This window comes from Bacteroidia bacterium (genome assembly GCA_023228875.1).
Lineage (GTDB): Bacteria > Bacteroidota > Bacteroidia > NS11-12g > UBA955 > JALOAG01.
Window position 1 is genome coordinate 57,501 of the sequence record JALOAG010000004.1, and the last position, 219,281, is coordinate 276,781.

Annotated in this window: 158 protein-coding genes, 3 tRNA genes and 2 pseudogenes (1 of these 163 only partly in view); 100 read left to right on the top strand and 63 right to left on the bottom strand. The window is 37.1% G+C overall.

Going from position 1 to position 219,281, the window contains the following annotated elements:
- The 6 genes from M0R38_05850 to M0R38_05875 form a co-directional block, all read left to right on the top strand.
- On the top strand, nucleotides 1–1,092 hold the 3' portion of the coding sequence (locus M0R38_05850; GenBank protein MCK9481266.1) for a TonB-dependent receptor. Its footprint begins 783 nt before the window's first position; only the last 1,092 of its 1,875 coding nucleotides appear in the window; its start codon lies beyond the left edge, outside the window; it ends in the stop codon at nucleotides 1,090–1,092.
- A gap of 24 nt (nucleotides 1,093–1,116) precedes the next feature.
- Nucleotides 1,117–2,301: a T9SS type A sorting domain-containing protein gene (locus tag M0R38_05855; protein ID MCK9481267.1), complete on the top strand. Its 1,185-nt coding sequence runs from the start codon at nucleotides 1,117–1,119 to the stop codon at nucleotides 2,299–2,301.
- A 14-nt stretch (nucleotides 2,302–2,315) separates the two neighbouring features.
- Nucleotides 2,316–3,305 carry a T9SS type A sorting domain-containing protein gene (locus M0R38_05860; protein ID MCK9481268.1) on the top strand — a complete coding sequence of 330 codons (990 nt, stop codon included), beginning with the start codon at nucleotides 2,316–2,318 and terminating at the stop codon, nucleotides 3,303–3,305.
- Nucleotides 3,302–4,297 carry a hypothetical protein gene (locus M0R38_05865; GenBank protein ID MCK9481269.1) on the top strand — a complete coding sequence of 332 codons (996 nt, stop codon included), beginning with the start codon at nucleotides 3,302–3,304 and terminating at the stop codon, nucleotides 4,295–4,297. Before M0R38_05860 ends, M0R38_05865 begins: the two co-directional genes overlap by 4 nt.
- A gap of 171 nt (nucleotides 4,298–4,468) precedes the next feature.
- On the top strand, nucleotides 4,469–8,785 hold the full coding sequence (locus tag M0R38_05870) for a PKD domain-containing protein (protein MCK9481270.1): 4,317 nt from the start codon (nucleotides 4,469–4,471) through the stop codon (nucleotides 8,783–8,785).
- A gap of 278 nt (nucleotides 8,786–9,063) precedes the next feature.
- Nucleotides 9,064–13,359: a PKD domain-containing protein gene (locus M0R38_05875; GenBank protein ID MCK9481271.1), complete on the top strand. Its 4,296-nt coding sequence runs from the start codon at nucleotides 9,064–9,066 to the stop codon at nucleotides 13,357–13,359.
- A 56-nt stretch (nucleotides 13,360–13,415) separates the two neighbouring features.
- On the opposite strand, the gene polA is transcribed toward M0R38_05875, so the two are convergent.
- The 9 genes from polA to M0R38_05920 form a co-directional block, all read right to left on the bottom strand.
- Nucleotides 13,416–16,181 (bottom strand): DNA polymerase I, encoded by a 2,766-nt coding sequence (gene polA, locus M0R38_05880; GenBank protein MCK9481272.1) that lies wholly within the window; start codon nucleotides 16,179–16,181, stop codon nucleotides 13,416–13,418.
- A 40-nt stretch (nucleotides 16,182–16,221) separates the two neighbouring features.
- Nucleotides 16,222–16,626 carry an acyl-CoA thioesterase gene (locus tag M0R38_05885; GenBank protein ID MCK9481273.1) on the bottom strand — a complete coding sequence of 135 codons (405 nt, stop codon included), beginning with the start codon at nucleotides 16,624–16,626 and terminating at the stop codon, nucleotides 16,222–16,224.
- A 27-nt stretch (nucleotides 16,627–16,653) separates the two neighbouring features.
- Complete coding sequence (gene ftsZ / locus M0R38_05890) at nucleotides 16,654–18,006, bottom strand: cell division protein FtsZ (protein MCK9481274.1); 1,353 nt, start codon at nucleotides 18,004–18,006, stop codon at nucleotides 16,654–16,656.
- Nucleotides 18,007–18,036: 30 nt separating this feature from the next.
- Nucleotides 18,037–19,368, bottom strand: coding sequence for a cell division protein FtsA (gene ftsA / locus M0R38_05895; protein MCK9481275.1), 1,332 nt, complete (start codon nucleotides 19,366–19,368; stop codon nucleotides 18,037–18,039).
- 15 nt (nucleotides 19,369–19,383) lie between these two features.
- The gene (locus tag M0R38_05900) at nucleotides 19,384–20,166 is read right to left on the bottom strand and encodes a hypothetical protein (protein MCK9481276.1); all 783 of its coding nucleotides are present in this window, start codon (nucleotides 20,164–20,166) and stop codon (nucleotides 19,384–19,386) included.
- Nucleotides 20,141–21,562 (bottom strand): UDP-N-acetylmuramate--L-alanine ligase, encoded by a 1,422-nt coding sequence (murC, locus tag M0R38_05905; protein MCK9481277.1) that lies wholly within the window; start codon nucleotides 21,560–21,562, stop codon nucleotides 20,141–20,143. The genes M0R38_05900 and murC overlap by 26 nt, the downstream gene beginning before the upstream one ends.
- Nucleotides 21,563–21,655: 93 nt before the next feature.
- Nucleotides 21,656–23,704, bottom strand: coding sequence for a T9SS type A sorting domain-containing protein (locus tag M0R38_05910; protein ID MCK9481278.1), 2,049 nt, complete (start codon nucleotides 23,702–23,704; stop codon nucleotides 21,656–21,658).
- Nucleotides 23,705–23,766: 62 nt separating this feature from the next.
- Nucleotides 23,767–25,299 carry an outer membrane protein transport protein gene (locus M0R38_05915; protein ID MCK9481279.1) on the bottom strand — a complete coding sequence of 511 codons (1,533 nt, stop codon included), beginning with the start codon at nucleotides 25,297–25,299 and terminating at the stop codon, nucleotides 23,767–23,769.
- Nucleotides 25,300–25,326: 27 nt separating this feature from the next.
- A complete protein-coding gene (locus M0R38_05920; GenBank protein MCK9481280.1) occupies nucleotides 25,327–26,304 on the bottom strand; it encodes a hypothetical protein in 978 nt (325 codons plus the stop codon).
- Nucleotides 26,305–26,394: 90 nt separating this feature from the next.
- On the opposite strand from M0R38_05920, the gene proS reads away from it, so the two are divergent.
- Nucleotides 26,395–27,870: a proline--tRNA ligase gene (proS, locus tag M0R38_05925; protein MCK9481281.1), complete on the top strand. Its 1,476-nt coding sequence runs from the start codon at nucleotides 26,395–26,397 to the stop codon at nucleotides 27,868–27,870.
- A gap of 47 nt (nucleotides 27,871–27,917) precedes the next feature.
- Here the strand turns inward: proS and M0R38_05930 are convergent, their stop codons facing one another.
- The 4 genes from M0R38_05930 to rpmH all read right to left on the bottom strand — a co-directional run bounded on the left by M0R38_05930 (nucleotide 27,918) and on the right by rpmH (nucleotide 29,407).
- The gene (locus tag M0R38_05930; protein MCK9481282.1) at nucleotides 27,918–28,475 is read right to left on the bottom strand and encodes an NAD(P)H-dependent oxidoreductase; all 558 of its coding nucleotides are present in this window, start codon (nucleotides 28,473–28,475) and stop codon (nucleotides 27,918–27,920) included.
- A 145-nt stretch (nucleotides 28,476–28,620) separates the two neighbouring features.
- Nucleotides 28,621–28,848, bottom strand: coding sequence for a membrane protein insertion efficiency factor YidD (gene yidD / locus M0R38_05935; protein MCK9481283.1), 228 nt, complete (start codon nucleotides 28,846–28,848; stop codon nucleotides 28,621–28,623).
- Nucleotides 28,823–29,218 carry a ribonuclease P protein component gene (gene rnpA / locus M0R38_05940; protein MCK9481284.1) on the bottom strand — a complete coding sequence of 132 codons (396 nt, stop codon included), beginning with the start codon at nucleotides 29,216–29,218 and terminating at the stop codon, nucleotides 28,823–28,825. The genes yidD and rnpA overlap by 26 nt, the downstream gene beginning before the upstream one ends.
- A 30-nt stretch (nucleotides 29,219–29,248) precedes the next feature.
- On the bottom strand, nucleotides 29,249–29,407 hold the full coding sequence (gene rpmH / locus M0R38_05945) for a 50S ribosomal protein L34 (GenBank protein ID MCK9481285.1): 159 nt from the start codon (nucleotides 29,405–29,407) through the stop codon (nucleotides 29,249–29,251).
- Between the two features lie 262 nt (nucleotides 29,408–29,669).
- Here rpmH and M0R38_05950 point away from each other — a divergent pair, with 262 nt between their 5' ends.
- The 4 genes from M0R38_05950 (at nucleotide 29,670) to M0R38_05965 (ending at nucleotide 33,766) form a co-directional block, all read left to right on the top strand.
- Entirely contained in the window at nucleotides 29,670–31,232 is a 1,563-nt protein-coding gene (locus M0R38_05950) for a peptide MFS transporter (protein MCK9481286.1), read from the top strand.
- A gap of 19 nt (nucleotides 31,233–31,251) precedes the next feature.
- Nucleotides 31,252–31,758: a DinB family protein gene (locus tag M0R38_05955; GenBank protein ID MCK9481287.1), complete on the top strand. Its 507-nt coding sequence runs from the start codon at nucleotides 31,252–31,254 to the stop codon at nucleotides 31,756–31,758.
- An 89-nt stretch (nucleotides 31,759–31,847) separates the two neighbouring features.
- Nucleotides 31,848–32,354 carry a hypothetical protein gene (locus tag M0R38_05960; protein MCK9481288.1) on the top strand — a complete coding sequence of 169 codons (507 nt, stop codon included), beginning with the start codon at nucleotides 31,848–31,850 and terminating at the stop codon, nucleotides 32,352–32,354.
- Nucleotides 32,351–33,766: a M64 family metallo-endopeptidase gene (locus tag M0R38_05965; protein MCK9481289.1), complete on the top strand. Its 1,416-nt coding sequence runs from the start codon at nucleotides 32,351–32,353 to the stop codon at nucleotides 33,764–33,766. Before M0R38_05960 ends, M0R38_05965 begins: the two co-directional genes overlap by 4 nt.
- 27 nt (nucleotides 33,767–33,793) lie before the next feature.
- On the opposite strand, the gene M0R38_05970 is transcribed toward M0R38_05965, so the two are convergent.
- From M0R38_05970 to M0R38_05980, 3 genes are all read right to left on the bottom strand, one after another.
- Complete coding sequence (locus M0R38_05970) at nucleotides 33,794–34,621, bottom strand: ion transporter (protein ID MCK9481290.1); 828 nt, start codon at nucleotides 34,619–34,621, stop codon at nucleotides 33,794–33,796.
- Between the two features lie 126 nt (nucleotides 34,622–34,747).
- Complete coding sequence (locus M0R38_05975; GenBank protein ID MCK9481291.1) at nucleotides 34,748–36,547, bottom strand: BspA family leucine-rich repeat surface protein; 1,800 nt, start codon at nucleotides 36,545–36,547, stop codon at nucleotides 34,748–34,750.
- A 165-nt stretch (nucleotides 36,548–36,712) separates the two neighbouring features.
- Nucleotides 36,713–37,090 carry a hypothetical protein gene (locus tag M0R38_05980; GenBank protein MCK9481292.1) on the bottom strand — a complete coding sequence of 126 codons (378 nt, stop codon included), beginning with the start codon at nucleotides 37,088–37,090 and terminating at the stop codon, nucleotides 36,713–36,715.
- 254 nt (nucleotides 37,091–37,344) lie between these two features.
- On the opposite strand from M0R38_05980, the gene M0R38_05985 reads away from it, so the two are divergent.
- From M0R38_05985 to purB, 3 genes are read left to right on the top strand one after another with little or no spacing between them, the layout of a single operon-like run.
- Nucleotides 37,345–37,872 (top strand): hypothetical protein, encoded by a 528-nt coding sequence (locus tag M0R38_05985; GenBank protein MCK9481293.1) that lies wholly within the window; start codon nucleotides 37,345–37,347, stop codon nucleotides 37,870–37,872.
- A 40-nt stretch (nucleotides 37,873–37,912) separates the two neighbouring features.
- Nucleotides 37,913–38,728: an SDR family oxidoreductase gene (locus M0R38_05990; GenBank protein ID MCK9481294.1), complete on the top strand. Its 816-nt coding sequence runs from the start codon at nucleotides 37,913–37,915 to the stop codon at nucleotides 38,726–38,728.
- Nucleotides 38,728–40,083 (top strand): adenylosuccinate lyase, encoded by a 1,356-nt coding sequence (purB, locus tag M0R38_05995; GenBank protein ID MCK9481295.1) that lies wholly within the window; start codon nucleotides 38,728–38,730, stop codon nucleotides 40,081–40,083. The genes M0R38_05990 and purB overlap by 1 nt, the downstream gene beginning before the upstream one ends.
- A gap of 26 nt (nucleotides 40,084–40,109) precedes the next feature.
- Here purB and M0R38_06000 read toward each other — a convergent pair whose 3' ends face one another.
- On the bottom strand, nucleotides 40,110–41,300 hold the full coding sequence (locus M0R38_06000) for a pyridoxal phosphate-dependent aminotransferase (protein MCK9481296.1): 1,191 nt from the start codon (nucleotides 41,298–41,300) through the stop codon (nucleotides 40,110–40,112).
- 142 nt (nucleotides 41,301–41,442) lie between these two features.
- On the opposite strand from M0R38_06000, the gene M0R38_06005 reads away from it, so the two are divergent.
- From M0R38_06005 to M0R38_06015, 3 genes are all read left to right on the top strand, one after another.
- On the top strand, nucleotides 41,443–42,168 hold the full coding sequence (locus M0R38_06005) for a 2-phosphosulfolactate phosphatase (protein MCK9481297.1): 726 nt from the start codon (nucleotides 41,443–41,445) through the stop codon (nucleotides 42,166–42,168).
- 31 nt (nucleotides 42,169–42,199) lie between these two features.
- Complete coding sequence (locus M0R38_06010) at nucleotides 42,200–42,568, top strand: YraN family protein (protein MCK9481298.1); 369 nt, start codon at nucleotides 42,200–42,202, stop codon at nucleotides 42,566–42,568.
- A gap of 75 nt (nucleotides 42,569–42,643) precedes the next feature.
- Complete coding sequence (locus M0R38_06015; protein ID MCK9481299.1) at nucleotides 42,644–44,704, top strand: acetate--CoA ligase family protein; 2,061 nt, start codon at nucleotides 42,644–42,646, stop codon at nucleotides 44,702–44,704.
- 9 nt (nucleotides 44,705–44,713) lie between these two features.
- Here M0R38_06015 and M0R38_06020 read toward each other — a convergent pair whose 3' ends face one another.
- The 5 genes from M0R38_06020 to M0R38_06040 are packed head-to-tail and all read right to left on the bottom strand — an operon-like array spanning nucleotide 44,714 to nucleotide 52,177.
- Nucleotides 44,714–45,937: an NAD(P)/FAD-dependent oxidoreductase gene (locus M0R38_06020; GenBank protein ID MCK9481300.1), complete on the bottom strand. Its 1,224-nt coding sequence runs from the start codon at nucleotides 45,935–45,937 to the stop codon at nucleotides 44,714–44,716.
- A 46-nt stretch (nucleotides 45,938–45,983) separates the two neighbouring features.
- Nucleotides 45,984–47,393: a TolC family protein gene (locus M0R38_06025; protein MCK9481301.1), complete on the bottom strand. Its 1,410-nt coding sequence runs from the start codon at nucleotides 47,391–47,393 to the stop codon at nucleotides 45,984–45,986.
- Between the two features lie 28 nt (nucleotides 47,394–47,421).
- The gene (locus M0R38_06030; GenBank protein MCK9481302.1) at nucleotides 47,422–50,553 is read right to left on the bottom strand and encodes an efflux RND transporter permease subunit; all 3,132 of its coding nucleotides are present in this window, start codon (nucleotides 50,551–50,553) and stop codon (nucleotides 47,422–47,424) included.
- Between the two features lie 19 nt (nucleotides 50,554–50,572).
- Entirely contained in the window at nucleotides 50,573–51,688 is a 1,116-nt protein-coding gene (locus tag M0R38_06035) for an efflux RND transporter periplasmic adaptor subunit (protein ID MCK9481303.1), read from the bottom strand.
- 15 nt (nucleotides 51,689–51,703) lie between these two features.
- Entirely contained in the window at nucleotides 51,704–52,177 is a 474-nt protein-coding gene (locus M0R38_06040; GenBank protein ID MCK9481304.1) for an ArsR family transcriptional regulator, read from the bottom strand.
- Between the two features lie 194 nt (nucleotides 52,178–52,371).
- Here M0R38_06040 and dnaG point away from each other — a divergent pair, with 194 nt between their 5' ends.
- The 4 genes from dnaG (at nucleotide 52,372) to M0R38_06060 (ending at nucleotide 63,032) form a co-directional block, all read left to right on the top strand.
- Entirely contained in the window at nucleotides 52,372–54,288 is a 1,917-nt protein-coding gene (gene dnaG, locus M0R38_06045) for a DNA primase (GenBank protein MCK9481305.1), read from the top strand.
- Nucleotides 54,289–54,474: 186 nt separating this feature from the next.
- Nucleotides 54,475–60,138, top strand: a complete 5,664-nt coding sequence (locus M0R38_06050; protein ID MCK9481306.1) for a PKD domain-containing protein — start codon at nucleotides 54,475–54,477, stop codon at nucleotides 60,136–60,138.
- Nucleotides 60,139–60,317: 179 nt separating this feature from the next.
- The gene (locus tag M0R38_06055) at nucleotides 60,318–60,950 is read left to right on the top strand and encodes a peroxiredoxin (GenBank protein MCK9481307.1); all 633 of its coding nucleotides are present in this window, start codon (nucleotides 60,318–60,320) and stop codon (nucleotides 60,948–60,950) included.
- Between the two features lie 57 nt (nucleotides 60,951–61,007).
- A complete protein-coding gene (locus M0R38_06060) occupies nucleotides 61,008–63,032 on the top strand; it encodes a gliding motility-associated C-terminal domain-containing protein (GenBank protein MCK9481308.1) in 2,025 nt (674 codons plus the stop codon).
- A 391-nt stretch (nucleotides 63,033–63,423) separates the two neighbouring features.
- Here the strand turns inward: M0R38_06060 and M0R38_06065 are convergent, their stop codons facing one another.
- Nucleotides 63,424–64,179, bottom strand: coding sequence for a DUF2249 domain-containing protein (locus tag M0R38_06065; protein ID MCK9481309.1), 756 nt, complete (start codon nucleotides 64,177–64,179; stop codon nucleotides 63,424–63,426).
- A gap of 161 nt (nucleotides 64,180–64,340) precedes the next feature.
- Between M0R38_06065 and M0R38_06070 the strand changes: the two genes are divergently transcribed.
- The 5 genes from M0R38_06070 (at nucleotide 64,341) to M0R38_06090 (ending at nucleotide 69,807) form a co-directional block, all read left to right on the top strand.
- Complete coding sequence (locus M0R38_06070) at nucleotides 64,341–65,210, top strand: Omp28-related outer membrane protein (GenBank protein MCK9481310.1); 870 nt, start codon at nucleotides 64,341–64,343, stop codon at nucleotides 65,208–65,210.
- A gap of 5 nt (nucleotides 65,211–65,215) precedes the next feature.
- Nucleotides 65,216–66,118 carry a site-specific tyrosine recombinase XerD gene (gene xerD, locus M0R38_06075; protein MCK9481311.1) on the top strand — a complete coding sequence of 301 codons (903 nt, stop codon included), beginning with the start codon at nucleotides 65,216–65,218 and terminating at the stop codon, nucleotides 66,116–66,118.
- Between the two features lie 63 nt (nucleotides 66,119–66,181).
- Nucleotides 66,182–66,940, top strand: a complete 759-nt coding sequence (locus tag M0R38_06080) for a class I SAM-dependent methyltransferase (GenBank protein ID MCK9481312.1) — start codon at nucleotides 66,182–66,184, stop codon at nucleotides 66,938–66,940.
- Nucleotides 66,941–67,429: 489 nt separating this feature from the next.
- On the top strand, nucleotides 67,430–68,122 hold the full coding sequence (locus M0R38_06085) for a hypothetical protein (protein MCK9481313.1): 693 nt from the start codon (nucleotides 67,430–67,432) through the stop codon (nucleotides 68,120–68,122).
- A gap of 26 nt (nucleotides 68,123–68,148) precedes the next feature.
- Entirely contained in the window at nucleotides 68,149–69,807 is a 1,659-nt protein-coding gene (locus M0R38_06090) for a T9SS type A sorting domain-containing protein (protein ID MCK9481314.1), read from the top strand.
- A 150-nt stretch (nucleotides 69,808–69,957) separates the two neighbouring features.
- On the opposite strand, the gene M0R38_06095 is transcribed toward M0R38_06090, so the two are convergent.
- Together M0R38_06095 and M0R38_06100 are read right to left on the bottom strand one after the other, a co-directional pair.
- Nucleotides 69,958–70,299 carry a MerR family transcriptional regulator gene (locus tag M0R38_06095; GenBank protein ID MCK9481315.1) on the bottom strand — a complete coding sequence of 114 codons (342 nt, stop codon included), beginning with the start codon at nucleotides 70,297–70,299 and terminating at the stop codon, nucleotides 69,958–69,960.
- An 8-nt stretch (nucleotides 70,300–70,307) separates the two neighbouring features.
- Nucleotides 70,308–71,279, bottom strand: a complete 972-nt coding sequence (locus M0R38_06100; GenBank protein MCK9481316.1) for a M23 family metallopeptidase — start codon at nucleotides 71,277–71,279, stop codon at nucleotides 70,308–70,310.
- 92 nt (nucleotides 71,280–71,371) lie between these two features.
- Between M0R38_06100 and alaS the strand changes: the two genes are divergently transcribed.
- The 5 genes from alaS (at nucleotide 71,372) to M0R38_06125 (ending at nucleotide 81,082) form a co-directional block, all read left to right on the top strand.
- On the top strand, nucleotides 71,372–73,981 hold the full coding sequence (gene alaS, locus M0R38_06105; GenBank protein MCK9481317.1) for an alanine--tRNA ligase: 2,610 nt from the start codon (nucleotides 71,372–71,374) through the stop codon (nucleotides 73,979–73,981).
- Nucleotides 73,982–74,044: 63 nt separating this feature from the next.
- Nucleotides 74,045–75,103, top strand: a complete 1,059-nt coding sequence (locus M0R38_06110; protein MCK9481318.1) for a histidine kinase — start codon at nucleotides 74,045–74,047, stop codon at nucleotides 75,101–75,103.
- Nucleotides 75,090–75,866 (top strand): LytTR family DNA-binding domain-containing protein, encoded by a 777-nt coding sequence (locus M0R38_06115; protein MCK9481319.1) that lies wholly within the window; start codon nucleotides 75,090–75,092, stop codon nucleotides 75,864–75,866. The genes M0R38_06110 and M0R38_06115 overlap by 14 nt, the downstream gene beginning before the upstream one ends.
- Nucleotides 75,867–75,869: 3 nt before the next feature.
- Complete coding sequence (locus M0R38_06120; GenBank protein ID MCK9481320.1) at nucleotides 75,870–76,886, top strand: histidine kinase; 1,017 nt, start codon at nucleotides 75,870–75,872, stop codon at nucleotides 76,884–76,886.
- Nucleotides 76,887–77,047: 161 nt separating this feature from the next.
- On the top strand, nucleotides 77,048–81,082 hold the full coding sequence (locus tag M0R38_06125; GenBank protein ID MCK9481321.1) for an Ig-like domain-containing protein: 4,035 nt from the start codon (nucleotides 77,048–77,050) through the stop codon (nucleotides 81,080–81,082).
- Nucleotides 81,083–81,160: 78 nt separating this feature from the next.
- On the opposite strand, the gene M0R38_06130 is transcribed toward M0R38_06125, so the two are convergent.
- On the bottom strand, nucleotides 81,161–82,438 hold the full coding sequence (locus M0R38_06130; GenBank protein ID MCK9481322.1) for a serine hydroxymethyltransferase: 1,278 nt from the start codon (nucleotides 82,436–82,438) through the stop codon (nucleotides 81,161–81,163).
- A 42-nt stretch (nucleotides 82,439–82,480) separates the two neighbouring features.
- A tRNA-Pro gene (locus M0R38_06135) sits at nucleotides 82,481–82,554 on the bottom strand.
- A 211-nt stretch (nucleotides 82,555–82,765) separates the two neighbouring features.
- On the opposite strand from M0R38_06135, the gene era reads away from it, so the two are divergent.
- Nucleotides 82,766–83,641: a GTPase Era gene (gene era / locus M0R38_06140; GenBank protein ID MCK9481323.1), complete on the top strand. Its 876-nt coding sequence runs from the start codon at nucleotides 82,766–82,768 to the stop codon at nucleotides 83,639–83,641.
- 6 nt (nucleotides 83,642–83,647) lie between these two features.
- Nucleotides 83,648–84,961, top strand: a complete 1,314-nt coding sequence (der, locus tag M0R38_06145; protein MCK9481324.1) for a ribosome biogenesis GTPase Der — start codon at nucleotides 83,648–83,650, stop codon at nucleotides 84,959–84,961.
- Nucleotides 84,962–85,014: 53 nt separating this feature from the next.
- Here the strand turns inward: der and M0R38_06150 are convergent, their stop codons facing one another.
- A complete protein-coding gene (locus M0R38_06150; GenBank protein ID MCK9481325.1) occupies nucleotides 85,015–85,854 on the bottom strand; it encodes a glycosyltransferase in 840 nt (279 codons plus the stop codon).
- A gap of 155 nt (nucleotides 85,855–86,009) precedes the next feature.
- Here M0R38_06150 and M0R38_06155 point away from each other — a divergent pair, with 155 nt between their 5' ends.
- From M0R38_06155 to M0R38_06180, 6 genes are all read left to right on the top strand, one after another.
- The gene (locus M0R38_06155) at nucleotides 86,010–87,002 is read left to right on the top strand and encodes an aspartate-semialdehyde dehydrogenase (protein ID MCK9481326.1); all 993 of its coding nucleotides are present in this window, start codon (nucleotides 86,010–86,012) and stop codon (nucleotides 87,000–87,002) included.
- A gap of 8 nt (nucleotides 87,003–87,010) precedes the next feature.
- Nucleotides 87,011–88,099, top strand: a complete 1,089-nt coding sequence (locus tag M0R38_06160) for a ferredoxin--NADP reductase (protein ID MCK9481327.1) — start codon at nucleotides 87,011–87,013, stop codon at nucleotides 88,097–88,099.
- A gap of 161 nt (nucleotides 88,100–88,260) precedes the next feature.
- The gene (locus tag M0R38_06165; protein ID MCK9481328.1) at nucleotides 88,261–92,412 is read left to right on the top strand and encodes a DUF5011 domain-containing protein; all 4,152 of its coding nucleotides are present in this window, start codon (nucleotides 88,261–88,263) and stop codon (nucleotides 92,410–92,412) included.
- Between the two features lie 38 nt (nucleotides 92,413–92,450).
- Nucleotides 92,451–96,602, top strand: a complete 4,152-nt coding sequence (locus tag M0R38_06170; protein MCK9481329.1) for a DUF5011 domain-containing protein — start codon at nucleotides 92,451–92,453, stop codon at nucleotides 96,600–96,602.
- 80 nt (nucleotides 96,603–96,682) lie between these two features.
- The gene (locus M0R38_06175; GenBank protein MCK9481330.1) at nucleotides 96,683–100,798 is read left to right on the top strand and encodes a DUF5011 domain-containing protein; all 4,116 of its coding nucleotides are present in this window, start codon (nucleotides 96,683–96,685) and stop codon (nucleotides 100,796–100,798) included.
- A gap of 86 nt (nucleotides 100,799–100,884) precedes the next feature.
- Nucleotides 100,885–101,460: an START domain-containing protein gene (locus tag M0R38_06180; protein MCK9481331.1), complete on the top strand. Its 576-nt coding sequence runs from the start codon at nucleotides 100,885–100,887 to the stop codon at nucleotides 101,458–101,460.
- A 76-nt stretch (nucleotides 101,461–101,536) separates the two neighbouring features.
- Here M0R38_06180 and M0R38_06185 read toward each other — a convergent pair whose 3' ends face one another.
- The 3 genes and pseudogenes from M0R38_06185 to M0R38_06195 all read right to left on the bottom strand — a co-directional run bounded on the left by M0R38_06185 (nucleotide 101,537) and on the right by M0R38_06195 (nucleotide 105,085).
- Nucleotides 101,537–102,559: a M28 family peptidase gene (locus M0R38_06185; protein ID MCK9481332.1), complete on the bottom strand. Its 1,023-nt coding sequence runs from the start codon at nucleotides 102,557–102,559 to the stop codon at nucleotides 101,537–101,539.
- Nucleotides 102,556–104,025 carry a cysteine--tRNA ligase gene (gene cysS, locus M0R38_06190; protein ID MCK9481333.1) on the bottom strand — a complete coding sequence of 490 codons (1,470 nt, stop codon included), beginning with the start codon at nucleotides 104,023–104,025 and terminating at the stop codon, nucleotides 102,556–102,558. The genes M0R38_06185 and cysS overlap by 4 nt, the downstream gene beginning before the upstream one ends.
- A gap of 85 nt (nucleotides 104,026–104,110) precedes the next feature.
- Nucleotides 104,111–105,085 (bottom strand): annotated as a pseudogene (locus M0R38_06195) (cysteine synthase family protein).
- A 285-nt stretch (nucleotides 105,086–105,370) separates the two neighbouring features.
- Between M0R38_06195 and pheT the strand changes: the two are divergent.
- Nucleotides 105,371–107,734, top strand: coding sequence for a phenylalanine--tRNA ligase subunit beta (gene pheT / locus M0R38_06200; GenBank protein ID MCK9481334.1), 2,364 nt, complete (start codon nucleotides 105,371–105,373; stop codon nucleotides 107,732–107,734).
- Nucleotides 107,700–108,023 (top strand): hypothetical protein, encoded by a 324-nt coding sequence (locus tag M0R38_06205; GenBank protein ID MCK9481335.1) that lies wholly within the window; start codon nucleotides 107,700–107,702, stop codon nucleotides 108,021–108,023. Before pheT ends, M0R38_06205 begins: the two co-directional genes overlap by 35 nt.
- Nucleotides 108,024–108,033: 10 nt before the next feature.
- Here the strand turns inward: M0R38_06205 and ffh are convergent, their stop codons facing one another.
- A complete protein-coding gene (ffh, locus tag M0R38_06210) occupies nucleotides 108,034–109,350 on the bottom strand; it encodes a signal recognition particle protein (protein ID MCK9481336.1) in 1,317 nt (438 codons plus the stop codon).
- Nucleotides 109,351–109,393: 43 nt separating this feature from the next.
- Nucleotides 109,394–114,313, bottom strand: a complete 4,920-nt coding sequence (locus tag M0R38_06215; GenBank protein ID MCK9481337.1) for a PKD domain-containing protein — start codon at nucleotides 114,311–114,313, stop codon at nucleotides 109,394–109,396.
- Between the two features lie 96 nt (nucleotides 114,314–114,409).
- On the opposite strand from M0R38_06215, the gene M0R38_06220 reads away from it, so the two are divergent.
- Complete coding sequence (locus M0R38_06220) at nucleotides 114,410–115,186, top strand: hypothetical protein (protein ID MCK9481338.1); 777 nt, start codon at nucleotides 114,410–114,412, stop codon at nucleotides 115,184–115,186.
- Nucleotides 115,187–115,192: 6 nt separating this feature from the next.
- Here M0R38_06220 and M0R38_06225 read toward each other — a convergent pair whose 3' ends face one another.
- From M0R38_06225 to M0R38_06255, 7 genes are all read right to left on the bottom strand, one after another.
- The gene (locus tag M0R38_06225; protein ID MCK9481339.1) at nucleotides 115,193–115,744 is read right to left on the bottom strand and encodes a cob(I)yrinic acid a,c-diamide adenosyltransferase; all 552 of its coding nucleotides are present in this window, start codon (nucleotides 115,742–115,744) and stop codon (nucleotides 115,193–115,195) included.
- Nucleotides 115,745–115,748: 4 nt separating this feature from the next.
- A complete protein-coding gene (locus M0R38_06230; protein ID MCK9481340.1) occupies nucleotides 115,749–116,387 on the bottom strand; it encodes an ABC transporter ATP-binding protein in 639 nt (212 codons plus the stop codon).
- A gap of 47 nt (nucleotides 116,388–116,434) precedes the next feature.
- A complete protein-coding gene (gene gatC / locus M0R38_06235; protein MCK9481341.1) occupies nucleotides 116,435–116,734 on the bottom strand; it encodes an Asp-tRNA(Asn)/Glu-tRNA(Gln) amidotransferase subunit GatC in 300 nt (99 codons plus the stop codon).
- Nucleotides 116,731–117,480, bottom strand: a complete 750-nt coding sequence (locus M0R38_06240) for a 1-acyl-sn-glycerol-3-phosphate acyltransferase (protein MCK9481342.1) — start codon at nucleotides 117,478–117,480, stop codon at nucleotides 116,731–116,733. Before M0R38_06240 ends, gatC begins: the two co-directional genes overlap by 4 nt.
- Entirely contained in the window at nucleotides 117,470–118,039 is a 570-nt protein-coding gene (locus M0R38_06245; GenBank protein ID MCK9481343.1) for a hypothetical protein, read from the bottom strand. The genes M0R38_06240 and M0R38_06245 overlap by 11 nt, the downstream gene beginning before the upstream one ends.
- A 108-nt stretch (nucleotides 118,040–118,147) precedes the next feature.
- Nucleotides 118,148–118,462 carry a PUR family DNA/RNA-binding protein gene (locus M0R38_06250; GenBank protein ID MCK9481344.1) on the bottom strand — a complete coding sequence of 105 codons (315 nt, stop codon included), beginning with the start codon at nucleotides 118,460–118,462 and terminating at the stop codon, nucleotides 118,148–118,150.
- A 155-nt stretch (nucleotides 118,463–118,617) separates the two neighbouring features.
- Complete coding sequence (locus M0R38_06255; protein MCK9481345.1) at nucleotides 118,618–120,345, bottom strand: ABC transporter ATP-binding protein/permease; 1,728 nt, start codon at nucleotides 120,343–120,345, stop codon at nucleotides 118,618–118,620.
- Nucleotides 120,346–120,495: 150 nt separating this feature from the next.
- On the opposite strand from M0R38_06255, the gene M0R38_06260 reads away from it, so the two are divergent.
- From M0R38_06260 to M0R38_06310, 11 genes are all read left to right on the top strand, one after another.
- Nucleotides 120,496–121,593, top strand: a complete 1,098-nt coding sequence (locus M0R38_06260; protein MCK9481346.1) for a leucine dehydrogenase — start codon at nucleotides 120,496–120,498, stop codon at nucleotides 121,591–121,593.
- Nucleotides 121,594–121,755: 162 nt separating this feature from the next.
- Nucleotides 121,756–123,939, top strand: coding sequence for a glutamine synthetase III (locus M0R38_06265; GenBank protein ID MCK9481347.1), 2,184 nt, complete (start codon nucleotides 121,756–121,758; stop codon nucleotides 123,937–123,939).
- 3 nt (nucleotides 123,940–123,942) lie between these two features.
- Nucleotides 123,943–124,479: a peptide-methionine (S)-S-oxide reductase MsrA gene (gene msrA / locus M0R38_06270; protein MCK9481348.1), complete on the top strand. Its 537-nt coding sequence runs from the start codon at nucleotides 123,943–123,945 to the stop codon at nucleotides 124,477–124,479.
- A 116-nt stretch (nucleotides 124,480–124,595) separates the two neighbouring features.
- The gene (recR, locus tag M0R38_06275) at nucleotides 124,596–125,201 is read left to right on the top strand and encodes a recombination mediator RecR (protein ID MCK9481349.1); all 606 of its coding nucleotides are present in this window, start codon (nucleotides 124,596–124,598) and stop codon (nucleotides 125,199–125,201) included.
- Between the two features lie 8 nt (nucleotides 125,202–125,209).
- Nucleotides 125,210–127,135: a glycosyltransferase family 2 protein gene (locus tag M0R38_06280; GenBank protein ID MCK9481350.1), complete on the top strand. Its 1,926-nt coding sequence runs from the start codon at nucleotides 125,210–125,212 to the stop codon at nucleotides 127,133–127,135.
- Nucleotides 127,136–127,258: 123 nt separating this feature from the next.
- Complete coding sequence (locus M0R38_06285; protein MCK9481351.1) at nucleotides 127,259–131,065, top strand: PKD domain-containing protein; 3,807 nt, start codon at nucleotides 127,259–127,261, stop codon at nucleotides 131,063–131,065.
- A gap of 158 nt (nucleotides 131,066–131,223) precedes the next feature.
- Nucleotides 131,224–134,211: a PKD domain-containing protein gene (locus tag M0R38_06290; GenBank protein ID MCK9481352.1), complete on the top strand. Its 2,988-nt coding sequence runs from the start codon at nucleotides 131,224–131,226 to the stop codon at nucleotides 134,209–134,211.
- Nucleotides 134,212–134,293: 82 nt separating this feature from the next.
- Nucleotides 134,294–134,764, top strand: a complete 471-nt coding sequence (locus tag M0R38_06295; GenBank protein ID MCK9481353.1) for a hypothetical protein — start codon at nucleotides 134,294–134,296, stop codon at nucleotides 134,762–134,764.
- A gap of 125 nt (nucleotides 134,765–134,889) precedes the next feature.
- Nucleotides 134,890–135,264, top strand: a complete 375-nt coding sequence (locus M0R38_06300; GenBank protein MCK9481354.1) for a cation transporter — start codon at nucleotides 134,890–134,892, stop codon at nucleotides 135,262–135,264.
- The gene (locus tag M0R38_06305) at nucleotides 135,252–137,525 is read left to right on the top strand and encodes a TonB-dependent receptor (protein ID MCK9481355.1); all 2,274 of its coding nucleotides are present in this window, start codon (nucleotides 135,252–135,254) and stop codon (nucleotides 137,523–137,525) included. The genes M0R38_06300 and M0R38_06305 overlap by 13 nt, the downstream gene beginning before the upstream one ends.
- A 140-nt stretch (nucleotides 137,526–137,665) precedes the next feature.
- Nucleotides 137,666–138,853, top strand: coding sequence for an FtsW/RodA/SpoVE family cell cycle protein (locus M0R38_06310; protein ID MCK9481356.1), 1,188 nt, complete (start codon nucleotides 137,666–137,668; stop codon nucleotides 138,851–138,853).
- Here the strand turns inward: M0R38_06310 and purS are convergent.
- The 4 genes from purS to M0R38_06330 are packed head-to-tail and all read right to left on the bottom strand — an operon-like array spanning nucleotide 138,850 to nucleotide 141,948.
- Nucleotides 138,850–139,104: a phosphoribosylformylglycinamidine synthase subunit PurS gene (purS, locus tag M0R38_06315; protein MCK9481357.1), complete on the bottom strand. Its 255-nt coding sequence runs from the start codon at nucleotides 139,102–139,104 to the stop codon at nucleotides 138,850–138,852. The genes M0R38_06310 and purS overlap by 4 nt on opposite strands.
- A 7-nt stretch (nucleotides 139,105–139,111) precedes the next feature.
- A complete protein-coding gene (gene pssA, locus M0R38_06320; protein ID MCK9481358.1) occupies nucleotides 139,112–139,804 on the bottom strand; it encodes a CDP-diacylglycerol--serine O-phosphatidyltransferase in 693 nt (230 codons plus the stop codon).
- Entirely contained in the window at nucleotides 139,804–141,678 is a 1,875-nt protein-coding gene (locus tag M0R38_06325; GenBank protein ID MCK9481359.1) for a hypothetical protein, read from the bottom strand. Before M0R38_06325 ends, pssA begins: the two co-directional genes overlap by 1 nt.
- A gap of 24 nt (nucleotides 141,679–141,702) precedes the next feature.
- The gene (locus M0R38_06330) at nucleotides 141,703–141,948 is read right to left on the bottom strand and encodes a hypothetical protein (GenBank protein MCK9481360.1); all 246 of its coding nucleotides are present in this window, start codon (nucleotides 141,946–141,948) and stop codon (nucleotides 141,703–141,705) included.
- A 170-nt stretch (nucleotides 141,949–142,118) separates the two neighbouring features.
- Between M0R38_06330 and M0R38_06335 the strand changes: the two genes are divergently transcribed.
- The 7 genes from M0R38_06335 to aspS all read left to right on the top strand — a co-directional run bounded on the left by M0R38_06335 (nucleotide 142,119) and on the right by aspS (nucleotide 151,798).
- On the top strand, nucleotides 142,119–142,712 hold the full coding sequence (locus M0R38_06335) for a histidine kinase (GenBank protein ID MCK9481361.1): 594 nt from the start codon (nucleotides 142,119–142,121) through the stop codon (nucleotides 142,710–142,712).
- A 12-nt stretch (nucleotides 142,713–142,724) separates the two neighbouring features.
- Nucleotides 142,725–143,468 carry a LytTR family DNA-binding domain-containing protein gene (locus M0R38_06340; protein ID MCK9481362.1) on the top strand — a complete coding sequence of 248 codons (744 nt, stop codon included), beginning with the start codon at nucleotides 142,725–142,727 and terminating at the stop codon, nucleotides 143,466–143,468.
- Between the two features lie 12 nt (nucleotides 143,469–143,480).
- Complete coding sequence (locus M0R38_06345; protein ID MCK9481363.1) at nucleotides 143,481–146,552, top strand: histidine kinase; 3,072 nt, start codon at nucleotides 143,481–143,483, stop codon at nucleotides 146,550–146,552.
- Nucleotides 146,553–146,561: 9 nt separating this feature from the next.
- Nucleotides 146,562–147,137 (top strand): LytTR family DNA-binding domain-containing protein, encoded by a 576-nt coding sequence (locus M0R38_06350; protein MCK9481364.1) that lies wholly within the window; start codon nucleotides 146,562–146,564, stop codon nucleotides 147,135–147,137.
- A gap of 137 nt (nucleotides 147,138–147,274) precedes the next feature.
- Complete coding sequence (locus M0R38_06355) at nucleotides 147,275–148,375, top strand: DUF1573 domain-containing protein (GenBank protein MCK9481365.1); 1,101 nt, start codon at nucleotides 147,275–147,277, stop codon at nucleotides 148,373–148,375.
- Nucleotides 148,376–148,458: 83 nt separating this feature from the next.
- Nucleotides 148,459–149,901: a trypsin-like peptidase domain-containing protein gene (locus M0R38_06360; protein MCK9481366.1), complete on the top strand. Its 1,443-nt coding sequence runs from the start codon at nucleotides 148,459–148,461 to the stop codon at nucleotides 149,899–149,901.
- A gap of 142 nt (nucleotides 149,902–150,043) precedes the next feature.
- On the top strand, nucleotides 150,044–151,798 hold the full coding sequence (aspS, locus tag M0R38_06365) for an aspartate--tRNA ligase (protein MCK9481367.1): 1,755 nt from the start codon (nucleotides 150,044–150,046) through the stop codon (nucleotides 151,796–151,798).
- A gap of 18 nt (nucleotides 151,799–151,816) precedes the next feature.
- Here aspS and M0R38_06370 read toward each other — a convergent pair whose 3' ends face one another.
- Nucleotides 151,817–155,089 (bottom strand): ATP-dependent helicase, encoded by a 3,273-nt coding sequence (locus M0R38_06370; GenBank protein MCK9481368.1) that lies wholly within the window; start codon nucleotides 155,087–155,089, stop codon nucleotides 151,817–151,819.
- 72 nt (nucleotides 155,090–155,161) lie between these two features.
- On the opposite strand from M0R38_06370, the gene M0R38_06375 reads away from it, so the two are divergent.
- Nucleotides 155,162–156,559, top strand: a complete 1,398-nt coding sequence (locus M0R38_06375) for a hemolysin family protein (GenBank protein MCK9481369.1) — start codon at nucleotides 155,162–155,164, stop codon at nucleotides 156,557–156,559.
- 93 nt (nucleotides 156,560–156,652) lie between these two features.
- Nucleotides 156,653–157,957, top strand: a complete 1,305-nt coding sequence (locus M0R38_06380) for an efflux RND transporter periplasmic adaptor subunit (protein ID MCK9481370.1) — start codon at nucleotides 156,653–156,655, stop codon at nucleotides 157,955–157,957.
- Here the strand turns inward: M0R38_06380 and M0R38_06385 are convergent.
- The 3 genes from M0R38_06385 to radA all read right to left on the bottom strand — a co-directional run bounded on the left by M0R38_06385 (nucleotide 157,950) and on the right by radA (nucleotide 160,945).
- Nucleotides 157,950–158,453, bottom strand: a complete 504-nt coding sequence (locus tag M0R38_06385) for a metallophosphatase family protein (GenBank protein MCK9481371.1) — start codon at nucleotides 158,451–158,453, stop codon at nucleotides 157,950–157,952. The two genes, M0R38_06380 and M0R38_06385, sit on opposite strands and share 8 nt — an antisense overlap.
- A 96-nt stretch (nucleotides 158,454–158,549) precedes the next feature.
- Complete coding sequence (mdh, locus tag M0R38_06390; protein ID MCK9481372.1) at nucleotides 158,550–159,491, bottom strand: malate dehydrogenase; 942 nt, start codon at nucleotides 159,489–159,491, stop codon at nucleotides 158,550–158,552.
- Nucleotides 159,492–159,595: 104 nt separating this feature from the next.
- Complete coding sequence (gene radA, locus M0R38_06395; protein MCK9481373.1) at nucleotides 159,596–160,945, bottom strand: DNA repair protein RadA; 1,350 nt, start codon at nucleotides 160,943–160,945, stop codon at nucleotides 159,596–159,598.
- Between the two features lie 225 nt (nucleotides 160,946–161,170).
- Between radA and M0R38_06400 the strand changes: the two genes are divergently transcribed.
- From M0R38_06400 to M0R38_06415, 4 genes are read left to right on the top strand one after another with little or no spacing between them, the layout of a single operon-like run.
- Nucleotides 161,171–161,995, top strand: a complete 825-nt coding sequence (locus tag M0R38_06400; GenBank protein MCK9481374.1) for a MotA/TolQ/ExbB proton channel family protein — start codon at nucleotides 161,171–161,173, stop codon at nucleotides 161,993–161,995.
- Nucleotides 161,996–162,006: 11 nt separating this feature from the next.
- Nucleotides 162,007–162,453 (top strand): hypothetical protein, encoded by a 447-nt coding sequence (locus M0R38_06405; GenBank protein MCK9481375.1) that lies wholly within the window; start codon nucleotides 162,007–162,009, stop codon nucleotides 162,451–162,453.
- Nucleotides 162,454–162,993: a biopolymer transporter ExbD gene (locus M0R38_06410; GenBank protein MCK9481376.1), complete on the top strand. Its 540-nt coding sequence runs from the start codon at nucleotides 162,454–162,456 to the stop codon at nucleotides 162,991–162,993. It abuts the gene before it with no gap.
- Between the two features lie 31 nt (nucleotides 162,994–163,024).
- Entirely contained in the window at nucleotides 163,025–163,510 is a 486-nt protein-coding gene (locus M0R38_06415) for a biopolymer transporter ExbD (protein MCK9481377.1), read from the top strand.
- Nucleotides 163,511–163,739: 229 nt separating this feature from the next.
- Here M0R38_06415 and M0R38_06420 read toward each other — a convergent pair whose 3' ends face one another.
- Nucleotides 163,740–165,830 (bottom strand): dipeptidyl peptidase 3, encoded by a 2,091-nt coding sequence (locus M0R38_06420; GenBank protein ID MCK9481378.1) that lies wholly within the window; start codon nucleotides 165,828–165,830, stop codon nucleotides 163,740–163,742.
- A 569-nt stretch (nucleotides 165,831–166,399) separates the two neighbouring features.
- On the opposite strand from M0R38_06420, the gene M0R38_06425 reads away from it, so the two are divergent.
- From M0R38_06425 to M0R38_06435, 3 genes are all read left to right on the top strand, one after another.
- Entirely contained in the window at nucleotides 166,400–166,852 is a 453-nt protein-coding gene (locus M0R38_06425) for a GNAT family N-acetyltransferase (protein ID MCK9481379.1), read from the top strand.
- A 173-nt stretch (nucleotides 166,853–167,025) separates the two neighbouring features.
- On the top strand, nucleotides 167,026–167,469 hold the full coding sequence (locus M0R38_06430; protein ID MCK9481380.1) for a PepSY-like domain-containing protein: 444 nt from the start codon (nucleotides 167,026–167,028) through the stop codon (nucleotides 167,467–167,469).
- Nucleotides 167,470–167,479: 10 nt separating this feature from the next.
- A complete protein-coding gene (locus M0R38_06435; protein ID MCK9481381.1) occupies nucleotides 167,480–167,920 on the top strand; it encodes a PepSY-like domain-containing protein in 441 nt (146 codons plus the stop codon).
- A 23-nt stretch (nucleotides 167,921–167,943) separates the two neighbouring features.
- On the opposite strand, the gene M0R38_06440 is transcribed toward M0R38_06435, so the two are convergent.
- On the bottom strand, nucleotides 167,944–168,600 hold the full coding sequence (locus tag M0R38_06440; GenBank protein ID MCK9481382.1) for a metal-dependent transcriptional regulator: 657 nt from the start codon (nucleotides 168,598–168,600) through the stop codon (nucleotides 167,944–167,946).
- A gap of 82 nt (nucleotides 168,601–168,682) precedes the next feature.
- Between M0R38_06440 and M0R38_06445 the strand changes: the two genes are divergently transcribed.
- On the top strand, nucleotides 168,683–171,142 hold the full coding sequence (locus tag M0R38_06445; protein MCK9481383.1) for a TonB-dependent receptor: 2,460 nt from the start codon (nucleotides 168,683–168,685) through the stop codon (nucleotides 171,140–171,142).
- A gap of 67 nt (nucleotides 171,143–171,209) precedes the next feature.
- Here M0R38_06445 and M0R38_06450 read toward each other — a convergent pair whose 3' ends face one another.
- On the bottom strand, nucleotides 171,210–171,698 hold the full coding sequence (locus tag M0R38_06450; GenBank protein MCK9481384.1) for a DinB family protein: 489 nt from the start codon (nucleotides 171,696–171,698) through the stop codon (nucleotides 171,210–171,212).
- A gap of 214 nt (nucleotides 171,699–171,912) precedes the next feature.
- On the opposite strand from M0R38_06450, the gene M0R38_06455 reads away from it, so the two are divergent.
- On the top strand, nucleotides 171,913–172,548 hold the full coding sequence (locus tag M0R38_06455) for a peptidylprolyl isomerase (GenBank protein MCK9481385.1): 636 nt from the start codon (nucleotides 171,913–171,915) through the stop codon (nucleotides 172,546–172,548).
- Between the two features lie 73 nt (nucleotides 172,549–172,621).
- On the opposite strand, the pseudogene M0R38_06460 reads toward M0R38_06455, so the two are convergent.
- A pseudogene (locus M0R38_06460) lies at nucleotides 172,622–173,848 on the bottom strand (pyruvate dehydrogenase complex dihydrolipoamide acetyltransferase).
- Nucleotides 173,849–174,300: 452 nt separating this feature from the next.
- On the opposite strand from M0R38_06460, the gene M0R38_06465 reads away from it, so the two are divergent.
- Nucleotides 174,301–175,068, top strand: coding sequence for a UDP-2,3-diacylglucosamine diphosphatase (locus M0R38_06465; protein MCK9481386.1), 768 nt, complete (start codon nucleotides 174,301–174,303; stop codon nucleotides 175,066–175,068).
- 7 nt (nucleotides 175,069–175,075) lie between these two features.
- The gene (locus M0R38_06470; GenBank protein MCK9481387.1) at nucleotides 175,076–175,726 is read left to right on the top strand and encodes a class I SAM-dependent methyltransferase; all 651 of its coding nucleotides are present in this window, start codon (nucleotides 175,076–175,078) and stop codon (nucleotides 175,724–175,726) included.
- On the opposite strand, the gene M0R38_06475 is transcribed toward M0R38_06470, so the two are convergent.
- Genes M0R38_06475 through pdhA form a run of 4 tightly spaced genes read right to left on the bottom strand, consistent with a single transcriptional unit; the run spans nucleotide 175,704 to nucleotide 179,286 of the window.
- Entirely contained in the window at nucleotides 175,704–177,014 is a 1,311-nt protein-coding gene (locus M0R38_06475; protein MCK9481388.1) for a hypothetical protein, read from the bottom strand. The two genes, M0R38_06470 and M0R38_06475, sit on opposite strands and share 23 nt — an antisense overlap.
- A gap of 58 nt (nucleotides 177,015–177,072) precedes the next feature.
- Nucleotides 177,073–177,552 carry a 6,7-dimethyl-8-ribityllumazine synthase gene (gene ribH / locus M0R38_06480; GenBank protein ID MCK9481389.1) on the bottom strand — a complete coding sequence of 160 codons (480 nt, stop codon included), beginning with the start codon at nucleotides 177,550–177,552 and terminating at the stop codon, nucleotides 177,073–177,075.
- Nucleotides 177,536–178,234 carry a hypothetical protein gene (locus M0R38_06485; protein ID MCK9481390.1) on the bottom strand — a complete coding sequence of 233 codons (699 nt, stop codon included), beginning with the start codon at nucleotides 178,232–178,234 and terminating at the stop codon, nucleotides 177,536–177,538. The genes ribH and M0R38_06485 overlap by 17 nt, the downstream gene beginning before the upstream one ends.
- Before the next feature lie 50 nt (nucleotides 178,235–178,284).
- Complete coding sequence (gene pdhA, locus M0R38_06490) at nucleotides 178,285–179,286, bottom strand: pyruvate dehydrogenase (acetyl-transferring) E1 component subunit alpha (GenBank protein MCK9481391.1); 1,002 nt, start codon at nucleotides 179,284–179,286, stop codon at nucleotides 178,285–178,287.
- Nucleotides 179,287–179,345: 59 nt separating this feature from the next.
- Between pdhA and recF the strand changes: the two genes are divergently transcribed.
- Nucleotides 179,346–180,422, top strand: a complete 1,077-nt coding sequence (gene recF, locus M0R38_06495) for a DNA replication and repair protein RecF (GenBank protein MCK9481392.1) — start codon at nucleotides 179,346–179,348, stop codon at nucleotides 180,420–180,422.
- A gap of 8 nt (nucleotides 180,423–180,430) precedes the next feature.
- Here the strand turns inward: recF and M0R38_06500 are convergent, their stop codons facing one another.
- Both M0R38_06500 and panC read right to left on the bottom strand, forming a co-directional pair.
- Nucleotides 180,431–181,576: an LUD domain-containing protein gene (locus tag M0R38_06500; protein ID MCK9481393.1), complete on the bottom strand. Its 1,146-nt coding sequence runs from the start codon at nucleotides 181,574–181,576 to the stop codon at nucleotides 180,431–180,433.
- Complete coding sequence (gene panC / locus M0R38_06505; GenBank protein ID MCK9481394.1) at nucleotides 181,573–182,412, bottom strand: pantoate--beta-alanine ligase; 840 nt, start codon at nucleotides 182,410–182,412, stop codon at nucleotides 181,573–181,575. Before panC ends, M0R38_06500 begins: the two co-directional genes overlap by 4 nt.
- A 133-nt stretch (nucleotides 182,413–182,545) precedes the next feature.
- Here panC and M0R38_06510 point away from each other — a divergent pair, with 133 nt between their 5' ends.
- The 4 genes from M0R38_06510 (at nucleotide 182,546) to M0R38_06525 (ending at nucleotide 185,758) form a co-directional block, all read left to right on the top strand.
- Nucleotides 182,546–183,364, top strand: a complete 819-nt coding sequence (locus M0R38_06510; GenBank protein ID MCK9481395.1) for a glycogen/starch synthase — start codon at nucleotides 182,546–182,548, stop codon at nucleotides 183,362–183,364.
- A gap of 59 nt (nucleotides 183,365–183,423) precedes the next feature.
- Nucleotides 183,424–184,725: a DUF4270 domain-containing protein gene (locus tag M0R38_06515; protein ID MCK9481396.1), complete on the top strand. Its 1,302-nt coding sequence runs from the start codon at nucleotides 183,424–183,426 to the stop codon at nucleotides 184,723–184,725.
- Nucleotides 184,726–184,738: 13 nt separating this feature from the next.
- Nucleotides 184,739–185,599: a 3-deoxy-7-phosphoheptulonate synthase gene (aroF, locus tag M0R38_06520; GenBank protein MCK9481397.1), complete on the top strand. Its 861-nt coding sequence runs from the start codon at nucleotides 184,739–184,741 to the stop codon at nucleotides 185,597–185,599.
- A gap of 85 nt (nucleotides 185,600–185,684) precedes the next feature.
- A tRNA-Asp gene (locus tag M0R38_06525) sits at nucleotides 185,685–185,758 on the top strand.
- A gap of 313 nt (nucleotides 185,759–186,071) precedes the next feature.
- Here M0R38_06525 and M0R38_06530 read toward each other — a convergent pair.
- Nucleotides 186,072–186,842 carry a TM2 domain-containing protein gene (locus M0R38_06530; protein ID MCK9481398.1) on the bottom strand — a complete coding sequence of 257 codons (771 nt, stop codon included), beginning with the start codon at nucleotides 186,840–186,842 and terminating at the stop codon, nucleotides 186,072–186,074.
- A gap of 172 nt (nucleotides 186,843–187,014) precedes the next feature.
- On the opposite strand from M0R38_06530, the gene M0R38_06535 reads away from it, so the two are divergent.
- The 6 genes from M0R38_06535 to M0R38_06560 all read left to right on the top strand — a co-directional run bounded on the left by M0R38_06535 (nucleotide 187,015) and on the right by M0R38_06560 (nucleotide 192,700).
- A complete protein-coding gene (locus tag M0R38_06535) occupies nucleotides 187,015–188,385 on the top strand; it encodes a tryptophanase (GenBank protein ID MCK9481399.1) in 1,371 nt (456 codons plus the stop codon).
- 43 nt (nucleotides 188,386–188,428) lie between these two features.
- Nucleotides 188,429–189,208, top strand: a complete 780-nt coding sequence (locus M0R38_06540) for a thioredoxin domain-containing protein (GenBank protein ID MCK9481400.1) — start codon at nucleotides 188,429–188,431, stop codon at nucleotides 189,206–189,208.
- 106 nt (nucleotides 189,209–189,314) lie between these two features.
- Nucleotides 189,315–190,301 carry an amidase gene (locus M0R38_06545; GenBank protein ID MCK9481401.1) on the top strand — a complete coding sequence of 329 codons (987 nt, stop codon included), beginning with the start codon at nucleotides 189,315–189,317 and terminating at the stop codon, nucleotides 190,299–190,301.
- Between the two features lie 19 nt (nucleotides 190,302–190,320).
- Nucleotides 190,321–191,544: a cysteine desulfurase gene (locus tag M0R38_06550; GenBank protein MCK9481402.1), complete on the top strand. Its 1,224-nt coding sequence runs from the start codon at nucleotides 190,321–190,323 to the stop codon at nucleotides 191,542–191,544.
- Nucleotides 191,545–191,547: 3 nt separating this feature from the next.
- On the top strand, nucleotides 191,548–191,961 hold the full coding sequence (locus tag M0R38_06555) for a SufE family protein (protein ID MCK9481403.1): 414 nt from the start codon (nucleotides 191,548–191,550) through the stop codon (nucleotides 191,959–191,961).
- Nucleotides 191,962–191,995: 34 nt separating this feature from the next.
- The gene (locus M0R38_06560) at nucleotides 191,996–192,700 is read left to right on the top strand and encodes an SDR family oxidoreductase (GenBank protein MCK9481404.1); all 705 of its coding nucleotides are present in this window, start codon (nucleotides 191,996–191,998) and stop codon (nucleotides 192,698–192,700) included.
- On the opposite strand, the gene M0R38_06565 is transcribed toward M0R38_06560, so the two are convergent.
- On the bottom strand, nucleotides 192,701–193,459 hold the full coding sequence (locus M0R38_06565) for a shikimate dehydrogenase (protein ID MCK9481405.1): 759 nt from the start codon (nucleotides 193,457–193,459) through the stop codon (nucleotides 192,701–192,703).
- A complete protein-coding gene (locus M0R38_06570; GenBank protein ID MCK9481406.1) occupies nucleotides 193,438–194,088 on the bottom strand; it encodes a DedA family protein in 651 nt (216 codons plus the stop codon). The genes M0R38_06565 and M0R38_06570 overlap by 22 nt, the downstream gene beginning before the upstream one ends.
- Nucleotides 194,089–194,185: 97 nt before the next feature.
- On the opposite strand from M0R38_06570, the gene M0R38_06575 reads away from it, so the two are divergent.
- The gene (locus M0R38_06575; GenBank protein MCK9481407.1) at nucleotides 194,186–196,564 is read left to right on the top strand and encodes a sodium-translocating pyrophosphatase; all 2,379 of its coding nucleotides are present in this window, start codon (nucleotides 194,186–194,188) and stop codon (nucleotides 196,562–196,564) included.
- A gap of 116 nt (nucleotides 196,565–196,680) precedes the next feature.
- On the opposite strand, the gene M0R38_06580 is transcribed toward M0R38_06575, so the two are convergent.
- Nucleotides 196,681–196,947: a GIY-YIG nuclease family protein gene (locus M0R38_06580; protein MCK9481408.1), complete on the bottom strand. Its 267-nt coding sequence runs from the start codon at nucleotides 196,945–196,947 to the stop codon at nucleotides 196,681–196,683.
- A 39-nt stretch (nucleotides 196,948–196,986) separates the two neighbouring features.
- Nucleotides 196,987–197,061 (bottom strand) — tRNA-Val (locus M0R38_06585).
- A gap of 255 nt (nucleotides 197,062–197,316) precedes the next feature.
- Here M0R38_06585 and M0R38_06590 point away from each other — a divergent pair.
- The 15 genes from M0R38_06590 (at nucleotide 197,317) to asnB (ending at nucleotide 218,524) form a co-directional block, all read left to right on the top strand.
- On the top strand, nucleotides 197,317–199,833 hold the full coding sequence (locus M0R38_06590; protein ID MCK9481409.1) for an AsmA-like C-terminal region-containing protein: 2,517 nt from the start codon (nucleotides 197,317–197,319) through the stop codon (nucleotides 199,831–199,833).
- Between the two features lie 92 nt (nucleotides 199,834–199,925).
- Entirely contained in the window at nucleotides 199,926–203,462 is a 3,537-nt protein-coding gene (locus tag M0R38_06595; GenBank protein ID MCK9481410.1) for a DUF5723 family protein, read from the top strand.
- 66 nt (nucleotides 203,463–203,528) lie between these two features.
- Nucleotides 203,529–204,059 carry an ArsR family transcriptional regulator gene (locus M0R38_06600; GenBank protein ID MCK9481411.1) on the top strand — a complete coding sequence of 177 codons (531 nt, stop codon included), beginning with the start codon at nucleotides 203,529–203,531 and terminating at the stop codon, nucleotides 204,057–204,059.
- 102 nt (nucleotides 204,060–204,161) lie between these two features.
- The gene (locus M0R38_06605) at nucleotides 204,162–204,680 is read left to right on the top strand and encodes a UpxY family transcription antiterminator (protein MCK9481412.1); all 519 of its coding nucleotides are present in this window, start codon (nucleotides 204,162–204,164) and stop codon (nucleotides 204,678–204,680) included.
- Nucleotides 204,681–204,715: 35 nt separating this feature from the next.
- Nucleotides 204,716–206,356 (top strand): sulfatase-like hydrolase/transferase, encoded by a 1,641-nt coding sequence (locus M0R38_06610; GenBank protein ID MCK9481413.1) that lies wholly within the window; start codon nucleotides 204,716–204,718, stop codon nucleotides 206,354–206,356.
- Nucleotides 206,357–206,377: 21 nt separating this feature from the next.
- Nucleotides 206,378–207,682, top strand: a complete 1,305-nt coding sequence (locus tag M0R38_06615) for a nucleotide sugar dehydrogenase (GenBank protein ID MCK9481414.1) — start codon at nucleotides 206,378–206,380, stop codon at nucleotides 207,680–207,682.
- A gap of 100 nt (nucleotides 207,683–207,782) precedes the next feature.
- Nucleotides 207,783–208,616, top strand: coding sequence for an ABC transporter permease (locus M0R38_06620; protein MCK9481415.1), 834 nt, complete (start codon nucleotides 207,783–207,785; stop codon nucleotides 208,614–208,616).
- A 10-nt stretch (nucleotides 208,617–208,626) separates the two neighbouring features.
- Complete coding sequence (locus M0R38_06625; GenBank protein ID MCK9481416.1) at nucleotides 208,627–209,877, top strand: ABC transporter ATP-binding protein; 1,251 nt, start codon at nucleotides 208,627–208,629, stop codon at nucleotides 209,875–209,877.
- Nucleotides 209,878–211,731, top strand: coding sequence for a hypothetical protein (locus tag M0R38_06630; GenBank protein MCK9481417.1), 1,854 nt, complete (start codon nucleotides 209,878–209,880; stop codon nucleotides 211,729–211,731).
- Nucleotides 211,728–212,129, top strand: a complete 402-nt coding sequence (locus M0R38_06635; GenBank protein ID MCK9481418.1) for an FdtA/QdtA family cupin domain-containing protein — start codon at nucleotides 211,728–211,730, stop codon at nucleotides 212,127–212,129. The genes M0R38_06630 and M0R38_06635 overlap by 4 nt, the downstream gene beginning before the upstream one ends.
- Nucleotides 212,126–212,893, top strand: a complete 768-nt coding sequence (locus M0R38_06640) for an N-acetyltransferase (GenBank protein ID MCK9481419.1) — start codon at nucleotides 212,126–212,128, stop codon at nucleotides 212,891–212,893. Before M0R38_06635 ends, M0R38_06640 begins: the two co-directional genes overlap by 4 nt.
- Complete coding sequence (locus tag M0R38_06645) at nucleotides 212,875–213,993, top strand: DegT/DnrJ/EryC1/StrS family aminotransferase (GenBank protein ID MCK9481420.1); 1,119 nt, start codon at nucleotides 212,875–212,877, stop codon at nucleotides 213,991–213,993. The genes M0R38_06640 and M0R38_06645 overlap by 19 nt, the downstream gene beginning before the upstream one ends.
- Nucleotides 213,990–215,861: a glycosyltransferase gene (locus tag M0R38_06650; GenBank protein ID MCK9481421.1), complete on the top strand. Its 1,872-nt coding sequence runs from the start codon at nucleotides 213,990–213,992 to the stop codon at nucleotides 215,859–215,861. Before M0R38_06645 ends, M0R38_06650 begins: the two co-directional genes overlap by 4 nt.
- Nucleotides 215,854–216,642, top strand: a complete 789-nt coding sequence (locus M0R38_06655; GenBank protein ID MCK9481422.1) for a glycosyltransferase — start codon at nucleotides 215,854–215,856, stop codon at nucleotides 216,640–216,642. The genes M0R38_06650 and M0R38_06655 overlap by 8 nt, the downstream gene beginning before the upstream one ends.
- A gap of 10 nt (nucleotides 216,643–216,652) precedes the next feature.
- Entirely contained in the window at nucleotides 216,653–218,524 is a 1,872-nt protein-coding gene (asnB, locus tag M0R38_06660; GenBank protein MCK9481423.1) for an asparagine synthase (glutamine-hydrolyzing), read from the top strand.
- The last annotated feature ends 757 nt before the right edge of the window (nucleotides 218,525–219,281 follow it).

Here is a 219,281-nt window from a genome sequence, read left to right on the forward strand (position 1 = left end):
AGAAGCAGACAGGTTGATGATGTGATTAGGTTGTATTCAGACTTTGTTTCATCAGGTATAAATACATATTATATCAAGACAGCTTTTTTTGATGAAAAAATTGTTTTTACAGATAATCAATTCAATGAATATCATAACCATGCCCAAACAATCGTAATGGATTTCAGCAAGAAATGGAGGTTAGGTCTTGCAGGGAGATTGACTTTTGGAATAAATGAAACACTTAACAAAGGTATTGTTAAAGAATATAATGGTATTAGGTTTCAAAATCTTTTTTCAGGGTTCATCTCGTATGAAAATAAGTATAAAAAGCTTCATTATACTTTCTCACTTAGAGAGCAATTACATAATGCAGAAATACTTCTACCCGCTCCATCCATTGAGTTCTTTAGTTTCTTAACTCCTAAAATGAAGATTAGGATGAACTCAGGGTTGTCATATAGGGTTTCGACTTTTAATGATTTATATTGGACACCTGGTGGCAACCAAGCATTGCTCAATGAGACAGCATTCAAGAATGAAATAGGATTTGATTATATTCAGAGAAAATTAAAATTCAATTTTAGCATCTATTATAATGAAATAAGTAATCTTATTGTATGGATGGATAATGGCAGCTTTTGGGAGGCAGAGAATTTAAGAGGAGCAAGAGTTTTGGGAACAGAAATAAATGTAAAAACCCTCTTAATTGATAGGCGTAAGACTCAATTAATATTGGGTGTGTTTGCAAGTCTAAATCATTCTGTATATACTAAAACAGAAATCGGAAATAGAGATATTAAAGGTAATCAATTAATATTTATACCTATTGAGATGGGAAATGCTTATGCTGATTTTCAATTTAATAGATTCAGTATTGGCATTAGCGATAATTATACCGGTAAAAGGTTTATCTCAACAGATAATAGCAGCTTTCTCAATACATACAATTTAGTTGATATTAAGACAAGCTATAAATATCAGCACGATAAAAGTCAAGGTGAAATAGGATTTTCTGTTAATAACGTTTTTAATACTCCTTATGAACTATTTAAAGGCAGACCGATGCAAGGGAGGAGTTATAGGGTCTATCTAATTTTAAAAATCAATTAATTAATTTAATATAAACAAATCAAAATGAACAAGTTAAGTTTTAAATCAGCATGCCTATTTTTTGTATTAGGCTTTTTTGGAAGTGCTCATGCACAAGATTTTTCAATTTTAAAAAATTCAATTAGGTTTTGGGTTGGTAGTGGAACTGATTCGGGCGCGGTTGTAGTAACTTTCCCCGGTGAAGGTTTTTCTGACTCAAGCTTCATTTGGGGAGTGTTGTTTAATGATTCAATTTCAGGTGGTGATATGCTCCAGGCTATTGAAATGGAAGATGTTAATTTTGATTTCAAAAATCTTGGCGGATTTCTTGATTCGGTAAATTATAATAATCATTCAGGATATAATGCGGTAAATAATTTTTGGTGGAATACATTTAGTTTGAATAATGGAAACTGGGAGTTTAATTCAGGGTTGACTGCATTTATGCATCAAGAAGGAGTTTATGGAATTTCTTATACCGATTCTGATACAAGCACATGGATGCCAAATAGGTTGCCTACATTAAATCCAGTGCCTGCATTAAATCCTCAAATTATTAGTGTTGCAGATTTTGACAACAACCAATGGAGATGGTTTGGTGAGGGTAACAGCAAAGCAATTATGGTTATTGACTTTGCTCCAAATCTTGAAGGAAAGTCTTTTGCTTTTGGAGTGCAATTTGATGATACTACAACAGGTTTGGAATTACTTCAGAAAATTGCATTTGAAGATTCCACTTTTCAATTTAATGCTTCAGGTTTTTTAAATGATATTTATTTTCATTCAGATTCCGGAATTGGAGGAGCTCCAAATTATTGGGGTACATGGTCTGCGACTAACTATGGCAATTGGATTAGTAATATGGGAATATCCACAGTAGTCAAAGACGGAGACTTTTTTGCTTGTACTTATACAGATTTTAATCCAGCTTTAAGACCTTCATACCCTCAGGTAATTCAAGCACCTCAAACAGGCAATACTTCAATAGTAGAAACAGAAAAGACTGGTGTACAAGTGTACCCGAATCCTTTTAATTCACAGTTCACTATTGAGTTGGAAGGCAGTGAGAATGCTTCAATTACTATTTTTACAATTGAAGGTAAAGAAATGGTAAATACTCAATTTGCTGCTTCAACAACAATTTCAACTTCTGATTGGAATGCGGGTATTTATATTGGAAGGATTGAGAGTAAAAGCAGGGTCATGATTATCAGAATCATCAAAGAGTAATCTACAATCTATTTATGTTAAAGTTGATATTGCCAAAGTTGTTTGTACTTACTGTCCTAGCGTTTGTTTATTGCAATGCAGGTGCACAGTTTGATCCTGCTGCGGGAGTTGCAGGAAGTAAAGCCTTACACGCTGATTCGACAATCTTTGTCTCTTGGGTAAACAGTTGTGAAGTCGAGAGAGGGAAGTTGAATATTGCAGACACATCTAATGCCCTTGCTTCTTATGGAGATGAAGTGAATGCAAACGGCAAGTCTGATGGTGCTGTTGTAAGTTTGGGAGATGGAGGTATTGCTACCTTATATTTCTCTCCTGCAATAGTGAATGGACCCGGAGCAGATTTTGCAGTTTTTGAAAATTCATTTTCAGATACTTATCTTGAATTAGCATTTGTTGAGGTCAGTTCTGATGGAGAGCACTTTGTGAGGTTTCCTGCTGTCTCTAATACTGATACATCAGCACAGGTAAACAGTTTTGGCAATATTGATCCAACCAAAATATATAATCTAGCAGGTAAGTACAGAGTGTTTTATGGAACCCCCTTTGACTTAGAAGAACTAAAGGACTCTCAGGGTTTAGACATCAACAAAATTACACATGTACGAGTGGTTGATGTTATTGGCACAATTGACTCAAACTTTTGCACAAGAGATAGCAGAAGCATTAAGGTTAATGATCCTTATCCTACAGCATTTGAATCAGGAGGGTTTGACTTAGATGCAGTTGGTGTGATTTATAATGAGAATACCTATACCGGTATAAATGTGGTCTCTGAGCCTTATATTACTTTTCCAAGTATAATGTTACCTAACACACAAATTGAGTTAAATTTTAAAGAGAGCTTACAGTTTCAAGTTTATGACGCTTCAGGAAAGACAATTCTAACACAGGAAAGGTATTCAAATAGCATTGTAGTTCAATTTGAAAAAATGGGTGTATATATAATAAGATGGAGAGCCAAATCAGGTATTGTTGGAACTCAAAAGGTAATAGTGAAAAAATGAAAAAGGTAATTATCTTCCTGTCGGTATTGACTTTATTAATTACTTCATGTAAAAAAGAAGTAAAAAAAGAACAGACGATACCATCAAGCGACCAAAGAGTAATTGTAATCAATGAGGGAAATTTTGGATGGGGTAATGCAGACTTTGGGGTGTATGATCCAACAAGTAAAGAGTATCAAGATCACGTATTTGAAACTATAAATAAACGACCGTTGGGTGATGTGCTGCAATCAGCAATTATTCATAAAGACGAAATGTTTCTTGTGATTAACAATTCAGGGACGATAGAAGTGGTTGATAAGATTAATTTTAAGCATAAACGAACACTTTCGAATCTGGGAACGCCAAGATATTTAGCTGTAATTGAAGGAACAGATGAGGCTTACCTGAGTGATACCTATTCTAATAAAGTAAGCAGGATAAATCTTAAAACAGGTAAAATATTATCTCAAACACCTGCATTCGGTTGGTTGGATAGGATTGTTTCAATTAATTATAAGACTTATTTAGTTCCCAGTCTTATATCTCATGTTGTTTATTTTATTTCTTCAGAAAATAATTCAGTAATTGACAGTATAAAGTTTGAAGGTGATTTGGGGAAAATACAAGTATTTAATGATAAGGTTTATTTGTTAGAGAGACTAACAGGTAAGTCTGTAATTTGGGAAATTAATGAGAATAAAGAACTGAATCCATTTCTTGAACAAGAAGATGCCAATATAGAATTATTTGATATGACCTCAGATGGCTGTTTCGTTCTTTCTGAAGGTAAATTATCTATATACGAGGATTCTCATTTTTCATCGTTGACCTCATTGCCTGCAACCGGTAAGTATTATACCATGAACTACGACAACAGGTCCAAACTTTTATATATTGCAGATGTGAGAGATTATGTCAGAAAGGGATTGGTATTTGTAATTAATAAACAAGGTTCTATAAATGCTCAAGTGGAAGTAGGTACTATACCAAATGGATTTTTATTTGAGTAAAAATTTATCGAATAAGTCTCTAAGTCGTAAATAGCTGAAATTTAATAATATGCCCTAACCCTGGATATAATAATGTTTCCTTTTTTTTAAAATAAGCGATTAAAAGTTTGGATTTGTCTATCATAGAATCTACATTTGCCGTTGTATAACCGACAAATAAATATTAATATTATGATAAAACGTTACAAAATCAATGGAATTCGAGCATTAGTAGTGGGAGGGATTGCCGGTCTTGTTTCTCTAATGCCATCTCAAGTTAAGGCGGCACTCAGTTCCGGTACTGCATATACAATTGATGCGGGTCAGGCAGCCAGTGCTACAAACTATCACAACTTTCAATCATTCTTTAATGATATCTATATTGGCTCGAGGACTGATGGTGGTCCGGCACAAGGTCCCGGAGTAAGCGGAGCAGGCGATATAGAAGTGAATGTTGCACCCGGAGCTACTTTTACCGAGCAAGTTACTGTTTACCAACACGCATCTTTATCAGCCAGCAGAAGGGTTGTTATTAAAGGGAATAAGGCAACATTGACCTACAATGCTACCAATAGTTCAATTCGTCATACAATTTGGATGAACGGAGCAGATTATTACACCTTTGAAGACCTAAGTATTATTGGTACCAATGCAAACTATGCTTATGTGGTAAGACTGTCAGGTCAGGCAAATTATAATATTTTCAGGAACTGCACCATTGCAGCACCGAATTATAATTATGCGAATATTACTTCCGGTAGTCCGACTAGTAGCTGGTCAAACACAACAATGAGTAGTGCTTTGGTTGCGTTCACGAGTTCTGCAAATAACTTACCCTCAACAAACAGTGAAATCAATGGACTAGGCAATCTTTTTGAGAATAATATATTAACCGGTCCTCCGGATGGTTCCAGTTTGGTAGGTCCTACCTATGGTATTTTTGAGTTAGGAAGTACCTCAAGTGCAGCCGGAGAGAATGAATACATTGGAAACCAAATAAAGAATATCAGTGCGTGCGGTTATCTTTCAACGTATAATAGTGGGGGTAAATTCAATAATAATATTATTACACGTAACCTCACTTCTAATTTTCAGGGTGTAATAAGTAGAACTTATTTTTATGGCATGCACTACTATCGTCCGTATCTTTCAATATTTCCTGCTAAGGATATTGAAATAATGGGAAATGAAGTCAAAGAGATAGGTAAAATTCTACAAAACAATGCATACCAGTTTTATGGAATTAGTATAGTGTATGCAAATGGCAATAGTTCCTCCTCAAATCAGGGATATGGTGGTAGTAATGTGTTTAGAGTGGAGGGTAACTACATCCATGATAATGCTGCCGGGTCTTCATACACAACGAGTGCATATATGTATCAGTTCTATATATACTATTCACAAGCTGTGTTGATGGTGAACAATATTTTTGCAAATAACCATGCCTTCTCAAATTATAGTTCACCAAGCAGCAGATATAGTTATAACTATAGTTATTGGATGTATAATACCGGTGAAATTGTCAATAATACTTTTTACAGGAAACTTGATTATAATAATCAGTTATATGGCAGTGTTGACTATTTGTATTTTTATGGTAGTACCTATAGTTATACAAATCCCAGCCAGCCGTATAAAGAGCAAAATAATTTGTTCAACAATATTGTATTCTATGACATAACAGGCACAACCGGTTATAATAACAATTATGTACCGAATTTGTATTATTGGTCAAGTGTAAAGAATAATTCATTTTATCAGAATTTAAAGCAAGCAAACTATAATGCACAGATTTATTATGCATATTATGTTGGCGGGTCATTAGGCAGCCCATATAATTTGATTACTGTAAAGGACCTAAACAATATGAATAAATGTGCAGACAATATCTGGGCAGATCCCAAGTTTGTAGATCCTGATAATGGCAATTTTATTCCTACTAATCCCGAGCTCAAATCTGCCGGGATGAACTACACCTCTACGGCATATCCAAGTGGAATTACCACAGATATAAACGGAGACAGCCGTAATCCGCTAAAGCCATCCATAGGAGCAATAGAGCCCTATTTTGAGTTTTCTATCAGCGGAGACTTTAATGGCGGGGTGTATAATATATGTGGAGGAGATAAAGCACCATTGTCCGGTTCTGTAAAAAGTGCATTGACATTTAACTTCCCCGGTGGTAAAGTGGGCTATAAGTTAAACAATAAACCCATTCAGTATTTTGATTTGCCAACTATTTCAGCCGGAGGCACAGAGAATTTTGATTTTGGTTTAGTTGATTTTTCAGGAGCACCTAAAAATTCGGTTCTTAAGGTATTTATTTCTCATCCTGATGACAACCATGCGAACGACACATTGACATTTAATATTAATGTAGAGCGAGGAGCGTATGGAGGTGTAGTAACTATGAATCCTTCAACAAAAGGATATGCACCCAAGCCGGAAGAAGGCAGAGATTATTGGGTAACCATACCTGATGATGTAATCAAGTTGGATATCAGTGCACCAACAGAGTTTACCAATGCAGAATATGGTGTTAAGTATTCAGTAACAGGAGAAGCACATTCCATGTCAGGAGTTTTGTTACCTGCAAGCACATCCACATATAGCCATAATGTAGTAACCGGAGGTACTTGGTCAATCAATCCTCCAGAGGCTTATGTAGATAGTTTCATAGAAGTTTCTTTAAAACTTCACAATATGCTGTCAGGATGCGATTCAATCGTAAAACGTACAGTATTTGTGTCTGCATTTGGCAAACCTGATTTTAAGGATCCACAAGCATGTATGGGAACTCAAGTAGAATTTGAGAATTTATCAAATGTTCACAGCGGCTATTTAACCTATGAGTGGGATTTTGGCAATGGACAAACCAGTACCAATACAAACGGAAAAACAGTATATCCGACAGCCGGTACTTACCAAGTAACATTAAAGACAACCACATCTGAGTGGAAGTTTGTAAAGAGTATTACCAAAACGATAACCATCGCAGAAGGACCCGTTGCTAATTTTACAGTAGATAGCAAATGTTTTGGAGCTCCTGTAACTCTTACCAATACGACTACCAGTAATGTAGGCGTTCCGAATTACACATGGGATTTTGGGGATGGACAAAGCAGCAATGTTGCCAATCCTACTGTGAATTATGCCGTACAAGGAATGTATGATATTGTATTAACAGCAGAAAAGAACGGATGTTCCACCACAGCAACACAGACAGTATCGATGTTTGCGCAACCTGTAGCAGGGTTTAACCTGAGCAGCGGCAGTTGTGCAAATGCACCATTTGAATTTAACAATACTTCTACCGTGAGCCAAGGAAAGATAGGATATTTGTGGAGTTTAGGCGAAGACAATAATAAGTCCACCCAAAAACACGCAAACTACATGTACAAAACCGCAGGCACCAAAACAGTTAAGTTAGTAGTGTCATCTGCATTGGGTTGTAGCGATTCCATCACAAAGACAGTTACCGTAGTACCCGGTCCAACCGGAGATTTTACAGTAACCGGAGAATGTCAAGATGGAGATGTATTATTTGCATCCATAGATCCAAACCTAAGCGGAACAACATACAATTGGACAATTGACGGACAATCCGCAAGTGGAGTAAGTACTGTTACCAAACAGTTTAGCACAATTGGAACTCGCACAGCATCGCTTACTACAAGTTATCTTAACGGATGTGCTCAAACAGTAGCTAAAAGCTTCGTGATTAAACCAACACCAAAAGTTGATTTTGTAACCGGAGGTACTATTTGTTCAAATAACGAAGTAATTATTGAAAATAAAACAAAATGGTCTGACGGAAATGTAACATATACTTGGGACTTAGGTGATGGAAACACCTCTGTAAAACAACATCCTACACATACTTATTCAAATGCAGGAAATATTAATGTGAAATTAACTGCTAATATTGTTAATGGCTGTTCTGATGAAATTACCAAAACCCTTACAGTGAATCCTGCCCCAAATAGATGTCAGTTTGTAATAGATTTTGATGGTTCTAAGGGATTAAGAGCATATAATTTCGAGCCAACAGATGGAAATAATACAGGAGCAGAATCAGGGGTAACATATACTTGGTATTTTGGAACAGGAGCTAGTAATCAAGCCTCAAAGGGTGAATATGTTTATTCACATGATGGTCAGTACACTGTAACGATGAGAGCTAAAACAGCATCCGGTTGCGAATGTGAATCAACACAAACGCTGACCATAGATAGAACAAGCGTTAATGATGTTGTTGGAAACATAGGGTTCAATGTATATCCTAATCCAAGTACAGGTGTATTTACTATTGCAATTGCAGAACCTGCACAGAATGGAACAATTGAGGTATTTGATGTAATTGGAAATAAATTAGCAAATTACACTTATGCTGAAATGATGTCCATGAATTGGACTATTGATTTGTCTTCAGAAAGCAATGGAATCTATTTAATCAGATATTCTTCTGCAAACCAAACTATCACTAAAAAAATTAAGTTAGTAAAATAATTTTAGACAGCTACCTGATAAAAAGACCCACTGATTACAGTGGGTCTTTTTTTTGGAAAAAAATTTATGAGATAATACATGCAATTATTGAGTCGAAAATTGCGTGATAAATATCACTCCTTTTAACGGGCTTAAATATACAGAATGTGTTTTTTCAATAGACGAAACGAACGTATTAATATACTAATTTTAAAGTTAAAATAAACACAAAATTTGTTTTAATCATTTTATTCATTCAAATTTGTTTTCACTTAGATAAGCATATAAATTTAATATTTATGAATAACACATTTATAAACAACTCGTTGAGGTGTTTTGCCTTGGGTTTTTCCGGTATTGTTGCATTCTTGATTCCAATACAAGTAAATGCACAACTTTCAGGAAGCAGTTACACTATTGATAATTCAAGCGGTGCAAGTTCTACAAACTACGCCACATTTCAAGCTTTCTTTGATGATATAGCATTTGGTTCTCGCTCTGACGGAGGTGCCCCCAACGGACCTGACGTATCGGGTAATGTAACTGTCAATGTAAAGTCAAATGCAACTTTTAATGAGCAAGTTACCGTATATCCTTCTTGGACAATGGATCAATCTAATAGGGTAACGATCAAGGGTAATAATGCTTTATTAACTTTCAATGCTACCAATCCGTATGCAAGACATACTTTATGGCTTTATGGTGCCAGTTTTTTCACTTTTGAGAATTTGAGAGTAGAAGGGACGAATGCAAGTTATGTTCATACTGTGAGGTTGTCTGATTTTGCAAACTATAACATATTTTCGAAGTGCACTTTAAGTGCTCCAAAATATAATTATAGCGGTACTGTATATGCAAGTTACCCAGAGTCTATGTATAATTATTATATGGGTTTTTATTCAGGAGCTGTTGTTGTACTCAATAGCGATCCGGGATCTCTGGAAGCAGAGAGTTATTATTATGGACAAAATGGTAAGGGTAATAAATTTGAGAATAATTTGATTATAGGACCACCGGATGGTTCTTCTTTGATAGGACCTACTTATGGAATTTTTGAACAAGGTGGTGCATCTTATGATGATGGTGAAAATGAGTTTGTTGGAAATGTTATAAAGAATATTAGTGCCGTAGGTATATATTCATTTGGCAGTAGTGGCGGCAAGTATAATAACAATGAAATTACCCATAATCTAAAAGCCCCGTTTCAATATCCATATTATGATAATTGGTTTTATGGCATTGATATACGTTGGCCTGATTTGAACGCACATTCTGATAAAGACATTGAAATCATAGGAAATAATATCCATGATGTTGGCGATTTTGCACGAAGTGATAATGCCGGTTCTTTCTGTGGAATTAATGTAAGTGCACTCTATGGATGTGAATATTGCTATAATATGCACTATGGTGCAAACATTGTTAGAATCGAAGATAACACGATAGTAAATAATGTCATTGGCAATAGTAACTACCCCTATAATAATTTTTATGGTATATCTACACCATCAGTCGGTTCTGCATTTATCATTAACAATATTGTTGCGAACAATATGATATTTAATACTTCTTACGGAGATTTTTATCCTTATGATTTATATAAATTATATTCTTCAGGTGATGTGGTTAATAATACATTTGCGTTGACTAAAAAAGTACCATCCGGAGTGTATTGTTATGGTTATAACTATATTTATGCTTATGGGTATAATGCAAACCAAGCCAATCCTCCAATTGAAAGTTCTACAAGAGTTGAGAACAATATATTTCATTATGATTTGAAAGGTGTAACCGGAGGTGAAATTGATTTTGATATGGAATATATTAGTTCTATCCGTAATAATGACTTTAATTTAGTCAATATGCCTGCATACTATCATTATTTTTATGCAATAGGTTCTTCATATACAAGTGCAAACGGTCAAATAGATGTGGCGCAGATTAATTCATTAAGTCCGGAGTCCAAAGATAATATCAAGGCAGATCCTAACTTTGTTGATCCCAATAATCTTAATTTTACATTTATGAATCCTGCTTTAAAATCTGCCGGATACGGGTACAAAAACACAGTTTATTCAAGTGGTATAGATAAAGATATTAATGGAGATTCTCGTAACCCCTTACGCCCATCTCTTGGTGCAATTGAACCATTCTTTGAATTTAAAATATCCGGTACTTTTAATGGAGGCAATTATAATCTCTGTGGTGGAGATAAAATTCCAATGACCGGCACAGTAAACAGTACTTTAAACTTTGATTTCCCTAATGGTAAAGTTGGTTATATTTTAAATAATAAGCCTGCTGTCATTAAAAATATAGGCACTGTAGCGGCACTAAGTAGCGCAAGTTTCGACTTAGGATTCATTGATTTCACCGGTGCGCCTTTAAATACGATATTGAAAGTTTTTATTGCACATACAGATGATAATCACGCTAATGACACCCTTACATTTAATATTCAAGTAGGACGTGGTGCTTATGGTGGAATATTAGTTACAAATCCCACAAGCATGGGAAGAGAACCTGATTTGGATGAAGGAAGAGATTATTGGATTACTATTCCCGATGATATAATTAAGTTAGATATCAGTGCCCCAACTGATTTTACAAATGCACAATATGGTACGGGATATAAAGTTACTACTAGTGCAAGAACGTTATCAGGCATTGTTCTGCCTGCATCTGCATCTACTTATGTTCATAATGTAGTTACAGGTGGTACATGGCTAATTAATCCTCCTGAGTCAGTGGTTGATAGTTTTATTATTTGTGAACTTAGATTAAATAATATATCTACAGGCTGCGATTCTTTGGTAACGAGAAAGGTTTTTGTAGCGCCATTTGGCAAACCTCAATTCAAGGATCCTCATGCATGTATGGGCGCAGATGCTGAATTTGAAAACCTTTCTACTGTTCAGAGCGGTTACTTAACATACGAATGGGATTTTGGTAATGGACAAACCAGTACGAATACTAATGGTAAAACAAGTTTTGCTTCACCGGGAACTTATCAAGTTACTCTCACTACCACAACTGTTCCCCTAGGATTTGTAAAGAAACTTACGAAGTCAATTGTTATTTCTGAAGGTCCTGTTGCAGATTTTGATTTTACCAGCCGTTGTTTTGGTACGCCTGTTACTTTAGTGAATACAACAACAAGTAATATTGGTGTTCCTGCCTATACTTGGGATTTTGGTGACGGACAAACAAGCAATGCAGTGAATCCTACTGTTTCTTATGGGGCGAAAGGTTTATATATCATTACTCTAACTGCCGAAAAGAATGGTTGTGCAACAACTGTAGAAAAGACTATTGCCATGTTCGAACAACCAACCGCTGATTTTACAGTAAGCAGTGATAAATGTGCCAATCATGAATTAACTTTTACAAATAACTCAAGCAATCTAAGTGGTAAGATTGGTTATTTGTGGAGTTTTGGAGAAAACAATGTTCAATCAACTCAAGTTAATGGTGAGTATAGCTATGAAACAGCAGGAAATAAGAATGTAAAACTTGTTGTTCAAACCGCACTTGGCTGTATGGATTCTATCACTAAATCGGTTTCTATATTGCCTGGACCTTCCGGTGAGTTTAGTGTAATCGGAGATTGTCAAGATAGAGATATGATATTTGCATCTGTTGATCCTGTGTTAGGAGGTACAACTTATAATTGGACAATTGATGGTATCGCTCAGAGTGGGGTAAGCAGTGTTACTAAGAAGTATAATAGTATAGGAGAACATACTGTTACTCTTGATATTTCTTACACAAATGGATGCTCTAATAGTGTTACAAAGGTAGTTGCAGTGAAACCTACTCCAAAAGCAGATTTTGAAGTAGATGGCTCTATTTGCGCAAATAGTGAACTTATTATAGACAATAAAACCAGATGGACTGATGGCGAAGTGAATTATCTATGGGAGTTTGGTGATGGCAATACATCAATTCAACAACACCCTATTCATACTTACTCAACACCCGGAAATGTTAATGTTAAACTCATCGCGAGTATCACAGATGGATGTACTGATGAGATTACAAAAACATTGACTGTGAATCCATCTCCAACAAAGTGTCAGTTTACTGCAAATTATAATGGTAATAATGGACTTAGAGCTTTTGATTTTGAACCCACTGATGGAAATAATGTAGGCGTTGAGTCAGGAGTTACATATACTTGGTATTTTGGCGATGGATATAGTATGAAAGGGAATAAAGGTTCTCAAGACTATAATCAAGATGGAACCTATAAGGTTACAATGAGAGCAGAAACCGCTTTAGGTTGTGTATGTGAATCATCTCAAACCATTGTTATTGACCGCACTAGTACAACAACTATTTCAAGTAAATTTAACTTTAGCGTTTATCCTAATCCAAGTACAGGAGTATTTAAAGTTGAGGTTGTAAATGCTGATAAGGCAGGACTTGTTGAAGTGTTTGATGTAATTGGAAATAAGATTCAAAGTTATTCTTTGACAGAGATGAATGCTATGAATTGGAATATCGACCTAAGCACTCAAAGTAATGGTATCTATATCATTCGTTATGTCTCTGAGGGGCAGTTTGCTACTCAGAAAGTGAGGTTAATGAAATGATAATTTAAAGAATTTATCATACTAAAAGGGCTGTCTGTTAAGGCGGCCCTTTTTTATTAGTGCGCTGCTAACCAATTTTCTCCAACGCCAATTTCAACAAGAACCGGAACATTTAATAACATTGCATTTTCCATTTGATTTTTTACAATAACTTTCACTTGTTCCAACTCATGGTTTGGCACTTCAAATAGTAATTCATCATGCACTTGAAGTATCATTCTTGCTTGGATGTTTTTTTCATTAAAGGCTTGGTCAATATTAATCATTGCAATTTTAATCATATCTGCAGCGGAACCTTGTATGGGGGCGTTGATTGCATTGCGTTCTGCGAATCCTCTAATGGTTTGGTTGCGTGAGTTGATGTCCTCAATATATCTTCTGCGACCCATCAATGTTTTGACATAACCTTCTTTACGTGCAAATTCGAGTGTATTATCCATATACGCTTTTATTCCGGGAAATTTTATAAAGTATTCTGTGATAATATCCTGTGCCTCTTTGCGTGGAATGCCTATCCTCTCCGAGAGTCCAAATGCAGAAATGCCATAGATAATACCAAAATTGACTGTTTTTGCTTTCCTGCGCATCTCCTTAGAAACTTCCGCGTAAGGTACGCCAAATACTTTTGATGCGGTTGAAGCATGGATGTCTTGCCCACTATTAAAAGCTGCAATCATGTGCTCGTCTCCTGACATGGATGCAATTACTCTTAATTCAATTTGAGAGTAGTCGGCACTCATTAAACTATATTCTGCTGATGGAGTAATAAAGGCTTTGCGAATTTCACGTCCTTTTTCTGTTCTAATGGGGATGTTTTGAAGGTTGGGGTTGTTTGAGCTTAATCTCCCTGTGCCCACAATCGCTTGATTAAATGAAGTGTGTATCCTACCGGTGCTCTCTTTAATTAGCAATGGTAATGCATCAACATAGGTTGATTTTAATTTAACCAATTCCCTGTAATCTAATATGTGATTGATTATTTCGTGAGTATTAACCAATTTTAGTAGTACTTCCTCATTGGTTTGATATTGTCCGGTTTTGGTTTTCTTTGGTTTCTCAGATAGTTTTAGTTTGTCAAATAGCACTTCGCCCATTTGTTTTGGTGAGGACAAATTGAAAGACATTCCTGCAAGTGAAGTAATAGTTTTTTCAAGTTGTGCAATGTCTTTTGCGAGTTCATAAGAATAGTTTTGTAAGAAATTCTTATCCACCTTTACTCCTGTTTTTTCCATGGATGCCAAAACGGGAATCAACGGTAATTCTATTTTTGAGAATACTTCGGACAAGTTTCTCTCTTTTATCAAAGGAGCAAGTTTATATTTTAGTTGTAATGTTATATCTGCGTCTTCTGAGGCATATTTAGTTAATTCATTTAGTGCAACAGCAGTCATTTTGAGTTGATCTTTCCCTTTCTTACCGATTAGTGATTCTATGCTAATTGGGTCATATTGCAAGTAGTTTCTGGAAAGTTCATCCAAATTATGTCTTCTATCAGGGTCTATAAGAAAATGTGCAATCATGGTATCGAAGTAGGGTGCTTGTATTTGCACTCCTTCTTTGTTGAGAATCATTAAATCGAATTTTAGATTCTGCGCAACCTTCATTTTGGTTGAGCTAAATAGGGGTACTAATAACTGTAAGAACTCTACTTTGTTATTGTGATTAAGATTGATATAATATGCTTCATCTTGCTTAACACTAAATGAAAGCCCTATAATATTTGAGTCAATTGGATCTAAGCCGTCTGTTTCAGTGTCAAAACAAAATTCATTAACCGTGTGGAGTTTTTGAACTAAATCTGTTAATTCATCTTTTGAGTTAATTAGTACATAATGTTGTTGTTGTTCATTAAAATTTTTAAATATCTGAAGTATGTCTTCTTGACTTTGTTGTGGTTCTGTTTGATGAACAGCTGAAAACAAATCTTGTTGTGTCGTATTCTGTATTGGCTGGCCAAATACTTTTTGAGCTAAAGTGCGAAACTCAAGTTCTTTAAAGACATCCTCTAATTTTTGTTTGTCAGGAGGGTCTAAAATCAGTTGAGATTCATTGAAGTCAATGGGGACTTTTGTATTTATGGTTGCTAACTTTTTGGATAGAATGGCTTGTTCCTTATTTTCTTCAACTTTGGTTTGCAATGCTCCCTTTAGCTTATCTGTATTGCTAATCAGATTTTCAACAGAATGAAATTCGGAAATAAGCTTTTTGGCCGTTTTTTCACCTACTCCGGGTACCCCCGGAATATTGTCAATGGCATCTCCCCATAAAGCTAAAATATCAATCACTTGGGCAGGGTTGTTCACCTCCCACGCTTGTTTGACTGCTGTTGTGTCCAAAATGGTATGTCCATTGCCCATACGTGCAGGTTTAAAAATAAAAATATTGTCCTGTACTAATTGAGCAAAGTCTTTGTCTGGGGTCATCATATAGGTATTAAACCCTTTTGTTTTTGCTTCTAATGCTAAGGTGCCAATAATGTCATCCGCTTCATATCCATCCATCGTTATTACCGGAATATTAAACCCCTCAATGATTTGAAAGATATAGGGGATAGATGCAGACAAATCTTCAGGCATTGCTTCTCTTTGTGCTTTGTATTGCGGATAAATCTCATGCCTTTCTGTGGGTGCACTTGTATCAAAAACAACTGCTATATGTGTTGGTTTTTCTTTTTGGAGTACCTCAAGCAATGTCATGGTAAACCCATACATTGCTGAGGTGTTAAGCCCTTTTGAATTATATCTGTGATTATTGCTGAAAGCAAAGAATGCTCTATAGGTTAGTGCCATGCCATCCAGCAAGAAAAGTTTCTTATCTGACATGGTTCAAAGGTAGGAAGTTTTGCTTAGTTCAAATGCACTCCTACTGTTTCTGACTTTGTTCTTGTTTAAATTTGTTTTTTGCGGTTTGTCCAATAGGGATAGGGGATCCGTCATCATCAATTCTTACAAAGGTAATACTGGTGGTGCATGCTACTATTTCTTCTCCGCTGTATAAACTAAACCTTCTGGCTTCTATATTCAGTGTGATTGATGTATTACCAAGTTCTTTAACATTGCCGTATATATGGACGTGTTGCCCACTTTTTAAAGGTTTTTTAAAAATAAGTTCTCCTACTCTCACTGTAACCATATTCGGAGTATAGCAATATTCGCAAGCAAGAGCTGCTGCAGCCTCGTCAATCCAGCCGATGAGTCTGCCCCCGAATAAATTGCCATGGACACCGATATCCCTGCCCATGATGATTTTTTTTGTAAGTAATTTCATTTCTTTCGATGAGTCCATGTAAACTGATTAATCAACGTCTTTGTTGAGAAACTTGTTGCCGCTTTCTTTAAATTTGGGTTCACCTTCTTTGTTCTCGAGATATAATTTTTTGGCATTTTTCTCATCAACTAAAGGCTCTAATTGGATACCCATTCTCACATAAGCAGGTATGTCTAAATTACTCATATTGGATCTGTTATTTGCGTTTGCAGAAGGTGCAGAAAAATCAAATGCGGGTTCATCGTTGAACCTGTGTTTGTCAAAACTAAATAAACTTTGAGGAGTGTTAGTTGCTTCTATTGAGCCGAAGTCAAAGGTGTTCTCATGTGTGTTATTTTCTAACTCAATATTCAAAGGTTCGCTTTCGTCTTTGTCAATATCAATTATGATTTCTTCTTCACGTTCAACCGTGGAAGTTCTTTTTTCAAAACCGGTAGCAATCACAGTGATTGACAATGCTTTACCTAATCCGATTGTATGCGTTACTCCAAATTTTAATCTGGCATTTTGGCCTGATATATTTTGGAAGAAAGCTATAATTTGATCAATCTCATTTGCATAAGGCTCTTCTATATCGTAAGAAATATTAAGGAGTATATGTTTGGCACCATCAATATTGGTGTCGTCTAATAATGGAGAGTCTAACGCCATTTGGGAAGCAGTCAAAGCTCTTTCTTCACCTTCTGCAATACCTGTTCCCATAATTGCTCTGCCGCTGTTTGACATGGCTGTCTTAACATCTTTAAAATCCACATTCATCTTGCCCGACACGGTGATAATTTCTGCAATACCTTTTGTTGCAGTGCAAAGAACATCATCTGCTTTTGCAAATGCCTCAGAATATTTAAGGTTGTGATACATCTGTAAAATTCTATCGTTAGTGATAATGAGCAATGCATCAACATGGGGGCGTAATTCTTCTATTCCTTTGTGAGCCAGTCCGATTTTATGAGGTCCTTCGTTTTTAAATGGTGTGGTAACAATAGCTACAGTGAGTAGTCCCATATCTTTTGCAACCTTGGCAATCACAGGGGTAGCACCGGTTCCTGTTCCTCCACCCATACCTGCGGTAATAAAAACCATTTTTGTATTATGACTCAAAGCCTCTTTTATTTGGTCAAGGCTTTCAATCGCACATTGTTTGCCTACTTCAGGTTCAGAACCCGCACCCAATCCTTCGGTTAATGATGCACCTAATTGAATCTTGTTAAGAATAGGGCTGGTTCCTAAAACCTGTAAATCTGTATTGCAAATAATAAAATCAACTCCGTTTATTCCTTTGTCATACATGTAATTTACTGCATTGCCACCTCCACCGCCAACACCGATTACTTTAATGATGGAACTTTGATTTTTAGGTAAATCTACTTGAAATGTCATAATTGTTGTTGTTTCTGTGTTTGTTCTTAATTATTGAAAATCTTTGCTGTTATTGTCATCTTTTAGATACTCCAGCAATCCTCCACCAAAATTTTTCATCTTATTAAAGAAACCTCTTCCGTCTTTGTTAATCACCTGCTTTGTTTGTTTTGTGTTTTCGCTCGAAGATTGGAAGTTATTATCTAAAGGCACTTCTTTGTCCATGCCATATATTAACAAGCCTGCACCTGTTGCATACATTGGACTTTTTGCTTCAGAGACAGCTCCTTTTGCAAGATATTGATTGGGAAAACCAGTTTTAACCTTAATCCCTGTAACAAACTCTAATAGTTCTCCAATGTTTTTCATTTCAGCCCCTCCACCTGTTACGACAATACCTGCTGTGAGCTTTTTCTCATATCCACTATTTCTAATTTCAAAATCTACTTTCTTGAATAATTCAATCAAACGGGCGTTGATTACTAAGGAAAGATTCTTTACGCTGATAAACTTCTGTTGTCTTCCGTTTTGTTCTGAAACATCAATAAGTTCATTGCTTTGAATGTTGTCAGGAAAAGCATCGCCAAATTGAATTTTTACAGACTCACTAAAGTTATCCATAATCATAAAAGCTTCAGAAATGTCTTTTGTAATTCTTTGTCCGCCAATTGGGATAACGGCTGTGTGCCTTATTCTGCCTTCATGAAAGATGGCCAAATCAGAAGTTCCGCCACCTATATCAAGCACGGCAACACCAGCCTTCATTTCTTCTTCAGTAAGAACAGCTTTGGCAGATGCAATTGGCTCTACTACAATGTCTTCCACATTGATATTGCACTTCTGAATACAGCGTTTAATGTTTTCAGCAGCTAAAATCTGTCCGGTGATGATATGGAAGTTAATGTCTATTCGAGAACCCGTCATTCCTGTAGGGTCATCGGAAGGATTGGAATCTACCTCATAGTCTTGAGGGAGTACATGTAAAATGTGATTACCGGGATTCGTATTGATGCGGTACATCTGTTTGCGTATATCTTCCAATTCCTCTGCAGTTATTTCAGCATTTGGGTCTTGTCTAAAAGCACTATATGGTTGGGTAAAGCTATGGATGTGTTTACCAGCAATACCTACATAAACGCTTCCTATCTCAACATTGGCTGAACGTTCAGCTTCTGCAACCGCTTTTTTCACTGCTTCAACTGTTTTAGTGATATTATTCACCATGCCTTCTGTGATGCCGCCCATTGAAGAAGTCCGCCCTATTCCCAGAATATTAATCTTGCCGTTTTCATTTCTTTGACCGACCATGGCACAGATTTTAGTGGTTCCCATGTCTAAACCAACAATGACTTTGTTTCTGTTATCTTCTCTGTTTTTGCTCATAAAAATTCTTTGATACTATTGATTTCTCTTTTTTGCTACTATTTGCCCATCGAAACGCAAGTCTATAACACTGTAATCATCCCAGTCAATCTTGCTAAGTGCTTGATTATAAAAGAGCTTCAGCTTTTCAAGCTTGGTTTCTATTTGGGTTGGTTTTCCAACAACAATTGTATGATTTCCTACTTTGGGAATCAAAAGAAAGCCTTGATTTTTATCTACATAAACTTGTTCAATCTGTGCTTGCCAAAAAGGATAGGCATGTGTATAGGTAAATAATTCCAATGCTCCGAGCAATATCTCTGTGTGAATGTAATTGGAGTCATTAGCTGCCTCATCTACTGCACCGCTCAATACAGGCACTCTGACCGAATAATTAGGGACGGTTGGAATTTTTAATCCATTTTTCTCTACATAGTAGCTTTCTCCTTGTTGATTAACTACCCTAAACAGTGGTTCCCGTTGTTTTACATCTATCACAAGCTTTCCGTCATTCCCCAAAAAAATGTTAGCCTTTTCAATGTATGGGCTTGATTGTAAATTATACAACATTTGATAGGTTTTGAGTTGTTTTAGCGTCTTGCCTTTCAACTCATTTGGATTTGTTATATGAGATGCGATTTCTAGTACGTGTTCTTGTGAAAGAAAATAGATAATACCCTTAGGTTCAAAGTTGATTTCCACCTCTTTGCATACTACTGCTTTCTGTTTCATGGTCGCCATGACTAATACTATGATTAGCAATAGCAACCCTACAATAGGAAATATCCATTTTTTAAGCAGATGCAAAAAGTTCTTCATAAATTTCTTTCACTGGCTGGGTAATTCTGTCTATATCGCCTGCACCCATTATGAGTAATAATGATGGTGGATTATTTTTAATTTTTTGATAAATTTCAGTTGCGGAAAAAACGCCTCTACAGTTAGTGAGTTTAGCAGCAATTGCGTTGCTTGTTATACCTTCTATCGGTTTTTCTCGTGCAGGATAAATGTCCATTAACCAACATTCGTCCAGCATGTTTAGGCTTGATACAAAGCCATCCAAAAAGTCTCGAGTTCGTGTATAGAGATGCGGTTGAAATATACCCGTTACTTGGTGTTTGGGATAAGTCTTCTTTACCGCATTGATAATTGCTTGTAATTCAGTTGGGTGGTGTGCATAGTCGTCTATTACAATGTGCGTAGGGGTTTCAAACAGTTTTTCAAATCGTCTTTTTACACCATGAAAGTCAGCGATTGCCTTTGCTGCTGTTGGTATGTCGAGTTTTAATGTGTCTATTACGCCCAAAACAGCTGTTGCATTCTCCGCATTATGTTCTCCGCCAACTCCTGATGTTACTTGAAGTTGCATTGTTTTACTGTGCCATCCAAATGAAAAGTGATTTTCTTCGTAATGAGGATTTGAATATTGATAATCTGCCTCAGGATGGTTTCCGTATGTTTTTGATTGTATATGCGAAGCAAAGGGGAGGTCAAGCCCATATTTTTGAATTAACACTCCTTGTGGTTCAATGCACTGAACAAATTCTTCAAATCCTTTTCTAAACCCTTCTTTTGCTCCGTAAATATCTAAATGGTCAGCATCTGTTGAGGTTACAATAGCAATATTGGGATGCAGGTGTAAAAATGAATGGTCAAATTCATCTGCTTCTACTACCATAATAGGTTTTTGCATCCATTCTTTTTTGTTCTTGATTGAGATGTAGTTAGAGCCAAAATCTGTACTTATGCCACCCAGAAAAGCTGTAAAGTTTATATTAAATATCGAAAGAGCCTTGGTAACTAAGGTGGTTGTTGTAGTTTTTCCATGTGTGCCGGCAATAGCAATAGTGAAAGTATTGCGAGAGATCATCCCTAAAACTTCTGCGCGTTTGTATAGTGTGATATTATGTGATTTAAAAAAAAGAATTTCGCCAAAATCCTTAGGCAGAGCCGGTGTCCAAATACAAATATGTGTGTCGGGCGCATGGATAAACTCTATTGGAATCTTTGAATAATCATCTTCATAATGAATCATCATTCCCTCATGTTCCAGTTCAATACATATAGGTGAGCGCACCTTGTCATAGCCATGAATCTCAACACCTTGTTGTTTCAAGTATCTGGCGATGGCACTCATGCCAATGCCTCCGATGCCGAGAAAGTATGCTTTACTGATTGCTCTCAAATCCATGCCACTCACTGTTTTGGAACGCAAAAATAGTTGAGAGATACTTGATGGTCTGCAACACTTATCCCCACAAAGAGAACAGTTTCTATTTTAAAGTAAAATATTTTTCCCTTCAAGTAATTAGAGTTTCACCCACTTGTACACGCGGGTATTTGAGCTATCGTTCATTCGAATGATGTAAACGCCAGGTGTGAGACGATGTAGTTGGATTGTTTCCATATTATTGTTGAGGGTAAACTGTGCAATCTCTTTGCCTTCTATGTTCAATACAACAACTTGAATCTCTGTTTCTATGCCGCCTTTGTTAAAGTGAAGTTCACCGGCAGATGGGTTTGGGAAAAGCTGAATTTTATCCAACAACGCAGATTGAGATACAGAGACTTGCACACTTGTTCCATCAACATCTTCTGCTAAAACTCTTCTCCCCTGGCTTACATTGTAGTAGGAGCCGCTTGGCGTAGTTTCAAGTTTTACTGTTTTTACCATATAATGATTATCACCCGACAAAGGATGTTCATCAGTAAAAGAAGTGACGGAAACCATGCTATAAGAAATCACATAATAGGGTCCTGCTTCTTTATCACTCCTATATACCAAATATCCTGATATACCTTGTTCAGCAGAGGCATCCCACGTCAATTTTACTTGTTTATTGTTGTTGATTTTACTTGCACTCAGATTAGAAATGGGATAGAGTGTGTGTAATCTTAGTGTGGGGTCACCCAATAAACTAAGGTGAATGCTTCTTTGAAAGACACCGGGATAAAATGCCAGAGAAGTGTTTGTGAGTTGATTTTGTTGTGTCAGTTGAAGGCTATACCCTATATTTTCACCTAAAGCCATGTGGTGAAAATGATACACTGGACGACCATCCCAAACAGAAGTTAAGGTGTATCCGGGACCGCCAATTGAACCTCTGAGAAAATTGTTGTTGTTGTCCCAATCTCCAAAGTATGAACCAAAATAATTAGAGAAAACAGAATAAACAGTGTCTTTAAACTCATTCACAGAGCCAATGCCGCTCAACGAAGTATATCCGGCAGTTGTGGTTACACCAGACCATAAACAAGGCGTGGATTTAACTGTTGCAAAAAATGTGTTGGACACTTGTTTCATGCTGTCTTTTTCAAATAAAGAACGTTGAAAGAAGTGAAGCCGTCCCGGAGCCTCAGAGCCTAATAAGTTTAATCTATCTTCAAAAATATACCGTGATGGCACAACAATGTTCTTGTTGCGAAAATTATGATCTTTGTCAAGATAGCGTTCGGTTCTTCCGATATAATCCAACCCTACTGCATCTATATTTGACATGTCAATTCTGCCGACTTGTAACACTACTTTGTCAGGGATGAAACTCTGGTCAAATTTGCCATCATTGGGTCTATTCTTGTTAGCTTCCCTGTTAGCTCCGGTGTTTGAAGCATAATCAGTAAAAGCAGATTCATTCATAATACCGTAATATACATCTGCTACCCATGCACCATTGTGGTCGGGAGTGTGTCCGTCCGGAGGTGATGGAACATCAAAACTACCAAAGTTGCCTGAATAAGGTACAGGAATATTGCCCAATAGAATGAGTGCCGTTGAGTTAAATGCGTCTTTATCATACCAAGTTTTAATTTTGGCTTTAATAGTCGGAACAGAATCGCTCTCTGTTTTGTCTGCAACTGAAACAACCCATCCATCTTCAATTAAATCATTTTTGAAACGTTCAAATTTTACTGTAAGGGTATTTTGAATCAATGTGTCAGCCACAATCAGAAGATTTCCTTTGTATGGGTTGATACCAATTTTGATGCCTGCAGAAATGCCACCCCAAGCAAAAGTTACAGCAGAATTATTGACCGTAAAGGAAGTTCTTTGTACAAAAACATAGTCATATTGCATACCCGGCAAAACAGCTTCATCAATGTATATGTTTGAAGGGGCATTCACAGTGGCTATGGGAGTCGTAGCAAAGCTTTCCTCATCTTTGTTCTTTTTGTATATTTCTGTTGATACTATAAACCCTGTTGTGTCCCAAGTGAGTGTAATTTTAGGTGGGTTTTCAGAGATGATCGCATGCGCTATTACTGCTCTTTCTTTAATTCCGCCTTGTCCTGAAACGGAGGATTGAATTGAGAATAAGAATATTAATAAAGTAAGGGGCAGTCGTATTGGTTGTTTCATAATGGTATTGTTTGTTCTTAGCAAATGTAAAAAGTTCTTTTTACCATGCTGAAACATTTTTTTCAATCCGGATCTATAAAGAAAATCAAGGAGGCTGTGAGTGCAAAGTTGCTGTTTTTGCGTACTACTGTTGCAGAAGGATAGGGCTCGGCAGATTGATAAGGAACAAATTGATCTCTATAATTGGTTTGCATTAAACCAATATCAAAACCATATTCTTTCTTTCTGATTCCCATGCCGACTGAGAAATTCCACTCATTATAGTCATGTTTTAGTGCTTGAATATCACTTTTATAGGGATTTTGATAATTTGCAACACCGGCTCTCAATCTCACGTCTTTTCCAACCAATACTTCACCTCCCAACCGGACATTGTAAGTAGGTCTTAAATCACTTTTTATAATAGTGTTTTCAACAAGATAGTTGTCAAACTCAGACCCCATGCTCATGTTTGAATAATTCACTTTTTCTACATCAAGTGAAATAAAACCAAACTTTCCGGTAACGTATGATGCACTGAAGGTGAGTCTGGTGGGTGTCCTGACAAAATATTTAAAAGGATATCGACCGGTTTGATTGTTATAATCCTCAGAAGGGTCTCTTTGAACGTTGATAAGAGTTGTTGGCGCTCCAGCGTAGGAAGCGTCAAACACCGATGTCATTTCATAGAAGTAATTATCGGAAATGGTAATTTTTTCTGGTGACTGAAAACTCAATCCAACTCTAAATTCTTCGATAGGGCGAAAAATTACTCCTGCTTTTACACCATATCCGCTGCCTTCTGATTTGATGTCTTGGACGAGAGTTAGGTTCTTAAAACCTTCGTCAAAAAACTTGTTATCTTCTCTAAAGGTATTGATCTCATTTCGTTTTGCTTTGCTATAGTGCAGGCTGATTCCTCCATATAAAATATTGCCATAGTTAAAACTTCCTCCAAAATTCCAATCATACATTCCGCCTCTTGTTTCAATGATGCCAGTTTGACCTGCATCCCGTTTGTCTGCCATTCTGATTCCCCATTCACCCGGAGTGGAATCTGAAGGGTCTAAAAGATAGGTCTGATATGCTACCCAACTGATTGAATTTAAATCATCAGGATGCTGTGTGCCTTGTGCTTGTTCCCAAACAAAATCCATAAAAGAACTTTGTCTATTCTGCCCTTGATAAAATGTTTTATTATAAAAGTTGTTATAGCGATTTACTTGAAATGCAAAATTGTAACTAACAAGTTCGTCAGACTTTTCTGTGCCTTTTTCATGAAGCATTTTTGTATAGACATAAGAGAAGTTAGGAATAGTAAATCCAAACAAATTATCAGACATAAAGTATCCCAAATATTCTGATTTGGTTGTAGGATTCACTAATCCTAAAGAAATATTAAATTCATTCTGACGATAAAATCCTAATCCCGCAGGGTTGATACTGTATGAGCCGATTTCCGACCCAACTGACCCAAGTGCTCCTGCCGTTCCCAGTGCCATTGCGCTTCCAAATGGTCTGTATTGAGCGTAGTGTAGAGCATCTATTTCGTTTTGAGCAAAAACTATCCCTTGCAGGGATGTGAGTATTAACAAGAGTCCTGTCCTTAATTTCATCCGCTTTTTCTTCTGTTCTTTACTATTTTATCGTTTGCCGCCTCTTGAATTACTGCCGGATGATGTGTTGCTGCTTCTAGAGCCGTAGGAACCGTTGGAGCCGGATGAGCCACTACCGGAATTAGAACTTCTGGGAGTGTTGTACGAAGGTATAGAACCAGAGGTGCCGGAACTAGGTTGTTTGTTTGTTCTGACTGGTGTACTTGTGCCGGTTGAAGGAGTGTTAGAACTTCTTGAATTTGAACTTCTTGAGTTTGTAGAACTATTGCCTGATGGATTGTTTGGTGTGCCATACACAGGAGTCGATCTGTTTTGGCGTGCAGGTGTTTGGTTTGAACCATAGGTTTGACGTTTTTGCATAGGTGCAGGTGTAGCGGTAGTTGTACCTCCATTGCCCCATGATGAACCATAGGAACCCCCATTCATATAGCCGTGCATATAGCCCATTGTATAAGGATCGCCATAAGTATTATAATTGTAATACGGATTCATGTAATAAGGATTATACATTGAATAGGGATTGTATGAATAATATGGATTATAAAATCCTGAGCCGTATCCCATACCGAAATTGTTATAGCCTGTCCAGAAGCTATAGCCGGGGCTGTAAGGATTATACATGCTGCCCATGCCAATCATTACTGAAATGCCGGTGCGAGGGGTGCTGTAATATCCTGTTCCAAAGCGATTGAAATACCCACCATAATTTAGTCTGGAATCTGATCCGTAATAATTATTGATAACAGTATTATTCCCATTACTATTGGAATTGTAATTGGATTGATTCTGCAAAGAGTTTCCGGTTTGATTTTCTGTTAAACTTTCAGGAGGGGTTTCTTGCTGACTTTTTTTCTTGTCCAGAGCGGCTTGTCTTCTTGCAGATGAAGGAGAATAGTACATGTCGTCATACTGAGAAAGGGTTTTGTTGGATAGCCCGCAAGAAGCTAATGTAAATGCCAATGACATTGTAAAAGCAAAGTTGAGTAGTGTCGTTGTTTTTTTCATAGCCTTAGATTTTGAGGGTGTTTCAGTTTGCATACCTTTGCACCCTAATATTTTCACTACAAAGTTAAACAATAAAAGTGCCAAATTTATATGGGGTTTGAAAAAATAAAGCGCAGCGAAGATTATTCAGCATGGTATAACAATCTTGTAAAAGAGGCAGATATGGCAGAACATGCCGCTGTCAAGGGGTGTATGGTGATTAAACCTTATGGTTATTCTATCTGGGAAAGAATGCAACAAAAACTCGACAAGATGTTCAAGGATACAGGACATGTCAATGCTTATTTTCCGCTGTTAATACCCAAATCATTTCTCTCTAAAGAGGCAGACCACGTAGAAGGCTTTGCTAAAGAATGTGCCGTTGTTACACATTACAGATTAAAAAATGATGAACATGGGAAAGGTGTTATTGTTGACCCTGAAGCTAAACTTGATGAAGAATTAATTATCAGACCTACTTCTGAAACGGTTATCTGGAATACCTACCGCGATTGGATTCAGTCTTATCGCGATTTGCCTTTGTTGATTAATCAATGGGCAAATGTTATGCGTTGGGAAATGAGAACTCGTTTGTTTTTAAGAACTTCCGAATTCCTATGGCAAGAAGGACATACAGCACATGCATCAAGAGAGGAAGCCGAAGCAGAAGCAAAACAGATGTTGGATGTTTATGCAGATTTCGCAGAAAATTTCTTGGGTGTACCTGTAATTAAGGGGGTGAAAACTGCCAACGAGCGATTTGCCGGAGCGGTTGAAACCTATTGTATTGAAGGATTAATGCAAGATGGTAAGGCTTTACAAATGGGGACTTCACATTTTTTAGGACAAAATTTTGCAAAAGCTTTTGATGTTAAATTTCAAAATAAGGAAGGGAAACTGGACTATGTATGGGCAACCTCTTGGGGTGTGTCCACTCGCTTGATTGGAGCGTTGATTATGGTACATAGTGATGATGATGGATTGATTTTGCCGCCCAATTTAGCTCCGATTCAAGTCGTATTGGTTCCTATCTACAAGACAGATCAAGAACACGAGTCAATTGTAGGGTATTTACATTCTTTGAAATCAGAATTGGACAAGGCGGATGTTCGTGTCAAAATTGATGATCGTGATACATTAAAGCCGGGGTATAAGTTTGCTGAATGGGAACACAAGGGAGTGCCATTGCGCATTGCTGTTGGACCAAGAGATATGGAAAATCATACAGTGGAATTAGCAAGAAGAGACATCAAGACAAAAGAATCTGCACCTCAATCCGGTTTGGTTGACCTGGTAAAAAGTTTGTTGCCTCAGATTCAATCAAGTCTATACAATATAGCCAAGGAGTTTCGTGATTCAAGGATTACACGTGTTGAGTCTTGGGAAGAGTTTGAACACGCCTTAGACAATACACCCGGTTTCATTTCCGCTCATTGGGATGGAACTTCAGCAACTGAGCAGGCTATCAAAGAAAAAACAAAAGCAACCATTCGCTGTATTCCTTTAAACAATCCGCAAGAAGAAGGTAAATGTGTTTTCAGTGGAAGACCCTCAAAGGAAAGAGTATTGTTTGCACGCGCTTATTAGAAATTATTAGTGCACCATTGGAGTAGTTTCTCCAATAAAATTATTGCTCAAATTGTCTGTATTTTTCTTGAAAGCGCAAGGCGTACAAGTAGTTTGAGTTTTTCCTGACTATTAGAGGATAGTCTATCTTTTGACTCATTTTGAAACAACTCGCGAACACTAAGAGGAACGCTGTAAGGGATTGTCCAAGCGCGTAAAGAATGTGCAATATTGTTCATGGTTTGAATGCCGTTTACCGCATGTGAGCCATCTGCCCAACAAACGGTTCCGATAATTTTATCAGTCAAATATGGAGTTGCGGACTTTGCGGTAATTTCCAACCAGTCTAGACAATTTTTCATAACACCCGGAATGCTTCCGTGATAAAGAGGCATAAGCCAAAAATGTAAATCAGCATCCTGAAAAGTATTACACATCTGAGTTACTTCAATAGGAATTTCTTTTATTAAAGAAGGGTTCAGCATTGGGATATTGGATAAACTCATATCAAAGATTGTCGTCTTGACGTTTTGTTCTTCAAGCTGTTCTACTATGAAATCATTAATTATTTTTCCAATGGAATGATCTCTATTTTCCATAGAGCCATTAAATATCATTACGTTCATTATCCGCTACTCTGTTTTTGTTTTGTAGGTTTTTCTGATTGGGTGCAAATATATTACTCTGTATGCTTCCAATAAACGTTCCTTGTGTGTATTCAGTCAAATGAACGTATTGGCTGATAGAAAGTTGTGTGAGTAAAATCTTGAGTTAAGGAACAGGATCGTGCCCGTGTCCTCCCCACGGATGACAGCGTGAAATACGTTTTAATGTAAGTAATCCGCCTTTGATGATGCCATGTTTTTTGAATGCTTGAATTCCATATTCAGAACAAGTGGGTGTAAACCTGCATGAGTTGGGAAGTAGGGGGGAGATTGCCAACTGATAGACACGAATCAGCCAAATGAAAGGCTTAGCTAAAATGGTTTTTAATTTCATTTGCAATGTGCTTTAGGCTTTTTTGCATGGCTATGTGCATGGTTGAGTATGGAAGTTCTTCTGTAGCGATATATGCAATTGCCAAATGTAGGGAGTTGTTAAGATTGCCCGGAAGATTTTCTATCAAAAGGTGTTTGTTTAGCCTGTAAACTTCGCGACACAAACGTTTAATACGGTTGCGGTGCACAGCCTTTTTGAACTTCTTCTTTGAAACAGTGATTAGTACTTTAACAGCAGCGTCCTCTCGATTTTGAGCTTGATTGAAAATAAAAAAGAAAGGGTAAGAAGCAAACTTCTCACCCTTATCAAATATTGTTTGAATATCTTTTTTACTGCAAAGTTTTTCGTTTTTGCCAAAAGAGAAATTCACGGCACATGATGTTAAGTAACCGTATTGTGATTATCTCTTATGTCTTGCTTCGCAAGAAACAGTCAATCTTTTTCTGCCTCTTTTTCTTCTGGCAGCAAGGACTTTTCTTCCGTTTGCTGTTGCATTTCTCTCTCTAAACCCGTGTTTATTTCTTCTCTTTCTGTTCGAAGGTTGGTATGTTCTTTTCATGACGCTTGCTTTTCAAAAAAGGACTGCAAATGTAATACTTTGATTTAGTATAAAAAATTATTTTCTAAATTCTTTATTTGTATCTGTTTTAGTATGCATTTAGGTAGGGTTTACGCCATTTGCAAAGCAAAATTAAAATGTATGAACAATGCTGTTTGTTGTGTGAAAACAAAGAAAAAATAGCTTGTTCTCAAAATTAAAATGTTATTTAGCACTCCGAAAAAATCTGCTTTTGAGTGGATTACAATGAGTTAAATATTTTATGACACACAAAGAACTTTCATTAGAAGAAATTCACAATTTCAAAGGTAAATTTCCTAAACAATTATGGTACTTATTCTTGTCCGAAATGTGGGAGCGTTTCAGCTTCTACGGAATGAGGGGGATGTTAACCTTGTTTATGGTTGATCAACTTTTTATGTCGGATAGTGATGCACAGTTGCGATATGGTGCAACACAGGCATTTATTTATGCATTTACTTTCATCGGTGGACTGTTTGCAGACAAAATCATCGGATTCCGAAAATCACTTTTTTGGGGAGGCTTAATGATGATAGCAGGTAGTGCGATTTTAGCAATTGACCCACATGAGTTTTTCTTTCTTGGTTTAAGTTTTACTGTCATTGGTACAGGTTTTTTCAAACCCAATATTTCCACTATGGTGGGCTTGTTATATCGAGATGGCGATAACCGCAGAGATGCCGGTTTTTCTCTGTTTTATGCAGGTATAAATATTGGCGCATTATTGGGGGGAGCACTGTGTGTATATGTTGGAAAGCATTACTCTTGGCACTGGGCATTTGGATTTGCAGGAATTGTAATGACCATCAGTTTGTTGACCTTTGTTTTTACGCAACATTCATTAGGTCCCATTGGTCATTCGCCTTTGAGAAGTAAATTGTCTGATGCTGATGAGTCAAATTCCGAAGGTGTGGTTGTTTCTGATACCAATCAGGAAAAGGCAGAGCAAAAAATTCCAAAGAATAAACGTTGGTATGAATATGCAACTTATTTAGGTTCACTTGCCGCTATTCCATTAATTTACTTAATGATTTACAATACACGCTATACGGATTATTTCATGTTTACTGTGGGTCCTCTCACCTTGATTTATTTCTTTATTGAAATGAAGAAACATAGTGCAGAAGCGCAAAAGAAATTAATTGCGGCTCTGTTGTTTATTGTGTTTTCGGTGTTGTTCTGGGCTATATATGAACAAGCAGGGGGGTCGTTGAGTTTGTTTGCTGCAAGAAACTTACATTCAACTTTGTTTGGTTCTTTGCATCTTGACCCAAATAGTGTGAACAATGGCGCAAATTCAATTTTTGTGATTGTCTTTGCCTTTATTTTTGGTTTTCTTTGGTTGGCATTGGCAAAGAAGAATATTGAGCCAAATACGGTGGTCAAGTTTGGACTGGGCTTTCTCTTCCTGGGTGCGGGTTTCTTTATCTTTTATGCATTGAGGTTTTTTGCCGGAGCGGATGGATTGTCAAGCCTCAATGTTTTTGTGCTGGCTTATCTTGTAGTTACCTTTGGGGAGTTGTGCTTGTCGCCAATAGGGTTGTCAATTATGACCAAGCTCTCGCCCAAATCAATGCAAGGAATGATGATGGGATTTTGGTTCTTGGCAAGTGCTTATGGACAGTATGTAGCAGGAATTTTTGGTTCTGGTATGGCACAAGGTAATGAAAATGCTACCAATTATGAAAAAATGTTAAATTTTACTGCCGGCTACAAACAGTTTGCAATTTACGCACTGATTGCCGGTGTTATTTTGATAGCAATTTCGCCCTTGATTAGAAAGTTAATGCAAGATGTAAAATAAGAATAAATGAATATTGACTATGGTTACACTACCTATAGAAGAATGTCCCGCCTATTTTGAAATGTATCTGCGATTAGTGGATGAGGATGTTTTGCAGGGACTCAACAAACAATTAGACGATCACACAGCTTTTGTGAAGTCAATTCCACATGCAAAAGAACTTTTTAGATATGCCCCTGAAAAATGGACTGTAAAAGAAGTGTTGGGGCATATAACAGATACCGAAAGGGTCATGTTTAACAGAGCCTTCTGCTTTGCCAGAAATGACAAGTCTCCCATCCCGGGCTTTGATGAAGATGCATACGTTGCAGAAACGAATTTTAATGATAGAACCCTTGGTGATTTGTTAGAGGAGTTTGTGCTGCTGCGAAAATCCGTAATCTATTTTTACAAAACTCTACGTCCCGATGATCTAAAACGCATTGGCACTGCTTCGGGTAAGAATGTGAGTTCGAGAGCTTTGTTTTATTTCATTCAGGGTCATTTGCAACATCATGTGAATGTATTGAAAGAGAGATATTTATAAGGTATTGTATTAAAAAAATGGTTAATGTGCTCAATCATATATCTGTTAGTAAATCCGCAGTTAATATCTTAAATTTGTCTTCGTGCATCATGAAATTAAAATACCTGTTCATCATCGTATTGACACTCAGTATTTTTGTGTCTTGTAAAGCTAAAAAGCAGGCACATACTTCTGAAAGTCATACCACCCAATCAAACGACAATACCTTGAATGAAAAAAGAGAAAATATTATTGTTTTTCTCAGTTTCAATATTTTCAAAGAAAATAAAAAGACAGTTGTACGACTTAAGGAGAAGAAGGAAGTTGTTGGACACCTAAAAGATATCAAACAACTTGTGAGAAATGAAAATACGTATTTAAAAATCTTGTTTTACCACCAATCCGATGTCATGGAGGAACGCAAAATAACACATCCTTTAATCGAATCTGTTGAACACCCGGCAGAAGAAGGTGGAGTGCTTATTCAGAGTGTAATCACAAGAGACAGTGCAACTTTTTTTGTAAGGGCACAGTTCTCCCAAGCTATTACTGCGGTTGAGTTTGTAGAAAATGTCAATGGAGTAGAAACAAAATTAAATACAATTGAAATCAAATGAAGAAACACACACTGATATTTGTTTTAGGTCTGCTTTATAGTATCTCAGCGCGGGCACAAGTCTTTACAAAAGACACCATTTTCTATAACGGTCCCTCAGACAAGTATATCAATTTTGTTGTTTTAGGAGATGGCTATGATAGTTCTGAATTGTCCAAATTTCATGATGATGTTATGTTATTGAGAGACAGTTTTTTCAATAAAGCTCCTTTCTCCTTGTATCAAAACTATTTTAACATTTTCAGTATTAATGTCATTTCACCGGAGTCAGGAATAAAACACCCTCGTACAGCAAGTGACTGTCCTTCATTAGCAACGCTGCCAATCTCTGATCCAAACAATTATTTTGGGACTGCGTTTGATGTTTCAGGAGTTCACAGGTTAATTTATCCAAATGATTTTGCTTTAATCGGGTCTGTTTTAATAGATAATTTTCCGGATTATGACCAAGTAATTATACTGGGTAACTCTCCCGAATATGGTGGGGCAGGAGGTGAAGTAGCTTCACTTTCTACACATAAACTATCTGTCGAAATCATGCTGCATGAATGTGGGCACTCTTTTGCCGGTTTAGCTGATGAGTATTGGGCTGGCGATATATATGCATCCGAAAAGAAAAACATGACTTATAAAACCAATGCAATACCTGAACATGTAAAATGGAAAAGATGGTTAGATACTGCCGGAGTAGGTATTTATCATCACAGCGGCACTGGTAGTGCAAGCGATTGGTATAAGCCACATACAAATTGCGAAATGCAGTTTCTGGAGAGAGAGTTTTGTGCCGTGTGTAGCCAGGGTATCATTGAAAAAATTCATTCCTTAGTTAATCCAATAGAAGAGTTTTTACCCGCCAATCAAATATTGGATGATATTGATACAGATTTAGAATTTAAAATTACCAAACTCATCATGCCGATTCCCAATACCCTGAAGATAGAATGGCAGTTGGACGGGCATACTATTTTTGCTGATACAAACGCAATTCGTGTCGTAGCTGACAGTATTAGTGATAAGTATCATACTGTAACCGCAGTTGTATCTGACACGACTTCACTAATCAGAACGGAGTTAGCAAATATTAAAAATATAAACAAGGTTGTTTGGCATATCAACAAAGACAGGGTTGTGAGTGTAAAGCCCGTAGTTGTTAGTACGCAGTATTTAGTGTATCCCAATCCGGCTGCGGAGGTTGTAAATATTTTGAACGAAGGACTCAATGCACAAGACGCTTATAGGATTGAATTGTATAATACTTTAGGTCAAATTGTACACTCACAAAATTGCTCTCAATCTCAAGGGCATTTTGATATTTCATTATCGGTGATAAGTCTCCCGACCGGAACTTACTTTGTACATGTTGTTACTAAAAATGGTACAGATAAGTTTAAACTGAGTGTTGTAACTGACTAAAATACTTTGGGACAAATATTGTTTTAATTAAGGATCGTCAATCAGCCTGTCACCGCATGTATAGCAATATCGGGCATCAGGATAATGGTCGTTTTGACCACATCTGTTACATGTTAGCCTTTTATTTCTTTTAGATTTAGACCTGTTTTTTGATAACTCAGAAGTTACAATTCCTGTAGGTACTGCAATGATTCCATATCCGCACAGCATCACAATGATAGATAAAAATTTACCTAAAGGTGTTACCGGTGAAACATCTCCATAGCCAACAGTTGTAATGGTAACTACTGCCCAGTAAATCGCATTGGGAATACTCTCAAAGCCGGGAGTGTCGCTTTCTATCACATTCATCAATGAACCGATAATGATTACAAGGAGCGAAATGAATAACATAAACACAATAATCTTGCGATAACTGTTCCTCAATGCTTCTGAAATATAGAAAATGGCAATTAAAAAACTCCGCATGTGGAATATCTTGAAGATTCTCAATAATCTCATTGAACGCAATACCATCAAGAATTGAAACTGAGGAAAAAAGAGGCTAAGAAATGAAGGCAGGATGGACAACAAGTCTATTATTCCAAAAAAGCTAAAGACGTAATGGAATTTTTTAGGAGACACACTGATACGGAGAGCATACTCGATCGTAAAAAGAATGGTAAAAAACCATTCAAACGCTTTTAAATACGTACCGGCTCTTTGATGAACGCTGTAAATACTGTCAAATAAAATAACGGTGATGCTACAGATAATGGCAAGAAGCAGCCAAATATCAAACCTCCTCCCGGCAGGTGTATTCGCTTGAAAAATAATGACATACAGTCTTTTTTTCCAAATATCTTTGTTTTGCATTTATTCAATCATTGTTTGGTTCTGAGCTTGCAAAACTATATAATTCTCAGGCAGGCATTGCGCTGTTTTTGAACATTCACTTTTTGTGCAAACTGCAATTCGTTCCTCCCTTCAAACGTATTTGACTTATTGTTTCACAATTTTTAATGTGTTCTCGCCAATTTTGATAAAATAGATTTCATTTGTCAAAACTGCAATATTGAGTTCTGTTTTTGTGTTGGTGAGTACACCTGAAAGCACTGATTTGCCATAAATATCAGTTAGAATATAGGGTACATTTTGTTGTTCAGATATAATGCTCAGGCTATTTTGTGCAGGATTGGGATATACGTTAACATAGTTGTATTGATGCTTAGTAGAGAATTTTACCAAGCGAATCTCACTTAAAGCCTCATCCCCATTGTAATCTACTTGTTTGAGTCGGTAAAAGTTTGTGCTCTTTGGATTGAAATCAGTGAAGGCATAATCATTAAGCTGATAGCTGCTTCCATTGCCTTGCACAGAGCCAATTGTATTCCAAGTAGCACCATCAGTACTATGCAATATTTCAAAGTAATTGTTGTTAACCTCTTGTGTAGTCTGCCATGTTAGCATTACTTGCTGGTGTTTATTATCAGATTTTGCATTAAAATTAATAAGGGATATTGGTAGTGGAGAAGGTCCCTTGTCTATTCCAAATGGGGAAAAGTTACTGACATAGTTTTTGTGAATAAGAGAGTCTCCATTAATCGAACTACTGCCGGTCATTGCAATTTCCCATTCAGAGCCATTATAATGGCTCTGAACCGGAGAGGAAAGTACACCTATGACATCAGAGGGGTGCCAGTTAAAAGTTAAATCTACTCCCAATCCCTTATTTGGATTTTTTTTATGAATATGCCACACTCTTTGAACATGAGCAATTCCAACCTTGGTTCCACTGTATCCATTTAGGTAAGCATCGTCCAAGAGTGTTAATGTAAATGTGTCATTCTCACTTGTTTTGTTTGTAATGGTAACTGGTGAGTAATTCGCTCCAAACATACCTGAAGCAAACACACGAGAATGATTGTTTTGTATTTCAATTATGATTTTACCGGAATTATTTTTGTGTTCAACATAGCTGTTTTCATTATAGCTGCCAAAGCCAAATGCTGTTAAGGTATAGCTGTTTAATATTATTTTTTTTGAGCTGCCATTAAAATCCACTAATCCGATAGTTTTGTTCCCGTCTAAAACTAGATCGTTGTTTGCAGTGGGTGAAAATACAATATCATCTCCGGATAAAGGAACAGTTGAAGGTGACCAATTAGAAGCATTTGTCCAGTTACTGTCGATTGTCCCTGTCCACTCACTTGCACAAGTACCTTTTCCTGCATCTGATATAGTCCACTTCAATGTAGTGGTTAGTATGTTTCTATATTCATAAGCTGCTTGTGAGTATTTTAAACCGGATGCTCCCAAATATTTTGATTTAGGAGTATTAGTATTTGAAGCCCATCCTACGAGTGTTTTTCCGTAATTAATACAATCCATACCGCAATTGTTTAGCATGTTGCTTACGTTTAAAATGCTTTTTAGATTCCAATTTTCTAAAGAATGGTTAAAAGCAGATGCATTGAAAAACATACCATACATATCGATAACATTGCTCACATTCCAACTGTCTAAGTCTTGGTTGAATTTTATAGCCCCGTTAAACATCTTTGACATATTCACTACATTACTTACATCCCAACTTCCTATGTCTTGGTTAAATGCCAAATTAACAGCATAGCAACCAAACATTCCTTCCATATTGACGACCTTGCTCACATCCCAATTACCAATGTTTTGGTTAAACTTTATTGCATCGTAAAACATGTATTGCATATCTGTAACATTTGAAGGTGTCCAGTTATTTATGCTGCCATTGAATTTTGACGCCTTGTTAAACATGTATTTCATATCTGTAACATTGCTTACATCCCATGCCCAGTTTGAAGTTGTACCCGTTTATCCACTACAGAAGTTAAACATATATGCCATACTGGTCGTATTGGATAGATCCGGAGTGTCTATTGCTGTAATTTCCAAAAGATTGGAGTTTGTAAATGCATACTCCATACTAGTCTATGAGGCATCTCCCCATCGCACTATTTCGGTAAGTTTTTGTGAACTGCTTGTGGTGACATTGGTTGTATTTAAGAAAAATCTTTGCAGTCCCGCAGGTTCAATAAACAGTTTTATTTTGGACTTTGAAGGTAATCCGGTGATACTTACTGCTCCTGTAGAAAATGTGCCGGAGCCATTTCCTCCGCTTCCGCCAATTTCTTCCCATTTATAATTTACGGTAGTGCTTGTTGCAGCATGAAAAGATATGGAAGTATAGGCCGTTCCTCCTTTGCTTGAATCCCATATTGTAACAAATGAATCTGTTTGTGCTTGGACAAACAAAGGAAATATCACAGTAATGAGTGATAGTATAAGGTTCGATAATGACTTTTTCATAGTATAAAAATTTTATTTGTGTAAAAATATGATAATTAATTAATAATGTGCAAATTGCATTTGTTAAGGGATTTGTTGGTAATTGACTTTCCTTGTTGTTGATATTGCTTTATAACGGAACGGTCTGAAGAATGTAGAAAATAGATTAAGAAATATTTCTCTTTTGATTATCTTGATTGATATTGAAAATTATCATTGTGCTTTTGAGAGAATAGAGGGGAAAATATCTTCTTTCTTTTCTTACTTTCGCGGACATGAACAACAGGCGATTTTATACTGTATTTGCTTTGATGATAATAGGTTTGCTAATGGCTTGTAATCAAACCTCAAAGGAGGACAAGATGTTGCAATTGATTGCAGAGCAAGAGAATGAAAGTACAAGCAAGGATTCACTCTATGCGCTTTATCAACGATTTGCTGCACTCTATCCTCAACATCCCAAAGCAGCCGGCTTCTTATATAAAACTGCGGATCATTTTAAGATGAAAAATCCTGAGAAATCCGCAATGCTATTTAAGGATTATTTTGATAATTATCCTGATAGTGCGCAGGCTGCTAATTGTTTGTTTAATGCAGCATTTATGTTAGAACAAGTTGACCCTGAATTGTCTATTCAGCTATATAAAAAATTTATTGGAAAATATCCTAAGGATGAGCGTACAGAGTCTGCTATTCAGAACCTGAAATTCGTTGGTAAGCCTGCCGAATATATTATGGAACAACTCAAACAAAGTGGAATGATTCAAGAAGAAATGGATTCTTTGTCAAACCAAGTTAAATAAAAATTATAATTTTACACACTGCAAAACAACTAGAAACATTATGTTAACAAAACTATTATCAGGGAAAAAAGGAATCATCTTTGGGGCGTTAGACCCTAAGTCCATTGCGTGGAAAGTAGCAGAAAGATGTCATGAAGAGGGAGCTGAATTTATCTTAACCAATGCACCAATCGCTTTGCGTATGGGTGCCATCAACGAACTTGCACAGAAAACAGGTGCAGAAGTGGTTGGTTGCGATGTTACACTTGACAGCGACATGGAAGCGCTGGTCGATGCCGCCATTGCAAAGTATGGGAAAATTGATTTTGTGCTTCATTCTGTTGGTATGTCTTTGAATATTCGCAAAGGAAGGGCTTATACAGATTTGAATTATGAATTCATGCACAAGACTTTTGACATTTCAGCTATTTCTTTTCATAGGCTGATGCAAACCCTATGGAAAAAAGATGCAATGAATGAATGGGGTTCAATTCTCGGGCTAACTTATATTGCGGCACAGCGTGTGTTCCCGGACTATAGCGAAATGGCTGAAAGCAAATCTTTGCTTGAATCTTTCGCACGTAGCTTTGGATACCGATTTGGCAAAGCAAAGCATGTTCGTGTAAATACTATTTCTCAATCACCTACTATGACGACAGCAGGTAGCGGGGTGAGTGGTTTTGACGCCTTTTATGATTATGCAAATAAAATCAGTCCGCTTGGCAATGCTTCTGCTGAGGCGTGTGCTGATTATTGTGTGAGTCTGTTTAGCGATTTAACCCGTATGGTTACAATGCAAAACCTGTTTCATGATGGAGGATTCTCTTTTACCGGAATCAGTGAAGAAGTGATGGATATGTTTAAGGGGGAGAAATAATGGAGTTGGACGTGCTGCACGCTATTAGCCCTATTGATGGCAGATATAGAAATAAATGTGCTCAACTTGCACAGTATTTCTCTGAGTTCGCTTTAATCAAATATAGGGTTAGAGTTGAAATTGAATATTTTATTGCACTTTCTGATTTTATTCCGGAACATTTCAATGCTAAAATTTCTGAATCCCAAAGACAGTTTTTGAGAAATATCTATTCTCAGTTTTCTGATGCAGATGCTAATGCTGTCAAAGAAATTGAAAAGACAACCAATCACGATGTAAAAGCAGTTGAATATTTCATTAAAAATAAGATTGCCGGAACTGAATTAGAGAATCTTAAAGAGTGGATTCACTTTGGACTTACTTCGCAAGATGTCAATAACACTGCAATTCCACTTTCTACTAAAGAAGCTTGGGGAAATGTAGTATTGCCTGAAATGCTCACTTTGGTTCAACGATTGGAGGAGTTGGCGCAAGAATGGTCGAACATTCCAATGCTTGCAAAAACACATGGACAGCCGGCTTCACCCACTATGTTGGGAAAAGAAATCAAGGTATTTGTAGAAAGAGTTAAGTCGCAAATAGCGCAAGCGAAGGCAATTCCTTTTTCGGCTAAGTTTGGAGGAGCAACCGGAAACTTGAATGCACATTTTGTTACTTTTCCCGATAAGGATTGGATAGCTTTTGCAACAGATTTTACAGAGAATAAACTTGGGTTGAGTCGTACTCCTTATACGACACAAATTGAGCCCTATGATAATTCGGCTGCATTTTTTGATGCAAACAAGAGGATTAATAATGTTTTGATGGATTTGTGCCGTGATGTTTGGACTTATATTTCGATGCACTATTTTACACAAAAAATCAAAAAAGGCGAAGTCGGGTCAAGTGCTATGCCTCACAAAGTGAATCCAATTGATTTTGAAAATGCCGAAGGAAATTTGGGTATAGCCAATGCGTTGTTGGAACATTTTGCTGCAAAACTCCCGATTAGCCGTTTGCAAAGAGATTTGACCGATTCCACTGTGTTGAGAAATGTAGGTGTACCGTTGTCGCATGGCTTGATAGCTTATCAATCAATTCGCAAAGGATTGGATAAATTACAACTCAACAAAGCTGCTATTGATCAAGATTTGGAAGATAACCTTGTGGTAGTTGCTGAAGCAATTCAAAATATTTTGAGGGTAATGGCTTATCCAAATCCTTATGAAACACTCAAGGAATTGACTCGAAACAACGAAAAATTAACACGAGAAAGGCTGAATGATTTTATTGATGGATTAAATGTGAACCAGGAAACCAAGAACAGGTTAAAATCCATCACACCTTTTAACTATACAGGTAAAACAGAGTTGTAGCAATTGCTTGCCATTTAGTGGGGCTCTCAATCCTGATAGACTTTCAAAGCCTCTTCTAAGCAGTCCATTGCTGCGTTGATACTGGCTTCGTTCAGAACGTAAGCCAATCGAACTTCAGATTGTCCTAACCCAGGAGTAGAATAAAATCCACTGGCAGGAGCCATCATCAGCGTTGCCCCTTTGTAACTAAAGGAAGAAAGTAGCCATTGACAAAAATCTTCACTGCTTTTTACCGGTAATTTTGCGATTATATAAAAAGCTCCTTTTGGATTTGGACAAACCACATTAGGCATGGCTTGTAAACGTTTTACTAAAATATTTCTGCGGTTTTTGTATTCTTCTAACACTTCATCAAAGTAATCATCCGGCAGGCTGCACGCAGCTTCTCCCAATATTTGTGCAAGTGTTGGAGGAGATAGTCTTGCTTGGGCAAATTTTAATGCAGTTTGCAATACTTCTTGATTATGGGTTACCAATGCGCCAATTCTGGCACCGCATGCACTATATCTTTTTGAAATGGTATCCAATAAAATCGCGTGCTTCTCTAAACCTTCTAAACTCATTACCGAAGTGTGTTGCGCACCGTCATAACAAAATTCGCGGTATGCTTCATCGCTGAATAAAAACAAATCGTGTTTAAGACATAAATCGCGTAATGTTTTTAATTCTTCTATACTGTATAAATACCCGGTAGGATTATTAGGGTTGCAAATCATGATCGCTTTGGTGTTTGAAGAAATTGAATGTTCAAACTCTTCAATCTTGGGTAGTGCAAAACCATCTTCAATGTTTGACTTGATAGGAACAACCTTAACTCCTGCAACCTTTGCAAAACCGTTATAATTTGCATAAAATGGTTCCGGAATAATGATTTCGTCACCGGGGTTCAGACAGCTAAGCATTGCAAAAGAAATGGCTTCTGACCCTCCTGTGGTTATAATAATTTCATCTGGTGTAACTCTGATGTCATTCTTGTTGTAATATTTGGCAAGAGCTTCTCTATAACTCTGAAATCCTTCACTTGGGCTATATGCAAGCACTTTCAAATCAGTGTGCTTAACACTATCGAGTATTGCTTGAGGAGTTTCAATGTCAGGTTGCCCTATGTTTAAATGATACACTGTAATTCCTTTTGCTTTTGCTGCATTAGCATAAGGGGTTAATTTTCTGATAGGAGATGGCGGCATTTCTAAACCGCGTTGGGATATCTTTGGCATAGCCGCAAAATTAGAAAAGTCAAGGTAATGAAGAGGGTGTTTGAATAATTAATTTTAGATTGTTCAACTCCTCAGGGTCTGTTGAATTTTGTTATATGGTTACCTTCTGTTCATATCTTATTTTAGGATAATATTGCACCGCATGTCAAAAAAATTAGAGGTGGTTTTAACACCTGCACTTGCCGGTCAATTTGGTTTTGAAGATAAAGCGGTTGTGATAATAGATGTGTTAAGAGCCACATCTACCATTGCAATTGCACTTGATAAAGGATTTAAGCAGGTGCTTACAAGTAAAGAAGTTGACAAAGCGTTGAGTTTAAAAGATGCAGATTCTTTGGTTGCCGGTGAGCGCAATGGTGACAAGGTACAGGGAGCGGATGTGGGGAATTCTCCGGTCGAAATTCAGAATCTTACAAGTATCAAAGAGAAATTTGTGTTAACAAGCACCAATGGGACTAAATGTGTTGAGAAAGCTGTGTTGCAAAATGCAAAAGTAGTGCTCTGTGGTGCATTGGTCAATGTGCAAGCCCTTGCAGATTTTTTAAATCAAAGTCAATTTGATATTGTACTTTTTTGTGCAGGTTGGAAAGACAACGAAAACATTGAGGATACTTATATGGCAGGGAGTCTTATTGATAAATTACAGGATGTCAGCCTTCAGAATGATGCTGCATTTATTGCCCAAACTGTCTATCAAAGCAATAAACACTTAGCCAATCAATTTTTAGGAAGTGCCAATCACTATCAAAGATTGAAAAATAAGGGCAACCATGCAGATCTTGCACTATGTATTCAGGAATCTATTTCAGAATCAGTACCTTGTTTGCAGTCTTTTGACGAAGGAGTGGCAGTATTTACAAAAATCTGATTGTGCCAATATTTTGGTTTATTTTGCAAAAGTGAAAACACCTAATCAGCAAACAGGTCAAGAAGGAGAAGCGGTTGCACTGGATTTTCTGTTGAAACAAGGATATCTTTTGTTGCATAAAAATTGGAGACACAGTCATCATGAAGTGGACTTAATCATGAGCAAGGATGAGGTACTTGTGTTTGTGGAGGTGAAGACTCGTATGTCCAATACATTTGGGTTTCCTGAAAATGCGGTTACAGCTCAAAAACAAAAAACATTGGCAAAGGCAGCAGCAGCTTATTTAGAAAAATTTGCACCGGACAAGAGTCTGCGTTTTGATATAGTTTCTGTTACTCGTGTACCCAATAACTGGGAAATTGAGCATTTTGAAGATGCTTTTTTTATTTATGATTTATGAAAGTGATTTTCAGCATTACATCGTTTGAGTTTGCGCTAACTTGAGTAACTTGCACCCCAATATTTCAAGCCTGTCATGATAACCAAACAACTGCTCGATCCTCAAAGTATTGTGATAGTTGGAGCGTCCAACGATTCATCCAAACCGGGAGGGAAAGTGCTGCAAAATATCATTAAACATGGCTATAAAGGAAAACTCTATGCAGTAAATCCAAAGGAAAGTTCAATACAAGGTGTACCTTGCTTTGCAACTGTAGAAGCCTTGCCGGAAGTTGAGTTAGCAATCATTGCAGTAGCCGCAAATTATGTTGAAGCAGCAATGGAAGTGCTTGCCAACCAAAAGAATTGCAAAGCATTCATTTTGTTTTCAGCTGGTTTTAGCGAAACCGGCAAAGAGGGGAAGGAGTTGGAGCAACGCTGTGCAGCCATTGCAACCCAAGCCGGAGCAAGTTTAATCGGTCCTAACTGTATTGGGGTAATAACCGGAAACTACAAAGGTGTATTTGCCGGACCAATACCGGAATACGACCCGATGGGTTGCGACTGTGTATCTGCATCAGGAGCTACAATGGTATATATTCTGGAAGTAGCAATTCCACGCGGATTAAAGTTCAGAAATATTTATTCGATTGGCAACAGTGCTCAAATTGGTGTAGAAGATGTCCTTGAATATTGGGATAAGACTTTTGACCCTCAAACTAGTTCGAGGATTAAGTTGCTCTATATGGAGCAAATTGCAGATCCAAGCCGTTTTTTGAAACACGCACGTTCGCTTACTCTCAAAGGGTGCAGGATTGCAGCAATCAAAGCAGGTTCAACAGAAGCCGGCTCGCGAGCTGTGTCTTCTCATACCGGTGCTTTGGCGGGATCTAATAATGCAGTCAATGCATTGTTCAGAAAGGCAGGGGTCATACGTTGTTACAGCAGGGTTGAGTTGGTCTATGTTGCCGCAATTTTTACAATTACAAAATTGGTGGGCAATCGTATTGCCATTATTACCCATGCCGGTGGACCCGGAGTGATGCTGACAGATGTTTTAACCAGAAATGGTATGGCTGTTCCTCACATCAGCGGGCCTTATGCAGAAGAACTGCTTGCACAATTACACCCGGGTTCTTCTGTTGCAAACCCGATAGATTTTTTAGCTACCGGAACTGCGCAACAGTTGAGTGTGATATTAGATTACGTTGAAAATAAGTTTGATGAAATTGATGGCGCAGTGGTTGTGTTTGGCACCACGGGCATGTGGAGAGTGGATGATGTGTATGAGGTGTTGCATGAAAAAATGAAGACTTCTAAAAAACCGATTTTCCCGATTCTGCCCTCTGTGATGCAGGCTTCAGAAGAAGTGAGCCATTTTCACTCTATGGGTCATGTCAATTTCTTGGATGAAACCAGTTTTGGATATGTTCTTTCAAGGGTAATCAGAACTCCAAGTCCTTATCCGGAGCCAATTTTGCCAAAAATTGAAAATGCACGAGTGAGAGAAGTGATTACAAATGCAGAGAATGGGTTTCTACATGCGGATACAGTTTTTGAACTCTTTGATGCTGTTGGAATCACCAGAGTGCAACAGTTGACTTCAAACGAATTGGATGAAGTTGTATCAGCCGCTGAAAAGATCGGTTTCCCATTAGTGATGAAAGTGTCCGGTCCTGTTCACAAATCTGATATTGGAGGTGTAGTGATAGGACTCAAAAGCATTGAGGAAGTCAAAGAAACATTTCACAGACTCATGCAGATTGATGGTGCGGAAGGTGTGATTGTGCAACAACAGCTTCAGGGCACTGAAATATACATGGGAGCAAAGCGTGAACCATCTTTCGGACACCAGATTTTAGTAGGACTTGGAGGTGTTTTTGTGGAGATATTTAAAGATGTAGCAACAGGGCTTTCTCCATTGAGCAAAGAAGAAGCACAGGCGATGCTCAAACATTTAAAATCTTATCCCATTATCAAAGGAGCACGGGGTAAAGAGGGTGTCAATGAAGAGTTGATTTTGGATACAATGTTGCGTTTGTCTGCACTTGTTGAAGCAGCCCCTGAAATAAGCGAAATGGATATTAATCCGTTGCTGGGTAATTCTAATCAGCTTGTTGCTGTTGATGCAAGAATTTGCCTTGACTTTAGTATGTAAAATTAAATTTTATATCCTGCTCGCAATTGTTTCTGCGGCAATAGATCCACAAGTCCAAGCAGCTTGAAAGTTAAATCCGCCAGTAATGCCATCTATATCAATCACTTCTCCTGCAAAGAATAAATTTGGGTGAAGTTTGCTTTCCATTGTTCTGAAATCTATTTCTTTTCTGCTGATACCACCACATGTTACAAACTCATCTTTGTAAGTAGTTTTTCCGTTTGCTTCAAATTGTGATTTGTGTAATTGATGTGCGAGGTCTTGCAATTTGTTGTTTTGACAATCTGCCCATTTCTCATCGCTTCTCAACCCGGAGTTGTTTAACAAGTACTCCCATAGCCGTTGTGGTATTGATTCAAATGGTTTCTTTTTTACATTCGCTTTTCCAGACTTCTGTTGTTTGAGACTGGCAAAAATCTCATCTGCTGTCAAATGGGGTAAAAAATCCACCTCAATATCATACCGATAACCTACATCATGGAGTTTGCGTGCCGCAAATGCAGAAAGCTTTAATACAGCAGGTCCGCTCAATCCCCAATGGGTGATTAAAAAGGGTCCTCTAAATCTTTCATTATGTTCCGGCAAGGTGATTTCTACATCTATTACCGAGACCCCGGATAATGCACAGATTGGATGTTTGGGTAGGTTAAATGTAAACAAAGATGGGACAGGGTTTTCAATCTTATGATGTAGTGGGGCTAAGTAATGAAAGTGTTCTTTTTTTGTATGTCCTCCGGTGGCGATTAGTAAGGTCTTACAAGCTACTTTTTCGTCCCGGTCTAAATGCAAAGTAAACCCGTCCTGTTGAGGTTCTATGGATTCAACTTTTGTTTGGGTGCTGATTTCAATTCCTAATCTGTCAATTTCATTTAAAAAACAGTTAATTATGGTTTGTGACGAGTCTGAGATGGGAAACATTCTTAAATCTGCTTCGGCTTTCAGTTGGACTCCCTTTGCTTCAAACCATTGAATGGTATCTGTAGGGTTGAACCGGTAAAAACATCCCAATAATTCTTTACTTCCTCGGGGATAGTTAGCCGCTAATTCTTTATTGTCAAAACAAGCGTTGGTTACATTGCACCTGCTACCTCCTGAAATTTCGACTTTAGCTAGCAGTTTTGAGGTTTTTTCAAGAATCAACACCGATGAATTCGGTTTCAATTCTGCTACTTTAATTGCAGCAAAAAATCCGGCAGCACCACCACCTACAACAATTGTATCATAAACCAGCACGTGGCAAAGTTATTTTTTTTATTAAGTGGCGCAGTAATGGAATTATTTATCTCCATCCGCCACCCAAAGATGTGTAAAGATTGACCACTGCATTCAACTGTCCTAATTTAGCATTGATAACATTGAGTTCGGAGGAGAGAACGTTTTGCTGTGCGGTCAACACTTCCAAATAGGTTGCAAGTCCGTTTTGCAATAGTTGGTTCGAAATAGTAAACGCAATTTGATTTGCTTCAAATTTGCTTTGTTCAAGTGCAATCGCTTCTGTCTGAGTCCGGTAGTCAATCAATGCGTTGGAAACATCCACACCTGCACTAAGAATGGCATATTGATAACCCAACACGGCTTTTTGTTGTTGAGTCTGCGCAACTTCATAGGCGGTCTTGATTTGTCTGCGATTAAAGATTGGTTGTGTAATACCCGCAGCAAGATTTGCAAATAGTGAACTTGCACTGAACCATTTTTCTAATTCCATGCTTTGGCTACCACCTGAAGCCGTGATCATAAAGGATGGATAAAAATTTGTTCTTGCAAGGTTACTCAACTCAAAGGTTTGCATGAAGAAATATTCTGCTTGCAATACATCCGGTCTGTTTGCTAAGAGTTGGGCAGGAATACCAATGCTCAAAGGAGAATTAAACACTTGTGTTTCAATTGTGTTGCGGGTAATTGTGTGAGGTTGTTCGTTGAGTAGTAGGCAGAAGGTGTTTTCAAGATATTTTTCTTGTTTTTGAAGATTCAACAAAATGATTTTCGCTTCATACAATTGAGATTCTGATTGCTTTACGGCAACCTCAGTGAGTTGACCTGCATTTTTGAGTGCTATTGTAGTCTCCAAACTGCTGTCACGTGTGCTTACACTGCGTTGGGCAATTTCAATCTGTGCGCTGATTGCCACCAATTGATAATATGTCTTAGCTACTGCTGCAATCAATCCGGTTTTTACTGCCTTGTGCGCTTCGATACTTTGCAGGTATTGTGCATAAGTGGCGCGTTGTTGGCTCTTGATTTTGCCCCATATATCAGCCTCCCATGCTGCACTTGCTCCCAACTGAAATTGGTTAAAAGTTAAAGCCCCAAATCGGCTGTTGCCGGAGGTTTTTGAAAATGTATAACCTAAGTCTGTGGAAAGAGAAGGGAGAAAGCCTGATTTGCTTTGTTTTACATAGGATTCTGCTGCTTCTATATTTTGAATTGCAATTCTAATGTCTATGTTGTTGTCAAGAGCGTTTTGTATATACCCTTGCAGCAAATTATCCGTAAAGAAGTTTTTCCAAGATATACTTGCAATAGAGTTGGTGTCCAATCCGTCAAATGCGTTGTCATGGATAAAGTCTGTTCTGTACAGGTTGTCTGTTTTTGCTGTTGGTTTCTCATATTTTTTGATTGCCAAACAAGAAGATAATAACAATACTAAACCTATGGAGAGGACTAATGACAAGTGCTGTTGTTTTTTCATTATTTGCATTGCTGATTCACGTTTTACTTTAATTTTTCTCAATGATTTTAGGTTTTCTACTCACTTTTTCTTGAAGCCATTCAAAGAACATAAACAAAGGAGGAGTCACAAAAACCCCTAAAATAGTTCCAATGAGTAATCCTCCTACAGCCGCAGTACCTATAGAGCGGTCTCCGATTGCTCCAACTCCGCTGGCAAACACTAATGGCAACAAACCAAAGATGAAGGCAAATGAAGTCATTAATATAGGTCTGAAACGTACTTTTGCACCATCAAGAGCTGCATTTAAGAGTGATTCACCGGCTCTGCGCTTTTGTATTGAGAGTTCAACAATCAAAATGGCATTCTTTGCTAACAATCCTATCAGCATAATTAATGCAATCTGGAAGTATATATTAATTTCTAAGCCCATCAACTTAGTAGTTATATATGCTCCCATCATCCCAACCGGAAGAGAAAGCATTACTGCCAAGGGCAACAAGTAGCTTTCATAGAGACCTGCGAGAATGAAATACACGAAAATGATAACAAGAATGAGGATAAACAAAGTTTGATTACCAGCCTCTATTTCTTCTTTGGTCAAACCTGAAAATGCGATGTCAAAATTTGCGGGAAGGTTCTTGGTAACGTCAAGTACTGCTTTAATGGCGTCACCGGAGGAATAACCGGGGTTTGTTGCACCTGTAACGTGTACCGCATTGAATAGGTTGAATCGATTCACTGACTGTGGTCCATAAATTCTCTCAAGTTTTACAAACTCTGTGATGGGTGCCATTTCACCATTTTTATTTTTCACAAAAATTGAATTCAAATCTTCTTTGCTCGCGCGCGTGTCAGGTAATGACTGTACATATACCCTGTATTGTTTTCCAAATCTTGAAAAATCGGCTGCATAAATGCCGCCAATGTAACCTTGCAGTGTTTGAAATATGCTGTTAATTGAGACACCTGCTTCTTTAGCTCTGGGTATATTAATATCCAATTGGTATTGAGGGTAGCTCGTATTAAATGAGGTTTGAGCATAAAGAATCTCCGGTCTTTCAGAGAGTTCCTTCAAATATTGTTTTGATTGTGCGTCAAGGTCTTTAAAACTGCCTCCGAATTTATCCAACAATTCTAATTGAAATCCTTCTGCAACACCGTATCCCCTAATACTTGGAGGTTCAAAGAATAACATTTGTGCTCCTGGAATTGTTGATGCTGCACGAAACAGTTTGCCAATAATTGCACCTGATGAAAGAGAATCGGCTTTGCGTTTATCCCATTCATCAAGAATAATAAAACCAAGTCCAAAATTGCTTCCCGCGCCTCCCAATAAACTGGAGCCTGCAGTAAAAGACATTCCTTTGATTCCTTTTATTTTCTTTACTTCTGCGCTCAGTTTGTTAATTATGGCTGATGTTCTGTCTAAGGAAGCTCCTGCAGGCAATTCTATGTTTGTCATAATAACTGCACGGTCTTCTTTGGGCACAAAGCCTTTGGAAGTAGTGTTTGCTGACCATAACATCAATCCGGTTGATGCAAGTAAAATGAATAGTGTTGCCCATTTGTGTACGAACAAAAATTTCAGTCCGCTTGTGTATTTTCGGGCTGTATGATTAAAGCCAATATTGAAGGCTGTATAAAATCGCTGTATAACCCCATTTTTCTTTTTACTATCTTTTTCATGAGGTTTTAGTACCAATGCACAAAGGGCAGGGCTGAGTGTTAGAGCATTTAATGCAGAAATAGCAATGGCTACAATCAAGGTTACTCCAAATTGTTTGTAAAACACACCGGTTGGTCCTGAAATAAATGTAATCGGAATAAATACAGAAGCCATCACCAATGTAATAGAAATGATTGCCCCCGTGATTTCGCTCATGGCAGCATAACTTGCATCAAGCGCAGATTTGGCACCATTCTCTAATTTGGCATGTACCGCCTCCACAACAACGATGGCATCATCCACAACAATTCCTATTGCCAATACCAACGCAAACAGGGTTAACAGGTTAATTGAGAATCCAAACAGGCTCATAAAGAAGAATGTTCCTATAATGGACACAGGTACTGCAATTGCAGGAATCAGAGTAGAACGAAAATCTTGTAAGAAAAGGAAAACCACAATGAAAACCAGAATGAAGGCTTCAATCAAGGTTGTGATTACTTTTTGAATAGAGGCATCCAAGAATAAGTTTGTATCATAATTTACAAGATAATCAATGCCGGGAGGGAATGAATGCTTTAGTTCTTTCAGATTCTTATGAATGTTTTGGATAATTTCACGTGCATTAGAACCCGGAGTTTGAAAGACCCCCATGCTTACAGCCGGATTGCCGTTTGCTGTGGAAACAACATTATATCCTTGGGCATCCATTTCCACTTTTGCAACATCTTCTAAGCGCAGGAATTGCGCGTTACCCAATGCTTTTATCACGATAGACTTATATTCATCAGGTGTTCTGTAGCGCCCACTGTAACGAATGACATATTCGAAAGCGTTGGCATCGTTTTGTCCTAAAGTACCGGCAGCGGCTTCTTGGCTTTGTTCGTTAATTGCAGCCACTACATCGGACGGTTCAAGTTTGTATGATGCTAATTTAACAGGGTCAATCCAAATACGCATTGCATAGTTTTTTACACCTGCGGAATTGACATCTCCCACTCCCGAAATTCTTTTAATCTCAGGAATGATATTAATGTTTAAGTAGTTTTGGATAAAGGTTGCATCATAATCAGGGTTGGTTGAATAGAATGAAATCCACATCAGCGCATCCGTTGATTGTTTTTGTGTGGTAACACCGGAACGGGTAACATCGGCAGGGAGTAGTGGCAGAGCGCGTGAAACACGGTTCTGCACATGGACTGCTGCAATGTCCGGGTCAACATTCTGCTCAAAGAACACTTGTATAGATGCTGCTCCATTGTTACTGGCAGTTGAGGTGATATATTTCATGTGCTCAACTCCATTTACTTGCTCTTCAATTGGAATGATTACACTCTCAAGTACGGTTTGCGCATTTGCGCCCGGAAAGTTTGCCGATATTTGTACTGTGGGTGGCGCTATGTCAGGATATTGGGATATGGGGAGAACATAAATTCCTATAATACCCAAAATGGTGATGATAATGGATATTACGGTTGATAAAACAGGGCGTTCAATAAATTGCTTAAACATCTTCTTTCTTTAATTAGGATTATTTAAAGGCAGGTTTGAGTTCTTCAATAAATGCATCAAAGCTTTTTACAATGGGGGTGATTTGTGAGCCGTGTTGCAGTTTTCCGGCACCTTGTACTACGATTTTGTCGCCTGCCTTTACACCTGATTTGACAACCAAAATATTGCCCACCTTGTCTATTACATCAATAATTGCTTGGTCAACAGTATTGCCATCCTTTACAGTAAAAACATACACTTTGCCTTGCATTTCAAAAGTGGCTTCTTCGGGTACTAACAGAGCGTTTGGATAGTGTTTAGGAATGAGAATCGTGCCGCTGCTCCCGTTTGCCAATAAGTGTTCAGGATTTGGAAAAACAGCTCTGAAATTCACCGAACCTGTTGCAGGGTCAACTTGTGCAGTTACAGTTTGAATGACACCCTCGTGTTCATAGACTTCACCATTTGCTAATTTCAGCTTCACTTTTGGGAAATGGGACATCTTGTCTTGCAAGGTCTTACCTTCAGTTTTTTGCAAAAAGTCCACATAATCGGCTTCATTCATTGCAAAATAAGCATACACTTCATTTGTATTAGAAACAATTGTGAGCGGTAAAGGGTTTGAAGGATTTACCAATGAACCTTGTCGGTAGGTGATTCTGCCTACATATCCTGTTACCGGACTGGTTATATTGGCATAGCCGATATTTGCGGTAATGCTTTTGTATGCTGCTTTTGCTTGAGCCAACTTTGCTTCGGCAGTTTGTAGTTGCATAGGACTAACAATTTTTTTCTCAACCAAGGGTTTTAATTGGTCAACTCCCACTTGTGCAGCCTCTACATTTGCTTTTGCAGCTTCTGCATCTTCGGTTAGGGCATCTGTTTCTATACGGAATAATTGTTGACCTTTTTGTACCATTTGACCTTCGTCAATCAGCACTGCGGTTATATAGCCTGAAATTTTTGCTCTAACTTCTGCGTTTACTATGCCTTCTAAGCTGACAGGGTAGGCACTTAATCCTTCTATTGATTTTGATGGTATTTCAATGACCGGAAGGGTTGGTGTTTGTTGTGGCTTGGCTTGTTGCTGTCCTTTATTATTGCATGAAGCAAAGAATATTCCTATAGTGATGGCTGATATGATTGTTTTTTTCATCTTGGTTGTTTTTCGCTATTCTGTGTATTTGTTGTTTTCTTTTTTAAAAAAGGCAATTGAATCTGTCAGAAATTGGATTGACTGTTCATGTTTTGCCAATGATAACTTGTTTTGATTGTTAGTCTTATTATAATTGATTTTATAATTGAGTATTTGTTTGTGAATGTCTATCTCATTCTCCCATTTGGTAATGAAAGATTGGATTTTGTTGGCAATGTATTTTGGTTGCATTGCAAAATATCGTTTGCGGTCTCCACATTTTGTGAAGTATTGCACATTTCCTTGTGCAATCAAATTGTTTAAGTGAGTAGAAACAGTACTTTTGCCTGCACCTAACTCCGAAACAATTTGTTCGAAAGTTGTTCCATGCTCACCGTTGATTATCAAGATTGCTTTGATACGTCCGGCAAGTGGGGCAGTGAGTTTATCTTGTTCAAAATAAACCCCTAAGGATTCAACTAATCTCTTTTTTTCTTCTGTTAAATTCATTTGAATGGGTTGCCTGCAATTTGAATGGGCGCAAAAATATAGTTGGTTTTGGAAGTTCCGAACCAACAGAACAGCCGTATAACGATTTTAAATATGTTGCTGTCCAAACGTTTGAAGATTCATTTCTTTATTTTCCTTTCACTTTGACCTTGTATATTTGCAAGCACTCCAATAAGGATTTTTGATATTATTTCATGGCAATGATTTCGCGTAAAACGGTTGATGAAGTGTTTGCAGTAGCACAAGTGGATGAGGTAATCTCCGATTTCATGACATTGAAAAAAAAGGGGGTAAATTATGAGGGATTGTGTCCGTTTCACAACGAAAAAACGCCATCTTTTAAAGTAAATCCGGTAAAAGGGCTATACAAGTGTTTTGGCTGTGGTAAAGCGGGAGGCGCAATTCAGTTTGTTATGGAACATGAGGGAATGGCTTTCCCTGACGCAATTCGTTATTTAGCAAAAAAATATGGTGTTCCGGTAATAGAAGATACTTCACAAAAAAGTGAAGAATATGATGAGTTAAGCAGGCGCAAAGAGTCGCTCTATGCAGCAATTGAATATGCGCAAACTTTCTTTCTGGAACAAATGCAAACAGATGAAGGTGTGATAGCCGGTTTAAGCTATTTCAAAGAGAGGGGTTTTACCCCACAGACTATTGAAAAATTTGGTCTTGGTTATGCACCTGCAGGATATAATATTTTTACAGAATCCGCTCTTAAATTGGGCTTTAAAGAAGAAGTTTTGACTGATGCAGGACTAATTAAATCTTCTGAAAAAGGTGGATACTATGACTTTTTCAGAGAGCGTGTCATGTTCCCTTTCTATAATGTTGCAGGTAAAATAATTGCTTTTGGAGGTAGGATATTAACCAGTGATAAGAAAGCTCCTAAGTACCTGAATAGTCCCGAATCGCTGATTTATATTAAGTCCAATACGTTGTATGGCTTATACCAAGCAAAAAATGCAATCAAGAAGGCAGAATCCTGTATTCTGGTTGAAGGCTATGCAGATGTTATTTCAATGAGCCAAGCAGGTATTGAAAATGTTGTGGCATCATCAGGAACGTCCCTAACGATTGAGCAAGCTCGTCTGATTGCCAGATTCACTCAAAATGTTACAATCTTGTATGATGGAGATTCAGCAGGGCTTAAAGCCTCATTGCGTGGAATTAATATTTTGCTGGAACAAGGGTTGAATGTCCGTATTGTGTTGCTTGACGAAGGCGAGGATCCCGATTCTTTTGCGCATAAACATTCTTTGGAAGAAATCGAGCAGTACTTACAGGACAACATTAAAGACTTTATCCTCTTTAAGTCCAATCTGCTTTATCAGGATGCCGGTTCAGACCCCATCAAAAAGGCGGAAGCCAATGCTGAAATCATCAGGTCTATTGCCATCGTGCCGGATCCGCTCAAGAGGGCGCAATATGAGCAGGAATTTGCCAAAATTTCAGAGCTAAATGGTATGATTATCCATGCAGAGGTATTAAAAGCACGCAATACGGATCATGGCAAAGACCTTAAAGTTCTTAACGAAGAATTTGGGTTGCTGCAAAGGCATATTTCGAATGTTCAAACTAAGGAAGTTACATTAACCACAGAATACAAAGAAGAAGGAGTGGCTCGTATGTTAATCAGGTTTGGAACTCTTGAATATAGCAATGAACAAACCGTTGCTGAATTTATTATTGAACAACTTGAGAAGGATGAAATGGAGTTTCAACATCCAAAATATAAAACAATTTATGAATATGCTTTAGAACAGATTGAAACCGGTTCAGCATTAGATTTTCAAAAGCTTATGTATGCTTCAACACCGGATGTGTCAAGTTTTATTGCAGATTGTTTAGAAGAAAATTATTCCTTAAGTGTCAAGTGGGATGAGGAAGAAATCTATGTTCCCAGAGAAGAAGAAGGGTACAAAGTAGCAGCGTATGATTCTGCAATGCATTTAAAAATTATGCGCCTCAAAATCCTTACACAGCAATACTTAGAGTATATAAAAGAAGCTAAAGATGATGATGAAAAACGGCAAATTATTTTACAAATAATGGAGTTGAACCGTTTGCGCGATACCTTTGGGGGTATTTTAAAAATAGCTGTTTTATAAATTACCGGTTACTTGTTTTGTGCCTTTGGTAAATAGTACCTGCTCCCTAAATGCAGTTCTTTTAGTACTACTTCTCCATCCTAATTTTTTTAAATTCACAACGGCAGTGCCGATTTTGAGAAAAAATTCTTGTTCAATTAAATCAACAAAAAATATAATACATTTGTCTACCAAAACCACTAACTTATGGAAATAACATTACAAAAACTAACTCAAAAAAAATCTATTTCACACACAATTAAACCAGTCATGGTTTTGTTGTTGTTTGTGTTTTCAATGTCCTCAAGAGCACAAACCTGCTCGATAGTCGGGGATACCATTGTATGCAGCAATCAGGTAAATACCTATTCAACAGGATATGCCGGTACTTATCATTATCAGTGGAATGCTTATGGAGGAGTATTAACGGGCAGCGGGACGAGCGTGTCTGTAAGTTGGAGTAATGTAAGCAGTGGTCAAGTTACATTGATTGTGAGAGATGCATTAAACAATATCGTTTGTTCTACTGTTCTCAATGTAAGCATAAGACCTAAGCCCACACCTGCAATCGCTCCCTCTTATGCAGTTGGTTGTGGAATCCATGACCCAAAAGGTGGGCAACCTGACAAGCGTGACGTTCTGGAATGTTTGAATGCCTGTGATTCTTCATGGATTACTTACACCACTCCGAACCATCCCGGCAGTACTTATTCATGGGTGATTACGGGGGCAGCAAATTATACACCCTCAACAACCAATTCAATTACTGTATATTGGACTGCTATTGGGTCAGGAACGGTAAAAGTAATAGAAACTGATTCCTTTGGTTGCTTTGGAGAAAATGAGTTATGTGTAAAAATCGTAGGTAAGCCTAAAGCTTTGTTTACTGCTATGCCAACTCCTGTGGGTGGAGTAATAAATGCTTGTTTAAACCAAAGTATATTATTTATGAATTTGTCATCTGCCGGAGCAGGTACACCGCTTACTACCTATGAGTGGATTTGGGGCGATGGACAAACTACAGTGCAAACTGCACCTGCACCCAATGCTTCTCATTCATATAACACTCCGGGCACATATATAGTTTCACTTGTAGTACAGAATGAATGTAGATGTAAAGATACGTTCCAAATGAAAGTTGAAGTGTCAAGTACGCCAGGACCGGACATTGCGTGTATCAGTACTGTCTGCCCCGGATCGGTTGTTACCTATCATACCAGTGCTGCATGTCCTACCTATCAATGGTCGGTTACCAATGGTACTATCATTGGTGATAGCACAAATTCCTCTGTTACCGTGATGTGGGGTTCAGCTACCCCGGCTATTATTACGCTGAGTACTCCCGGTTGTAGTGGTACTTGCTCTTCACCTACATCATTGGTTGTACCTGTTATTCCCCCATCTGCGACCATACAGGGACCTAATCTGGTTTGTCATGGCGACATGGTTAAATATTCTATTTCATGTAATATTCCGATAGATAGTATTAAATGGCATCTGCCCGGTGGAATGACGTTAGTAAGCGGTGATACAATTAATGGTCATGAGATTACTGTTTGGATTGATTATGCATATACGACCGGAACTATAAAAGTGGATTATTTCCACCATATTCCCGGAAGCACACAAGAGTTGAGTTGTGGAGGTACAGCCACTTTGGCGGTCTCTGCGCGTCCCAAGCTCATGCTTAATGGTTCTACTGAGATATGTGAGAATGCACCGCTTAATATTTATCACTCTCCGGCTGTTTCAGGATTAATCAAATGGGAGGTTACCGATGTGTCAGGATCTATGGTGTACTTCTCTAATATAAGTTCGGGAACCGTACCTTTTGCTCTCCCTTCACCCGGTTCTGTGTGGACTTATGGACCCGGTCTGTTTTATGTAAAAGCAAGCAGTCTGAGTGGAGATTATTGCAACAGCCCTCAACAAATCATGATTAAAGTGAATGCGGCACCACCTCCTCCTGATTCAATTGTAGGTCCGAATCCGGTTTGTCCGAGCAGACCGTATTCATATTTGGCTTTTCCAACCTCTTCAAACTATGCTATCGTATGGAATGTTCAAAATGGAGCTCCATCTATGATAGGAGGAACATCTATCAGTGTGTTATGGAATATTTCAGGACCTTATATTCTGAGTGCTGTTCAGGTTGACCCACTAACAGGATGCAAGTCTCAACCTTTGCATGATACCATCCAAAGTATTTTACCTCTGACAGCCCCTGTCATTTTTGGACCTGATACAGTTTGTTCAAATACGAATGTGGTTTATAATGTGAGTGTGCCCGGTGATAATTTTTATTGGACAATCAATCCTTCTATTGCCGGAAGTGTAATCAGCGGGCAAGGTTCAGGAACAATCACTGTGGAATGGAATAATTATATAGGAAATGCCACACTTGGAGTTGTGCGTACTGTTTGTGGTCAAACAATTTCAAATTCAAAGAACGTTAAAATAATTGCTCCACCCACACCTTCCATGACTATTCCTTCTGTAATTTGTGCGGGTGTGTCGGCTGTAATGAGCACTCCCACTGTTGCGGCTTCTTATCATTGGAATTTTGGTGATGGTAGTACCGGAAGCGGTCCTAATCCTTCTCATATTTATTCCGGTGCAGGCAATTATATTGTAACATTGACTGTTACTTATAGCGGAACATGTAGCGGAACAGCCTCAGCTACCGGTAGCATCATGGTTAATCCTAAACCCAATATTACAATTTCTACGCCTGACCCAAATTTGTTTTGCGGTCCGATTGGTACAGTAAATATGTATGTTGCTGCACCGGTTACAGGAACTTCTTATAGTTGGTATAAATCACCTGCTACATTAGTTGGAACAGGTAATTCTTATAATACTAATGCGTTAGGTTCTTACTATGTAGTAGGTACTAATTCTTTTGGTTGTCAGGGAACAAGTAATGTTATTCCAATAGACACTTTGTGTGATACTTGCTCTCCTGATCCGGCTTATACTCATAATTTTACAATCATCAAACAATCATGCAATACCGATAGCTTTAGCGGTTCTTATACCTCGGGAGCCATCAATCCGCGATGGAATTTTGACGACCCATTTAGCGGAAGTAATACTGCTGTTGGTGCCACAGCAACCCACACTTTTAAAGAACCGGGCTATTATAGAGTACGCTTTTGTGTGGATGTTCCCAATCTGTCGGGAACCGGCTATTGTGAATTATGTAAGTATATTGTAGATACCATCAAATACATCCCTGATTTCTTTGATTCAATGTACTGTTCGAGCGGTAGTTTTGGTGTGAAATTAATTAATAATACAAAGCGACTTTCTACACTTCCTATTCCTTCTTATTCTTGGTCTGTTATGCCCGGTGCTTTGACAAGTTCAGCAGTAAACCCAAGTTTCAGTCTTGCTGCTGGAACATATAATGTTACACTGACCGTGAATGGAACTTGTACCATCACCAAGACGATTGTTGTACCTCAGTCACCACTATCATCATTTAGTATAGCAGACTCTGTTTGTCAAGGTTCTCCGGTAATGTTTACAAATACATCTGTTGGCTATACAAGCTCTAATTGGAATTTTGGAGATGGCGCATCTTCGCTCATTACCAATCCCACAAGGACCTATTCTTTAGCAGGTAATTACGTGGTTACTTTATTAGTACAAAATAATTATGGTTGTTCATCATTTAGCTCAAAGAATGTGGTGGTATTGCCAAACACACTTAGTGGAAGTATTTCACCTTCTGATAGTACAATTTGTGAAGGAGATAGTATTTTATATACTGTAAATGCATCCGGTGGCTATCCCGGATATCAGTATATGTGGTCAACCGTACAAAGTGCTTCCTCAATTTGGGCTAAACATACAGGAGCTTATTATGTGGATATTACTGATAGCAAAGGGTGTATGTATAAAACTCCCCATGTTAATGTGTTGGCTAATCCTATACCCAGACCTGAAATTAAAGGTAAGAAGGATGTATGTCAATTTGAATTAGTAAAGTTTGGAGTTAATTATCCTGCAAGCGGAGGTTATTCTATTTCATGGTTGCTACAACCGGATGGTGCTACCAATACTTCCAGCACCTTTAATTATTATTCAAGTTCATTAGGATTGAAGCAATTAACTGTAAAAGTTGTTGGTCCGACCGGATGTGTTGGCTATGATACTCTTGATTTTGTTGTCCATGCAAATCCAACTGCTTCTATTTCGTTTAGCGGAAGTTTATGTGAAGGACAAAGCAATCAATTAATTGGCAGTTCCCCTTCTTCGATGATAACTCATACTTTTTGGAACAATGGAAGTACCCAAGACACTATGATAACATCCGTACCGGATCAATATACTTATACAGTTGTTGATACTTTTGGTTGTAAGGGTTCACAGACAATTGTTGTAAATCCACTTCCTGATTTCTGTGGCTATCAAAAGGGTTGCTATGAAATTTGTGATACAGTGAGTCAGCTTGTTTGGTACGCACCAAAAGGCTATGCCTTCTATCAATGGTACTACAATGGAAATCCTATTGTTGGGGCTACCTCTGACACGCTACATATTCCGTTGTATCAGTCAGGAGTATATCAAGTAGAAATAACCTCAGGCTATGGTTGTAAAGCTATGTCGCCTGAAACAGATATAAGTTTTGTCAAATGTGCAAGTTGCAAATGGGATGTTACCTATAAAATCAAATGCGATAAATTTGATCCAATTACAGGTGTTCAGACCTATTTTGTAACTATGACCTTTAATAATGGACTTGGCGGAGGTTCAACGTTCAATGTTGTACCAATGTCAGGATCAATCTCAGGTCTTTCTCCGATTACGCTGAGTGCGGGTATTAATACAATCAGTTTTGTTTATATTCCTACCACTGCTACAACTTCTCCTGTTTGCTTCAATTTATTGAATTATCTGAGGGATGTCCGATGTGATACTACTGTGTGTGTGAAACTCCCTGACTGTAATTTGGAGCCGTGTAAGCAAAGTGTAACATTAGAAAAAATAGATTGTGTAGGCAATGATGCAAGCGGAAACCCTCAATATCTTGTATGTGTTAATGTAAATTGGGGAGGTTCACCGGGTTCTACGCTCACAGTTACAACTCCATCCGGTACTATTGTGCCTAATGTCTTTACGCTCGCATCAGGTGCGCAAACCTTCTGCTTTACCTTTACAGATTTGCCTCCTATTAGCTATTTAAGCACATTATATTTCAGCTATTATGATCCAAAGGCAGAAAAAGGATGTCGTGACTCAATCATCATTGAACATAGACCATGTGAAAGTGATTGTAAGTTTGAAACCTATAATAATTGTGCACGATGCAAGGGAATAGATGGCGGTATTTCTATTTATGAATTAGATATAACGCTATATAATCCATTTGCTACCCCGGCAACAGTTACGGTGTTGCCAATTGCAGCAGGAACTTTTGGAACCATTACTCCTAATCCTGTAGCTCCGGGAATGCAAAATGTAAAAGTGATGTTTTTTGACAATCCGCCTACAGATACTTTCATTTGCTTTAAAATTATGTTGAGTGATGCAAGCGGTAGAAAATGTATGGCTGAAGTTTGTATGTATTTGCCTCCTTGTAGGGACGATATGGGTGTGCAATCAATTGCAGCACAAGCAAGTATGAAGTTAGCACCGAATCCTGCAATTCATGAAGTAGCTGTGTATTATAATGTTACTTCGGGCGTTGCTCCAACTTTTGAAATTATGGACATGACAGGTCGCAAGCTGATTGAAGTACCTACTGAATATAGAAATGGAGTGGTACACATTAATGTTCAAGATTTGTCACCGGGCACATATTTGGTGCGCCTTGTTTCCGAAGGATCCGGATTGCAAACCCAACGATTGATTATTGTTAAATAATTTAGATTATCACTTGTTATAAAGCCGATTGTTACTTGTAACAATCGGCTGTTTAATTTTTGAATGTTAATATTAAATACAGAGAAAATACTTGATTAATGACAGTCTTGAGATGACAGAGAAATTGTGAGAGTGCATTAAAACCTCTATCTTTGCCACTCAAAATTAAATCAATAAAAATTATGACATTAGTAGGAAAAAAAGCTCCGGTTTTCAAAGCACCGGCTGTTGTAAATGGAAATGAAATCGTTAAAGAATTTTCATTAAGCCAATATGAAGGTAAAAGTTATGTGGTATTCTTTTTCTATCCAAAAGACTTCACATTTGTTTGCCCCACGGAATTACATGCTTTTCAAGAAAAGTTAGACGAATTTAAGAAAAGAGGATGCGAAGTAGTAGCTTGTAGCACAGACACAGAAGAAAGCCACTGGAGTTGGTTGCAAATGCCTAAAAATAAGGGCGGTATTGAGGGTGTAAAGTACCCGATTGTTGCAGATACTGCAAAAACTATTTCTACAAACTATGGAGTGCTTGCAGGTGACTATGAATATGATGATAATGGTCAACTGATTGCAAAAGGTCCTATGGTAGCATACAGAGGATTGTTTTTGATTGACAAAAAGGGAATCATTCACCATGAGTTGATTAATAACTTGCCTTTGGGAAGAAATGTTGATGAGGCGATAAGAATGTTAGATTCTTTAAAACATTTTGAAGAGTTTGGTGAAGTTTGCCCCGCCAATTGGTCTGAAGGCAAAAATGCAATGAAAGCTACTTTTGACGGTGTAGCTAATTATTTATCAAACAATTGATTAAACAGTTGAGATATAGAAAACCGATGTTTAACTAAGCATCGGTTTTTTTAGAAAATGAGCAATTACTGGAAATCATCAATCTTCTTTCTGCTAAACATTCTTGTTTGTGGAAACCTGCTTGGTCAAAAACAAACGAATATTTGGTATTTTGGTAATGGAGCCGGTATCAATTTCAACAATGTTCCGCCCATTGTATTGACCAATGGTGCAATGTATGCCCAAGAAGGATGTTCCGGTATGGCAGACAGTAATGGCAACATTAAAGTATATTCAGATGGGATTACAGCATGGAGCAAGAATCATAGTATTTTGCCTTTCTCAACCGGCTTAATGGGAGGAACTGATGTTACACAATCTGCTTTGCTTGTGCCAATGCCAAAAGATGCAAGCAAATATTATCTTTTTACGGTAGAAGGAGGGGTGTATTCAAAAGGGTTCAGGTATTCAATTGTTGATACTAAACTCAATGGCGGCATAGGAGATATTGAACCGCTAAACAAAAATGTATTGCTTCAAACTCCTATCAGTGAAAAACTTGCAGCAACGCACCATGCAAATGGAAGAGATATTTGGATTATTGTGCACGGTCAGGAAGATGCCTCCTTTTATGCGTATTTACTCACTCCCTCAGGTATGAGTACTACACCTGTGGTTTCAACCTTGGGATTAAAATATAATAAATACAGCCGATTTAGAGGACAACTAAAAATCTCTCCTTCAGGAGATAAGATTGCTTGCAGTAATACTCAAATGAACATTACAGAACTGTTTGATTTTGATAAACAAACCGGCAAACTAACCAATAGGATTGAGATTCCTTTAACTATTTCTTACGGATGTGAATTTTCTCCTGATGAAACCAAGTTGTATATCTCGCAAGTAAATACTTTCAGTATCAGTAGCTACGGGGTCTATCAATTTGACATTACTACGTGGGATAGCGCTTCAATTAGCAGTAGTAAATTCTTAATTGAAACACAGAGTCCGCGAGGTTATGGTTCGCTGCAATTAGCTTCTGATAACAAAGTTTATGTAGCACGTCATAATAATAATTACATAGGTGTAATCAATGACCCGAATTTGTCCGGCACTTCATCCAATTATGTTGCAGATGGCGTTGACTTGCTTGGAAATGTGAGTTGGTATGGTTTGCCCAATTTTGTTTCAAGTCTTTTCAGAAAAGTTTATGAAGTGACTTTTGAAAGTAAAACCGGTTGTATTGCAGACAGCAATATGTTTGAATTTACAGGCTCTCCGGGTTATGATAGCTTAGTATGGGATTTTGGAGATGGAACAACGCCTTTGCTTTCGTTTGATAATCTTGTTAAACATCATTATGCAGATGCCGGTACATATCCTGTTACAATTCAATATTTTATTGATGGAACGGTACATCAAGCTACTGATAGTGTTACACTCAATGTAGCAAATGTAACAATCAATGACTTTGCAGGATGTGAGGGTTATAGTGTAACTGTTGGTTCTCAGACGTATGATAAAACAGGAGTGTATAAAGACTTGCTGAATGATTGCGATACATTAATCACACGGCTAACTATTTTTTCTAATCCTACTTTCGAATTGTTTGTTACACATGATAGTTGTGAAAAGAATACAGGGAAAGTAGTAGCCCAACATGTCAATGCAAGCAGTCCTTATAGTTTTCAGTGGAATACCGGTTCTGTAGATTCCATAATCTATAATCTGAGCAGTGGCAGCTATAGTTTGACGGTTACCGACAGTGCAGGATGTAAGCATGCTGAGAGTGTCAATGTGTTCAATCTCAGAAATCAATGTGAGTTTGCGCTCTATGTGCCTGATGTGTTTTCGCCCAATGGCGATAATTTGAATGATGTATTTGGTGTGAGTGCTTATTATTTGTCAAGTTTTGACATGAAAATCTATAACCCTTGGGGAGCATTGATTTATCAAACTGATGACACCCTTGCAACATGGGATGGAACATATAACAATCAGCCTTGTCCGACTGGTGTGTACGTGGTTGTAATACAGTATAAAACAAATGCTTTGGTGGGACAGTCCTTATTGCATAGGTCCACTTTACAACTTTTGCGCTAATTCAGCTTTGAATTTTAACCTGTTTCACTTGATGATTTTTGGCGATTAGCAAGGGTTGTTGCTGTGTTGTATCAATGAGAAATTTATTTCTGTGTAAATATAAAAACGGCATTGTTCTATGTCATTTTCAATGTTAAGCAGATTGCTACAGGGTAAAATGAAAGCACAAAAGATATACGCAAAAATGCGTATTGCCTAAAGTGTTTCCAAGTGGTATTTTTGTTTTGTGTATGATGAAAGTTGGGTAACATACACTTCCATCTTGTAACTCTGGTGAAGACTACAAGTGAGGGTATGTTCTTAAATAAAATCTTCCAATTGTCAGTTGTCGGATTTTTTGGCCTTTGAGAATTTTCTCAAAGGTTTTTTTTTGACAAAGCTGATTCTTGCCCTACTCCTTAACCTTGATAACGCGCACTTTCCATACTACAGGACCTTCTTCAAGGTATTCCCATCTGAAAGGCTCTTTGCTTTCTGCTTCCATTTGATAATAAAGAGGTTTGGGGTCGTGGTCGTTTATGAGGATAAAAGCTTCACCTGCTTGAATGTCTGCAAAGGCTTTATAAAAAATCTCATGTCTTTCTGTTGGAGTGTAGGGGCGGACATCAAACTCATTGACAACCATAAATCCATCATCTCCCAAACCACTTTTTATTGTTTTGGTTAGGTGTACTACCACTTCGCCTTCTTCTCTCTTTTTGTAAACCCATCTAAATTGACCTTCAAATTTCATGATAAAGGTTCCGTAGATTTCTTCAGGGTTTTCTGCTGCTACTATTTCCATTACATCCCCTTCCTTCATCATTCCGTAACGGTGGAAAATCACGTGCTTCCAATCCTTTTTTTCTACCTTGCGTAAGTCCATCATGGTAGAAATTTCAGTAAATTCTCTTCCGATAGAATCTTCCAAACGTGTTACTTTAACTTTCCACTCTCTTCCTCCTCGGTTCAGGTAATCCCAGCCTACCACATCGCCATGGATGGAACGGAACTCATAAAACAACGGGAGAGGGTCGTGGTCATTGATAAAGGTAAAACTCTCGCCTGTAGGCAGGTTCTTGAATACTTCCAATAGCATGGTATGTCTGTCAATTGGGATTAATTCGCGTACATCGTACTCTTTTATGGGTGTTGTGTTATTACTCATTGTATATTATTTATTTAATTTGAATTGTAATTTGCAGGTACCTCCTGCAAATAGGTGTGCGAAGTTAGGCTATTAAAATTGAATCCATAAGTTTTGTCGTCTTAAGTTTAATTTGAAAGTACCTTGTATTTGAAAAATTTTAAATAATGTATTTTTGTGCCATGCAAATCAAATTCTCTGCTTTATGTATCATATTTTCTGTGTTTTTAATTTCTTGTAAAGAAGAAGACCACGGAATACTAAATAAAAAAGATGCTCCCGTTGCGCTGAAAGATACCAGTTATATTTCTTCAGACAATTTGTCTTCCGTTTTTAAGAAAGTATTATTAGAAGACATTACAGGAGTGAAGTGTGTTAACTGCCCAAAGGCAGCGGAGGAATCAGTTAGGTTAAAGGAGAAATATGGCGATACAATAATACCAATGGCAATCTATATCAAATCCCTGCCTATTTATTCAACACCTTGGGGAGATGGAAATCCTGATTTGAGAACAGATGTTGCAGAAGAAATAGCCAATGCCATTGGAATGCCAGTGGGCTTGCCGGGCGGCTATGTGGATAGGTTCAAATTTGGTGCGTCAGCACCTTTGGTTATTAATCAATGGGAAAATTCCTATAAACAAAGAACCGGTTTATCTCCCGTTATTATAACTCTCAGCTATGAAGTTGCCCCAAATAATAAAATCATAGTCAGAACTAAACTGTTCTATACCGAAGATAAAAGCAATGAGAATCACAAATTAGCACTTTATTTTACCGAGAGTGGACTTATAGGAAAGCAGTCCACAAATGAGCCGGGGAAAAGCCCTTATATTGAGCATTATGAATTCAACCATGTGTTGAGAGGTTCGATAGGCAATGCCTTGGGAGCTAGGCTCGAAGAGCCCTTAGTGAAAGGAAGGGTTTTTGAAAAGGATTTTGAAATCGACTGGAATAAAGATTGGAACATCAGCAAATGTACGCTCATTGCAGTTGTATTAGACGAAAGTGATAATTCTGTCATTCAGGTAGAAGAAATCCTACTCCATTAATCAATATGAGTTGGGCTTCATTATATAAAGGATTTTCGAACTACTTAACTCTCGAAAAATCCCTATCAAAAAACTCTATTGGAGCGTATCTTCAAGATGTCAGCAAACTGATTCAGTATGTGAACGACTCTAAGTCTGCGGAGCAGTTACAACCCAAAGACATCAAAGGATTTATTTCATTTTTAAATGAATTAGGATTGAGTGCAACAAGCCAAGCACGTATGTTGTCGGGATTACGCCAGTTCTATAATTATCTTCAATTGGAGGAAGTGATTACCCACAACCCGATGGATAGCATTGAGCTACCCAAAAATGCGCGCAAATTGCCCACGGTTTTGTCCTATGACGAAATTATTAAAATGATTGGCTGTATTGACCGCAGTAAGAAAGAAGGAGAGCGCAACCTCGCTATGATTGAGACTTTGTATGCTTGTGGATTGAGGGTGAGTGAATTAACAGGGCTTAGAATATCTGACATTTTCTTTTCTGAAGAATTTATAAGAGTACGAGGCAAAGGAAACAAAGAGCGATTGGTGCCAATAGATCCTCATACCCTTGATCAAATATCATTTTTTATTAATCACGTACGTACGCATTGGAAATTAGCCAAAGAAGCGGAAGATATTGTTTTTATCAATCAGGGCAGAGGGACGCAAATTAGCAGAGTGGCTGTTTTTACACTAATCAAATCTTTGGCAACAAAAGCCGGAATCAAGAAAACCATCAGTCCGCATACATTTAGACATTCTTTTGCTACACATCTGGTTGAAAATGGTGCGGATTTGAGAGCTGTACAACAAATGCTCGGGCACGAAAGCATTACAACTACCGAAATTTATACCCACCTAGACCGTTCATTTTTGAGAAAAACAATTGAAGAATTTCATCCGCGTTCTAAAAGCATTTAACTTCGACCCGTGTTTAAGCGATTGTTGCTCATATTCAAAACAATAATAACCCACCCAAAATCTTTGCTCAGGGTTTTAAATCCATCGGATGATGAAGCCAAACAGACCGTTGTGAGCAAATACAATCTCAGTTGCGGTTTGCCTATTGCATCGATACAACAATTAGTTGTCAAAGAAAATCACCGTGTTACGCCTTATTTATTTCTTGAAGGTGGATCCTTACCAACGGATTTATTTCTGTTAGCCCAACTTGCTCAGCGCGAAGAGGTCAATACATATTTTGAAATTGGTACTTGGCGCGGTGAAAGTGTGATGAATGTTGCTCCATTTGTACAAAAGGCTTATACACTGAATCTGACAAATGAAGAAATGATACGCAGAGGAGCCAATCCTCAATATGTGGCACAATCCGGTATGCTGTTGCACAACAAAAGCGGACAGGTTGAACAACTATATGGAGATAGTTTGTCATTTGATTTTACTCCTTGGTATCAAAGCTGCGACCTGATTTTTATTGATGGAGATCACCATTACTCAACGGTGGTTTCGGATAGCAAAAATGCACTGAAATTGCGCAGAAGTCAAAATAGTGTCATTGTGTGGCATGACTATGGGTATTCGCCTGAAGAAATTCGTTGGGAAATTTTGCAAGCCATTTTGGATGCGGTGCCCACGCAGGAACATCCATTTTTATATCATATTGCCCATACCAAATGTGCTATCCTCACTCGACTTCCTTTGACAGCAGCCCACCGCCCCAGACCCATGAAGCCGGATACAATTTTTGAAATTGATTGGGTGATGAAACCCTTGAAATCATAGGTGTGATGATTTATTGATGGTGTAATGCACCAACGAGAATACAGCGTTCAGCCTGAAGTAACAATCTTTTTATGCTCAATTAGCGTGCAGATGTCAATTCTGTTAGGGAGAGTTAATGCCAAAAACTAAAAAATCTAATACAAAATTTGTTGGAGAACAAAGTAAAAAGTATGTATAGACAAATCAGAGTGGGTACGTTCAGATACTGACATTCAATCCATACTGCTTGTATTGTAGCATAATGAATTGATAAATAGATAGATAGGTAGAACGATAAATAGACGAATAGCTATTCTGAGTAGATGAATAAAGTGTTAAACCGGTATTAAACGGTTTTCATATTTGGAAAGCACTGTCATCTGTCTTAACTTCGCCTAAGAAGAAAAGGTGTAAAAAATGATTTTCTGATATATTCATATACCTTCCAATATGATGAATGAGAGTCAAATTATCCCTTTTGAATAAGTGTTAAACCAAACAACAAATAATATGATAAAATTATTACAAATCAAGAATTGTAATTCCTCAAAGGGTTACAATAAATTTGAGTTGACACTCAAACACAGAGTCCGTTTGAGGGCTTTATTTTTCTCGTTATGGGTAGTGTTTGTAGGGCACAATGGTGTTGCCCAATGTATGTGGGAACATTACTCTGAAATTGATTGTGCTTACAACATTGAGATAGGTTTTGATTGTGCGGATTACTTAAATCTTGTTTCTACTCATTCACATAACTTTTGGTGGGGTGGTGGAACATCGGTGCTATGTGTAGGTGGACCAGCACCTCCATCATGGACTGGACATTCCGGCTGTGGATGCTGGGGTATTCCGGGTGGCACTTATGGTCAAGCTGGATGTGCTTTTTGTGGATTTCCAGATTCTGCTTTATGTGATTCAGCTCACCCCAATAGTAATTATAGAGAGTTTAAGTATTTAATCGTCTCTTCAGCACTTTTTCCAACTATCAAAAGCAAAGTTCATGAGTGGAATGAATATTATAATTATTGGTTTATTCTTGGTTCTTATCCAAATAGAACAATTTGTTGTGATATAAATGCTGACCCGGATCAGTGCATGACTTGTGCTTGTGGAACCGTAGAGGTTGATTGGGAGAACCAAAAAACCTATTTGAAACCTGCTCATTATCCATATTATCCTCTCTGTCCCGACCCTAATCCATAAAGTCTTAACCCTCAATCAAACAGATTATGAAACATATTCAATACATCAAACAAATCGTATTTATCTTGCTCATTGCTAGTTGTCAATCCGGCTATAGTCAATCTCCGTATCACTTACAACAGTTGCACCACCTCAAAATTAAAGGACTTACCTCAGGTGTATGGCCAAGAGTGTTTATGAATGAAAATGGTTGGGTCTTTTTTGATATAGGAGGAATAAAAGATACTTTTAACTTTCAATCCCTCACCCTTGACAGTACGCAATTAGGGGCGGTATTGGTGGCAATTGATAATCAAATGCGTTTAAGATGGTCTTTTGTATATAGACAAGGGGTGAATACCACCCAAGGAGGGATGGGTATTATTGGCGTAGGTCCAGACAATTCAGTTTATTTTACTTGTGGAGCGAAGGATTCATTGATTTTACCCGGTCTTGAGCCAATATATAATGTTGCAAGTCTTTTTAATGGTAGAATAGACAGCAGCGGAAATTTTATTCATGTAGCACCAACTGGTATTGGGTTTTGGCCAAGTTTTGGTGCTTATCCTATTGCCGGTGGTAAAATTGCTACAATGGGTGATCGTTACCCCTTTATTTTGAACCCGGATTTATCTATTGAAGTAGTTGAGACCGGAGTAAATTCAAATTCTGCTATTTCAGCAACAATTCAACCTGACGGGAGTGCTTTTGGTTTAGCCGGTACGAGTTCGGGTGGCAGTTTAAACTTACTTGACACATTCATACCCGGAGAAATAGGAGTGTACAAATGGATTTTTTACAAAGTAAAAAACGGTAAGCGAGAATGGACTCATGTCATCAATAACAATCTCATGTATGAGTTGAACGAAAACAAACTAATCAGGTATGATAAGTATGGAAATATATTTGTTGCGATACAGCATAGGCAAGCCATTCAAGTTGCCGGCACAACGATTCCGTATTATACAGAGGGGAATACCACACTAGTAACCAAGGCAAGTATTTTGAGATTTGCGCCTGACGGGACTCTTCTCAGCGTGCACCATGACACGAGTCAAGCGGTTCCTTTTTCACAAAACCACCAAACCATTTGGTTGGAAAATGACAAAGACATGAACGTATATGCTTATTTATTTTCAAGTGGCAGGACTTATTATTTTGATAAAATAGATTTTGGAGATGCTTACTCGCGCAAAAACAAAATCTTAACATATAATTATACTACCAATTCATTTGACAAGGCTTGGTATTTTATTCCTCCGACCACAGACGGGAATATTGCTCAATCCAATCTCTCCAATCGCCAAGTGTTTTGGTATCGCTACTTATCAGACGGGAATACTTTTTTTACCGAATCAGACGAGATAACCATCATGCGGGTATGGAAAGACGACAAGTTAGTTGCAATATATGACACCTTGCCACCAACCGGTCCTATAGTTTCAGTACAAATGCAGTCAGCAATTCACCCCCCCATCATAACCATTTACCCCAACCCATCGAATGCAATATTTACAATTCAGAACAATATGGCGGGAGCAGTACGATGCAAGGTATATTCGATTGAAGGCAAGCAAATGGAAGAGTTTGAGATGCAAGCAGGAGCAAGTCGTCATTTTGGAGAATGGTTGCACACAGGGGTTTACTTTGTAGAAGCCACCAACCAATCCGGAGAGCGATACACCCTTAGAATACTGAAACACTAAGCAACACAGAAACAAATGCTGCCTCAAAGCCTCGCACAGCGGGGCTTTGGATTTTAAAGAAGCTACTACAATGACTAGACTTCCGTTCTAACAATATCTGATATGAAGCAAGGGGTGTAAAAAATGTATTTATGTATTGCAAAATATTGCCTATATCTCATCTAGCTTGCTGCGCAATTCTTCCAACAAAGACTTAATCTTAGTGAGTCGTTGTGTCATATCTATTTGAAACTCTAACCGGCTCTTTTGTGTTTGTAAGACTTCTTTTGCTCCGTCCAGTGTATAACCTTTCACTTTGGTTAGTTCATAAATTTGTGCGATAATCTCAATGTGCTCCTTTCGATACACTCTTTCTCCACCTCTGGTTTTGAGTGGTTTGAGTTGCACAAATTCCGTTTCCCAGAAACGCAGTAAGGATGCATTGACCTTAAACATTTTGGCAACTTCGCCTATCTTAAAATTTTTCCGTTCGCTTAGATGTTCCGAGAGCATAAGATGGATTAGTCAAAAGATTGGTTTGGTAGTGAAGCGATTTCGACTAATCGTCTAAATTCTTCATCTGTCAAGTCATTATGAAAGAAATAGGTGGGGTTTACAATATTTCCATTGATATGCACTTCGTAGTGCATGTGAGGACCGGTAGATTTTCCGGTACTCCCTACCCTTCCAATAAGTTGACCACGGGTAACGGATTGTCCTTTCTTTACCTCAAATTTACTCAAGTGGGCATAGAGTGTTTTGTATCCATAACCGTGATTAATAATGATATGCTTGCCATATCCCCATAAGTCAGTTTGTAAGTCTTCGATTTTGCCGTCTGCTGTTGCATAGACTTCGGTTCCCCTAGGGGCAGAAAAATCAAGACCTGAGTGGAATTTTCGGGTGCGATAAAATGGGTCAATGCGATATCCATAACCAGATGCCACACGCGACAAATCTTTATTAGCTACCGGTTGTATGGATGGAATTGCTGCCAAAATCTTCTTTTTGTTTTCTGCCAACTTAAAAATCTCCTCATAAGATTGTTCTTGCACTCTCATTCGTGCTTGCAGGTTATCCAGTGATTTGCGCAGCTCTATGAGGAATTCCCCGCCATTCATCTTTCTTAGGTAGTCATATTTGTCAGCACCTCCAATACCGGCAGTGCGAGTAGCTTTACTCAGTGGTTCTGCCTCAAAAATACTTCGGTATATTTCTTCATCTTTCTTGGTTAACTCAACTAATGTGTTATCCATTGAATAAAGTTGTTTTTCAACTTGAGCTAACTGATCTCTTAGTTCAGCATTTTCATTTTTGAGCAAAATTTCTTTTGGGGAGTCAACGATTCCTGTAAAGAAGAAAAAAATGGCAATGGCAAAGCCCAATGACATCACCAATACAAACAAACTCCTCCAAAAATAATATTTGAAACCTTTTTTATGCTTCTCATATTTTAGAGTGTTGGGATTGAAGAAATATTTTGCTTTAGGCATTTCTATCTGTTTTGCTTGTCTATCTTTGCGCCTCTTTAATTTTGCAAGAGGCGAAAATAATACAAACTATTAATAAATAAAATTTTACTGTAATGAATAGCAGCGAAATCAGAGAAGCTTTTTTAAAGTTCTTTGAGAGCAAAGAACACAAGCGTTATCCTTCTGCGCCTATAGTAGTGAAGAACGACCCAACGTTGATGTTTACCAATGCAGGAATGAATCAATTTAAAGATTGGTTCTTGGGAAACGAACAGCCTCAATACAAGCGGGTTGCAAACTCTCAAAAATGTTTGCGTGTGAGCGGCAAACACAATGACTTAGAAGAAGTAGGGGTGGATACATACCACCACACGATGTTTGAAATGTTGGGGAATTGGAGTTTTGGAGATTATTTTAAGGCAGAGGCAATAGAATGGGCTTGGAAGCTGCTGACAGATGTATATGGTATAGACAAAGACAGGCTTTATGTTACAGTGTTTGAAGGTGATGAACAAGAAGGGTTGGGTTTTGACAGTGAAGCCTATTCAAATTGGGAAAAATGGATATCAAAAGAACGTATTTTAAACGGCAATAAGAAAGATAATTTTTGGGAAATGGGCGATACCGGTCCATGTGGTCCATGCAGCGAAATTCATGTTGACCTGCGATCCAGCGAAGAAAGGTCCGCTGTGGATGGAGCAACACTTGTGAACAATGACCACCCACAAGTAATCGAAATTTGGAATCTGGTTTTTATGGAGTTTAACCGTAAGGCTGACGGCACCTTGGTTGCCTTGCCCGCTAAACACGTGGATACAGGAATGGGTTTTGAGAGATTGGTTCGCGTTATTGAAGCAAAAAACTCAAATTATGATACAGATGTGTTTGTGCCGACTATCAGAGTGATTGAACAAAAATCGGGCATTAAATATGGCTTTAGCCAGAGCAAACAGGACATTGCCATGCGTGTGCTGTCTGACCATATAAGAGCAATTTCTTTTGCCATTGCCGATGGACAGTTGCCGAGCAACAACGGGGCAGGCTATGTGATTAGAAGAATTTTACGCAGAGCAGTGCGTTATCAATACCAGTTCTTGGGTATCAAAACTCCTTTCTTGTTTGAATTGTCTGGTTTGATTGCCGATAATTTTAAAAATGTTTTTCCTGAACTACAACAACAAAAAGACTTTGTTTCAAAGGTAATCCGAGAAGAGGAGCAAGGGTTTCTTAAAACCATTGCGCATGGTATGCAAATACTTGAAAGCAAATTTGCCGAGGGCGGAACATTAATCAAAGGGGAAGACGCATTTGAATTGTCGGATACTTACGGTTTCCCTCTTGATTTAACGCAATTAATTGCCAGAGAAAGAGGTTTTGAAGTGGATGTAAAAGAATTTGAAGTTGAACTTCAACAACAAAAAGAACGCTCACGCAAAGCAACTGGGTTGACCTCCGATGATTGGCAGATATTGGGAGACGATAAACCCACCGTTTTTGTTGGATATGACTGCACAGAAAGCGAAATTACAATTATTAAATATCGCAAGATAAAATCAAAAGGTAAGGAGAGTTTTCAGATGGTGTTTAATCAAACTCCCTTCTATCCCGAAGGTGGAGGGCAGGTGGGTGATACAGGAGTTATTCAAAATGCGAATGAGAAGATTGAAATTGTTGATACCAAGAAAGAGAACAATCTCATTATTCATTTTGCAAACAAATTGCCCGAGAACCTGCAAACACCATTCACTGCTTCAGTGAATATAGAAAAACGCCATTTGACAGAGAACAATCACTCCGCAACTCATTTGCTGCATGCGGCTTTGCGAAGTGTCTTGGGAGTTCATGTTCAACAGAAAGGAAGTTTTGTGAACAGCGAATACCTACGTTTTGATTTTTCGCATTTTGCTGCAATGACAGATGAAGAAATACGAAAAGTTGAACGATTGGTAAATGACAAAATCCGCAAAAATATTCCACTGGATGAGCAAAGAGCAGTTCCAATAGAAGAAGCCAAAAAAATGGGAGCCACGATGTTGTTTGGAGAAAAATATGGCGAAACTGTTCGTGTAATTACTTTTGACAAAGGTTATTCGCGTGAGTTGTGCGGTGGTACGCACGTTAAAGCAACAGGTCAAATCGGCTATTTTAAAATCATTGCCGAAACTGCTGTGGCAGCCGGAGTGCGTAGGATTGAGGCGATAACATCAAAGGCAGTTGATGCCTTGATTGAGGAATGGCAAAACACTGTTTCTATTTTGAGAGACCTATTGAAATCAAAGGATATTGTGTCTTCTGTGGAGCAGAACATCAGCGAGAGGGTAGAGCTGATAAAGAAGATTGAACTTTTTGAGAATGAAAAAACCCAAGAGCTAAAGCAACGATTACTCAATCGGATGCAATCGCACAATGGAGTTAATGTGATGATTGAACGTGTTATTGTTTCTAATTCAGAACAACTCAAGAACTTGTCTTTTCAGTTGCGTAATGAAGTTGAAAACTTGTTTTGTGTATTAGGTGCAGAGATTGATGGAAAACCATTGTTGAGTATTATGCTGAGCGATAGCCTTGTGAGCGAGAGACAACTTCATGCAGGCAATATTGTCAAAGAATTAGCAAAAGAAATCAAGGGTGGTGGTGGAGGACAATCTTTCTATGCAACTGCCGGTGGAAGTGCTGTCGGTGGTTTGGATAGCGCATTGAAAAAAGCAAATGATTTTCTGTGAAGTACCTTGTGCTACTCATTTGAATGCTCATATAGATTAAATGATACAGAATACAGAAAATAGATGAAGAATTATTATCCGTGGTTAGGGGTGTGTCTTAGCTTTATCTTCATTCTTGGAATGTTGGGTACGATAATGGACCGCGCGCTCTTTGACAGCTATGGCATGCTCCTTCTCTATTTGCTCATTTCCTATCTACTCATGATTGTGATTTGGTTCGCAAATTTTTGGGTGATTCTGCGAGTTGGCGAAACACTGGTTGCCAAGTATTTTACTGCTCTGTTGATAGCCATTTCTGTGTCTTTGCTCATCAATACTTTTAGCCCGATTCCTGACTATTTCTATGGCGATAAATATGAAAAAACACCATGGATGTCAATGCTTCACAAGGCGCTCAAAGGTGTTTTCCCAGCTTCATTTTATTTTGGAATTCAATATTTCCTGCTCCAATACAGACAGACTAGAAAGATGGAGATTGAATTATATAAGCATGAACAAGAGAATGCACAGTGGAAACTCAATAACTTGCATCAGTATTTAAGCCCCGATTTTCTGTTCGAATCTATCAATGCCATACAAAAAAATACCGATGATAGTTGGACTGTCAAAACGCTGGAGAAACTCAAAATTGTTTATAGGCATCTTATGAACTACAACAAAGACAATGTATTTGTTTCGCTTGCAGAAGAAATTTTGTTTATCAATAACTACCTTGAATTGTTTAAAGAAAAATATGCACAAGCCTTAGAACTTCATATTAACTTAGGCGACTCTGCAAATAAATCTGAGTATATCCCTTATTTCTCGCTCCAATTACTTGTTGAAAATATATTAAAACATAATGCCATTACATTTCAGAACCCATTGACAATTAAGTTAGAACGAGTGGACGATTGTATTGTTGTTTCAAATAATTTACAAACGAAAATATATAGCAACTTTTCTTCCGATAAAAGAAAATCCTATGGTCTGAAGAGTCTGCAAGATATATATGATTTGCTACCTGAAAAGCAATTAGAAATCAAGAAGACTAAAACAGAGTTTGTTGTTTCTATGTCGATTTTATCTCGTCAAGAAGTAGATTTATTTTCTCTTAAACTACACGATTATGAATCAAATTGATATTGTTATTATTGAAGATGACTATAGGATAGCAAAAGAACTAAAGACCATGATTGAGGGGATACAAGACAATGTTCGCGTGATTCAAACGCTCTATTCTGTTCAAGAGTCCATTGCGTTTTTTCAAACTACTCAATCTAAAATTGATCTCATCCTGTCCGATATTATGCTTGGAGATGGGTTGAGTTTTGATATTTTTAGAAATTGTAATGTAACAGCACCTGTTATCTTTTGTACTACTTATGATGAATTTGCACTTGAGGCTTTTAAAAACAATGGTGTGGATTATATATTAAAACCGATAGAGCCGGAAAATTTGAAAGCAAGTTTGCAAAAACTCCAACGCTTGAGTGTGTTGAACAGTGAAAAAATAAATGAAAGTTTAGACAAGATTGAGTCTGCAATTGTGAGTGCTGAAAAACAATATGTCAAATCCATCTTATGCTATTTTAGAGATCAAGTTGTGCCGGTAGCAGTGGATGAGGTGTGTTTTGCCCATATAGAAAAAGGAAATACATATCTCTCTTCACAACAAAGACAATATAGAGTGCAAGGTGCTATTGAGAGTTTATTTGAAAAGTTGAATCCTGAAGTGTTTTATCGCGTAAATAGGCAATATATTGTAAACAGGAATTTTATTAAGTCAGTATCAAAAATGTTTGGACGAAAATTGCTTGTTCAGTTGCATTGTCAATTTGATTACCAAATTATTGTCAGTAAAGCCAATGCACCCCTTTTCATTCATTGGTTAAAGAGTAGTTAATACATGATAAAACAGTTTGCCAATAAACATCTGCTCAAACTCGGGGTACTCTTGACTCTGATGTTTTCTTTTGCTGTATTTGACATTAGGGTGTCGCAAGGGCAGGATAGTGATATGGTGAATTTAATCGGCTCACATATTATTATCACCCTTTCTTATTTTGGTTTTTGGGTAGTCAATTCTATCATCATCCACAGCGAGAAAATAAAACTAAATGTTTGGTTCAAAGCACTGATAGCATTATTTATAAACTCTGTGATAGCAATCGTGTTTTATTATTTAAGCCCTTTTGAAGAGTATGCGATGAATCCTTTGTCAAACTTTCCTCTTTATATTGCTTGGTGGCGACTCATGGTGAAAGCGTTCATTTTTGGTGGTATTTTTTATTTGATTCAAACATTAATACGTTATAATGATCGCGCACAGTGGCTGGAACTCGAGATTGCAAAGAAAAAGAAAGAAAAACTCCAAATAGAAATTGAACGCTATTGGCAGATGCTAAATCCACATTTTTTATTTAATGCTCTTAGCATGATTCGCGCAGATGCTAGAGATGAGAGTGTAAAGGCAGATATTGCAAACCTTGCCAAAGTATATCTCCATTTGCTTGATAATAGAAGCGAAACTAAATTAATTGCAATAGAGAAGGTGCTTGTTTTTTTGCAGAATTATCTTGCTCTTTTTTCAAAATCCCACCCAAAGTTCTCCTATAAGATTGATGCGATTCATACTCCTCATACTGCTTCTATTCCCATTTTCACACTCTTTATGTGTATTGGCTGTATTTTAAAGCAATATATGCAGTCAGTTGAAGAACCGTTTTTTATCCATATTTATTTGCAAAATGTTGATACAATTGTAATTGATACTATCCATCCAAAAACTCAATTAGTACTTGAAAACAAGCCTCAAATAATCAAAGTGCAGAATGAATATTTGCAATATACCGCTCAACCCGTCTCTGTGGTTTATAACGAAGGACATACGGTGGTAAAATTACCTCTGCTCAGTGCCTCATAGGTATCGTCAATGCACTTCTCGCTTGCCAACAATCGGAAACTTGTGTCCGCTTCAGTTTTGTTTTTGTCCGCTTCGGCTATAAAACATTAATATATAATTAATTGCGTTTTATTTTTGCCGCGCTTTAAACATAATTAATGTAGCATTAACACAATAGAAAAATGAAAAAAATAAACATTTTAACTCTCTTTGGCATTATCATTTTATCAGTGCTTGGAACCGGTAAACTGAATGCGCAAATCTGTGCAACTCCTCCCGTTGGTTGCGCATCAACCGATTTATCTAATTATGGTATTAACTCCAATACCGATGCAGCTACCATTGAATATGACAATGCCGTGGCGGGTTTTCATACTACCATGATTAGAAATGGCGATGGCTCGGTATCCATTTGGGGACAAAATGCACAAAATAATGGAAGTTCTCATGCGCTCACAGCCAGACAAATCAACAAAACCAATTATCCGGCTTTAACCGGAACGGTATTAAAATTTGGAATAGGTTCTTATGCCTCCGGGACTGATGCTACCCAAATGATTTTGTTGACCACTGACGGTCTTTTTGCTTGGGGTGAACAAGGGGTGGTATTAAACTCTTCAATTACTACAAGCAGAACTTTTGCCAAGTTAGATTCTGCAAAATTTTCTGCCAATGGTGCAAACAAGTTTGCACTGCCGATTGGTGTTACACCTGGTGATGTTAAAATGTTATTTGTAACATCCGGCACGATCGCCATTACTACCTGTTCCGGTAGTGTTTGGGTTCTGTCTCAAAGAGGGCAGTTGCGTGGTAATAATAATACCGGAAATGGTACAACATGGTATAAAGTTAAAAAAGATGCGAGTAATGATTTGACAAATATTGTAGCGTGTCGCGGTTCTTACAATGTATTATATGCCTTGGATGACACAAGCGGAATATGGACTTGGGGTATTAATTCTTATCTAGGAAACGGAACAGGTCGTAGTAATAGATCGTATGCAACAGCAATGTCTCGCCCAATGGCTGGTTATCCAATAAAAATGATAGGTTCAACTACAGATAACAAAAACAATAGAACCTCATATTATGTATTGGGTAAAGACAGTACATTATTTGCGCTTGGGTATAATAATAGCCGTCAATTAGGAGATTGGAGTGAAACAGAAAGAACCTCATGGGTGCGCTGCCAATATTCAAATACTGCAGCCGATTCAATGACAAATATTGTTTGGATTAGTCCCAATGAGCACGATAGAGGCGATGCAAATAGTAACAGTACTGCAGCAATCAACGTGCTCAATTCAAATAAAGAGGTTTGGGCGTTTGGTAGCAGTGATAGTTGGATGATAGGCCTCGGAAACGGAGCAAGTAATAACCCGGGGAGACCTGCCGGCATCAACGGAAGCACTGACAGTATGCTTACTGTCGAAACAGGAGGGCATATTAGCCTGGTGATTAAGCAATGTGAAGTGAATTTTGGATATGTGGGTCATAAGACCCATGGCAGTATGGCAGATAGCGTAGATGCCAGCTCTTATTTGTCAACTTATACTTTTTCCACAACTGCCGTTAACATTTGTGGGGCACCGGGAGAACCTCAGATTGAGGTATATCCAATTGTGGGGGCATTGGTAGCCACAGCTGCGAGTTTTTGTTATGGTTCAGATTACATTATGAGACTGAGCGATACCTCAGGAGTAACAGTTTCTTTTTCTGTAAAAAGTGGCCCCACAAAGGGTTTTGTGTCAATCAGTGGAGATACGTTAAGGTTTACTGAACCTGCAAGTGTAGAAATTACTGCATCTATTTACAATGTTTGTCACCCTGTAACCCCAATTGATACTACATTTACAGTTACAATGGAACAATGTAAATTTACATCTCCCGATGTCAATATGGGCAATGTGTATGCTTCTATCACCGGCAATGTATCAACCAATGATGTGGTAGCACATGGCAAAATTCATTATGAAAATTATTATTCCAACACATTAAAACCTGTTGGCAGCAACCCTTCACTCACTGTTTATGCAGATGGTTCCTATACATTTATAACAGATTTGCCCGGAACATACATGTATGATGTGTCTGTTTGTGATTCCGGTCAATTTGCAAGCTGTTTAACAGAAACGCTGACAATCTATGTCAAAGACCCCTCAACCTTAAACAATCCGCCTATGCCATCAACTGATATTGCTGTTACCGCATTTAATACAGCCGTAACACTTAAAACAGTGAGTAACGATAAGGCTGGCAGTCCCAACAAATCCATAGACCCAACTTCTGTTACGATAGTTTCCGGAACTGCACCTAATCCAACAACAGAAGGTACTTTGTCAGTAAATCCATCAACAGGAGATATTACATTTTTCCCGGCAACCGGATTTGTTGGAGATGTATATTATCAATACGAAGTGTGTGATAATGGTTCACCGGCACAATTTGCTAAAGCAATACAGAAGATCTCTGTTTTTGGCAGCGGTAGAGATAATACAACCTTAGGAGTAGATGATTTTAATAAAGGTCAGATGAATGAAAATCAAACAGGCAACTTGTTGAACAATGACATAGACCCCGAATCAGACAATCAAAGTGTAACAGCAGCAGTTACTACAAAGCCCGGTGTGGGCAAATTGACTGTCTCTTCAAATGGTAATTATACTTTTGAACCTGCTTTTGGTTTCTATGGCTCAACAAACTTTGTATATGAAGTTTGTGATGATAATGCCACCCCTGTGTGTGCCAATGCTACACTGTATTTGTTGGTAGAGAAAGAAGAAACTGAGCAAGATTTTCACGCAACAACAGTGAATGTAGAAGTGTCGGGTGATGTAAGTACAAATGATAATTTACCTTTGGGATATAGTTATACCAATATCAGCTCTGTGCTGGGAAATCCTTCAGCAGATAAGCCGGTACTCAGCTCTGATGGTAGCTACACATTTAAACCGAGTAAAGCCGGAATTTATCAGTTTGAAGTAGAGGCATGTACACCTTCTCCAAGTATTATTTGTGTTACAGAATTATTAACAATCACCGTAGTAGATGTAACCAAGATTAATAATCTGCCTGCTACTACACCTGATTTCGCGTTGATGTATGGACATCCAACAACACCAGCAACCATTACCATAGATGTGGTATCTAATGACAACCCTGCAAATGTTGGTGGAGGATTAAATACATTAGGCAATCCGACAATAAATGCTGGTAGTGTTAAAAATGGTGCCACAATAAATGTATCCAGCGGTAGAGTGAATTATACTCCGGCTGCCGGTTTTTATGGTAATGATACTTTCACATATAATGTGTGTGAACAACCTGCAGGTGTTAATTGCCGTGATGAAGTGGTGATTGTTACTGTATTAGAACCGGGTACCCCTCCACATATTATAGCGTCTGATAATTATGCAATAACTAACAGTACTACGCCTGTAAGCAGAACGGCAGCAAATGGTATTCTACCAAATGACTATTCAAGCACCGGTGGCACCAAAACAGCCTCTCTCATAGGTAGTGCGTCTATTGTGGGAGTTGGTTCTCTTTCATTGAGTTCTGATGGTAGCTATACGTTTACTCCTAATGCTTCTTTTATTGGAACTGTTGCATATCCATACCAAGTTTGTGATGGTGCTTTGTGTACCAATGCTACGCTCTATATTCAAGTTTACAGCCCTGCATTGTTGCCAATCACACTCATTGATTTGTCTGCACGATTGACTCCTGCACGTACTTCAATAGTAGAATGGATTACAGCGCAGGAAGAGAATAATCAATTCTTTACAGTACATAAATCAACTGACGGAAGCAGATGGGAAGTGCTTTCGATTGTGCCATCTCAAGGTAACAGTGTGCAAATCCAGAGTTATTCAACCATTGATGCAAATCCAAAAGTTGGTGTGAATTACTATCGTCTTACCCAGACTGATATTGATGGTACTGAAACGAATTTAGGAACACGTATGGTTATGGTTTCGGAAAGTAATGATAAGTTGATAGAGCCTGTTGTTTATCCTAATCCATCAAAAGGAAAATTATTTATTGATGTGAAAGGTTCGTCCTTTACATTTACAATATTTAATATGCAAGGTAAACAAATCATGAGTTCTAATGCAACCAATTCAACAGTAATTGAAAACCTTTCTACCGGATTGTATTTCATTCGTTTGGAATATGGCAATCAAGTAGAAACCATGAAGGTTGTTGTTGAATAATCACAATCAGCAAATACCAATAAAAAAGCCCGAATTTTTTTCGGGCTTTTTTGTTTATAAGGTGGTACAAATGGTTGCTTATGCGTATAAAGGGTATTTTGCCATAAGTTTTTCAACCTCTTGTCGTATTGATTTGAGCTTTTGCTCATTTTCATGATTCATGATAGCTTCGTCAATATAGCCAACAATCACAGGCATTTCATCTTCTTTAAGACCTCTTGTTGTAATCGCAGGTGTGCCAATTCTGATTCCTGATGTTACAAAAGGTGAACGGGTTTCAAATGGAACTGTATTCTTGTTAATGGTGATTCCACATTCGCCCAAGATTGATTCAACTAATTTTCCGGTAATTTTCTCTCCTTTGGGTCTTAAATCAATTAACATCAAGTGATTGTCTGTTCCTCCTGAAATAATATTATAGCCTCTGCTCACAAACTCTTTTGCCATTGCTTGAGCATTTTTAATAATTTGCTTACAATATACTTCATAATCAGGAGAGAGGTCTTCGCCAAAGGCAACTGCTTTCCCTGCAATTACATGCTCCAAAGGACCACCTTGCGTACCCGGGAATACTCCTGAATCAAGCAGTGCACTCATCATTTTAAGCTCTCCTTTAGGTGTTTTTTCGCCAAATGGATTTTCAAAATCTTGACCCATCATAATTACACCTCCTCTTGGACCTCGTAGAGTCTTATGCGTAGTAGAGGTAATAATATGACAGTGCTTGAGCGGGTCGTTCAGTAATTTTGTTGCAATCAGTCCGGCAGGGTGTGCAATGTCAGCCATCAATAATGCGCCCACTTGGTCAGCTGCAGCACGCATTTTGGCATAATCCCAGTCGCGGCTGTAACTTGAAGCACCGGCAATCACTAACTTGGGTTTTTCTGCGATGATTTGCTCTGCTACTTTGTTAAAATCAATTTGTCCTGTGCTCTCTTCTACACCATAAAATACAGGGTTGTAGAGTTTACCTGAAAAATTAACCGGAGAGCCGTGTGTCAGGTGTCCACCGTGCGATAAATTAAATCCTAAGATTTTGTCGCCTGGCTTCAAACAAGCAAGCATAACAGATGCATTGGCTTGTGCACCTGAATGTGGTTGTACATTCGCCCATGCGGCTCCAAAAAGCTTTTTGAGTCTGTCTATTGCTAAATTTTCTACTTCATCCACTACTTCGCATCCGCCATAATATCTGCGTGCCGGTAGCCCTTCAGCATATTTGTTTGTAAGTACACTGCCCATTGCCTCCATTACTTGTTTGCTAACAAAGTTTTCAGATGCAATTAATTCAATTCCGTGCTGCTGTCTTTTCAATTCCTTATTGATAAGACCAAAGACCAATTCATCTCTTTTCATGGTGTGCAAAATTACTCAAATTACTGAAAGAAAATTATTGTGTCGGGATGACTGGATTCGAACCAGCGACCCCTTCGTCCCGAACGAAGTACGCTACCAGGCTGCGCTACATCCCGATTGAGCTTTTATTGCTATGCAATATTAAAATGAATAATCTTCATCCGGTTTGTATTTTTATAAATATATAACCATGATTTGCCGCTTTGTATTAAGTAGTTTTTATTGAAACACAAGTGATAGTTAGGGAAATACCCAAATTGTAAAACTGAAAATATTCAATCAATTGCTTACATAACAAAGTGTATTTTTGCACACTTATTATTTGTAATGGGTTTTAAATCTGGGTTTGTAACAATCATTGGGCGACCAAACGTGGGGAAGTCCACACTCATGAACCATTTCGTGGGTCAAAAACTCTCTATTGTTACGCCCAAAGCATCCACCACCCGCCATCGCATTACCGGAGTGGTTACTGATCAAAACTATCAAATTGTTTTTTCAGATACACCCGGAGTGATTAAAGCCGCATACGAATTACATAATGCAATGATGGACTTTGTTTGGACTGCATTGGATGACAGCGACTTGATTTTGTATATGCTTGAGGTTGATGAGCCTGTGAATGAGCTGATAGTTGAGAAGTTAAAAGAATCCGGATTGCCTGTGTTGGTACTGCTCAATAAAATTGATTTAAGCACTCAGAAGCGTGTGGAGGAGAGGATAGCTACATTGAAACAGCATACTTTGTTTAAGGATGTAATTCCGGTATGTGCGTTACATGGTTTTGATAGCAAGTTGGTGTTGGAGCAGATTGTGAGCTATTTGCCTGAAGGTATGCCTTATTTTCCTGATGACCAAATTACAGACAGAACAGAACGTTTTTTTGTTTCTGAGATTATCAGAGAGCAAATATTTTATCTGTATTCAAAAGAAATACCTTATAGCTGTGAGGTGATTGTAGAAGATTTTAAAGAGCATGAGAATATTATTGATATACGTGCATTTATCATGGTAGAGCGTGAAGGGCAAAAGGGGATATTAGTGGGTAAAGGAGGAGCAGGGATTAAGAGGATAGGAGTAAAATCACGAAAGGAATTAGAAGTCTTTTTGGACAAGCACATTTTTTTAGATTTGCGTGTGAAGGTGGCTGAAGGGTGGAGAAAAAAGGACTTGTTTCTGAAACGGTTTGGATATAAAAATTAAAATGAAATGAGAAATATTGTAGCAATTGTAGGCAGACCGAATGTTGGTAAGTCCACGTTTTTTAACAGACTCACCGGAGAACGCAAGGCGATTGTGCATGATTCCAGTGGTGTTACACGAGATAGACATTATGGAGAATGTGAATGGTCGGGTAGAAGTTTTACTGTAGTTGATACCGGTGGTTATGTACCCAATAGCAGCGATGTGTTTGAGCAAGCAATCGTGAACCAAGTCAATATTGCCATTGATGAAAGCGATATCCTGCTTTTTATGGTTGATGTTACCAATGAAATTACCGATTTAGACATGGCATTTGCCAATGTGTTGAGAAAATCCGGCAAGCCGGTGATTGTTGTTGCCAACAAAACTGATAACCAAATGCTGATTCCGCAAGCCAGCATATTCTATAGATTTGGATTTGAAGAGTTATTTACCGTTTCATCATTATCGGGCAGCGGAACCGGTGAATTGTTGGATAAAGTAGTTTCATTGATGACACCTGCCGCTGATGAACAACAAACAGAAACAGACATCCCCCGTGTTGCAATATTAGGTCGCCCGAATGTCGGCAAGTCTTCACTCACCAACACACTCTTGGGCAATGAACGCAATATTGTTACTGATGTGGCAGGTACAACTCGCGACAGTATTCATTCGCATTACAATGCCTTTGGTAAAGAAATGATTCTGATTGATACTGCCGGTATCCGCAGAAAAAAGAAAGTCTCTGAAGATATTGAATTCTATTCTGTGATGAGATCGCTGCGGGCAATGGAGGAAGCAGATGTATGTGTAATTATGATTGATGCAACAATAGGGATGGATGCACAAGATGTGAATTTGTTTTATTTAGCACATCGCAGAGGGAAAGGAATTGTACTTTTAGTAAACAAGTGGGATTTGGTTGAGAAAGATACACATACCGCAAAAGAATATACCGCAGTCATTCATTCAAAAGTACAGCCATTTGTTGATTTCCCTATTTTGTTTATTTCCGCACTTAATAAACAAAGGATTTATGATACAGTTGAAAAGATTCAACAAACATTTGAAAATCGCAAGAAACAAATCTCAACATCTAAGCTCAATGAATTTGTTCAAGAAATGATTGAACGCAATCCACCTCCTTCCAAAAAGGGGAAGTACGTTAAAATAAAATATGCAACTCAGCTAAATAATGTCAATTATCCTTGTTTTGTTTTCTTCTGTAATTTGCCTCAATACTTGACAGATGCATATAAGCGCTATGTGGATAATCAGCTTAGGAGTAAATTTGACTTTAAAGGTGTTCCTATCAAGGTGTTTTATAGAAAGAAATAGCATTGGATTGGGTTGAGCTTCTAGTTGACAATGGATTTAGTAATCTATTGTGTTTAGAATAAAGCACGTATTCGGTTTAGCCAATATTTAATGTCCTTGCCGGGTGATGATAGTTCTCCTGTCCAAATCGTGCCCTTTCTTAAAAAATATTTATCAAAGTATCCGGGAGTAATTCCCCATTTCTTTTTGAAAGTCTTACGTCCGTCATTCATCTTGATTCGTTTGAGAGATTTTGAACCAAAATGATACACACGGCTATTTCCAATACCTCGAAAATTGCGCACCCCTTTATGCCAAAGTTTCATACTAAAGTCCGGATCAGAATATAGACCGGGACTAAATTCTTCACTATACCCTCCAACAGCATTCCATAAACTTCTATGCACAACATTGGGGGGCCAGCTTGCTCCGTTCCAGTCTTGTTTCATTGGTTTGTCAAAGTCTTCTAAAAGTGCAGCTTGATTAAAGTTTTCAGGATTGTTGCCGAAGTCTATCCCTGCAATTGCACAGGAGTTCTTTCCTGTAAACGGTTCTATCATTGTTGAAGAAAAAAAGAACCGATGGTGTCCAAGTTTTTTTATTTCAGCGTATAAGGCAGTATCCCAGTTTGGGAGTGCAAACATATCATCGTTAAAATAACATATATACTCAGTAGTTGCTTTTGTTGACGCTAAATTTAAAGCTTTACAGATTCCAATATTCTCGTTGCTCCAAGTGTATTCAATGCCTGCATGATTTTGCGCCCACTCTAATGTCCCGTCTATACCCTCATTAATATGTATAATTATTTGATGTGTGTAATGAGAATTTTTCATGATGCTTTCTATACACAATTTAAGATATGCCAAATTGTTCCAAGTCGGAATCAGAATTGAAAATAGCGGTTGTGTCATGTATGCGTGCAAATGTAATTGATGTTCTATTGTGTGAAATATAGTATTATTTACAATTATCGATTCATTTGAAATATGCAAATGTCAAAAAAGAATGAAGCGTTTTATTAGTAGCAAAACTTCGACTAATTTTGCAGCGTCAAAAAATACAAGTAATGAGAGTTGCAGTTGTAGGAGCCACCGGATTAGTCGGTACAAAAATGCTAGAAGTGTTGGAAGAAAGAAATTTTCCGGTTTCAGAATTAATTCCGATTGCTTCTTCAAAATCTGTAGGGACTAAAGTGAGTTTTAATGGAAAGACTGTTGAGGTTGTGTCCTTAGAGAAGGGTGTGGAATTAAAACCTCATATTGCCTTATTTTCTGCTGGCGGATCAGTTTCAAAAGAATGGGCTCCAAAATTTGCCCAAGTCGGAACCACTGTAATTGATAACAGTTCTGCTTGGCGTATGGATGATCAAATTAAATTGATTGTGCCCGAAGTGAATGCTCATCAATTAAAGAAAGAGGACAAAATCATTGCAAACCCCAATTGCAGTACAATACAAATGGTGGTTGCTTTGTTTCCTATTTACAAAAAATATGGTCTGAAAAGATTGGTTATTTCAACTTATCAATCCGTAACCGGTACGGGTACAAAAGCTGTAAATCAGTTAATGTCAGAAAGAAAAGCAGCACCTATTGCAGAAATGGCTTATCCATATCCCATTGACTTAAATGTTATCCCGCAGATTGATGTGTTTGTAGAAGATGGCTATACAAAAGAAGAGATGAAGATGATTAATGAAACTCGCAAAATATATGGGAATAACAGTATTGCCATAACTGCAACAACAGTACGTATCCCTGTTATTGGCGGACACAGCGAATCTATCAATGTTGAAACTATTCACCCGTTTCAAATAGAAGATATTCACTCCTTATATATTAATGCACCGGGAATTGAATTAAAAGACAATCCTCAATCATTATCATATCCAATGCCTATAGATGCGCATAATAATGATAAGGTATGGGTGGGTAGAATTAGAATAGATCATAGTCAACCCAATTCGTTTAATATTTGGGTTGTCTCTGATAATTTGAGAAAAGGAGCCGCAACCAATGCTGTGCAAATTGCAGAATATCTGTATCACCATAAATTAGTTTAGAGAATTTCATGACAACAATACCGGGCTTCTACAGCCTAAAAATTAAAAAAATACACAGAGAAACAGAACAAGCTGTAACCCTATTCTTTGATGTTCCTGAAATCATAAAAGATAAGTTTGTTTACAAAGCAGGTCAGTTTTTAACAATTGAAGTTGTAATTAACAATGAAAGCGTGAGGCGTTCATACAGTCTTTGCAGCGCACCATCTATAGATGAAGATTTGGCTGTAACAGTCAAAGAAGTTGAACGCGGTAAAATGTCCACCTATATTAATCGTGAGCTGAAAGAAGGTGATTTTCTCAATGTAATGCCACCCAATGGAAAGTTTGTGGTAGAGCCCAATCAAGAATCTTCGAAAGCGTATGTGTTATTTGGTGGTGGGAGTGGTATTACTCCTTTGATGGGTATTTCTAAAACTGTTTTATCAAAAGAGCCTAAGTCAAAGATTTTTTTGATTTATGCCAATCAAAACCCGAACACAGTAATTTTTAAGTCCGCCTTAGATGAATTGGCAAAACAATTTAAAGACAAATTTAAAATATTCTACTCTTATGATAAGGCTCCTTTGATGTGGTTCGGATTAAAAGGCTTTTTAACGGAATCAAGCGTAGTTGACATTTTAAAATATAAAATAGCCGGACATTATACATCTGCTCATTATTATATATGTGGACCTACCCCAATGATGGATGTGGTTATGAATGGGTTGGCATCAGCAGGAATAGAGCCTGCAAGAATACACAGTGAGTATTTTGGTTCCACCACAAAACACGATGCAAAAGTGTTAGAGTCAACAGCAGAAGGTAAAGGTGGTTTCTCAGGCAAAGCGAAAGTGAAAATTTCACTTTATGGAAAGACTACTGAGATTGAGGTAAAGGAGAATCAGACCATTTTAGATGCAGCAATTTCCGCAGGCTTACAACCCCCGTATTCATGTACAGTTGGGGTTTGTACTACATGCAGAGCCAAGGTTTTGAAAGGTCATGTTGAAATGATGGAAAGAGAAGGGTTAAGTGACTCTGAAATAGATGAAGGATATGTTTTGACCTGTCAATCCTTGCCTCGAGCTTCCGAAATTGAGATAGTTTACGAATAATTCGTAGATATATTTATAATCATTTGTGCCCTCATTGGGAGGGCTTTGCGCAATCGACTGTTTAAAGGAAAAAAATCAAAAAACATTTGGCTGTTTCATTTATTTCTTCTAATATCGCCATTTCAAAGCATAAAGAATGTATAATCTAAAAACAAACAGATATGAAAAAAATGTTTACTACGCTCAGAAACAACGCGCATCATTTTTATTTATGGATAGCCGTTGTATTATTTAGTTTTTTACCACGAATTGGTATTTCACAACAAATTGCAATTGATGATTTTATAAAAAATTCATCTCCTTATTGCAATGCTCCGCATAATAATACAGCATCTAATAACCCTTGTTCCTATCCCGGTACCGGATACAATGTTTACCTTGAAAAGATGGAGTTGGGTAATTATTATCACGATGAGGGTCCAACTTGTAGAACAATAAGATCATCTTACTCATATTTTAATGAGATGCCAATACAGTTGGTTACCAATGCGACTCCATATACACTAAAAGTTACAATTCCTCAAACTAATGTTGGTTGGGCAAGAGGAGTGGGAGTTTGGTTTGATTTTAACGGAGACAATAAGTTTTCAGATTCTGAATTTTTAGATCAAGGAGTTAATTTTTCCACTTATACTCCAAAAACTGTTTTTGAAAGAAAGATTCTAATTAATTGTGGTATGAAACCCGGTATTTATAGGTTGAGAATTAGAACAGATTATAATACTGCGTTTTCTGCATCTCAGGCATGTGTTAACCCTTATGGTTATGGTGAAACATGGGATTTTGATGTTCAGGTTATTGCATCACCAAAGGTTGAAAAAGCACCTGATTTTTTAGTTCCTGCAAATGTTTATGTAAATACCCCTGTTACTTTTAAGAATAATTCATATAAATTATCTTGGCCTTTCATTTGGGATTGGGATCTAAACGGACCCGATGCAACTACTGTTGATTATACTCTAGTGCCATTGTCCGTAGGTGCTCATTCATTAAAATTAAAAATACAAGGCTGTGGTACTTCTGACAGTGTTACCAAAACAATTAATGTAAAAACACCGTCTCAGAAACCCGGAACTGATTTTTATTCAAATAGAACTATCATCGAAGAATTTGATGAAATTATTTTGAAGGATATTTCATCTGACGGTCCTACAAGTTGGGATTGGACTATTTCAAACTCTGCATATCCTGATTTAACTAATGTGGATGGAACTCCATTGGGATTAGGCGGACGATATAATATTACCAAATTTATGTTACAAGATATGGGACTTTTTGATGTCTGCTTGAACGCCACTAATAATGTTGGTAGTTTTCAAAGATGTAAATTGCAATATATTGAGGTAGTGCCATTCTCTGAATTTAAATTAGGAGCAGGTCTTACCGCTACTTCATTAGGTTCAGGTACTATTTTTGATAAAGGAGGTCCAAATGCCAACTATCAGACTGGTGCTAATGGTGACCCATCTGTATGTCGTCTTAGAATTCAACCTTGTGGAGCAAAAACCATTACTTTAAACGTTACGCAATTTAAATTTGCACAAGTATCTCATAATTTAAAAGTGTGGGATGGTCCGAATCCATCTTTTGGAACTCCCTTACATCCAGCCGGGGGTTTTAATCCTTCAAATTCAACGCAACCTTTTCAAGTTATTGCCACCTCAGGTGCAATGTATATGGAGTTAGATACAAAAACTTCTGGTTCTACAGATAGTGGATTGATAGCAACATTTACAACCGACTATGGTGTTTTAGGTGCTCCTGTGCCATCAATTGGAATTGGCGAAAATCAGCCTGTTGCATATACTAATGCAATAACAATGATTAAGAGTACATCAAAGAATATATCTGGTATTCCTGAATATTATTGGCAAGTAGATGATGTTGATGTGCTTCCAAGTGCCTACTTAGGAGATGGAGAGGCATTCAAATACAATTTTAATACAGCAGGTACTTATAAGATTTCTTTATGGATTAAATCTGACTGTTTACAAGGTGTAGGTGATTTTGATATTTATGGTGACCCAATAGGTTCTGGATTTGTACAATATATTACGGTAGTAGATCCTACTTCACCAACAAATATTGATTTTGTTGCTAATAATAGAAGACCGGATGCTTATACTCCTATCATTGTTTCTTCAATAACTGATAAAGCTAATAAGTTCTTGTGGTCAATTGAACCTGCTAATAAATTTACGTATGATTTTGGTTCTAATAATACCAGCCAAGATTTAAGAGGATCTTTTACAGAAGCAGGAACTTATAATATTACCTTATCAGCTTGGAATAGCAATGACTCTGCAATGACAGGAGCAGTATTAACAAAGCAAGCTTATATAGCTGTTGTTGATTATTGTGTTCCAAGTGCTCAAATAGTGAGTAGCGATGTGTCTGTAAATAATGTGAAAATTAGCAGTGGAAATGATGTAATTTTTAGTCAGAACACATCATCTGGCAGTGTAGCTTATGAATCATTTATTTCTCCAAGTTCAACAGTGATTCCTATGGTTCTAGGCGGAAACTATACAGTAACTGTAACCAGAGCCTCTGTTGCTACTGAGTTATCTCATGCAGTTTTTATAGATTTTAATGGAGATGGTTTTTTTGATTCAACTGAAAGAGTATTGAGAGTAATCAATTCGAGTGATCTTTCTTCAAGTGCCGGATTCACAGTTCCGGATTTTAATGTGTCATTTACTGAATCACCTGTAAGAATGAGAGTGGTATCTGCATTCCATGATCAAGAACCTAGTGCGTGTGGTCCATTATCTGTTGGTGAATTTGAAGATTATTTAGTGAAATTAATCACTTTGAATAATACACCAATGCTTACATTAAATGGTAATTCTACTACTTATACAGAACAAGGATTACCTTATGTAGATGAAGGTGCAACTGCAACAGACAGTTTTGAAGGCGATATTTCATCAAGAATTGAAATTGATTCTGATTTAGACCCAAACACTGTGGGTATATACCACATTACATATAATGTAAAAAATTCATCAGGTGTGAGTGCTAGCCCTGTTACAAGAACTGTAATTGTAACAGCAGATAATACACCTCCTGTTCTCACTTTATTAGGTAATAATCCCGATACTATAGAAGTGTTATCTGGCACTTATTCAGAACCTGGATATACTTCAATTGATGCACTTGATGGTGATATTACGGCTCAAGTTATTGTTTCTTCTAATCTAAATGAGGATAAGTTAGGTACATATCAGATTACATATTCATCAACAGATGTAGCCGGAAATAATACTACTAAAACCAGAACGGTTGTGGTAGTTGATACTGAAGCACCTGTTATTCTGCCAATTGGAAGCAATTTAGTAGATTTAGGCAAATTCTGGTATGATCAAACTAGTGTTACTGATAACTATTGGGCTTCAAAAGATATCTATCTTACGAAAGAATATGGTGTGAATGGTCCTGTAAGATGGGATGTGAAAGGTGTTTATCAAGTGAAATATATTGCAGTAGATGGTTCAGGTAACAGCAGTGAATTAACAAGAACTTATATTGTAGATGATTATACTGCACCTATGATTTCTTTAAATACTGCAGATACAATCATTCATGATGTAAATTCACCATATACTCCGGTGCAGCCTGTTATATCAGATAATTCCTATGCTTCAAATACACTAGATGTTGAATATAATACGAATTTGAATGTTAATAAATTGGGATTGTATTCTGAGACTTATAAGGTAACAGATGGAAGTGGAAATACAACAATCAAAGCACGTTGGATTTCTGTAGTTGATAGAGTTTCTCCTTTTATCACTTCCCCTTCTATTTGCTCTAAGGTTGGTATTGATTTCAATTCAAAATCAACTCTCACTGTTACAGATAATTATTATTCTTCTGAAGTATTATATGATCTGATTCAAACAGTTTATTCTAATGTCAATCCGTATGAAGTCGGTTCTTATAACGTTACTTATTCAGTAACAGATCCTTCAGGAAATATTTCCAATATTGCTAAGCAGCAAGTGATTATTGCAGAAGATTGTGATCTTGTTACATCGGTTAACGATATACAGTCTAATTTGAGCGTTAATGTTTATCCAAATCCTTCTAATAGCGGCTTGTTTATTGTTGATTTTGGTAATTCAAAACAAAATATTTCACGTATTGATATCGTAAACAGTATTGGTGTAAAGATAGCTCAATACTCAAATGCTGAAATTGTGAACGGAAAATTAAATGTTGATATTTCTAACTATTCACAAGGAATATATGTGTTAAATGTTCAAACCGAAAGAGGTAATGTTTCAGTTAAATTAATGATGATTAAGTAGTTAAAGTAGTTTTAAACGATAAATAAAAAGTGAGTGTTATGAAATTAATAAAATTAAAAAAAGAAAATAGATTGGGAGCCATTGCAAAGAAAATGTCGCTCTTGGGGATATTATCAGTTTCATTTGGAGTAGCAACTGCTGCAATTTGGGATCCATATTGTCCTATTAGACGACCAAACACTTCTGGATATGGCTGTCAGAACAGACTTAGTATTGAGGATGTTAAAATTGAGCAGGGCGCAGACTTGATTTATTACAAGCAAGCTGATGGGTGCTCAGGTCCTGTTAATGTAAATCCTATGACAGGATCTGCTGAGTATGGTAAGATTGTAAACTATGAAAATGCACCAGTCATTTTATCAGCAGGTGGTACTTATAAAATTGGTATTACCTCATCAGGAATCAATGTTGCTGATAATGGGTATGCAGGTGCTTGGATAGATTATGATTATAGTAATACCTTTACTGATGCAGGGGAATTGTTAAATGTATCCCCAACTTCATGGTATGTGAACTCCCCTAAAGGAGCTCCGGGTGCTTATTCGTATATGACATTTACAATTCCATGTTCCGTAAAGCAAGGTTTAACCAGATTGAGAATTTCATTAGATAAAACATCCAGTCATGTTACATTAGCTAAAGGTTGTGTTTTAGTTCCTAATATTCCATCAGCATACCCTTGGTATGGAGAAACTGAAGACATTTATATTTATATATCTAAAAGCACAAAATTAGCAGTTGATTTCATAGTGCCTGCTAATATCTATGTGAACTCCCCTGTGAAATTTGCAAATAAAAACACTGTAGGTTATATCGCTCATGAATGGGATCTCAATGTTGATGGATTTGATTATACTGGCAGTGATTACACTACTGAGTTTGCAACTCCGGGCAGCTATGATCTTAAGTTACGTTCACAAAATTGTTATGGAATTGATAGTATTACAAAAACTCTAAATGTAATTGCACCTACCGCAAAACCCACAATTGATTTTATCGCAAGCTCTACTACAGTTGACATAGGAGACGAATTAGTTTTGTATGATATTTCTGATAACGGACCTGTTTCTTGGGATTGGCAATTAAACAATCCTATTCAACCTCTTTATGATTTAACCAATATTGATGGAACCGCAATAGGATACCTTGGTAAAACTAACCAAATTTTGTTTACAATGAATAATCTTGGAAAATTTGATGTGTGTTTAACTGCAACTAATGGACAAGGATTTTCAAGTAAATGTAAACCTCTGTATGTAACAGTTCAAACTCCTTCTAATATCAGATTAGGTATTGGTGATAATACCACGCAATTAGAAAAGGGAAATATTTATGATAGAGGTGGTGTTGCAAATAATTACTCTACTGGCGTCTTAGGTAAACCTGCAAACAATAATTTGTTGATTCAGCCATGTGGAGCAAAAGAAATATCTTTAACAATTTCTCAACTGAAGTTTGCTGATAATGCTCATGGATTAAGAGTTTGGGATGGTACTAGTTCAAGTGGAACACCTCTACACCCTTCAGGCGGTTTTAATATGGCAAATAGTAGCGTTCCATTTACAATTAAAGCTACCTCAGGTGCGATGTATATTGAATTAAATACATCCGAAGGAGTTGCTACTGATAGTGGACTGATAGCTTCTTTTGAATCTGTCTTGGGAAATGCTACCCCTCCTTCACCGTCTTTTGATTTCTATATTAATGGTCAAACCAAAGCATTTACCAATGCCATTACAATGTTCCATAGTACCTCTAAAAACCTTTCAGGTATTCCATCTTATGGTTGGTATGTTGATGGTGTTGCAGTACCTCCATCTAATCTTACAGAAGGAGGCAGTGTATTAAATTATGAGTTTACCGCTACAGGAACTTATGATGTATGTTTGATGGTAATGACTTGTGCCGGTGATTCAATGATTTGTAAAAGTGTAAATGTGAGCAACCCATCAGGAACAGCAATCTTACAGATTGATGCAGATAATGTTAGACCCCAAGTGAATGAAGTGGTTTCACTTTCAGGAATGTCAAATATTGCGAGTAAATTCAAATGGGAAATTGTGCCTTTAGATTATGTTATAGTGCCACCATATACTCTGAATTCTAAGGATCTTCAAGTACAATTTACAACACCTGGTGCATATAATATTAGATTAATGGGTTGGAATACATTGGATTCTGCAGGAACAGTTCGTTCTGTTGTTAAAGACTCATTTATTAAAGTTGTTAACTATTGTCAAGTTTTCTCAAATGTAATTTCTGAAGATGTTGGAAATAATAAGTTAGTAATTAAAAATGCTAATAACCATGTAATATTCTCTCAAGAAAGCTCTACTGGACAGACTGCATATCAAAACTTTACTACTGACCAATATGAAGTGATCAATCTAACTGCAGGTGGACATTATAATCTAAGTATGTCAAGAGCTACAAATTATAATAATGTTTCAAGAGCAGCATATATTGACTGGGATGGTGATGGGGTGTTTACTAATAGTGAAAGGATTGTATATTCTTTTAACTCACCAGATAAAGATTTTTCTGCTGATTTCCAAGTTCCTGATGTAAGCCACTTAATTTTAGGAAAAGTTAGAATGAGGGTTATTACTTCACACTCTACTTTACCATTTTCACCTTGTCAAGATCTGAGTGCTGGCGAAATTGAAGATTATAGTGTAAGACTAATTGCTTCTACGCATACTCCTAGTATCACACTTGCAGGTGATCAAACAATCTATTTGGACCAAGGTGCAACTTTTGTTGACCCAGGTTATTCTGCATACGACCCAACAGAAGGTGATATCACTTATAGAGTAGTATCTAGTACAAACTTAAATGTGAATGTAATTGGAATGTATTATGTACGCTATAATGCAGTGAATGCAAGTGGAATTGCAGCTGAACAAAAAGAGCGCATTGTAATTGTAATGAAAGATAATATTCCTCCTGTAATTACTATGTTAGGCAGCAATCCTGATTATTTAGAAGCAGGAACCGGTAGTTATTCTGACCCGGGTGTTACTGCTTATGATAATATTCAAGGAGATGTTACTGATTTAGTTGTTGTTGCTGGAACAGTTAATCATAATCAATTAGGTTCTTATACCGTCAATTATTCTGTTTATGATAATAGTGGAAATTTAGCATCTATGGACAGGGTTGTAGAAGTGGGAGATCAAACTCCTCCAGTGATTCATGTTGTCGGTGGAACAAACATTAAACTTGGTTCTGTTTGGACTGATATGACTTATGCATCAGATAACTTCTGGTCAGGTTCTAATCTAGTACTATCTAAAACCTACGGATTTAATGGTCCTGTAAATCAAAATGTAAAAGGTATTTATGAAGTATTTTATAAGGCTACAGACGGCTCAGGTAATGTTACCACTTTATCTCGTATTTACACTGTTGGCGATTTTGTTGCACCTACAATTCTTCTAAACACACCTGATACTGTTTATCATGATGTCAATACCCCATATACTTCTGTTAACCCAACAATTTTTGATGACCAAACAGAATTCAATAATCTTTCTATTTTCAAAACCGGAAACGTAAATCCATATACACTTGGTACTTATACAGAAACATTCCGTGCTATTGATGAAGTAGGAAATCAAAATGAAAAGGTTAGAACCGTGATAGTACTTGACAGAATTGCTCCATCTATTGTTACCCCTTATATTTGCACTCCTCAATTTAATGTGTATAATAATCATAGCGGAGTAATAGTAGAAGATAATTACTATTCTGCAGATGAACTTATGCCTTTTATTCAAGTTATTTATAGCGATGTAAATATTTTCTTTGAAGGAATATATAAGAATCTCTATGTTGTAACTGACCCTTCCGGTAATAGAAGTGAAGAAGTGTGGAGAGTTGTCGAAGTGAATAGAGATTGCGATGTGATTTCATCTGTAAATAATATTCAAAATGATGTTTTGGTCAATGTTTATCCTAACCCCAATAATGGTGTGTTTGAAATCGATTTGGGCAAAGTAACTAATAGGGTTGAAAATATAGAAGTATTTAATTCCGTTGGAGAGAGAGTTATGAATATAAATAATTACTCTCTAAAGAATAATGCGGTGGTGTCTGTTGACTTGTTTGATTATGCAACAGGTGTCTATTCTGTAAAGATATCAGGAAAAGATTTAAGTATTGTTAAACGAATAATTATAGTAAAATAAATCAAATTCATAATACCCCGCGCAATCTGGTGCGGGGTATTAACCTAAAATAAATTAAACAAAAAATATTATATTGGCTTATGAAAATCTCAATTACAAAAATAGCTATTAAGAATCTAAAGAAACTTAGTGTCAGTATTGTTTGGGCAACAATGTTAATTGTACTTATGCCCACTCAAGTCTTTTCACAAAATCCATTTGACCCTTGGTGTGGTTGGCAAGACCAAACTAATGGCGGCACAACAACAAATTATATGTCTGCCATTGAAGATGTAATATTAATGGAGGGAGATAATATTATTTACAAAAAAGCTCCTGATGGTTATCAATATGGCGGATCTAATCCATCCCACTGCGGGCATGTTGTTAATACTCCTGCTACTGCAGTTACACTAATGACGGGTGTTACTTACAAACTTGGTGTAACCTTATCTAATGTAATGAATAACTATGCGAATAGTAATTTTGGTGCTTGGATAGACTATGACATTAGTAAAACTTATGAAACAGAGGAATGGATTCTTCCTACTTCTTCTTTTATAAAACTAAACCAAACTCCCGGTAGTGGGAAGCCGGGAGATTTTGGATGGATAACTTTTACTGTTCCTTGTACTGCAAAACCCGGACTTACAAGATTGAGAATTAAATGTGGATATACTTCAGGTAATGTGGCTCCTAGTAATGGATGTGCTAATACATATTCTATTGCGCTTTACGGAGAGGCTGAAGATGTTTATTTGAATGTACTTAATCCTTCAATTCTAAAAGCAGATTTTATTGTACCATCTGTACTTTGGGCAAATGCACCTCAGATTATTTATAATAAATATCCCAAACAAGCTCTCTATAGATGGGACAAAGGATTCGGGTATGACTTTTCGGGTGATGATTATGCTACTATTTTCCCCGGATCCGGAAAATACAAAGTAAAACTTAGAGCCGATAACTGTTTAGGATGGGATACTATTGTTAAAACTGTCGTTGTAAAAGATATCCCATCTATTCCATCTGCTAACTTTGCAGCTAATAGAAACCGTTTGACCGAAGGTGATGAAGTTACATTATATGACTTATCTACCTATGCACCATATAAATGGGATTGGAGAATTACAAACCCCACTGATGCAAGTTATTTAATGGATAATTCAGATATACTACGAGGAAAAAGCTGGGATGGAAGTTTTTATAATGCAGTTTTTCAATTCTTTGATTTAGGAGAATTTAATGTTAGTTTAACTGCAACAAATGTGAATGGTCCGAGCATGAGCAATAAGAGCAAATACATTAAAGTCTCTGCTTATACGGATATTCTTCTTGGAAAAGGTACCACCCAGACAGAATTTGGTAGTGGACGTATAGTTGATGGTGGTGGTGTAAATGACAAATACCCAATAGGGGCACAAGGGAAACCTAGCATAAATAGATTGCTTATTAAGCCTTGCGGAGCGAAAGCAATAACTTTAACAATAGAGAACTTTAAAATGGGCAATAGCAACCATAAGTTGATGATTTGGGATGGTGATGATAAGACGGGCACTCCTTTGCATCCTGAAGATGGATTTAAAATGTCAAATATTACTTTACCTGCTTCAGTTACAGCACATTCAGGAGCAATGTATGTGGAGTTTGATGCTTCTGCACCCGGCAGCGATGAAGGATTCATTGCTTCGTTTGAGACCGAATATGGTGCAACCAATCCTGCAATTCCATATTTTGAGCAAATTCAACCTAAACAAGCTTATGCAAGAGCAGAAGTGAATTTTGAAGGAAGTGTTAAAAATTTGTATGGTTTAAATCAAGTTGCATGGACTGTTGATGGATTTGAAGTAGCACCTTCGCTAATCAATGGTGATAAAATGAGATATACCTTTGTTGATCCGGGTGATCATAAAGTATGTTTAGAAGTAAAAAGTTGTACAGGAGATTCAACATTCTGCAGAACAGTGAGTGTATTGGAACCCACAGGTAAAACCTCACTTGACATTGTTACTTCAGATGATAGACCCGCAGTAAACCAAGTTATTGCATTGGATGGTATTGTTGATAAAGCAGATAGATTTACATGGCATATTGTTCCAAATACATTCCAACTCTACTCCGGTAATTTATTAGGCAAACACCCGAATTTAAGTTTCACAAAAGCAGGTACATATTCAGTTTCATTAAGAGCATGGAGTAGCACCGATTCTGCCGGATCAGTTAGTTTCCTTGTAAAAAATAATTTTATTGTTGCTGTTGAACCTTGTATCCCGGCAGCTAGTGATGCCAACGAAGATGTATCTAATAATACTTTAAATGTTTATGATGATAATAATAATTTAATTTTTAATCATTACTCTACAGGTAATGTTGGATATGCGTCATTCTTAACTCCTACGGATCCTGCAATTAACTTAATCTTTGGAAAATCATATACTGTTGAGATGGGACGTAATTCAACTGCTGATACTGTATCTAGAGCAATCTATATTGACTTTAACTCTGACGGAACTTATGATGCAAGTGAGTTGGTTTTACATGAAGTAAAAACTAAGAATGCAACTGTTAGTTCTTCTTTCACTGTCCCTTCAATTGACAATACCTATTTTGGAACTACACGCCTAAGAACAATTGTAGCCTATGGTGCAACAGACGAATTGTTAGCTTGCGGACCCGGTATTTTGGCTGAATATAAGGACTATAAAGTTACTTTTGTTAAAAATCCTGTACTTCCTGTAATTACTTTGAATGGTGATGATACGGTTAGAGTTGAAGCAGGTTCATCTTACTCTGATTTAGGTGCAACTGCTTATGATGTGATTGACGGAGATTTAACCTCTGCTATTGTTTCTTCAACCAATTTAGATATGAATCAAGCTGGTATTTATTTCTATAAATATAAAGTAAGAAACTCGTCCGGTGTTACTGTTGAAAAGACCCGTGAAATTTACGTTCTTTATGACCAAACCGCTCCTGTTCTAACATTAAATGGAAATTTAGTTGACACAATAGAAGTGAATTCAACTCCTTATAATGATCCATGGGGAACAGCTTTCGATAATATTGATGGCGATGTTACAGCTCAAATTACAGTTTCCGGAAACGTTGACTATACTGAATTGGGTGCTTATACGCTAACATATTCTGTGTCAGATGTTCAAGGTAATACCTCTACTGCTACAAGAAATGTTCATGTAGTTGATAGAACTGCTCCTGAGTTTGTTTTCTTAACAGGCGAACAAATACAGTTAGGTAATTTCTGGTATGATCAAACTACAGCAGTAGATAATTATTGGGGAGCGAATAACATAGACTTTAAAGTAGTGTATGGTGTAAACGGTCCTGTTCAATGGGATGTGCCCGGTACTTATCCAACTACTTACAAAGCAACAGATGGATCAGGAAATTATAATGAGGTAACAAGAAATTATGTTGTGGGTGATTTTATTGCTCCAACTGTAATTTTAAATACTCCTGATACTCTTGTACATCAAGTAAAAGCAGTATATGTAAAAGTGAAACCAAGTATCTATGATAATTATTATCCTACATCACAGTTGACTATCTCTGAAACATCAACTGTTAATCCTGATGTAGTAGGTTTGTATAAAGAAGAATATACTGTTACAGATCCATCTTCTAATACAACTGTTAAAACTCGTTGGGTGAAAGTCGTTGATACTAAAGCTCCTGTTATCTCAGGTGCTGATTTCTGCACTAAACCAGGTGTTGATTTTAACCTAATGACCGGCTTGCAAATTAATGATAACTACTATACTGAAGGAGATTTGTTGCCTTTGGTTGAAGTTGTTAAATCTAACTTAGATGTTTGGTTTGAAGGCAGATACTATATTACTTATAGTGTTACTGATCCTTCCGGAAACAAATCATTGTTTTTTACTCGCAATGTGTTTATTGACGAACAATGTGATTTAATTACTTCTGTTGGAAATGTTGATGCTAACGAATCTAATTTCAATGTTTATCCTAATCCTAACTCCGGTAAATTTACTATTGACTTTGCAGGAATGGGACAAGATGTAAACAAAATTGAGGTGATGAATTCAGTGGGTGCTGTCATCACAACTATTGATGTAGCTCAAAATCAAGAACATGTTGAAGTTGACCTTAGCAATGAGGCTGCAGGTATTTTCTTGATTAGACTTACTGCACCGAATGGAAATAACTCAACTAAGAAAGTTATTGTAAATAAATAGTAATAGTGTATTGTTTCATATAAAGATGAAAAAGCCCCTTGATTTCAAGGGGCTTTTTTTTATATTAGTGGTTCATATTATCTATTATGAAAACACTAAAGCTATTCTTGTTTATTTTGATACCGTTTTTAGGTCTGTTTATAATCGTACCGCCATGGAAAACCGAATATGAAAAAAATGGTATAACAGTTAGTACACGCAAGTTAGAAGGATATAGTATTAAAGAATTTAAAGGAGAGACACGCATGCATACAAACCTTGGAAGCCTTGTCAGGATTTTTGAGTCTGTTCCTACTTATCAAATGTGGGCATATAATTGTAAAAATGCAGCGATGGTAAGAAAATTTAATGCCAACAAAGGCAGAGTTCATGTTGTTTTAAAGATGCCTTGGCCAATTAAGAATAGAGATGTGGTGTATGATTATGAGATTATTCAAAATAAAGTGACCAAAACGGTTGTTATGAATGTACAATCTGTTTCTGATAGCACAATTGCCACTAATGGAAATGTCAGGATGAAATTTATGGAAAGCACTTATATTCTTACACCTCTTGCAAACAATCTGACGAATGTGGAATTCTCAAGCATATCAGATCCTGATGTCGGCATACCCATTTCGGTCATAAACCTTTTTATTGCCGATGCACCCTATTATACTTAGTGAATCTAAGAAAGATTGTTGAATCAAAAGATTTTACTAAGAAAAAGGTAAAATATATTCAGGATTTTGAGTAATTCTAATGTGTGTGCCCCTCTTCATATACCACTTTAATTACAGTTTTAGCTACTGCTTCTAATGTATGTATGCCAATATTATCAAGGTTATCATCTTGTGTATGCCACGTGTGTCCAAATGAGCTGATACCATCTGGATCATAGTTAATAATATCAATCATAGGTATATTTCTATGTTTCATCACATAATAATGGTCGTCAATAATGGCACCGCGTCTGGTATTAATGAATATGTCTCCAAATCCAAGACGATAGGCGCTATTCCATACTTTGTCCACAATATTGCCTGCAAATCGCCAAGAGTTTTCTTCTATTGCGAACTTACCATTTTTGTCTCCTACCATGTCCAGTAATATTCCATATTTTGGAAAATAATCACTCTTGTGTGGGTTTTGTGCCCAATATTGAGAGCCTAAACAGTAGCTATCTTCTACTCTGCCTGTTGAATCGCCCCAGTCCTCTGCATCGAAGAATATAATATCTATTCCATAATTGGGTTCATAAATAGCCAATTGACGTGCAATTTCCATCAACACTCCTACACCACTCGCACCATCATTTGCACCATCAATAGGTTTGTTTTTTTGTTTTGAATCCATTTCTGCAAATGGGCGTGTATCCCAATGTGCAGCAAGCAAGATTCTATGTTTTTTTTCAGGATAAAAACTGGCAATAATGTTTCTAATCGGAATAGTATGCTTGTCAAATGTCTGTGCTGTTGATTGTTGTTCTGTAACTTCAGGGACGTTAGGTCCAAAGGATTTAAGTTCTTTTACTAAAAAATCACCGCATAGTTTGTGTGACCGTATTCCAGGTACACGTGGTCCAAACTCAACTTGTTTTTTTATATAGTAATAAATGGAATCAGTATTGACAGGTGGAATAAAGATTGTTTTTGAACTATCTAAAGCCTTAGCATTATTGTTGACAGGAGTATTATTCGTAGGTTGAGGTGCAGGTGTACAAGCTCCTATGATTATCATAATAATAAGTGAGATGCTTGCAAATGTTGTTTTGCTATTCATTTTAGTGTAAATGTTGTTCCTTCCTTGGAATCTTTAATTTCTATTCCCAAGTTATTCAAACGTTCTCTTATGGAGTCAGAAAGTGCATAGTTTTTATCTGTCTTTGCCTGACTTCTTAAATCGAGTAGTGCCATAATTAATTCTTGCTCAAGATTTGCACCGGTATTTTTGTCTTCAGAATTTAATCCTAAGATATCAACTACAAAAAGTTTGAATCCCTTTCTTAAAATGTCAAGATTTTGTGTATCTATACTTTCTAAACCGGCTTTAAGTGAATTGATTGCTTTAACTGCCTCGAATAAATGCGCAATTAGTATAGGAGTATTGAGGTCGTCATTGAGTGCATCATAACAGTTTTGTTGCCAAATTGAGGCGTTCCAACCATTTCCTGTTGCTTTGATTTCATCTAATACCTGCAACGCATTCATAAGTCTTTCGAATCCTTTGCCGGCTGCCTGAAGTGCTTCATTAGAAAAGTCTAGTGTGCCTCTGTAATGTGCTTGCAGAATAAAGAATTTAAGATTCATTGGACTGTAAGCCTTTTCCAATAGGGGATGGTTACCTGTAAAGAAATCTTGTACCATAATTCCATTGTTAAGAGACTTAGCCATTTTTTGTCCATTAATGGTAATCATGTTGTGATGCATCCAATATTTTGCAGGAATTTTTCCTGTACAACCTTTGCTCTGTGCAATCTCGCTTTCATGGTGCGGAAATAATAGGTCTAAACCTCCTCCATGAATGTCAAATTGTTCACCAAGATATTTGGCGCTCATTGCAGAACACTCAATATGCCATCCTGGAAACCCATCACCCCATGGAGATTTCCATTTCATGATATGGGTTTTGTCTGCCTGTTTCCACAACGCAAAGTCTTCGGGATTTCTTTTGCCTTCTTGTCCTTCAAGAGTGCGCCTAGATGAACCAGCTATCAGTTCATCTGTGTTTCTACCGGATAATTCACCATAGTTATAATCAGAGCTATACTTTGCAACATCAAAATATACTGATCCTTGAGAAACATAAGCATATCCTTTTGAAATGAGTTTCTCAATCATCTCAATTTGCTCTATGATATGTCCACTTGCCCTTGGTTCTATACTTGCGGGGAGAATATCAAGTGCATGCAACATTTGATGATAAGAATAAGTATATTTTTGGGCTATCTCCATTGGTTCTAATTTTTCCAAAAGAGCTTTCTTTTGAATCTTGTCATCACCATCATCGCTGTCATTTGTAAGGTGTCCAACATCTGTAATGTTGCGTACAAATCGGACTTTGTAGCCTAAGTGCAAGAGATAGCGGTGTAATATATCAAATGTTAACGGTCCTCGTACATGCCCTAAGTGTGGTTCTCCATATACTGTCGGACCACATAAATATATTCCTACATGATTAGATGTCAGTGGTATGAATGTTTCAACTGTACGGCTCAGCGTATTATAAATTGCGAGTTTCCCTTCCATTACGTTTTAGCGTTGCAAAAATAGGATTATTTAAGAATTGGGGGGAGGTTTAGCTGTTATACTTTGGATTCAAAGAGTGGAATTATAAAAAGCCCATATTTTGCATCCATTCGTCATTAAACGCTTTGCCTACATAACGGCTGCCATGATCATGCAAAATAACAACTACCACATCGGTTGGCTTAAACCTATCTTTCATTTGAACCACCCCTGCGACCGCACTGCCGGCTGAGTTTCCGGCTAAGATGCCTTCTTCTCTTGCCAATCTTCTTTGATAGAGTAATCCGTCTTTATCTGTTACTTTTTCAAAATAATCAATCACATCAAAGTTGACACATTCGGGGATGATATCCTCACCTATGCCTTCAGTAATGTAGGGATGGACTTCTTTCTCATCAAAAATTCCGGTTTCGTGATATTTTTTAAGCGCAGAGCCATAGGTGTCCACACCCCAAATTTTAATATTTGGATTTTTTTCTTTGAGGTATTTACCTGTGCCTGAGATGGTGCCTCCTGTGCCCACTCCAACCACTAAATGGGTGATTTTACCATCCGTTTGCTCCCATATTTCCGGTCCGGTGGATTCATAGTGTGCTTGAGGGTTACTTTGGTTATTGTACTGATTTGCATAGAAACCGTTTGGAATTTCTGTACTTAATCGCTTTGACACCGAATAATATGAGCGTGAGTCTTCCGGTGGAACATCAGTTGGGCATACAATTACTTCGGCTCCCATTGCGCGAAGTATGTCTGCTTTCTCTTTGGATTGCTTTTCGGTTGTAACAAAAATGCACTTATATCCTTTGATAACACCAGCGATTGCTAAGCCCATTCCGGTGTTGCCACTGGTGCCTTCTACAATTGTGCCCCCGGGTTTTAACAACCCTTGTTTTTCGGCATCTTCAATAATTTTTAGTGCCATTCGATCTTTGATTGAATTTCCGGGATTAACGCTTTCAATCTTAGCCAACACCAAAGCTGGTACTTCTGCTACAATTTTATTGAGTTTAACAAGTGGCGTGTTGCCAATAGTTTCAAGGATATTCTGATAATAATGCATCGCGACAAAGATAATTGACTAATGATAAACTTTACATGTGGAGTTGCAGTTATATCCATGCGCTAACTGTGATTCAATTATGGTAGTTTTATGTTTGCTAAATGGTTGCGTCTATTGCTGCCTTGCAAAGAACTAATTCTAAAGGGGAAATGTAGGTGGTTAATAATATTACAGTGAACTAAAAGTGTAAATTTGGTTTTAAAATTACTGTTCCCCAAGGACGTAAATTCCTCGCAAAAACCCTTTAACTTCGCACGCTTAAATAGAGGGTTAAAGCGTTTTTTAATGAAGATTTCATACAATCATTTTTTACAACATATCAATCCGGGTGTTTCACTTGAGGAAGTTTGCAGATTATTGACGGATTGTGGGTTAGAAGTAGAAGGAACTGAAAAATTTGAATCCGTTAAGGGTAGTTTAAGGGGCTTAATTACCGGTTTGGTGATAAGTAAAGAAAAACATCCGAATGCAGATAAACTGTCATTAACTAAAGTAGATATTGGCGCAGGAGAATTGCTTTCAATTGTCTGTGGTGCGCCAAATGTGCAAGCAGGTCAAAAGGTTGTTGTAGCTCCTGTGGATTGCACTGTTTATCCAAAAGAAGGCGAACCTTTTGTCATTAAGAAAGCTAAGATTAGAGGTGAACTTTCTGAGGGGATGATTTGTGCAGAAGATGAAATAGGTTTGGGAGATGGGCATGATGGAATTTTAGTTTTGGATGAGAAAACTCCGATTGGGAAACCTTTGCAAGATTTATATACAGTTATAGAAGATACGGTTATTGAGATAGGGCTTACTGCCAACAGGGGAGATGCAGCTTCACACAGGGGGACTGCCAGAGATGTGTCTGCGTTGTTAGACGTGCCTTTAAACCCATTGCCTGAAGTTAAACTTCAATTTCAACATCAAAAGCCTATAGAGGTCTCTGTTGAGTGTCCTGAGTTCTGTCCTCGATATTCAGGAGTCCTTATCAAAGGCGTTACAGTCAAAGAAAGTCCAAATTGGTTGAAAAATTTCTTGCAAGCAATAGGTATTAACCCCAAAAACAATATTGTTGATATTACAAACTTTATCTTGCATAGCATTGGACAACCGCTGCATGCTTTTGATGCGAATAAAATCAAAGGCGATAAAGTCATTGTAAAGTTAGCACAAAAGGATTCGGTTTTTGTAGGGTTAGACAATGAAGAACACAAACTGTCAGGTGCTGAGTTGATGATTTGGAATAAAGATGAACCAATGGCAATGGCAGGAGTGATGGGAGGGCGAAATTCCGCAGTTGCTGCGCACACAAAGGATATATTTATTGAGAGTGCCTATTTTGAACCCGGTATGGTTCGCAAAACAGCAAAAAATCACGCTTTGAATACCGATTCTTCATTCCGCTTTGAACGAGGTACTGACCCGCATGGTACTATCCATGCGTTGGAATTAGCCGTATATTATATTTTACAAGAAGCAGGCGGTTCAGTAGCATCTGAATTAATAGATGTTATTTCTGAACAACATATTCCAAAACCTGCTACGGTTAGCTTACATAACGCTGAAATTGAAAGGATTTGTGGTATTCATATTCAAAAGGAAAAGGTCGAAAGTATTTTGCAAAGGTTGGGAATTACAATCGTAAGTAATGGTAAAGACAAATGGGAATTGTCTATTCCTCCATTCAAATCTGATGTAACTAGAGAAATTGATGTAATAGAGGAAATCATTCGTATTTATGGTTTTGAGCATATTCCGTTAAATGAAACAATGCAAATTTCATTGCCTAAACCTTTGAGCAACACACAGATGGCATTACACAAGAAATCCAAAATTGCACAATATTTACGTAGTAGAGGATTTCATGAAATGCAAACAAATTCAATGACAAAATCAAAATTCTTTCACCCAGAAGATAGTACTGTCATTAATGTAAAAAACCCTCTGTCTGCGGATCTAAGTGTAATGCGCCAATCCTTGATTCCCGGTGTCTTGGAAGCAATCGCATATAATCAAAAACGCAAAGCAGAAAGTGTACTCTTGTTTGAGTATGGTAAATCATATAAGAAAAAAGAGGAGGAGAAATACGTAGAATCTAATCTATTGTGTATTGCAGCTTCAGGTATTACACACCCTCTAAGTTGGGAAAGTAAGCCTCAACAAGCCAATGTGTTCTTTCTCAAAGGAATCTTGTCCGGGTTAGCCAATCTATTAGGATTGCACGAGATTAATGAGAAAAACGGGTTAATTTATTTGGGTAGTCCTGACATTGGATGGATGAAAATAGCAGATTGTAAAGCCCCTACGGTTGTTGCAGAAATCAATTTAGATAAATTGATAGGCACATCACAAAAACGAAAATTCGTGTTAGCTGAGTTGCCTAAGTTTCCTTCTGTTAGAAGGGATTTGAGTTTGGTTATTGACAAGTCAGTATCTTTTGACCAAATCAGTATGATTGCATATAAGTCAGAAAATAAATATCTCAAAGACCTCTTTGTATTTGATGTTTTTGAAGGTAATCCATTGACCGAAGATAAGAAGTCATATTCAATTGCATTTCTATTGTTAGACGCAGAAAAGACCATGAGTGACAATCAGATTGACAGCATTATGAATAGATTAATAACTAATTTTGAAAAAGAAATCGGTGCAAGTATCCGAAAATAAAATATCAGAATTTGAACAACAGCTTTTACCTGTTTTAGAGTCGCTCCAAAGAGTCAAGTCTTCTATTGCCCAACTGAAAAAAGAAAAGCAAGAATTAGAAAAGGAGAATATTCATTTGAATAAATTATTAAAAATTCAAAAAAACACCATCCGAGACCTTGAAGAAAGTTTGAAAACAAAAAAGGTGGCAAAACTTATCAGTTCAAAAGATAACACAACGGCCAAGCATACATTGAACGCCTTAATATCAGAAATTGAGCGTTGTATTAAATTAGTGCAGGCACAATAAAGGTGCAATCTTAAATACCCAACGCACTAAGACCCTTCATTCCTTTTCCGCTAACCATTTTCATCATTTTTTTCATTTGGTCAAATTGTGTCAGTAGTTTATTTAATTCCTGAATATTACGTCCACTGCCTTTGCAAATTCGTTGCTTGCGAGAATTATTTAAAATCAAGGGGTTTTGTCTCTCTTTAGGTGTCATTGATTGAATTAAAGACTCAATCCCTTTGAATGCATTGTCATCTATATCTAAGTCCTTGATTTTGTTTCCTATACCCGGCATCATCCCAAGCAAATCTTTGATATTTCCCATTTTTTTGATTTGCTGTATTTGGGTTAGAAAATCTTCAAGGTCAAATTTGTTCTTATGGATTTTTTTGCTGATTCGTGCAGCTTCTTCTTCATCAAATACTTGTTGCGCTCTTTCCACCAATGATACCACATCACCCATCCCTAAAATACGGTTTGCCATACGGTCGGGATAGAATATGTCGAGTGTATCTAATTTTTCTCCACTGCTGACAAATTTTATTGGCTTCTGAACAACAGTTTTTATAGATAAGGCAGCACCACCGCGTGTATCACCATCCATTTTTGTTAATACAACACCATCAAAATCTAATCTGTCATTAAACGCTTTGGCAGTATTAACAGCATCTTGACCTGTCATTGCATCCACCACAAAAAGAATTTCAGAAGGTTTGACAACTTTCTTGATGTTGGCAATCTCATTCATCATCTCTTCATCTACGCTCAAGCGCCCTGCAGTGTCAATAACCACAACACTTATACCTTTGGCTCTTGCATAGCTAATACCTTTTTGTGCTAATTCAACAGGATTTTTGTTTTCAGGTTCTGAATATACTTCTACTCCAATTTGTTCTCCCAACACTTTTAATTGGTCAATAGCAGCAGGTCTATATACGTCTCCTGCAATAAGTAAAACCTGTTTGCCCTTGGACTTTAGCATACGAGCCAATTTGCCGGTAAATGTTGTTTTACCCGAACCTTGCAAACCTGATATTAATATAATTGCCGGAGAACCTGCAAGATTGATGTCTTTATGATCACCGCCTAACAACTCTTTTAACTCATCATTGACAATTTTGACCATGAGTTGACCCGGAGAAACCGAGGTTAATACATTTGCGCCAAGTGCCTTTTCTTTTACCGTTGTAACAAAGTCTTTGGCAATTTTATAGTTGACATCAGCATCTACTAAGGCTCTGCGAATTTCCTTGAGCGTTTCTGCAATATTGATTTCTGAAATTTTGCCTTGACCTTTCAAGGTCTTGAAGGCTTTTTCAATTCGTAAACTTAGATTTTCAAACATGTTTCTAATTTTGGGGATGCAAAGGTAATAAAGCTACTTCGATTTATCGAACAAGATGTAGAGTGCCTTTAAAGTCATAAGGTTTGCCATCTAATCCGACAGCTCTTATCTTATATAAATATACGCCATCAGGACAGGGAATGTTTGAGAATGTACCGTCCCAACCTATATCCAAGTCGTTTGTTAAAAATAATTTATTGCCCCAACGGTCATAGATTTCCATCTCGAAGGTGTATAAATGGTTGCTCGTTGTTTTGGTTATATAAATGGCGGTAGGTTTAAAGATATCATTAATGCCATCGTTGTTCGGAGAGAAAGCATTTGGAATGTATATTTGACTTTCAGGGATACTGCATGAAATATTCGAATTTGAAGTGTCGATATTCCCATTTCTTACTGCGTACACTCTCAAACATACATCGCGATTTTCTACCACATTAATACCATCAAATATATAGGATGACGAATCAGCCGGTAACTCTTTCCTAAACACAAAGTCACCAAATTCATTTTGTTCTTCAACAACGTATTTTGCGACCCCATCAGACCATTCACTATATTTATTCCAAGTTAAATATGCACGATAGTTGTGGATTTTATTACTCAATAGAATACTCTTAGATTCAGAAGATTTTGGGGCAGCATACCCGCAAAGGTCAACCGGACTGATATAATAAGAATATGCTGAGGAATTCACATCTACATTTTTGTCTATATAGCTTAGCGAGGTTGTGGTATCATAATCTTCTATGCTTGTGTTGTCGATGTGTCTAACCCTGCTAATTTTATAATGTCCAAGATTGGGCATTGAAAAATAAGGTGTCCATTGTACCAAAATGTTGCTATTGTTGATTACAGTAGCTTTGCGAGGTGTAATTTGATCGAGCGGGTATATGTATTCAGGTTTTTCGCAAACGATATTACTAACAGAACGCCAAACTTTATTTTTATTAACTGCTTCAATATAATAGCAGTAAGTACGCTCACATAAGTTGATGTCTAAGTATGAATCAGTCGTATTGTCAACAGTGTCAATGGGTATAAACTTGCCGCCATCTTCTGAGCGGTAAATAATATTTCCCCAGAAGTCATCCAAATCCCATCCTACATATTTAATCCAATTCACCAATAATTTTGATGAACCTGCTTGCTCAACTTTCGCAGACATGGTACAATGCGGAGGACTAAACTTTGAAATGATTCCACATGTGTCTCCTATAGTTGTAGTGTAACAATATCGCTTTGCATTGATGTCAATACCTGTATTTACAAGGTAAGAGGTATCCTGTCTATTTGTAGTTTCATACAATTTGGTATAACCGGTTTCATCAAGGAAAAATGAGTATCTGGCAAACTGATTTACTTTTGCCATTGCCCATACCCCCAAAATGTCTTTATTGTTATCTACTGTTACAAAATGTAAACCGGTATTGGGTGGAGGTACGGTATCTATTACATGGATAAACCGGACAAATGTATCCTTGCAGGCATTACTGTCTGTAACAACCAATTGAACTAACTTGCTTAAAGGTGATATATAATTGTATTTGGGGTCGCGGTTAGAGCTGGTATCATGTAGATTAGCCGGATCTCCAAAATCCCAGCGATATGAAACGATTTTGTTTGGTGTGGAAGGCAGTGCATAGAATTGCAAAGGTGTATTAAAGCAAATACTGTCAGAAGCAGGTTGAAAAAAGGATGTAGGTTTAGGTTGAACCCAGATTCTCAACTTGTTCAATGCAGTTGTGTCTGAGCAACCGTTTACATTAAATGCAGCTAATCTTGGTCTGTAAACCCCTGCAGTATAGGATGCGGAAGGATTAAAATCCGGTGAAGTTACAAAATTGCCATCACCTTTAAAATCCCATTTGAATGATACTCCATACAGTGAGGTGTTCTGTAAATTTGAAGTATATGTTTCACAACCAATAGTATCAGTGGTTTTGAAATCCGGCTCGGGTGATTTTTGTACACAAACATTGTCTTTATGTTCAAATGAGGCAAAACAACCATTGTTGTCAACCAACACAAGCTTTGTTTTATAGCATTGGACATTTAACCCCTTATCCATTACCCTGTATTTGTGATTGTCAAAAGCAGTGGAGTCAAGGGCAGCACCATCACCATAGTCAAAATAAAAACGGCTATAATTTCTGCTGGTATTCTTGAAGTCCACTAATAAAGGTTCGCATCCTGATTTAATATTGTAATCATACTCAGGAATAGGACCAATAACTTTCACATAACCAATCTTGTCCATAGTGTCTCTACAACCCGGTGTTGTAACAACCAGCCGTATATTGATACCGGTGCTATCTGTGTTTTTGGAATATACATGGGAAACAGGATTAGCTTTTGAAGTAGTAAAAGTGTCCCCATCCCCAAAATACCACCTGTATTCACTGCCATACCACACAGGAACCGGCTTGAAGGTTGTAATAACTGGCGCGCAAAACTGAACCGTGTCAGAACTGTTAAACTCCGGTACAGGGTCAATTACGCGAATCAGCCTTTTGAGAGTGTCTTTGCATCCACCCGGTCCGATTGAATACAGGGTGATATAAAAATCCCCTTGTTTTAACACTGTTAAACTTGGGTTGCGTGTTGTATCATTTGGGCTGATAAATACTGCACCCGGACTATCAACTTCCCATTTGAATGTGCTGGCATTGAGTGAGTAATTATTAATTGGAGTGGTAGTATTTATACAGCGTACACTACTTGAAAAACTGAAATTAGCGGTTGTTCCTACAATAAAGTTCTGAGAATAAAATGAATCATTGCATCCCGAACCATGCTCTACAACCAGTCTGGTGTAATGACTTCCTTTTCTATTATAAGTAGCAGCAGTAATTAAACCGGTTGTTGGAACAAATGTAGTAAAGGCTTTCATGTCGTTTTGCGCCTTCCATGTATAATTGTTGGGATTGTTGTTTTTGAAATTATAGTTACCCAAAATAATTCCTTTCCAAGCGATATTCAGTGGCTCACACCCCGTTAATGGGTCCGGTGTGAATAATGACATCCTAATTCCGCTTACTTTGATTCTAAACGGTGCAGATACTGTGTCTCTACATTGATTATTAGCAGAGCTATATACAAATCTAACTTTGTAAATACCGGGATGATTGAAATAAAACTGTTGGGAATCGCGATTATAAGAAGAAATGACAGTTAAGTTCGTATCCGTATGTTGTAATACCCATTGTGTATTGTATGTAGGAAAATCTTGACGTGGGAAGTTTGAATATAAATTGATTGGGTAGCCTCTGCAAGGCAGTGAGTCATTGACGGTAAAATTGAGTTTAGGTGCATTGACACTAATAGTATCTTTAAATAATCTACTGCCAGAGCATCCTTGTGCATTTGATGATTTTAAATAGACACTGTAAAAGCCGGTGTCAGGTAAGGTAACTATGAATGGAGCAGTACTGCCGCTAAATAATATTGTAGTTGAGTTTTTATTATATACTTCCCAATAATGGGTGTTTTTTATGCCAGTAGTGCCTTCCGGGGTGGTAGCAGTCAATGTTATTTTCTGTCCTTTGCAAGCTGGTTGAGGAACTATGCTGAAACTGGGGTAGAGTGAATCTATGCCAATTGCATTTGCCATTATCAGGGAGTCTGTACAACCTGTTGCACCCGTAGCCTTAAGTTTTATAGAATAATATGCTGTATCAGTAATCGGAAAAACTATTGAATCTTGCGAATTGGATGTAAATATGACTGTATTTGTTTTCTGGTTCTTGACTTCCCAGGCAAATTGCGTAATACCGGCACCCGTTATATCTGATTTGTTAATTGCTCTAAATGTTTTTGGAAGTACACACGAACGTGTAAAAGGTAAAGAAAACACAGCAGAGGGACCTTTTACAGAAATTATATTATTGAAAGATTTAGTCGTAACACAAACATTGTTTTTATATATCACTTTTACACCGAAATTCCCTATCTTACTAAAAGAAACTGTAATTGTGTTGGCTGTTTGATTCTTTACAATCACGGGAATACTGTCAAAATCCCAAGTGATTTCACCCCCCATACTGTTGGTTAGTGTTAATGTTACATCTTCGCCTGCACAAACTGATGCTTTGTCAATGCTAATATTGGCATCTATGGAATCGTAAATTGTAATCCATTCATCTTTAGTGATGGAATAATTACATCCGCCAAAGTTAGTAAAGCTATGTTTGACGGTATATACCCCTTCGGGGAGTGTTATGTTTGGATTGGATGCGACCGATGTGAAAGTGTCCGTTAATGATTCAAAAGACCACTGATAGCTGACAAAAGAATGGTTTTGCATTACCGGAATGACCCTTGAAAAAGTGAGCGACATTGGACCGCACAGCAGTGTGTCGGGAGTATATTTAAGATCTAATGCTAATGAATCAAACCCCCAATATTGATAAAAGGCAGAGTCATAGCTGCGAACGTTGCGACAGCCAAAGCTGTCAGTAGAGAAAACATACAAAGACTTAATTCCATAACTTGAATCAGGGAGGTATTGGAAAACCGGAGGAGCATTATTAAATATTGTTCCCGCAATGATATAATCTCTTGATTGAATGTTGGCAGATAAATCAGTAATGGTAATTGTGTCTGGACCGGTACATAATTTTGATTTGTCCCAAGTAATATTGATGGGGGGCTTAGGTTTTACTTTTATGTAGTCAATCTTGTTAATTTCACAAACCGCATTATTGATTAAGGTAACTTTAAGTTTAATTGTATAATTGGCAGCCGAGTCATATAGCCGTTTAGGCGATGTGTTGCCGGCTAAAGTTCCGTTTCCGAAATCCCATTCAACAGATGCTCCGGTCGGGAGATTAATGATATGAAACTGCACAAATGCGGGGTTACATGAAATTGTATCAGTTGAATAAAAATCTATTGCTCCACATTGAGCGTTGGCAGCAAGATTGCCAAAGCATATTGCCACAAGTAATATTAAACGCTTCATATAGTGGGAGAATAGATTCAAACCCGGTGATTATTTGCTTGAAACAATTTGCAAAGTTACTGATTTTGTAGGTTCTTTGCGCACGATTTTTATAATATGAAACAACGTTTTAACATCATTTTTGCCCTTTTTGCATTTTCTCTTTCGATATTTGTTTTTGGATGCAAGCAAAAAAATAAGGGTAGTGCTCCCGCTACATCAGGAAATGAACAATCAGCTTATGAGTTTGAAAAAGCACTCTATCAACATGCATACAACATTGGCGATCACATGACAGCTATTATTGCGCTTAATCGTATGTTGGTTATGGATTCAACGCAGACACAATATTATGACAGCTTATCAAGACATTATATTGCATTAGGCAATTCCAACAGTGCAGCATATTATGCAGAAAAAGCGTTGGCGCTCGACCCTGGTGATGTGAGAATGTTAGAGATTGCCGGATTTATTTATTTTGATGCGGGTGATTTCAAAAAGGCTGAGGAGAAGATTAATAAATTATATCAAATTACCAAAGAGCCTAAGTATTTGTATTCTTTATCTCAAGTCTATGCGTATATGGGTGATATTAAAAAGTCTAATGAGATGACGGATTTGATACTCAAAGACGGTGCGATTGATAACCTATATGTTGATGTAAGCACCTCTACCGGACAGGTACAAAGTGTGAGAATAAAAGCAGCTGCTTATTTTGTAAAGGCAAACTTGGTGCAAAATCCAAAGACTGTTGTTTCGTTGTTAGGTAAAGCGTTGGCTATTCAGCCTGATTTTGAAGTGGCTAAAAAGATTAAAGAAGAGATGGAAGTGCAAAACAAAATGCAAGAAATCCAAAACAACGAAGATATCTTGAATAAGTATAAGAAAAAGTAAGCGCAGTTACTTTACCCCTTTGGGTGCCCAAAGGATTTCTTCTGTGTTTGTCTGTTTGGCTTCTAATCTTGCCAAATTGAACAAATAATCTGAAAATCGGTTAATAAATGCAATGATTCTGGTATCTACTGTTTGGCTTTGATTTAATTCTACAATAATTCTTTCTGCTCTTCGACAAATACATCTTGCTACATGTATTTGAGCAATTGTGATACTTCCGCTCGGGAGTATAAAGTTTTTTAATCTTTCCAATTGACTATCCATATTGTCAATTCTGTTTTCCATTTCTTTGATATCATCTTCGGTTACTTCAGGTAATTTAAAATCCTTGCCCTCCGGAGTTGCCAACAGTGCTTCTATATTGAAAAGTTCACTCTGTACTTTAATTAAGTAGATACGCTCATCTTGATCATAGATGGAAGAAATGAGAATACCGATATAGCTATTTAATTCATCAACAGTGCCGTATGCTTCGATTCTTTTGTCAAACTTGCTCACTTTGTCACCACCTATCAAGGTGGTCATACCTTTATCGCCTTTTTTTGTGTAGATTTTCATGGTGTTAGATAAATTCTTCTTTTTCAATGATACCGTCTTTTAGTCTAATAATTCGTTTGGATTTACGTGCAATATCTTCCTCGTGTGTAACAAGGATTATGGTGTTGCCTTGTAGGTATATTTGTTCGAACAATTGCATTATTTCTTCAGATGTTTGAGAATCCAGATTTCCAGTTGGTTCGTCTGCCAGCAAAATTGCCGGTCGGTTTACCAGAGCACGTGCAACGGCAACCCTCTGACGCTGACCCCCTGATAACTCATTGGGTTTGTGTGTGATTCTATCAGATAACCCCACTTGCTCCAATGCTTCTTTCGCTCTTTGAACCCGTTCTTTTTTACTTACACCGGCATAAATTAAAGGTAATTCAACATTTTCTAATGCTGTATATCTGGGAAGCAGGTTGAATGTCTGAAAAATAAATCCGATTTGTTTATTTCTAATTTCTGCAAGGCTGTTATCGGATAATCCGGTTACATCAATACCGTTCAATAAATATTTGCCGGAATCAAAATTGTCTAAGCAGCCTATTATGTTCATCAGAGTTGATTTTCCGGAACCGCTGGGACCCATGAGTGCTACATAGTCACCCTTGTCAACTCTCAAATTGAGATTTTTTAATACTCGGAGTACTTGAGTACCCATTTTATATGACTTGTTTAAGTCTGATATCTCTATGACTGCAGAGGAATTCAAGATTTAGGTTTTAATACTTTTGTTACTCTAAAAAAGTCAGAATCCTTGGATGGTGCATTCTTTAATGCCTCTTCTTTGCTTATCATTCCTTCTATTTTGTCTTCTCTTACAACATTGTTTGCAGATGTCATATAAATGAGTGGTTCAACACCATCAGTGTTAATTTCATTGAGTGTTTCACAGAAGGCGACAGTTTTTTGTAAATCTGCCATTAATTCTTGTTTCTCTTCATTAGAAAATTCAAGTTTTGCAAGGTCTGCAAGTCGGTCAAATTCTTTTTCGTTTATGTTATTCATGGTTGGTCGATTATTTTCTTTTCAATTAATTTGTTTTCAATGATTGCAAAGACTTGAGATTTGAGAGCAAATATATCTTCTTTTCCCATGCCTTGTGTTTCAATCGGCTTATGAATGAAAGTTCTCATTATGCCGGGACTCCCATGTATTCCTTTGTTGTGTACTAATCTTTTATAGTTGTCAAGTAAGGTTACAGGTACTATAGGCAGTTGGTTGTCAATAGCTAATTTAAAAGCACCGTTTTTGAAACTGCGTAATCTTGGGACCTGGTTGCCAATGGTGCCTTCGGGGTAAATAATAAAACTGTATCCTTGGTTGATTCTTCCTTCTGTTTCTTTGTATGCTTTGGATGCTTCAACGGCATTGTTACGATCAACGGCTACATCTACGGTTCTAAAAAAAATCCCAAACAGCGGAATTTTTTTGAGTTCTTTCTTTGCCAAAAACATATAGTTGCCTCTTGCGATAATTGACATACAAAGGATGTCGAGGTATGAAGTATGGTTTGAAATATATATGCATGGCAAGGTTGATTTGTTATTGCTATCTTCTTTTTCTATGACAATCCATAATCCTGTCAATAACATAATGAGCAATGCCCAAAGTTTTCTAAGGATATTAGCTAAGTAGTACCCTGATTTGTTTAATAGTAAAAGGAAAAAGAAAGGGTAGAGGACGATTAATGTAACAGCAAAGACTACTGCAAACCAATAAGCATAGAGTGTTTTGAAAAACTTAATTATCATTTTTCACTTCTGAATTAACAGCATTTCTTTTGCGGTCTTTATTCATGTAAATTAATGCCATTATGCTGGATATTAATAAACCGATGGAGGAAAACTGATAGACATTATCTCTAAGTTGATTGCCAACGCTATACCTGTCTACAGTCATTTGAATTACTTCTTCTTTAGTTTTTTTGTAAAACTCCATGTATTTGTCTATGTTCTCATTCAATTTTGCTAAGTCAGTCTGAATAGCTTTTTCAATAATGTCAGGGAATTTCGCTACAATAAACGCATAAATGCCGGCAATGGTAAGGGATAGTACCAGCATGGAAAAGAGCCCTGCAATGATTACTAAACCTGCTTTAGAGCCTTTGGTTGTTTTGGCAAGTGTGTCTTTTCTGATATTCCTTGCTAATAAATAAACACATGTTGCCGGAAGCAGTAGAGAGTATATGAGTAAGAAAAATATTTTCTGAAAATTACTCATATCAGGACCATAATTATTCAAATGGACAAACAAGAACGCACCTGCAATACTGCCAAATGCAATTCCGTAGATAAAGATTTTTTTATACATAATAAAAGTTGGGGCAGCAAAAATAAGATTAAACTATCGGTTTGCTATTACTACAGCTAAAAAACCTGATGAGTTACAGGAATAAAGGGAATCGGATGTTGAGTAAGATTAAGATTCGCTGTTCTCTTCGTCAGAATTTGAGTTTCTGGTGAATTCGTCAAAATTGTATTCAGGCAACAATTCTTTTTTTACAAAACCAACGGTTTCATTTAATGCTTCCACAAACTTGTTAAAGTCTTCTTTGTACAAGAAGATTTTTTGTTTCACAAAAGTCTGGTCGTCAAATTTTTTCTTACTTTCAGTGATTGTAACGTAATAGTCATTGTTCTTGGTTTCGCGTACATCAAAGAAATAAGTTCTCTTGCCTGCCTTTACTCTCTTGGAAAAAACTCTGTCCTGATCGTTGTATTTGTAATCTTCCATATTCACACTAATTTATTCTGAATTATACTCTACAAATAAAGCTAAAAAAAATATACCGCCAAACCCTTCAATGTATTTTTTTCGCAAGGCGATTGTCAATGTTATGAATAGGCAAATCAAAAAGGAAGTTAAGGAAACAAAAGAGTTGTGATAGCTTAATTTAAGCCCGTTTCTTCCATTTGTTTTTCATATAGCTTTTTATAGTATAAATTTGTTTTTAGCAACTCTTCGTGGGTGCCGGATGCTTCGATTTTACCTTGATTGATGACAAGTATTAAATCAGTGTCAGCCACTACTGATAGTCTGTGGCTTACAATAAATGCGGTCCTATTCTTGAGTTCGTTTCTCAGATTAGCTAAGATAATCTTTTCGGTGGAATGATCAACAGCACTTAAACAATCATCCAATAAAATGATTTCAGGGTTTCTTATTAATGCTCTTGCAAGTGCAATTCTTTGTTTTTGTCCGCCCGAAAGTGTAAGCCCTCTTTCTCCTAATAAAGTATCATATCCCTTTGGGAATTCCATTATGCTGTCATGTACAGCGGCAATTTTTGCAACATTTTCAACGTCATCTTTAGTCAACTTCGTTAATTTACTTGAACCAAAAAGAATATTGTCATAAATTGATTCTGAAAATAAAAAAACATCCTGAGGTACATAACTGACAACATCTCTATACTCTTTGAGATTGAGTTCTCTAAGGTCTTGATTGTCAATAAAGATTTTTCCGGAAGTGGGGTCGTAAAAGCGTGCTAAGAGGTTTAGTAATGTGGTTTTGCCGGATCCGGTTTGCCCTACTAACCCAATAGTCTGACCTTTGTGAATCGTAAAGTTAATGTCGTGCAGTACTTTCTTGTTCTCATTGTATTGAAATGAAACATTGGAAAAACTGATACTTTCACTAAAAGTGCAATTTTTGCCTTTGGCTGTTTTAATTTCAGGGTCCACCTCTAAGAATTTATTAATACGTGCTTGCGAGGCATCGGCACTTTGGACAATTGCCGTAACCCAACCCAATGAAGAAACAGGCCATGTGAGTAGGTTTACATAGATTACAAACTCAGCTATGTTGCCATAAGTAAAGTCCCCGTTTATTACTGCTAAACTACCCAGGTAAATGGTCAATATAGTACTCAAGCCGACCAAAGACATAACAAGCGGACTGAAAAACGCATTAACAGTTGTAAGAGACATACTCAGGTCTTTGTATTGCGTATTTTGTTTAGCAAACATACCGGCAAATACTGCTTGCGCAGAGAATGCTTTTAATACGCGGACACCTGCCATACTTTCTTGCACAAATGTTGTCAAGTCAGAGAGTTTTGCTTGAATCAAATCACTTTTTCGATTGATTATTTTGCTTACATAATAAATGGAAGCAGAAAGAAATGGAAGCGGGAGCAGTACATAAAGCGTAAGCGTTGGATTGACTGAAATCATCATTACAATTACTGTCAGAAAAGTAAATATAAGGTTGACAAAATACATGATTGCCGGTCCGAGATACTGCCTTACTTTACTTACATCCTCAGAGAGACGGTTCATTAAATCTCCTGTAAAGTTAGCTCTGAAAAATGAAAGATTCATTTTTTGATAGTGGCTATAAATCTCATTCTTCAAATCATATTCAATTCTTCTGGAAGCAATAATAACGGTCTGCCTCATAAGAAACATAAAGACTCCTCGAACTGTTGTAGCTATTAAGATTAGTCCTCCATAGAGGGCTGCTGTTTCTATGATTTTATTTCTGTATAGGCTCTCCAATTCTGTTCCTTTGAAGAAATGAAATAAACTAATCTCTTCAAATGAATTGTCAAATGCAATTCTAACCAAATATGGGGAGAGGATGTTGAACAAATTGGTTAGGATAATATATATCATGCCGGCAAAAAGGGTCTTGCGGTATTTCCATAAATATTTATTGAGGTATTTGAGCGATTTCAAGGAGCCGCAAATTTTGTTTATTATTTACTAATGACAAAAAAAGTTATTTTCGCGCCATCAATTTTGAAATCTAAATAAAAACAAGATATGAGCGGAATATCATCACAAGCAGGAAATTCAAATTTCCCTCTGTTCAATAGCTTAACAGAGTTTAACCATGAGCAAGTAGTAGTGTGTAATGACAATAGTACCGGTCTGAAGGCAATTATTGCTGTTCACAACACCGTTTTAGGTCCGGGATTAGGCGGTACACGCTTTTGGGTTTATAATAATGAACAAGAAGCGATGAATGATGCGTTGCGTCTTTCAAGAGGTATGACTTATAAAGCATCCATTTCAGGTCTTAACCTTGGTGGTGCAAAAGCAGTAATTGTGGCTGATAAGAACACAAAAAAGACAGAAGCTTTTATGCGCAAGTTTGGACGTTTTGTTGAAAATCTGAATGGTAAGTATATTACTGCTGAGGATGTTGGAACAACAACAAAGGATATGGAATATATCGCAATGGAAACAGATCATGTGGTGGGTATGCCTGAAAATATGGGCGGTGGTGGCGACCCGTCTCCTGTTACTGCTTATGGTGTGTATATGGGAATGAAAGCTTCTGCAAAGAAGGCTTATGGAAGCGATAGTCTTGCCGGTAAGTCAGTTACAGTGCAAGGTGTAGGTAAGGTAGGATATTATCTTGTTGAACTTCTTGTGAAAGACGGAGCTAAAGTTTTTATTACCGATATTAACGAACAAAATTTGAAACATTCAGTAGCTTTAGGTGGTGAAGTAATTAGCCCAAATGATGTCTATTCTAAGAAGGTAGATATTTTCGCTCCTTGTGCTTTAGGTGCAATTTTAAACTCTGAAACAATCCCACAATTAAATTGCTCAATTGTGTGTGGTTCTGCTAATAATCAATTGAAGGAAGATGTTCTACACGGTGATATGCTTAGAGATAAAGGTGTTTTGTATGCCCCTGACTTTTTAGTAAATGCCGGAGGTTTAATCAATGTCTATTCTGAATATACAGGTTATGTGAGAGAACGTGCTATGGCGCAAACTGAACATATTTATGATTTGACCTTAGATATTTTCCACAAATCAGAAGAAGAAAAAATCAATACTCAGCTTGCTGCAACAAAAATAGCAGAAGAGCGCATTCACAATGTAATGCTTGTAAAATCAACATATTAATATTTAACAATAATGTTTTATAAAAAAAGGTTGTTCATCTGAACAACCTTTTTTTGTTGCTAATGGTTGATGTCAAGTTGTTTTGTGAAAAACTTGCGGGAATTTAGCTGAAAAAAGTTTTTCTTTTTAGTTGATTTTTGCATACTCATTTTTGAAATCTATATGGCAAAAACAAAATCTACACCCAGTCATTCTTCCGACCCGAAAACCAACACCCAGAACATAAATTTCAATCAGATTTCTTCATATTTTGGGATGAATGTTTTTGCCGGAAAGAATGCAAAAAAATATCTCTCAGCAACCGTAATCAAAGAACTTGAAAGAATAGCCAGAAGTGGAGAACATTTGTCGCGTAAAATGGCAGATGAAATTGCCGAAGGAATGAAGAAATGGGCGTTAAGCCGAGGTGTAACTCATTATACACATTGGTTTCACCCTCTTAGAGGTACTACAGCAGAAAAGCATGATGCCTTCTTTGAACCTACAGGCATAGATTCCGGAATTGAAGTGTTTTCCGGTAAATCTTTGGTACAACAAGAACCGGATGCTTCGAGTTTCCCTAATGGAGGAATGCGTAATACCTTTGAGGCTCGCGGATATTCTGCTTGGGATCCATCATCACCCGCATTTATTATTGAAAAAGCCTCCGGTAAAACGCTCTGTATTCCTACTGTCTTTGTTTCTTACACCGGACAGGCATTGGATTACAAAACCCCATTGTTGCGTTCAGCTAAATTTGTACAAGATACCGCAACTCAAGTATGTGCTTTGTTTGATAAAAAAGTGAAACATACCAATGTTTCATTGGGTATTGAACAAGAGTATTTTGTGGTGGATTATAAACTTTATCGCCAAAGACAAGACCTCATGTTAGCCGGTAGAACTTTGCTGGGACACGCTCCGGCTAAAGGACAGCAACTTGAAGATCATTATTTTGGCAGTATTCCTGAAAGAGTTTTTGAATTTATGACCGCTTTAGAGAAAGAAGCTCTTAAACTTGGTATTCCACTTAAAACACGACATAATGAAGTTGCACCCTGCCAATATGAGTGTGCTCCAATGTTTGAAACGATTAACCTTGCCATAGACCATAATTCATTATTGATGGATTTGATGGAATCGATTAGCGAGAAATTTAATTTAAAGGTACTATTACACGAAAAACCTTTTAAAGGGGTAAATGGCAGTGGGAAGCACAATAATTGGTCGTTAATAACAGATACAGGAGTTAATTTATTCTCACCGGGTACTACTCCCATTGAGAACTTACAATTTCTGACTTTCTTTATTAATACAATCAAGGCAGTTCATGACCACGGTGCGTTGCTTAGGGCAAGCATAGGTACTGCCAGCAATGACCACCGATTGGGTGCCAATGAAGCTCCTCCGGCTATTATGTCAGTTTTTATTGGTAGTTTCTTGAGCAAAGTGTTGGATGATTTTGAAAAAGAAAAATCGAACAAATCCAAAGGAGGTGCAGGTGAAAAAACACTGAATATTCCACATATTCCACCAATCTTACAAGATAATACTGACCGTAATAGAACTTCTCCTTTTGCTTTTACAGGAAACAAATTTGAACTACGTGCAGTTGGTTCTTCTGATAACTGCGCTTCATCTATGGTTGTTCTTAATACGATTGTTGGAAATCAATTGAAAGAGTTTTTAAAAGATGTAGCTACTCTTCAAAAGAAAGGAGCATCTAAGGAAAAAGCTATTCAGAGTGTTTTGAGAGGTTATATTGTCAAATCATCTAAAGTAATTTTTGAAGGAAACGGTTATAGTGACGAATGGGCAAAGGAGGCTAAAAAGAGAGGTTTGCAGAATATTAAAACTACGCCACATGCGCTATCTACATATTTGGAACCTAAATCTAAAAAAGTATTTATTGATAATGGAATATTGACCGAAGAAGAGATTGAAGCAAGAACAGATATCCGATATGAGAGCTATTCGCTCAAATTGCAAATTGAGGGTAGGGTACTTGCAGATATGGTTAAAACAAATATTATTCCTCCTGCAATCGAATTTCATTCGCGCGTACTTGCAAATCTTAAATTACAAAAAGATATGGGTGTTAAACCCGAATTGTATGCTGCTACAGAAGAGTTGGCTGGCAAAATTGGCTTTTATATTCAACAAGTGCAGCATTATACAAAATTGATGGTGGACGAGCGCAAAAAAGCAAATTTAATTGATTCACATGCTGAAAAAGCATTGGCTTATTGCGAAAAAGTATTGCCACTGTTTGATGATATTCGTTATCAGGCTGATAAGTTAGAAAGACTTACAGATGATGTAATGTGGCAAATACCAAAATACCGAGAACTATTGTTTATCAAATAACCGATGAGTCCGGATACAATAGTGCTTGGCGGAGGATGTTTTTGGTGTACAGAATCAGTGTTTACACAAATCAGAGGAGTGCATAAAGTTGAATCCGGTTATTCCGGAGGTCATCTCAAAAATCCGACTTACAAAGAGGTGTGTACCGGTATGACCGGTCATGTTGAAGTAATCAAAGTGCATTTTGATTCTTCTGTGGTTTCATTAGCAACACTGTTAAAGATTTTTTTTACTACGCATGACCCGACAACAATCAATCGTCAGGGCAATGATATTGGCACGCAATACAGAAGTGTGATTTTTTTTGAAAATGATTATCAGCAACAAATTGCAGAACAAGTTGTAGCAGAGATGACTCAACAACAGATTTTTGATTCACCCATTGTAACAGAAATTTCGCCTTTGATTAATTTTTTCAGTTCCGAACAATACCATCATAACTATTTTGCTAATAATCCCCATGAGCCTTACTGTGAGGCAGTTATTAGTCCCAAAGTGGCAAAATTCAGAGCGCACTATAAGGACCTGTTAAAAGGGTGATTTTGTTGTTTTCCATTATTTGGAATATCGCATTGAGTTCATGTCAATATGTTGCTATGTCCCTGCCGAAACAATCAAAAAAAGTATAGCTTTGCAAGGCGTTGTTTTGAATTAGCATGGCATACTCTTCTAAGACGATTGAACAAGCAGTAGAATATTTATCAAAGTTTCCCGGAGTGGGTAGCAAAAGCGCTCTGAGAATGGTGTTGTATCTTGCAAAACGTCCTGAACACGAGGTGCTTAGAATGGCAGATGCACTCAAAGCCATAAAAACTAAATTGCAACTATGTACAGAATGTGGCAACCTTTCTGATACGCCCATTTGTTCCATTTGTGCTTCGCCTCTGAGAGATAAGCAATTGTTGTGTGTGGTGGAAGACTTTAAGGATGTCTTAGCAGTTGAAAATACTGCACAGTACAAAGGACTTTATCATGTATTAGGGGGATTGATTTCTCCGATAGAAGGTATTGGTCCGGACGAATTGAATGTTTCAAAACTTTTTGAACGCATTCAGTCTAATCAGGTAGGTGAAGTGGTGTTTGCATTGAGTGCCAATATGGATGGAGATACGACTACCTACTATTTAAGTAAAAAACTCAAGGAGATGGGTGTAAAAGTGAGTGCAATCTCTCGCGGTATCTCCGTTGGTTCTGATTTGGAATTTACTGATGAAATTACACTTGGACGGTCAATAATAAATAGAGTTCCTTACGAAATTTAAAGGTATTGATGCTTGACCTGAGTGTAATCATAGTGAGTTATAATGTGCGCAGATTCCTTGAACAGACAATTCTTTCTGTACAGCGCGCATGCAATGATTTACAAGTAGAAATTATCGTGGTGGATAATGCATCATATGACGATAGTTGTCTTACAATTCGAAATAAATACCCACAGGTTAAACTCATTGAAAATACTGACAATGTCGGTTTTTCAAGAGCAAATAATCAAGGCATTAAGATTAGTCAGGGGAAATATGTGTTATTGCTCAATCCGGATACCGTGCTTGCAGAAGATACACTCAGCCAATGTTTTCACTTTATGGAAAACACTGCCGATTGTGGGGCTTTAGGTGTCAGAATGGTGGATGGTGGCGGGGTATTTTTACCCGAAAGTAAAAGAGGATTACCTACTCCAACAGCTTCTTTCTATAAAATTTTCGGACTGGCGTCTTTATTTCCAAAGTCAGAAAAATTTGGTTCCTACCATCTCAAGTATTTGGATGAGTTTCAGGTTAATCAAGTAGATGTACTCTCCGGTGCATTTATGTTTCTCAGAAAAGAAGCTTTGGATAAGTCTGGCTTGTTGGATGAAACTTTCTTTATGTATGGAGAAGATATTGACTTAAGTTATAGGATAACATTGGCAGGCTATAAGAATTATTATTTCCCTGAAACTACCATTATTCACTATAAGGGAGAAAGTACAAAGAAAAACAGCCTTAACTATGTCAAAGTGTTTTATCAAGCAATGATCATTTTTGCAGAAAAACATTTCGGAGTCAAATCAGGTAAACTCTTTGGGCAATTAATCTATGTTGCGGTCTATTTGCGGGCTTTTGCTGCGCTACTAAAGCGAGTTGTTGTCAAAGGATTGCCGCTCTTTGCTGAGTTTGTTCTTTTATATTTATCCTATTTAAGTATTACCAGATATTGGGAAGAATATAACAAATGGGTAGCCGGTGGTGCATATCCGCAGGAGTATTTTATTTATCACCTTACTTGCTATGTTTTTATCTTAATTTTAGGATTGTTGCTGGGAGGAGCTTATAAAAAATATTTTTCGGGTAATAGTCTTTGGAAGGGTATTTTTATAGGTACATCTTTATTGGTAATTTGTTACGCCTTTTTGCCGGAGACGCTTAGGTATTCGCGTGCTATTTTGCTCTTAGGGGCATTTATTGGGTTGAGCATATTGACTGTCTATCGCTCCGTTCTGAATTTTGTTGTCAATCGTTCGTTTTCATTAGGAAACAATAAGATGAGCGGTATTTTGATTGTGGGAGAACCTGATCAAGTTGTTCAAGTTACGAATATTCTTCAGTCTTATTCTTTGGGCAGAAATGTGTTAGGAGTATATTCACCTTCAAAAGAAGGAGGATTAGATAAGTTAGATAGCTATATCGACTTTTATAAAGTAGAGGAAGTGATTATGAGTAATGCTCATATTTCAAACAAACATATCATTGCATTACTTTCTAAAAAATATTCAAGAAAAATTGACTTTAAAATTTTGCCTGAGCATACTCATTTTATCATTGGAAGTACACATAAGAACAAGTCAGGGAGCTATTATACAGAAGAGATTCAGTTTGCTCTTGGTAATCAGAATGTGCTTCGAAATAAACGCATTTTTGATGTTGTAGTTGCAATAATGTTGATACCTATTTTGCCTTTTACAAAAAGAATTGGACAAGAAAAATGGAAACAGTTATGGTCTGTATTCAAAGGTGAAAAGACATGGGTTGGTTATAATTTAGAAGGAAACTTAGCAACGCTGCCTCAGCTGAAATCCTGTGTTTTTCAACTTAAAGACAGTCTGTTGGATAAAAAATCCGTTTCTCATGAATTTTTGGAGCAATCAAATGTGTTTTATGCTCGGAATTATCATTGGAAACAGGATTTGGATATCATAGGTAAAGTTCTTTTCTTTTAGTTTTATCGCCTTGATAAGCAAGTTGCTCGTTATGTAAAATTGAAAAAAACATCATTTACTTTGTCTCTATATTTATTTTTTGTAATTTAGCAGTCGTTTCCATGTACAACTAAAAATAATATTATGAAAAGATTAATTACACTCATTTTGATTTCTCTCATAAGTGTTGTGGGCATCCACGCTCAACAAGTAACTTTGTTATCAGAGAATTTTTCAACCGCCAGTGACACCTTTCCTCCATCTGGATGGAAGAATGTTCAGTATTATACTTCAAGTGCAATCACTGATTACTGGCACTTTGACAACCCTGGTTCCCGAAGTCCCAGTGGAGGCATCACCGGTAAGTTTGCTGTGTATGATAGTGATAATTATTCTAATAACGGAGCGTTAGAGGATATCGGGCTTGAATCTCCGGTGTTTTCTACTATTGGTTATGATTCTCTCTATATTAGTTTTGATTTTGCAACTGAGCCTTCATTGACTAACAGAACCTCAATATTTATTGATGTTTATGATGGAGAGCTTTGGCAAAATGCTCATACCTATATTGATACTGCAACATCAGGGAAGCGAGATACTTTTAATATTTCATCAATAGGAAGAAATGATTGTTATACCAAGATTAGAATACGTTATTATTGTCAAAGCGGTGGTTGGTTTGCAATTGATAATATTGTTGTTTACTCACCTCAACCTGCTGTGGCAACAAATGTGCAATTGGTATCAATGACAAGACCTGTAATGACCGATTGTGCTGACCTATTCGCACAACTCAATATTAGATTAAAGAATGCAGGTACCTCTCCGGTATCCAATATTCCACTCTATGCAAGTATTTATGATGGTAATTACACTCAAAATTATTCCTACACCCTGACATCTTCTTTGTCTTTGTGTGCTGATACTGTAATTGTCATGCCGGATACCATTAAAGTAAATTATGATTCAACTTTTACATTTACCATTTATTCTGCTTTGGCCGGAGATAATGTAAAATTCGATTCAGACACAATCAAAGTAATTGATTTTAAAAATATTCCATTGCCTTTGTATTATACTGATTTAGACACCTCCATTTGCGGACACTTTGTTATGATTGACTCATTACCAATCTCAATAGAACAGACTGCAAAATGGTACAAAAATATTGCGGATACTATACCTGTTTTTATTGGGTCAAAAATTAATCTCGGTTTGTTGGATAAGGACTCTACACTATTTGTTGAAATTGGATTTAAACAAGATTTCTCTTACCCAAGCAATAGTGCCTCTCCCATGCCAGGGAGTGTAGCATTTGCCCCACCCACCATCTCCGGTAGTTTCCTTGATATAACTGCTAAAACAGATATTATTGTTGATTCGTTAGAAGTAATCGTCAGGAAAGATTGTATGTGGAACTATGAAATATACATTACCAAGGGTTCGTACGTTCCTCAAATCAATAATTTTGGAGCTTGGACAGCTGCTTATAAAGGTAAAGACTCTATTTATACTTCACGGAGAAATAAGATTTATGTAGGTGGAGTTAAAATCAGAAAGGGAGAAACAATAGGTTTTCATATATTTGACGGAGGTGATTCAGCGGTCGGAACCTCTGGTGGTGTAGGTTTGTCTGTGGGAGGAGGAACGCCAATCATGTATAATAACTCTCATATTAAAACATACGCAAGTCATTACGTACAACAGTCTGCCGGTAGTCCTGGTTCTATTGTTCAAACATTAGCAGCTTATGGATATCACACTAATGTATATTACAGAATTGAATGTGATGGTAGTTACAGTAAAAGAATTTATAGAAAACCTGTTGATTTGCCTAATACTAAAATACAATCTGTAGCTCCGTTTGACGGCAAAGCCGGTCTTCACAAGGATACCATTATGACTCGTAAGCCTGTGATTTATGAGTTAGCACCACCTTATGGATATACAAATAGTGATTTTGGCACAAAATGGATTGTAACTTCAATGGATTTTGAAACTGTGAATGGTACTCCTGTTCCTGTCTCTCATTATACAACAATCAACAATCCGCCTTCTCCCGGTAATAATCTCAGATTGATTTATACGCCTGCAGAAAGTTGGTCAGATTCATTGCTTAACTTGAGAGCTGTGATTCAAAATATTGATGTTTATCCTTATTGTGATACAATAATAAACAGACAGATTTTAGTAACACCCAGACCCGTCATTGATTTTTCGGTAAATTTGGCTTGTCAAAACAACCAGACTCAATTTAATAATTCTTCCACTATTTCATCAGGTAATATGAATTTTAATTGGGACTTTGGCAATGGAGAAAGCTCAATTTTGACCAGTCCCTTTGTGGTTTATAAAACGAATGGTAGTTTTAATGTGAAGTTAACAATTACAACCAAATACAACCTCAAGGTAGATACTACAATTACCATCAATATTAAAGAATCTCCGACTGTACAGTTTACAACTGACAACAATGTTTGTGCAGGACAGAACATTGCTACTAAAAATACTTCTTCTTATAGTGCGGGTTCATTTACCTATTTATGGAAATATGGTGATGGTAGAACAAACAGCACTAAAGAGCCGACAATTCAATATACTAAAGGTGGCGTGTATCCTTTGAGGTTAATTGTGTATGGTGATAATGGTTGTACGGATTCTTTGACCCAACCTGTTAATATTTATTATCATCCAAAAGCAGATTTTGAAGAAACATCAGGTACTTTGTGCCAAGGAACCTTTATTAATTTTGACAATAAAACCGTATTAGACTCAGGTAGCTATTTTTCAAATTGGAAATTTGGTAATGCCGGTACTTCAACTACCAAAAGCCCGCAATTCCAATTTGCAAATGGAGGAACATACAATATTCAACTGTTGGTTTATACTTCTTTTGGATGTAAAGACTCATTTAACAAAAACATCACTATCTATGAAGCAGCAACAGCTGACTTTACTATACAAGGAGAATGTACCGAAAAGCCTATTAAGTTGATTAACAACTCAGTCGTTCCTAATGGTGCAAGTGCAACCTATGAATGGGATTTGAATTTTGAAGGACAATCTACTGATCAAGATGCATCCAAAGTTTTTACAACTGCCGGAATGAAAACATTTATGTTGACAGTAACTACAGATAAAGGGTGTATCAGTTCTGTTTCAAAAAGCAAGATGGTTGGACAAACAGCTAAAGCAGACTTTACTTCAGCAGCAAAAGGCTGTGCTGGTGCTATGGTTACTTTCAACAATAATACTGCCATTGTGCCCGGTACACTTGCGTATAAGTGGAACTTTGGTGATGGAGATACTTCTATTACCAAAAATGCAAATCACACCTATTCTAATACAACCGGACAACAATTTAATGTTAGTATGATTACCAAAGTGAATGGAAATTGCCCCGATACCATGACTAAGCAGATTTATATTGGAGAACAAGCAATTTGTAATTTTACTATAAATGATGATTACCTGCCAGGTCATAGAACTTACAAGTTTGTACCTGTTCGTAATGATTATGTTACATATACTTGGAATTTTGGTGATGGACAAACATCTACAGAGGTAACACCGGTTCACCAATATACTTCAGATGGTAATTATATGGTTGAATTACATGCAGTAAATGCGGATGATTGCGAATGTGTATTGACTCAAAATAAGACGGTTGTTAATTCCGGTGTGAACCAGCTGGGCTTTGATGCTCTCATTAAATCATATCCTAATCCCGCCTCTACCAAACTTTATATAGAGTATAAAGTCACGGTTGGAATTAATGCAATGTATATTGTGGATTATACCGGCAAACGAGTACAACAAGTAATATTAGAGGGTAATCATATCAATGGAGACCTGTCAATTGATGTATCAAATTTTGCAAATGGCATCTACTTTATCAAAGCTGAAACTGAGAATGGAAATATTATCTCAAGGTTCGTAATCAGTAAGTAAAAAAGCATTTTTTTACTTTATATAGAAAAAAGGGAGCAGTTCATTGCTCCCTTTTTTATGCTCAAAGGTTTATCTGTTCATACTTTACGATGTGCGCATGATAATTTGGATTTAATAGATAAATGTTTTTACTATGTGTAGAATAAAAAATTGATATTATGAAAAGACATTACTCAAAAAAGCAGATTTTCACTTTGCACCCATTGAAAATAGGATTGTTCATGTTGTTATTGAACGTTAGTTTGACAGTGAGTGCACAAGAAGAAGTGCAAAACAAGGCAGTAGCAACTTGTAGCAATCCTTGGCAGTGGAATCAAATCAACGACATGCTAAAAGGTCCTTCATGTGGAGGGCAAACAGCTTTTGTTTGGACATCAGGTCCTCCAGACCCATTAAACGATTGGATGATGTGGGAGTGGAGTGAAGAGATGTCGTTAGATAGTCTATATATCTGGCATGCACAGACTACGGGCAGGTTCTTAACAGGAGGCACTATACAAGGCTGGGACGGTTCAGCATGGTATGATTTCTACACTTTCTCTAATCTGAGTCAGTCAAATTGCGAGAATGGAGTCAAATTTCCTTCTCCTTTGATTACAAAGAAAATGAGAATTTATAAACTAAAAACAGGAACAGGGCAGAATTCAAACCCAAACTTCAGGGAGATTGAAATATGGACTTTCCCAGGTAGTATGGAGTTCACGCTGTCCGGTGATTTTAATGGAGGTAATTATTTTATTTGTGAAGGAGAAAAAGTGCCGCTCAAAGTTAAATTGTCTGCATCTTCAAACAAGAGCTTTAAATTTCCAAATCCCCGCCTAGGGTTTCAATTGAATAATGGGAAGATATTTTACAAATCAATCCCTGAAATTGAACCTAATGTAACAGAGGACTTTGCTTTTTCTGATTTAGTTGATTTGACAAATGCTCCAAAGCAATCAATACTCAAGGTGTTTGTGTCGAACTCATACCTAGATAGCAGTCAGCTTGATGATACTTTGACTTTCCTGCTCACAGTTACAAGAGGAAGCTCTGGTGCCAATTTTATTCCGGAAGTCTCTACCTTTAGGGGAACTCCAAAATTAGGGTATGAATATGAACCTGATATAATTACAACCGGACAAAGTTATCGTTATACTATTACACCTCCTACGGGTCTTTTAAATACATCCTATGGAATTACATGGACATCTTCGTTTAAAGCAACCATAGATGGAGAAGTTTTCCCTGCTTCAAATCTGATATATCAACCGCCTCAAGGAAGCCAAGATGCGTATGTGATTATCAAAATAAATAATCATGATAATGAAGTGGATAAAGTAGTAAAATTAGAGTATGTTGTCAAGGATTTGGTGGGAAATCAATGTGATACTACCACAATGAGATATGCAATTGTGTATTCAAGTCCTCAAGTCTCTTTTGAGTCGGAGATTGCATGTAGCTCAGATGAAATACAATTCTTTAATAATTCTTACATAGTACATGGCGAGGTTGATTATAGTTGGGATTTTGGAGATGGAACAACATCGGATCAATTTTATCCCTCACATCAATTCCTAAACTCAGGACAATATACAGTTGTACTCATTGGTACTTCTAATAATGGCTTTGCAGATACATTTTCCAAGGTTATAACATTGTTGCATAGCCCAACACCTGACTTTACTTTTACTAACTCATGTGGTAGTATCCCTTTCCAATTAAGCGGAACAGCAGATGTTCCCGTAAGTTACAGTTGGAACTTTGGTAATGGAGATACTGCAAGTGGTCAAAACATGATGTATGCATATCAACAACCCGGTTTGTATGATATTACATTAACAGTAATGACACCGGATGGATGTGAAAGTGCAATCACCAAATCCGCCTATTCATATCCTGCGCCAATCGCTGATTTTGAATTGCCAATCAATATTTGTGCAGGTCAAAGTTTAAACATTGTAAATACTACTTCAATCCCATTTTCAAACTGGGGTAGTGAATGGCATATTGGCAATCAAGGGGTGAGGTCATTTGATAAGAATCCTGACATTATTTTTGATGAGTTTGGAACTCAAACAGTGCGTTTGAAAGTTACTAGTCAATTTGGTTGTGTTGATTCTATATCCAAGTCAATCAATGTACAAGCTGCACCAATAATCAATATTACAAGTACTGATGTTTGTAGCAAAGGTCCCGTTATCTTTAATAGTAATATCAATGTGCCAAACAATGTCGTAGCTTCCTATATTTGGAAAATTGATGGTGTGCTTTATGCAGATGCTCAACCAACGGTTGATTTTGGAAGTGTTTCAGGTACGAAAGCTGTGAATGTGGATATTAAATATGATAATGGATGCATGAATAATGCTGCTACACAAATTATAACCGGATACAGACCCAATGTTGACTTTTCTATCGCAGATGTAAATTGTGCAAACACACCAATAAGCTTGTCAAATAATACAACTATTGAGTATGGGAATGCCCATTATCAATGGATTATGGGGGATGGTATGGAATATAATGAACAAATTACGCCAAATCATACATATACAAATAATACTCCTACTGATTATACTATTACTTTGATTGCAACTTCTGAGGGAGGTGCTTGTCCTGACAGTATTTCTAAAAATATCCGAGTTGGTATTATACCGGTGTGCGATTTTTCTATTCATTCAAATTGGGATAAGGGACAGGGATGGTTCTCTTTGACTCCAACATCCATCACTGAAGGTGAATATAAGTGGTATTTTGGAGATGGTTCTGTGTCAACGGAACAGTATCCAACACATCAAAATGCACAAGATGGTAATTATGCCATTAAATTGATTGTTACAACTCCCGAAGGGTGTAACTGTACTAAGACTATGCAGTATTATGCAAATTCTTTAGGATTGTCGCAAATCAATGCAGATGCGGATGTTGTTTCATATCCAAATCCAAGTACAGGGGTTGTATATATTGAAAACCTCAGCAATTCTCCAATTTTAAATATTGTTGTTACAAATACCCTGGGTGCAACAGTATATAACAATGCAGTTTCTACTCTTAACAAGAATCTTACATTGGATTTAAGCTATATGGCAAATGGCATGTATTTGATAACAATGTCAACTGAAAATGGGAATACATATACACATAAAGTGATGATTGCTAAGTAAATTTCATCTTTTTATAGAAATCAGAGAAGCCTCATACGAATGGGGCTTTTTTTGTTTAAATTGTAGTACCTTTGTAATCGTGTTGAGAAAGCTATTTGCAATTTTGCTTATTTTCCTAACCATTGGTAGTGCCCAAGGAGTTACTCTTTTTGTGCACTATTGTAATGGCGAGGCTTCAGCGATCTCTTTATTTAACACAGATAAAGACCCTTGTGCTACCAAAGAGGAAGATAAATGCTGTGAAAAACAGATTGAAGTGGAAGACTGCTGTATTAACAAACATTCTAAAACTGATGCACATCAGGTTTGTAAGATAGCTCACGAAGATTGTTGCAATACTCAGATAATTCAAAAGAATGGAAAAGAAATCTTGTCTTATAGACCTGCTATTAAATTACAGCCTATAAGTATTGGGTTAATCTCAATCTTGTCTTTTGACTTTTTACACACGCTTACCAGCAATAATTTACTTGGTGATATTAATACACATGCCCCGCCAATTATCAAAAGTGGTTGGGATATCTGCGTGCTGATTAGTACTTTTATTATTTGATTATTAATTTCTGATTCACTTGCTTAGTTCATAAGCAAAAGGAAGTACAAGATTTTACATTTTTCTCTTGTTCAGTCTGAATCTGGCAAAAATGAATTTCAATTTTTTAATTAATTAATAATCAAATGAAAACACAATTTAATCATATCATATGGTTGCTAGCAGGAGTACTATTACTGACGTTCTCAACTTCTGCAATGACAAACCCTCAAAAAAAGAAAATGCAAACCGAGTCATTTCAAGTGAACGGATGTTGCGGAGATTGCAAAGAAAGAATCGAAGATGCACTTGATATTAAAGGGATTCGTTATGCACATTGGAACAAAGAAACGCATATATTGACGGTTACTTTTAATGTCAATATAATAACGCTTGACGAAATTCACAATAAAATAGCTGCAGTTGGTCATGACACTGACTTAGTTAAAGCATCAGATTCTGCTTATAATGCTCTTCCGGATTGTTGTCAATATCGAGGAGGTAAGAAATGTCATCATTAAAAGGAATCTGTTTTTTATTGACCACCTTCTTTTTTGGCTATGTAAATGGGCAAGAACTTAAGGGTGTTGTGAGAAGCAAATCGGAACCATTGGAAGGAGCGTATGTGTATTGGAAGAATTTTGTACTTCAAAATACAAAGTCAGATTCAATGGGGATGTTCACAATTCCCAAGATTCAAGAAGATGATACATTGTTTGTATCAATGGTAGGGTTTGAGCCTGTTGCGATTGTTATAGCAAAAGATCAAACCTTTGTAGATGTGGTTTTGGAGTCTTCGACAGTGCTCGGAAGTGTTAATATTGGTGAGACACGAGCTGCTAAAACATTGGATAAAAGAAATATCAGACAAATCACACGGTTTTCGGACAGGGAATTTACCAAAGCAGCATGTTGTAATCTTTCAGAGAGTTTTGAAACAATTTCTGCTGTAGATGTTACCACTTCAGATGCAGTTACAGGAATGCGTCAAATCCAAATGATGGGTTTTTCGGGGATTTATATTCAAACGCAAATAGACAACATGCCTTTTGCCAGTGGATTAATTGCATCAAGCGGACTAACCTATATACCCGGAATCTTTGTTAAGAGTATGCAATTAGCTAAAGGTGTTGGTTCAGTTACCAATGGCTATGATGGTATGACCGGCTCGCTGAATATTGAATTGAGAAAGCCTACACATAAGGAAAGAGTCATCGTGAACGGATATTTTAATCCAATGAATCTAAGACCGGAAGGCAATATTGTTTATTCTCAACAGGTTTCAAATAATTGGGCAACAACATTGCTGTTACATGGCTCTGGAACTTATGCCAAAGCAGATATGAACAAGGACGGATTTCAAGATTTCCCTTTACAAAAGAACCTTAATTTCAGTAATAATTGGATGTATATGAAACAAGGCTGGGAAGGAAATATTGGGGTAAGATACATTAACTATGCTCAGAAGTTAGGAGTGAATGACCTTGCAAGAACATCCAATATTGACTGGACAAGTTCATCAAAAAATGAACGTTTTGAAATGGAAGCTATGTTGGGACATATTTTTGAGAAAAAGCATCAACATAAAGATGAACATGCTTCGCAACATGTCGATAACTCTATGGGGTTCAGAGTCAATGCACATTATCATACAATTGAAAATAAGTTTGGAGCAAGAACCTACACTGCGGATGAAAGAACCATGAATCTTAAATGGGTATATCAAGGACTTGCCGGAAGTTCTTTTCATCAATTCATGGTAGGTGCATCTTTCTATGGAAATCAAACCAAAGAGGGGTTTAATGATAATATTTGGAATCTCAAAATGGGGAGAAAAGAATTAGTGCCGGGTGTGTTTTTTGAGTGGACAGAATCTAGTATTAAAAACCTTACCTTAGTTGGTGGCGTGCGCTATGATTATCACAATTTCTTTGGATCTATATTCACTCCAAGATTACATGGTAAATGGAGTATAGATAAAAAGAACGAAATTAGATTTGGAGCAGGCAGAGGACAAAGAACTGCAAATCCTTTTGCAGATTATCAGGGCATATTTAGTTCCGGACGAAGTGTAATATTGCCTGTCAATATCAATAACGGTTATTATGGTTTGCAGCAGGAAGTGTCTTGGAATTCAGGTGTTTCATACTCGCGCTCATTCAAGATGTTTTATAGACCTGCAACTATTGTTGCCGATTATTATTATACTTGGTTTGATGAGCAACTCCAAGTTGACAGAGAGACCGATGCTTCAGAGCTTAGGTTTTATAATATTGCTGCTTTCGGTCTGAAATCATTCTCCCATTCTGCAAGTATAGAGCTGGATTTTTCACCTGCCAAACGTACTGATATAAGGCTGGCATATCGTTTCATTGATTCACGAAGCGGATTTGTAGATTGTGTAACAAGGTTGAATCCTTTGATTTCGCCTCACCGAGCATTTGTGAATTTTGCGTATGAAACACGCAAAGGATGGAGTTATGATGCGACTGTGAATTGGCAAAGTCCGAAAAGGCTGCCTCAAGGTGCGAATCTCCCTAATGAACTGAGCAATTCTCCCACTTATAGCCCTGCTTATACCAGTGTAATGGCACAAATAACTAAGAAGTTCAGCAAGCAATTTGAAGCATATATTGGCGGAGAGAATTTGTTGAATATTGTTCAAAAAGATTTGATACGTCTTGCATCTGATCCCAACAGTCCATATTTTGACCCAACTTTAGTTTGGGGACCATCATTAGGAGCAACTTTCTATGTAGGATTTAGGTATTATGTTTGGTAGCCTTGCTGTCATTGTTTGGCAAACCAAGTTTTGTTTCTGTTTAGACAAGTGGAGTTATTTTGTACACTCATCAAATTTTAGTGTGTAAATACAGTCGAGTGCCCGTGAGTTTTCTGAGTACTTTTGTTCACTCAGAATAAATGGGCAATCTATTTCAACAATATTTTAAAGGAGATCGTTTTGTTTGGCTTGCTGTAATTGTCTTGTCTTTGACAGGGTTAATGGCTGTTTATTCTTCTACCGGCACCCTTGCTTTTGCAAAACAAGGAGGAAAGACTGAATACTATTTGTTTAAACATGGGGGTTTCCTTGTAGTTGGATTTGTTCTCATGTACTTTTTTCATCGGATTGACTTTCGGTATTTTTCACGTGTTGCGCAATGGTTAATTTGGTTGGCAATTATACTGTTGATTGTTACAATTTTTGCAGGGAATGATATCAACGAAGCGAAAAGAACATTGACAATTCCCGGATTAGGGATAAGTTTCCAAACATCTGATTTGGCTCGTTTAGCTTTGGTAATGTACATCGCACGTTATTTGTCAAAAAATCAGGAAAAATTAGATGAATGGAAACCCTTTTTCTGGTTAGTGGGAGTTATTGCTGCTACTTGTTTTTTAATCATGCCTGAAAACCTCTCTACTTCATTGGTGTTGTTTACAACAAGTCTAGTGTTGTTATTCATTGGTAATGTGAGATTAAAACATTTGTTGGTATTGGTGTCTTCTTTTTTGGTTCTCTTATCTATCGGAGCTATTTTCTTGTTGAATGCGCCCGATAGCATGTTGCCAGGGCGTGCTAAGACATGGAAAACCCGGTTGGAAAACTTCGCAGGTGGTGATGAGAAGGATGCTTATCAAACAGTTCAGGCAAAAATAGCAGTTGCTAACGGAGGCATTACAGGCAAAGGACCTGGCGGCAGTATTCAAAAAAACACGTTGCCTCATCCTTATTCAGATTTTATATATGCAATTATTTTAGAAGAATATGGGCTGCTGGGAGGAGCCATTATTGCCAGTCTTTATCTCTTGATATTTATTCGCTCTATAAGGATGGTTGTACGATCACCACGGGCGTTTGGTGCATTGTTGGCAGTCGGATTGAGTTTTACTTTGGTTTTTCAATCACTGATTCACATGGCAGTTGCTGTGGCACTGCTACCTGTAACAGGGTTGACTTTGCCTTTAGTGAGCATGGGAGGTACTTCACTCATCTTTACAAGCTTTGCTTTTGGCATTATATTAAGTGTGAGTCGAACTACGGAAGGTGATGACGAAACTGAAGAGAGCAGCGATTCACAACAAACCAATACGGTTTTACCGTCTTAAGCGGGGATTACCACAATGTGAAAACTCTCCATTATTGGATTTGCCAATAATTCTTTACATGCCTTTTCTGCTGATTTATAGGCTTCGTCTTTGTCGGATGCATTGATTTCAAAGGTGATAAATTTACCTACTCTCACATTGTTGATTTGAGTAAAACCAATGTTTTTTAATCCTGATGTAACTGCTTTGCCCTGTGGATCTAAAAGCTCTTTGTGGGGCATTATTTCTATATTGACGATAAATGAAGCCATGATTCTTTTATTTGGCTGCAAACTTAAATAAAACAGAACAAATCAGATAGTAAAAATATATTGGAGCAAAGGCAGCAAATCCTAATATGATAATTCCAACGATACAAGGGATTACAAAGACAAAAAGTTTGATGTAGAATTGCTTGTCTAATTTTTTGAATTTCAAAGCCAACATTGGCAATTCTGCAACCAGCATAAAAGCACTAAAGATGCTTAAGAAATAGAAAACATTTGGAGCGGAAACAACATCTGCAAAAAGAGGATATTGATTTGTCAAAAACACTAATCCAACCCAAAAGAATGTGTTCATTGGAGTAGGAACTCCGATAAAGGTATCGTGTTGTCGTTCATCAATATTAAATTTTGCAAGCCTCAATGCGGAAAAAAGTGGAATTAATGCTGCAGCAGCAAACATGAGCCAAGAGTCGCTTGCTCCAACATAGTAAGCAAGAAAACCGGGCACAACTCCGAATGTAACCATGTCGGCTAAAGAGTCTAATTGCTTACCAAGTTCTCCGGATACCTTTAATGCCCTTGCAACAAATCCATCAAAGAAGTCTAAAACTCCTGCAAGCATCACAAGCCAACAAGCCCAGATTACGGAATATCCTTTTAAAATGAAGAAAATAGCAATAAATCCGCATGCTAAGTTACCAAGCGTAAATAGATTTGGAATGTGTTTCTTTATTTCTTGAATCATTAGTTAAAAATAAATGCAACTCTAAATGCTCCAAATATACTACTCCATCTTTGATTAGGTCCGTAAATTTTTCTGCCTTTTTCCCTCCATGTAGTTGTTTTTTCGGATTGACCTATATAGCCACCTTCTGCTCCTATTAATATACCTTGAAACAAAAAGACAGATGCGCCCAATGTTGGTGTAAAACAAAATGCTGAACTTCTGTATTTGCTAGATTCTGTAACTACAAAACCTCCAAGTGTTGGTTTCGTGTTGTTTGGATATTCAAAAGTTAAATGTTTTTGGCTATATCCGAGTTTGAGCCCTAGGTCTAACCATAAAAGCCGTTTTTTAAAGAAACTTCGATATATTTTGAAGCTGAGGTTTGTGTTGAACCCGCCAAAACGAACACTTGAGCCTGTGTCAACGTCTCTTTGTTGTACTTGATCTTGTCCAATGTCAACACCCCAACTGGAGCCTTTGTTCTTTCTAAAACGAATTTTTTCAAAATAAATGGAATTAGTAATGATGGGTGTTGTAAAGTCCTTGAATAGTGGATTTGCACCTAATGCTGTGTTTAACTTATTGAGAGAAATACTTGAAATCAATGGTAAGAAGGAATAAGAACGATTGAACCCAAAGGAAGTGTAATATGCATTGTTACTTCTCGGTATTTTTCGAGTGTACACAGGTCCCGAGTCTGTATATGAAACCGGTAACTGAGACTTATTGTCTATGATTACATAATTGTATTTTGCAGGTGCGAAGTCAGTAGAATCAGTGGTTTTGATATCGCTGTTATAATCATAAGCATAAATCTTGTTTTTGGGCGTAATGTCTATCAGGTCATTAATTCTGTCTGAAAGCCTGTCGCGGTAATAAATACCATCTGTGTAAATAATAGCAATTGTCATTACCTTGCCTTTCATTTCTCCATTATTGAGTTCACTGATTCGTGTAGCAATAGGTCGAAAATTATACCAATCGCACTCATTCTCATCTGCATTTTGACCAATATGACATCTGCCAAACTGACCATAGAACTTGTCGTTGGGGTATTTTGCTAATAATTTTTTAAACTCTTGCAACATGTACTGCTCCCTGTAAATGTATTTCTGAATCATTTTTGAGTTGTCATAATGATTCCACACAATGTTGTCTTCTAAACATTGGATAATCTTTGCAAATTCAGTGTAATTACTATCAAGAAATATTTGATAGTCAGCTTTGTGCTGATGAAAATTGACAATGACTGAATCTATACTCTTGTAATATGAATAGTATTCTTTCTTGACAGAGTTCTGGTTGTCAGAAGAGAGTGTAGATAAGTATGCAGACAATGCTTTGATGGATTCTATGTTTACAATGATGTTATCAGGAGGTAGGGATTTGTTGGGAATGAGATAGTTAAGGTAATGGATACATACAGAATAATCACGAGTTACATCAATTCCTGTAATGATTATCTTTTGACTGTCCGGCAACGTTTTATTATAAAAGTAAAGTTGGTTGAAATAGTCGTAATGTGCTATATAAGACGACTTTTTGATAACGTCAAAAATGGCTGTATCGCCAGTCTGTACATAGGTGTTTAGAATCGTACCCCAAGTATAACCTAACTCTAAGATAAGGTGATTTACACCAAAATGCTTGTTGAGGTATTTAGTAAAGACTATCGAAATGTTGTTGTTGCTTTCTATATAGCGGTGATCCTCTCCTGTGAAGAATACGCGTTTATCTTTAAAACTGCTGTCAAAAAACTCAAATCCTTGTGCAATTTTATGAAGGTCATACGATATTTCATGTCCTTCTTCTGCGTATTGTCCATGTATATTTGGAGCAACAAAAGTGAATGTTGCGCTTAGTAACAGACGCAAAATGTTTGATTTAATCATGCGATTTAGTTCTTAACCCTACGGTTATTTTTTTGTTTTTATTTCAACATCAATGATGTCTTTGGTGTCTGCTTGAATAGGTTCTGAATCAACTGTTGCGCTGTCGATTGTTTCTTCGTCTTCAATCTGGTCTAATAACTCATCTTCGGATTCTTGAATGATTTTTTCATTATTCTGAATCTTTTCAACTTCTGTGTTGTCATTTGAATTTCCACTACATGCTGCCAATATGAGACTTGAAGAAAGTAAGATTAAAAAAGTCTTTTTCATTGTAAATTTGTTTGAAGTGCAAATGTAATCTTTAGTTTTACTTGTTAAATGCATTTGTGAAAAGCCTGCATGAAACTCCGCTTGTAAAGAAATTATAGCCGCTTATTGTTAAATTTTACCGATGGTTTTTATTTGCTTTGATGGGTCGTGGTTTTTTGGCTATCTTTGAAATGATGAAAACTGATATGGATATTTTAGTCAATCATAAATTAGCTCATGCACTTCTTGGTTCGCATGCTGTCTTCAATTACCTGACTGCAATCCAAAATCAGATTACTTTTGATCAAAAACGCGATGCCCTTAATAGCTTGTCAGCCTTTGCAAAATTTCAACGCAAGTTGATTTCTTTACCGGATTCGGAACAATGGTCTGTAAAAGAGGAGGTATTATTAATCAATGAATATTTTGCAATTGAAAAACTGCGTTTTGGCACTCAAATAGATTTTGCGTTAATCAACCAAGTGACTTCAAGACAAATGCCTAGTTTGGTTTGTGTTCCTTTTGTAGAACTGCTATTAGCAGCTGCAATGAAGTCTGATTCTAAACCCGTATTCTTTGAAATCACTTTTGTAGAAGAAGGAAGCGTGTTGCGTTGTTACATATCGGTAAACAAGGTGCTCAAACCAATTGATAAACAAGAGAGAAATACAGAACAAAAAAAGCGATTCGAACTTATTAAGGAAAAATTGTTGATGACAAACACCGCATTAAATGAAATAATAAATCGCAAACAAACACAATATACACTCATATTTACACACTAAACACCTACACTTATGCTAAGAACAATTATTATTGATGATGAACAAAATGTACGCGAAGTGCTCAATAAATTACTAATGGATTATTGTCCTGTGGTGAAAATAGAAGCACTGATAGGAGGCATTGAAGAAGGGACAAAGGCAATTAAGGAACTGAAGCCGGACTTGGTTTTTTTGGATATTGAATTTCCTGAGAAGTCAGGTTTTGAGTTAATAGAAGAATTAGGACATGAGGATTTTGATGTTATTTTTATCTCAGGGCACGAAGAATATGCGCTGAAAGCTTTTAAAACCGAAGCGGTTGACTATCTCTTAAAGCCTTTTAACGTGGAAGACCTTGAAACGGCTGTAAATAAAGTAATCGAAAAGCGTAGAAAAGCAGAAACAGTGCGCTATGCTGATGTGTTTATGCAGAAATGGACAGGGTCTCAGGAGCAATTGATTGCATTGACAAGTTCAGACGGGTTATTATTTGTTAAGGTAAAAGAAGTCATTTATTGTAAGGGTGATGGAGCTTACACCTATTTTTACTTGAAAGATCGCGACAGAATAACAGTTGCAAAGAATCTAAAGGAATTTGAGAATCTGTTAAAAGGCATGGGATTTTATCGAGTACACAAATCATATCTGATCAATCTCAATGAAATGAAGAAATATTTGCGCGGAGAAGGAGGTTATGTGGTTATGAGTAACGGTGACAATGTTGAAGTGTCTAAAAGAAAGAAAGAGGGTTTTCTGTCAAATCTTGCTAAAGTCTAAAGCGGTCAGGATATGAAGAGATTTATACTCATTGTAAATTTTCTTTGTTTGATCTTGTCGGTGAGTGCTCAACTCCCTACCATCAAATATCCTGATATAAAATTTCGCAATTACTCTATGGAGCACGGTTTGTCCATGTCTTCTGTATTGCAAATTACACAAACTAAGAATGGCTATTTATGGGTTGCTACCCCGGACAAACTCAATCAATTTGATGGATATGAATTTAAAGCTATAAGACATGTTTTTGGGAATACAAATACTCCTTCGGATAATTATATCACTGCTTTATATCCATTGCCTGACGGTAGTTTGTTGATTGGGACCAATAGCGGGTATGTAGATCGGTATTTCAATGAAACTAAGACTTTTGAACATTATAAGATTTGGAATACACCTGAAGAGGGTGTTGAAATCAGAGGGTTCTGTAGGCAAGATTCCCAAACAGTGTTTGCGTTTACAATGGGTGGTGGGATTATTAGTATTCATGTTCTTTCCGGTGAAATTAGCCGGATTAATTCAGATAATTCCTCTTTGGAATCTGACTTTGTACAAGCCATGTGTAAAGTGTCAGATGGGGTTTATGCTGTAGGAACTGACAAGGGTGTTTTTTTCTTAGAGTTGTCGAGCAACAATTTTACAAAAAAGGTTAGTTTACAAGGTCATTCAATCAGCAGTTTGGCTGTATATAAGGGGAAGCTCTATGCCGGAACAGCAGGAACCGGGTTGTTTGCAATTGATTTGCGCAGCTATCATGAGCAAGCTGTTCCTTTAGGCAATGAGGTTGAAGATGAATTCTCTAATATCAATGTTTTGCTGGCTGATTCAAAGGGTAATTTGTGGATAGGAACAACCTTTGATGGATTGGTCATTATTAACAGTGATGGCAGTCAGTATGTGATTCAAAGGGTCTTTACTGATAATTTTTCTTTGATAAATAATACCATCTATGGGATTTATGAAGACATGGGAGGCAATATTTGGTTGGGTACAATCAGCGGTATTTCAGCTTACATGCCTCTCAATCAGCAGTTCAAGTTTTATCGACCTAACCCTGAAAAACCTGGTACACTGAGTAAACAAATCTATCCAATTTACGAAGATAGACAACACCAAATATGGTTAGGAACACTTGAAGGGGGGGTGAATCGATTTGACCCTCAAACAGAAAAATTCACCGTTTTTAATAGAAGCAATACAAGTGGACTCACTTCCAATAGTATTAGAGCGATTTTCCAAGATTCAAGAATGAGGTATTGGATAGGGACAGGCGAAAAAGGACTGTTTGAGTTCTTTCCACAAGAAAAACGTTTTGTGCCTGCAACAGATGACAAAGGGGGACTGCTCAGCCATAGTCCGATTCGGTGTATTTATGAAGATAAACACGGATTGCTGTGGATTGGGACAACAGAAGGACTGGTGGGGTGGAATCCGCTCACCAAAGAAACCTACAAGGATTTTGAGTCATCTACGAGAGACTATCCTCCGCAGGTTGTTTATGATATCAAACCGGGTCGTGCAACGAATTTGGTATGGATTGCTTCTTTTGGACAGGGGCTGTTTGAATTTGATATTGAAAACAAAGTATTTGTCAGCGTGTATTCAACCGGCAAAAAAGGGTTTTCAAATATGAATAACAATGTGATGTCAATTAAAAAAATGGGTGCTGACACCTTGCTTTTAGGAACTTTTGGAGGCGGTATCAATATTTTTGATTTAAAAAGGAATGTTGTTACTTCCTTTTCTGAGGTGGATGGATTGCCAAATGATGCAGTGTATGGATTGTTGGTAGATAAAAATGGAAATTGGTGGGTGAGTTCCAATAAAGGTATCGCAAAAATTAATCCTGTCAAAAGAACAGTACAGAGTTTCAATAGACCTGAGCAAGTTCAAAGCCTTGAATTTAATGAAGCTTCATTTTTAGCCTCATCACAAGGACTGTTTTTATTTGGAGGAATAGAGGGTCTCAATGTTTTTGACCCTATGCAAATCAAACCCAATCCGTTAGCGCCTTTCATTAGTATTACTCAAATGAAGATTTTTGACAAAGTACTTAATACGTTGGGGGCTGAAGAAACCCAATTAGCGTATAATAAAAACTATGTTGGATTTGACTATGTTGGAATTGAGTTGTTAGATCCTGATAAGGTGCAATATAGGTACATGTTAGAAGGAGTTGATGAAAATTGGATTGATGCAGGCACCCGCAGGTTTGTTCAATATTCCGCTTTGCGTCCGGGTAAATATGTTTTTAAAGTCCGTGCAGTGAGTCAAGATGGAATATGGTCGCAACAGATTGCTTCTAAGTCTTTTGAAATACTACCCCCATTTTGGCTTACATGGTGGTTTATTACGCTGATTGCAATTGTATTGATTTTAGCATTGTATGGAAGCTATGTGGTGAGGGTGAATAAGTTGAAAAGCGAATTTCAAACAAAAGTTACAGAAGTTGAATTGAAAGCATTGCGCTCACAAATGAACCCGCATTTTATCTTTAACTCTATCAATAGTATTCAGTATTATATCCTCAACAAGAACCCTAAAGTTGCTTATTCATACCTTACAAAATTTTCAACTTTGATGCGAAAGATTTTGCAAAATTCCAGAGTGAATTATATCTCGCTTGAAGAAGAGTTGGAGTCATTGCAATTGTACATTGACCTTGAGAATATTCGTATTGAAGGAGAGTTGTTGTATAAAGTGGAGATAGATGAAAATGTAAGCCCCAAAACACTTTTAATTCCTTCTATGGTGCTTCAGCCTTTTGTAGAAAACTCAATAGTTCATGGGCTATTAAACAAAGAAGGAGAGAAAAGAATCACACTGAGGGTCAGAAAAGAAGTCTCACATATTTACTGTGAGATTGAGGATAACGGAATTGGAAGAGAAAAAGCAAAGGAATTGAATGCCGGAAGAACTAATAAACATGAATCAACCGCCATGAAAGCAACAATCGAGAGGTTGGAATTGCTCAATATGGGAACTAATAAAAAACTCACAATCAATATTATTGACCTGGTTGACGAAAAGAATGACCCTAAGGGTGTATTAGTTCAAGTATTTATTCCGTTTAAAAAAGGATAAACTCACGACATGCGCATACTAATATTGGATGATGAAAAAAAGAGTAGAGAGGTGCTAAAAGCACTCATTGAACTCTATTGTGAAGGAGTGGAACAGATTGAAACTTGCCAAGATATTTCAAGCGCAAAACTATTAATCGCTGAATTCAAGCCGGATCTTGCTTTTATGGATATCAGCCTTCGTGAAGGGGATTCATATCAATTGTTGAACGAGATGGGTGAATTTGATTTTGAGATAATCTTTATTACTGCCTTTGATGAAAACTCTGTCAGGGTCTTAAACTATTGTCATATTCCAACCTTAATGAAGCCCATTGATATTGAACAATTGGAAAAAGAAATGAGCAAAGTGCAAGACCTTTTACATAGCGGTTATTCTATGAGACACTATCAATTAGCAAGGCATTTGTTTAAAAAACCGGTTCAAATCTTGCCCATTTTTACTCAAAACCGCTGGGAACTTATTCAAGTGCCGGAAATTGAAGCAATGGAGTCGGAACCTGGTAAAACAATTTTGAAGATGAAAAATGCACCGGATATTCATACACCTGTTGTGCTTTCGGTGATAGAGAAGATAATAGAATGATATGGGTTAAAGCAGTGAATCATTGGGTTAAAACTTTTTCATTTATTTAATCCTTTTCAGGTGCATCTCGTCCATTTTTTGGCAAGAAAATTGACTCAGAGGACAACTAAATCAAAAACCTTATCATCTTTGCAATTATGAAATTAATACATTTTGGAGTGATAGCTTGTTTTGGCTTATTGTTACTTAACTCACCGCTTTCTGCTCAAACAAAATCCCCTTTCTCTTTTGAAGAATATGAACATAATTTTGGTGAAGTGTATGAGAATGGAGGCATGGTTAGCACTAAGTTTTATTTTAAAAATACCGGTGATCAGCCTTTGTTTATTAGCAATGTGAATGTTAGCTGCGGTTGTACAGAACCAAGTTATAGCAAAGACACACTTAAGCCCGGTGAAAAAAGTTATATCACTGCTCGTTTTGACCCTACGGGTCGTCCGGGTAGCTTTGACAAAGCTTTGACAGTTACGTTTAATAATAACCCCGGTTTTACTGCTCATTTGAAAATCAAAGGGATGGTGATTTCGGTTGGGCAACCGCAAAAAGGTAAATATGCTTTTCTGTATGGAAATACATCCTTGAGCAATACTACCTTTGACTTTGGAATTATCCAACAAGATAAAGAATATGTGGCTACAATCAGAATTTCCAATGATGGATATAACCGTGTTCAATTTTTGGGTTTCCAAAACCTGCCTTCCTACTTTAAGGTTTCATACCCGGATTTCCTCAATAGTGGCGATACCGGTGTAATTACATTGAAAACTACTAAAGCAGACTTGAAAGATTTTTGGGGTGAGTTTAGTTTTCGTTTGATAATGCTCTCTAATGATTATTTAATGAGCCAGAAAGTACTGTATGTAAAAGGGAAAACTGTTCAAGATTTTTCTCATTTAAGTAAGAAAGAGTTGGCGAATGCTCCGGTAATCAAAGCTGAAACTACTTCTTTGAAATTTGGAAAACTTAAATTAGGAGGTACGGTATCTAAGACTATCACCATTACCAATAAAGGAAAATCAAACCTCGAAATCAGGAATATTCATTACCCTTGTTATTGTTTTAAAGGGGAAATTGACAAAACTGTTATTCCTCCAGGAGAATCCGCTACACTTACCTTAACCTTTGATAGTATTGGTCAGCATGAAGGTAAACTAATCAGAGGGGTGATGATCTATTCTAATGACCCCAAAAACCCTGAATTTGGAGTTTATGGAGAGGTTGAAATTTATAAAGACTAATAGTGTTTTTATATATTTTCAGCAAAAGCCTCAACCAATCGATTGCCTGAATTTTTGAATGATTTATTTTTGTGAGTAATTCTATGAAACACAAGATATTATTTTTGTTTGGAGCTGCTTTCTTTGGCTTTGGTGGTGCGTGGTTGTTTAGTGTTGTTAATAAACCACAAGAGGATTTTTACAGTAAATTAACTGAAATAGAAAAACAACACCAATCCACCCCTGTTTCAATGCAAGGCGAAGGCAGATTGGCTGACATCCCTGATTTTGTACAAGCATCATCTATTAGCACCCCGTCTGTGGTGTTTATCAGGACTACATCAGAAGTGAGGACATCAAGCCCTTTCTGGTTTTTTGATTACGACCCATTTGGCAGTATTGGTCAAGTTTCCAGTTCAGGTTCGGGTGTGATTATGTCTAAAGATGGATATATTGCAACCAACCTTCATGTAGTAAAAGATGCAGTTAAGATTGAAGTAGTGTTAAACAATAAGAAGAAAGTTTATCCTGCAAAGTTGATAGGTTCTGACCCTTCTACTGATTTGGCTTTGATAAAAATTGATGTAAACGATTTGCCTGCAATCAAAACAGGAAATTCAGATAACTTGGCAATTGGTGAATGGGTGTTGGCAGTGGGTAATCCGTTCAATCTAACTTCTACTGTAACTGCCGGTATTGTGAGTGCAAAAGGAAGAAATATTAATATTGTACACAATCAGTTTCCAATTGAATCCTTCATCCAAACAGACGCAGCCATTAATCCGGGAAATTCAGGTGGAGCCTTAGTCAATACAAAAGGAGAATTGGTGGGAATCAATACAGCGATTATGTCTCAAACAGGCTCATACAGCGGATATGGTTTTGCTATTCCTGTAAATATTGTGGTGAAAACTGTCAAAGACCTAATTGAGTTTGGCGAAGTACAACGCGGGTTTACCGGTATGGATGTGGCAGATATTGATTATGAAACACAACAAAAATTAAAGATTTCTTTTGATAACGGTGTGTATGTTGCCAATGTGTTGGAGGATGGTCCTGCTTTTAAAGCCGGTATTCGTGCAGGTGATTTGATTGTGGGTATTCAAGACAGGGTGGTTGATACGAAATCCTCTTATGATGAATATTTGTCCTACCAAAGACCGGGAGATAAAATTAAAATCAGTTATAAAAGAGATGGCAAGGTAAAAGATGCTGTCCTTACGCTCATCAACAAACAAGGTAACACTGAGTTAATTAAGAAAACCTCTATCCGGTCGGATGCCTTAGGGGCAGATTTTTCTGTTGTAACAAAACTTGAAATGCAACGCTATGGAATTGATTATGGTGTTAAGGTAACAGAAGTGCGCTCAGGATTTATTAGAAGAATGGGACTTTCAGACGATTTTATCTTTGTGAAATTTAATGGCAAAGAATGTCGAGAGCCGGAAACAGTGATTAAGTGGTTGTCCAATGCAAGTGGTAGAATCCAAATTGAAGGGATTTCTGCCGATGGTCAACGCAAATACTATAACTTCTACGGATATTAAGTGTTTTTGTTTTAATCATAACAATTTTGATGTGTTTGAGATTTGAGTAAAAAATCACATGTCTTAAATTAGAATTGACACTCAGGTCTGATTTCAAAAAAGACCTTAAAAACCCTACTTTTGCACCTCAATTTTTACCATAATGTTTAGAACACACACTTGCGGAGAACTACGTATTTCTGATGTTGGAAAAGAAGTAACGCTGAGCGGCTGGGTTGCGATATCCAGAGATTTTGGAGCTTTGACTTTTGTAGATTTAAGAGATAGATATGGCATCACTCAGCTTGCATTTAATGAAGAAACAAACAAAGAGTTGTTGTTAGAGGCGCGCAAATTCGGGAGAGAATATGTAATTCAAGCCAAAGGCATTGTTACAGAACGCAGCAATAAGAATCTTCATATTCCAACCGGTGAAATTGAGATAGTGGTGCAATCCATTAAAGTGTTAAATGTGTCAAAGATTCCGCCTTTTACCATTGAAGAAAATACAGATGGAGGTGAAGATTTGCGAATGCAATATCGCTATCTGGATTTGCGTAGAGAGTCAGTACGCAAAAAATTGGAGATACGCCATCGAATGGCTCAATTTACTCGTGATTATTTGTCCAAAGCCGGTTTTCTTGAAGTGGAAACCCCTGTGTTGATAAAATCAACGCCTGAAGGAGCGCGTGATTTTGTGGTTCCGAGCAGAATGAATGAAGGTGAGTTCTATGCTTTGCCGCAATCACCGCAAACTTTCAAGCAATTGTTGATGGTTGCCGGTTTTGATAAGTATTTTCAAATTGTAAAATGTTTTAGAGATGAAGATTTAAGGGCAGACAGACAGCCGGAGTTTACACAAATAGATTGTGAAATGTCGTTTGTGGAGCGTGAAGATGTGTTGCAAACTTTTGAAGGTCTGATAAAGTTCCTTTTTAAAAATGAGAAAGGATTAGAAATTCCTGAAATTCCTCGCATGAGCTATGCCGATGCGATGAGAAACTATGGTTCAGATAAACCGGATTTGCGTTTTGAAATGAAGTTCCATTATTTAAACAAAGTTGCCAAAGGCAAAGGTTTTGGAATTTTTGACCAAGCCGAAAGTATTATTGCAATCTGTGCTAAAGGTGCGGCAAATTATACCCGTAAGCAAATCGATGAACTGACTGAATATGTTAAAAGACCGCAAGTCGGAGCAAAAGGACTGATTTGGTGCAGGTATGATGAAACAGGATTGAAGTCTTCGGTAGATAAGTTTTACACTGTGGAAGACCTACAGTCATGGGCTTCAATTTGTGGTGCAGAGCAAGGTGATTTAATTCTAATCATGAGCGGACAAACAGAATCAACTCAAAAACAAATGAATGAATTGCGTTTGCTGTTAGGTACGCAGTTAGGCTTAAGAGATAACTCGGTATATAAACCCTTATGGGTAATAGATTTCCCATTATTAGAATGGAATGAAGAAGCCCAACGATACTTTGCAATGCACCATCCTTTTACGTCTCCAAACCCTGAAGATATTCATAAATTGGATGCAAATCCCCGAGAAGTCAATGCCAATGCTTACGATTTGGTAATTAACGGAGTTGAAGTAGGAGGGGGTTCTGTTAGAATATTTGACAAGCAATTACAAGCTAAAATGTTTTCTATACTTGGGTTTACGCCTGTGGAAGCACAAAAGCAATTTGGATTTTTGATGAATGCATTTGAGTATGGAGCTCCCCCACATGCCGGCATTGCCTTTGGTTTTGACCGTTTATGCTCACTTTTTGGCGGTTCTGACTCTATCAGGGATTATATCGCTTTCCCTAAGAACAATAAGGGTAGAGATGTAATGATTGATGCTCCGTCCACTATTGCCCAAGAACAACTTGATGAATTGAATTTGGCGTTGCGGAATACTGATAACCTATAACGCTAAATATGACTGTGTCTATTCCTCAAAATCGTTAGAAGATAAATCTTCAAAATTCGCACTGCCATTATTGTGTAACATCTTTTGAAAGTTGCACCAACGACATTTTTTATCTCCACAACCTTTGTTAAATTCTTTTGCTTTGATGCCCTTATAAGCAAGGTTGATTTGTTGTTTGACTTTTTCAATATCTTCTTGGGTAATCTGCATTGTATAGTCTTGTATGTCATCTGCTTCTGCTTCTATGAACTCAATTTCTGCTGTGTCAATTTGCCATTTGTGTGTTGAACTCTCCACCAATATTTTATAAAAAACAAGTTGTCTCCAGTAATCGCCACCATGTTTTTTTTCAAATGAGGCATCCTCATTTGCATTTTCTTCTGGTGCTTTGAGTTTGTTTATACCATTAACAACACTGCCTGTTTTGTAATCAATCAAATGGGCTGAATTTCCGTTCAAGTCTAAACGGTCTGCGACTCCTCTAATTATTATTCCATCAAATTCAGCAGTGATATGAACCTCTGTCATAATGGTGGCAACTTGTTTGATGTATGATGCTTTTTTATTATAAAAATTAATGAGTTTTTCTTTCCCATATTCCTTCATAAACTCGAAACTTTCATCTGTAAATGCATCTCTTTGTTTTGCAATATTTTTTACAAACTCTTCGCATAAACGATTGCTATCCCAAAGTATATGTTTTTCATCTTTCTGATAGCTTTTAATCCATTCATCCAATGTGTCGTGAATTGCAGTACCAAAACCCATGTATTTGTTTTTGGCTGATGGTACTTTGAGAACTTTGTCGTAGTAGAAAGACACAGGACATTTCAAGTATTGATTGAGGTGAGAAACAGACATACGATATTGCTCCAAAAAGCGGTCTAACAAAGCATCTTCTACTATGGTTGAATGATTATCTTCGTGTTGGTAGAACTGCGAAGCAATAAACTCTAACCCAATGTTTTGTTCATTTTCAGACGAAAGAAGGTCTGATTGATTTTTGAGAACACAAGTGCCGGATGTTTCTAACTCAGATACGTATTCACTTGCTTTGTCTTTTTCGGTTGAGTAGCTGATTTGTATGCTCTTCTTTGCTCGGGTAACAGCAACAAAGAATAAACGTCTATTCTCTTCCTTCAATGCCGATTCTTCATTTGTGGAATTTGCATAAGGATTTTCGTATAGTAGCACCCTGCCTAATCCATAAGGAGATTTTTGGGATTGTGCTTTCCAAATTTTGTCAGTACATCGAATCATAAAAACATGGTCATATTCTAACCCCTTAGAAGAATGTGCGGTAGTAAAATTCACTCCTGTTGAGGTACCGTACATCCGTTGAATATTAATCCTGATTTTCAACTCTTTCATTAAGTTGAGGTCGTTAATTAATTCAGAGAGTCTTAAACTTGGGTTGCGTTCTACTTCATTTTGAACAAAATCAAAAAATGTTTTTAGCACTTGCATATCCCAATTTTTTTGTTCGGATGTAATTGCGTAAGATAAAATACCACCCTTGGCAATCATTTTTTCTATTAGCTCGGTTACAGTAAAGTTATGTGCTTGTTTAATCCAGTACTCTAAATTTTCGTGTACACGTTTTAATTTTGTATGAAAGTCGTTGGGTTCAAACAGTTGATTTTGCTGTGATTTCTTCGTTTGTTCTGCTAATTGTATCCTCCAATATCGCTCTTCCTTTTTTAGATTTGCATTAGCAATAGATAAGGCAAATTTTGCAATGTCAAGTGGTTCAAGGTTGAAGAAGTTAAAATGTAGTATTTCAAATAATAAATGCTCTCCGGTAAAAGCCTTTCTACTTTCTAAATTGACATAGTTAAGCAGAGTAAGTATATTAATTATGATAGGTTCGTTGAGAATATCTGCCGGTCGTACAGCATTAATAGGAATTTTCTTTGAGGATAAATAATTGGCTATCTCAATCGCTTGTGCGTGATTACGATAAATGACAGCAATTTTTTCAGGTGCAATTTTCTGCTCTTGAATCATGTTGACGATTTGATTTGCAACAACCAATATTTCTGATTGGTCATTTGTAAATTTCACAATGACAGGTGCATCTGCAATATCTTTATAATCTTTATGGCTTGCTATCAGCTCTTTTGTTAGCCCCTCCACTTTGTTCACTAATCGCTCGGAATTGTTTTCAATGAGTGCTTTTGATGCATCTAATATTTTCTGAGAAGAGCGATAATTCATATTTAACACTACTGTTTCAGGATTGTAAGTTTGTTCAAAATCTAACATTCTTCTGTAGTTAGCACCCTGAAAACTATAAATACTCTGGTCGTCATCACCTACAATAAAAACATTTGGATTTTCTTCAGCACCGGCTAAAAGACTTAGTATTTGAGCCTGCAACCCATTGTTGTCTTGAAACTCGTCTAATAAAAGGTAGAGATATCTTTCACGATATGATAAAAGCAAATTCGGATATTTTATAAATGCATCTCGCACCCAAATCAGCATGTCCGCAAAGTCAAATCGCTTTCTGTCTGCCATCTTTTGAAGAAATTTTCCATACAGATTAACAACCTCAATCAGGGTTTGTAATTGTTCTGTTACCTTGGTAATTGCTCCTTGTTTGAGATCGCCTGTTTTGAACTCTTTGTATTTTTTTTTGTAAATAAATTCTTCCATAGTTGGCATCTCGGAGATGTATTGATTTATACTGTCAATCAATGCTGATGCTTCCAAGCTTTGTTCTTTTATCGTCTTAAATATTTCAGATAATTGTTTGGTCTGATTATAGTACTCCCTACTTTTCTTAAGGCGAGAAGAAGCGGGCAACTCATCAAGTATTTCTCTGAGGAGTTGAATTTGTTCTAATTCTGAAATAGGTTGAAGTTCGTTACTGCTAAAAAGACTGTCATTTTCACGTATCACTTCTGCACCAAAAGAGTGAAATGTGTGGACGCTCACATTGTATGCATCGTTGCCAATCATTTCAATGAGCCTTTGTTGAATGGCTCGCGCGCCTGCATCTGTGTATGTTAGACATAAAATACTATGTGAACCAACATCTGTTTGAGTCAGAATATTGGCAATACGGGCAGAAAGTATCTGTGTCTTTCCTGTGCCGGGACCTGCAACCACCATCACAGGACCATCAATCAGTTCCACTGCCTTTCTTTGATTTAGGTTTAGTGCTTCAATTATTTTCTTTAAATCTTCCATAAATAAAAATGGCTTTAAGGATTTAGCCGTGTAGTTTGTAAAACTATGGAAAGATTTGTAAGGACTCCGTATGTAGTTACCTAAAAAATTTTCCACAATATTTCAAAATATAAGTTACTTTTGCTCTTTCTTAACCATTAGGTCAAAGCCTAACACAAAAATAAATTTATGGATCCTGATCCTTCTCCTTTAAGTACATTGCTCGTGACAGATATGCCTTTTGTACACGAGCCTATCTCAATCTCACTTTTATTATTAACTGCCTTTTTAGTCTTTCTAAATGGCTTTTTTGTTGCAGCTGAATTTGCAATTGTCAAAGTGCGTTCTTCTCAAATTCAGATTCACTCAAAGTCTAACAAACGAATTGCAAATGTTGCCAAATCAATTGTTAAGCACCTGGATTCTTATCTGGCTGCAACACAATTAGGGGTAACTTTAGCAAGTCTGGGTTTAGGATGGGTGGGAGAGAGTGCATTAACACCGGTTATTCTTGAAATTTTTGAATTATTTAATTTGAATAACCCGGAATGGGCAGCAATTGCACACAAAGCATCTTTCCCTGTTGCCTTTATTCTCATTACCATCATGCACATTGTCTTTGGGGAATTAGCTCCCAAATCCATTGCAATTCGTAAACCCACCTCTACTACTTTCTTTGTAGCATTGCCTTTACAAGTGTTCTATTTTACCTTTAAACCTGTAATATGGTTTATGAATGGTTTTGCGAATCTTATGCTTAAAGCTATTGGAATTAATATAGTGCAAGGGATTCACGATGTACATTCAGAAGAAGAATTAAAGATGATTATTTCTGAAAGTCAGGAAGGAGGTGCAATTGAGGAAACTGAAAGAAATCTGATTCAAAATGTTTTTAAATTTGATGACAGAACAGTTGCGCAAATACAAACCCAAAGAAAAAATGTTTCTGCAATCAGCATTGATTCAACTGTGAAAGAAGCACTTGAATATGCTACGAAAGAAGGCTATTCTCGTTTCCCTGTTTATGAAGAGGATTTAGATGATATCAAAGGTGTTCTTTATACAAAAGACTTGGTAAAACATGTATTAAGCAAGCCTGAGTCAATTAAAATCATTGATATAGTTCGCGAGCCGGATTTTGTTTCGGAAAGTACAAAAATCAAGAACTTGCTTAAAACCTTTCAACAGAAGAGAGTGCAGATGGCAATCGTTACCAATGAAGTTGGAGAATTGACCGGTATTGTTACAATGGAGGATATATTAGAAGAGTTGGTTGGAGAGATACAAGATGAGTATGATAATGAAGATCCGATTGTGATTAAAATAGGTGAGGGTGCTTTTGTGGTGAGTGCGCATTACAGCATTCCTGATATTAATAACAACCTGCCTGTGCAATTTGAAGAAAGTGAAGATTACGACACTTTAGCCGGTTATATTGCTGAACAGTATCCTGACCTTGAGATTAAACAGGGCGATATACTGAAATTAGGTGTGTATAATGCCAAAGTGCTCAAAATGTATCGTAATTCTGTAGAAAAGGTTAAACTCAATATTGATATTGCCCCAAAGGCTGAAGACAATTCTTAACCGATTGGAAATATTATCTTTCCGATATATATCCGTATTTATCCCAAACCTTTCAGATGCACTTTGAAATTATTACTTTTGCCGTAATCTTACATGAAAACTAAAATCATAATTGCGATATCGGTTGTTGCTATTGTTGTGTTATGGATGATAGCAGGCAAGAAAAAGAGTGCTGCTGTTAAGGTTACAACCGAACAAGCCGAAAAGCGCGATATTGTTGAGAGTGTGGCTGCTTCAGGCAGAATTTATCCCGAAGTAGAAGTAAAAATCAGTTCAGATGTTTCGGGTGAAATTATTGAACTCCTTGTTGCAGAAGGAGATACCGTCAAGCAAGGTCAATTATTATGTAGAATTAACCCTGAATTATATGAATCTGCAATGGAGCAAATGAGAGCGACTTTGAATAATGCCAAAGCAGGGTTAGCTACCTACGAAGCCCAAGTGTCGAGAGCTAAAGCAAGTTTCAAACAACAAGAAGCAAATTTTAAGAGACAACAAAAGTTATTTGAAGAAAAGGTGATTTCTGCATCAGAATTTGAATCAGCAGAGGCTGCTTACACTATGGCAAAGGCTGAATATGAAACTGCGGATAAAAATGTGCTCGCAGCTAAATTTACGGTGGAAAGCACTGCAGCCCGATTAGAGGAGTCTCAACGCAATTATGGTAGAACCAGCATTTATTCTCCAATCAATGGAATTGTTACATCGCTTTCGGTTGAAAAAGGTGAAAGGGTTGTAGGTACAAGCCAAATGGCGGGTACAGAAATGATGAGAATTTCACAATTTGACTTTGTTGAAGTCAGAGTGGATGTTAATGAAAATGATATTATTCGCATTAAGAAAGGTGATTCATCTGTGGTAGAAGTGGATGCTTACAAAGGACAGAAATTTAAAGGTGTGGTTAGCCAAGTAGCTCGCTCAATGAAATCAACTGCTGGAGTGAGTGATAACAACCAAGCTGTTAACTACGAAGTTAGGGTGAGAATCTTGCCTGAATCTTATCAAACTTTGATTGCCGATGGAAACAACCTTCCTTTCTTGCCCGGTATGACTGCTTCGGTGGATATTGTTACAAAAGTGAAAAAGGATGTGCTGAGTGTTCCTGTGTCGTCTGTTACAATGCGCAATGCTGATGAATTTGGCAAGGACTCAATAGCCGCTTCTCCTATTACCAATAAAGCAGATAGGGTGGAGGCTGTGTTCATTGAAAAGGCAGGAAAAGTTTTTGTAACACGTGTTACTACCGGAATACAAGATGGCAATTATATTCAGATCCTAACAGGAGTAAAGGAAGGAGATAAAGTGGTTACAGGACCTTATGGCGTTTTGTCAAATATTTTGCAAAATGACATGCAGGTTGAGGTAGCTGCCAAAGGAGAAGTGTTTAAGCTCAAGTAGTTCTTCGCCCTAACTCTATTACATCTGCTTTGGTTATCTTACCTTCATTGATTTCTATCCTTACCATCGTTCTAAAAATATGAAACCCGTGTCTGCCACACGCACCGGGGTTGATATGTAATACTTGAAGTTCTTTGTCCTGAATTATTTTTAAAATGTGAGAATGTCCGCAGATAAACAGATGTGGATGATGAAGTTTGAGTTTATCTATTATTCCCATACTGTATCTGCCCGGGTATCCTCCGATATGTGTCATAAATATTTTGACACCATCACAGACAAAAACAGTCTCTTCTTTTAATACTGTTCGGAGCTTTCCACCGTCAATATTGCCATATACACCTCGGATGATTTTTCCGGTTTTTTCCAATTGTTCAAATACTTCCATTGAGCCCCAGTCACCTGCATGCCATACCTCATCCGCTTGTTCAATATATTTAAGTACATCGTTTTCAAGCAGTCCATGTGAGTCGGAAAGGATGAGAATTTTTTTCATTTATAGTTTTACAAATATTACAATCAGTTGCACAAAAGAAAAAGAGGTTGCTCAAATGAACAACCTCTCATATTTTCAATGGAAAATTGAATCGGATTATGCAGTTTGAGAATTGATTTTGTCTAAGACAGCCATTACTTCTCTAACGTGTGTAGCAGACTCATTTAAAAGTGCTTGTTCTTCTGCATTCAGCTTTAATTCAATGATTTTTTCAATACCTTTTTTGCCTAACACAACCGGGACTCCAAGGTAAATATTGTTCATTCCGTATTCGCCTTCTAACCATGCACATACAGGGAAAATTCTTTTTTGATCTTTTACAATAGCCTCAACCATTTGAGCAGCTGATGCACCCGGAGCATACCATGCAGAAGTTCCAAGAAGATTTACTATCTCTCCGCCACCTTTTTTAGTTCTATCAATAATAGCATCTAATTTATCTTTGGCAATCAGTTCTGTAATAGGAATACCGGCTACAGTAGTATATCTGGGAAGTGGAACCATGGTATCTCCGTGTCCTCCCAATAAAAGAGCTTGTATGTCTTTTGGGGAACAATTCAATTCAGAAGCAATAAATGCTCTGTATCTTGCAGTGTCTAACACGCCTGCCATACCGAAAACTTCGTTAGCGGGTTTTTTTGCAGTTAGATATGCACAGTAAGTCATAACATCCAAAGGATTTGAAACGATGATGATTTTTGCATTTGGAGAATACTTAATGACATTCTCAGTAACGGATTTAACAATTCCTGCATTAGTAGAAATAAGGTCGTCACGAGTCATGCCGGGTTTGCGTGGAAGCCCGGATGTGATAACCACTACTTCTGAGTTTGCTGTTTTTGAATAGTCATTTGTAGAACCGGTTACTCTGGTGTCATACAAATTCACTGGAGCACATTCCCAAATATCTAATGCTTTACCTTCTGCAAAATTTTCTTTGATGTCTAATAAGACGACTTCGTTTACAATGTCTTTTTGAGCGAGTACGTCAGCACATGTAGCACCTACATTTCCTGCTCCGATTACACTTACTTTCATAATAATATTATATTGAGATTTTGATTAAAATTGATTGGTCGCAAAGATAGTTTTTAATGTATTGTCATAGTATATTTCTTGATGAATAATGATGATTTTTCATTTTAAAAAATCATCTCAATCAGTTCATCTGTTTTGGATAAAGTTTCAATGCGCAGCGTGCTTCCATTTTTGTCTTGGAGTTTTGTAAATTCAGAAATTAATATTCGTTGTAAACCCAATTTTTCTGCTTCAGTGATTCTTTGTTCAATTCTAAATGCAGGTCGGATTTCACCACTTAAACCGACTTCGCCCGCAAAAGCAGTTGTTTTTTGAATAGGAATATTTTGATAAGAGGAAATTAAGGCTGCTGCTACAGCCAAATCTAATCCCGGATCATTGGGTTTGAATCCTCCGGCAATGTTTACAAATACATCTTTGCCTGTAAATAAAAATCCGCTCCTTTTTTCCAATACCGCAAGCAACATATTGAGTCTTTTCGTGTCAAACCCTGTGCTGTTTCTCTGGGGTGTTCCATAAACTGCGGGACTTACCAATGCTTGAATTTCTATTAATATCGGAGTGTTGCCTTCCATGCCTGCAGAAATAGCAACACCACTCAAATTGTCTGTGCTGTCCGAAATCAAGATGTCAGAAGGGTTGAGCACTGCTTGTAAGCCTCCTGCCAGCATCTCAAACAACCCAATTTCATTGGTTGAGCCAAAACGGTTCTTGAGTGTTCGGAGTGTTCTGTATTGGTAGTTTTTTTCACCTTCAAATTGTAAGACGACATCTGCCATGTGTTCTAAGACTTTAGGTCCGGCTAACATGCCATCTTTATTGATATGCCCCACAATAAAAATCGGAATACCGGTTTGTTTTGCATATCGGATTAACATTGCAGTGCATTCTTTTACTTGAGACACTGTTCCCGGTGCGGATTCTAATAACTCTGATTCCATTGTTTGAATGGAGTCAATAACAATTATTTCGGGTTGAATTTGTTTGGAAATAGTAATGATGGATTCAATGCGCGTCTCGGGCAGCATATAACATTCGTTATTTCTGATTCCAATTCTTTTGGCTCGCATGTTTACTTGTGTTTTACTCTCTTCACCCGAAACGTAGAGACATTTATATGAACTGTGTAACATGGTTTGTAATAACAAGGTGGACTTCCCGATTCCGGGTTCTCCGCCAAGTAAAACTACAGAGCCACTCACTACACCACCTCCTAAAACACGGTTTAACTCTGTATCGCTGAGGAACAACCTGTTTTCAACCGATTCGAAGTTGTCCGAAATGAGTTCAGGAAGTGTATCGTTCTTATGAACTCGTGCATGATTTGTTTGTTTGGTAGTAATGGTTTCTTCTGTATATGTGTTCCATTCACCGCATGAAGGACATTTCCCTACCCATTTTGGTGATTCATTTCCGCAACTGCTGCAAAAAAACACACTCTTTGTCTTTGCCATATTGTTTGTCTCAATCCGTTTGTGCGGTCAAAAGTAGTGTATGTAAGTGGATTTGGTACATTCGTAAAAGAGAAAGTAAAGTAAAAATAGTTGTGAAAAGGGTTTGTTTAGTTGAGGAATATAGAGGTAAACAAACTTTTTCTTTAGATAAAGTCAGTATGATAAATCCAATAATTTTCTATTTTTGCGCCCTTACAAGAATAAAAAGATTAAAATCTAAGTAGCATGAAAAAAGCATTTTTCCTGATTTTGGTTGGAGCATTAATGTTTGCACAACCTTTAAAGACTTTCGCAGAAGAAACAAATACAACAACTGAGCAAACAGATTCTACGGATGAAACTACAGCTCAAACTGATTCTGCACAAGCACCAGAAACTGTAATTGAAAATGAAACTGTTCAACCTGAAGAAGAGAAGAGCGGAAATCAGTTCATTAAAGAGAAGTTTATAGAAGGAGACCCTTTCTATATGAGTTTGGTGTTGTTCTGTCTTATCTTCGGTATGGCAGTGGCAATTGAAAGAATTATTGTTCTTTTCCTTTCTTCTATCAATACCAAAAAATTTGTTGAAGAAATTGAAACTATCCTTATTAATCAAGGTGCAGAAGCAGCTAAAGAAAAATGCAGAAATACAAGAGGTCCTATTGCAAGTATCTTCTATCAAGGTGTGGATAGGATTGATGAAGGGATTGAGAATGTTGAGAAAGCAGTTGTTTCTTACGGCTCAGTAAAAGTAGGTGAGTTAGAAAGAGGTTTGACTTGGCTTGCTTTATTTATCGCACTTGCCCCCATGCTTGGTTTCTTGGGTACAGTTGTGGGTATGATTCTAGCATTTGATGATATCGAGAGAGAAGGGGATATGTCTCCTGCATTGGTAGCACGCGGTATTAAAGTTGCTTTGTTAACTACTGTTGCCGGTCTTATTGTTGCAATTATCTTACAGATTTTTTATAATATCATTATGTCTAAAATTGAGACAATCAGCAATGAAATGGAAGATGCGTCAATTTCATTAGTTGATATTCTTATCAAGAATAAACTTGCTAAATAAAATTGCACGTGATGAAAATAAATTTGATTAAAAATATCTTCATGGGCGCGGTAGTAGTACTAACATTAGTATTTATTATCATGCTTGCTTCTGAAGATAGTGATGTTGTTGCAAATACAAAAGAATCTGCTGCTGTGTCTTTTGGATTGACATTCGCTTATATCCTAAGTGGAATTTCCATTTTGACCGTAATCTTTATGGCTGGCAGAGGATTAATCAATAAACCAAAATCCAGTGTCTATATGGGTATCGGATTGGGAGTTTTATTGGTGTTATTTGCTATTTTTTATGCAATTGATCCGGGTGAAGTTACCAAAACATATATCAAAGCCGGTGTGGAGACCGCAAGCGGCTCTAAAACTATCGGTGGTGCATTAAAAGCTACTTATGCACTGGTAATTATCTCTGTCTTACTTTCAGTTGTGTTATCAGTAAAAGACGTTTTCAATAAGAAATAAATGAGTAAAAAAGAACTTCCGGAAATTAATGCTGCATCCATGGCAGACATGGCGTTCTTGTTGCTGGTATTCTTTCTGTTTACCACTACCATTGATTCTGATAAAGGGCTGCAGATTCTTTTGCCTCCTAAAGTTGAAAATGAACAAGCAGTTGCGCACCCCAAAAAGCGTAATGTGTTGAATGTATTAGTCAATGGAAGAGACCAATTGTTAGTTCGCGGAGAGGTTATAGAATTAAAGGACTTGACTGAATTGGTGAAAAGACATGTTGGAAACTTTGGTGCAGACCCTAATTTTAGTGAAAACCCCAAAAAGGCTATTATCTCAATCAAGAATGATAGAGGTACTTCCTATGAAATGTATATCAAAGTTCAAAATGAACTCAAGAGAGGATATAATGAACTGAGAAATGAAGAAGCAATGGCAGTATATGGACGCGCATACAGTGATTTGAATGAAGCACAACAAGAGTCTATTTCAAAGAAATTCCCTCAAAAGATTTCAGAAGCAGAACCCGAAAATGTGTTTGGTGAGGAGTAAACAATGCAGTGAGTTATAATGTAGATTAATTATGTCAAAATTTAGAAAAGACGATAGCAAAGGAACCCCAAAGATTAGCACAGCTTCATTGCCTGATATTGTTTTCATGCTCCTATTCTTCTTTATGACTGCAACTAAAATGAAGGATGCAGATTTAAAAGTTAAAATAGCTACCCCAACTGCAACAGAAGTTGTGAAATTAGAAGATAAAACACTTACCAGCTTTATTTACATTGGTGTTCCTAATCCACGCTTTGCCGAATTGTATGGAACTTCTCCTCGTATCCAATTGAATGATGCAATCATTAAGGATGTAAAAGAAATTCCTGCTTGGATTGAGATGAGGAGAACAATGCAACCTGAGTATAACAGAAGTAAAATTATTATCTCTCTAAAGGCTGATAGGGATGTGAAGATGGGAATTATTACGGATGTTAAACAACAACTCAGAGAAGCAAATGCACTCAAATTGAATTATTCTACCCACCAAGGTCATATTGATTATTCAGGTAGATAATTTTTAACAGATTATATCTTGAAAACCGCTTCATACTTGGAGCGGTTTTTTTTGCTTTTACATTAAGTTTTTTAGCCAACTTATATACCGAGCATTTTAATACCATCTTGTGCCTCAAAGAGCCAATTAATAGAAGTATTGAATACTCTTGGATCTGATATAGAGCATGAATAAAAAAAGGCTGTCCGTTTTGGACAGCCTTTTTGCAATAGACTGATTGTGTGAAATTTTAATTGATGATAGGGAGCGTAGAGTAGTCTCTTGCGTATTCCATCATTTGATCAAAGAAAGATTCAGGATATTCTAACTTGACATCAATAATTTTATCGCCTTGCATTACAGGAACAAGCTTAGGTTGGATAAATCCTTTGTACGGTTTTAGATTCAAGGTCGCATATCTTTCTAAAACTTCTTTGTGTAACTCTTGGTTGACTTTGACACCGTATGTTTCTACAAGGTTTTTACCTGCTACATAATCGCCCTCAGACTTAATGCGCTGAATTTCTCTCAAAAGTTGTCCGAATAATTCTCTGAGCTTGTTGTAGTCATTAATATGTACATAGGTTTTGCCATTGACTTTCACCATTTCAACCACATTGTCTGCTTTCCCTTTTTCATAACACCAATAGGCAACCAATGCTCTGTTTCTCATGTGTGCTTCTTCAATGTCATCACCCAATTTTAACCTTGTCAATTGTGTCATCAAGCCGTTCATCATATAGTTGTCATATTCGGCTTTGCCCACTTCAATACTTTCCATTACCCCGATTTCAACAAGTTTAGGATCTATGGCATAATACAAACCAACCAAATCTGCTCTGGCTTCTTCTAATGTTGAAGCGTAGTTTTTGAGCGTTTTGTCAGGAGTTGCAACTCCTTTGTTAATTTGACCTGATGCGTGTCCTATACATTCGTGCATATCGGTATGTAAGTCACTTGCAAGATTGCCCCATTTTTTCATCCTTGCCAATTTGGCTGTGTCATCTACAAACTCTTCTAAGAAGCCACTGCTTGCGCTGCTGCTGTTGTAAGCCGAAATGATATTTCCTAACGAAACGGATTTGGAGCCATAGTCCTTGCGCAACCAATCAGAGTTGGGCAGGTTGATACCAATAGGTGTGCTGGGTGCTGCATCTCCTGACTCAACAATAGTGGTAATTACTTTTGCACTGATTCCTTTTACTTCTTTTTTCTTGTGTTCGGGCATTAATGGAGAATTGTCCTCAAACCATTGTGCTTGGTCTGAAATTGCTTTGATTCTTTTTGTTGACTCAAAGTCTCTGAGGGAAAGAACTGACTCAAAACTTCCTTTTTTTCCGATTGCATCGCCATACACTTCTATAAAACCTGTTGTGAAGTCAATCACACTTTCTGTGTTTGCTGTCCACTGAATACTGTATTCATCCCAAAGTTTTAAGTCTCCGGTCTTGTAGTATTCAACCAATAGCTCTAATGCTTTTTTCTGATGTTCATTTTCGGAAAGTGGAATAGCTTTTTCAATCCAATAAATCATCTTGTCAATCGCTGCACCATACATGCTACCGGATTTCCAAACTTTTTCTACAATCTTTCCATTCTCTTTTGTGGTTTTACTGTTCAAACCCCATTCAGGGTCTTTGCCGGTATGAGGGAATTTAGCATAAAACTGTTCTACTTCTTTTTCGGTAACACCTTCATAAAAGTTATTGGCTGACTCTGTTACATGGTCAACATTCTCTTTCAGGTTCACCATTTTAGGCAAAAAAGAAGGGTCAAACATCAATTGATTGAGGAAACTGAGTAAATCATCCACGCTTTGCCCTTCTTGAAGTGGTAAAGTCTTAGCATCTACTTTCTTTACCATATCTGCAAAGGCTTCAAAAGAAAATGCAGGAGCAAATTTGTCATTTGAATAGTGGTGATAAATACCATTGCTAAACCAAACCTGTCCGGCATAAGTTCTAAAGTCTTCCCAATCCTTGCCTGATTTTTCAATGTTGGGGCTCGCCCAAATGGCTTCTATCGTTTTTCTGACTAAAAGGTTGTATTTCCCGCGTTGATCATAAATAATATCTCTGCCATACAACGCTGCTTGGTATAGATAATATGCAAACTCCTTTTGTTGTAAAGTAAGGTTCTCCCATCCCGGTACTTGATAACGAAGTAATTGTAAGTCTGCAAAGGACTCAGCATTGACTTTAAAAGTGCTGTCTTGTGTTGAAATTTCTGTTTTTTCTTCCATTTTATTTTCTGTTTTGTTTCCTGAGCAACCGGACATTATACCTAATCCCATTAATGAACCCGAAAGTAAGAGTAAACCGGTTTTAGTAGTTTTTTTCATAGCTGTAATTTTTTTGTAGCATGCAAAACTAATTAATATGAATTTTAAACAAAGAGAAGTTTTATTTAATAGAGTTTTCTGACTATGAATGGATGTCAAATGTTAGAATAATTATAAGACCACAGCAGTTTGCTAATCTTTTTTTAGGGAGTCGGACTTAGGAGAGCTTGTGCAAAGGCTGCTGATATTGATGGCTGGCGTTCTTGTCCACACTATCTGAAAAGCAGTAAAAGGTTGGGTTTTAACGGTTATTGTCTAAGTGATTTTTTTTATTTTATGTGTTGTGTCACAACGACAAACTCAGAGTATGTGAGCATAGTGTTTTTAATTTGAAATCACTTTGAATTATCTTTTTATTCATTCTTCGCTTCTTCCACCCAACCTTGTTGTCCAATCCGATTTGTTTTTATTTTGATAATTGTTATTTTCAATTTAGGGTAGCTGTTTTATTTATTAGGAAGTTTTTCAATGCGCAATATACGGGGTGTTGTTTTGTCTTATTTGTGTAAAATTGCATGAATTTAAAGCAATGTTGAAGGACTTTTTAATCAAACAATTTATCGGATGCAATGGTGAGTGGTGCATTGATTCGCGAATATAAAACAACAGACAGGGAGGAACTTGTACGCTTGCTGTGCTTAAATATACCAACCTTTTTTGCTCCTGCCGAACAACAGGATTTTGAACAATATCTTGATTTGAAAAGTGAAATGTATTTTGTGTTCGAATATGTCGGTAAGATTGTTGGCTGTGGCGGAATTAACTTTGTACAAGAACGTACTATCGGTAAAATAAGCTGGGATGTCTTTCATCCTGATTATCAAAATATGTCATTGGGAACTATGTTGTTGCAACATAGAATCAATATCTTAAAGTCAATACCAAGTATCAGGCAAATAACAGTCAGAACTTCGCAACTTGCTTTTGGTTTTTATCAAAAAAAGGGTTTTCGACTGGTTGAGGTTGTGAAAGATTACTGGGCTGAGGGTTTTGACCTGTATTCCATGGAATATGCATCCTGAAATTCTTTAGTAATCAAAAAGCAGCATTGTGTAGGAATCGATAATACACCGGATTCTGCTGTGCATTTTTAAAGAGGGGGGTTTTCGATTAAGCTGTTGTTATTAGCTAATAAAGTTGGAAGAATTCCCACTCATTTACTCTTTCTTTGAAGTGTTAATTCAATCAATATTTTATGAACCTACATACCTCAATTACCCGCATTGTTTTATCCTTCTTGTTGCTCGCTCCTGTTTGGACGTTTGCTCAAGAACGCATCATTCCCAATGACAAGATCCCCTCAGCTATTCAACAATATGTAAAATCACATTTTCCCTCACATACCATTGTGTTGGCTGAACTGGAAGTTGAAGGTGTGTCTAAAGAGTATGAGGTAAAACTCAATGATAAAACGGAATTGAAGTTTGACAAAAAATTTAAGGTGTTCAAAATTGATGGAACAGTTGCATTGCCGGAGAGTGTGATTCCTGAAGCGATTCGACAATATGTGAAAAAGCATTATCCAAACAATTTCATTACAGACTGGGAAAAGGAATGGAAACATCAGGAAGTAAAACTGGATAATGGCATTGAAATAGAATTTACGTTGAAAGGCAATTTTATCAGAATTGATTATTAATAATTTTACTATGAAATACACAAAACAATGGATTTTTGCTCTTGCGATTGCAGGGCTTCCAATTTTGAGCGGATGCGAAAAAGAAACAGTGCTTTCTGATTCTAAAGTGCCGGAGGAAATCGCCACTTATACCTCAACCCATTTTACAACACATAAAATTTTGCAAGTGGTGAAAGATATAGATGGATTTACCAAAACTTATGATGTAGTGCTGGATGGGGGTGTGAACCTTGAGTTTAATCGCAAGAAAGAAATTATTGAGATTGACGGAAATGCTAAATTGCCTGATAGTGTAATTCCTGAGAAGATTAGAACCTATGTTGCAGCTAATTACCCCTCAAATGTAATTACTGATTGGCAACTTGAAGGGAAAAATCAACAAGTAGGCTTGGACTCTGATTTGGACTTGGAGTTCAGCATGAACGGTGATTTTCTGAGAATTGACAATTAAGACGACTACGTAAACCCATGTAACTATTGCACGAAAAGATTTTCTGCAAATTTTTGACTAATGGTTGAGCGGTTTTGATTCACTTCAATTTCCACCGAACCGTCAAACTCATAATGTTTCAATATTTTAATTTTACAATGTAGTCCTAACCCAATTTTCATTGCGTGTTGTAAGAAAGGCGCGCTGTTATCTTTTACGCCAATCAAAGTGCAAACTTCATGCGCAGGAACTTGATTCAGTGTTCTACGTTTCATCAATTTTATTTCTGCCTTTGTATTTGGAATGGGATCTCCGTGCGGGTCCACTTCCGGGTATTCTAAGAACCAATCTAACTGTTCTACTAATTTTTTCGACTTTATATGTTCTAATTGTTCTGCCACTTCATGAATCTCATCCCAACTGAATTTTAGTTTTTCAAATAAAAAGGTTTCCCAAAGTCTGTGTTTGCGAATTACTTCAATTGCGAACTCTTTTCCTGAACGGGTCAATGTGATTTTGCCATATTTCTCATACATCACCAATTGCTTCTCTTTTAGCTTTTTTAGCATGTCATTAACAGTGGCAGGCGTTACCTCTAAATATGCTGCCAATTCATTGGTGCCGGCATCTTGTTTTTCTTCTATTTCATGGGTGATATGAAAAAGTGCTTTTAAGTAGTTCTCTTCTGTTTGGGATAGCATACTGCAAATGTAAAAAGATTTGTCAAAATATATTTGTTAGACAAGTCAAACAAAATTAGTTTTGCAAGCGAAAATTTAAACAATGAAAAAAATATTATTCATCTGTACTCTGGTGTTCTCGCAAGTATTGAGTGTGGCACAAACAAGAGAAATTACAGGTATGGTATATGACAAAGATTCAAAAGCACCCATTGCTTACTGCAATGTGTTGATTCCCGAAGAAGGGACAGGAATATTAACAAACCCGGATGGCTCTTTTAAAATGATAATCAAAGACAGAGATGCAATGACTTTAATGGTTATTCATACTTTTGGTTATAAAAGTGATTCAATTCGTGTAGTTGCTCATCGCAATCATTATGAAGTTATGCTCATACCCGAAAACATAGAGCTTAAAGGTGTAGTTATTTCAGGTTCTGCCCATACAGCACATTTTAGAGAAAATCCGATTCCTTTAACAATGGTTACTCCTGAACAAATTGAGTCAGGAACACAGAGTAACATTATTGATGCATTGGTTAAAAATATTGCCGGATTGACATCGGTCAAAACTGGTCCAAATATTTCTAAGCCCTTTATTCATGGATTGGGATATAACCGTGTACTCACTCTTTTTGACGGAATCAGACAAGAAGGTCAGCAATATGGAGATGAGCATGGATTAGAGGTTGATGATTACAATATAGAACGGGCAGAAGTAATCAAAGGACCTGCAAGTCTGTTGTATGGTTCGGATGCCTTAGCCGGTGTCATCAGTTTGTATTCTCCTATTCCAAACCAAAATGATGGTAAGTTGCACGGGAAATATATTTCAGAGTATCAAACCAATAATAATCTCATAGGAGAGGGCATTCATTTAGGTTATGCAAACAATCGTTTTTTATTTGCAATGCGTGGCTCCTATAGATTAGCAAAAAATTATAGAAATCCGATTGAAGGCAGGGTGTATTTAACGAATTTTAACACAATGAATTTTTCGGCTTTGGCTGGTTTAAAATCAAAAAAGGGATTCACACATATTCAATTTTCGCTATATAATAATTTGCAAGCTATTCCTGATGGAAGCAGGGATTCTGTTTCGCGTAGATTTACAAAACAAATTTATGAAGGCAATAATGACGATATAACCAATCGCCCCCTTGTATCAAATGAAGAGCTTAACTCTTATAACATCTCTACACTTGCCCAACATATTCAGCACAACAAAATTTATCTCCATAGTATGTATGTGCTAGGCAAAGGAGATATAGATGTGTTAGCAGGCATACAGCAAAATGTCAGAAGAGAATATACTCATCCTACACAACCGGCTCAAGCAGGAATGTTTATGAAATTGAATACAATGAATTACGGAGTACGTTATAATGCGCCTAAGGTGAATAATGTATCAGTTTCTTTGGGTGTAAACGGGATGATACAACACAATACAAACATGGATGCAAGTGATTTTCCCATACCCAACTATCATTTGAATGAAGGAGGTGTGTTTGTTTATGCAAAATGGCAACAAAATCGCTGGAATGTGAGTGGCGGTGTGCGTTACGACCTTAGAAATGTTCAATGGGGGGATTTTTATGTGGGATTGAATCCTCATACCGGTTTTGAAGAGCAATTAACAGATACTGCAAATCGCCAACCTGACTTAAGATTTCAAGCATTTTCAAACAACTATAGTGGGATAAGCGGTAGCGTAGGGCTAACATTCAAAGCCACTAAGCAATTGACCCTAAGAGCCAATATAGGACGCGCTTACCGCGCCCCCAATATCACCGAATTAGGCAGCAATGGATTAGATCCGGGTGCACACATTATTTACAAAGGTAACAGAAGTTTTAAACCTGAATTTTCGTTTCAAGAAGATATTGGTTTGCATTACACAGATAAAGGTATTTCGGCAGAAATCAACTTGTTTAATAATCATATTCAACATTTCATTTATATGGAAACACAAGCCGATGCAAATGGCAATCCGATTTTGGATGCACAAGGCAACAGAACACAGCAATATCAGCAGTCCTCTGCACAACTATATGGTGCAGATATGATGTTCTCTCTGTTTCCACAACGAGTCAAAGGGTTGCGATGGGATAATTTGATGAGTGTTGTTTATGGGTTTAATCGTAACCCGCTTTATAAAGGAAAAGGTACGGATGGAGAATTTCTACCTTTGATTCCACCGCTCAAGCTCATGAGCAGTGTGGTTTATGATTTCAAATTAAAGTCAAAGTCATTTTCATCCATCACCCCTAAGGTTGAATTTGAATATAATGCCCCTCAAAACAGGTATATGGGATTGAGTAGTACGGAGACTGCCACACCCGCTTACTTATTGTTCAATCTGGGGGTAAGTGCTCAGCTGCGTTTCAACAAACAAAATAAAATACTGTTTGTTTGTCATGTCAATAACTTGATGAACACGGTTTATCAATCTCATTTGAATAGGGTAAAGTATTTTGAATATTATACCCACTCAAGCAGCGGATATACAGGCATTTACAATATGGGCAGGAATATAGTGTTGAAGGCAGTCCTGTCTTTCTGAAAAAACAGAATCAACCTCATCTATGACAATATCAATTCCTATAATTCAAGTCCTGTATCGTACTACATTATTGCTCATCAGCGCTGGGTCCGTATAGTCCGGGGAGTGGAATATTCAGTAAACGCAAATACACTGTCAATTGCCCTCTATGATGAATTTGATGATTGAGTGCAGAGGTACGTATGGCATCGCGCTTATTCAGGTTCTTGATGATATTTTCACCAAATCTCAAAGTCCATTCTCTGTCTAAGTCATTTTCTGTGATTGTGTTGAGTGCTTCTTCAGATGCTTTTGCACCTGCAATCACTATTAGCACTAATTCTTGTGTGTGATTGATAACCACTTTTGGATGATTTGCTAAATCTAATTCAGACGCTTTTGCAATCAATGCGGGCCATTCGGTCAGTCCCGCAGTATGAGCAGCCAGTGCTATTAATGACATTGACTTTGCATGAGGTCTCCAAATAAATTTATCTTCAGGGATTCTTTCTAAAAGTTTTATTGTGCTTTCAGCTTCTCTTTTTATCTCTTGTATAAGTAATTGAATGTAAGTCATAGCTAATCTAATTAATGGATGCGAAGTTAGTTTAAACCATGAATGTTACTTGATGGAGATTCGCTTAAATCTGTATAATACTGCATGAATAAGAATGGAGTTTTGCAAGCAATGCGATTGAACTCGAAGTACTTGCCTGATGAAATACTTTGTAATATTTGTAGCACAAAGCATTTTTATTACTTTTGACTTGCTCTAAAAAAACATGTTCACTATGAAGAAACCAATACTTGCTATTTCAATGGTTGTAATGATGTTGTTCACTGCAGCTTGTAAAAAATCAGATTCAAAAGATGATAATTCAACAGTACCAAAAAAGGAGTATGAATTAATCAAAATGGGCACTCCTTACGGAGATATGTATATTTGGTTGTATGACAAGACAGTCAAGCACAAAGAGAATTTTATCAAACTGAGCAAAGAAGGTTTCTATAACAATCTACTTTTTCATCGAGTCATACCTAATTTTATGATTCAAGGAGGAGACCCCAAAGGTGATGGTACAGGTGGACCCGGATATACAATTTCCGCAGAAATCTATCCTGAAATTACTCATAAACGCGGCAGTATTGCAGCAGCGAGACTGGGTGATGCAGTAAATCCAAACAAAGAATCAAGCGGTTCTCAGTTTTATATTGCCGTGAGCACTTCCGGCACAGCACATTTAAACGGTCAGTACACCGTTTTTGGTGAGGTTATCAAAGGCATAGAGGCAGCAGATTCAATTGTGAGTCAGCCCAGGAATATGTCAACCAACAAGCCAAATCAGGACATCCCAATGCAGGTGTCGGTTGTTAAAATGACAAAAGAGAAAATTAAGAAAGATTTTGATTTTGAAGTAACAGAGTAGGAGACCTAATGCTCTTGCCTATTTTTAGTTAAAGCAGTGTTGTATTCAATCCAAAATGTTTGAGAGCAAAGGATTAAACCAGCATTTTTACAGGGTCTTCCATATATCCTTTGAAAGTTTGCAAGAACTTACTACCCACAACACCATCAACCACTCTATGGTCACAGCTTAATGTAACTTTCATAATTTTCTTGCCTACAATTTCACCGTCAACAATAGCAACCGTATCTTTTACCGAACCCACTGCAAGGATACAAGCATCGGGCGGATTGATGATAGCTGTAAATTCATCTATGCCAAACATACCTAAGTTAGACACCGTAAAAGTATTACCTGCCCAATCTTGAGGTTGTAATTTCTTTTCTTTTGCTTTCTTTCCAAACTCTTTCACCTCAGCACTGATGGCTGAAAGTGGTTTTTGATCGGCAAATCGGACAACGGGAACCAATAACCCTTCGTCAACAGCTACTGCAACACCAACATGTATATGGTTGTATGTTCTAATTTTATCTCCTAACCAAGAAGAGTTTACTTGAGGATGTTTTCTCAATGCCATGGCAGCTGCCTTCACGATGATATCATTCACAGAAATTTTGACATCGCCATTTACATTCATTCTTTCTCTCGAATTGAGCACATTGTCCATTTCGATTTCCATTGTCAAATAGAAATGAGGTGCTGTAAATTTGCTTTCAGCTAACCGTGTAGCAATTGTTTTGCGCATTTGAGACACAGATATTTCGCTGAAACTTTCAGTGCTGGCAATATATGCTGCACCACCGGTTGCAGGTGTGTAATTTTCAATATCTTTCTTTATGATTCTGCCACCATCACCGGTTCCAACAACAGCATGAATGTCTATGCCTTTAGATTCAGCAAGTTTCTTTGCCAAAGGTGAAGCTTTCAAACGTCCGTCATTATTTGCAGTATGAGTAACATTAGCAGACACTTGCGGAGTTGTTGCAGGTGTTGCAGTTTCAACTGCAGGTTTTGTTTCTTCTTTGTGGTCTGTACTGCTATTGCTGTTTGCTTGAGCCAATAGAGCAGAGAAATCTTCCCCTTTATTTCCCAGTACTGCAATGGCACCTCCAATAGGCACTGTGGTACCTTCGGTAACCAATAATTCTAAGAGTGTTCCTGATTCGAAATTCTCTAAATCCATTGTGGCTTTATCTGTTTCAACTTCAGCCAAAATATCACCGGGTTTTACTGCGTCACCTTTCTTTTTGTTCCATTTAACCAACACACCTTCTTTCATGGTGTCGGTCATTTTGTTAAGGGCTATGAGTTTTGCCATTATTTCAATTGCTTTTTATAGAGGTGCAAACCTATCTAAATTCAATGGATTTACAAAATTGCAGATTTGTAATTTTGGATTACAAATGCTTAAGTAAATGTACAGTTCTGCTATCTTTACAAGAACATTGTTGGAAGAGAAAGTCTCTATCTCACATAGTCGCTTCATCTTTTAAGATTGGGATTACAATTAATCTTTTTTGATAAATGTAATGTGTTGTAAATACGTTCAAATGGATACGACCGTGTCCGTTATGGTGAGATTTCTTAAGACCGGTTCAAAGTTCCAGATGTAGTAAACAGGGACTGAACAATTTAGACATTCACAAAAATTCCATATAGAAACTATGTAAATCCTAATTGAAATCCTTCTCTGTTTGACAATTTGTTTCTATACATGATTTAGGACAATAAATACTTTCATTTTAGTAATAAAAATCGCACTTTTGAACCGCTTTGAGCAATACTAAAAATAATATTTACTTCGCTTCTGATTTTCATCTTGGATTTGAAAAAGAGACAGATAATCACAAACGAGAAAAAGAAGTTGTGAAGTGGTTGTCGATGATACAAGATGACGCTGCAGAAATTTACTTGCTTGGAGATATTTTTGACTTTTGGTTTGAATTTAAGACTGTTATTCCCAAAGGTTTTACAAGGTTTCAAGGCAAAATTGCTGAGTTGGTAGATGCAGGAATTCCTGTTACAATTTTTAAAGGCAACCATGACATGTGGATGTTTGGATATTTAGAAAAAGAGCTGGGTGTGAAAGTGATATCTGACGAATTGATTATTGAAAGAAATGGTAAGCGTTTTTTTCTGCATCATGGCGATGGGCTTGGAAGAGGAGATTACGGTTATAAATTCCTGAAATCAGTTTTTAGGAATCCTTTTTTTCAATGGCTTTTTGCTCGTTTTCACCCCAATTTTGGTATTAGTTTAGCCCGCTATTTTTCTTCACGCAGCAGGCAGGCAAATTACCGTTCAGACTTAGAATACAAAGGAGATGAAAATGAATTTCTTACACAATTTGCAAAACAAAAACTGAAAGAAGAGCATTTTGATTATTTTATTTTTGGACACAGGCATTTGCCTTTGGACATCCAATTAGAACAAGGCTCTCGATATGTTAACTTGGGTGAATGGGTTACTCATTTTACGTATGCAGTCTATGATGGAGAGCATCTTGAATTAAAAACATATACCGGCAATCTTATTGCATAGGCTTCCCATGAATATTCATTTAATCAGAAGAATTTATTATAGGCTTAAAGTTGCCAATGCATCTTTGCGCAAATCCAAATTTGGTATAAAGCGAGGGTATCTTCATCGCAACGAGGTTCAAAAATTTGATGATAGCAATCTGAAAGATGAGTATCAACAAGAAGTTTATTTGCGTGCAGTGCAAGTATATCATGAACATAATCTTCACGGTGTGCTTGACTTTGGGTGTGGTTCCGGCTATAAGTTGATGAAGTATTTTGAAAACGCTTCCAAAGCCGGTGTAGAGTTAGATATTAGCTATCTGAAAAAGATTTATCCTAAAGAGCAGTGGTTTGCATTTAATGATTCACGTTGGGAAAATTATGACGCGCAGTTGCTGCTTTGTTCTGATGTCATTGAACACGTAGAAGACCCTGATAAATTAATGCAACAACTCTCTCGCTTGCATCAAATTAAGTATTTTATTTTTAGCACACCTGATAGAAACTTGGATATGTCTCCGTGGAAATATGGTCCGCCAAACAATGAGTGTCATTACAGGGAATGGACTTTTGAAGAGTTTGGAGCGTATGTAGCTCAATATTTTAAGGTGTTAGAGCATACAATTACAAACCCGGTACAAAGAACCCAGATGGTTATTTGTTGTTCTCGGCATTAGACGCATTTTGCTCATCTTGCATTTTTTGCATCATTTCTAATAATTCCGGAGAAGGTTGCATTGCTTCAATTTCTTCTTGTGTAAATACTCTTTCGACTTTCATCTTAATCAAATAGGGAAGTGTTGGGGTGGAATAGATTAGCACATTGTCAAATAAGCAATATTTGTCGATAGGGTAAAATAATTTAGGGAAATTGTAAGTTCTTGCACCTTTTGGACTTACACCTATCATTTGCTTATTTTGTTCAAATACTATGTAGCGATTTTCCAAGAATGCAATATAACGAGAACTGAGAAAATCTTCAAAATTGCCTAAGATGGTAGTTGATTTAACTTTGTAATATTGGGGTTTAGAAAGTGGTATGCTCAGCATATAAGTTCCCATAGGACCTTTGCGTTGTGTTTTGTTCAGACTGTCCAATTCCTTGTCTGATACAAATTGAATTCCTTGTCTGGAATAGAATAATGAGCCATCAGGTGTCTTTGCATAGCTAAACGGTTCTCTTTTGGTAAATTTATTCATGTCCACTGTAACCAATGGCACAGGATAATTATTTGGTTCGTACTTGCTGAAGAAACCGTAATGAAAATTCACGGCATATATGTATCCGTCATAATAAAAAAAGCTGTCAGAAAGGTCGTTATGGTGCATGTTAAACATATCCACCCACGAATTGAATGGGCACGAACCTTCGTAAATTGAAGGTAATTTTGGCTTGCCTTTTTCGTAATCCAAAGTAATTGGAAATCCGGTTTCATCTCTGGTTATGATAAATCGTTCTGTATAAATCGGTGTGTTGAAACCTGCTGGCACTGTTGCCGCCCAAACGGTTTTCTTTCTTTTGATATAATAGCAAATCTGAGAGGGTTTGCCTTTGTATTCAGCAATCAAGTATATGTATTTTCCATCTGAATACGGTGCACTGTTAACATTTGCAAAAGGGAGTTCATCAATTAATACTCCATCTTTTTTACTTACACGTTCTATATTGTTTTGATTTCCAAAATAGACATTGTCTTTGTCAAACCAAACTCTATCATTGAATTGGGAACTAGACAATGTATATTTCCAGTTGTATCCATCCAGATTTGTAATTTCCTTTTTGTCTTTATCATCGTAATAGAATGCTTTGTTATTATTTGTGATAATAACCCATTCACCATTGTTGTTAAAAAACTGCTTAACCACCAGATTGCTATCTGAGAATTTGATAACATCCTGAGCATTTGTAGAAAGTGTCAGGCAGGAAATGAGGAGCAAGGAGAGTATTTTATTAAAATGATTCATAAGACTGCAAGTTTAGTGTATAAGAACAGAAAAGAATATGCCAAAATGATAAAAATGCCTACTTTTTCAATGAAGCCAGCATTATCAATGCAGTAGCAGCAGCTTCAACTCCTTTATTTCCATATTTGCCACCGGCTCTATCTTGTGCTTGTTGAAGGTCTAATGTTGTAAGTACTCCGAAAGTAACGGGCTTATTATATTTTAACCCCACTTCCATAATTCCGTTAGCACAAGCATTACACACAAAGTCAAAGTGGGGAGTTTCGCCTTGAATAACGCACCCCAGACAAATTACAGCATCAATATAGGAAGATTCAGCTAATTTTTGTGCTGCAAGTGGCAACTCAAAACTGCCGGGTACTCGAACGGTTTTAATATGGTTTTCGGTACAGCCTGCTTGTATGAGTGTTTGGTATGCACCTTCAAATAACTTTGAAGTGATTTCCGTATTCCAATCAGATACAACAATGCCGAAACGTGCAGTCTCGGCATTGGGTATGTTTTCTATGGATGAAAGATTTTTATTTTGTGTTGACATCAGGATTAAATTTACCGTTCTTAGCTTCAATCATTCCTTGATATTTATCAAGTTCGGTTTTGAAATCTGCAGGTGTGTTTTCGTCCTTTTTGAGTTTAGCAATGAGTTGAAGCGCATCTTCATATTGTTTTAATTCAATATAAACATTGAGGGCTTTTCTTGCATGAATTGGGGTTGTCAATTCATTGGTGTTGTAGTCAAGAGCTTGTTTGTAATATTTTAAACCTTCTTTAAAATCGCTTTTTTCTACATAAGCATCACCAATGCAAGCTAATGCAAGTGCTCCGACAAGTTTATCTCCATTGGAGTCAAATTTTTTCAAGTATTTTATTGCATTGTCATACTCACCTAATTTAAGATAGCTGATACCTGCATAGTAATTAGCCAAATTACCGGCTTTAGTGCTTGAATATTCAGAGCTAATTTGAACTGCGCTCTTAAATCCGGGAGCTCCGTTAACTACAAGACTAAAAGAATCTTGTTTGAAATAATCTTGCACTTTGGCTAAAACTTCTTGTGATTCTTTTTGTTTTGGTTTCAAAATGTAGTGTTGATATGCCAAGTATCCGGCAACTACTACAATGATAGCTCCTACTGTATAAATAATTGCTTTTTTCTTCTCTTCAACAAACTCTATCATTCTGTGATAGAACTCGTTTTCTTCGTGATTATGGTCTGTCATTCAGGGATTAAAATAAGTGTGGCAAAAGTAATATTTTGTTTGAGAAAAAATTAATCCATTATAAAAGGATAATCTCCAATATAAACATCTGTATAAAGTTCTGAAGCATCAGGGAATTCGCTATTTTCTGCAAATTCAACAGCTTCATTAATGATTTTTTCAATTCTGGCATCTTGCTCATCAAAGTACTTAGTATCTCCAAATTTGTTCTTTAGCATGGTTGCCTTGGTTGTTTCAATTGGATCTTTTTGTTTGTACTCTTCTAATTCTTCTTTGCTTCTATATCTAGCAGGGTCAGACATGGAATGTCCTCTATATCTATAAGTCTTGATTTCTAAGAAGGTTGGTCCATCCCCTTTTCTCGCTCTATCCACTGCTGATGCAATAGCCTCATGAACGCTTTCGCATGTCATGCCGTCCACTTGGAAAGATGGCATGTCGAATGGAATACCCATTTTGTAAATATCAACTTGATTGGTAGTCCTTTGTAAAGAAGTTCCCATGGCATATTCATTGTTTTCAACAATAAAGATAACAGGGAGTTTCCAGAGCATCGCCATATTAAACGTTTCGTGAAGCGCGCCTTGTCTTACAGCCCCATCTCCCATATAGGTTAAACATACATTGCCTGTTCCTTTATATTGTTCAGCCAAAGCAATACCTGCCCCCAGAGGAATTTGACCTCCTACGATTCCGTGTCCGCCATAAAATCTGTGTTTCTTTGAAAACATGTGCATTGAGCCACCTTTACCTTTGTTGCTTCCGGTAATTTTCCCGTATAATTCAGCCATCAAGTATTTTGGTTCAATGCCAACTGCCAATGCGTGGCCGTGATCTCTGTATGCAGTAATAAGCGGGTCGTTTGGACCGATTGCACTCATTGTGCCGGCTGTAATTGCCTCTTGTCCGTTATATAAGTGTAGAAAGCCTCTGATTTTTTGTTGGCTATACATTTGAGCACATTTCTCTTCAAAACGTCTGGTTAATAACATTAACTCATACCAATTGCGGTAAGTTTCTTTTCCAAATGTTAGCTTTGCGGTCTTACTCATGAGTATTTTTTTAGTGAGCGCAAAAATATATTTTTTTAGTTTACAGACCAACCTGAACTATGTGGCTTCATAAATTGAGATTATCTAATTTTAAAAACCATAAAAAAGTCGAGGTTGAATTGCCGCAAGGATGGGTTTGTATTACAGGTGATAATGGTGTAGGCAAATCCAATATCCTTGATGCAGTTTGGTATTTGGCAAATAGCAGGAGTTATTTCAACAACCTTGACCAACAGTTGATTTTGCATGATAGTCCCGGCTTTAGCATCAAGGCTGAGTTTGTGAATGATGTTCCAATAGAGATAGCGTGTCGCTTAGAATCCGGAAAGAGAAAACAAGTCTTGCTTAATGATGTTCCGGTGAGAAAACTGTCTCAATATCTTGGCACTATACCCGTTGTCATGATTACACCTTTTGATATTGGATTGATTTTGGATGGAAGTGAAGAGAGACGTAGGTTTATTGATACTGCATTGTGTAAAGTGTATCCGGAATATTTACAAGCATTGGACAACTATAAACGAGCACTTGAAAGTCGAAATAAACAACTGAAAGCCTTTGCTAAATCTGGGAAGAGAGATGTGGAATTGTTGGAGAGTTATGATATGGTGTTAATCAAGAATACTCCTATCATTTATGATTATCGAAGCAAGTTTGTTGCAGAACTTATTCAATATTTCAGACCTGTCTATGCTAAGCTGTCTGGTGATATTGAAAAAGCCGAGATGGTCTATGTTTCGCAGATTAAAGAACGAACAATGGCAGAATGGTTGGCGATGCAATTAGAAAAGGATTTGATTTTGGAACGTACAACAAAAGGTGTTCATCAGGATGATCTAGATTTTCTCATTCATGGTTTTTATGTGAAGAAATATGGCTCTCAAGGTCAAACCAAGTCTTTTGTTATTGCTATGCAAATTGCATTGTACGAGTGGCTAAGAGAAAAAAAAGGAGTAGCACCTATACTGTTATTGGATGATATCTACGAAAAGATTGATGCCGGACGGGCTGCATCCTTAATGCAAATTATTCATGACCTCAAACCGCAGCAAGTGATTGTTACGGATTCTCATAAGGAAAGAGTACAAAAGAATATTGCGCATTTTGAAGGAGAGCATTTCTTTTGGGATATGTAAAAATTAAGCTAAATTTTTCTCTTGTCGTAATAGTATTGCTCAATGAAAGTCTTTTCAGGAAGATTCTTTGGGTTAAAATCGTTGTTCATAATAGTTCCTCTCAGAAAAGCTACAAATTTCTTTGTAGGCATTTTTGATTTTGGCTGCATAAATGCTTTGACATAATTCTTTTTTGTGATTCTCTTTAATAAGTTTGACTTAATTGAACCGGTATAATGCAGTCGTGATTGTATGAAATAGTCATACACATCCATTTCGAATGGTAAAAACGCTGAAAGTCGGTTATAGGCGTTGTTTGCAAAGAGAAAATTCTTTGAGTGATTTCCGGAATTTCTTAATGTATCAGTGAGAAAATGTTGAAATGGATATGTTATATCAGGGTTGTTTTTACTTTGTTTCCAAAATATTTCTGCAATTGCATGAGGTATTTCAAAATTAAGTAATGGGAAAAACCTTCTGTTCAAAGAGTTCTCCAAAAGATTTGAGCGCCCATGATCCACAATTAATAAATGAACGTGTTGTGTAAAACGATTTTCGGGTTTGCCTGATTTGAGCAATATTTCCATGGGATATCCAAACTGCCCAAGTTCATAAGTGCTGAAGAGATTTTTTGCGAGTTCTAATTCAACTCCATTATTGACTATGCTTTCAATACCTGCAACGAATATGAGCACTTTAGCATTTGATACTGCATCAAATTCATTGCGATTTGCAGTGCAATAGTATATATGTCCTGAGTTAGAAACCAAAAATTTAGCTTGTGCAATCACTAAGTCGGGCACTTGGTTTTTGTTTTTCTTGTGAAATTCTTCTAAAGAATCGATTTTAATCGTATTTCCTAAGTCAATTTCGGAGCTTGTTTTTGAGGAGATGAAAGCCGATTTGTTGTTGTTTGTTTCTAAAATAGATTTAATCGTATTGACCGAATCTTCAATGTCATTTCCCCATAAAATGTTTCCTCCTGTACGCTTTGTGGCATTCTCGAACTCTAAAATGTTTTTATCCAGTTCTTCTACAGTTTTCCATCTGTAAAAACGCAACCGTTTCTTTGCAAGTTGTGGTTTCTCAAAATGTGAAAGGGCATACTTAATTCTTGAGTTGAATTCCTCAAAATCAATCTTGTCTTCAAAGTGTATTTCGGAATTGTTATTCATGAATTAAGAATTAGATTGTCAATAAGCCGTACACCTTCAATATATACCGCAGCTAAAATAATATACTTTTTATTCTTTTCCCAATGTGTTGGTGTGTCTAAATCATCCATAGCAGCTATTGCTAAATATTCTACTTGGATGCCATGTTCATTGAATAATGCTTTTCCTTCAGTTTCTATCGCTTGCGGAGTTCTTGAAGGAAACAATGTTTTGCAAAATGAAAGAGTTCGATAAATCCGAGCTGCTTTATTTTTCCCTACCTGACTCAATCGTAGATTGCGTGAACTCATTGCCAATCCTGAAGGCTCGCGTACTGTTGGTTCGAGAAAGAGGGCAATAGTAGGAAAGTAAGTATTGATTAGTTCTCTCACTACCAAACATTGTTGAAAATCTTTAAGTCCAAAAAATGCTGCCTTTGGTTTAATGAGAGAAAAGAGTCTGTGTAACACTTGTACCACTCCGTTAAAATGCCCTTGTCTCATTTTCCCTTCTAACTTAGAATCAATGTGGCTTATGTCAAGTGTGATATTTTGTAATCCGGGTGGGTATATATCTTCAACAGAAGGAGCAAATAGTAAATCGCAACCCGCATCTTGAACAACTTCAATGTCTTGTTGCAAGTTGCGAGGATATTTTTCAAGGTCTTCGGGATTGTTGAATTGAAGGGGGTTGACAAACAAAGAGACGATTACAAAGTCAGATTTGTTTTTAGCTGCTTTAATCAAAGATAAATGCCCTTGATGCAGCGCCCCCATAGTTGGTACAAAGCCAATGTCGCTATGTTTGTGTGCTGCACTTATTGCAGTTAATTCTTTGACGGTTTTGGCTATTTGCACTGCTTCTAAATTTGTTGTTATTTAAGGCGGAAATCAGGGGCAAAGAAAACTTCAAAAAGGTTATTTGGCAAATTAACGATAAAAATATATTATCTTTGCAGTGCTTTAATAAACACTACTCAATAAATAAGATATGGCAATTACAGGAAAGAAAGTATTATTTGTGTCATCGGAGATGAGTCCATTCTTAGAAGAATCACAAGTCTCTTCAATCGCAAAACATCTGCCTCAGGCAATTCAAGAACACAACAACGAAATCAGGGTCTTAGTACCGCGTTTTGGGTTAATCAACGAGCGGAGAAATAGATTGCACGAAGTAGTCCGACTTTCAGGGATTAATATATCAATTGGGGACAACGATAACCCATTGGTTATTAAGGTTGCATCAATACCGGGAACCAGAATTCAAGTGTATTTCTTGGATAATGAAGATTTCTTCCATCGCAAACACTTGTATCATGATGAGAACAAAGAGTTCTTTGATGATAATGACGAAAGAACAATTTTCTTTTGTAAAGGGGTATTGGAAACGGTTAAGAAATTAGGTTGGGCTCCCGATATCATCCACTGTCAAGGATGGATGACAAGCTTGATTCCTTTATATGTAAAGACTATCTATAAAGACGAACCGGTATTTAGAAACTCAAAGGTGATTTATTCTGTTTTTGCAGAAAAAGATAATGCTTGTCTGGGCGAAGAGTTCGCTCAAAAAGCGAGTTTGAATGAGTTGGACGACAAGCATTTGGAATGTTTTGGCAAAGCTGATTTCATGGGAATGCATATTGGTGGTGTCAGTTATTCTGATGCAGTCATTAATTGTTCTGACTGTCTTTCTCCTGAACTGAAGGAATATATTAAGGGTAAACCCAATTTGAAGCACCCTGCAGGAGACATAGAATATTTTGCAGAAAAATACGTTGAGTTTTACGGTTCTGTGTTAGACAAATCATAATCAGACATCAACCTTTGAAACATCTTATTAAGAAACAATCTTTTATATGGGTCTGCATTTTGCAGACCCTTTTATTTGTATTTACTTCAGGTTGTAAAAAACGCGATGATTTAATTTCGTTGAACACAGGGTCTATTGAGCCAACCGACTTGTATTATACAGATACACTTACTGTTTTGAGTTCAACCATTAGGGAAGATTCTATTCCGTCTCGTATGTCAAGTAATCAACAACTTGCCGGCAAAATGAACGACCCGGTGTTTGGTATCAGTGAGGCTGCTATTTATACGCAAGTACGTTTAGCTACGCTGAACAATTTGATTGAGGCTGTTAATGGTGCAGATTCCGCATTCATTTTTCTTCCATTTACTTCTACTATTGCAACGTATGGCAACCTCAATTCAACCCAGCAATTTGAGGTGTTTGAATTGGATGCTGATTTGGACGCAACTAAAACATACTATTCAACTGATAGTGTGTTGTACAAACCAACCTCTATTGGAACTTACTCAGGTATTTATAATTTCTCCGATAGCGTCATGGTGAAAGATTCTGTTGTTCGTAATGTGCTACCGGGTATTAAAATTTACCTTAGCAATGAGTTTGCCAATAAGTTGATTGATGCAGGTCCAAATAATATTAATACACAATCTTCATTTGTTTCTTTTATGAAAGGAGTTTGTATTAAGCCGATTGGTAATCCCGCTGCAGGAGAAGGTGCTGTTGTAGGTTTTAATTTTAAAGCGAATGCTGCTCAAATTCATGTCTATTATGACGGGAATAAACATGCTAATTATCTGTTAGATTCTGCTGCCCTTAAGTTTTCTCAATACAAATTTTCACAACAACCTGCAGAAATTTCGGTTCAAAAAGGACTTGCTGCCGGGAATTTTGATACTACTTACGTACAGGCATTGACCGGTGCTAAGACTTTTTTTAGATTTCCGAATCTTTTTTCACTCGCAAATAATGAAAAAATATTCATCCACAAAGCAGAGTTAGTAATTCCTGTTTTTAAAGATTTGGTTACAACAAATTATAAAGCTCCAACTCGATTATTATTGAATCAACCGGATGAAAAAACCGGTAGAAATTTACCCTTGATTGACTTAATTACTTCTGAATCAACTTATGGCGGCATATATGATGAAGCACGGGGGCAATATAAATTCACAATCACAAGACATATTCAAGATGTTTACAGTGCATATTTCAACCATGGAGATGATTTTAATTTTGGACTCTATTTGACCAATACTATAGACTTGCCAATTACTCCTGCCAGAGTTGTGATTGATGCAAGAAAGGACAATCCGATAGAACAACGCCTTAGATTAATTATTACCTACTCAAAACTTTAATTATCATTCTAAAATGGAAAATAAAAGAAAACCCTATCAACTTGTGAGTTTAGATTGGAAACAAGAACGCACTGTTTTTAAAGTTAAGAGAGTTGAAATAGGAGGTGATAATTTTAATGTTATAGCCGGTCCATGTGCCGTTGAAAATGAAGAACAAATACATACAATTGCTTCCTATTTATCAAAGAGAGGCGTTCATTTTTTGCGTGGGGGAGCATATAAGCCCAGAACGTCTCCTTATTCTTTTCAAGGACTCAAAGAGGAGGGGTTGAAATATCTTAAAGAGGCAGCAGATAAGAATCACATGGCTGTCATTACTGAAGTCATGGATACCAACTTGGTTGAGAAAGTATATGAATACACTGATGTTTTTCAGGTTGGAACACGCAATATGCAGAATTTCCAATTATTAAAAACACTTTCAAAAACCGATAAACCCATCATGTTAAAACGTGGATGGAGTAGTACAATAGAAGAATGGTTGCTTGCAGCTGAGTATCTTTTATTGGGAGGGAATCCGAACGTTATTTTGTGTGAACGAGGTATTAGAACCTTTGAAAATTCAACAAGAAATACCTTAGACTTAAATGCCGTTGCATTGGTAAAGACGCTTTCTCATCTGCCTGTTTTTGTTGACCCAAGCCAAGCAACAGGTCTTCGTACATTAGTACACCCAATGAGTCTTGCTGCTATGTCAGCGGGTGCAGATGGAATAATGATTGAAGTGCACAATCAGCCTCAAGAAGCGCTTTCTGATGGAGATCAATCTGTTTATTTTGACCAATTTGATAAGATATTGGAAGACGTAAATTCTTTGTCAAGCCTTGTTGGTAAACGTCCCGACTTTAGAAAACAGGTCAACATTGAAAATTAAAAATAATTCAAATTTTGATTTGCATTGTTTTTAATGAATATATATCTTCGCGCCCTCTTAAAGAGATAGTTCTCAACAAGATTAAGGTCTGGTAGTTCAGCTGGTTAGAATACGTGCCTGTCACGCACGGGGTCGCGGGTTCGAGTCCCGTCCAGACCGCAAGTGTTAAAGCCAATTCGTTGATTTAAACGAGTTGGCTTTTTTTGTTTTGAAATAAATGCACATAATCTGCATGCATAAATCTTGCATAACAGATTAGTCTAAAAATTCACTTCTGAATAGAAGCATAAAGAAAGGGTTCTTCATTACAATTATCTGCCAATATTCCGACTTTGACATTTCTTGAAACTGCTTGTCATAATTGCTCACAAAGGTGTGTCTTGTCCTAAAATAGGTTTATACCAAAATGTGTAAATATCAGGATTTAATCTTAACCTGTAAACTTTTTAAGGACAATACAGGTTGCTTAGATTTAATTAACGTATTTGCCGTTCTTGGGCTTGAGTTCTCCGGTGATTAACATAATACCGTCAATCAACCATCCAATTCCACAGAGTCCACCGGTTAAAAGGTATAATATTCCGATTCCGTAATGACCTAAATACATCCTATGTATGCCAAGTGTGCCAACAAAAGCCCAAAGTAAAACAGTAACAAGGAGGCTCCTGTCGTTTGGGTCTTTTTCTCCATTGTGATTACTTTGTCCAAAAGATACATATCGATCGCTGCTTATGACTGTACTTGTGCCATTAGGATAGTTGATGCGAACAATTGAAGATCTTTGTTTGACAAAGACAGGTCCGTTTGGTTTGTCACATTCGCGAAATTTGACTTCGTTATCGGATATTTCTAAGACGATGGCATTGATTTGTTCTCCGTTCTTAAAAACAATCACATCACAACTGTCTCCATTTGATGCAGTAGTTGCATGAGCTGCAACTGATTTTGTCATTACAATAGTTGAATATGTGGGCGCAAATTCAAAATCCTGTTTGTTTGAATATTCTCCCCAAATTGAAGTCTTATTTTGAGAAAAGGGTCGTAATGTAATTGGATTGCTTGTTCTGCGAGATTTGCTTTGCTCTTTGCTACTGTTGTCATTTGAGGTAAATATTTTTTCAATATGAAAACCTTTGTTATGGACTCTTTTTTGCAAACTGCACGAAGTATATAAGGTAGAGATAACAGTGAGTACAACGATTGTTATAATAACTGTGTTGAGTTTATTGCGTATAATTTTCATGGTTATGAATTTTCTCAAATGAAAGGCAAAAGTATGGTTTCAAAACAAAATACAATTCAGTCATAATATATTTCAAAACCATCATCGTTTGACTCAGTGAATTGTCGAATGTCAGGTAGCTTAATTTTACTTGAATGTGTACATTTGCACTTTCAAATTATAACAAGCAAAAATGACCAGGATATTTGAACCCTTTAGAATAAAATCAGTAGAACCTATTAAGTTCACAACAAAAACCGACCGCGAAAAGTTTCTTAAAGAAGCACATAACAATGTGTTTTTAGTTAAAGCAAAAAATGTATTGATAGACCTATTGACCGATAGCGGTACCTCTGCAATGAGTGCGCAGCAATGGGGTGCAATGATGGTGGGAGATGAATCTTATGCTGGTGCAGAGAGTTATTACCATTTTGAAGCTGCGGTTAAGAATATCATGGGCTTCAAACATATTATTCCAACCCACCAAGGACGTGCTGCCGAAAAAATCATTGGCTCCTTAATGGGAGGTAAGGGCAAATCCTTTGTGAGTAACTCATTTTTTGATACAACACGTGGGAATATTGAGTTTTCAGGTGCAGAAGCCATAGATTTTTTAACAGCAGAGGGTAAACAACCCTCCTTGATTGCCGATTTCAAAGGGAATATGGACACAGTTGCACTCGAACATTATATCCAACAAAGAGGTGCAGAAAATATTCCTTTATGTGTGTTAACGATTACAAATAACTCAGGAGGAGGACAACCTGTTTCTATGCAGAATATTAAAGAAACCTCCGCAATTTGTAAAAAGTATGGAATACTTTTCTTTATTGATGCATGTCGTTTTGCAGAAAATGCCTATTTTATCAAAACCCGTGAGAAGGGATATGAGAACAAGTCAATTTTAGAAATTTGTCAAGAAACTTTCTCTTATGCAGATGGATGTACAATGAGTGCCAAAAAAGATGCCCTTGTGAATATTGGAGGTTTTATTTGTATGAATGATGATAAACTTGCTATGGAAGCTAAGAATTTGCTCATTATCATGGAAGGTTTTCCTACATACGGAGGGCTTGCCGGAAGAGATTTAGAAGCAATTGCGCAAGGTCTGCATGAAGTGTTAGAAGAGGATTATTTGGAATACCGTATTGGTACTATGAAATATATAGGTGAAAAATTGACTGCAGCAGGGGTTCCAATTTTGCAACCCACCGGTGGTCATGCGGTTTATCTTGATGCAAAAGCATTCATGGCTCATATACCTCCACACCAATTGCCAGGAATTGCACTTACTAATGCGCTCTATATTGAAGGAGGCATTAGAGGAGTCGAGATTGGGTCTCTCATGTTTGGTAAATATGATGAAAAAGGTGCCTATGTCCCTGCAACTTTAGAGTTGGTTAGGTTAGCAATCCCGCGTAGAGTTTATACTCAAAGTCATATGGATTATATGTGTGATGTAATCATTGATGTGTACAAGCAAAGAACTCAGTACAAAGGCTATAAAATCACTTATGAAGCTCCTTTACTTCGACACTTTACTGCTCACATGGAAGCGCTATAAGCTGTGAACGCTAATTATTCTACTTACTTTTATTATTAATCTTATGACATATTTCAATTTAACTTTCATTGCTGCTCTGTTTATGTATGGTTGTGGGAGCAGCCAAAACACTACCACCCCAAGTTCAACAACTACAGAGCCGGTAACAACCACGTCAACACCGACTCAGAAATTTATTAAGAATGTTGATGCACAAACCTTTAAGCAATTAATTGAACAAGAAGAAGGTATTATTTTGGATGTAAGAACACCTGAGGAAGTTGTTTCGGGTCAAATTCCTAATGCAAGTACAATTAATTTGTATGATGCAGATTTTGCACAGAAAATCAATCTGATGCAGAAAGATAAAATCATTTTTGTCTATTGCCGCTCAGGAGCTCGAAGTGCGCAAGCAGCTCAGACGCTCAGCCAAAATGGATTTGACAGAGTTTATAATCTACAAGGGGGAATCATGGCTTGGCAAAATCAAGGGTTTGCATTGACTACACCTACTGCAAAACCTGACCCGAATATCAAATCAATGACATTAGATGATTTTAATGTGCTTATCAAAACAGATAAACCTGTTTTAATTGATTTTCATACCGTCTGGTGTTCGCCTTGTGTCAAAATGGCTCCAATTATTGACCAGATTGAAGATGAATTTGGAACTAAAGCTGTTGTGAAAAGAATTGATGTAGATAAAAGCAAAGATGTGGGTAAGGCATACAATATAACAGGAGTGCCTGTGTTCATTATATTCAAAAATGGCAAACAGGTTTGGAAACATAATGGTATGATTTCCAAAGATGATCTTACTGCTGAATTAAAGAAATATTTGTAATCTTACTTATTCTTATTCATGTCTGGTGCAGATGCGATAAACATATTTGTCAATTCTGGATAAGGTACGTGATGTATAGCCCGTTTTTTCATAATATTGCTCCACTATGGAAACAAAATATGGCTTTATAAAACAATCAATAAAGGAGTTTGAAGGCTACCTTGCAAATTTAAAAATTGCCAGAACAGTAGTCAAAATTCAACAGCACCATACATACATACCGGCTTATATTCATTTTAAAGGGAGCAATCACTTTGAAATACAAAAAGGAATGAAGAACACCCATGTCAGTGTTAATGGTTGGGCAGACATTGGGCAACAATTATCTATTTTTCCGGATGGCAGTATCGTAACAGGGCGTAGTTTTGAAACAACTCCTGCATGTATTTTTGGTAACAATGCGCATGCAGTTTGCATTGAAAACATTGGTAATTTTGACAAAGGTGGAGATGTGATGACCCAAGCGCAACGCGAAGCAATTGTTGCTGTTACTGCTGCATTATGCAAAAAGTTTAATTTGGTGCCCAACACCAATACTATTGTCTATCATCATTGGTTTAATCTGTCAACGGGAGTGAGAAATAATGGAGCCGGAGGAAATAAGTCTTGTCCGGGTACTAATTTCTTTGGAGGAAATAAAGTTGATGACTGTGCTAAAAACTTTATCCCTTTAATTGTTGCTAAACTTGCGAATAAACCACAACTACCAACAGATACATTAAAAAAATATGTGGTCGTAACGGCAAGTTCTCTTAATATCAGACAAGGACCTTCGGCTCAAAAACCCAAGGTTGTCAATAGAACTGCTGCGCAATTAGGCTCTATTCTAAGGGTTTATGAAGAAACAAATGCATGGTTGAGAATATCATCTTCAGACCAACATTGGGTTGCGGGAAATTATACCGTTGAAGTAAAAAGGGCAGAAGTGAAGGCAAACATGCTCAATATAAGATCCGGAGCCGGTTCGCAATTTCCTAAAATTGACAGCTTGGTTAAAAATACAGAAGTGTTTATTGTAGCACAACAAGATGGCTGGAGTCAGATTAGTATGGAGTCAAAATGGGTGAGTGATAAATACTTGAATTTTAGTTAGTAAAACTTCAATTTTTTCAATGAAATCAGTAGTTAGCTTTGATGTAGAGAAGGTAAGAAATGACTTTCCACAGATTGCCAATAATCATGATCTTGTATATTTAGACAATGCTGCAACTACATTCAAGCCATCACGTGTGATAGAGGCAATCAGCACTTTCTATGCAACTGATAACGCAAATGTGCATAGAGGCATACATAGCCTAAGCCAAAAGGCAACAGCAAAGTTTGAAATGGCACGCAATACTGTTGCCCGATTTATCAATGCAAATACTTCAAAGGAAATTGTTTTTACAAGTGGTGCCACAGAATCAATAAATCTTGTTGCTTTTAGTTTTGGAGCATTGCTGAAACCGGGTGATGAAATTCTCATTTCAAATATGGAACATCATTCTAATTTAGTTCCTTGGCAACAATTGTGTGAACGCAAGGGCTGCAAACTCAACGTAGTTGCTGTAAATGCAAATGGAGAAATTGAAGATGATGACTTTGACAGACGACTTAATGAACAGACGAAAATCGTTGCCATTACACATGTTTCAAATACGCTCGGCACGATTAATCCTGTAAAAAAAATCATTACAAAAGCGCATGCTTATGGTGCAAAAGTATTGATAGATGGTGCCCAAAGCGTACAGCATTTGTGTATTGATGTTCAAGATTTAGACTGCGACTTTTTTGTATTCTCAGGGCATAAGTTATTTGGACCTACAGGTATTGGGATACTTTATGGTAAAGAAGCGCTTTTAGAAAAAATGCCACCCTATCAAACCGGAGGTGAAATGATTGCAGATGTTAGTTTCCAAGAAATTAAATTCAATGAAATTCCATATAAATTTGAAGCCGGAACTCCAAATATTGCGGGTGCAATAGGATTGGCAGAGGCGATTCTTTATTTTACTCAGCTAGATAGAAACGAATTGTTGGAATATGAAAATACACTGCTTACCCATGCACTTGATGGACTGAGTCAAATTAAAGGGATGCAAGTACTGGGTCATGCTTCGCCTCAAGCGCCTATTATTTCATTCAATGTTCAGCATGTTCATCCTTATGACTTGGGAGTGTTATTAGACAAACAAGGGTTTGCAGTGCGTACAGGACATCATTGTACCCAACCTCTCATTGATTTCTTTAAGATCCAGGGGACTGTTCGCTGCTCACTTGCTTTTTATAATTCAAAGGCAGAGATAGAAAAGTTTATCCAAAGTGTTGACAAGAGTGTAAGCATGTTAAGAGGATAGAAAATGACTATACAAGAAAAACAAGATGCAATCATTGCTGAATTTGCGCCATTACATACTTGGATGGAGAAATATGAACATATTATTCAAAAAGGCAAACAACTGCCGACAATGGATTCCACTTTGAAAATAGATGATAATCTCATTAGAGGATGTCAGGCAAAAGTGTGGTTATTTGCTCATGTAAATGAAGGGAAAATCCAATTAACAGCAGATTCGGATACGTTGATAACAAAAGGCTTGATTGCACTCATTATTCAGGTATTTCATAATGAGTCTGCTAGAGAAATATTGAAAGCAGATTTGTATGTTTTTGATAAAATCGGATTAAAAGAACATTTGGAACCTACGCGTGCAAATGGCTTACTTAGCATGATAAAGCACATAAAATTATTGGCTTTAAGTGCCGGTAGATGAGCTATAATATGACGTTAAAGCATACATTTGTAACATGGATTTACAAGGTACAATTGCTGTCATTACGGGAGTTTCAAAAGGTATAGGCAAACATCTCTCAGAACAATTATTAAACAAAGGTGTGATAGTGTATGGTATTGGTCGAAACAACTCAATACACCACCCTCATTTTACTTTCATCCGATGTGATGTACGTAAGCAAGCAGATGTTGATGCAGCGTTTGATACCATCTTTCAAGATACTCATAACAAGGTTGATATTTTAGTAAACAATGCCGGTTTAGGTTATTTTGGTTTATTGGAAGAAATGCCTGTTGGGCAATGGCATGAAATGTTTGAAACCAATATTAACGGAATTTTTTATTGTGTAAGAAGGGTGTTGAGAACAATGAAACAAAGAGGAGAGGGGCATATCATTAATATTGCATCCACTGCGGGATTGGATGGTATGGCTCAAACTGCAGGATATTGCAGTTCTAAATTTGCAGTAAGGGGTTTTAGCGAGTCCTTGTATAAAGAAGTGCGTGAATATGGAGTGAAAGTAACTTGTGTTTATCCCGGCAGTGTCAAAACAGATTTCTTTAGAAATAGCCCTGTTATAAAAGCCCACGACAATATGCTGATGCCTGAAGAGCTGGCAAGTTTTTTAGTACAAGCATTAGAAACATCAAGTAATTTTCATCAAGTCAACTTAGAAGTTAGACCTTTAATGCCTAAGGGTCGCAAAATGTATGAATGATTAATGGCTGTTCTCTAAGCCAAAAATTTTGGCAGATTCGAGTGCTTGCAGATGTAGCATCTCTAACCCATTTTTTATCTGTGCCCCACGAGCTTTGCACTCTCTCAACAATAGAGTTTCTTCGGGATTATAAATTAAATCATATACAAGATGTTGGGGTGTAATGGCTGACAAGTCAATATCTATACAAGAATCTGGATATTGAGACATGCCCAAGGGTGTAGTATGAATCCAAAGTTTGTGAGAATGTAATATTTCTCTGTTTAGAGATGTGTAGCTTGTGGTTTCGTTAGATAGACTCCTGCTCACAACCAAATATTGGATGTTGAGTTGAGTTAATGCATACTTAACCGCTTGTGCGGCACCGCCATTTCCAAAAATCAATGCCTTGTGATGTTCATTTTTCAGCAAAGGTTTTAAACTTTGAAGAAAGCCAATACAATCAGTATTATACCCTGTTGTAACAATCTGTTGATGTGTTCTTTCTATCTTCATACAATTAACTGCGCCTATCATGGCTGCATGGGGAGGTACTTTGTCGAGGTAATTGATGACAGATTGTTTGTGGGGAATAGTTACATTAAGTCCTATTAAATTTGGGTGATTGCGGATGAGTAGTGGTAACTGATTGATTTCCGGAAGAGGAAAGAGTTTGTATGAAAAATTGGTGATGTGATTTGTGGCAAAATACTCCCCAAACCATTTTGGAGAAAATGAATGAGCAAGCGGAAAGCCGATTAAGCCGATTTCTTTTTCCATTTTGCTTTCACAAATTCAATAATGATAGGCAAGATAGACACTAAGATAATACCTAAAATTACCTTTTCAAAGTTGTTTCTAATAATGTCATTATTGCCGAACCAATATCCTGCTAAAGTAAGCAGAATTACCCAAACAGCTCCGCCTATAACATTATAAGAGACGAATTTGCCGTAGTGCATTTCCCCCAATCCTGCGACAAAAGGTGCAAATGTTCTTACAATCGGTACGAACCTCGCAAGTACAATGGTCTTTGCACCGTGTTTTTCAAAGAAATGATGGGTCTTTTCCATGTATTTAGGGTTGACAAGTTGTTTTCCTCTATATTTCCAACCTAACACTTTATTGCCGGCATACTTGCCAATAAAATAATTGACTGTATCTCCCAATATGGCGGCAATTAAAAGGAGAATCAACAATATCCAAATGTTAAGAACATTGTCTTGTGCTGCAAATAATCCTGCAGCAAAGAGCAGAGAATCCCCTGGTAGGAAAGGCATAATCACTAAACCGGTTTCAACAAAAATAATTAAAAATAAAATTGCGTAAATCCATACTCCATAATGATCAATCATTGCTCCTAAGTGTGTGTCTAAATGGAGGAAAAAGTCTAATACTTTGTGTAACATAATTGAGGCAGGCAAAGCTATCTTTAATTTATAATTAATAGTAGATAAAAAAGTGTATTTTCGCACCCTCAAAATTTAAAAGCAAAGAATAGTAATTATGAATGATTATTTGATTTACTTGATTCCCATTGCAGGAGCCATAGGTTTGATAGTGATGGCTATTAAATCCGCTTGGGTTAACAAACAAGATGCAGGAGACGCAAAGATGCAAGAATTGGCTGGTTATATCGCAAAAGGTGCGATGGCATTTCTTAAAGCAGAATGGAAAATCCTTTCTTACTTTGTTGTAATTACCGCAATTTTATTAGGATGGAGTGGTACTTTGGTTGAAACCTCCAGTCCTGTGATAGCAATTTCCTTTGTGATAGGTGCTGTTCTTTCAGCAACAGCTGGATATATTGGAATGAATGTCGCAACAAAGGCTAATGTGCGTACAACACAAGCAGCGAAAACAAGCTTAGCTAAGGCGTTAAAGGTTTCATTTACCGGAGGCACTGTGATGGGATTAGGAGTTGCAGGATTAGCAGTTGTGGGTTTAGGCTCAATTTTCATCGTGCTATATAATATTTTTGTAATCAACACCGGTGGAGATGTGAATGGAAAAGAGATGGAAACTGCACTGGAAGTCTTAGCAGGTTTTTCATTAGGTGCAGAATCTATTGCACTTTTTGCACGTGTAGGTGGTGGAATCTATACGAAAGCTGCAGACGTAGGTGCTGACCTTGTTGGAAAAGTGGAAGCAGGTATTCCTGAAGATGATGTAAGAAACCCCGCAACCATTGCGGATAATGTGGGAGACAATGTAGGAGATGTTGCAGGTATGGGTGCTGACCTTTTTGGATCTTATGTTGCAACTATTTTGGCAACTATGGTTTTAGGTCGTGAAATTGAATCATTTGACAATTTTGGTGGAATAGCTCCAATTCTTCTTCCTATGGTTATTGCCGGTTTAGGTCTTATCTTTTCTATTGTTGGTACTTTGTTTGTTCGAGTATCAAATGAAAATTCAAGTGTGCAAAAAGCATTAAATATTGGTAATTGGTCTGCAATTATTCTGACCGGTATCACAGCCTTTGGAGCCGTTAAGATAATGCTTCCTGAGACAATGGAAATAAGAGGTTATGAATTCTCTTCAATGGATGTCTTTTACTCTATCGTTTTAGGATTGATAGTAGGTGCATTAATGAGTATTGTTACAGAATTTTATACAGCTATTGGTAAACGTCCTGTTAATACTATTATCAAACAATCAGCAACAGGTCATGCTACAAATATTATCGGAGGACTTGCAATCGGTATGGAATCGACAGTGATTCCTATTATTGTTTTAGCTGCCGGTATTTATGGCTCTTATGAGTTTGCAGGGTTATATGGTGTGGCAATTGCTGCTGCCGGTATGATGGCAACAACTGCCATGCAGCTTGCTATTGACGCATTCGGACCTATCGCTGACAATGCTGGTGGAATTGCTGAGATGAATCAACTACCTCCTGAGGTAAGAGAAAGAACAGATAACTTAGATGCTGTCGGAAATACTACTGCTGCAACAGGAAAGGGTTTTGCGATTGCTTCTGCAGCACTCACTTCATTGGCATTGTTTGCCGCCTTCGTTGGTGTTGCGGGTATAGACAGCATTGACATTTTTAAGGCGAAGGTCTTAGCAGGATTATTTGTTGGTGCGATGATTCCTTTCATTTTCTCTTCTTTGGCAATTGCTGCTGTGGGAAGAGCTGCAATGGATATGGTGAATGAAGTACGTAGGCAGTTCAGAGAGATAAAAGGGATTATGGAATATGAAGCTCGTCCTGAATATGAAAAATGTGTAGAGATTTCTACAAAAGCATCAATCAGAGAAATGATTGCTCCCGGTGCTATTGCCTTATTAACGCCTGTGGTTGTTGGATTTATTTTTGGACCAGAAGTTCTTGGAGGGCTATTGGCAGGTGTTACTGTTTCTGGAGTTTTGATGGGAATTTTCCAAAATAATGCAGGTGGTGCTTGGGACAACGCTAAAAAATCATTTGAGAAAGGAGTTGAGATTAATGGAGAAACTTTTTACAAGAAATCTGAACCTCACAAAGCATCTGTAACAGGTGATACAGTTGGAGATCCATTTAAGGATACTTCCGGTCCTTCTATGAATATTTTGATTAAGCTAATGTCAATTGTGGCGTTGATTATTGCACCGCATTTGAACAGTGCCAATTCATCTATGGGTTCTGCATGTTGCAGCAATAAAGCAGAAACAGAACTTTGTATTGATAAAGATGGACATGAACAGGCTTGCCATAATATGGATAAAGAGTGTTGCAAGAAGGGTATGGAGAAAAAGGAATGTTGTAAAAAAGACAAATCTGATAAGACTTGTTGCAAAGATAAAAAAGAGAAGAAAGGCGCATGTTGTAGCCATAAAAAGGAAAATCAAGAGCCACAATCAACCCAGCTTGATAGTTCCGCTCATTTGCATAATCACTAATAATTTTATTTGTATTCTCCCTCTTACAACTGTCCAAAGACAGCCGTAAGTGGGAGTTGAGGGATTCGAACCCCCGACCACTTCCGTTTGTAAACGGGATGCTCTAAACCAACTGTTTAAAAGGATTCGGGGATATTTTGAGTTTTAATCAACTCTTGGATACGGGTTTTAGATTTCCAGCTTTTAATTTCCTTTTCTCTAATCAAAGCATCTTCTTTATTGTAACACTTTTCGCAAAAAACCAGTACCCAATCTTTAGCTCTGGCAGTGTATCCCTTATGTTTTGAGAGGTGTTTGTTTAATCTGACCCTGACATCACCGGCAGTGAACCCACAATAGAACCTGTTTAACACATTAGAGAAAATAATGTAAACTGAGAACATGCTTATAAACAAAAAAGGCTGTCCAAAGACAGCCGTAAGTGGGAGTTGAGGGATTCGAACCCCCGACCCTCTGCTTGTAAGGCAGATGCTCTAAACCAACTGAGCTAAACTCCCAATATTTCATCTCAGCGAACCTCGACCACTCCCGTTTGTAAATGGGATGCTCTAAACCAACTGAGCTAAATCATTGTAATATTGTTTGTTAAAGAACTGAATCTCTTGCTAAGAGGGCTGCAAATATATGGTTAAAATGCAATTCCAAAAATTTTTTTTAAAAATTAAATCAATGTTGATTTGTGTATTAGTTTTTTCGTGTGAACACTACTCTTGTGTTGTTTTGCGTTTCTTTAACTACAACTCTAAACATAGGTGAAAAAAATACTCAAAATTGTCTCCATCACGCTTCTGATTGTAGTTGCAGGACTTACAATTACAATTTATTCATTGTCGGATAAGTTGGAAAAAGTGCTCTTGAAAGAAATCAATGAACAGTTAGCTGTTGAAGGTTCATTCAAAAAGTTAGATGTTACTTTTTGGACTACTTTTCCGAATGTGAGTTTGCGTATGGAGCATTTGACGCTCAAAGAATCCACAACTTTGATTGATAATTATCTATTGGAAGCAGATGCATTCTATTTACAATTTAATTTAGTTGAGGCTATATTTGGTAAATATGAGTTAGAGAAAGTATCTGCTGATAATTTGATTCTTCGCCTTGCGGTAAAAGGAGACAAGGAGAATTTTGTTCTTCTTAAAAGTAACAGTACTGATTCCATTAATGACAAGCGAATCAAGATTGATTTAAAGGCGATTCAATTGCATGATGCACAAATTGAATATCATGATTTGAGTGACACCACAGTTATTGTCTATGATTTTGAACGAATTAAGTCTAAAGGTAAAGTTGAAACGGATAAAGTTGATTTTAAATTAGATGCAAAAGGTGCATGCAAGAAATTTGTGATTAGTGGAGACACTTTACCTGTTGACAAAGTAACTGCTCTCAATGCGCAATTAACTTATGAAATTGAACAAGAAACTCTTTTTATCAAAAAGGGGAGTCTTGATATTGACAAAACACTCTTTGGGGTCGAAGGTTCTTTTGTTTTTGCTGATATTGACTCAATGGATTTGAGAATTAATTCTAAAGCAAGTAAGATTAGTAAAATTGCCGTTTTGATGCCGCAGTCTGTTGGAGATGTTTTTATAAAAATGAAGTCTGAGGGTGATTTTAATGTAAGTGCTCAAATTGCAGGTAAATTTGGAGGAGTCAACATCCCGACAATTGAAGCACAGATAAAGATAAAAGAAGCTAAGCTCTATCCTGTTAATGGGCAGAAACCCATGGAAAACATTAATCTAAACGCTAATCTTACCTTTTCAAAAAGTACGGAATATGTACAAATACCTGTCTTTAGCTTTAAGTTAGGTGAGCATAATTTTGGCGGTAATATTGATTTAAAAGGTTTTAGTGACCCTTATATAGCCGGAAATTTGAAGGGTAAAATAGATTTAGGATATTTAAACGATTTATTTGATTTTGAAGGAGTTCAAATGAGTGGGCAGTTGGATTGTAACATTAATTTAATCGGTAAAATTTCTGAAATAAGTTCAATGAAGCAGTTCCAAGATAAAGGCGTGATTGGGCAGATGCAGTGGAGCAATATTTCCTTTAGTTCACAGCATGAGATGTTTAAAAATTGGGAAATTCAAAATTGTAATGCAGGCTGGAAATTAAAGGGGAATCAACTGAGTGCGAATAATATTACCGGTCAATTAAACAATGCTGATTTTAAGTTAAATATTTCTTTAGATGGATTGTTGCCTTTTATTTTCAATGATAAGAAGATGGAATTGTATGCAGATTTGGTAACTGATAGAATTGAATTGCCTCTAGAGATGTTGGGAGAACATAATAGCGATTTTAATGAAGATGTTGATACAGCTACAGATTTGTTTACAATGTTTCCGCAACATTTAACGCTTGATTTGAATTTTGAGGTGGCTGATTTCAAAGCGAAGAATATTTCTATTACAGACTTTAAAGGCGCATTGTTTGCCAATGAAAACCAAATTAAGTTTTCAAATATATCAGGAGGATTAGTAGAAGGAAGTTTTACAGGCTCTGTACTGATTAAAAAACATGATGAGCAAAGTGTTTTCAGCAATGTGGACATAGAAGGAAAGGCTCTGAATATTCACAAACTTTTTGAAATGTTTGATAATTTTGGTCAAGAGGAAATTACGGCTTCTAATTTTGAAGGTAAATTGGATTTGAATACACAAATGGTTTTGATTATTGGTAGAGACGGCTCATTCTCAAAGGAGAATCTTTATGCATTTTCTGACTTAACAATTAAAGACGGGATTCTTAAAAACTATGAACCTATGAAGTCGCTCTCTGATTATGCCGAGGTGTCCGAATTGGAAAACATTCGATTTGGGGTACTCTCCAACACCATTGAAATCAAGGATGGGGAAATTAATTTTCCTTTTATGGACTTAGGAAATAGTATCTTAAACATCAAAATTATGGGTAAACACAATTTTGATAATTATATGGATTATACATTTAGAGTTCGTCTTTCCGATGCCTTAGCTGCCAAATATCATTGGCGCACAAAAAAGAACAAAGAGGATTTTGAAGATTTGGGAAATAAAGGGGTTGCATTGTACATCAGAATGACCGGTTATCCTGATGACCTGAAGTTTAAGGTTGAGAAAATTGGGGTAAAGCCAATTTTGACTCAAGAATCAGTTAAGTCTGAAGTGAAAAATGCACGCGAAGAATTTAAACAGACACTTAAACAAGAGTTTTCATTAGAAAAGCGCGAAGAGCGAAAAAAACAAGAGGCTGAAAACGAGAAAGTTGACTGGGACGAATAGCAGGGTGTTTTTGCTTTTATTTGCAAACTGAAAATTTATGGTACAACTTTTGGCTTAGTGTGCTAAAAGGTTTCACTTAAATATCCAACTTTATGAACAACACTACAATTTTTGCCCGTAAGGGTGTGATGTTAACAGCAGTTCTTTCATTTTTTTCATCCTTTGAGTCGAAAGCACAAGAACAACTTGGATTAATTAATTCTAATTTCTCCGGTACAAATGCTGTTTATCTTAATCCGGCAAATATTGCCACTCCTTTTAACATAGCATACGTAAACCTTTGGTCAAGGGGTATTGGATTTCAAAATGATTTCTTGAAGTATAATGCACCTTTTAAAATTAATAAATGGGCAAATGACAGAATTCCGGATGAGTACTTAGATCCTTATGGGAATTTTGATTTCAAACAGTCATGGCTAAAGCAAATCAATTTGAACGGCAATGCGAAGAATTTTAATTTCAATCAAGATATAAGAGCATTATCATTAATGCTTCCTGTGGGTGAAAAGACTTTTATTTCTTTGAATTTACGCCAACGTACAGGTATTCAAATTCAAGGATTAGATGAAGACTTGGCAAGGGTTGCGCGATATGGAATTAACAATACTAAGTTTGATTTGTTTGGAAATGCTGCCAATCAGTTGCAATATGGAAAAGAACTAGGAACTAAAAGCGGTTTTAAAGCTCATTTTGAATCATGGCAAGAATACAGCTTTTCATTAGGTGGAGTGATTAAAGAGAGTAAGACACACTTGCTTTCAGGTGGAATAACACTCAAGTATTTGAGAGGCATGGGACTGGGACATTTGAGCAGTAGCAATTTGAGTTTTACTGTTGAAAATGGAGATTCAGTTACATTGAATGCGGGTAGTTTTGACTATGCTCACACGCAAGAAAATGCTATGATGAAACCTCTGATACAACCGGTAGAATGGTTTGACCAAGCCACAACAGGACATGGTGTTGGGCTGGATATTGGGTTTAATTGGATGAAAAAGAGAAGTCGTTCTTCGTTTAGGAAAAGTGGTTTCTGGGACTGGGGATGTAACTATTATCAACAATATGATTGGAAGTTTGGTGCTGCTTTAATGGATTTGGGATTTATTCAGCATAGAAAGGGTGTAAATGCTTATAACGTTGATTTTTCTTCTCCATTTGGGTTAGGGGTAAGAACAAATATGCTCAATGGATTCACCAATGCTTACAGAGATGGTTTTGATGATGTGGATGCAGATTTAATCAACCGACTGCCTGCATCTGATGTTACAAACAAAAACACTTTTACATCTTATTTGCCTGCTGCGTTTACCGCTCAAGGTGATTTTAGATTAGGAAACAGAACCTATTTAGGTATAAACTATCAACAAAGCCTCAAATCCACTACGTCTTTTGGATTGAATGCTGCGAATTTTATTTCTTTTATACCGCGTATTGAAGGGTATTTTGCGGAAGCCGCTCTGCCAATTACAGTATCTAATACATTCAAAAATATTAATGTAGGGTTTTATACTAAATTGTGGATTTTCCATATTGGTTCTGATAATTTAGGAGGATTGTTAAACCTATCTGCGAATAAAGAATTTACAGGAGCTTCTCTTTATGGCGGATTTTCTTTGCCAATCCCTTATTGTACCGGTGGTTCTTGGGTAGAAAATAGAACCAATACTAAGATTTACCATTATCCTGAGGAAGAAAAACCTGAAGACAAACCAAAGGATGAGACTAAGCCCGATTCTGTTATACAACAACAACCGGATACTGTATATATTACTGTGAAAGACACCGTTCAAGTGCCTCAACAAAATCCTGATTGGGAGAAAAAAGAATTAGAATACAAAAACAAACAAAAAGAGTTAGAAAAACGTATTGAAGAATTAGAAAATAAAAAGCCTAATACTACAGCAAATTGTGTGGAATGTGAGAAGAATCTTAGAAATGAAAGAATTAATAATGAGAAGACTCGCAAAGATTTAGTTTATGAAAGAGAAAGAAATATCAACCTTGAGAGAGAAAACAATACCCTCAAAGAGAGGTTACATATTATAGAAACTCAAAAAATCAAGTGCGAAAATGATAGAACTGCTAACCTAAGAGAGATAGATAATCTGAATAAAAAGATCTCCGCCATTGAGTTGGAATTAGCAGATTGCAGAAAACGCACTACTCCTGAAAGACCTGATGAAGAAGTAAAGAGGCTCAACGATAAAATTGTGCAGTTAGAGAATGATAAAAAGAATCTTGAGACACAAAGAGACAAATGCAATAAGACCAATGATGAACTCGCAGTTAAAATCACTCAGTTGCAAAACGATGCGGATAAGTGTAAAAAAGAACTTGAAGAATATAAAGCAAGGGTAGAGAAACTCAATAAAGAGAATGAAAAGCTCAATATTGATATCACTAAAGCACGCGACAGTATAAAGATGTTGCAAGCCAAAATTACGGATGGTGAGTGTAACAAGAAGTTAGATGAATTGAACAACAAAATTATTTCGCTTGAAACCGATAAGAAGAAATGTGACGAAGAAAATGCTAAGAAAGAAGTTGTTATCCTTAACTATAAAAAGGATATAGAAGCTAAAGACAAGCGTATTAAAGAATTGAGCGATTCGCTCAACGCAATTGTCATCAAACTAAAATCTTGTAACGAACAATATGATAATGCGCTACGCGAATACCAATATGCAATGCAGCAGGTGAAAGATTTGCAGAAACAGCTCAAAGATTGCCAAGATAAAGCACAATCCGGGAATAATTCAGGGGGTAACAATGACGCTGAAATCCAAGCATTGCAGAAAAAGTTAGATGATGCCAATGATCAAGTAAAGACACTTGAAGCTAAGGTTGTCGAACAACAAACGCAATTAAGCAATATGCAAAGCAAACAAGATGAATTGAACAAAAAGTTGAAAGATTGCGAAGATTCAAAATCAAATTTAGATCAGACTGCTAAAATAAAAGAATTGGAAACAAAGATTACTGATTTGCAAAACAAATTAGATAAGTATCAGTCTGATTTAACTCAATCCCAAAACAAGGTGAAAGACTTGGAAGCTAAAATTCAGCAATGTGAGAACGAAAAAGGTAAATTAGGAACTGGCGATAATCAAGATGCTGACAAACGTATAGCAGAAATTGAAAAAGAGAAGTCAAGCCTTCAACAACAATTGGATGAAGCTAACAAGCAATTACAAACCAAAGAAAATGAATTTGCAAACTTGAAAAAACAAGTTGAGAGCCAGAAGTTGGAACTTGCAAATTGTAAAAAGAATCAAAGCAATTTTGATAAAGTGCTGCATGATAAAGACTCCATACAACGCGCAAATATTCAATTACAAAATGATTTGAGGAACTGTAGAGAAAATAAAGAAGGTCAAGGGAATGTGATTCCTGGTACCAATACACCATCCGAGACCAAAGGAAATTCATCATCCGTCATCATTCCTTCGGGTTCATCTCAGATTCCGGGTGGTATCAATGGAGGAACTACTAGAACCGGTAGCAGAACGAGTACCAATACGAAGCGCACTACTGAGACCGGAAATTCAAAAACCGAGTCAGGAACTTCTTCCAATAGCAATACGAACAGAGAGGGTTCAACTAATTCCAATCGTGGAGGAAGACGTTAAAAATTTTTAAAAAATATTTCATTGTGTAAATAGTTTGAGTAATTTTGTTGCTCAAACTATTTACTTGTGATAGATATACTGATTTCGTCCAAAACTCGTGTTAAGTTGCTGCTTAAATTCTTTTTGAATGCAAGTACCAAAGCGTATCTGCGAGGTTTGGAAGAAGAGTTTGGCGAGTCCACAAATGGGATTCGTCTTGAGTTGAACCGCTTTGAAGAAGCAGGGATGCTACAGTCATATTCTCATGGGAATAAGAAATTTTTTAAAGTTAATACTAAACACCCTCTTTTTGAAGACATTCATAACATTGTCCTCAAGTTTGTAGGCTTGGATAAAATCGTGGATTCCATCATTAGTCAATTGGGAAGTTTGGAAGAAGTGTATGTGGTCGGAAATTTTGCCAGAGGCTTGGATTGTGATATCATTGACTTAGTATTTGTTGGTCAGGTGAATCAGGCTTATTTGGTTGAACTGATTGCAAAAGCAGAAATGAAAATTAGCCGGAAAATCAGATATATAACGTATGAACAGTCTGAGTTTTCGTTAGATAAAATAAAAGACGGATTAGCAGAACCGCTCCTTTTATGGAGTAAGTAAGTTTTTGCAATTCGTTGATATACTTGGCTTTGCTTGGTTAATATGTAACTGAGGAAGCGGAGCCGTGAAAAATGGGTACAGGCTAATAATAGGACAAACAGGATGAGTGTAACAATCATTGATAAACATAAAATTTGGAATGCACTCTATTTGAAATCAAGACACGAGAAAAAAGTGGCGCAACTGTTTGAAAATCTTGGATTAGAGTATTATTTACCGCTTATCAAAAGATTGAGTATCAGGTCTGACCGAAAGAAATGGATAGAAGAGCCGCTGTTTAGAGGTTATATTTTTGTTCCCGCTAATGTGCAAATTTCAGAAAAGGTCTTGTTTGTTCCGGGTGTGGTTGCCTATGTAAATTACAATGGAAGTCATGCTGTTGTTAAGCAAAGTGAATTGCAGATCCTTCAAACCCTCATTGATAAAGGCTATCACATCGATGCAGATGCGGGTAAGGAATTAGAAATTGGTGACAAAATCACAATTGCGAGCGGTCCGCTAAAGGGAATGGAAGGCTATATTTTGGAAGCAAGGGGAGATACTTATTTCTTGATTTCTGTTGAGAGTATTGGGCAAATGCTCAAGGTTAAAATCTCAAAGGAAGTCTTGGTAAAGAATTAATCATCGGGCGTTCACCACAAATAGATTGTAAGTTGATGCTTAAATACAGTTATCTGTTTCTGTTCTATCCGATTCTTGTGTTATGGGTTGTGTTGACAACCTACACTTCTGCTCCGGTTTTGCCTGAAAGACTGATTTTTCTTCACGCTTTGCTGTATTTGCTTGCTTATTTTCTGCCTTCAAATACTTTGCGTTCGGTTTATGTTTTTGCTGTCTATATCCTGACATTGGTGCTGATTTTTTTTGAAGCAGCCTTTGCTTGTATATATCATGATCAAATTACGTATTCAATCGTATATATTTTGTTGGAAACCAATGTGGCGGAAGCCGGTCAATACCTTAATGTGTATCTCAACAGTAAGATTATCACGCTGATTTTGGTGTTTTTGATTCCTTCAGTTTTTATTTTAATAGCAGTCAATAAAGCCATACATCGTTACACCCCTTCAGATTATTTTGGATTTGTCAAAACCGGATTGCATAAAGGCGGTAAATGGATCAAACACTTGTCTGTACTTGCTATTATTTTAATTAGCAGTTCGATTTATATTTCAGCGGGTCACTTTAAGCATCATGTTTTCAATAAAATGATAAAGGGTTACACGCTTTATCACCAAGAGGTGGAGCGATACAAGAACTTCCTTCATCATTCTGATAACAGTACTTTTCTTCAACATGTGGTAAATCAAGATGATGACCAAAAACAAACCTTGGTTGTTATTATTGGTGAAGCAACTGCAAGGAATCACATGGGAGTGTATGGATATTATAGAAATACTACACCTCGCCTTAAACAAATGTCAGACGCGCTTTTGTTTTTTGAAGATGTGATTAGCCCTCATGCAAATACAATTGCATCGTTAGAAAAAGTGTTGACCTTTGGTTCAACTGCACATCCTGAAGATGTTGAAAAAGGGAGTATAGTACAATTAGCACAAAAAGCAGGATATAAAACCTATTGGATTTCTAATCAAATCCCACTTGGGTTATACGAAACATTAGTAACAATGATTGGAAAAACCACCGACCGAAGTTTTTTTACAAATCTTGGTAGTGCAGAGGTGCAAAGTTCTTATGATGAAAATTTATTCCCATTTATTCAATTGGCATTAGATGAGCAGGTGAATAAAAAAATAATCTTCGTTCATATTTTAGGAACCCATTCAGTGTATGATTGGCGTTATCCTGAAGCATATAATGTGTTTACAGACGCTCCCAGAACTCCCTATCCTTCTGAGAGAGCTACCCAAGCAATCAACACCTACGACAATGCTGTTTTATACAATGATTATATAGTAAGCAGTATTATTAAAATGCTCGAGAATAATACACAAAAAAATGCAACAGGTCAATTGGTGTATTTTTCAGATCATGGTGAAGAAGTCTATGAAACGATCAATTTTGAGGGACATGCAGAACCGATTGCAACATATCCTATGTATGAAATTCCTTTTATTTATTGGACGAATCAAAGCGATAAGAAAGAGGCATATTCATCATTTACAAAAAGAAAATATATGACTGATGATCTGATTTACTCCATAGCAGATTTGATGAATATACAATTTGAAGGCAGAGATGACAGCAAGAGTGTTTTTAGCAATTCATTCATCTCAAAACCTCGCATAGTCAAAGGCGATCAGGACTTTGACTTGCAAATTTTAGCAAAGAAATAAAGACTTTATCAATTTATAAAGATGGTACAACAACATAAAATAGCAGTAATTGGTCTGGGATATGTAGGCTTGCCGCTGGCATTAGAATTTTCAAAAAAATATCCTGTATTAGGATTTGACATTAACCAAAAAAGGATAGCTGAGTTAAGCAAGGGCGAAGACCACACAAGGGAAGCTGATTTGGTAGAACTGCATGAGGCGCTTACAAGAGGCAAAGCGATTGGTCAGACACAAGCAGAATCAACCGGATTAAAATTTTCTGCAAATGAAGAAGAACTTAGCAATAGCAATGTATTCATTGTTACTGTCCCTACACCGATTAATGAGTTTAAAGCTCCTGATTTAACACCTTTAATCAAGGCATCTGAGATGATAGGCAGACACTTGAAACAAGGCGATATTGTGATTTATGAATCAACTGTATATCCGGGGTGTACCGAAGAAGTATGTGTGCCTGCATTAGAAAAAACTTCAAATCTAAAGTTCAATCAAGAATTTTATTGTGGTTACTCTCCAGAGAGGATTAATCCCGGTGACAAGGTGAATACATTGACAAAAATCAAAAAAGTAACATCAGGTTCAACACCTCAAATTGCAGAGATTGTCAATAACCTATATGCTTCAATCATTACAGCCGGAACACATCTGGCACCAAGCATGAAAGTGGCAGAAGCGTCAAAAGCGATTGAGAATGCGCAGAGAGATATCAACATCAGTTTTATGAATGAGTTAGCGTTAATTTTTGAGCGTATTGGTATTGATACAACAGATGTGATTGAAGCCGCCTCCACCAAATGGAATTTCTTGAAATATAAACCCGGATTAGTAGGAGGTCATTGCATTGGTGTAGATCCATATTATTTAGCACACAAAGCAGAAGCAGTTGGCTATCATCCTCAAGTGATACTGTCAGGAAGGCGAGTGAATGATATGATGGGCGTCTTTGTAGCCAATCGTGTTATTAAATTGATGATTGAGAAAGGTCATAAAGTAAAAGGGGAGAATGTGTTAATCTTAGGCGTTACATTCAAAGAGAATTGCCCTGATACCCGTAATACCAAAGTAACCGATATTTATCATGAACTTTCACAATTTGGGTTGAATGTTGATATATATGATCCTTGGGCAGATGCTGATGAAGTCATGCACGAATATAAGATTCAGTTGTTACCTTCTTTGAATGGCAAGCAGTATAATGCTATCATTCTTGCAGTGTCTCACAATGAATTTTTAGAGATTCAATATGAGAAACTCAAACACCCTGATGCTGTGATTTTTGATACCAAGTCGTTCTTAGACAGGTCGATGGTGGATGAAAGATTATAAAATCCTAAAAGTGTCATACTGAGTGTTTTGCGCAGCAAAACGTATCGAAGCACTACACTTTTTCATTCAAATAAAAACAAGTTAAAAAAGATATAACACTTTGTTTACAACAGAAATAAAACCCAAAACCAAATGGTATGATATAGACTTCAAAGCCATTTGGCAATACCGCGACCTGCTCATGCTCTTTGTTCGCAGGGATTTTGTAGCGGTATATAAGCAAACAGTGCTTGGTCCGATATGGTTCTTTGTGCAGCCGATATTGACCACCATTACCTTTACTTTTATCTTTGGTAATTTTGCCAAGATTTCAACAGACGGAGTGCCTCCTATAATTTTTTATTTGAGTGGACTTACCTTTTGGAATTATTTTGCAAGTTGTCTTACCGGAACAAGCAATACCTTTGTATCAAATGCAAGTATTTTCGGTAAAGTATATTTCCCGCGTCTGATAACACCAATTTCTGTAGTAATATCCAATCTCATCAAATTTGGTATCCAGCTTGTCTTGTTTCTTGTTGTCTTCTTTTATTATTGGTGGCAGGGCAGTATTCAGCCTAATGCAACCATTGCCTTGTTACCCTTATATATACTCATGATGGCAGGCTTGGGACTCGGATTTGGTATTTTTATTTCATCTCTCACAACCAAGTACAGAGACTTCACATTTTTAGTAGGTTTTGGTGTGCAGTTGTTGATGTATGCCTCGCCAATTATCTATCCATTCAGTATTTTGAGTGAAAAAATGCGGTTTATTTTAAACATGGTAAATCCTATGAGTTCTATTATAGAAGCTATCAAGTACGGATTTTTGGGCGAAGGGGTGTTTAGCATCCAGAATTTAGCAATCAGTTTTACCTATATGCTGATTCTGTTGTTTGTTGGTATTGTCGCTTTCCACAAAGTGGAGAAGAGTTTTATGGATACGGTGTAGAGGAGTAATCATGAGTGATATAGTCATCAAAGCAGAAAATATATCCAAACAGTATCGTTTGGGGCAGGTGTCGGCAGGGACAATGGCAAATGATTTTAAAAGATGGGCTTATAAAATCAGAGGTAAAGAAGACCCTTTTTTGAAAGTTGGAGAAACCAATGACCGCTCCACAAAAGGAAGTTCTGATTATGTGTGGGCACTTAGAGATATTAACTTTGAGGTAAAACAGGGGGAGGTATTAGGCATAATCGGAAAGAATGGGGCGGGAAAGAGTACTTTATTAAAACTTCTTTCAAGAGTAACAACTCCAACAACAGGAAGTATAAAGGTTAGAGGTCGCATGGCTTCCTTGCTTGAAGTAGGCACGGGTTTTCACCCTGAATTGACCGGCAGAGAAAATGTGTTTCTGAACGGAGCTATTATGGGAATGAGCAAAGCCGAAATAAAAGCTAAGTTTGATGAGATAGTAGATTTTGCAGGAGTGGAAAGGTATATTGATACACCTGTAAAAAGGTATTCTTCTGGTATGCATGTTCGTTTGGGTTTTGCGGTAGCGGCACATTTGGAACCTGAAATTTTAGTTGTTGACGAAGTGTTAGCAGTAGGAGACGCAGAGTTTCAAAAGAAATGTCTGGGCAAAATGAAATCTGTAAGTGGCGAGGGAAGAACGGTTTTGTTTGTCAGTCATAATATGGGGGCAATTCAAACACTTTGTACCAAAGCAATTTATTTAAAGAATGGTCTGCTACACAGTTCAGGAGCCACAGAAAGAATGATATCAGAATATTTGACCAATGAAGTTACTCTTCGCGGAGAATTGGATTTTAATTTGAAAGAGGCTCTCCCTGTTCAGATGATTCGGGTTAGAATGTTAGATGAAAGCAATTCTCCAAATTCGCAGTTTAAATGCGGTGAAAAATTTAGAGTTGAGGTTCTGATTGAGTCTAGGGAAAATGCAGGAAACGTTGTATTAGGCATTGGAATTGCCGATAGTATGGATTTGAATATATACTCTGATAAGTCAGAATCTTTCAGTATTGGAAATAAGACACAAAGATTGGCATATACAAACAAGGACACTATATTAGCTCCCGGTAAATATGCCTTAACATTGAATCTGTTTTTTAATGGTAAATCTGTTGACTATAAGGAGAAGGTACTAACCTTTGAAGTTTCAGAAATAACAACAAACGGAATCATTTATAACTTGAAAACGGGAGAAGGTGCAGTGGTAACTCATGGGAACTTTAATGTAGTATAAATGGAAATTTACTTAGGAATAAATTTTGACAGCCACGATACAGCTGTTTTTGCTTTAGATAGTGAGAATAAGACCCCTTTTGCTATCTCTATGGAGAGGCTTACCAGGTTTAAGCATGATACCTTGTTTCCCGTACTTTGTTTAGAGAAGTATATCCAATATAGGGAAATAGATGTAAACAAAGTTAAGAAAGTATATTGTGGCAATTCAAAACTTGGACAAAAGTCTCAGCGATACAGACTTAATCATTATGAATTTGAGATGTTTAAACGAGAGTTTTTGGGTGAGCCTTACTTGAAGGGGTATCTGAATAAACTTGGAGAATTTAACAAACAGAGTCGTTTTAGAAGAGAGATGAGTTTGTTCTTTAAGGGGAAGTTGAGACAGTACAACAATTTTGAAAAATCCGGTGAGACCCAGTTTCAATATCATATTCTGAAAGAGTTATTAAATAAAAAATTTCCGCAAGCAGAGATAGAACTGAGTTATTTTGACCATGAAGAATGTCATGCTGTTTCAAGTTATGTTACATCTCCTTTTGAAGATAATGTGTTGCTTATAACCATGGATGGGCATGGAGACCACAATCATTTTTCAAAAGCGTTTTTATTAAAAGACGGAAAATATACATTATTATCACAATCAACATCACCAGACCGTTTCCTTTACTATACAGGGAAATACTCTACATTTTGGGAGGAGTGCTCTATTGGGGGAATGTACACGTATTTTACAAAGATGTTAGGCTTTACTCCTCACGCAGATGAAGGGAAGGTTGAGGCTTTGGCAGCATACGGAAATCATCAGAACGAAGTGTATAAAAAGATTTGGAAGTGTTTTTCTGTTCAAAAGAATGCCAATGGGTATCCACATATTCTGGTAAATAAGGAAGAAGCAGAAATGTTGTTTTCTTTAGATGAGTTTAAATCCATGCTGATTCAATTTAAAAAAGAGGATTTGTGCGCTGCTATTCAAAAGTTCCTAGAAGAAATAATGTTGCAATATATTTCAGGTTTGATTGAAGTTTCCAAGGCAACAAAGTTATGTTTGAGTGGAGGGGTATTTGCCAATGTCATACTGAATCTGAGGATTTTTAGCGAACTAACCTCTGATATTTATATTATACCCGCCATGGCAGATGACGGAAGTGCAGAGGGGGCTTGTTATATGGCATATCTCGCATCAGGGAAAACCATGACAGATTTGAATTGGATGAAGTCCAACATTATGCCTTATTGGGGAACGTCCTATTCTAAGGAACAAGTTGAAACAACATTAAAGAAGTATGTAAATGAAATAACCTTTGAGGTATATAGTCCGGAATGGCCCGAAAATGCGGCAAGGTTAGTGTCGGAAGGGAAGATTGGTGCATTGTTTCATGGGAGAATGGAATGGGGTCCCAGAGCTTTGGGTAACAGAAGCATTATTGCGGATTGCAGATTTAAAGATGTTACAGAAAAAATTAATAAGTCCATTAAAAACAGACCTTTGTTTCAGCCATTCTGTCCTTCTATTTTAGAAGAAGAAAGAGAGCGTTTGTTTCAAAGTTCTTATTCTAATAAACACATGACTGCTGCCTTTTATTTGAAAGAAGAATTTAGGGATAAAATACCTGCTTCCGCACACATAGACGGAACAGCCAGGGCGCAGTTTGTATCAGAAAAAGAAAACCCAATGTTTTACAGGTATTTGAAAGAGATGAAAAACCTTACAGGCTTTGGAGTCAGTATCAATACTTCTTTCAACAAACACGGACGTACAATTGTGGAAACACCGGAAGATGCTGTCAGGGATTTTTTAGACACAAACTTGGACTTTATGTACGTGGAAGGATTTTTGGTAAAAAGGAAATGAAAGAGCCACAAATAATAAACTTTAGAAAAATAGGAAAACCGACAGAAGGCTACATTTCTGTTGCGGAATTGCAGCAGCAAATACCCTTTGAACTCAAACGTGTTTTTTGGACATACTTCACTCCCGAAGAAGTTGTACGAGGTCGTCATGCTCATTATGAAACGGAAATGGTACTCATAGCAGTAGCCGGCAGAATTGTAGTGAATACCGAAATGCCTGATGGCTCAATGAATGTTTTTGTATTGGACAAACCTGATATGGGAGTATATATGCCAAAGCTCTGTTGGCATACTATGCAGTATTCTCACAATGCGGTGCAGTTGGTACTTGCTTCCAGTTTATACAACGAAGCGGATTATGTAAGAAGTTATAGGGACTTTAAAGAGCTATCCAAATGAAATTTAACAATCGAAATGTGTACATTAGTCCAAAGGCGGTGATTGGGCAGAACGTGAAAATAGGGGATAACACGTCTATATATGATAACGTGATTATCGAAGATAATGTAACAGTTTGCAATGACTGTATCATTGGAGAGCCTTTAGGAAGTTATTATGATAACCTTAATGGTTATAACAATTCTCAAACAACTATAGGAGAGAATTCACTTATAAGAAGTCATACTATTATCTATGCAGGCGTATTCTTAGGAAATTCTTTTTCTTGTGGACATAGGGTAACAATCAGAGAAAACACAGTTTTTGGAAACAATTGTCGTGTTGGCACTTTGTCAGATATTCAAGGATATAGTAAATTTGGAAACTATTGTTGGCTGCATTCAAATGTTCATATTGGTCAAAAATCGACAATTGGTAATTTTGTATTTATTTATCCTTATGTCATTTTTACAAATGACCCGACACCTCCATCTAATATATGTATTGGACCAACTGTTGATGATTACTCACAAATAGCTGTAGGCTCGATTTTACTGCCTGGAGTGAAAGTTGGTAAAAACTGCTTAATCGGTGCGGGAACTGTTGTTGGTAAGGATGTTGATGATTTTCAATTAATGCTTGGTAATCCAGGGAAGGTTATAAAAGATGTGAGAGAGATTAAATCAAGAGAAAAGAATGCTTCTCATTACCCATGGACTTATCATTTTGAAAGAGGAATGCCTTGGGAAGGAGTTGGCTACGATAAATGGATAGACAGTCAATGAAGATTCCCTATTTAAATTTAAAAGATATAAACCTGCGCCATCAGGAGGTGTTGAAAAACACCTTTAATGAGGTATTAGATAGCGGTTGGTATATATTAGGGAAATCAGTAGAGAGTTTTGAGCGGGAATATGCAGACTTTTCAGAAACCAAATACTGTACAGGCGTTGCCAACGGCTTAGATGCTCTGATTCTTTCTCTGAAAGCCTTGGAAGTTGGACAGGGAGATGAAGTTCTTGTACCTTCTAACACGTATATTGCCTCATGGTTGGCTGTTTCTTATGTGGGTGCAATTCCAATTCCTGTTGAACCCCGATTGGATACCTGTAACATCAACCCCGATTTAATAGAAGAAAAAATTACTTCTAAAACTAAAGTTATTATGCCTGTGAACCTGTATGGTCAGGCAGCAGAATTGGAGGCGATATGCGCTGTTGCCCAAAAGTACGGCTTATTTGTTTTGGAAGATAATGCACAAGCGCAAGGAGCAAGCTATAAAGGTAAACTTTGCGGAGCGTGGGGAGATATAAATGCAACAAGTTTCTATCCCGGAAAGAATTTAGGTGCTTTGGGTGATGGAGGAGCCGTTACAACCAATACTGAAGCGTTGGATAGAAAAATCAGGGTATTGCGAAACTACGGTTCACAGAAGAAGTATTACAACGAAATCAAGGGAGTTAATTCCAGACTTGATGAGTTGCAGGCTGCGTTTTTGAGTGAAAAATTAAAGTTTTTGCAACAGGATAATACAGAGCGCAACAAATTGGCGGATATTTATAACCAAGAGTTAGCAACAGTTGGTGATTTGGTTTTGCCTCAATTGGCAGAAGGTGCGACCTCTGTATATCATATTTATCAAATAAGAACCAAACAAAGAAACGAGTTACAGAATTACCTGACACAGCAGGGAATAGGAACTGTTATCCACTACCCTGTTCCCCCTCATTTACAACAAGCCTATCAGGAGTTAGGATATAGGAAAGGAGATTTCCCGATAGCTGAGGAAATAGCGGAAACCTGTCTTAGCATTCCTTTATTTCCGGGATTATTGGAAGATGAGCAAGCATATATTGTACAAACAATAAAGAAGTTTTTTCGGTGAACCAATCTTTGCCTTTAGTTTCTTTCATTGCTGCTTGCTATAATCATGAGGGGTATGTCATTGAAACCTTAGAATCCATAATTCAGCAGGAAACCAAGGTTCCTTTTGAGATTATAATAACAGATGATTTTTCCAAGGATAACTCTGTTGATATCATTAATCAGTGGATAAAAGAGAATGAACATAAGGTTAGGATAACCATATTGTTTAATGAACAGAATTTAGGACTCTGCAAAACCCTTAATAAAGCTGTTTCCTTAGCAAGCGGGCAGTGGATAAAACCCATCTCGTGCGATGATATTTTAGAAAAAAACTATCTGAAAACTATCTGGGAATATGTTCAAAATCATGCAACCGTATCCTTGGTATGTACAGATATGTCCCATATTGATTCGGCAGGGAAACATATCAGAAATTCAAACTGGGAATATAACTGCACAGATATAAACCATTCTGTGGTTAATGATTTTAAGCACTTATTGAATGCTCAGTTTTTAAATGCTCCCACACTTTTCTATAAAAAAGAGGTTTGGGAGAAAACAGGAGGGTATGATGAGAGCCTGATATTTGAAGACTGGGATTTTTTATTAAGGGCTAAGAAGTCCTTTGAATTTGGGTTTATTAAGAAATCGTTGGTTCGGTACAGAATGCATGAGAAAAATATGCATCTGAATTTTGAAACGGATACAAGATATGTGCAGGACTCAATATCAGTTCTTAAAAAACATATTGCAGAAGAAGAAAACAAACAAATCATTAGGGAAAAAGTAGCAGAAGAAATCACAAAACTCCTCTTGATAAATGAGGAGGAGGGAATTAAAATATGGGAAGCGGAATATGAGTGGATGAGAATGGGAAAGGGAGGAAATCAGCCTCTTGTTTCGGTTTTAATGTGTGCGTATAATGCAGAAAAGTATATACAGAATGCTCTGAAATCAGTTTTGCTTCAAACATACCCGGCTATAGAAATTGTTGTTGTAAATGATGGTTCAGCAGACAGAACAGAAGCAAAAATACAGGAGTTAATAAAAGAACATTCCAATATTAAACTCATAAACCAAGAAAATAAAGGAATTGCTTCTGCGGCAAACAGGGGGCTGGGAGAATGTGTTGGAAAATATATTGCCAGAATGGATGCTGATGATATTTGTGTTCCAAACAGAATAGAAAAGGAAGTATTGTTTTTGGAAGAGAACTCTTCCTTTGCGGCTGTTTCTTCTTGGTTGACCTGTTTTTATCCCGACAGGTCTTTGCCTAAGACTTTCAAATTCAAGCAAAAGTCCGAAGACCTCAAGGCTATTTTACTGTTTGACAACCCGGTACCTCATGCTCCGGCTCTTCTTAAGGCAGATGTTTTGAAAGCAATAAAGTATGATACGGACTTTCAGGTTGCAGAAGATTATAACATGTGGTTTTCGCTTCTCAAACAGGGATATAGAGTGCATATTTTGCAGGTACCACTTTACTTGTATCGGATACATGGTGCAAACATCACTCAGAAAAAGATTAAACATGCTGAAAGAGTAAGATTAAAAGGTTTGAAAGAAATTGGGATAATTCCTACTCAGGAAGAGATGGTTTTACATGAGAAATTTGCAGTACCCTCAAATGATACGATAGAAAAGAAAGAGCTTTTTTTATTGCATAACTGGTTTTGTAAAATATTATATGGCAATGAAAGCCACTTATTTTTTCCTGAAGCAGAATTAAGAAAGCAACTGGAGCAGAGGTGGATGCACTGGTATTATCAAAACAGAAAATATCATGGAATATCTTCTCTTTTAAGGTTTTTTAATTCACCTTTTCACCGCCAAGGAAGGTATCAATTAGTAAAGGATGCTATTAAAGGAACACTTCTGTATGTCTAATAAACTTCCCATATCTGCGCTTGTTGCCTCTTACAATGAAGGACATTTGTTGGAAGATTGTCTTAAATCCATACAGTTTTGTGATGAGATATATTTTGTCAATTTGGGTTCTAAGGATAATTCTGTTGAGATAGCGAAGAAGTATGCAACAACTGTTGAGGAATTTAAAAAAGTCCCACGTATAGAAGATGTGCACCCGCTTTTTATTCCTAAACTAAAATACGATTGGTTCATACTTATAGACCCTGATGAGCGGATTATGCCTGCATTGGCAGAGGATATTAAAAATACACTTGAAACAGCACCTCCCGAGTTGGCAGTTATCAGAGTGCCTATGTTTAACTATTTTAAAGGGAAAAAGCTTAAAGGAACTGTTTATGGTGGAGTTGTGTATGCCCGTTTGCTGTATAAAAAGCAGGGGGTTACCATAGATGATGAAGTTCATGCGGGGATTAAAGTGAAGGAAGGGTATTTGCGAAAAAAAATCCGTTTTACAGGAGAAAACTACGACAAGCATTTTTGGTGCAACAGTTGGAAGCAGCTATTTGACAAGCACAAACGCTATTTGCAGGGCGAGGGGAAAGCCCAATATAATGCAGGCAAGAGATATTCTCTGAACAAGCAATGGCACGACAGCATTATCCGTTTTTACTATTCCTTTAAAACCAAGGAAGGATATAAAGATGGGCTTACAGGCTTTTTGCTCAGCCTTATGGCTGCCCGATATGAGTTTTTGAGTTGGAGGAGTTTGAGAAGATATGAAAAGGAAATAAACAGCTAACTAATCCCCCATGTGTGGCATTTCCGGCATATATCACTTTAATTCTGAACCTGTCAGTGAAAACAAGCTAAAAGCTTTCACGGATTCTATGCTGCATCGTGGTCCTGACGGTGCGGGGTATGAGTGGTTTGATGACAATACATTAGGCTTGGGGCAACGCAGACTGGCAATCCTTGATTTGTCAGAGTCTGGAAAGCAGCCCATGTCTTACGCTGACGACAGGTATTGGATAACTTATAACGGAGAAATTTTTAATTTCCCTGAAATCCGCAGGGAGTTGGAGCAGAAAGGACACAAGTTCCGTTCTGAAACAGATACCGAAGTAATACTTGCTGCTTATGCTGAATGGGGCAAGAGTTGCCTGCATAAATTCAACGGAATGTGGGCTTTTGCTATATGGGACACGCAGGAAAGAGAGCTTTTTCTGGCACGCGACAGATTTGGGATAAAGCCTCTTTACTACCTGCACCAGCCCGACAAGCAATTTGCTTTTGCTTCTGAAACAAGGGCTTTTAAGTTTTTGGAAGATTTTAAACGGGAATTTGATGAAAGCCTGTTACAACTGAATTTGCAGGATGCCTACGCTTTGGAAGGCTTGGGTTATACGCCCTTTAAAAACATTTTACAACTGTTGCCGGCACACTATCTGGTGGTGAAAAAAGGACAGCCTTTGCAGCAAAAAAGATGGTGGCACATAGATGAGCATTTGCAGGAAGAAATTCCCAAAACGCTTGAAAAGCAGGCAGCCAAATTTTATGAATTATTAAGAGATGCTTGCCGTATTCGCTTGGTAAGCGATGTGCCTGTTGCCACTGCTCTGAGCGGAGGCTTGGATTCAAGTTCGGTGTATAGCCTTGTGTCTGACATATTACAAAAAGAAAGCTTGGGACGTGTAAACAAAGATTCTCAAAGGGCATTTACAGCTATTTTCCCTGGTTTGCCACAAAATGAACACGAATATGCACTGAAAGCAGCCTCCTTTTGCGGAGGAAAGATTGAAACCATTGAAACAGATATTGACTCGCTTCCGTCAAAAATACAACAGGAAACGGAATTGGCGGATTTTATAAGCACTTCCCCTATTACTTCCATATCTGCGGTGTATGCAGGTATGAAAAGAAGCGGTATCACGGTTTCTATGGACGGGCACGGAGTGGACGAAATGCTCTATGGATACAGGGATATGGTATATGCGATTTACAACCATGCTCTGTGGCAGGGAAGCGTTCAGCAAACGCAGGACTACTCCCAAGTGTTGCAAAATATGTATCACCCCGAAATGCAGTTTGCTCAACAGCAAAAGTTTGCCCAAGCCCTGACAGATAAAAAAGCAAGAGAAAGCACGCTAAAATTTAGACTGAAAAACACTTTGGGTATAAAACCCAAAGACGAAGGATTTTTTCCTGCTGACTTGCCAAGCCTTAGTGATAAGCCCTATGATTTTTCCGGAAAATCATTGCCTGAACGAATGCTCTATTATGAGTTTTTTCAGCACACACTGCCTGCCTTGCTTCGCAACTTTGACCGTGCGGGTATGATGAACAGTGTAGAAATCCGTATGCCTTTTATGGACTGGCGGTTGGTAAGCTATGTTTTTTCACTTCCTGTGGGTAGCAAAATAGGACAGGGCTTTACCAAGCTCATTGTACGTGAAGCCATGAAAAACCGAATGGACGAAACCGTTCGCACACGTACTTTCAAAGTGGGAATCGGTAGTCCTGTGGAGCATTGGTTTAATGGTTCATTGAAGGAGTGGGTGTTGGATAGTGTGAAAGAAAAACAACAACGAGAGGAGTTATTCAAAGCATACAAATCAGGAGGGTTGAACACGGCTCAAGTAAGAGATGCTTGGTTGGGAATAAATATGGAAATGATAAATTAATTTCTCTGTCATGGTGAGTAGTCCCGAAGGGCGTATCGAACCATGACACCTTGTTTGAATTATCGCCCTTCGATACGATTTTGCCAAAGCGCAAAATCACTCAGGACGACAAACGCTCCTGTCATGGTGAGTGATTCCGCCCTAAGCGGAACGTATCGAACCATGACGAGGGAACACGCCCTTCATCTTTTGCCGCCCTTCGATACGATTTTGCCAAAGCGCAAAATCACTCAGGACGACAAACGCTCCTGTCATGGTGAGTGTTCCGCCCTTCACCTTTTGTCGCCCTTCGATACGCTCGAACAAGTTCTCGCACTCAGTGTGACAAAAGGAGTTGGAGTTTTAAAAGATATCCGTAACATGTCATGGTGAGTAGTCCCAAAGGGCGTATCGAACCATGACACCTTGTTTGAATTGTCGCCCTTCGATACGATTTTGCCAAAGCGCAAAATCACTCAGGACGACAATTTTATACGCTTGTCATGGTGAGTGTTCCGCCCTAAGCGGAACGTATCGAACCATGATGAGGGAACACGGCTCCTCATCTTTTGTCGCCCTTCGATACGCTCGAACAAGTTTTCGCACTCAGTATGACAAAAGGAGTTGGAGTTTTGAAAGATATCCGTAACATGTCATGGTGAGTGATTCCAAAGGGCGTATCGAACCATGACACCTCATTTGAATTATCGCCCTTCGATACGATTTTGCCAAAGCGCAAAATCACTCAGGACGACAAACGCTCCTGTCATGGTGAGTG

What these genes read in the sequence shown, in the direction of transcription:
- M0R38_05910 (MCK9481278.1), bottom strand. Translation starts at nt 23,704, where the DNA reads ATGAAACAACCAATACGACTGCCCCTTACTTTATTAATATTCTTATTC.
- M0R38_05970 (MCK9481290.1), bottom strand. Translation starts at nt 34,621, where the DNA reads ATGCAAAACAAAGATATTTGGAAAAAAAGACTGTATGTCATTATTTTT.
- M0R38_05950 (MCK9481286.1), top strand. Translation starts at nt 29,670, where the DNA reads ATGACACACAAAGAACTTTCATTAGAAGAAATTCACAATTTCAAAGGT.
- rpmH (MCK9481285.1), bottom strand. Translation starts at nt 29,407, where the DNA reads ATGAAAAGAACATACCAACCTTCGAACAGAAAGAGAAGAAATAAACAC.
- M0R38_06485 (MCK9481390.1), bottom strand. Translation starts at nt 178,234, where the DNA reads ATGACAGACCATAATCACGAAGAAAACGAGTTCTATCACAGAATGATA.
- M0R38_06060 (MCK9481308.1), top strand. Translation starts at nt 61,008, where the DNA reads ATGAGCAATTACTGGAAATCATCAATCTTCTTTCTGCTAAACATTCTT.
- ffh (MCK9481336.1), bottom strand. Translation starts at nt 109,350, where the DNA reads ATGTTTGAAAATCTAAGTTTACGAATTGAAAAAGCCTTCAAGACCTTG.
- M0R38_06575 (MCK9481407.1), top strand. Translation starts at nt 194,186, where the DNA reads ATGAATGATTATTTGATTTACTTGATTCCCATTGCAGGAGCCATAGGT.
- M0R38_06605 (MCK9481412.1), top strand. Translation starts at nt 204,162, where the DNA reads ATGAGTGTAACAATCATTGATAAACATAAAATTTGGAATGCACTCTAT.
- M0R38_06230 (MCK9481340.1), bottom strand. Translation starts at nt 116,387, where the DNA reads ATGGGTACTCAAGTACTCCGAGTATTAAAAAATCTCAATTTGAGAGTT.
- msrA (MCK9481348.1), top strand. Translation starts at nt 123,943, where the DNA reads ATGAGTCCGGATACAATAGTGCTTGGCGGAGGATGTTTTTGGTGTACA.
- M0R38_06440 (MCK9481382.1), bottom strand. Translation starts at nt 168,600, where the DNA reads ATGCTATCCCAAACAGAAGAGAACTACTTAAAAGCACTTTTTCATATC.
- M0R38_06375 (MCK9481369.1), top strand. Translation starts at nt 155,162, where the DNA reads ATGGATCCTGATCCTTCTCCTTTAAGTACATTGCTCGTGACAGATATG.
- M0R38_06300 (MCK9481354.1), top strand. Translation starts at nt 134,890, where the DNA reads ATGAAAACACAATTTAATCATATCATATGGTTGCTAGCAGGAGTACTA.
- M0R38_06630 (MCK9481417.1), top strand. Translation starts at nt 209,878, where the DNA reads ATGGAAATTTACTTAGGAATAAATTTTGACAGCCACGATACAGCTGTT.
- recF (MCK9481392.1), top strand. Translation starts at nt 179,346, where the DNA reads ATGTGGCTTCATAAATTGAGATTATCTAATTTTAAAAACCATAAAAAA.
- M0R38_06475 (MCK9481388.1), bottom strand. Translation starts at nt 177,014, where the DNA reads ATGAATCATTTTAATAAAATACTCTCCTTGCTCCTCATTTCCTGCCTG.
- purB (MCK9481295.1), top strand. Translation starts at nt 38,728, where the DNA reads ATGGAGTTGGACGTGCTGCACGCTATTAGCCCTATTGATGGCAGATAT.
- M0R38_06240 (MCK9481342.1), bottom strand. Translation starts at nt 117,480, where the DNA reads ATGATAATTAAGTTTTTCAAAACACTCTATGCTTATTGGTTTGCAGTA.
- M0R38_06350 (MCK9481364.1), top strand. Translation starts at nt 146,562, where the DNA reads ATGCGCATACTAATATTGGATGATGAAAAAAAGAGTAGAGAGGTGCTA.
- M0R38_06115 (MCK9481319.1), top strand. Translation starts at nt 75,090, where the DNA reads ATGAATCAAATTGATATTGTTATTATTGAAGATGACTATAGGATAGCA.
- M0R38_06035 (MCK9481303.1), bottom strand. Translation starts at nt 51,688, where the DNA reads ATGAAAAAAACAATCATATCAGCCATCACTATAGGAATATTCTTTGCT.
- M0R38_06125 (MCK9481321.1), top strand. Translation starts at nt 77,048, where the DNA reads ATGAAAAAAATAAACATTTTAACTCTCTTTGGCATTATCATTTTATCA.
- mdh (MCK9481372.1), bottom strand. Translation starts at nt 159,491, where the DNA reads ATGAAAGTAAGTGTAATCGGAGCAGGAAATGTAGGTGCTACATGTGCT.
- M0R38_05960 (MCK9481288.1), top strand. Translation starts at nt 31,848, where the DNA reads ATGAAATTAAAATACCTGTTCATCATCGTATTGACACTCAGTATTTTT.
- M0R38_06165 (MCK9481328.1), top strand. Translation starts at nt 88,261, where the DNA reads ATGAAAAAAATGTTTACTACGCTCAGAAACAACGCGCATCATTTTTAT.
- M0R38_06305 (MCK9481355.1), top strand. Translation starts at nt 135,252, where the DNA reads ATGTCATCATTAAAAGGAATCTGTTTTTTATTGACCACCTTCTTTTTT.
- M0R38_06425 (MCK9481379.1), top strand. Translation starts at nt 166,400, where the DNA reads ATGGTGAGTGGTGCATTGATTCGCGAATATAAAACAACAGACAGGGAG.
- M0R38_06625 (MCK9481416.1), top strand. Translation starts at nt 208,627, where the DNA reads ATGAGTGATATAGTCATCAAAGCAGAAAATATATCCAAACAGTATCGT.
- M0R38_06070 (MCK9481310.1), top strand. Translation starts at nt 64,341, where the DNA reads ATGCAAATCAAATTCTCTGCTTTATGTATCATATTTTCTGTGTTTTTA.
- M0R38_06415 (MCK9481377.1), top strand. Translation starts at nt 163,025, where the DNA reads ATGTCAAAATTTAGAAAAGACGATAGCAAAGGAACCCCAAAGATTAGC.
- M0R38_06430 (MCK9481380.1), top strand. Translation starts at nt 167,026, where the DNA reads ATGAACCTACATACCTCAATTACCCGCATTGTTTTATCCTTCTTGTTG.
- M0R38_06380 (MCK9481370.1), top strand. Translation starts at nt 156,653, where the DNA reads ATGAAAACTAAAATCATAATTGCGATATCGGTTGTTGCTATTGTTGTG.
- M0R38_06330 (MCK9481360.1), bottom strand. Translation starts at nt 141,948, where the DNA reads ATGAAAAAGACTTTTTTAATCTTACTTTCTTCAAGTCTCATATTGGCA.
- M0R38_06150 (MCK9481325.1), bottom strand. Translation starts at nt 85,854, where the DNA reads ATGACACAACCGCTATTTTCAATTCTGATTCCGACTTGGAACAATTTG.
- polA (MCK9481272.1), bottom strand. Translation starts at nt 16,181, where the DNA reads ATGTCAGATAAGAAACTTTTCTTGCTGGATGGCATGGCACTAACCTAT.
- M0R38_05965 (MCK9481289.1), top strand. Translation starts at nt 32,351, where the DNA reads ATGAAGAAACACACACTGATATTTGTTTTAGGTCTGCTTTATAGTATC.
- M0R38_06325 (MCK9481359.1), bottom strand. Translation starts at nt 141,678, where the DNA reads ATGATTAAATCAAACATTTTGCGTCTGTTACTAAGCGCAACATTCACT.
- radA (MCK9481373.1), bottom strand. Translation starts at nt 160,945, where the DNA reads ATGGCAAAGACAAAGAGTGTGTTTTTTTGCAGCAGTTGCGGAAATGAA.
- M0R38_05980 (MCK9481292.1), bottom strand. Translation starts at nt 37,090, where the DNA reads ATGAAAAAGTCATTATCGAACCTTATACTATCACTCATTACTGTGATA.
- gatC (MCK9481341.1), bottom strand. Translation starts at nt 116,734, where the DNA reads ATGAATAACATAAACGAAAAAGAATTTGACCGACTTGCAGACCTTGCA.
- M0R38_06030 (MCK9481302.1), bottom strand. Translation starts at nt 50,553, where the DNA reads ATGTTTAAGCAATTTATTGAACGCCCTGTTTTATCAACCGTAATATCC.
- M0R38_06455 (MCK9481385.1), top strand. Translation starts at nt 171,913, where the DNA reads ATGAAGAAACCAATACTTGCTATTTCAATGGTTGTAATGATGTTGTTC.
- M0R38_06245 (MCK9481343.1), bottom strand. Translation starts at nt 118,039, where the DNA reads ATGTATAAAAAAATCTTTATCTACGGAATTGCATTTGGCAGTATTGCA.
- M0R38_06025 (MCK9481301.1), bottom strand. Translation starts at nt 47,393, where the DNA reads ATGAAAAAACAACAGCACTTGTCATTAGTCCTCTCCATAGGTTTAGTA.
- M0R38_06000 (MCK9481296.1), bottom strand. Translation starts at nt 41,300, where the DNA reads ATGCCAAAGATATCCCAACGCGGTTTAGAAATGCCGCCATCTCCTATC.
- aroF (MCK9481397.1), top strand. Translation starts at nt 184,739, where the DNA reads ATGGAAAATAAAAGAAAACCCTATCAACTTGTGAGTTTAGATTGGAAA.
- ribH (MCK9481389.1), bottom strand. Translation starts at nt 177,552, where the DNA reads ATGTCAACACAAAATAAAAATCTTTCATCCATAGAAAACATACCCAAT.
- M0R38_06215 (MCK9481337.1), bottom strand. Translation starts at nt 114,313, where the DNA reads ATGAAGCGTTTAATATTACTTGTGGCAATATGCTTTGGCAATCTTGCT.
- M0R38_05955 (MCK9481287.1), top strand. Translation starts at nt 31,252, where the DNA reads ATGGTTACACTACCTATAGAAGAATGTCCCGCCTATTTTGAAATGTAT.
- M0R38_05870 (MCK9481270.1), top strand. Translation starts at nt 4,469, where the DNA reads ATGATAAAACGTTACAAAATCAATGGAATTCGAGCATTAGTAGTGGGA.
- ftsA (MCK9481275.1), bottom strand. Translation starts at nt 19,368, where the DNA reads ATGAGCAAAAACAGAGAAGATAACAGAAACAAAGTCATTGTTGGTTTA.
- M0R38_06580 (MCK9481408.1), bottom strand. Translation starts at nt 196,947, where the DNA reads ATGTTCTCAGTTTACATTATTTTCTCTAATGTGTTAAACAGGTTCTAT.
- M0R38_06265 (MCK9481347.1), top strand. Translation starts at nt 121,756, where the DNA reads ATGGCAAAAACAAAATCTACACCCAGTCATTCTTCCGACCCGAAAACC.
- M0R38_06610 (MCK9481413.1), top strand. Translation starts at nt 204,716, where the DNA reads ATGCTTAAATACAGTTATCTGTTTCTGTTCTATCCGATTCTTGTGTTA.
- era (MCK9481323.1), top strand. Translation starts at nt 82,766, where the DNA reads ATGGGTTTTAAATCTGGGTTTGTAACAATCATTGGGCGACCAAACGTG.
- M0R38_06565 (MCK9481405.1), bottom strand. Translation starts at nt 193,459, where the DNA reads ATGGAAAAAGAAATCGGCTTAATCGGCTTTCCGCTTGCTCATTCATTT.
- M0R38_06085 (MCK9481313.1), top strand. Translation starts at nt 67,430, where the DNA reads ATGATAAAATTATTACAAATCAAGAATTGTAATTCCTCAAAGGGTTAC.
- M0R38_06570 (MCK9481406.1), bottom strand. Translation starts at nt 194,088, where the DNA reads ATGTTACACAAAGTATTAGACTTTTTCCTCCATTTAGACACACACTTA.
- xerD (MCK9481311.1), top strand. Translation starts at nt 65,216, where the DNA reads ATGAGTTGGGCTTCATTATATAAAGGATTTTCGAACTACTTAACTCTC.
- M0R38_06640 (MCK9481419.1), top strand. Translation starts at nt 212,126, where the DNA reads ATGAAATTTAACAATCGAAATGTGTACATTAGTCCAAAGGCGGTGATT.
- M0R38_05930 (MCK9481282.1), bottom strand. Translation starts at nt 28,475, where the DNA reads ATGAACGTAATGATATTTAATGGCTCTATGGAAAATAGAGATCATTCC.
- M0R38_06420 (MCK9481378.1), bottom strand. Translation starts at nt 165,830, where the DNA reads ATGAAAAAAACTACTAAAACCGGTTTACTCTTACTTTCGGGTTCATTA.
- M0R38_06450 (MCK9481384.1), bottom strand. Translation starts at nt 171,698, where the DNA reads ATGACTTACATTCAATTACTTATACAAGAGATAAAAAGAGAAGCTGAA.
- M0R38_06100 (MCK9481316.1), bottom strand. Translation starts at nt 71,279, where the DNA reads ATGCCTAAAGCAAAATATTTCTTCAATCCCAACACTCTAAAATATGAG.
- M0R38_06090 (MCK9481314.1), top strand. Translation starts at nt 68,149, where the DNA reads ATGAAACATATTCAATACATCAAACAAATCGTATTTATCTTGCTCATT.
- M0R38_06470 (MCK9481387.1), top strand. Translation starts at nt 175,076, where the DNA reads ATGAATATTCATTTAATCAGAAGAATTTATTATAGGCTTAAAGTTGCC.
- M0R38_06155 (MCK9481326.1), top strand. Translation starts at nt 86,010, where the DNA reads ATGAGAGTTGCAGTTGTAGGAGCCACCGGATTAGTCGGTACAAAAATG.
- M0R38_06310 (MCK9481356.1), top strand. Translation starts at nt 137,666, where the DNA reads ATGGGCAATCTATTTCAACAATATTTTAAAGGAGATCGTTTTGTTTGG.
- M0R38_06360 (MCK9481366.1), top strand. Translation starts at nt 148,459, where the DNA reads ATGAAACACAAGATATTATTTTTGTTTGGAGCTGCTTTCTTTGGCTTT.
- M0R38_06355 (MCK9481365.1), top strand. Translation starts at nt 147,275, where the DNA reads ATGAAATTAATACATTTTGGAGTGATAGCTTGTTTTGGCTTATTGTTA.
- proS (MCK9481281.1), top strand. Translation starts at nt 26,395, where the DNA reads ATGGGGTTTGAAAAAATAAAGCGCAGCGAAGATTATTCAGCATGGTAT.
- purS (MCK9481357.1), bottom strand. Translation starts at nt 139,104, where the DNA reads ATGGCTTCATTTATCGTCAATATAGAAATAATGCCCCACAAAGAGCTT.
- M0R38_05915 (MCK9481279.1), bottom strand. Translation starts at nt 25,299, where the DNA reads ATGAAATTAAGGACAGGACTCTTGTTAATACTCACATCCCTGCAAGGG.
- M0R38_06545 (MCK9481401.1), top strand. Translation starts at nt 189,315, where the DNA reads ATGGAAACAAAATATGGCTTTATAAAACAATCAATAAAGGAGTTTGAA.
- M0R38_06225 (MCK9481339.1), bottom strand. Translation starts at nt 115,744, where the DNA reads ATGAAAATCTACACAAAAAAAGGCGATAAAGGTATGACCACCTTGATA.
- M0R38_06500 (MCK9481393.1), bottom strand. Translation starts at nt 181,576, where the DNA reads ATGAATAACAATTCCGAAATACACTTTGAAGACAAGATTGATTTTGAG.
- M0R38_06405 (MCK9481375.1), top strand. Translation starts at nt 162,007, where the DNA reads ATGAAAATAAATTTGATTAAAAATATCTTCATGGGCGCGGTAGTAGTA.
- M0R38_05920 (MCK9481280.1), bottom strand. Translation starts at nt 26,304, where the DNA reads ATGAAAAAAACAACGACACTACTCAACTTTGCTTTTACAATGTCATTG.
- M0R38_06445 (MCK9481383.1), top strand. Translation starts at nt 168,683, where the DNA reads ATGAAAAAAATATTATTCATCTGTACTCTGGTGTTCTCGCAAGTATTG.
- M0R38_05875 (MCK9481271.1), top strand. Translation starts at nt 9,064, where the DNA reads ATGAATAACACATTTATAAACAACTCGTTGAGGTGTTTTGCCTTGGGT.
- M0R38_06095 (MCK9481315.1), bottom strand. Translation starts at nt 70,299, where the DNA reads ATGCTCTCGGAACATCTAAGCGAACGGAAAAATTTTAAGATAGGCGAA.
- recR (MCK9481349.1), top strand. Translation starts at nt 124,596, where the DNA reads ATGGCATACTCTTCTAAGACGATTGAACAAGCAGTAGAATATTTATCA.
- M0R38_06540 (MCK9481400.1), top strand. Translation starts at nt 188,429, where the DNA reads ATGACATATTTCAATTTAACTTTCATTGCTGCTCTGTTTATGTATGGT.
- M0R38_06015 (MCK9481299.1), top strand. Translation starts at nt 42,644, where the DNA reads ATGATAACCAAACAACTGCTCGATCCTCAAAGTATTGTGATAGTTGGA.
- M0R38_06170 (MCK9481329.1), top strand. Translation starts at nt 92,451, where the DNA reads ATGAAATTAATAAAATTAAAAAAAGAAAATAGATTGGGAGCCATTGCA.
- M0R38_06065 (MCK9481309.1), bottom strand. Translation starts at nt 64,179, where the DNA reads ATGAGTAATAACACAACACCCATAAAAGAGTACGATGTACGCGAATTA.
- M0R38_06110 (MCK9481318.1), top strand. Translation starts at nt 74,045, where the DNA reads ATGAAGAATTATTATCCGTGGTTAGGGGTGTGTCTTAGCTTTATCTTC.
- M0R38_06280 (MCK9481350.1), top strand. Translation starts at nt 125,210, where the DNA reads ATGCTTGACCTGAGTGTAATCATAGTGAGTTATAATGTGCGCAGATTC.
- M0R38_06510 (MCK9481395.1), top strand. Translation starts at nt 182,546, where the DNA reads ATGGCAATTACAGGAAAGAAAGTATTATTTGTGTCATCGGAGATGAGT.
- M0R38_06130 (MCK9481322.1), bottom strand. Translation starts at nt 82,438, where the DNA reads ATGAAAAGAGATGAATTGGTCTTTGGTCTTATCAATAAGGAATTGAAA.
- dnaG (MCK9481305.1), top strand. Translation starts at nt 52,372, where the DNA reads ATGGCAATGATTTCGCGTAAAACGGTTGATGAAGTGTTTGCAGTAGCA.
- M0R38_06250 (MCK9481344.1), bottom strand. Translation starts at nt 118,462, where the DNA reads ATGGAAGATTACAAATACAACGATCAGGACAGAGTTTTTTCCAAGAGA.
- pssA (MCK9481358.1), bottom strand. Translation starts at nt 139,804, where the DNA reads ATGATTCAAGAAATAAAGAAACACATTCCAAATCTATTTACGCTTGGT.
- M0R38_06655 (MCK9481422.1), top strand. Translation starts at nt 215,854, where the DNA reads ATGTCTAATAAACTTCCCATATCTGCGCTTGTTGCCTCTTACAATGAA.
- M0R38_05855 (MCK9481267.1), top strand. Translation starts at nt 1,117, where the DNA reads ATGAACAAGTTAAGTTTTAAATCAGCATGCCTATTTTTTGTATTAGGC.
- M0R38_06550 (MCK9481402.1), top strand. Translation starts at nt 190,321, where the DNA reads ATGAAATCAGTAGTTAGCTTTGATGTAGAGAAGGTAAGAAATGACTTT.
- M0R38_05975 (MCK9481291.1), bottom strand. Translation starts at nt 36,547, where the DNA reads ATGAAATACATGTTTAACAAGGCGTCAAAATTCAATGGCAGCATAAAT.
- M0R38_06645 (MCK9481420.1), top strand. Translation starts at nt 212,875, where the DNA reads ATGGATAGACAGTCAATGAAGATTCCCTATTTAAATTTAAAAGATATA.
- M0R38_06335 (MCK9481361.1), top strand. Translation starts at nt 142,119, where the DNA reads ATGATGAAAACTGATATGGATATTTTAGTCAATCATAAATTAGCTCAT.
- M0R38_05865 (MCK9481269.1), top strand. Translation starts at nt 3,302, where the DNA reads ATGAAAAAGGTAATTATCTTCCTGTCGGTATTGACTTTATTAATTACT.
- M0R38_06530 (MCK9481398.1), bottom strand. Translation starts at nt 186,842, where the DNA reads ATGAAAATTATACGCAATAAACTCAACACAGTTATTATAACAATCGTT.
- M0R38_06050 (MCK9481306.1), top strand. Translation starts at nt 54,475, where the DNA reads ATGGAAATAACATTACAAAAACTAACTCAAAAAAAATCTATTTCACAC.
- M0R38_06345 (MCK9481363.1), top strand. Translation starts at nt 143,481, where the DNA reads ATGAAGAGATTTATACTCATTGTAAATTTTCTTTGTTTGATCTTGTCG.
- M0R38_06220 (MCK9481338.1), top strand. Translation starts at nt 114,410, where the DNA reads ATGAAACAACGTTTTAACATCATTTTTGCCCTTTTTGCATTTTCTCTT.
- M0R38_06435 (MCK9481381.1), top strand. Translation starts at nt 167,480, where the DNA reads ATGAAATACACAAAACAATGGATTTTTGCTCTTGCGATTGCAGGGCTT.
- M0R38_05985 (MCK9481293.1), top strand. Translation starts at nt 37,345, where the DNA reads ATGAACAACAGGCGATTTTATACTGTATTTGCTTTGATGATAATAGGT.
- M0R38_06175 (MCK9481330.1), top strand. Translation starts at nt 96,683, where the DNA reads ATGAAAATCTCAATTACAAAAATAGCTATTAAGAATCTAAAGAAACTT.
- pheT (MCK9481334.1), top strand. Translation starts at nt 105,371, where the DNA reads ATGAAGATTTCATACAATCATTTTTTACAACATATCAATCCGGGTGTT.
- der (MCK9481324.1), top strand. Translation starts at nt 83,648, where the DNA reads ATGAGAAATATTGTAGCAATTGTAGGCAGACCGAATGTTGGTAAGTCC.
- cysS (MCK9481333.1), bottom strand. Translation starts at nt 104,025, where the DNA reads ATGGAAGGGAAACTCGCAATTTATAATACGCTGAGCCGTACAGTTGAA.
- M0R38_06615 (MCK9481414.1), top strand. Translation starts at nt 206,378, where the DNA reads ATGGTACAACAACATAAAATAGCAGTAATTGGTCTGGGATATGTAGGC.
- M0R38_06555 (MCK9481403.1), top strand. Translation starts at nt 191,548, where the DNA reads ATGACTATACAAGAAAAACAAGATGCAATCATTGCTGAATTTGCGCCA.
- M0R38_06535 (MCK9481399.1), top strand. Translation starts at nt 187,015, where the DNA reads ATGACCAGGATATTTGAACCCTTTAGAATAAAATCAGTAGAACCTATT.
- M0R38_06255 (MCK9481345.1), bottom strand. Translation starts at nt 120,345, where the DNA reads ATGATATATATTATCCTAACCAATTTGTTCAACATCCTCTCCCCATAT.
- M0R38_06160 (MCK9481327.1), top strand. Translation starts at nt 87,011, where the DNA reads ATGACAACAATACCGGGCTTCTACAGCCTAAAAATTAAAAAAATACAC.
- M0R38_06120 (MCK9481320.1), top strand. Translation starts at nt 75,870, where the DNA reads ATGATAAAACAGTTTGCCAATAAACATCTGCTCAAACTCGGGGTACTC.
- M0R38_05860 (MCK9481268.1), top strand. Translation starts at nt 2,316, where the DNA reads ATGTTAAAGTTGATATTGCCAAAGTTGTTTGTACTTACTGTCCTAGCG.
- M0R38_06340 (MCK9481362.1), top strand. Translation starts at nt 142,725, where the DNA reads ATGCTAAGAACAATTATTATTGATGATGAACAAAATGTACGCGAAGTG.
- M0R38_06180 (MCK9481331.1), top strand. Translation starts at nt 100,885, where the DNA reads ATGAAAACACTAAAGCTATTCTTGTTTATTTTGATACCGTTTTTAGGT.
- ftsZ (MCK9481274.1), bottom strand. Translation starts at nt 18,006, where the DNA reads ATGACATTTCAAGTAGATTTACCTAAAAATCAAAGTTCCATCATTAAA.
- M0R38_05900 (MCK9481276.1), bottom strand. Translation starts at nt 20,166, where the DNA reads ATGAAGAACTTTTTGCATCTGCTTAAAAAATGGATATTTCCTATTGTA.
- M0R38_06595 (MCK9481410.1), top strand. Translation starts at nt 199,926, where the DNA reads ATGAACAACACTACAATTTTTGCCCGTAAGGGTGTGATGTTAACAGCA.
- asnB (MCK9481423.1), top strand. Translation starts at nt 216,653, where the DNA reads ATGTGTGGCATTTCCGGCATATATCACTTTAATTCTGAACCTGTCAGT.
- M0R38_06185 (MCK9481332.1), bottom strand. Translation starts at nt 102,559, where the DNA reads ATGAATAGCAAAACAACATTTGCAAGCATCTCACTTATTATTATGATA.
- M0R38_06400 (MCK9481374.1), top strand. Translation starts at nt 161,171, where the DNA reads ATGAAAAAAGCATTTTTCCTGATTTTGGTTGGAGCATTAATGTTTGCA.
- pdhA (MCK9481391.1), bottom strand. Translation starts at nt 179,286, where the DNA reads ATGAGTAAGACCGCAAAGCTAACATTTGGAAAAGAAACTTACCGCAAT.
- M0R38_06560 (MCK9481404.1), top strand. Translation starts at nt 191,996, where the DNA reads ATGGATTTACAAGGTACAATTGCTGTCATTACGGGAGTTTCAAAAGGT.
- M0R38_05885 (MCK9481273.1), bottom strand. Translation starts at nt 16,626, where the DNA reads ATGAAATTACTTACAAAAAAAATCATCATGGGCAGGGATATCGGTGTC.
- M0R38_06410 (MCK9481376.1), top strand. Translation starts at nt 162,454, where the DNA reads ATGAGTAAAAAAGAACTTCCGGAAATTAATGCTGCATCCATGGCAGAC.
- M0R38_06285 (MCK9481351.1), top strand. Translation starts at nt 127,259, where the DNA reads ATGAAAAGATTAATTACACTCATTTTGATTTCTCTCATAAGTGTTGTG.
- aspS (MCK9481367.1), top strand. Translation starts at nt 150,044, where the DNA reads ATGTTTAGAACACACACTTGCGGAGAACTACGTATTTCTGATGTTGGA.
- yidD (MCK9481283.1), bottom strand. Translation starts at nt 28,848, where the DNA reads ATGAAATTAAAAACCATTTTAGCTAAGCCTTTCATTTGGCTGATTCGT.
- M0R38_06385 (MCK9481371.1), bottom strand. Translation starts at nt 158,453, where the DNA reads ATGAAAAAAATTCTCATCCTTTCCGACTCACATGGACTGCTTGAAAAC.
- M0R38_06260 (MCK9481346.1), top strand. Translation starts at nt 120,496, where the DNA reads ATGAGCGGAATATCATCACAAGCAGGAAATTCAAATTTCCCTCTGTTC.
- M0R38_06635 (MCK9481418.1), top strand. Translation starts at nt 211,728, where the DNA reads ATGAAAGAGCCACAAATAATAAACTTTAGAAAAATAGGAAAACCGACA.
- M0R38_05990 (MCK9481294.1), top strand. Translation starts at nt 37,913, where the DNA reads ATGTTAACAAAACTATTATCAGGGAAAAAAGGAATCATCTTTGGGGCG.
- alaS (MCK9481317.1), top strand. Translation starts at nt 71,372, where the DNA reads ATGAATAGCAGCGAAATCAGAGAAGCTTTTTTAAAGTTCTTTGAGAGC.
- M0R38_06040 (MCK9481304.1), bottom strand. Translation starts at nt 52,177, where the DNA reads ATGAATTTAACAGAAGAAAAAAAGAGATTAGTTGAATCCTTAGGGGTT.
- M0R38_06290 (MCK9481352.1), top strand. Translation starts at nt 131,224, where the DNA reads ATGAAAAGACATTACTCAAAAAAGCAGATTTTCACTTTGCACCCATTG.
- M0R38_06005 (MCK9481297.1), top strand. Translation starts at nt 41,443, where the DNA reads ATGTCAAAAAAATTAGAGGTGGTTTTAACACCTGCACTTGCCGGTCAA.